Consider the following 230,686-nt stretch of genomic DNA (forward strand, 5'->3'; position numbering starts at 1 on the left):
CCCGGGGTGAGGCGTCCTTTGGGCAATTCCACTTCAGGACGTCGACCGCACTGCCCCACCCAGGAGGACCACCGTGGTGTTCAAGAGGATGTTGCGCGCGTTCGGAGTCGGCGGTCCGTCCGTGGACACGGTGCTGACCAACCCCAACGTGCGTCCCGGCGAGCTGCTCACCGGCGAGGTCCGCATCGCCGGCGGCGACCACCCCGCCGACATCGACGAGGTCAAGCTCGCGCTGGTCACCAGGGTCGAGGTGGAGAGCGGCGACAACGAGCACAACCGCAACGTCGAGTTCGCCCGAGCGGTCGTCGCCCGGAACGTCCAGGTCGGCCCCGGCCAGCGCCTCGCGCTGCCGTTCCAGTTCCCGGTGCCGCTGGAGACCCCGCTGACCGTCGTGCACGGCACCCCGCTGCACGGCATGACGATGGGCCTGCGCACGGAGCTGGAGGTGCGCGGCGCGGTCGACCCCGGCGACCTCGACCCGGTCGCCGTGCACCCGATCCGCTCCCAGGAGCACGTCCTCAACGCGTTCGGCGCGCTGGGCTTCCGGTTCACCCGCGCGGACTCCGAGCAGGGCCGCATCCACGGCGTGCCGCAGCAGCTGCCGTTCTACCAGGAGATCGAGTTCCTGCCCCCGCAGCAGTTCCTCGGCAAGATCAGCCAGATCGAGCTGACCTTCGTCGCCGACCCGCACCACCTGTACGTGGTGCTGGAGGCGGACCGGCGCGGCGGCCTGTTCCGGCAGGGCGGCGACACGTTCGGGCACTTCGCCATGTCGCACGATGAGGTGATCCGCACGGACTGGGCCGGGGTCCTGCACCAGTGGATGGACAAGGTCTCCGGAAGGCGATCTTCGCACGGTCACGGCCTGTAGGGAGACACGGCGGACACCGCGGCGGCCGCCACGCCGGTCGCCCCGGCGGTGGAATCGGTGCGGGTCGTGCCGTCGCAGGGGCTGCGGCCGGCGTGTTCGGTGCGATGATTGTCGGCGAGGCCCTCGGCGCGGTCGGGGACTTCTTCGAAGGCGACCTACCCGCAGGAGGCATCGTGGGCATCGGCGGCGTGATCAGCGCTCTTATCGTGGGTCTCATCATCGGGTTCCTGGGCAAACTCGTGGCACCGGGCAAGCAGGCCATCCCCATCTGGCTGACCATCGTGGTCGGCATCGTGGCGGCCTTCCTGGGCACGTTCGTGGCCCGCGCGCTCGGGGTCGACGACACGCCCGGCATCGACTGGATCGAGGTCATCGTGCAGGTGGCGCTCGCCGCGGTCGGCGTGAGCCTGGTGGCCGGGTTCTGGGGCAAGAGGCAAGTCCGCTAGTCCGCACCCTTCGGAGGGCCTTCCGGCGATTCGCTGGAAGGCCCTCCCGCCTTTCCCTATCCTGGCCGCGGTTCCCGCGCCGACAGGGGGAGAGCGTGGCCGATCCGGCAGGACTACTGGAAGATCCCGGCACCCGGGTCGTCGTGGTGGCCACCGCGCGGCACGTGGCCGGCTCACTGCTCCCGGACGTGCCGTCCGCCGAGACCACCGCCCGCGAACTGGCCCGCGTCTACACCGAGCGCTGCGGTGCCGCGGAGTCCGACGTGACCGTCCTGCTGGACCCGGCCGGGCCGCGGGAACTGGGCGAACGCCTGCTGGAGGCGGCGGAGGGGGCGACCGGCACGCTGCTGGTGCACTTCGTCGGGCACGGCGTGGTCGGCCCGGACAACGACCTGCACCTGGCCTGCTTCGCCACCGACGACCCGTCGCGCGGCCTGGTCCAGCACCGGGCCCTGCGCTACGCGGAACTGCGCGATGTGCTGGAGCGCTGCCCGGCCCGGTCCGTGCTGCTGGTCCTGGACTGCTGCTTCGCCGGCCGCGCGGGCGGGGTGGACCCGGTGCGCCGCTCGCTGGCCGAGTCGGTGCGCGACGGCGTCTACCAGCTGGCGTCGGCCGGGGCGGACGAGTCGGCGTGGGCACCGCCGGGCAGCCCGCTCACCGCGTTCTCCGGCGAGCTGGTCGGGCTGCTCGACGGCGGCGACCCGCTCGGGCCGCCGGTGCTCACCCTGGAGCACGTCTTCGAGGAGCTGTCCGGCCGGCTCACCGAGCGCGGCTACCCGCGTCCCCTGAGGTACGCGACGGGCGCCTCGCCGCAGTGGCGGCTCGCGCCCAACCCGGCGTGGCGCGCGCCCCGGTCGGCCGAGCGGACGACCGGCGACCGGCCGCCGTACCGGGGGTTGGCGTACTTCCGGCGGGAGGACGCCGGGTACTTCTTCGGCCGCGACGAGCTGACCCGCCACCTGGTGGAGCGGGTCGGCGAGGACGGGCCGCTGCTGGTGCTCGGACCGTCCGGGGTGGGCAAGTCCTCGGTGCTGCGGGCCGGCCTGGCGGCGTCGCTGGAACGGTTGCCGGGCTGGGCGTGCCGGGTGGTGACGCCGGGTTCGGACCCGTTCGGGCCGCTCGCGCGGTGGCTGTCGGACCGGGGCCAGGGCCCGGCGGCCGAGCTGCGCGGCGCGCTGCGGGCCGATCCCGACGCGCTGGCCGTGCGGCTGCGCACCGAGGCCCGCGCGGCCGGCGAGCGGGTGGTGCTGGTGGTGGACCAGTTCGAGGAGCTGTTCACCGCGGTCGCCGACGAGGAGGTGCGGCAGGACTACGTGCGGGCGCTGGTCCGCGCGGCGCGGTCCCGCACCCCGGTGGTGCTGGGCGTGCGCGCCGGGTACTTCGGCCACTGCGCGCGCTACCCGGAGCTGCTGCCCACCCTGGGCCGCCCGGTGGTCGTGCCGCCGATGACCGAGGCGCAGCTGCGGGACGTGATCGCCGAACCCGCCCGCAAGGCCGGGCTGGAGCTGGAACCCGGCCTGGTGGAACGGCTGCTGACCGACCTGGGCGACCGGCCGGGCACGCTGCCGCTGCTGTCCCACGCGCTGCTCAAGACGTGGGAGGAGCGCGACGGCGACCGGCTCGGCCTGGCCGGCTACCAGCAGACCGGCGGCATCCAGCGGGCCGTGGCGCGCACGGCGGACGCCGTCTACGACGCCCTGGAGCCCGACCAGCGGGACGTGGCCCGGCGGTTGCTGCTGAACCTGGTGCGCATCGGCGACACCGACGAGCTGCGCCGGCGCGTCCCGCACGCCGACCTGGTGGCCGACGATCGGGCCCAGCCGGTGCTGGAGGCGTTCGTGAAGGCCCGGCTGGTCAACGTCGACCAGGACGCGGTGGAGATCGCGCACGAGGCGTTGCTGCGCGCGTGGCCGCTGCTGCGCGGCTGGATCGCGGCGGACCGGGCCGGGCTGCTGGTGCGCCAGCAGTTGGCCGAGGCGGCGGCGAACTGGCAGCGGCACGACCGCGACCCGGAGTTCCTCTACCGGGGCGGGCGGCTGGCCGAGGTCGGCGCGTGGCAGCGGGAGCGGCCCGACGCGGTGGGCGCGGCCGAGGCGGAGTTCCTGGCCGCGAGCACGCGCCGGCGGCGCACCGAGTCGCGGCGGCGCAAGGCCGGGGTCGCCGTGCTGCTGGTGCTGCTGGTGCTCGCCGCGTCCGCCGCGGTGTACGCGACCGGCCAGCAGCGCGAAGCCGCCCGGCAACAGGAATCCGCCGAGTCGAGCCGCAACACGGCGCTGTCGCTGCTCGTCGCCCGCACGTCGGAGGACGTCCGGCACACCGACCCGACGCTGGCGATGCGGCTGGGCGTCGCGGCGTACCGGACCGCGCCCACGGCGGACGCCCGCAGCGCGTTGCTCAGCTCGGTGACCATCCCGGTGCCGGCGGTGGTGTCCGGGCACGCCGGCGCGGTCGACGGCGTCGCGTTCGACCCGGTGTCCGGTGTGCTGGTGACCGGGTCGGAGGACAACGAGGGCCTGCTGTGGGACGTCGAGACCGACCCGCGCCGGCCGCGCCGGCTCGGTGCCCTGGAAGGACATCGCGGCTACATCTACGACGTGGCGGTGAGCCCCCGGGGCGGGGTGGCGGCGACCGCCTCCAACGACCGGACCGGGAAGCTGTGGGACATCAGCGATCCGCGCGAGCCGAAGCCGATCGCCGACCTGGACGAGCACACCGACGCGGTGCGCGGTGTCACGTTCAGCCCGGACGGGCAGCTCGTGGCGACCGGCTCGGCCGACGGCACGGCCCGGCTGTGGGACGCGCGGACCGGGGCAGCCCGCGGCGAGCTGCGCGGTCACCGGGAGTCGGTGCGCGGACTGGTGTTCGCCGGTACGGTGCTGGCCACCACCTCCGCCGACGACACGGTGAAGCTGTGGCAGACCGCGGACCCGGACAACCCGGTGGAACTGTCCACTGTGGAAGGTCATGGCGATACTGTCCGGCAGGTCGCGTTCAGCTCCGGCGGACGGCTGATGGCCACCGCGTCCAACGACCGCACGGTGCGGCTGTGGGACGTGGAAGACCTCGGGGAGCCCCGGCTGCGCTCGAAGCTCGAAGGGCACGGCGACGTCGTGCGCGGGGTGGCGTTCAGCCAGGACGGCACGATCGTCGCCACCGCGTCGGCGGACAAGACCACCCGGCTGTGGGACGTCCGCGACCCGGAGCACCCGGCCGTGGTGACCACCCTGGCGGGGCACACCAACGCGGTGAACGCGGTCGCGTTCGGCCGGGACGGCCGCACGCTGGCGACCGCGTCGGCGGACCACACGGTGAAGCTGTGGGACGTGGGCGACCCGAGCCACCCGGCGTCGCTGCTGCCGGCGCTGAGCGGCCACCGGTCCACCGTGCGCGGGGTGGCGTTCAGCCCGGACCGGCGGATCCTGGCGACCGCCTCGGAGGACGGGGTGGCGCGGCTGTGGGACGTGTCCGCGCCGGGTCGCCCGGTGCTCAAGTCGGAACGGGCCGGGCACGACCGGACGGTGAACTCGGTCGCGTTCAGCTCCGACGGCGGGCTGCTGGTGACCGGGTCGGACGACCGGACGGCGCGGCTGTGGGACGTGGGCGACCCGGCGAACCCGGTCGCCCTGGGCGTGCTGGAGGGGCACCGGGACGGCGTCGAAGCGGCGGTGTTCAACCCGGACGGGACGGTCGTGGCGACCGTCTCCGGCGACGGGACGGCGCGGCTGTGGGACGTGCGCTACCCGCGTCAGGTCAACTACCTCGCGCCGCTGGAAGGCCACGACAGCTACGTGTTCGCGGTCGCGTTCAGCCCGGACGGGCAGACCTTGGCGACCGGGTCGGAAGACCGCACGGCGAAGCTGTGGAACGTGACCGACCCGCGCCGGCCGGTGCTGCGATCGGACGTCAAGGGCTTCAGCGGGCCGGTCAACGGGGTCGCGTTCAGCCCGGACGGCACGGTGCTGGCGGCGGCCTCGACCGACCAGACGGCCCGGCTGACCGATGTCGCCGACCTGTCCCGACCGGTCGAGCTGGCGAAGCTGGAGGGGCACATCGCCCCGGTGTACGCGGTGGCGTTCGGGCCGGGCGGCAAGACCCTGGCCACCGGGGCCGACGACCGCACCGCCAAGATCTGGGACGTCACCGACCCGCGCCGGCCGCGCGACACCGCGACCCTGATCGGGCACGGCGGGCCGGTGTACGCGGTGGCGTTCGGCGATGGCGTGCTGGCGACCGGGTCGTGGGACCGCACGGCGCAGTTGTGGCACACCGACGAACAGCGGGTGAAGACCCTGGTGTGCGCGGCGGTCGGGGCCGGGGACCAGGGGTGGTCACGGGTCCTGCCGGACGTGCCGGTGCAACCGTCGTGCCCCGAGTGATGGTTTTGGTTTTCTGGCTTGTTGGTGACTTGTGCGGAGGGGCGGGCGATGAGTTCTGCGGAGGGGCGGGCAGATGAGTTCGGGGAGGGGCGGGTCGATGGATCTTGAGCTGACTGCGGACGCGGCGGACGACCTGCGCGACCTGCACCGGGCGTTGACGGGGGAGGCGGAGTTGCGCGGTCGGGTGCGGCTGCGGTCGCGTCCGCCGGAACCGGGTGCGCTGGGGCCGGTGGTCGAGGCGGTGGAGGTCGCGCTCGCGCCCGGCGGCGCGTTGACCGTGGTGGCGGGGGCGGTCCTGGTGTGGCTGCGGCACCGGCGTGGCACCGTGAAGGTCAAGGTGACCCGCGGGAAGTCCACCGTGGAGGTGACCGCGCAGCGGGTCCGTGAGCTCGACCCGGCGGCGGTGCGCGACCTCACCACCGAGATCGTGGCCGCGTTGGACGGGAAGAGGCAGCTCGAGGGTGGCGATCGGCCGGCTTGAGCGGATCTGGCCAGCGTCGACCGAGCGGGATCGGGGGAGGGGAGCGGTGTCAGGTGCCGAGCATCCGGAGGACGAGGTCGGCGTAGAGCGCGCCGATGTCGGCCGGGGAGCGGCGGCCGCCGGGCTGGTACCAGCGGGCCACGTCGATGCAGAGCGAGAGGACCGCCAAGGTCGCGCCGCGCGCGTCGAGGACGTGGAAGACGCCCGCCGCGACGCCGTCCTCGATCATCCGCCGGACGGTGTCCTCGATGCGCCTGCGCAGGACGACCACCTCGGCGAAGTGCTCGGGGGTGAGCGCGTTCAGCTCGTACTGCACGACGCGGGCGGTGGTGTGGTGCTCGGCGTGCCACGACGCGAACGCCGACACCGCGGCGGCCATCCGCGCGGCCGGGTCCGGCTCGGGGGAGGTGAGGGAGGCGGCACTGCCTGCGGCCGGGGTGGTGGCTGGGGTGGCGGCCGAGGTGGCGGCCGAGGTGAGGACGTCGAGGGAAGCGGTGTGGCCGATCCGGGAGATCTGGAAGAGCAGGTCTTCCTTGGACCGGTAGTGGATGTAGACCGCGGCGGGGCTCATGCCGGCCTGCGCGGCGATGTCGCGGGTGGTGGTGGCGTGGTAGCCGCGCCCGGCGAACGCGGCGGCGGCCGCGACGAGCATCCGGCGGGCGGCCGGCGGGGTGATGTCGCTCCACGTCCGATCGAGCAGGTCGAACTCGTGGGCGGTCATTCGGGGCCTCCTTGACAAGGTCGGTCAGCCTATCGCAGGCTAAGCGCACGCTTAGCCCTAAGCAACCGCTTAGTACGGGAGGGTCCGGTGCGCCGCACGCTGTTCGAGGACGACCACGACGCGTTCCGCGAGACGGCGCGCGCGTTCGTCGACCGGACCATCCGACCGGGCTACGAGAGGTTCGTCGAGCAGCGTCACATCGACCGCGAGGTGTGGCTGGAGGCGGGCCGGCAGGGGCTGCTCGGCCTCGAAGTGCCCGAGGAGTACGGCGGCAGCGGCGCGGGCGACTACCGGTTCAACGCGGTGTTCGGCGAAGAGCTGTGCAAGGTCAGCGCGGGCGTCGCGAGCTGCCTGGGCATCCACGGCGACGTGGTCGCGCCCTACCTGGTCGACCTGTGCACCGAGGAGCAGAAGCGGCGGTGGCTGCCCCGGTTCTCCAGCGGGGAGCTGACCACCGGCATCGCCATGACCGAGCCGTCCGGCGGGTCCGACCTCGCGGCGCTGAGGTCCACGGCGGTGCGCGACGGGTCGGACTGGGTCCTCAACGGCTCCAAGACGTTCATCACCAACGGTTACTCGGCGGACCTGATCGTGGTCGCCGCGCGCACCAGCCCGGAGAAGAGGTCCAAGGGCATCACGCTGTTCGCGGTGGAGACCGGGATGCCGGGCTTCGAGCGCGGGCGCAAGCTGGAGAAGGTGGGCCAGCCCGAGTCGGACACCGCCGAGCTGTTCTTCCAGGACGTGCGGCTGCCGGCGGACAACGTGATCGGCGAGGTCGACCGCGGGTTCGTGCACATGATGGAGCGCCTGCCGCAGGAACGGCTGGGCGCCGCGATCTCCAACCTGGCGCACGCCCGGCAGATCCTGCTGGAGACCATCGAGTACGTGAAGGAGCGCAAGGCGTTCGGCCAGTCGATCGGGTCGTTCCAGCACAACAAGTTCACGCTCGCCGAGCTGGCCACGAAGGTCGACGTGACGCAGGCGTTCCTCGACCAGTGCACGCTGGCGCACACCGCGCGGGAGCTGACGGCGGTGGACGCGGCGAAGGCCAAGTACTGGAGCGCGGACGTGCAGAACGAGATCATCGACGCGTGCGTCCAGCTGCACGGCGGCTACGGCTACATGACCGAGTACCGCGTGGCCCGCGCGTGGATGGACGCCCGGGTGACCAGGATCTGGGCCGGCTCCAACGAGATCATGAAGGAACTGATCGGCCGGGACCTGGGTCTGTGATCGGGCTGGGCGTGGGTTTGTGATCGGCAGGGGTGGGCCGAGGTGCTCTGGAAGTCCTTTGTGGAGGGTGTAGTGGGTGTTCTTGACAGGTTCCGGTTGGACGGCCGAGTAGCGATCGTCACGGGCGCGTCGTCGGGGCTCGGCGTCGCGTTCGCCAAGGGGCTCGCGGAGGCCGGTGCCGACGTGGTGCTCGCGGCGCGCCGGGTCGAGCGGCTGGCGGAGACGGCGGCGCTGGTCGAGGCCACCGGTCGGCGGGCGTTGGTCGTGCGGGCGGATGTCTCCGTGCCCGAGGACTGTCACGAGGTGGCACGGGCGGCTGCGGAGTTCGGTGCGGTCGGGGTGCTGGTGAACAACGCCGGGGTGGCGTCGGCGGTGCCGGCGTCGCGGGAGACGCCGGAGCAGTTCCGGGCGGTGGTGGAGGTCAACCTCGGCGGTGCCTACTGGATGGCCCAGGCCGCGGCGGCGGTGATGACCGGCGGCGGGTCGATCGTCAACGTGTCCAGCGTGCTGGGGCTGGTGTCGGGAGGGTTGCCGCAGGCGGCCTACTCGGCGTCGAAGGCCGCGTTGCTGGGGCTGACGCGGGACCTGGCGCAGCAGTGGACCGGGCGCAAGGGCATTCGGGTGAACGCGTTGGCACCGGGGTACTTCGCCTCGGAGATGACCGACCAGTACCCGGAGGGCTACCTCGACGCGCACATCGCGCGGCTGCCGATGGGCCGGGTGGGTGATCCCGAGGAACTGGCCGCGGCAGTGGTGTTCCTCGCTTCGGACGCGGGCGGGTACGTGACCGGTGCGACGCTCGTGGTCGACGGTGGGGCGACGGTCGGCATGTAGTCCGGTGCGGGGCCGGTTTGTAACCTGACGGCTACCGGGTGCGACATATCCTGTGGGACAACCGCTCACCCGGGGGATGTCGTGGCCGAAGAGCCTGGCTTCAGGGTAGTCGAACCACCTCGTTCGGTATTTCGCCGCAAGCGCTTCCTGCTGCCGTTCGGGGTGGCGGTGGCGGTCGCGCTGGCCGGTGTGATCGCCCTGTTCGCCTCGGGCACGGTGGCGCTGCCCGTGCAGCAGGTCTTGGTGGTGCGCGGGATGATCGCGTCCAAGCGCGACTTCTTCCAGGACCCGGAGGTGAAGCGGCTGCTGATGGCGCACCGGATCCAGGTGCGGATGACACCGGTCGGGTCGCGCGAGCTGGTCGGCCGGCAGGACCTGGACGAGTTCGACTTCGTCTTCCCGTCGGGGCAGTCGTCGGTGGAGGTCGTGTACGAGCGGCGCAAGGGCAAGCCCGTCAACCCGTACCGTCCGTTCTTCACGCCGATCGTGCTGGCCACCTACGCGGAGTACGTGGCAGCGCTGGAGCAGGCCGGGGTGGTGCGTGAGCAGGCGGGGAGCGAAGGGCTCTACTACGACCTCTCGGTGCCCGCGCTGATCAAGGTGATGCAGGAGGGCAAGTTCTGGTCGGACTACGGGATGAGCAACAACAACCGGCTCATCGCGCAGATCCCGGACCCGTGCCGCACCTACTCGGGGTCGGCGTACCTGGGCATGCTGGCGTTCTCGCTCAACGGCAACCGGCCACCGACCGAGGAGGACACGGCGGTCCGGATCGCCCGTGGGATCAAGCCGCTGCTGGAGGTCGAGGGGCAGTACGGCGACGACCACGCCCCCAAGTTCCTGGCCCCGGACGGGCGGACGTTCGCGACGGTCGTGGTGGTCTACGAGCACCAGTTCCTGGCGCACCAGTTCGCCGTGCAGGACCGGACCGGGCAGCCGGACCGCACCCGCGTGCTGCTCTACCCCGAGGCGCAGCACGAGACCGCGCCGGAGCTGCTGGCGTTCACGCCTGCGGGCAGCCGGTTGGGCGAGCTGGTGTCGGAGAACCCCGCGCTGCGGCGGCGTGCGCTGGAACTGGGCTTCCGGGTGCTCGGGCCGAGCGGGGAGACCTCCCACTACGGCGCGCTGTCGGAGTACCTGCAACAGCGCGGGTTGCCCACGCCCACTAGCGGGGTCGGCGACACCGAGACGTGGATGCCCAACCGGCGGTTGCTGGAGAAGATGATTGTCGAGGTCGGTGGCTGCCCGTGAGGTGGCCGCTGCTCATGTTGGTGGTGGCGCTGGTCGGCGGGTGCACGTCCCAGCCGGAACCGGTGACGTTGATGGTGCTGGCAGGGGCGGAGCTCGCGGACCTCCGGCCGGTGCTGGCCGAGCTGCGCCGCGACACCGGGGTCGACCTGCGGCTGGACCACCGGGGGACCGTGCGGGCGAGCGCGGAGATCCGCGCCGGGGCCCGGCACGACCTGGCCTGGCTGTCGACCAGCCGGTACCTGAGGTTGGCGGGCGGGACGGTGCCGTTGGCCACGAGCGTGATGCTGTCGCCGGTGGTGGTCGGGGTGAAACCGGGGAAGGTGAAGGAGACCTCGCCGTCCTGGGCGTCTCTCGCTTCCGTTGCCGGGGTGGGGGAGTTGAAGTACTTGATGGCCGATCCGCGGGTCGCGGGGAGCGGGTTGGCCGCGTTGATCGGCGTGGCCACGGCCGCGGCCGGCACCGGGGCGGCGCTGAAGCCGGAAGATGTGCGGTGCGACAAGGTGCAGGGGTTCCTGGTGGGGCGCGCGGCGGTGACCGAAGCGGAGGACGTCGCCGAAGAGTATGTGCGGCAACAGGATCAGCTCGACGCGGTAGTGACGTATGAGTCGACGGTGTTGTCGCTCAACGCTTCCGGCCGGGTCCGTGAGCAGTTGGAGGTCGTGTACCCGCGCGACGGGATCGTGTTGGCGGACTACCCGGTCATGTTGTTGAAGCCGGAGAAGAGGGTTGCCTACGACCGCGTTGTGGGGTGGCTGCTGGGAGAACGCGGGCAACGGGCGTTGATGGGGACGTTCCGTCGGCCGGTGGACGCCGGGGTGGACAGGCCCGCCGCACTGCGGGCTGAGTTGGGGACCTCGTTGTACTTCCCGGGGTCCCAGGGAGTTGTGGACGCGTTGTTGGCGGCCTACGACCGGGCCGGAGAACCGGCGCGGGTGGTGTTCGTCCTGGACTACTCGACCTCGATGGCGGGGGAGCGGATCGACGGGCTGCGGGACGTGTTCGCCCGGTTGAGCGGGATCGGTGGTGGTGTCGGTAGTGGGGTCGCGGGGACGGGTGGGTTCGAGGGGTTTCGGGTGGGGGAGAGCATCACTGTGGTGAGGTTCGCCGGGTCGGTTCTGGCGGCGGACACGGTGGTGGTGCGGGGTGCGGCCGATCTTGTTTCCCTACAGGGGTTGTTGGCCGGAGAGTTGCAGGACGGCACTGCGGTGTGGTCGGCGCTGGACGTGGCGTACAGGGAGGCTGCGGGCGGGGTTGTCGTCGTCCTGACTGATGGCGAGAACAACGCGGGGATGACGGTGAACGAGTTGCTGGCGGCGTGGCCGAAGCCCGCTCGTACGTACGCCGTGCGGTTCGGGACGGCGGATCCGGTCGAGCTGGGGAGGGTGGCTGCGGCGTCCGGTGGCCGGGTGGTGGAAGCGGACGGCGTGGCGCTGGCGCAGGCGGTCAAGGACATTCGCGGTTGTTGAGGGGGTCCGGTGGAGGTCGACCGTTCGTTGTGGTGGTCGGTGTGGTGGCCGTGGGCTGTGGTGTGGCTGGTGACCGTGCTCGCCGTCGTAGTGGCGGGGGTCGTGGCGTTCGTGGCGTGGCGGGCGAGGTTCCGCTTCGCGCCGGTGCGCGAGGTGCCGGGGCTGACCCTGTACCTCAACGCGAAGTTCGTGATGGATCTCTACCAGGTCGGCGGCTTCGGCGACGCGCTGGTCAAGGAGGTCACCCACCGGGTCGGCGTGACCAAGGACGGGAAGGTGGCGTTCCCGGGGTTGCCGGACCTGGGAGCGGGCGTCGCCTACGACCGGCAGGTGGTGAAGACCTACCTGGAGCGCGCCGAACCGATCAGCGCGGTCGGCGTGCTGCTCGACGCGCTGGAGGCGGCGGGGAGCCTGGTGCACGTCGACCTCACCGAGCAGACGGTGGTGCGCAGCGCGGCGTTGGAACGTGCGGCGCAGGAGGGGCCGGTGTCGTTGCGCAAGGTGAAGGCGTACGTGTTGGTCAAGGGCGAGTTCTCGATCGAGGAGGAGCGGGACGGGGTCACGGTCCTGCTGGCGTCGGTGGGGGCGGACGGCGCGAAGGTGCGCGTGGAGTGCTTGGAAGGCGGCCTGGACGACGCCGTGCCGGAAGGGGTGTTCGACGCGGTGTGCCTGGGGCGGGTGCAGGCTTGGCGGGGAGACGCGGACGAGTTGCTCGTCCGTCCGATCGCGTTGTTCCAGTGACGGTCGTGGTGGGGCGCGGCGGCGTGGGGGTGGAGAGAGAGATTAAGCTCGGCGGATGGGCACTGTGCCGGAGCGGCTGATCGAAGCGGCCACGAGGTTGTTCGCCGACAAGGGCTTCGACCGGGTGGCGGTGCAGGAGATCGTCGACCTGGCGGGCGTCACCAAAGGCGCGATGTACCACTACTTCGGGTCCAAGGACGATCTGCTGCACGAGATCTACGGCAGCCTGCTGCGGATGCAGACCGAGCGGCTGGAGCTGATCGCCGCCGGGGACGGCGCGGTCGAGGAGCGGTTGCACTCGGCGGCGGTGGACGTCGTGGTGACGTCGGTGGAGAACTTCGACCAGGCGAAGGTGTACTTCCGGTCGGCCGACCAGCTCGCGGAGTCCCAGCGGATGGCCATGCGCGCCGAACGGCGCAGGTACCACGAGCGCTTCCGGTCGTTGGTGGAGGAGGGGCGCGATTCCGGGGTTTTCCGGAGTGATGTTCCTGCTGACCTGGTCGTGCACTACTTCTTCGGGTCTGTGCACCACCTGGGGGCCTGGTACCGGGAGGGTGGGGCGCTGTCCGCCAAGGACGTGGGGCGGCATTATGCGGACTTGTTGTTGGGGGCGTTGGTGGCGGGGGAGTGAAGTGGAAGTTCAAAGCGTCCTCGCCGGACGGGCGAGCCGCCAAGGATGACCAAGGGCGTGGGTCGTCGTGTCATCCCCGCATGGCCCGGTCGAAGACAACCACCCTTGGGTAGGTAGTGCAAGCGAAAAGCGTGCTTGCACTACCTACCCAAGCGCGGTTCGCTGGCGCGCGGGCCATACGGGGATGACACGACTTGTCGGGTGGGTGTGTGGCGGGTTTTGGTCAGGGGATGTAGAGGACTACCGTTTCGGCAACGCAGGCGGGTTTGGGGTGTCCTTCGATTTCTACCGTCACCTTGATTATGGCCTGTTTGCCTGGGGGGAAATCGGTTAGTTTGGTCAGTTCCGCGCCTGCTCGTACGCGGGACCCCACGGTTACCGGGGTGGGGAAGCGGACTTTGTTGAGGCCGTAGTTGACGCCCATGGAGAGGTTCTGGACCGTGTAGATGTCGCGGACCAGGCTGGGGATCAGGGAGAGGGTCAGGTAGCCGTGGGCCACGGGGGCTCCGAACGGGCCCGCTTTGGCTTTCTCCAGGTCCACGTGGATCCACTGGTGGTCGTCGGTGGCTTCGGCGAAGAGGTTGATCTCCCGCTGGGTGATCTCGTGCCACGAGCCGTGGCCCAGGTGTTCGCCCGTCGCCTCGCCCAGGGCGTCCAGGGTGGGGAAGGTGCGCATCGGGCTAGTCCTTCGGTCCGCCGGCGACGTAGATGACCTGGCCGGAGACGAAACCCGCGCCTTCGCCGGCCAGGAATGACGCCGTGTGGGCGATGTCCTCGGGCGTGCCCACCCGGCCCACCGGGATCATCATGGCCGCCGCTTTCTTGAAGTCCTCGAAGTCCGCGCCCACCCGGGCCGCGGTGGCGGCGGTCATGTCGGTGGCGATGAAGCCCGGGGCGATGGCGTTGACGGTGATGCCGAACTTGCCCAGTTCGATGGCCAGGGTCTTGGTGAAGCCCTGGATCCCCGCTTTCGCGGCCGCGTAGTTGGCCTGGCCCCGGTTTCCCAGGGCGCTGGTGCTGGACAGGTTGACGATCCGGCCCCACTTGGCTTCGGTCTGGAACTTCTGGACCGCGCGGCTCATCAGGAACGTGCCGCGCAGGTGCACGTTCATCACGGCGTCCCAGTCGTCGTTCGTCATCTTGAACAGCAGGTTGTCACGCAGGATGCCGGCGTTGTTCACCAGCACGGTGGGAGCGCCGAGTTCATCGGCCACCCGTTGCACGGCCCGGTCGACGGCGTCGCTGTCGCTCACGTCCACGCCCACGGCGAGGGCCTTGCCGCCCGCCGCGGTGATCGTGGCCACGGGTGCGGCGCAGCTCTCCTCGTCCAGGTCCAGCAGGGCCACGGCCAGGCCGTCCTGGGCGAGCCTCGTCGCCACGGCCGCGCCGATCCCTCGTGCGGCGCCGGTGACGATTGCCACGCGTGCGTCCACGGTGACCTCCAATGGGGGTGGTTGCTGAGCAAGCGCTTAGGGGTTGTCGGCGAAGTTACCGGGCTGGTCGGGTTGACGCCAGGGTCGGGGCAGAGCGACCATACCGACTGGTCGGAATGTGGGTCGGGAGGGGTGCGGGTGGAGTTCTTGGGCAAGGTCGCCCTGGTCACCGGGGGTGCCAACGGGATCGGGGCGGGGGTTGTCCGGCGGCTGGCGTCGTTGGGTGCGTCGGTGGTGGTCGCTGACGTGGACGTCGAGGGTGGGACGGCCGTCGCAGGGGAGGTGGGCGGCGTTTTTGTCGCTTGTGATGTTCGGCGTTCCGAGGCCAGCGACGCCGCGGTCGCTGCCTGTGTGTCGGCCTTCGGGCGGTTGGACTTCGTTGTCCTCAACGCGGGTGTTGCGACGGGTTTCGGGCTCGGGGACGACTTCGACGCCGAGCGCTATCGGAGCGTCATGGGGATCAACCTCGACGGCGTTGTCTACGGGGTCCACGCGGCGCTCCCCGAACTGCGCAAGCGGGGTGGGCAGATCGTGGTCACGGCGAGCATGGCCGGGCTGATGGCGATGCCGCTGGATCCCTTGTACGGGGCCAACAAGGCCGCTGTCGTGGCGTTGGTGCGGGCGCTGGGCCCGGTGCTGGCTCCGGACGGGGTGGCCGTCAACGCCGTGTGCCCCTCGTTCGCCGACACGGCGATCATCACCGGGTTCAAGTCGTTCCTGGAGGACTCGGGGATGCCGATCCTGAGCGTGGACGACGTCGTGGACGCCTACCTCGCCGTGTTGCGCGGCGGCGAAACCGGGCAATGCTGGTACGTGCAGGCGGGGCGGCCCAGCGAGCCGTTCCGGTTTCCCAATCCGCCCGGTCCGCGTGTCGAGGAAGGCTGAAACCGTTGCGTGCCATTCAGATCACCGAGTTCGGTGGGCCCGAGGTGTTGACCGAGGTCTCGTTGCCCGACCCCGTCGCGGGGGAGGGGGAGTTGCTGGTCGAGGTCAGTCGGGCCGGGCTGAACTACGCCGACACGCACCAGGCGGAGAACTCCTACCTGTCACGGATGCAGTTGCCGCTGGTGCCGGGCGGGGAGGTCGTCGGGCTCGTCGGTGGCGGGCGTCGGGTCGTCGCCTTGACCTCGTCCGGCGGGTACGCGGAGAAGGCCGCCGTGCCGGCCGCCACGGCGTTCGACGTGCCGGACGGGATCGACGACCTGACGGCGTTGAGCATGGTGGTGCAAGGGGCCACGGCCTGGTTGTTGTTGCGCAAGAGCGTCCACCTGGAGCCGGGTGAGAGCGTCGTGGTGCACGCCGGGGCCGGTGGGGTGGGGTCGATCGCCGTTCAGCTGGCCAAGAAGTGGGGTGCCGGGCGGGTCATCGCCACGGCGTCGTCCGCCGAGAAGCGCGCCTTGGCGACCGGGCTGGGGGCCGACGTGGTGGTCGACTCCACCGTCGGCGACATGACCGAAGCCTTGCGGGACGCCAACAACGGGCGTCGGGTCGACGTCGTGCTGGACATGACCGGGGGTGCGGTGACCGACCAGAGCGTGGCGGCGCTGGCACCGTTCGGCCGGCTCGCGTTCTATGGGATGGCCAGTCGGGAGCAGCCGTCCGCCGTCGCGTTGGCCGACCTGCTGTCGCACTCGACGGCGGTGGTCGGGATGTGGCTGCCGCACGCGTTCCGCTTGCCGGGACGGGTCGTCCACCGGGCCATGGGGGAGTTGTTCGACCTCGTGCTGGCCGGGGACCTGCGGGTCGTCGCCGGGGGCGAGTACGGGCTGTCCGAGGTGCGTCGGGCGCACGAGGACCTGCGGTCGCGGCGCACCACCGGGAAGTTGGTGCTGGACCCGTCGCGGTGAACCGGGGGGAGGGCCGCCCCTTCGAAGTGGGCGGCCCTCGGCCCGGTCAGTCCTCGTCGCTGAGCTCGGCGAGCGCGGCCTTGACCTTGGCCAGCTCGGCCTCCAGCTCCTCCATGCGGGTGCGGTGCTGGGACCGGGCGGCCTCGATGACCTCCTCGATGCCGCCGGCGATGTCCTCGTGCAGCTCCTTGGCCGCCTTGGACACGGCCGCGGCCGAGATGGCGAGGCCCTGCACGACCCGCTTGGTGCCGTGCACCAGGTCGGCCTGCCACTCGCCGTCCGCGGTGCCGGTGACGGTGAGCGTCAACTCGACCGTGCGGGTCTTCTTGGCCGTGCTCTTGGGGGCCCGGGGCTTCGCGGGCTTGGCCGCGGGCGCCTCCTCCTGCTTCGGGGGTGCCTCAGGAGCCTCTTCGGCCTGCTGCACGGGCTCGGCGGGCGCCACGGCGTCCACCTGGTCTTCCTGCTCCACGAGCGTGTCCGCCTGCACGTTCTCGTTTCCTCTCTGCGCTTCCGGCTCGACCCGGCCGTGATCATAGAACACGTGTTCGATGGTGGGTCGATCGCCCCGCACAGCGTAGGGCGTCGGATCGGCGCGCAGATCTCGGGTGATGCCCGCTTCAGCTCGGCGGCAGCCGCAGCACGCGCTGCCGCTCCACGTCGGCGACGCCGGGCACGTCCTTCAGGGTCCCGAGCGCCTCCGGGGCGATCGAGCCGGTGACCATGCCCAGCGCCTCCAGCACGTCGTCCACCTCGAGACCGGCCTCCCGCAGCGCCGCGACCACCGCGGTGAGCTGCGAGAGGCTGTCGTCGGCGACCGAGACCACGACCTTGTCCACGGGCGCCTCCGGCGATCGGTGTCAGGGAGCCTGCACCAATCCTGCACCCACATCCGTGGAAGGCAAGCCCAGCCGACGCCCCGACTGCATCAGCCGCGCCCACAGCTCCCAGCCGCGCGCGTTGTACTGCTGCGCCAGCAACGCCGCGATCCCCGCCACGTGCGGGGTCGCCATGCTGGTGCCCTGGATGCGCTTGTGCCGCGTCGCCTCGGTCTTTCCGTTCCAGCTCGAATAGACGTTCACGCCGGGGCCGACGCCGTCGACCTGGCCGACGGTGTCGACCGTGCCGCAGGAGAAGAACGCGAGGGCGCGCTGGTCGTCGATCGCGCCCACGGACATGATCGACGGGCAGTTCGCCGGGTGGCCGACGGGGGCGACGGCGTTGGGCCGCCGGCTCTCGTTGCCCGCCGCGGCGATGATGAGCGTGTTCTTCGCCAACGCGCGTTGCGCGGCCTGCTCGAAGATCTGCGAGTACGGCGTGCCCGGCCGGACCGCCGCGCCCAACGACATCGACACGACCGCGCAGCCGTTGGCCACGGCCCACGCGATGCCGTTGAGGATGCCGCCGTCGTCGCCGAACCCGGCGTTGGACAGCACCTTGCCCGCGTAGATCTCCGCTTCGTGCGCGACGCCGTAGCCGGGGCCGCCGGTGACGGGCTTGCGCGGGCCGGCGGCGCTGCCGATGCAGTGCGTGCCGTGGCCGTGCGCGTCGTCCACCGTCTCGCCCTTGATGAACGAGTTGGTGAGCACCGCGCGCCCGGCGAAGTCCGGGTGGTCGACGGTGAACCCGGTGTCCAGGACGGCGAGCCGGACGCCGGCGCCGGTCGCGGAGCTCAGCGTCGCGCCGACGGCTTGCAGGCCCCAGGTGTAGACGCTCTCGTCCACCAGGGTGGAGGCCGTCTCCTCGGCCGCGGCGGGCGCGGTCAGGGCTTGGACGATCCGCTCCGGCTCGACCACCGCGATCGGACCGGGTTCGTCGGCGGCGCGGGCCAGCCGCGTCACCTGCTCGGGCGCGGCGTTGACCACGGCGATGCCGAGCTCTTGGAAGATGATCCCGTCGGAGGCCGCGAGCTCCTCGGGCGAGACGGACTCGGTGGTGCTCGCGGCGGTGATGCCGGCGACCCGGCTCATCTCCCGGACGCCGGCGGCGACCGAGTTGTCCTCCAGCAGCACCAGGTAGCGGCCGGTTGTCGTGGGGCTTTCCTCAGGCATGACGACCCCCTTCGGGGTTGGGCGGCAGTCAAGTGCAACCCCGGCGGACGGTCGTGTTCAAGCGGCCGAACGAGGGTGGTTGCGTCATGTCTGAGGAACGCCGTGGCTGTGGAGATACAGATCAGGCCGTCGCGGGCTGAGCGTCACGCTTTCGGGTGAAAAGTCGGGCCAGTGGTTCCACGACTCTTGCGGCCACCGGACCCAGCACGGCCATCAGCAGCACGTAGGCCGTGGCCAGCGCCGCCAGCTCGCCGTCCACCGCGCCGGAGGCCACGGTGAGGCTCGCGATCACGATCGAGAACTCGCCGCGCGCGACCAGCGCCGCGCCCGCGCGGGCCCGGCCGAGCTTGCCGATGCCCTGCCGCTGGGCGGCCCACCACCCGGTGGCGACCTTGGTCAGCGTGGTCACCACCGCCAGCGCCACGGCCAGGCCGAGCACCGGCGGGATCGAGCGCGGGTCGGTGTTGAGGCCGAACACCACGAAGAACATCGCCGCGAACAGGTCCCGCAACGGCTCCAGCATCCGGGTGGCGTTCTCCGCCGTCGAGCCGGAGATCGCGATGCCCAGCAGGAACGCGCCCACCGCCGCCGACACCTGCAGCTGCGAGGCCAGGCCCGCGACCAGCAGCGCCGCGCCGAGCACCTTGAGCAGGAACACCTCGGGGTCGGGGCTGTCCACCAGGGCCGAGACGTACTTGCCGAACTTCAGCGCGATGACCAGCACGACGGTGATCGCCAGCAGCGAGATGCCGACCGCGGTCAGCCCGCCGACGAAGCTCACGCCCGCCAGCACGGCGGTCAGGATCGGCAGGTAGACCGCCATCGCCAGGTCCTCGAACACCAGCACCGACAGGACCACAGGGGTCTCCCGGTTGCCCAGCCGGCCGAGGTCGCCGAGCACCTTGGCGATGATCCCGGACGACGAGATGTAGGTGACGCCGGCCATCGCCAGCGCGCCCACCGGCCCCCAGCCCAGGATCAGCGCCGCGATCGCGCCCGGCGCCGCGTTGAGCACGATGTCCACGACACCGGCCATCCACGACCGCTTGAGCCCGGTCATCAGCTCGGCCGCCGAGTACTCCAGGCCGAGCAGGAGCAGCAGCAGGATGACGCCGATCTCGCTGGAGATGTGCGAGAAGTCCTCGATGCCGTGCAACGGGACCAGGCCGCCCTGCCCGAAGGCCAGGCCGCCGATCAGGTAGAGCGGGATCGGCGAGATGCCGATCCGCCAGGCCACCTTCCCCAGCAGTCCCAGGCCGAAGAAGACCGCGCCGAGTTGGACCAGTGCGATCGCCGTGTCGTGCAACGCTCAGCCGTCCAGGATGTCGGCTGTCTTGGCCAGCCCGTCGGCGGTGCCCACGACGACCACCAGGTCGCCGCCCGCGAAGGTGAAGTCCGGGCGGGGCGACGGGTGCACCGAGCCCGAGCGCACCACGGCCACGATCGAGGACCCGGTGCGGGTGCGCAGCTCGGTCTCGCCCAGCGTGCGGCCGTCGAACCTGGAGCCCGGCACGATCGGGAACTGCTTGGTGGAGATGCCCGCCACCTCGCGGTGCTGGTCCTCCAGGTGCGCCACGAGCTGCGGCGCGCCCAGCAGGCCGGCCAGCGTGTTCGCCTCGGCCGGGCTCAGCGGTATGGAGGCCGAGCAGTTGTCGGGGTCGTCCTTGCTCGACACGATCAGCTCGAACTTGCCGTCGCGGTAGGTGATCACCCCGATCCGGCGGCCGGCTCGGATCATGAAGTCCTGTCGGGTGCCGATTCCCGGCAAGGGCGTGACCTCGACGTTCATACCTTTCATCATAAGCGGTATGACTGTTCGGGTACGGGCCGTGCGCAGTGGATGGGTGGTCAGGGACCGGGTGCCGGGTCCTGACGTGGACGAGTTCGCCGAGCCCGAGCGGGTCGTGGAGGCCCTCGCGGCGACGCGCAACCGCACGTTGCTCGCGGTGCAGCACCCGCACCGCACCCCGGCCGCGCTGGCCGCCGGGCTGAGCCTGGTCGACGCGTTACCGGGGGCCCGCGCCGAGCTCGCCCACCTCTGCCGGACCGCGTACCGGCAGGTCGCGGACGTCGTCGCGCCCTACCGGGTGGACGGGCCGGACGGCACCGCCTACGGGCTGCTGTGCCTGGCCGACCCGGCCGCCGTCGGGCACACCGAGGAGGTCTACCCGGAGGTGGTCGCCGAGCGGGCCCGGGTGCTGGCCGGGCTGGGCTGCGTGACCAGCGCCGCCCTGCTCGTCCCGGTGCCCGGCGACGCCCTGCGGTGGCCCGCGCGCTCCGGTGCCGCCGGCGTGTCCGAGCCGTCCGAGCTGACCCGGCTGGTGGCCGAGGTCGACTCCCCGCCGGCGGTGTCGATGGTCGACCCCAGCGGGCGGCGGCACTGGCTGTGGCTGGTCGGGCCCGGCCACCACCAGGACGCCCTGCTGGCCGCCGCGGGCGCGCACCCGCTGATGGTCGCGGACGGCAACCACCGGGTCGCCGCCGCGGCCGCCGCCGGGCTGACCGGGCTGCCGGCGCTCGTCACCGCCGGCCCGGACCTGCGGGTCGGGCCCATCCACCGGGCCCTGGTCGACACCGGGCTGTCGCTGGACGACCTGGCGGCCGCGTGGCGCGGGATCGGGCTGGCCGTGGCCGAGACCGACGTGTCCGCCCGGCCCTCGCCCGGCGTCGTGGTCGCCGTGTCCGGCGCGCGGGCGTTGCGGGTGGAACTGCCCGAGCCCGGCATCGACCACGCGTTCGTGGAGACCCACCTGCTGGAGAAGGCGCTCGGCCTGGACCCGGAGAGCCCGCACGTGCGCCCGGTCACCAACGGCGTGCCGCTGGACGAGGAGGTGCTGCTGCTGATCGCGCCCGTGCCGGTCGCGGACGTGCTCGCGGTGCACGCGTCCGGCGGCCGGATGCCCCGCAAGAGCACCTACTTCACGCCCAAGCCGCGCAGCGGTCTCCTGCTGGCCGACCTCGACTGACTTGAGAATCGGGCGCAGGATGACCCTGATCGACGCGGACGAACGCGGCCAGGTGCCGGCAGCGAGGTCCGACAGTGCTCGTGCGCGACGGCCTGACCTCGGCGGACCCCGTCTTGGCAGTGCTCACCGCCACGCCTGGAACTCCCCGCCCGCGTGGCGCGGCCGGCCGGTCTGACGGACGTGCCGCGGTTGTCCGCGGTCCAGCTGGCGATGCCCCGACCTCGACCACTGCGGGCCGAGTCGGGTGTGACGGTTCACACCAGGCACAATAGGAGGTTGACGACAGGGCACGCGTTCGAGGAGGAAACCCCGGTGGGACACGGTGAGCTGCGTGGCGTGGTGGCCCTTGACGGGCCGTCCGGCACCGGCAAGTCCTCCGCAGCGCGCCGACTGGCGGCGACGCTCGGCGCGCGTTACCTGGACACGGGCGCGATGTACCGCGCGGTGACGCTGGCGGTGCTGCGCGCGGGCGTGGACCCGACCGACGCCGAACGCGTCGCCGAAGTCGCCCGGACGGCCCGGCTGGAGCAGGGCGACGACCCGGAGCGCTCGACCACCGCCGTGGACGGCGTGGACGTCGGCGCGGAGATCCGCGGCCCCGAGGTGACCCTCGCGGTGTCGCCGGTCTCCGCCGTGCCCGAGGTGCGCGAACTGCTCGTGGCGCGGCAGCGGGAGATCATCGCCGCCGCGCTGGAGCGGGCCGGCGGGATCGTCGTGGAGGGCCGCGACATCGGCACGGTGGTCGTGCCCGACGCCGGGCTGAAGGTGTACCTCACCGCCGACGCGCAGGCCCGCGCGCAGCGGCGGACCAGGCAGGACCACGCGTCCGGCCGCGCGTCCACAGTGGACGCGACGCTGGCCGACGTGCGGCGGCGCGACACCTACGACTCGACGCGCGCGGTGTCGCCGCTGCGGCCCGCCGAGGACGCCGTGGAGCTGGACACCACCGCGCTCGACCTGGCCGGCGTGCTGGCCGCGCTGGTCGACCTGGTCGAGCGGCGCGGGCTGCGGGTCGTGGCGGTGGGCGGGTGAACGAGGACCTGCCCGAGGGCACCTGGCCGTGGCTGATGGACGTCGGCCGGCTGATCGGCCGCTGGCCCGTCGCCCGGTCGTTCCGGGTGCGGCTGGACGGGAAGTCCCGGTTCCCGCGGACCGGGCCGGTGGTGCTGGTCGCCAACCACAGCTCGATGGTCGACGGCCCCGTCCTGTTCGGCGTCCTGCCCCGGCGCGTGGTGTTCTTGATCAAGCAGGAGATGTTCCGCGGGATCGCCGGGCGGGGCCTGCGCCGGATCGGCCAGCTCGCCGTCCGGCGCGGCGTGCCCGACCGCGCGCCGCTGCTCGCCGCCCAGAAGGTGCTGCGCGGCGGCGGTGTCGTCGGGGTGTTCCCGGAGGGCACCCGCGGCTCCGGTGACGTCGCGCAGGCCCAGCAGGGCGCGGCGTGGCTGGCCCGCTCGACCGGCGCCGTCGTGGTGCCCGTCGCGTGCCGCGGCACCCGGCGCCCCGAAGGATCCGGCCGGCGGTTCCGGCCCGTGGTGGACGTGCTGGTCGGAGAGCCGTTCGAGCTCAACGCCGACAAGGGTCGGCTGGGGCTGGAGAAGGCGACCGAGCAGGTCCGCGACCGCTTGGCCATGTTGGTGGCCGAGCTAGACAGCAAGCGAAGCGTGAGTGGAGAAGCAGGATGACGGACTTGGACGGCACCTGGGCGGACGAGTCCGAGTGGTCGACGTTCGACGGTGACGAACTCGACGGCGACGAGGAGGGCGGCGGCATCCCGCAGCCCGTCCTGGCCGTCGTGGGACGACCGAACGTCGGCAAGTCGACGCTGGTCAACCGCATCATCGGCCGGCGTGAAGCGGTCGTGCAGGACGTGCCGGGCGTGACCCGCGACCGGGTCGCCTACGACGCGCTGTGGAACGGCCGCAAGTTCACCGTGGTCGACACCGGCGGCTGGGAGCCCGACGCCACCGGCATGATGGCCTCCGTCGCGGCGCAGGCCGAACTGGCGATGAGCACCGCCGACGCGATCGTGTTCGTGGTCGACTCGACGGTCGGCGCGACCACCACCGACGAAGCCGCGGTGAAGGTGCTGCGCAAGTCCAAGCGCCCGGTGCTGCTGGTCGCGAACAAGGTCGACGACGAGCGGCTGATGGGCGAGGTGGCCATGCTGTGGTCGCTCGGCCTGGGCGAGCCGATCCCGGTCAGCGGCCTGCACGGCCGCGGGTCCGGCGACCTGCTGGACAAGATCCTGGGCGCGCTGCCCGAGACCCCGCGCGACACGTTCGGCCCGAACACCGGCGGCCCCCGCCGGGTCGCGCTGGTCGGCCGGCCCAACGTCGGCAAGTCCTCGCTGCTCAACCGCCTCACCGGCGAGGAGCGGTCGGTGGTCGACGCGGTCGCGGGCACCACCGTCGACCCGGTCGACTCGCTGGTCGAGCTGGACGACGAGCTGTGGCGCTTCGTGGACACCGCCGGCCTGCGCAAACGGGTGAACTTCGCGTCCGGCGCGGAGTACTACGCGTCGCTGCGCACCAAGGCGGCGATCGAGTCCGCCGAGGTCGCCATCGTGCTGCTGGACGCCTCCGAGGTGATCAGCGAGCAGGACCTGCGGGTGCTGACGATGGCCGTCGACTCGGGCCGCGCGATCGTGCTGGCGTTCAACAAGTGGGACCTGGTCGACGAGGACCGGCGCTACGCCATGGTGCGTGAGCTGGAACGGGGCCTGGTGCGCGTGCCGTGGGCGGAGCGGGTCAACATCTCCGCGCTCACCGGCCGCGCGGTCCGCAAGCTGGCGCCCGCCCTGCGCACGGCGTTGAACTCGTGGGACACCCGGGTGCCCACCGGACGGCTGAACGCGTGGCTGAGCGACCTGATCGCGGCCACCCCGCCGCCGGTGCGCTCCGGCAAGCAGCCCAAGGTGCTCTTCGCCACCCAGGCCGGCACCCGGCCGCCGACGTTCGTGCTGTTCACGACCGGTTTCCTGGAGGCCGGGTACCGGCGCTACATCGAGCGCAAGCTGCGCGAGGAGTTCGGTTTCGAGGGCAGCCCGGTGCGCATCTCGGTGCGGGTGCGGGAGAAGAAGCCCAAGAAGTGATCTGTTGCCCCAGCAGGCGGAATGCGGTTGCCTGACCACGTGCCGGTGCGATTGGTCCTCGCGGACGACGAGGCGCTGCTGCGGCGGGGGCTGCGGGTGTTGCTGGAGGCGGACGGGCGCGTCGAGGTGGTCGCCGAGGCGGCCGACGGCGCGGCCCTGCTCGACGCCGTGCGGCGGCACCGGCCGGACGTGGCGCTGGTCGACGTGCAGATGCCGGGCATGGACGGCCTGGCCGCGCTGCGCGCCCTGCTGGCGTGGACGAACCCGCCCGCGGTGGCCGTGCTGACGACGTTCGACCTGGACGACTACGTGGCCACGGCGCTGGAGGTCGGCGCCCAGGGCTTCCTGCTCAAGGACGCCGAGCCGGAGGCCCTGGTCCGGGCGGTGGTCGACCTGGCGGCGGGCGGTGCGGTCCTGGACCCGAGGATCACCGCCCGCCTGCTCCCCAGGTTCCGCACCGCCGGCAGGTTCCGGCAGAACCCCCAGCTCGACGTCCTGAGCGCCCGGGAGAAGCAGGTCCTGGCGCTGCTGGCGAGCGGGCAGTCGAACAACGCGATAGCCGTGAACCTGGGGTTGAGCGAGGCGACGGTGAAGAGCTACGTGTCGACGGTGCTGACGAAGCTCGGCGTCGAGAACCGCGTGCAGGCGGCCCTGGTGGCCCACCAGGTGGGCGGCGCGTGGTGATGGTCGTCGTGGAGCTGCTGGCCGTGGCGGTCCCCGCCGCGATGGTGCTCCTCGCGGACGGCGGCCCGTACCCGTGGTCGATCCCGACGGCGCTGGTGGCGTGCCTGCTGCTCCCACTGCGCCGGTGGCACCCGTCGATAGCGGTGGTGGCGTGCCTCCCGGCCCTGGTAGGAGGTCTGGGCTGGCCCCCCACGGTGGTGGCCCTCTACCGGGTGGGTCGCACCAGCCCGCCGCGCCGGATGATCCTCTGGACGGCGGTGACGACAGCCCTGCCGGCGACGCTGGTCGTGGTGGACCAGCAGCTGACCGTGGGCTCGATCCTCCTGACGTACTCCTTCAGCCTGTTCATGTCGGGAGCCCCCACCGCCCTGGGAGCGTTGATCGCGACGAGGGAGAAGCTGACCGAGAGCCTCGCCGAGGCGTCGCGGGCCAGGGAAGCGGAGCTGGAGGCCAGGGAACTCAGCGCACGGGCGTCGGAACGCGCGCGGATAGCCCGTGAGATACACGACGCGGTAGGCCACCACGCCACCTTGATAGCCGTCGAGTCGGCGGCCCTGGCGGCCACCACCACCGACCCGGAGACCCGCGAGACGGCGAGGCGTCTACGGGCGTTGGCAAAAGAGGCGTTGGCCGAGATGCGAGCAGCCCTGGGCCTGCTGACCCCGGAACCGAACCAGGGCCACCACGACATCCCCCACCTGATAGACCGAGCCGCCGCGGCGGGCCTGATCATCACCCTGGACGCGGACCTCCCGACCCCACCGCCCCCGTCGGTGAGCCGAGCGGCGTTCAGGGTGGTCCAGGAAGCCCTGACCAACGTGACAAAACACGCCCCGGGCACACCGGTCCACGTGCGACTGTCCCAACAAGACGGACACCTGAAGATCGCCGTGACCAACGGAATCCCCCACACCCGCCCCGCCCCACCCGACTCGGGAGGATCAGGACTGCACGGCCTGTCGGAACGGGTGGCGTTGGTGGGCGGCACCCTGACCACGTCCGAACGGGCAGACGGAAGCTGGACGCTGGAAGCCGACCTACCCACCGGTCCGTCGAAAGTTGACCGAGATGACTCGACTTTCGGCGGTAGTGCACGAAACCCGGCGAACGCATAGTGACGAGGCGTCGATCCGGGGGAACGGCAGTCGACCGAGGGGAACCGGAGGTCCGCCCCCAAGCGGACCTCCGCCCCAGGTCAGAACCCTTGAGATCGACACACGGGGGGCCGTGTCGGGGGCCCGTTGTCGGGTGCGCTAAGCTATCCGCGCACCCCACAACGGGATGCGGCCGGGACGTGGCGCAGTTTGGTAGCGCACTTGACTGGGGGTCAAGGGGTCGCAGGTTCAAATCCTGTCGTCCCGACGGCCAAGAGGGTCTTCGCAGGTCAGACACTGCGAAGGCCCTCTTTTTGTGATCTTGGGATGTTCGGACGGGTCAAGCACGCCGCTCAGCGACACCTTGACTCGGGGAGTTTCTGTCATGCCCCTGCTGGACCTGGACAAGATCACCACCGGCCTGTCGAAGACCTGGTCGGGCTACCTCCGCGACTGGGACCGGACCCTGCGCTCAGCAGGACATCCGGAGACCACCCGCTACAACTACCTCCTGGCGGCGGCCCAGCTCGCCCGCTACCTGTCCGAGCACTCGCCGGACCCGGAGTCCGACGAGGCGGCCGAGGACCCGTGCGAGGTCACCCGCGCCCACGTCGAACACTTCCAGGCGTGGATGATCGACACCCGCTCGGGTGCCACCGCCCTGAACAAGCACAAGGGCCTCCAACAATTCTTTCGCTGGCTCCGCGACGACGAGGAGGACATCGACCGCTCCCCGATGGACCGCGTCAAACAACCCAAGACGACCAGAAAACTGATCCCTGTCATTCGAGACGACGACACTCGAAAGGTCCTCGGCACCTGCAAGGGCAAGACTTTCGTCAACCTCCGCGACGAGGCCCTGATCCGCCTCTACTACAACACCGGCGCCCGCCTCTCCGAAGTAGGCAACCTCACCCTCGCCGACGTCGACCTGGACACCGAATCCGTTCGCTACCGCGGCAAGGGCGACAAGGACCGCCGCGTCCGTTTCGGCCCGAAAACCGCCCGCGCCCTGTCCCGCTATCTCCGCGCCCGCGCGAAACACAAAGCCGCCGACCTCCCCGATCTGTGGCTGGCCGAACGCGGTATCCGTCGCCTGGCCCCCAACGGCGTCAAGATCATGCTCAAACGCCGAGGCCTGGCCGCCGGCCTGACCGGCGTCCATGCCCACCGCTGGCGCCACAACTACGCCCACGAATGGAAACGCGCCGGCGGCGACACCGGCGACCTCATGCTCCTGCTCGGCTGGGCGTCAGAGGACATGCCCCGCCACTACGGAGCCAGCGCCGCCGCCGAACGAGCCCAGGAAACCCAACTCCGCATGGGCATCGGCGAACGCGTGTAGCCACACTGGCGGAACGCGACCACATCGTGACGCCGGCACTGATTGGCGCCCGGTGCCGGCGCACGACGGTGGGGGCCGGGAGTTCACCGTCCGGCAATGGCCGCGCGCAGGCGGACCGGGCCATTCCGGAGAGCCGTTGTCAGGGTGACGGCCCGTGTCCACGGGTGCCACCGCTCAGCCAGGCGGGCAGTCGGCGTGCATCCCGTGCCCACGTTGTAGCCGTCCACTACCTCGCCAACGGAAAGTGCTGTCGGAGTGGCTCGGGTTCTCCGGAGTTGTCGCCTCGGTCGTTCCCGGTCACCCGCGGAGCGTCCGGTCGTGGTGGGTGAGGAGCATCGACGGCACGTCGGGAGGTGCTGCACCTCCCAACGGCTCGCCACCGGGTGACCTGTGAGGTGGTGGTAACGGCGAGCCGTTCGTGGTGGACACCGGTTCGGTTGTGGGATCGTTGGGTACCGCAGGGTCCGGATACGTCCGTCACCTCCCGTTGGTGAACCTGCTGGTTTCGGAACCGGCGTGTGGTGCTTCGGAACCTCAAGCGTGACGTGACACGCCGGGAGGTTCCGAAGCCGGCGCCGGCGTGTCATCCCGGATACTGGTACTTCGCAAAGTCCTCGATTCGTCATGACGCTATTTCGCCTGGTCATCCAGGGCAGCGCTGGAAGCCCGCTTCCAGCGAGGATCGCAACTCCGGGTCAAGGCGTACCCGACACCCGGATGGTGAGCAGCGCTGGAAGCCCGCTTCCAGCGAGGATCGCAACCCTGGTCGGGACCCTGGACCGTCAGTGCGGGGCGCGCAGCGCTGGAAGCCCGCTTCCAGCGAGGATCGCAACGCCTTCGCGATCAGCGCCTCGGCTTCGACCATGTCCGCAGCGCTGGAAGCCCGCTTCCAGCGAGGATCGCAACTCCCCGTCCATGCGTGGGTGGACGCACGTCAGCCGCAGCGCTGGAAGCCCGCTTCCAGCGAGGATCGCAACACGGGTCGTTGACGTTGACCGCGGCGTCGTCGGACGCAGCGCTGGAAGCCCGCTTCCAGCGAGGATCGCAACCGGTAACCCTCAGTCGGGTGTGAGCATCGCGACTCGCGCAGCGCTGGAAGCCCGCTTCCAGCGAGGATCGCAACTGTTCATCCTGGTCGACAACGCGGCCAGCCGCACGCAGCAGCGCTGGAAGCCCGCTTCCAGCGAGGATCGCAACTCCGAGTCCGGCAACATAGCGATAAGCGACCGGGGGCAGCGCTGGAAGCCCGCTTCCAGCGAGGATCGCAACTTCAGGTAACCGTGCGGGAACGGGGGGACGGCGAACAGCAGCGCTGGAAGCCCGCTTCCAGCGAGGATCGCAACCTGGCGTACCGGCGTGAGATCGACTCCCGTCCCTCCTGCAGCGCTGGAAGCCCGCTTCCAGCGAGGATCGCAACGACGGCGGCTTCCGGCACGCCCGCAAGTGGGTGGGCAGCGCTGGAAGCCCGCTTCCAGCGAGGATCGCAACCGGAAACCCGGAACGGGTCGGGCAGGTGGAGCCGCAGCGCTGGAAGCCCGCTTCCAGCGAGGATCGCAACTGTGTGCGTTCACCGCCCCTGCTCTCCCTAGCGTGGGCAGCGCTGGAAGCCCGCTTCCAGCGAGGATCGCAACTTGGCCCCGAGTGCGCCCTGTACGTGGCCGTAGAGACGCAGCGCTGGAAGCCCGCTTCCAGCGAGGATCGCAACGCGATCGTCCACAACGGCCGGCGAACGGCGGCCCGCAGCGCTGGAAGCCCGCTTCCAGCGAGGATCGCAACGACTACCTTCGTTTTGATGCATCTCCGGGTCTGGGCAGCGCTGGAAGCCCGCTTCCAGCGAGGATCGCAACGAGTTCGCCGACCTGACCGAGGTGGAGTTCGGCGAGCAGCGCTGGAAGCCCGCTTCCAGCGAGGATCGCAACGCGTGCAGGGTGATGGTCCCGTCGTCGTGCACCACGGCAGCGCTGGAAGCCCGCTTCCAGCGAGGATCGCAACCAGGAGGCGCGGCTGGATCACCTGTCCGGGGTCGCGGCAGCGCTGGAAGTCTGCTTCCAGCGAGGATCGCAACGCGAACGCCTCGTCCGAGGCCTCGCGGAACGACTGCAGCGCTGGAAGTCTGCTTCCAGCGAGGATCGCAACCTGCTCGACCGGCCGCAGGCACTCGACCGGCTCGGCAGCGCTGGAAGTCTGCTTCCAGCGAGGATCGCAACGCTGGCACGGTGACCGACGAGCGCGCGTGGCTGGCGCAGCGCTGGAAGTCTGCTTCCAGCGAGGATCGCAACTACGGCAGGGCCGTGAACGACCACACCAAGGAGGGCAGCGCTGGAAGTCTGCTTCCAGCGAGGATCGCAACCGCTTTCCGGTTGCGTGCACGCCGCGTGAGCGGACGGCAGCGCTGGAAGTCCGCTTCCAGCGAGGATCGCAACGGCGCGTTGTCGACCTTCGGGTACGCACAGTGGGTGCAGCGCTGGAAGTCCGCTTCCAGCGAGGATCGCAACGACCGGGCCGTCGCAGACCCGGTGCGCGCAGTCGGCAGCGCTGGAAGTCCGCTTCCAGCGAGGATCGCAACATCGGCGAATCACCCACCCGCGGATCGGTCGGGTTGGCAGCGCTGGAAGTCCGCTCCCAGCGAGGATCGCAACGAGGTCGACTTCGAGGAGCTCACCCGCACCAACCGGCAGCGCTGGAAGTCCGCTTCCAGCGAGGATCGCAACCGCTACCGGCTGCCCGAGGCGGGGCGGCTGTGGGACGCAGCGCTGGAAGCCCGCTTCCAGCGAGGATCGCAACCGGTCCGCCGACGCGGCGGAGGTCGGCCGCCTCATGGCAGCGCTGGAAGCCCGCTTCCAGCGAGGATCGCAACTTCGGGATGTCCTGGATCGCGCGCACGTCGTCGTTCGGCAGCGCTGGAAGCCCGCTTCCAGCGAGGATCGCAACCCCGACGACCCGTTCATCCGCGAGATCGACGAGCGCAGCGCCGGAAGCCCGCTTCCAGCGAGGGGCGCAACCTGCACGTGTTGGACGGGGCCTGGAACGTCACCAGCGCAGCGCTGAAGGCCCGATGCCAGCGAAGATCGCAACCGATCTGGGTGCGTGGGCATCTGCAGCCTGCTGGGCCACAGTTCGGATCGAGGACCGCGCCGGTCGCGGCCTCACCCGCTGCCGGGTCGGCGCCGGCGGTGCCCTGACGGCGGACGACCGCTGCCTGACCCTGCCCACAGGCCGGTCGCGAGTCAGTCAGGGTGTTCCGCCCATCGCCGAGAGCGTAAGCAGTGGGGCGGGGCTGGGTCGTGTACACGGCACTGACCACGCGGTTCAGCGTGTGATCGGGGATCGTCAGGGCGATGGGGAACCGGTCGATGTCCATCGGTTCGACGATGGGATTACCCCGCCAGTAGGTATCGCTATGCAGCGTGTGGTCACCGCGACGGTAGTTGCAGTGGCGCCGAGCCGCGCAGCCCCTTTGCGCGTCCATGACGGAGCGCAGTCGTCGAGCGGCTGCTCGGGCCCGTCGGCATCAGACCCCATGAGCAGGTCGCTCGCCGTGCGCAACATGAGTACGGCATCGATGGCGGGTGTCGGGCCCGCGCCGTAGCAGACGGGCATGGTCACGTCGGTGGACGAATCAGGTTGTAGGAGCGACGTGACGCGGCATCCGGTCCGGCGGGGCTCGTGATCGTGGGTGACGTCGGTGTCGGTGTCAAACCGCGGCGGGGTGCCGTGTTCTGCTGCTTCCTCCCTTCGGTCGGGCAGAACCCGGTACCCCGCTGGTGCGGTTGGACACCGACACCGCCGCCACCCGGGTCGAGCGGGCCCCGCTCGAACACGGATCCCGCCGGTTTGGCGGGTGTTCGGGCGGGTTCAGCTCCGCCGGATTGCGACAGGCCGGGCCCTGACAGGGGGTTCGGGCTCGGTGCGTGAGTCGGTCCGGTGGTCGGGCCTATCGGAGGGATGTTGTCGTGACCGCTCAGTTGTGGAGCAACACGCGTTTCGAACTGTTGGACCCGCGCACGTTGGTGATGGATCGGAACTCTCGCACGATCGGTGATATCGAGACAGAGAAGCCGGATCTGTGCGCGAGTGTCCGCAGGCACGGTGTCCGGGTGCCGGTGATCGTCCGGCCGGTAGAGGAGGGCCGGTATCGGGTGCAGGACGGGCATTGCCGCACGATCATCGCGGCCTCGCTGCCCGGCGAGGACCACGTGGTCCCGGCGATCATCACGGAGTCCGAGGACGAGCAGCGGTGGGCGTGGTTGCGGGACCAGTGGTTGGCCAACGAGGTGCGCAGTGGCTACGGCAGCGTGGACGCGGCGCGGATCTTCGAGGAGCTCACGTTGTTCGGGCTTTCCGCGGAGCAGGTCGCGGACGAGTTGAGCGTGGACGTGGGGACGGTGGAGGCGGGTCTGCGGACCCGGTGCAGCGGCAAGGTCACCGACGCGCTGCGGATCCATCCGCAGCTCTCGCTGCTCCAGGCCGCCGAGCTGGTCGAGTTCGAGGGCGACGAGGACGCCTACCGCGACCTGACGGAAACGCTGGAGACCGATCCGGCCGGGTTGGACCACGCGTTGGCCGAGTGGCGGCTGACCTACCGGTCGCGGGCCGCCTGCGCGCAGTTGGCAGACGAGTTGCGTGGGGTCGGGGTGGAGGTGGTGGGCGACTACGCCCCGGCGGGCGCGTTGCGGTTGGACCGGTTGTACCGCAGTCGCAAGGACCGGGTCCGGTTGGACGGTGAGGACGCCGGGCACGGGTCGTGTCCCGGGCACGCGGCCTACATCACGACCAACAACGCCGAGGGTGTCGCGACCGCGGGCGGCCGGGCAGTTCATCGCGCGCGGCTTGGTGGAGGGCGACCGCGAGGTGCGGCGGGCGATGGAACGCCATCACGGCTTCGCCTGCCGCCTGCTCGACCTCACGGATCCGAAGCCGGGCAGCAGGAATCCGTTGGTGGCCAGGCTGTCCAGGGCCACGGCGGATCAGGCGACGATGGTCAGCCTCGCGGTCCTGCTGGCCGCGTTCGAGGCGTCCACGAGCGTGGAGACCTGGCGTAGTCCCACCGCGGAGCAGAAGCGGTACTTCGCCGCGCTGGCCAAGTGGGGCGTGCGTCTGCACTGGGTCGAACAGCTTGTCAACGACCCGGAGGCCGACGCGCACGTTGCCGTCGACGCCGACCTGACCGACCTCGACCCCGCCGGTGTCGAACCCGATGCGGAGCCCGACGCCCTGGCGCGCGACGACCAGGCCGCCTGACTTTCCGACCGACCGGACGCAGTGGGCGTGGCCGACTTCCCCCGGCCACGCCCACTCCTCTTTCCTGGGAAGGGCACCATCATGTTCGATTCCGCTTCCGTTCCACAAATGGCCATCCACTCCGTTCCCGGTCGCGACAGCGCCTGGGCGACGCTCGGCACCGAGGTGAGCCGCCACGGCGACGCCTTGCAGGCGATGCGCGCGGCCGGGTTGACCGGCTGGAACATCCGCAAGGCCGCGCAGAGCGGCATGGACGTCAGCCCGCTGGGCGCGACCGTCGTGGACAACCCGGACCAGGTGATGCTGGTGCGCACCGACCCGCGTACGGGCAGGACCCGGTACCTCAGTTCGGTGGGCAAGGGGTACGGGGTCACGCAGAACGAGGATCAGGCGGCCGTGCTGGACACTTTGGTCGCCGAGTCCGGTGCGCCTGGTCTGGCGCATGTCGGGTGGATGGACGACGGCCGGCGCACGTTCGCCACGATGAAGCTGCCCGAGACGATGCGGATCGGCGGCATCGACCGGGTCGAGTTGTATCTGGCGGTGTTCGATTCCCACGACGGCAGCGCCGCGTTCCGGGTGTGCGCGGTCCCGTTCCGTGTGGCGTGCGCCAACCAGCTGGGCTTGGCCGTCGCGAGCGCCGTCTCGTCGGTGGAGATCCGGCACACCAGCCGTTCACGGATCGACGTCGCCGAGATCCGCGCGAAGCTCGGCCTGATCCACCGCTACGCCGACGCGTTCGACGCCACCGCGAACCGGCTGCTCGCCACCGACCTGACCACCAGCCGGTTCCGGGAGATCGTGGAGACGGTGTGGCCGGTGGACGATCGGACCGCGCCGCCGCGCGCCCGCGCGAACGCCGACCGCCGCCGCAACACGTTGCTGCGGTTGTGGACCGACGCCCCGACCCAGGCCGGGATCCGGGGCACGAACTGGGCAGGTCTGCAAGCGGTCACCGAGTACCTGGACCATTTCGCGCCCGCCGCCTCACCGACGGTCCGGGCCCACCGCGCGCTGACCAGCGGCACCGTCGCCCGCCGCAAGCAGCACGCGTTCGACCTGCTCGCCGCCTGACCCGCTGTCCGCCCCGTGCCCTTCCCCCGTGGGCGCGGGGCGGACCTTCCCGACACCTCTGTGGGAGCTGCCTTATGCCTGTGTTCGTCGTGCCCAAGGCCCACATCGACCTGTTGGTCACCGCCGCCCTCCACTACTGCCTCATCGACAAGCCTGCGGACGCGGACGTGACCGGAGCGATGTTGTGGAGCGAGAACTACCGCAGCGTCAACCGCTACTACCGGGAGGCGAACAAGGCACCGCTCTACATCGCCACCCTCACCCGCTTCCGCTACCACCCGGTCGCCGTCCTCAAAGCCGTCGACGGCTACCAGCACCAGATCCTCGAACGACCGGACTCCCCACCCACCCGGGCATCCGCGTGGTGCCGCGCCCTGCGTGCCGCTGTCGAAACAGAGCTGTCCCCGGACGACCGGGCGATCGTCAGGGGAGTAACCGGGACGTTGGTTCCGGCCTATCAATGCTTCGCGGTGTACGCGCGAGCGCCATGGCGGGTCGAGTCGCTGGACGACGTCCCCCTCGCAGACCGGCCGATGCCGCGGTGACAGGCCACGCCGACAGGTCCCCAGCTCGCACAATGCTCGTCGACAACCAAGGAGAGCCGCCATGCTCGACGCGGTCGAAACCGATTTGCTGTCCGGACTTCTCGCCGAGTCGACAGCCGGCCTGGCGGGAGTGTCGTTCCAACCGGAATGGGTCGAGGACGAGCTGCCGGTGCCCGGCGAGCCGCATGGTCGGGAGTGAAACGTCGTGGACGGATTGTGGCGGGCAGTGTGTGCCACCGCCGGACGCGGGTGGCCGGTGTTTCCGACGGTCGCCGGGGCGAAACGGCCCGCAGTGGCGGACTGGGAGCGGTGGGCGAGCACCGACCCGGACCGCCTACGCGTGTGGTGGGCCCGCTCGGAGTGGTCGAATCCTGCGGTCGCGACCGGCCGGGCGGGTCTGGTGGTGCTCGACCTGGACGACCCAGCCCGTCACGGCAGGCCGGGTGAGGAGCACGGTGTGCGGGTGCTGGAACGGGTGACCGGCCGCCGGGCCCCGGCGACGTTCACGGTGCGGACGCCGAACAACGGCCTGCACCTGTACTTCACCGCTCCCGACAGTGTGGTGTTGCACAACAGCGCGTCGAGGCTGGGTCCGTCGATCGACACCCGTGCCCACGGTGGCTACGTCCTGGCGGCCGGGTCCGTGACCCCTGACGGGCGCTACGAGACCGAGGTCGACACCGAGGTCCGGTCGCTACCTCCGTTGCTGGTGGAGGCGCTGACACCCCCACCGCCGGTCGACGCCGTCGTGGTGGTGACCGACGCGAGCGCGGGCGCGTACCTGCGGGCGGCACTGGCCGGTGAAGTCCGCCGGATCCGTGACGCGGAGCCCGGTACCCGCCGGGCGTCGCTGCTGCGCGCCGCCGGCCGGATGGGACGGCTCCCCGGTCTGACCGACGCGGCGATCGTGACCGCCCTGCGGGAAGCATCCGAGCCCCACATGGCGGACGGGGCCTACAGCCTGGTGGAACGGGAACGCGCCATCGCCGACGGCATCGCGTGGGGGCGTCGGCGCCCCCGCCGGATCACCGTCACCCGCTGAACACCCGCCGGGAGCAAGGCAGGGGAGGGGGTGGGGGAGCGGCGACCGGGTGTCGTGCCCGCCGCCCGCCTGGTTCTACAGGGCGGGGACGGTCGCCGCAAACAAACAGCGTTTGCCCCGACCGTCCCCGCCCTGTGCCCGAACCCCAGGCGGCGGGCACGACACCAGGCCACCGCCGAGAAGCAGCCGAGAGGCGGGGCACACGACACCGCGACGACCCGACAACCCGGATCCCGCCGGTCCACACAGGACTTCCCGAGTGGATGTCGCGTGTCCGTGCCCCGTCCGGCGCCCAACCGGAGAGGTGATCCACCATGACCGACGACCAGACCGTTCCCGTCGAACACGACGAGCACGCTGCGGCACCCGAACAGATCCCGTTGACCGACCCCGGTGACATGATCGCCGCGCTGCCCCACCTGCTCGGGTTCTACCCGGCCGACTCGCTGATCCTGCTCGGGCTCGACGGCGACCGGATCAGGGTCACGTTGCGCGTCGACCTGGTCGAGGTCCGCCACGACCGGCGGCTCGCCGACCAACTGGCCGCGGACCTGTCCCGCCAGAACCCCACCGCGGTGGTGGGGGTGGTCGTCGGCGACGACCTCGACCTCGACGGCGTCGGGTCCCGTACCAGGCTGGCCGCGCACCTGGCCGTGGAGTTCGCCGTCCACGGCGTGCACACCCACTTCTACGGCGTGCCCCGGGTCGCCGCCGGCGAACGCTGGTTCGCCTACGACGACCCGAGCCGCACCGGACAGGTCCCGGACCCGTCCGGATCGTTGATGCACGCGTTGACGGTGTCGCGGGGTCTGGCCGTCCAGCCCAGCCGGGAAGCGCTCGCCGCGACCCTGGAACCCGACACCGACGAGGCACTGGCCCGCCGCGCGGGGCTGATCGGCGACCTCCTCAAGGCCGGCGTGGGTTCACCGCAGGACATGGAGGCGGCGTTCCAGAAGGTCCGCGCCCAGGTCGAGCGGGCCGTCGACCGGGTCGAGCCGCTGACCGACGCGGAGATCGTCGAACTCGGCGTCGCGCTCAGCGACCCGTGGGCCCGGGACTGGTGCCTGGCCCTGGCCATCGACCCCCTGGCGGGTGCGGCCGAACGACTGTGGACCGAACTCGTCCGGACGCTCCCGGCACCGGAGTGCGCGCACCCGGCGTCCCTGCTGGCGATCTTCGCCTACATCCGGGGCGACGGCCCCCTCGCGTCCCTCGCGCTCGACCACGCGCTCGACGCCGACCCCGACCACCGCCTGTCCGTGCTGGTCAACATCGCCCTGGAGAACGGGATGCCGCCGGAGACCATCCGCGGGCTGGCCGAACGGTGCGTCGAACTCCGCCACGCCACCCTGGCCGCGAAATCCGGCGACGACCCCGCGTCCACCCACGAGAACACGTCGAGCGAGGAGAACTGACATGGCCGGCGAGACGACCCTGACCATCATCGGCAACCTCACCGGCGACCCCGAGCCGAGGCTCACCCAAAGCGGCGCGACGGTCGCCAACTTCACCATCGCGTCCACCCCACGCACCTTCGACCGCCAGTCCGGGCAATGGCGCGACGGCGACACCCTTTTCCTGCGCTGCACCTGCTGGAACCACCTCGCCGACCACGTCACCCAATCCCTCGCACGCGGTACCCGCGTCATCGCCCAAGGCCGGTTGCGGCAGCGGTCCTACGAAAAGGACGGCGAGAAGCACACCGTGCTCGAATTCGAAGTCGACGAGATCGGCCCCGCCCTGCGCTACGCCACCGCGACCGTCACCAAACCCAGCACCACCGCAGCCGACATGTCGCAGCCCGTCGCCACCGGAACACCGTCCTGACGATCACAGCAGGACCGCGTTCGTCCGTCGTCCACCCTCCGGCGCACTGTCCGGCGTGGTCGCGGGCCGGTCGATAGGATCCGTTCCGGGAGACCCGCGGGTGGGGCTGATACGGATCCTGTCCGCGCCCGTCTCCGCGTGCCGACGCGGTCTTGACGGAATCGTCCGCTTCGGCGGACGGGTGGCCTTTCGGGGCTTCCGCTTCGCACGCCCGGGGCGACCGGCCACGGCCGGTCGCCCCGGCTCCCTTGCTCCCTTCTCCGTGTTGGCCCGGTCTTTACGTTCCACACATGTGGGTCGGGCTGCGTCCGCACCTCACGTCCGGGAGTTTCGGGAGGGGCGGCGCAGTGTATGGGCCGGTGTCGTCCTGTCAAATCGCTGTCCGGAACAATTTCGAAGCGCACGAAATCCACGGGGACCCCCCACCCCGTGGATTTCGCTGAAATTCTTCCGGCCACAGCGCGCGATCTGACAGGACGACACCGGCCCGCGGGCACGCAAGAGCGGGCAGGCCAGGGGCCTGCCCTCGATGTCGCGCCGCCCCTCCCGAAACCCCCTCCCAGCGCGGCACGGAAAGTAGCAATACCAATCACAAGAATGACCCTTCCGGGTGTCGATCCAACACGCCTATTAGTTGTGTGCCGTGTATTCCGGCGATACGATCGAATGGCAGGTAAACGCCGGGAACGTCAAGCCCGGCAAATTCGAATTCGTATCGGGAGAGTGGACCATCATGGCCGAAAAAACAGGTTTCACCGACTGTCTGGCAGGCATCACCGACGCCGTCCGCAGCGGCGACCTCACCGGCGCGAAGCGCTACGCCGGCCGCCTGCTGGGCGAGCTGGACCAGCACACGTTCGGCCTCGTCGCCGATTGCGTCAACACCATCGAGCGCTACCCCGACCGCGCCGAGGTCCACCTCCGAGCCCGCTGGAAGGCCGCCGGCACCGACACCGACCGGGCCGTCATCGCCACATTCGGCGCGGCCTACACCCACCGCACACCCCCGCCGGTCCCGACCCCGCGCCGGCCCGCCCGCGACACCGCCCCGCGCGACGAACGCACCGAGGTCCGCCCCGACACCCGCCGCACCCCCACCCGCCGCGCCGAACTACGCCGACAGGACCGGCACGACGCGCTGATGGCCGCCTACGAGCCGCGCGCCGGAGTGGACGACGAACCACCCGGCGACACCGCCGTCTACGCCAGCGGCCTGGACTACGACCGCGCCGCCGTACCGACACTGCGCGGCACCCCGTGCGTCCGGTGCTGGCTCGAACGCGCACCCCTCGACTACGACCCGACCGGTGACGACGGGCTGTGCGGCGACTGCCGGGACAAGGGCCGGCCCGGCATCCCGTCCCTTCCCGCAGGCCACAACCGTGCGGACGCCGTCCGGGCACGCTGCGCCTTCCTGGCCGCCACCTACCCCTGTGCTCGGGCACTGCTGGCCCGCTGGTGGAAGACCTACGCCACCCCAGCCGATCGCGCCGTCATCGCCGACTGGGTCCACCACAACCCCTTCCCGACCACACCCGCACCCGACCCGCACCAGCCCACCGACCACCCGACCGGGACAACCGGCCACCAGCCCACCGGCGACCCCGCCGAACAGACGGCCGCACACGCCGGGTGCACCCAATGCGGCGACCCGCTCGACACCACCGACACCGACCTGTGCCCCGAATGCCACGACGTCGAACAGATGGTCTCCGCAGACTGACACCCCGCACACCCGGCGGCACACCATCCGTGATGCGCCGCCGGGTGTTGTGGTCCACCGGGCCGACCCGGCCGGCGCATCGAGCGCCGCCCGACTCGGCGATGGCTGCCGCCCTCGCGCACCCGCCCCACCCACCCACCCTGGGGCCGGCCGCAGCCGGCCGACATCGAGCCGCGCCCGCTCGTCCCTCACAGGCACGGCACAGCGCCATTCCCGCCGCGCGGCACCACGGTTCCCACGTGCCATCGGCGGCCACGCCCCCACCACACCGCTCACGACGACTCCGACGAACCGTCCGAGCCTGCCGGGGGAGCCTGCTGCGCCAACGACTTCAGCGCCCGTACCCGGCCCGCGTCCACTCCCAGCAACGCCGCCACCTCCTCCACCGGTTCGCCCAACCTCAACAGTTCGGCCACCGCCGCCGCTGACGCGCACTCGTGCCGCCGACGGAACTCCTCGTGCTCATAGAACACCCCCGCCAACCGGTTCACCTGATTCTCATGCTCCCGCAACGCTTCCCTCCGCCGGACCCGAGCCTCCCGAGCCCGCCGCCGCGCCGCGATCCTCGCCGACGTTCCAGCCATACCCCACGCTAGAACCCCACCCCGGCACCCGTCGCCACTACGGCCACCGATTCACGGATTCCGGCCACACCAGACCCCCGCAGCACCCCGTACCCGCCCCTCTCCGAGCACTCCCGATCCAGCCTGTCTCCGAACCTTCCCCAACCAGCTCGATCAGCACCCCCGCACTCCTGTCACCTCGTCACCACTCGTGATCTTGTGGAATGTCGACACCTCACACACGAGACACCTCTGGCACTCGCAGTGCGCGGCCCGCCCGCCGACCCGTGAAACCGTCACCGAACCAACGACTTTCCCCACCCCGGCCGCCTAACGTCCGGCCATGATGGCGCTCAAGGTGCTGCACGCCGGCGACGGCTACACCTACCTCCTGCGCCAGGTCGCCACCGGCGACACCCCACGCCAGGGCCGTGACCCGCTCACCGCCTACTACCACGCGGAAGGCAACCCGCCGGGGGAGTGGATCGGCTCCGGCATCACCGCCCTCGGCGTCACCGGCCACGTCCGCGAAGACCAGATGCAGGCCCTCTACGGCGAACGTCTCCACCCCAAGGCCAACACCCTCATCGCCACCGCCGTCGGCCAAGGCGCCACCATCACCAACGCCCTGGCCGACGTCCGGCTGGGACGCCGGCTCGCCCAGTACGACAACAACATCCCCCTCATCGCCGAACTCCAGGCCGCCTACAAGCGGTTCGAACAAACCCACCACCGCCGACCCGGCATCCAAGAACGCCGCGACATCAAAGAACAGGTCGCCGCCGCCCTCCTGTCCCTGCGCGACCCGAACCGGGCCTGGACCGACACCGAGATCCGCACCTACATCACCGACGAACTCGGCCGCGCCCGCCAACCCGTCTCCGGATTCGACCTCGTCTTCAGCCAGCCCACCAAGACCGCCGACATCCTCTGGGCACTCGGCGACCACCACACCCGCACCGCGCTCGAACAAGCCCACCACGACGCCGTCCGCACCGCCATCGCCTACCTCGAACAGGAAGCCGCGTTCAGCCGCGCCGGCAAGGCCGGCATCGCCCAGATCGACACCGCGGGCCTCGTCGCCACCGCCTTCGTACACCGGGAATCCCGCGCCGGAGACCCCAACCTGCACACCCACGTCGCCGTCGCCAACGTCGCCCTGTGCCACGACGGCCGGTGGCGCACCCTGGACTCACGCCAACTCCACCACGCCGCCGTCTCCGCCTCCGAGGTCTACAACGCCGCCTGGGAACGCGGAGTCACCCACCGCCTCAACGTGAAGTGGACGACCACCCCACGAGGCCCCGGCAAACGCCCCGTCCGCGACATCGCCGGCATCCCGCAGGAGTGGGTCGCCGGGTTCTCCCAACGCCGCACCCAGGTCGAAACCATCTACGACCAACTCGTCGCCGCCTACGTCCGCACCCACGGCGGCACCCCGTCCCGCAGCATCCAACTCAAACTCGCCCAACAAGCCGCCACCACCGACCGCCCCGACAAAACCGGACTGCGCAGCCTCCGCGACCAACTCGCCGACTGGACCCACCGCGCCCAACACCTACGCCCGGACCTCGACATCCGAACCGTCGTCCGCGCCGCAGTCACCGCCACACCACAGACCCCTCCCGACCGCGTCGACCTGCCGGCGCTGTCGGCCGCCGTCATCCAGTCAGTCTCGGAACGCCGCGCCACCTGGACCGTCTACCACGTACGCGCAGAAGCCGAACGCGCCCTACGCGGCATCCGAACCGGCCCGGAACACGATCACGCAGCACTCCGCGAAGCCGTCGTCCGACGAGCCCTGAAACATGATTCCGTCAAGCTGGACATCACCCCCGACCCCGCCCCGGTGATGCTGCGACGTGCCACCGGCGAGTCCGTCCTGCGCCGCAGGGGATTCGCCCGCTACACCAGCAACACCATCCTCGACGCCGAACAGCGCCTGGTCGACGCCGCCCGCATCCACCACGGCCCCGTCGTCACCGACACGGTGGTGAACAAGGTCCTCCAACGTCTCGACCGCAAAGCCAAGGGCCGCAGCCGGATCACGCTCAACACAGGCCAACGCGACCTCGTCTGCAGCTTCGTCAGCTCCGGCCGCGCCCTTACCGTGGCCATCGGACCACCCGGAACCGGCAAGAGCACCGCCATGCGCGCGGTCGCCGAAGTCTGGAAAACCACCGGCGGACGCGTCATCGGACTCGCCCCCTCCGCAGCCGCCGCCAGCGTGCTGGGCGACATGCTCGGCATCCCCGCCGACACCATCCACAGCCTCGTCACCGCCCACCGCCACCACCACCCCGTCGACATCCGACAAGGCGACATGCTCCTGGTAGACGAGGCCGGCATGGCCGGAACCCTCATGCTCGACCACATCCGCGCCCTCGCCGCCCAGCGCGGCGCCGTGATCCGCCTGGTCGGCGACTACCGCCAACTCGCCGCCGTCGAAGCAGGCGGCGTCCTCCGCCTCATCCACACCGAAACCGGCGGCGTCGAACTCACCGAAGTCCACCGCTTCCGCGACCCCACCGAAGCCCAAGCGGTACTCCAAATCCGCGTCGGCGACCACCGCGCCACCACCTGGTACACCAACCACGACCGACTACACGGCGGCCCCCAAGCCGCCATCCTCGACCAGCTCTACACCGCCTGGCGAGCAGACCACGACAACGACCACGCCACCATCATGTCCTCCGACACCAACGACATCGTCGCCGAACTCTCCGCCCGCGCCCAAACAGAACTCCGCGCCATCGGCCACGTCGACCACACCGGAATCCCACTCCGCGACGGCAACCACGCCGGCCGCGGCGACACCATCGTCACCCGCCTCAACCGCCGAGACCTACGCCCCCGCCTCACCGACCACGTCAAAAACGGCGACCTCTGGACCGTCCTGCGCGTCAACCCCGACGGCAGCCTCAAAGCCCGCCACCTCAAACACAAAGGCACCATCACCCTCCCCACCCACTACGTCACCCACTTCGTCGAACTCGGCTACGCCGCCACCACCCACCGCACCCAAGGCATCACCGTCGACATCGCCCACGCCCACCTCTCACCCCACGCCACCCGACAACTCGCCACCGTCGCCCTCTCCCGCGGCACCGACGAAAACCACCTCTACCTCGACACCACCCCCGTACTCGCACCCGACGAACCCCCGGTCCTACCCGGCGACCTCTACTACCGCCACCGTGAAACCACACCCACCATCACGGCCTTCGCCGCCATCCTCGCCCACGACGGCACCGAGAAGACCGCCACCGAAACCCAACGGGACGCCCGAGAGCTCCCGTACCGACTCGACCACCAAGTCCCCGAATACGAGCACGCCCTCCTGCTCTACCACGGCACCGACCCCGAAACCCAAGCAGAACAGTGGGTCGAACAAGCCCTCCCCGACCAGGCTCACACAATCCTCTCCGAAGACGCCTGGCCCGCACTCCAAGCCGTACTCCACGAGATCCACGACAGCGGCCACAACCCCACCGAACTGCTGGCAGCCGTCGCGAGCAGCCGCGAACTCGACACCGCCGACAGCATCGCCAAGGTCCTCCACTACCGCCTCACCGAACACCTCGACCAACTCGAACCCGCACCTCTCACGTCCGGGCTCAACGCGGACCCTGACAAGCCGTTCCTCCCACCTTGGCTGCCTTCACTGCCCGTCCGGCCTGCACCGGACGAGCAGCACGCCGAACTGCTCACCTGGTTGGACGACAAACAGGCCACCATCGCGCAGCGGACAGAGGAACTCGCTCATGCCGCAGCCCACCTACAACCACCGTGGACGGAGCACCTCAGCCCGCCTCAAGATGTCGACCAACGCAGGCGATGGCTCGCCACAGTCGGTCAGATCGCCGCATTCCGCGAACGCTGGAACATCACCGACACCGACCCCGAACCCCTCGGCCCGCCCGCCGGAGGAGCCCACGAACGCGCCCGCCGTTGGCTCGAGAGCACAATCGACCAGTTTCGTGCCAGGCCAGCTGACCCGGTGCTTCCGAGCATGCCTGAAGGTGCATCTGCGAACCGGTTCCACGCCGAGTTCCGCCAGGCGGCGAATGCGTACCTGGACCACCAAGCCGTGCACTGGCTCCGCCGAGCCCTTCCCGCCGAAGCCGAACCGATCATCGCAGATCCCGCTTGGCCCGCCCTTGCTCAACGCCTGCACCACATCAACGACGTAGGAGCAGACCCCGTCCTCGCGCTGTCCGAGTCGCGCGATCGCCGGGAGATCCGCACCGCGAAGTCATTGGCCAAGGTCTTGCACTACCGGCTCGCCGTTTTGCTGCCCACGACGCCTGCTTCGGGGCCAGAGTCTCCTGTTTTCAAGCCTCAGTTGACCCCTGCCGCCCGAGCGATGCGAGACCGGCTCGCCGGCATCGGCCGCCGACTCGGCGCCGACGCGCCGGGAGGAGTTACGCCGACGCGTTCCACACCCCCCACGCATGAAGCCCATACCGAGACGGACCGCAGGAACGCTCTCACTCCGGGGCCGGACTTCTTCCGGGACGTTGCCAAGGCCAGCAGCGCCTACCTGCGCCACACGAAGACTCTCACAACGACAGAACAACCGATGACAGGGTTGGCTGCTCTGAAGGCCCGCGCAGCACGCTTGCGCAGCCGACTGCGTCGAACCGAAGTCGAGAAGGGCGACATCGACCACAGGATTCAACCGGGCGTCCACATCGAACGCCGGGAGGAGCAACCTCACATCAAGCCCTGATCGGCGGCTAGTCAGCTTGACCCACATCGGAAAGCTCCGGCCCGGCGCTTCGAAGGGAGTCGATGAGCGTGAGTGTGCACGTGGGCTCCTGTGTACTCACCTCTGTTCGACTCGGCGGCTGCTCGTAGTGTCATCGAAATCCGGAACCGGCTCTTACCGGTTTCCTGCGTGGAGTTGCATGCCTTGAGATGGTGCCGAGCTCAGCGGTTGCTTCGAAGAATCGTCCTGATCATGATCAGGACACTTAAGGCAATCGAACCGCCGACCCCGCCGACTACCCAGGCTCGGATGGCGTCCGGGACCAACACCAGCACTCCACCGAGTGCCGCGAGGGTGGAGAAGAGCGTGAAGCCGAGGCTGATCAAGAGCTTGTTCGCCCGTCGAGTGCGCTCGTCGCTTGCCAACACGTAGTGCACGAGGTGGACGAGGGCGGTGTTGTTCGGCTTGCGCATCGGCGTCAGCCTGCCCATGCTCATCACGATGTCCTGGTCCTTGAGACCAGTTGGAGCTGCTGGATCGTCGAGCGTCGAGGCCTGTGGAGTGACCGACGTATCGTTTGGAAAGTAGTCATCAGTCAGCCCCGAGGCCGTGGGCTCCGTGGAGACCTGCGGCTGTCTCAGCTCCCGTAGGCGGTCCATGACGATGTCGGTGTGCATCGGCGAGAGGTTGCAGGCCTGCAAGAAGGCTACGACCTGGTCGGGTTTGCTCGGCAGCGCCGCGCGCTTGACGTCCACCAGCGCGTAGGCCTGGCTGCGCGGTATCCCGGTCTTCACCGCGATCTGCCCGCAGCTGAGCCCGGCCTCACGCCGTATGCGATCAAGCATCGACCGGAACTCCGCAGCGGAATCCGCCCTCAGCACCGACCGTTGTACGGGCAGGTACTTGCTACTCGTCACTGGCCCCGTCCCGTCGGCTCACTCGTGGCGAGCGGGCCACCTGTGACGACGGCGTGGTCGGGAAGGTGCCGCCCAGTACCGCGAGCAACTCGGTGACGCGTCGTATGCCTCTGGGTGCCGAGATCGCCAAGGTGAAGATCCCCAGGGCTGCGGCGGCGGTGGCGACGGCGGAGGGTACCGAGTAGTGCTCGTATCGCGACAGGTACCAGGCGGCGGCGAACGCCAGGCACAGAGCAGGAGCATCGGCCCAGTTGAACCGACCGCACGATTGCGGATGATCTTGTGGGGGGCGCACGTGGTGCCCTTCTGTGGGTACAACGCTTCCTCCGCGAGTGGGAGGCACGCGCGTTGCTTTCGGTAGCGGTTGAGTCTTTGGCCTGGTGATGCCGCAGAGACGGCTGGAGACCATCGGGTTGCGGCACCCGATCGGGTTACGGGCTGGATTTGACCACAACGCACAAGTGGGTGGCCAGGGGTGTGGTCGCGACGGGTGTCCATCACGGCTCGCGGTGTCCACACGGACAAAAACCTCGGACGGCGACGTGCCGTCCGAGGCCGGAAGCTGATGGCGGAACTCGTCTCCAGCGAGAACCGCCAAACCCTGTGCTCAACCGCTACCAACAGAAGGCCAGGGAGCGCCGGTCGAACTCGCCGACCAGCGCCGCTCGCCATCGTAGGGTCAACTCGTATGACCTGCTTCACACATAGATGGTCGCGCTGGTCCACGCCTTTGAGCTGCTTCTTTCCTTGTCGCGTGGATTGGAGTGGTGTACATAGACATCTCTCGGCGTCGCGGTAGACACACACTTCTCGGCGGATGTCCGGCACGCAGACGGAGCCCGGCCACCGGTGCGCTGCCACGAGCGCAACGGGCCCAACGCCGTGAACTCAACCGGGCGCTGGTCGACTCGACGCGTGCGTCGTCAGGTCCGAACCGCTAGTGTCCTGAGTCGTTGATTCGTTGGTCTCCGAGGAGCTTGCGTGGGCGGAGAAGACGGCCGAGTCACCGACGCTGAATGTCGGAAGTTTGGATCCACCCCCGCTCACGCGGCAACGACCACGTCGGACCCGGCCTGCTCCAGACTCTGGATGGACCACTTCCGCTCGCGCGGGGAAGATGCATCGCACCGGTGAGCAGCCCGCCGCCGCCCAGGGGCCGCCCCCGCCCGCGTGGGAAAGACACCTTGAGGCCGCACGGGTTGAAGAACCCTGGCGGACCACCCCCACTTGAGCGGGGAAGATGTACGGAGGTGGGCCGGATATCCGCCGGCGCACCGGACCACCCCCGCTCGCGCGGAGAAGACCATGGTCTTGGCGGCGTGGCCGTCTTGGCTGGCGGACCACCCCCGCTCGCGCGGGGAAGACGGCAGCCCAAATCGAACCGCCCCCACCACGGCAGGACCACCCCCGCTCGCGCGGGGAAGACGTGGGAGTGGGACTGCCGCGACTACGAGTTCTGGGGACCACCCCCGCTCGCGCGGGGAAGACCCGACGCCATCCGAGCCGCTGAACCGCAGGCAGGGACCACCCCCGCTCGCGCGGGGAAGACTTGCGGGGAGACGTCGCACAGCTCGGCGAACTGGACCACCCCCGCTCGCGCGGGGAAGACATGCTGTGGTGCAGCCACAGCTCCCGGCCGACCGGACCACCCCCGCTCGCGCAGGGAAGACCGGTCGCGGGTGATCCCGCTGGTGCTGGTGGGGGGACCACCCCCGCTCGCGCGGGGAAGACTCGCTGGTATGCATACGAAGGGTATTGCGCTCGGGACCACCCCCGCTCGCGCGGGGAAGACCGCAAGCTTGTGCGCCACGGCCGGTGCGACCGCGGACCACCCCCGCTCGCGCGGGGAAGACTGCCGGTCGGGTCCGGGTGAGGGTGGTGCCGACGGACCACCCCCGCTCGCGCGGGGAAGACCGCAGCATGAACGGCGACGAGCGCGGCGACATGGGACCACCCCCGCTCGCGCGGGGAAGACGTCGCTGTGGTCGTCGGGGAGGGCGACACGGAGGGACCACCCCCGCTCGCGCGGGGAAGACACGCCTCTACGAGACCCGCAGTGAGGCCATCCGGGACCACCCCCGCTCGCGCGGGGAAGACTTCGAGGCCGCGACCGACAAGGACCTGGAGGACGGACCACCCCCGCTCGCGCGGGGAAGACGTCACGACCGTCATCGGCGCTACGACAGTGAACGGACCACCCCCGCTCGCGCGGGGAAGACTTCCGCGAGGCGACGCGTGAGTCCGGCGCGGCCGGACCACCCCCGCTCGCGCAGGGAAGACATCGTCACCAAACCGCTCGACCGGCCCGGAACGGGACCACCCCCGCTCGCGCGGGGAAGACCACTGGACCGACGCCGAAGCGCTGGGGATTGAGGGACCACCCCCGCTCGCGCGGGGAAGACCCACAAGGTCAGCGGGTCGCGGAGTGAGGCGGGGGACCACCCCCGCTCGCGCGGGGAAGACGGCAACGAGAGTACGAGGCATGTGCGGGGCTCTCCGGACCACCCCCGCTCGCGCGGGGAAGACCCACCCGGCGGGGCCTTTTCGCAGGTCGAGACCGGACCACCCCCGCTCGCGCGGGGAAGACGGCATGGCCGCGTCCGCGAACGACCAGACCGGTGGACCACCCCCGCTCGCGCGGGGAAGACGTTCGGCGTAACTTTGGTGATCTTCCTGGGGGTGGACCACCCCCGCTCGCGCGGGGAAGACGCGCGCTATGTCCCCGGCGAGTGGCACGTGGACGGACCACCCCCGCTCGCGTGGGGAAGACCCCGGCATGAGCCCGGACGAGTTCATCAAGACGGGACCACCCCCGCTCGCGCGGGGAAGACGCTGGCCGTCGGACAGGACTGCGGTGTGGGTGAGGACCACCCCCGCTCGCGCGGGGAAGACCTTCCGAGCCACAGCCCGGAACGGCAGCGGCAGGGACCACCCCCGCTCGCGCGGGGAAGACTCGATCCCGACGACGTGGGCCCCGCCGAGGACGGGACCACCCCCGCTCGCGCGGGGAAGACATCCCGGGCGCCGCGTAGGTACTCGTGCACGGCGGACCACCCCCGCTCGCGCGGGGAAGACACTTCTTGACCAGGGGATTTGTGGCGTTCTCCGCGTGTTTTGATTCGGTTCACGCCTGTCTCGGAATGGTTTGTCCCGTCCGGTGTGCGCGTCTGGCTGACCGCTTGCCGACGTTCGAGCCCTGCGGCCCGGCCAGCTCGCCGGGCCGTGATGACTTGGCTGTTCGCCTGGGTGGTTCGGGCGGATCAGGGGTGTCTGTGGTGGCGTTCCGACGCTCTGTTGCCAAGGGGTGCTTGAGCATGGTCGGAAGCGTTGTCTGGTGTGCGGTGTGCTGTGGTTCGGCAGGGTGGGTGCGGACGAGGCCAGGGTCAGCGTTTGCCGTAGCGGCGTCGGCGGGCGGCGTTGCTCCAGTTCTTGGTGGGCGCGGTGTCGGGGTCGTCGGGTGTGGCGTGGTGGGGCCGGAGCATGAGTTGGACGCCGTCGAAGTCGACGGGGTGCCAGTTGTGTTCGTGGACTGTGAAGTCGAGGCCTTGTTCGTTGTCGGCGTGGTGGACCATGATCGCGCGGCCGGTGCGGACCATGTCGATCACGCGGGCCCAGACGAGTTCGCGGACGCGGGTGTTGATGGTGCCGACGAAGACGCCGGGGGAGATCTCCAGCAGCCAGCGGGTGAGGTGTCCTCGGAGGCCGACGGGGCAGGCGGCGACGACGAGGACGGTCACAGGTCGTCCTCGTCGTGGTAGTTGGTGCCGCCGGCGACGGCCCGGCCGTTGTCGTCCCACAGCATGACGACGTTGTGCGCGTCGAGCGGTTCGTCGAACGACTCGGGCCCGTATTCCACGAGGTCGTCGTCTTCGGTGAGCAGGGTCTTGATGTCACGGACGCAGGTTTGGAGGAAGGTGCCGTCGCGCATCCGGTCGCGGACGGCCCGGCGGGTCTCGGTGCCGATGTCGGCGACCTCGCGTGCGGTGATGTCGAAGGCGACGGGGATGCTGATCTCGGCTTTGTAGAGGTCGGCGATGTCGTAGACGAACGACTTGACGTGTCCTGTGTGGACGAATCCGAGGCCGGGTGCGCACCCGAGTGCGACGATGACCGCGTGCACGACGCCGTAGAGGCTGGTGTTGGCGGCGGACAGGGCCTGGTTGATCGGGGTGCCGCCGTCGAAGTCGTCGGGGTCGTAGTCGCGGCGTTGCCAGTCGACGCCGGCGCGGCGGGCGTGGTCGCGGTAGAGGCGGCGGACGCGTGCGCCTTCGCGGCCTCGTAGTTTCTGCATGGTGAGGCCGGTGGTGTCCTCGCCGGGGAAGCGCAGGGCGTACATCTGTCGGGCGACGCGCAGTCGGGTGCGGTTGTCGGAGACGAGACGGGCCTGGATCTCCAGCAGTCGTGAGGTACGGGCGAGGGAGCGGCCGTGGGCGTAGTAGCGCACGCCGTGTTCGCCGACCCATACGGCGGTGGATCCGCTTTCGGCGAGCAGGACCATGGCCTGTTGGCTGACGGTGGTCCCGGGGCCGAGCAGGAGCGCGCCGAGCGTGGCGGCGGGGATGTGGACGGTGCCGCGTTTGTCGGTCGAGGTGATCGCGTTGTCCTCGCGGTGGACGACGCAGTGTTCCAGGTAGAGGAAGGAGATGCGGTCCTGGGCGCGGAGCAGTTGGGACAGGGGTACCGGTCGTGCGCCGGGGATGTCAGGCACGGCAGACCGGGGCCAGGGTGAGCAGTCCGCAGCCGTAGCCCTTGGCGGGCCCGATGCCGGTGGTCATCGCGGCGCGCAAGGCGTCGGGATCGGCGATCTCCAGGCGGCCTTCGAACACGGCCGTGGACAGGGTGACCGTGGCGCGTTGCCGGGAGAAGGTCAGGGTCTCGCGCCCGCGCACGGCGACATCGGGTTCCTTGTGTTCCCCGAGTGGGACGGTGAAGCCGTGGCGTTCGGCGCGGGCGAGCAGCCACGCGGTCTGCTGGGCCGCGGTGACGTGCCCGAAACGTTGGGAGCGCGTGGAGTTCGGGTCCTTGCGGCGGTTGCCGACGGGGTTGCCGGTGAGCCGGAAGGCCCACTCCTGGCCGGTGGTGATCCGGTCGAGCAGCGGCCGGTAGTCGCGGGTGTCCCAGGTGTGGGTGGTGGGCCAGCCGACCTGTTCCACGAGGTGGGTGAGGTCCGGGCGTGCGGGGCTGACCAGGTAGAGCAGGATTTGGTGTTGATGGCGGTCGATCCGCCATAGGACGCGTCCGGCCTCCGCCGCGTTGGCCGTGGAGGGGAAGGCGGCCATGACCGCCGCGTGGATCTTCTGCGGCGAGGCGAGCAGGTCGCGGGCGGCGCGGCGGGCGGGGTTGATCTCGAATCGGGTCAGGTGCATCAGGAGATTTCCTCGAACGCCGCCATCGGATCGTACGGGTCGGTGGTCGGAGTGGGGGCGACGATCGCGGGATTGGCGACCCTCACCCGGTCGCGGTGGACGGTGCGCCAGCCGTATTGACGCTCACGTGGGTCGAAGCTGATCGGTTCGTCGCGCACCAGCTCGGCGTCCTCCGCGTCCGCGGGGCAGTCCACGACGATGTCCAGGTCGATGGACGCGCCGGTGTGGCGGCGTTGCACGTACGGCGAGGCGAGCCAGGGTGCGGCTGTCAGGCGTTCGCGGACGGTTCCCCCGTCCAGGCCGTGCAGAAGCCGTCCTGCGGGCGGGCAGGAACGCCTGCCCAGGTACAGCGGGAAGGCCGGGGCGCGCAGCGCCTGGTCCAGGCCTTGCAACAGGTCGGCGTCGCCTTCGACCGCCACCGCGAACACCGCGTCGGCCAGGTAGAACCGGTAGGACAGCGGCATCGACGTCGAGCCGTCACGGGTGCGCGCGGTCTGGAAGTCCCGCTCCATCTGTCCGGTCTGGTCGACGCGGACGCCGACGCGCAGCTCCAGCAGGTCTTCCAGCGGATCGGTGCGTCGCCGTCCCTGCGCGGCTGCGAGCATCCCGATGACACCGCTGCGGCTGGGGGAGCGGTCGGTGGTGCGCCGGACGAAGCGGCTGCTGGTGCCCCAGGACTGGAGTGGGGCGGCCAACCGCAACAGCAGGGTGGTCACGTGTGCTCCGGCAGGCGCTCGGCGACCAGGGCGCCGACGGCGCGCACCGTCGGATCGAACGTGGCACGCTGCGCTAGCTCCGCCAGGGGAGCGGTCTTCTTCTCCCCGACACCGAATACCCACGCGGCCACGGGCCGTTCGTCGTAGGCCTCGTGCAGTTCGCGGGCGTGGTCGGCCAGGCGCGCGATCGCGGCCACGACCCGGCCGCCGTCGGCGTCGTCCTCGACCGCTTCCTCGAACGCCCCGACCAGGTTGATCGACTGGGTTTCGCGGACCACGACCAGTACGGCGTCGGGCAGGGTGCGGTTGGCGAAGGTGTTCTGCTTGCCGGTGGGCATACTCGACACGAACGCCCTCGTGAAGGCCTCCACCGCGCGCGTGGTCGCGGCGGGATCGCCGAGGTTGTCGTGCAGCCGGTCCACGTCGACGGTGGCGTAGCGGTAGAGGGTGGAGGAGTTGAACTCCACCGTGCCGATCATGCCCGCACCGGCGTCCTCTTCCTCGTCACGGTTCTTGTGGTCGTCGACGGCCGTGAAGTAGTCGTACTCGTTGTCCACGGCGTGCACGCTCAACGCGTGCGCCACCTGGCAGGCGGCGTCGACATTGAGATCACTGGCATCGGCCACCATCCGGCCGAACAGCGCCACGTCCACGGAGTGTTCACGGTCCGCTCGCGCCCGCGCGTCCTGCTTACTGATCTCGACCTTTCCGTCCCCGGCCGCAGCGGCGGCGTCGACGGCGAGTTCGGCCAGACCGGAGACCTGCCTGTTGCTCAGGAACAGCAGGTAGCCCGATTCACGCGGAGCGTCGCTCTTGCGCGCGGCGGTGATCTTGATCCCCGCAGCGGTGAGCACCGTCTCGGCCAGTTCCCGGGCACGGTCGGCGAGTCCGGCGTTCTGCCGGAGGATCTCCTCGGCCAGCAGTTCCACCACGCGCTTGGTCCGCACACCCAGCTCGTTCGTGTCGAGCAAACTGTCGAACGCATCGCGGGTGGCACGCTTCCACGCCTGGCTCGACACCCGTGCCCGGCGTCGCCCGCCGTAGATGGCGGTCTTGGGGCTGCCGGTGTCGTCCCTGTTGATGTTGCTGGGCGGCACGGTCTGCACGATGTGGAAGTCGATGATGGTACGAGGCACGGAGAAGCCTTTCACTGCTGTCGGATCAGTCGTTCTCGGAGACGGAGTCGGCGGAGGACGCCGGTATGCCGGAGGAAGCGCCGTTGTCGCGGGGTGCGCGGTAGAAGTCGCGTCCCCACCGCAGCCTGACGCGCGACGCGCCGCCACGTCGTTGCCACTGCACGAGATCGTCGGCCAGGGCGCCGTAGTCCAGCGGGATGCCGTTGGCACGCAGGAGTTGGACCACCCCACGCAGGTGGTGGACCAGCTCTTCCGGGCTTTCCGAGGTGCCCAGGGCCTGAAAGCGCCGCAGGACCGGCGGCACGTCCGCTTCGAACTCCTTCGGGTGCAACAGGCGCATCGAACGCCCCAGACCGAAACCCCGCTGGTGCATCCGAGTGCGCTGGGACTGCTGGTGCAGTGCGAACAGCGTCAACGCAACGTGCGCGGCCTTCTCCCCGGCGGTGGGCTCGTCACCGGCGTCGGGACCGGCGAACCTGTCGGAGACGGTGTACTGCAACACCTCATGCACGGTGCCCGCCGGTTTGCCTACACCCCGCCGCAGCCTCGCGAGCCCGGCCACCGCTGCCGACCGATTCGTCAGCACGCCTTCCTGCAACTGCTGCACTCTGGAATGCACCACGTCGCCGACCGGCCCGAGGTCGGCCCATCGTGGTTGTGCCGATCCTTTCGCGGGAGTGGTCGTCGTGGTCATCGGGTCACCTCCGTGGTGTCGGTCTGGGAGAAGGGCAGTGCGGCACGCAGGTCGGCGAGGAAAAACCGGTGGGCGTGCGAGGAAGTCATCAACCGCTTGCCGTCCACTACCCGCCCGGCCCAGGCCGTCAACGGAGCGCGGCCCACCATGTCCGAGCCCAGCCGGTGAATCGCCGTCCACGCCGTCCGGTGCCACACGGCGTGCACCTCCAACGGCGGGGTGTCCCGGGTCAACGTCCACAGCCACGAGCGGATTAACGGGTCCAGCGTGGCGTAGGCCAACTCGACCGCGCCGTCCCTCGGTCCGTCGCGGTCGCCGGGTCCGGCCTTGCGGTTGGGCCGGTAGCCTGCGGCCTCCCCGAGGTTGCGGGCCAGCTTGCCCAGCGCGCGGGCTGCCGCTTCCGCGTCCCGCACGCACTGCACGGCCGTGTCCACCAGGTTGCCGGCGTCGCGTCGGAGCAGCACGGCGTGCAACCTCACCGAGTCGGCCACGATCTCCACCGTGGTGGCGCTCTGGGGGCCGTAGCTCATCCCGATGGTGTGTAGCCGGATCGGGTAGTCCTCGCCGATGGTGTCGTCGACCTCGGCGATCCATTCGAGGACGCTCGGAGTGAGAAACGGTGCGGCTTCGGAACCCTGGGCCGCGGCCGCGCCGGGAAGCATCGGTTGAAGACCACGCCACACGGCCTTCTCCGGGTCATGCTCGCGGGGCATGTAGACCACGTGCTGACGCAGCTTCTTCTCCTGCGCGGTGCTGCGCCGCCACGCCGTGTGCGGTTCGACCGGATGCTTGTTTTGCGGCGTGATCCGCTCGCCGTTGCAGATCAGCACTCCGGTGACGCGCGTGCCATCGTGCGCGAGCCTGATCCGGCGGCTCTGCCACGTGTAGAGGTCGACCCGCCCAGTCGGTGTCCGTCCCCCGTCGACCTCTTCGGCCGGGCCGACTGGTTCCCGCTCCCACACGGGTCGGTCTGTCTCGTCCGAGCCCTGCCCGCCGCTGTGGGGGATGAGGTTCAGCAGCAGGGTGTCCCGCAGGGTGCGCCCCTCGGGCAGGACCCCGCCGAGGTAACCCGACCAACCCGTGCCGATCGGATACCCCTTGCCCTGCTTGACCCGTTCGTCGCCCACTGCGCCCGACTTGATCCCCGACGGGTCGAACGCGTGGCAGTGGACGATCCACCGTGCCGCTTCCGCGAAGGACAACGACGTCACCTCGCCCAACCTGTTGGTGAAGAACGGGTGTCCGTTGGGCACGTCGGCGATCAGCCGCGCCAACTCCGCGACCTCGTCCTTCGCCGTGTGCAGACCGGCGACCTGCATGAAGGGTGCCTTCACGTCCAGCAGGTCGAACCGATCGCGGTGGCGGTCCAGGTAGTCCGCGACGTGGTCGACCGGCAACTCCGCGGCCGACCACAGGCGCTCCCAGTGTCCAGGATCCCGCGGCCCGTCGATCGCGCGGTGAAGGACCGCCAGCAACAGCCGGGTCGACGCGAACACCTGGGTGGGCACCTCGCCGACCAGTCCTGCCAGGCGGTGTGCCTGCCGAACGGTCTCCAGCAAGGGCAGTTCGACCCTGTCACCGGTCAACGTCCTGGCCAACAGCCACGGCCGGTCGATCAGGTCGAATCCGGTGAAGTCAGCCCCGCTCATGCATCAATCCCTTGCGCGGGTCGTAGGTCAGGTGGAAATGGGCTTTGCCATGCTTGATCTCGGCCGTGCGGTCCCCGCCCAGCACGAGGACCAACTGCCCGCGCAGCAGCGGTGACAGGTGGAAGCTGGTGATCCGGTTCGCCTCCAACGCCGTGATGACGTCCAGATCGACACCGGGATTGCTCATCGCCACCGGAAGTCGCAGTGCGCACGCCGCGATCACTTTGGCCTGACGGTGTTCCATGGCCAGGTCGACAGGAATCGGCTCATCGCCAGCCGGTCCGATCCACGACGGGGTCGTCAGGCCACCACGCCCGTCGCTCTGGACCACGAGTACTTCCAACGATTCCGCGCCGTCCCGCACCTGCGCCGCACCCCGCGGGTCGTCCTCGGCCTCACCGACCCCGGCCCGGATCCACCCCACCAACGACTCGCCGTCCGATCCGACCTCGCCGAGCAGGAACGTCCGGGCCGCGTCGGACCTGTCCCGCTCAGCACGCTCGGCATCCGACCGGGCGTCCTCCATCGACCGCTGCCACGACGCCGGACCGATCGGCCCGGATCCGTAGGCGGCCTGCACCAGCGTGGAGATCTCGGCGGGCAACGTCACCGCAGCCCGGTCGACCAACAACGCCGCCGACCGCAACAACAAGTGCTCCCCGTAAACCCGCCGCGAACCCGCCACCGCACGCACCGGATCACCGGCCCAGTCCTCGACTCCCACCACCGCGCACCGCGCACGGGACACCGACGCCGGCCTCGTCCGCCCATGACGGTGCAGGCGCCCCAAACGTTGCAGCACCAGGTCCATCGGCGCCAGATCGGTGACCATCACGTCGAAATCCACATCCAGAGACTGCTCCACCACCTGCGATGCCACCACGACGTGCAAGCCGGGACGTTCACCGTCCGGGCCGAACCGCCGCAACAACCCCAGGTCGATCCGCGCGCGATCACAGGCCAGGAAACGGGAATGGGCGATCGTGACGCTGTCCTCCCCGAACTCCTCCTCCAACCGCGCCGCGGTCTCCTGGACCCGGGTCACGGTGTTGCGAACGACGACCGCGCACCCACCGTCCCGGAGTCCGTTCCGGAGGTAGCCGACCAGCGCGTCCAAGTCGTCGGGAAGCTTATCCACGTCCACGTCGATACCAGGCTCCGGCAACGGCATAGTCCTCGGCTCGACTCCACCGGAGCCGACGATCACCGGGTACCCCAACTCCACCGGCGCCACGACGGCAGAGCCCTCGTACGCCGCGACCAGCTGCGCTCGCCGCTGCACGGGCAACGTCGCAGACAACAACACGACCGGAACACGGTACGCGCCAAGCCACTGCAGCACCCTGCCCAGATACTGCGACATGTACACGTCGTAGGCGTGCACCTCGTCGATCACCACGACCTTGCCCGCCAACCCCAAGTGCCGCAGCATCAAGTGCCGACTCTTCAAGCCCGCGAACAACACCTGGTCGATCGTCCCGACCACGAAGGAGGCCAGCACGCCCTTCTTCCGTCCGCTCATCCACGAATGCGCGAACGGACCGTCGCCCACGTCCTGGCCGATCGACGCGAACCAGCCGCGCCGGACCAAACCGTCGAACTCCTCGTTCAGCGACGCCTTGCCATGCGCCAACGTCACGCTCACAGCGCCCGCCAGACCCGGCAGGACATCAAGCCACCGACGCACCCGGCCGAACATCGCATCGCTCGTCGCCTGCGTCGGCAACGCCACGAAACACCCGTCCGCGCCCGTCCGCGCCGCCAACTCCTCAGCGGCCAACAACGCCGCCTCCGTCTTCCCGACCCCCATCGGCGCCTCGACGATCAGCAACCCCGCCCGCCCCTGAGCCGCAGCCACTTCGACCGCCGCGACCTGCACCGGCCGAGCCCCGACCGCCTCCGGCCTGAACCGGGCACGGAAAGCCGCATCCACATCGGAACCCACCGGCCGCGCACGCCACCGCGCAGGCAACCCCAGACGCTGCCACGCCACGTCCAACCGCGCGGCAGTATCGAACTCCTCCGGAGGTTCGTGAGCCTCCAGCAACGGAAAAAACTCCGCGTTCGACGCGATCCAATCCGCGATGATCACGATCGAGGTCAACAACACCTGACTCGGCATACTCAACCGAACGTCCCGGTACCGAGCCAACTCAACCCCGGTGGACGCACGTTCCAGGAAGAACGTCCTGGCCTGCTCCCACACCCCGGTACCGACCAACTCCGACGCGCGACCGACCTCCTTCAACACCGACCGTTCAGGCGGAACCCCGTGATGACTGGCCACCACTCCCGCCAACTGCTCGGCCACCACGCTCCGTGCGTCGCCGAACGACACCCGCAGGAAGTCACGCACCGCGAAATAGCCCACCAGCGCGTGATTCACCCGACTCCGCTGAGGATGCGACAACAACATCGGGTCCGCGACCACCCCCGCGTCACGCATACGATCCGCGAACTCCGGCACCTGGACGGCGAACGCCGGGCTGGCCTTGCCCACGTCATGACACGCAGCCAGCCAGCGACATAGCACCCGCACACCGCCGACACCATCCGGAAGGTCCTGGGCGATCCGGTCAACGACCTGCGGTGACACCCACTCGTCCACCAAACGCGCAGCCACCAACGCCGAATCGTCCAAATGCTGTTGCAATGGCAACCAATGCGTCGGCTCCCCGTGCGCATCCGTGACCGACTTGGCCCACACCACACGCCAATCGATCACGACACGCACAACCCTCTCCACGACAACGGGACAGCAAACTAACCGGACCCACACGCCGCACCAGGCGACCTACACCGGAAAGCACCCATATGGAGCAACCGAGAACCGCACTACTGCGTAAACAAGCGGAGTCGGGACTCTCGATGCGAAACGCGGTCGATGCGGCCTCGGAATCTCCGAACCACGTAGGGGGTGTCGGGTACGTCCTAGGCCGACGGCTCGGACCGGTGTATGGGCCCGAGCCGCCCGACCGCCTAGGACACCGCCCTGTTCAAGCGACCCGAGATGTTGATCAACAGCATCAGGTACACCGACAGGCCGGTGGTCATGGTGGCCACCATCGCCAGCGGGATCCTGGTCGCGAGGAGCACGCTCAGCACTCCCCACGTCGTCACCCCGGCTGCGATCGCGGGCAACAGGCTCAAGATCGACGCGACGAACAGGATCAACATGGACCTGCCTGGGACGAGGCTGTCGGTGTGGGTCCCTCGGGTCGCGGGCGTCTGCCGTAGCATGTGGGACGCCTCCTTTCCGTATTTTTCCAAGCGGGGCAGAGCGGCCCTCGATGTGCCTGCGAAGTTCGTCGAGGGCCGCTCGTTTTTCAACAGTTCGGCGATCTGTTCGTGTCGCCAGCGCGAACGTCGTTGTTCACGCAGCCCCGCGTGGGCGGGGATGAATATCGGCTGATATCTGCTCGTTGCAGTGCGCGCCGACTTGGAACACCCCATCGTGCGTCAACGGGACCGCACCGCGCCTTATCCGCGACTTATGCATCTCCCATCTATACGAACCGGTCGGCCGGTCGGTGACTGTATCGAGCCGGACGGTTCAAGGCAAACCGGCCCTGCGGCTTAAGAACTAGGTATTGGCTCGTATCAGTGCGTGTCGACTCTTCGGCGAAAGTGTCTTTGCGATGAGATGTCTCCGTGGGGAAAGGCGTTGTGCCGCAACTTGGAGACATCCTATCTGTGGAGAGTTTCGGGACAGTCGAGTTCCGAGAGATACCGGGACGGTTAATAGGAGACGCTGCGCTCCGCGAGAGTCTCCTACACGAACCACTCAGGTATGCGCAAGGAAGACGAGGTGCGCCAGTCCGCAGCGGGCCCGACCCCCGCTCTGGTCGAGGGAGGCCAGGCTGTACATCAACAGGCCACACGATCGATCCGAACCCCGGTCACACGATGAAGACCAGAACGCGGGCCGGTCCAATCCGCGAACCGGGCCACCAAGGCTGTCCGGACGATGCCCGTCCCGCGCGCGCAAGGCCTCGCCTTGCCGGACTTCGTAGCGTGTACGGGTCCGAACCATCCCCGCCTGCGCGGAGAAGACCCGAGCCGTGCCGGGCCTCGCGCCGCGATCTGGGGAACATCCCCGCCTGCGAGGGGAAGACGGACAACGCGCCACCGCCTACGAGGCCGCCGCGCGGGACCATCCCCGCGTGCGCGGGGAAGACGTTGGCGCCTTGGTCCTCGTCGCCGGGGACGGGGGACCACCCCCGCGTTTGCGGGGAAGACCAGGCAGCCCTGCGACTGCACTGCGACGAGGGCGGACCACCCCCGCGTGCGCGGGGAAGACACGGGCAGCACCGCCGCGCCTGCCGGGCCCGAGGGGCCACCCCCGCGCGCGCGGGGAAGACTCCGCGTGGCCCTCGAATCCGGGGATCAGACCCGGACCACCCCCGCGTGCGCGGGGAAGACCGGTCGACCTGGCGACCGGCACCAGGCGCGCGCGGACCACCCCGCGTGCGCGGGGAAGACGCCGCAAGGTCAAGTTCTTCTCGTCGCCGCTGCGGACCACCCCGCGTGCGCGGGGAAGACCGGCCCAGTGCCCAGCACGAGCTTGTGAGCGGCCGGACCACCCCCACGTGCGCGGGGAAGACCAGGTAGGCCGGGTCCGCGAGTTCAGCGCGGTGGGACCACCCCCGCGTGCGCGGGGAAGACGGTGGCGACGAGGAGGCGGGGCGATGACCCGGAGGACCACCCCCGCGTGCGCGGGGAAGACCCGGTGAGCCCGGCCGCCCCGGTCAGTCGGGCCGGACCACCCCCGCGTGCGCGGGGAAGACTGCCATCTAGACCGCCAAATTCGCGTCGTAGTAGGACCACCCCCGCGTGCGCGGGGAAGACCTGTGGTCCAACCGCCCGTTCGAGCAGCACCTGGGACCACCCCCGCGTGCGCGGGGAAGACGCGGTGGCCGGTTTGTCCGGCGGCGAGGTTGGCGGACCACCCCCGCGTGCGCGGGGAAGACGCGGTGGCCGGTTTGTCCGGCGGCGAGGTTGGCGGACCACCCCCGCGTGCGCGGGGAAGACGCGGTGGCCGGTTTGTCCGGCGGCGAGGTTGGCGGACCACCCCCGCGTGCGCGGGGAAGACGCGGTGGCCGGTTTGTCCGGCGGCGAGGTTGGCGGACCACCCCCGCGTGCGCGGGGAAGACCCCGGCGGCCGAGGTGGCGGGGAGACGACGACGGGACCACCCCCGCGTGCGCGGGGAAGACGCGGGGTCTGATGCGCACGCCTCGGCCAGCTTCGGACCACCCCCGCGTGCGCGGGGAAGACGTCGTGGCGGGTGCCTGCACGGCAACCGGGCTGGGACCATCCCCGCGTGCGCGGGGAAGACCGTGCGACGCCTCGGCGCAGGCAGCGCCAGCCGGGACCACCCCCGCGTGCGCGGGGAAGACCGCCGTGGGCCGCCACACGGTGGCCCACTTCCAGGACCACCCCCGCGTGCGCGGGGAAGACGGATTGTTGATGCTTTATGGCGGGTGCCCAGACGGACCACCCCCGCGTGCGCGGGGAAGACAAACGTTGTGCCTCGGCCTTCGGAACACGCGCGGGACCACCCCCGCGTGCGCGGGGAAGACGGCGGCCGCCGGTGCTGCGTTCTGGTCGCGCTGGGACCACCCCCGCGTGCGCGGGGAAGACCGACTGGTTGACTGCGGATCACGGGCGGGCTCCGGACCACCCCCGCGTGCGCGGGGAAGACGGCGGCGTGAACCTCACGACGATCCAGACCGACGGACCACCCCCGCGTGCGCGGGGAAGACGATGGTGAAGGTGACCGCCCAGACCGGCCGGCCGGACCACCCCCGCGTGCGCGGGGAAGACCGCGACGCAGGCGGCGGCAGCGGCCGCGGCGGAGGACCACCCCCGCGTGCGCGGGGAAGACCACGTCGCCGACCAAGCCCTTGAGGTTGGCGGAGGACCACCCCCGCGTGCGCGGGGAAGACCACGTCGCCGACCAAGCCCTTGAGGTTGGCGGGCGGACCACCCCCGCGTGCGCGGGGAAGACGGCCTTGGCCAGCGTCTCTTCCTCGTCGGCGAGGGACCACCCCCGCGTGCGCGGGGAAGACCAGTTCGGGTGGGCGACCGTGTCGCGCCAGAACGGACCACCCCCGCGTGCGCGGGGAAGACTCGTGCCGCGCCTTGCGCGCCACCGCCTCGGTGGGACCACCCCCGCGTGCGCGGGGAAGACTTCAAGCACGCCCGCGACTACCCGCGCCCGCACAAGCGGACCACCCCCGCGTGCGCGGGGAAGACCACCTCGCGCTGACGGACCGGATCACGCCGCTGGGACCACCCCCGCGTGCGCGGGGAAGACCGAGATCACCGCCGGCGGGCAGTTCATCGTCAGCGGACCACCCCCGCGTGCGCGGGGAAGACCCCGACACGTGGCGTCGATGGTGGACCGTCGACGGACCACCCCCGCGTGCGCGGGGAAGACCCCGACCCGGCCGCCACCGCAGCCGCCGTCACGGGACCACCCCCGCGTGCGCGGGGAAGACGTGCGCGGGTAGTCGTAGCCGTAGCGCAGCAGGGGACCACCCCCGCGTGCGCGGGGAAGACTCGATCTGGCCGGCCCGGCTGGTGGTCTGCAACGGACCACTCCCGCGTGCGCGGGGAAGACAGCCGGTGCACGGCGAGGGGCACGTCGGGTGCCGGACCACCCCCGCGTGCGCGGGGAAGACGCTTCTTGACCTGGGAGGTTACAGGGCTACCGGCTAGTATTGATTCTGTACATTGTGGTCTCGTTTATGTCTGGTGTGGCTGTCAGTCGGTTGTCCGGGGGAGGTCACTGGTTGATCGACTCTGCGTGCCTGGGGGTATCCGGTAGGACGTGTGGGCGTGTCGTGATGTCCCGCGTGACGTGGTCGGTGAGTTGGGTGCTGCGGTCGTACAGGTGGCCGTCGGTGTCGAGGTAGTCGGTGGTTGTGGGTTCGTACCAGGGGGTGTGCTGATTCTTGTCGATGCAGCGGCGTAGAGGGGTGTTGGTGTCGGTGAGGCGGGTGAGGGTGGGCCAGAGCCAGCGGTCGCGGTAGTGGATAAGAGCCGAGGTGGGGCCGTTGGTGTCGTAGTAGGCGTCCTGCCAGGCGGCGTAGAGGGCGGTGAGGTCTTCGACTGCTCGTCCGTGGTGGTGCCAGCAGGGTGGGATGTGTTGGTGGTGTGGGAGTTCTTCGCGGGTGTTGATGTGGGTGACGAAGTCGTGGAGTTGGTGGCGGAGGGTGGTGGCGCGGTCGGTGTCGAGGTATTGCCAAGACCATTCGCCCGGCTCGGTGCGGGGTTGGCTTGGGTGGAGGGTTTCGAGTGCGTCGACGAGGTGTTCGACGGTGTCGGTGAGTTCGAGGTGCCGGGTGCGTAGTTCGGCGAGCGTTCTGGCCAGGTCTGCGGGGGTGGGGTTGGTCATGACGCGACGCGTCCCATGCGTTGCTCAGCCTGCTGTTTGAGCTTGTGCAGGTGCTGTGCGTCGGCGTGCTCGAACCAGGCGTCGAGGTGGACCACGGTGGCCGGTGTGTTGCGGTAGAGCAGGAGGGCTTGGCCGTCGGGCAGGGTGCGGAGCTGGTCGATGCGGAGGGCTTTTTCCCAGGTGTAGCTGGTGGAGCGGGTGCGTCGGAATTCGCCGGTGCTGGCGCTGGTGTTGAGGGTGTGGGTGTCGCCGACGAGACGGGAGAGGTCGTCGAGGGTGTCGGCTTCGGCTACGCCGCCGAGGATGAGGCGGGTGGTGACGGAGTTCCAGATTTCTCTTGTTTGGTCTTTGCCCCAGCGGCGTTGGAGTTGGCCGAGTCCTTGGCAGGCGAGGATCATGTGGATGCCGCGTCCGCCGGAGTCGGAGACGAGTTGGCCGAGGTTTTCGGGGGCGGCGACGTTGCCGATTTCGTCCCAGGGGCAGCGTAGGGGTGGGTCGAGGCGTCCGTCGGGGTAGTGGGTGGCGAGGCGTTTGGCTTGGTGGTGGATGTGCAGGGCGAGGGCGGAGGCGAGTGGTCCGGCGGAGCCGACGCCGCCTTCGCTGATGATGTAGAGGGTGTCGCGCGAGGTGAGGAACCGGGCGACGTCGAACTGCTCGCCTGCGCGGGGTGAGCAGGCGTCGAGCAGGCCGGGGGAGTTGAGCGGGTCGAGGACGAGGTTGAGGGTTTGGGCGATGCCGCCGAGCATTTCGCCTGCGGTGTTGGTGGTGAGGTCGCGCAGAGTGTGGGCCCAATGGGCGCTGGTGGGGGACCGGCGCAGGATGGTGGCGGGTTCGTCGTCGGTCCAGCGTGATGACCAGGCCAGCACGTCGCGCATGGTTTTGCCGGACAGGGCGGCGGCGTGGAGCCAGGCGCGCAGGACGCGGGCGGCGGAGTCGGTGAAGAAGCCGGCGTTGGTGGTGCCGTCCATGGGGCGGGCGGCGACGAGTTCGCGGGCTCGGCGGATGGCTTCGTCGGGGTCGTGGCAGCCGGTGACGGGGTTCCAGCGCATCGGTTCGGGCCAGCCGGTGACGTTTTCGGGGTCGAAGACGTGGACGTGGCCGAGTTGTTCGCGGATGCCGACGGTGGCGGCGAGGACGTCGCCTTTGGTGGAGGTGGTGACGACCGGGCCGGGGGCGTCCAGGACGCGGGGGATGATGCGTCGGTTGGTTTTGCCTTGTCTCGTGCCGACCATGACGAGTTCGGCGTCTTCGTGTTGGCCGTAGAGGTCGATGCGGTGGTGGACTGATCGGCCCATGTGGACGGCGATCTCCGACATCTGCTGGCGGGCCAGGTTGCCGGTGAGTGAGGGGCGTGCGCGGCGGGCTCGTGCGCGGGCGGCCGAGGCCCCGAGTGTCCGCCGGAGTTGACGGCCGGTGGCCAGGGTGTCCTCGCGGCGCAGCCGGCGCGCGGCGAAGGCTGTCGCGACGGTGGTGGCGGTTGATACGAGCAGTTCGACCAGGCCGGTGACGGTCCACCAGAGTGCGGGGTGGGAGTCGGGATGGCCGAACGCTGCTCCCGGATCGGCTGGATCGCGCAGCAGGATGACGGTGGCGCGTGCCCACCCGGCGGCGCGCCAAGTCCAGCCGTGGCCATCCAGCAGGGCGGTGAGCGCACCGCCCACCGCGAGGCCGGTCACCAGCCCGACCGCGAGCACCGCGAGGAACAGGGCGACCGCGAGGGCGAGGAGTTGGTCGTCGCCGTGCGGGTCGCGGCGGCCGGTCATGGGGTGCCGGTTTCGTGTGGGGTGTCGCGCATGGTCTGGTCGGTGTCGATGAGTTCCCATTCGTGTCCGCCGCGTAGGACGGTGTGGTCGACGAGGTAGGGGGAGTCGTTGATCTTCCAGAGGGCGGTGCCCTGTTCGAGGAGGGTGAGCAGGGTGGTCTGGGTGTCGTCGAGGTGGAGTTCGGTGGCGGTGGTGGCGAGTTGGTCGGAGCGTTGGCGGTAGAGGATGCGTGTGCCGCAGTCGGCGAGTAGGGCGCGGCCGTAGTACTGGGATTCTGGGGTGCCGCCGAGGAGGTCGGTGAGGCGGTGGCATAGGAGGAGGGTGGCGTTGCCGGTGGCGCGGGAGACTTTCTGGCCTGCGTTGGTGCGGGCCATGAGGGCGGGGAACCTGTTGAGGCGCCAGGCTTCGTCGTAGACGGTGTAGCGGTGGCCGGGGCGGTGGGCGAAGGCCAGTTCGATCACCGACTGGGTGGTGGCCATGACCAGGGCGACGGCGGTGTCGCTGGTCTTGACGCGGCTGATGTCGACGACGGTGGCGGTGTCGCGCCAGTCGAGTTGGTTGTCGGGACGGATGTCGTCCAGGAGTCCGGACAGGCTGCCGCGGGTCAGGGCACGGATCGCGAGGCCGATCTCGTGCGTGCGGTCGCGCAGCGTCGCCTGGTCGAGGTGGTGGAGTTCGGCCATCCGTTTGGTGGGGTCCAGCAGAAGGTCGACCAAAAGGCCGAGGTGGATGGGGCGGAGGCGGGTGAGGTCGCCATCGACGTCGCGCCACCCGGTGGCGGCAGTGAGGGCGGTTTCCAGGGCGGTGCGCTCGTCCATGGTCAGGGCGCGTTGGTCGGGGAGCAGGGTGCGGATCAGGGCGGCGAGGAGTTCCTCCCAGTGGGAGCGGACGATGGGCCACCACAGCTGGTCGGTCATGCCCTCGGGCTTGGGCGGGAGGGCCAGGGCGTTGAGGCGTTCGGTCATGCCCGGCCCCAGGCGCAGGACTCGGCCGCCGAGGGCGTCGACCACTGGGACCCATTCGCCGCGGATGTCGCCGGGTACGGCGAAGCGGCGGCCGAAGGCGACGCCACGGACGCACAACGACTTGGCGAGGGCGGATTTGCCGCTGCCGATGACGCCGGCGATGAAGATCCCGGCGTCGTGGAGCAGGCCGAGGGAGTAGAGCCGCCACGGGTCGAAGCAGAACGGGCTGCCGGAGAGCCGTTCCTGCCCGATGTAGGTGCCGACCGGCGGCAGGCCGACCCCGGCCAGCCACGGCAGGACGCCGCGCAACTGGGCGGTGGACTCGACGTGGGCGGGCAGCCGCATCCGGTGGACGACCCGACCCGCTCTCCGTCCGACGGGGCCCAGCCACGGGCGCGGCACCCACCCGGGCAGCGCATCCCCGACCTGTTCAGCCCGGTGGCCGGTCATCGCAAACCTCGGGCGAGGGGGAGTGCGGCGGCCCAGAAGCCTTGGTCCTGTTCCCAGTGCAGCACGTGGGGTTCCACCGTGGACTCGTTGAGGGCTGCTTCGGCCGCGCCCGCCTCGACTTCGAGTTCCTCGCGGGTGGTGGCGGTGATGGAGATGAAGCCGAGGAACCGGAAGTGGGCGAAGCCTTCGACGAGTTCGGCTTCGCGGCGGTGCAGGTCTTCGGCTTCGCGCCGGTCGGAGCGTTTGGTGCGGCGGTCGATGCGCCGGTTCATGGTCTCGCGGGCGTCGTCGGCCCCGGCCTCGACGTCGATGCGGGTCTGGGCTCTGCGGGCGGGGATCGGTTCCAGTACCAGGGAGAGGGTGCGGCGGGAGGTGAGGCGCAGCAGGAACGGTTCGAGGAAGCCGACCGGGACGCCGCTGTCGGCGCGCGGCCATTCCGCGATCCACCACGTCCGGTGCACGGCGGAGTCGGTCGCGTAGTGGGTACGGGCGGCGGTGGTGGCCATCGGGTGACACGCGCTCGGGTCGACACCGGAGGGCGTGCCGGAGTCGCCGCCGGCGTGGTCACCACGTCCGCCGCCGCGCCGGTCGAGCATCGCGGTGGCAGCAGGGTCGAACGCGGTGCGCACGAGGTAGGCCAAGCCGCGCGGGGGTAGCCAGCCGCGCACGGTGATCCCGGCCGACCGCAGGCCGCGTTCGACTCGGGTGATCTCGGCGAACAGCACCGAGGCCGCGCCATCCGCGCCGCCTCCTGCGGCTTTGATGCGTGCGCCGGCGCGTCGGGGGTCGAGTTTGAGGATCAGGAACGACTCGTGGCGTTGGCCGGCGCGGCCGTGCGTGCCGATCAGTTCCTCGTACGCGGCGGCGGCGAACGGGTTGGCGTGCTCGCCGCGCACGTTCCACTCCCGGCGGACCGGGTCGCCGGACTCGGGGATCACCCGCTGGAGGATCTGGATGCGGGAGAGTGGGCTGTCGGAGCGGCACAGCGAGTTGAGCACCGCGCCGAATCCGACGACGCGGTGGGCTTGTTCGGCGGTGTCGAGCAGGGCGAAGGTGTCCGCGCCGATCTCCAGCGCGGCGGCCATGCCGCCGTCGAGGGTGTCGGTGACGACGCCGAGGTCCCGGTCGCGGTCCTCGCCCACCTGGTAGGCGTGGAACCGCAGCCGCGACAGATCACCGGGCAGCTTCGGCCCGTCGGGCACCCTCTCGTGGGGTCGGAGGCGGAATGGGCCGCCTCGGTATTCGTGCTCGCCGGTCGACCGGGTGACCAGCCGCCCGAGCAGGATCGGAGCGAAGTCCACCAGTGGCCGTCCGAAAACCGGCACCAGTGCTGCCGCGACCAGCAGACCCGCCACGGCGAGTGGCACCGCTTTGAGCACGCCGGTGGTGTTCAGCCCGGTGACGGCGGTGAACAGCGCAACCACCAGACACACGAGTTGGGCGGAGGTCTTGCCCCACAGGACGCCGTCGCTGCGTCGCTTGGAGAAGCGAACACGGATCGCGGTCACCACCGACCCCCTCCTGTCGCCGGCCCGGACGGGCCGTTTCCGGGCTCCTGCGTGCCCGGTACGGGCGAACGGCTGGCTCCCGTGGACAGCGGGAGGTAGGGCAGGTGATCGGGGTAGGGGCTGTCGTCGGCACCGCCTGAAGTCACGCCGTCCATCGCCACTTGGCCCGCCACCGCGCCCACCGCCCCGGCGATCGCGGCGCTGGTCAGCACCGACCGCATCCCCGACGCGCTGCTCGTCGCGGACCGGTGAACCTGCTGAGCACCAACTGGTCGACCTGCGGACGGGTTCCGGGGCGGCGTGGAGATCGTCACGCCGCCGGCGGGCGACGACCGGGGCCCAGGGGTGTGCCCGGCCGGGAGTTGCCGGACACCGGCTCCGCCGGCGGGTAGGGCGGTGGAGGAGGTGGCCGACCTGAGTGCGGTGGTGGCGGTGGAGCCGCGGTTGGCGACCATGGACAGCGCGGCGGCCGTGGTCATCGCCAGCGACCCGCGCGAGGAACCGCCGCCGGGGCCGCCGTCGAGCGGGAACCACTTCACCACCACGAACGGCGCGACCGCCGCCACCCCGAGCGTGCCGACCCCGAGCAGCAGGTCCCCGAGCCCTCGGCCCTGGCCGATCCAGGTCTCGCCGAGCCGGAACACGATCACGGTCAACGGTTTGGCGATGATGCACGCCCACAGCACCGACAGGCCCTTGCGCGACCACTTCCGGGTGCCTTTCGGGCCCGCGCCGCCGGCGAGCTGCAACACCATCAACGCGACCGCGAGCACGATCGCGCCCTTGCGGAAGATCAATAGAAGGTAGGCGATTCCGGAGGCGAACGCGCCGAGCAGGCACACCACCATCACGAACAGCCAGCCGGTGGCGTTGGCCCCGCCGGAGGTGGCCAGGGTGTACATCAGCGAGAAGAACCGCGCGTACACGACCTCCGAGGTCCCCGCGGTCGCGCCGGCGAACCAGTCCGCGACCCGGTCGGACACGAATACCGCCAACGCGACCAGCGTCAACCCCACGCCCAGCCCGAATGCCCACCTCACCAGCCCGAGCGCGCCCTCGGCGAGTTCCCGGGTCCGCATCCGCACCGCCGCGATCACCGCGTTGACCAGGAACAGCAGCAGCACCAGGTAGGCGCTGACCGTGCCGATCGCGCCCAGCACCGACCGCAACCCCGGATCGTCGAAATCCACGGCGGTCGGATGCCGCAACGCGTCCAACGTGAGTTCCAGGCCGGTGAGCATCGCGCGGGCGGCGGCCTCGGCGAGGCACTTGTCGAACTCGGTGGCGCAGTCCATCGCACCCCACAACTTCGCCCCGGCCTGTGCCGCCGTCGCGCCGACGCACAACGTGCCCATCGTCAGCACGTTCGCCGGGATCGAACACAACGCGTCGACGCTGTCGCCGACCTTGCCCCAGTCCACCACCGACTCCATCGACCCGGTCGCGGTCCCGATCGGGACACCGTCCGCGACCACCCGCCCGGCCAGATTCAGATCCGCCGCCGTCACCCCGGAAGGGAAAGCGCGGCGGGCGAGGTAGGAGTTGAGCACCGCGCAGGTCCGGTCGATCACCCGCCGGTCGGTGCCCTGCGAACTCGCCGACGTGAGCGCGTCGCCGAGCTTGTCCCGGGGGATCGCGGCGCAGTCGATGGTTCCGTCGCCCGCGCGCGGCCACCACTGCATCGCCATACACCCGTTGTTCGTGCCCACGCAGGAGCCCACGGCGGTACGGACCTGGTCGATGCGGCGCTCGTTCTGCTCCTCGGTCCAGTGGTAGGCGGGCGAGAGCGGCGGGCGGGTCAGGCAGAAGCGCCACGTCGCCCGCTGCGGCGAAAGTTCCCTACGGTGGTTGACGATGAACGTGCACCGCAACTCGGCATCGTCGCGCAGGATCGCCTGATCCCCACCGCACACCGCGTCCGCCGGGACCTGCGCCGAAGGCCACGGGCAGCTCGGCGCGAGATACCACCACCGCCCATCCGCGACCCTCACCCGCGGATACTCCCGATCCGCGATCCGCACCATCTCGATCCCGGCCGTCGGTTGTGGCGTGCCGGTCTGAGCGGCGGCGGGCGCGGTGAAGACGAACAGGGACACCAGGACGAGCGTCGCGGCGGATCCCGACCGCGTCGCCGTGTCAGCAGCGGACATGGGGCACCGCCGAGTATCCCGAGCTGATCCGCAGGAACGCCGACGCCTTGTGCACCGCAGCGGCGGGCAGCGTGGCCGCCTCGGGCGGCGAGGACGGCACCCACCGCCCGTCACGCCATACCACCCAATAGGTCCACATCGCACTCACGACCTCACCCGCACCCACCGCAGTGTCCGCGGAGCGAAGCCAGTAGCCGTCGACCGACACCCGAGCCCGGTCACCGTCCCGGGCTTCGACCTTCACCGCCGCAGCGCCGAACAATGCGTGCCGGTACACGGGGTTCTCCTGCTCTGCCCACCCGGCGAACTCCTCCGCGACCTCCGGCCCTGTACCGAGACGGCGTGCCGCCTCCCGTACCGCCTGGCCGCCCTCGACCCGCCGGGACACCAGCGCCGCCAACTGGGCAGCGGCGGTCGCCGCCAGCGCCTCGTCACCCCGTTCACACTCCACGTCACGGGCAGCCCGCGCGTCCGAAACCGCGTCGCCGGCAGTTGTCCGTCCGAACAGGACACCACCGGCGAACACCGCTACCGCCACGCCGGACATCGCGAGAACCTTGACCGCAGGCTGGAATCCCCGTCGGTTGTAGTCCATCGGGACACCCCTTTCAGCCGGAGAACACCGAGTACATGAAATTGACCAGGATCGAGGCCAGCCCGACGACCGCGCCGAGGAACACCCCGCCCACCACGCCGCCGATCCCGACTCCGCGCGCGTGCTGGAACCCCAACCGCGGCCCGACCACGGCGATCCCGATCCCGATCACCACCGCCGCGAGCCCGCCGACCAGGACGTACATCGCGATCGAGTTGACCAACGACTCCATCGCCTCCAACCCCGGAGCGTTGCGGCCGTCCTCGATGTCGATCGGTGCCACCGGCCCGCCCTGCTGGACACGCCCCCACGCCGACCAAGATCCTTCGTTCATTGTCAACACCTCACAACTGTTGTGCGGAGAGAAGAAACACGGTCGCGGCGACTCGTTCGGCCGCCGCCCCGCTGCGCAGTACCGGCGCGGTCGAGTCGACGAGCGCCCGGTCGAACGGCATCCGCAGCACCGCCGCCACGGCACGCCCGGCGGCGGACTCGGCAGCGGCGGCGGCACGCGGCCACCGACCCGGCCGGTGCCGCACCACGACGACCACACTCCGGCCGGTCAGGTTCCGGCGCGTGTCACCGGCCAGCAGTTCGACCAGCCCTCCGCAGCGGCGCACCTCGCCGGCATCCGCCCGGCACACCACCACCAACACGTCGGCGACCACGGCACACACCCGTGCCACCGGGCCCGTGTCGGCCGGGCAGTCCACCACGACCATCCGGCTCACCGCCCGCAGCGCCTCGACCGCGTCCAGGACCTCCGCCGGACGAACCGGCTCCCACGGGCGTGTCGGAGGGACACCGCCCATCCGCGTCACCCAGCCACGCGACCCCGTAGCGGCCCCGAAGCACTCGGCGTGCCGTGCCTCGTGGACGACCGCGCCCAACGCCGGCACCGTACGAAGCCCGGCCCAGTCCAACGCCCCACCCGCCGAGCCCGGAATCCTGTCTGCGGCACCCGGCCAGACCGAGCCCGACGCGTCGACCACGATCACCGGTCCCGGCTGGTACGACGCCGCCGAGACGGCGAGCTGGGCGGCCACCGTCGACCGCCCCGAACCGGCCACACCCACCACCGCCACCACCCGGCCGGCCACCGACACTCGACGCAACACCTCCGCCGCCGCCCGCCCGTCGCGCGTCAACCGTTCGACAGTCGAGGCGGGACTGCGGGTGATCACGACGGGCGTGGGCTCCGCCGGTCGCAGGGCACGACGGACCGGGAGCGCCGCGGAGGTGGGGAACGGCACGGGCCGTCCGCCCCACGATTCGCCGCTCACCAGTGGTACCCGATCCGGTCGGGCAGCCATGACGGGAGAGGCTGAGCGGCAGGCTCCGGAGCCCCACCACCGGGCGGCGTGAGGTTACCGAGCCGCGCCGCTCTGGCCCGCAGATCCGTCGAGGACACCTCCGACCAGCCGGCCGCCCGCAGCCGCAACGGAAGGCCGTTGCCCGCCCGCGACGACAGCCGTGCACTGACGCTGTCCAACCCCGCCGCCAGTTCCCGGGACTCCCGGTCGGACAGATGGGACGCGGCATAGACCGGGCCCGTGTAAGAGACCGGAATACCCGCGTCGCGCGCGGCCACCGCAGCACGCAGCTCGTGCGCGTGATCCGCGACCCGGTCGCACAACGCCGTCGCATACTGTTTCTGCCGCACCGTCACCGCCGAGAACGCCTCGACCGACCCCGACAGATCCACCAGCCGGCCGTCCACCATGGACAAGGTCATCTCCTCCACCAGTCGATCGGCATGAACCGTCCCGCGCAGCACGAAATGCCACTCGACCCCCGCCGCGTACGCCACCGGATCCGCGGACGGGACGGCGTCCGGAGACGCCGCTTCCACCCACTGACCGTCGAACCCCACGAACCCCTCGTTCTCCAGACCGGTCACCGACCTCACCCCGCCTCTCCGATGCCTTCCGCTTCACGTGATCGCTCTTGCGTTTCTTCACCTGACCTCCGTGTCCGGCTGGTAAATCGATGCGGCGTCCTCCGGCCGTCGAACCAGCTACGGTTGCGGGTCGACGCTGTGCACGGCTTTGTCGAGAGGACCGGAGGTCGCATGTTCGGCGCTGAACGGCAGGAAGCCTTGGAGAATCGGATCGCCGAGCTGGAACGCGCGGTCCAGACTCTGACCGCGCACGCCGGCCCGGCACGACCGAAGCCCGCCGACACCGCCCGGCTGGAAGCCCTCACCGCACGGGCCGAAGCAGCCGCCGCGGTCCTGCACTCCAGGGACTCGCCGGTGCCGCTCGCCGACGGGTTCGAGGGCCGGATCGACACCCTCTACCGGGCCGAGGTCACCGGGTTCGTGGCGGTCTACTTCGTCACCGGCCGCACCGCCAAGGTCCAACTCCTCATAGGCACCACCAACCCACCGACGCGCGTCGTGGGCGTGGTGGACTCCCGCGGCTCCCACCAGTCCTACGCCGGCGGCATCGTGCGCGCGGGGGAGTACTGGGCGGCGGCCTCCGCCAGCAGGCGTCCGAACCTCGACTTCCGGGTCCACTTCACCCCACTGTTCTGACAGCGGCCTCCGCACGACACCACCACCTCTTCCTTGGCACTCCTGGCTTCACGGGATCGGGCGCGCCGCGACACCGCGGAAATCTCCGCCCAGCCGCACCGGCGACACCTTCACCACGTCACCCGACTGCGGTGCTTCGACCATCCGGTGTGCTCCGTCGAACTCGCCGAGGTACATGGCCACGTGGTGGGTCCCCCAGAACAAGAGGTCACCAGGCCGGGCCTGGGTGAACGGCACCACCAGTTCCGCGCCGGTCAACTGGGAGTCCGACGGCCGCGTGATTCGCACTCCGGCCTGCGCGTAGGCGTACAAGGTCAAGCCGCTGCAATCGAAACCGACCTTGTCGAAGTCCCCGTGCGCGTCCGCGACCCCGCCGTCTTGGACGCCCTTGGTCGGCCCGTTCTCGTCCCCGCCGCCCCACGAATACGGCGTTCCCAGCCACGCCAACGCCGCGCCGATCGCCTTCGCCACCTGCTCCGACGCGGCCACGATCGTCCCGGCGATCTTCGCCTCCGGTGGCAACACCACCGTGTTCCCCACGACCCGTACCGACACCGGTCCCGCCACCGCCTGCTCCGCACAGTCAGAACCGCCGCCGTACAACGCGGTGACCACCGCCTCGGCCCACCGCTGGTGCCGCGCGTACCACGAAGCACCTGCTCCGCTCGCTTGCACCACCTGTGCCAACTCGTGGTTCGGCCGCGGATCGGACACATAGCCGGGAACCCGCTTGAGCAACACCGAGAAGAACCCCGCCGCCGCCCGCCCTGGGTCGGTGCGGTCATAGCCTGCATACGCGTCGAACGGCCCCGGTGCGATCTGCTGGAACGCCCCGACCGCCTCACCGACCACGACGTCGGCGCGCAACGTGCTCTCCTGCATCGCTGTCTGCAACGCGATGGTCGCTCCACGCCGCTCGATGCTGTTTTCCCGTGCGGAGCGCAGAATCGCCTCCACCACCGAAGCCTGCTGAGGCGACATCGGCGGCGCACCGCCGCCTCCGGACTGGCCGACCGCGCAGGTGTTGACATCGTTCGTGGCACCCGCATCCCACTGCGTGGTGAGCAATCCACCGCCCACAACGATCGCCATGACCACGGCGGCCAGCACCAGGAGCACCTTCATCGCCCGGCCCCGTCCAACCGGACCTTGAACCGATGACGGAACTCCCCCGAAACCCACAACTCGCCCGGGTCTCCTGACGCGGCGATCCCGCCGACGGCGCCACCTGCGCCAGGCTCCTCCGCGCGAATCCGCGCCAGGCTCGCAACACCTGTGACATGACCGTTTGCCAGGTCGACCCGGACCAGCCAGTCCGACCCGACCACCACCGCCCAGACCTGGCCGCGCCCGTCCTCGCGCACACACGCCAACGCCCCGAGCCGCTGCCCCTCCGCCCAATGACCCGACACCGTGACCGCACGAACCTCGCCGAACGTCCCGGAATCCCGCAGCACCAGCCGGTTGGTCCTGTCACTGGTCACCACGAGCCCGTCGATCCCGCACAAACCCCACGCCGCACCGCCGATGGCGGCCCGTCGCCTCTCGACAAGAGAGGCCGGATCGCGCAACACCGCGACCTCGGGCGAGACGACCTCCCACAGCCCTTCGGCCGTCAGCGCCACACCGGCCGCACCACGCCGCCCGGCGGACTCCACCCGGCGCAACTCGCGCCCATCCCGGACATCCACTACCCGGACTACCGATCCGCCAGGTGACGTGACCGACTCGACCAACCCGACCGGCGACAGCGTCAAGCCGAGACTGGCGAGCCCATCCGTGGCCGTCTTCGCCACCACACGGACCGACGCGAACACCCGTGCCTCGACGGATGGCGTCGGGGTGGGGCTCGGCGGCGACGCCGCTTCCGTCACGCACGCCGCCGGCGCGGCCGACATGGCTATCCCACACAACACGCGAACTGTGAACCCACACTTGCCCATGGCAGACCTCCATGACAGCGCGAACGCGCTCCAGCCTCACGTCGAAAAGCTGCTCTAGATGCTTCGAAGTCCTGAATTCCTGGGTTCCCGCAGGCCGGTGGAAAGTTGCTCTTTCGGCAAATGGGAAGGTGGAATAAATGTGCGCTACCGAGTTACCTTTGGTGCATCCCGGAATTCCGGCGAATCAATCGGAAGGTGCGCGATGTCGTTCGACACCCACGAAATACCGCGGTTCGACCCGATCTCTCTGGCTCGGCACCGCCGCCGAGCCGACCTCACCCAAGTCGCGCTGGCCCGACAACTGTCGGTCCATGACAACAAGATCTACCGGTGGGAGAAGGGCCTCACTCCGATCACCGCCGCCGAGTTGCGTCAGGTTGCCCGCGAACTCCGGGTCGTCCCGCCGCAACTCCAGTTGCCGCTGACCGCACCGCCCACGCTGGTCGACCTGCGCAGCCTCGCCGCCCTGACGCCGGCCGAACTCGCCGCCAGGCTCTACATCAAGCCCAAGCGCCTGCTCCTGTGGGAACACGGCCGCCTCGGTGAACCCGGCGAGCACGGCCCCCTGCTCGCCGCGACCATTGGCGTCAGCGAGACGGCCATGGACCACCACGAACGCACCGGACTGCTGCCTGTCGCGCTGGCTGTGCGCCTGGCCCACGCCCTGCGCGTCACACCGGGACTGGCCGCAGCCGCGTTCCACTTTTCGCGCAGCACGGACCAGCAGTTGCCCACGGCCGCGTGACCCGCAGCTACGCCGCGTCCCCACTGGAACCCGACCCGGAGGACAGCACCGTTAGCCGGGTGCCCATCACGTACCGGCGCCTGACGTCACGCTCCAGCACACCGGCTTTCCACAGCGTCACCAACAGCCTGTGGACAGTCGTCATCGGCAACGACATCTGCCGACAGATCTCCGACATGCTCACCGCCTGCTCGCTCGCAGCGACGACATCGAGCACCCGCAGGACACGTCCAAGGTAGGCCCGCTCGTCGGGCACGTTGGGTGACGGCGACGGGACTTCGGGCTCCTCGAATGGATTACCTGTCACCCGTCCGGTGATTCGTGACTCTGTTACCCCGCACGATCGTGGGTGTGTAGACATATCCTCGACTCCTCGGAAGTTGCCGCCCAATGGGCGTCGACCGGTCTTCCGAGTGTCAGAACCGTTTGGGGGAGAGGCAAGGGGGAGGGTGCATTCGAATGGAAGGAATAAAGAATACGTCGGTTGCCGAGGAGGACTTCGCGGAGCAGCTTCGCCGGGCCAGGGGCCGTGAGTCGCAGTCGTCGGTGGCGAGGCGGATGAAGTACAGCGCCAGTCACTACTCCAACGTGGAGAACGGGCTGAAGCCGCCGACCGAGGACTTCGCCCGTGCCTGCGACACCGCCTTCGCGACGGGTGAAAAGTTCGTCACGCTGATCAGTCACACGCAACCCAAGGGCGGGCCCAAAGCCCGCGCACGCCCCGCCGAGTTGCCTCACTCACCGCGACTGGTCGGCCGTATGACGCTGCTCGACACCCTCGACCGAGTGCTGGACACGCCGAATGACGGTCATTCGCCTCTCGTCATCGCACTCGACGGGCAAGCGGGCGTTGGCAAGACGACCCTCGCCATCGCCTGGGCCCATCGTGCCAAGGCGGCGTACCTCGACGGCCAACTGTTCGTGGACCTGCGCGGCTATGCCGCAGACGGTGACCCGGCAGATCCCGACCAGGTGCTCGAACACATGCTCACAGTGCTTGGCGTCCCCGTGTCCGAGATCCCGGTCGGCGTCGACTGGAAGGCCGCCGCGTTGCGCACCGTCCTGGACGGCACGCGCACCCTGCTCGTGTTCGACAACGCCGCCGACATTGACCAGGTGCGCCCGCTCATCCCCGCCGAACCCGGCTGTCTGGTCGTCGTCACCAGCAGGCGCCGCCTCTCCGGACTGGCGGTACGCCATGGCGCGCACACCCTGACCGTCGACAGCTTCGACGAGTCCGATGCGTTGGCCCTCCTTCGCGACGTCGTCGGCGACGAACGGGTCGACCTCGACCCCGACGCCGCCCACCGGATCATCCGGTCCTGCGGTGGACTGCCCCTGGCTGTGCGGGTCGCGGCCGAGCGGGTGGCGGCCAGCCGCCATCTCACCCTGACCGGGCTCGCCGACGAACTGTCCAGCGAGAGCCAACGACTCGACGTCCTCACCCTGCACGACATCGACACCGCCGTGCGCGCGGTGTTCTCGTGGTCCTTCCGCGCCCTGGAACCGGCCGCCGCGCGGACGTTCCGCCTGCTGAGCCTGCACCCAGACCGGGAGTTCGGCGTCGGAGCCGCGTCGGCGCTCACCGGCTACCCGATGTCCGAGGCAACCCGGCTGCTCGACACCCTGAGCGGCGTGCACCTGCTGCACGAAGTCGGCCACCGCCGCTACCGCTTCCACGATCTGGTCCGCGACTACGCGGTCGAACGAGCCGCCGCCGTGGAGACCATTGACGGCGCCATCTGTGCGGTGCGCGCCCTCGCGTCCTGGTACCTGTGCACCATGGCCGCGGCAAACAGGGCGATGTCCCCGAATCGTCCTCAGGTGCCGATTCCCGACACGGTGGAACCGCCTGCGGAGCCGCTGGTCTTCACGACCGTTCACCACGCGGTCCAGTGGGTGGAGGCAGAACTGGCCAACCTGGCCGCGATATCGCGCCAGGTGGCCACCCTCGGTATCCATGACCTCGCCTTCGGATTTCCCTTCGTCATGGGGTACTACCTGTACTGGCGGCGCCCCTGGCACCTCTGGGTCGGGCCGATGGAGACAAGCCTCGCCGAAGCACGGCGCCTGGGTGACACCGCCGCCCAGGCTTCCATCCTGAACAACCTCGCCACCGCGTACCTCGACCTCCACCGCGTCCGTGACGCCCACGACAGCTTCGCCGAAGCGATGCGACTGCGGGTTCACGACGGCGACCGCCGAGGTCAGGTGTGGAGCGGGATCGGAATAGGCCGGTCCTTGCAGGCTCAGGGTGATCACGCCGGAGCCCACGAGCGCTACCTCACGGTGCAGGCGTTGTGCACCGAACTGGGAGACCGGTGGGGGTGGGGCATTGCCACCGCCTACGTCGGTGACGCCCGCCGCGCGCTGGGCGACTACGACGCCGCCCTCGAAGCGCTGGAGCAGAGCCAGGCCGTGATGCGCGGACTGGACGATCCCCAGTCGCAGAGCTGCGCGCTGGACAAGATTTCCGACGTCCATCGCGACCGGGACGACCAGCCCGCAAGGCTCGCCTACCTCCAACAAGCCCTGATCGCCAGCTCCGGTGCCGCCGACCGGTGGGGGCAGGCCGAACTTCGCCGCAAACTCGGCCAACTCCACCTTGAACACCGACGCCCGGAGCAGGCCCGCCAGGCCTGGACCGAGGCGCTACAACTGTTCGAGGCGCTGGGGGACACCAGGGCGGTCGGCCTGCGCGCCGACCTCGCCCGGTTGGACGCCGGCGACCTGCCGACACCGCGCCGCGCCGGCTGAACAGCCGCCCAGGCAATGGAAGGACCATCCATGCCCGACCCCCTCGCCCCGTTCCCGCCTGTACGGGGCGTGATCTCCACCGAGGAACACGATCTGCGGTGGGCGTCGACCGACTTCGGCAGAGCCGTCCACCACCGACCGCTGGCGGTTCTACGGCCCGACTCCGTCGACGACATCGCCGCAGTGCAGCGCTACGCCACCACCCACCAGCTCCCGCTCGTCCCACGCGCCGAAGGCCACTCCACGTCCGGCCAAGCCCAGGCATCCGGCGGGATCGTCGTGGACATGACCGGCCTGGACACCGTCCACCGCATCGGCTCCGACCACCTCGTGGTCGACGCGGGCGCCCGGTGGAGCGAGGTCTTGGCGGCCACGATCCCGCACGGCCTGACTCCGCCGGTCCTGACCGACTACCTGGAGCTGTCCGTAGGCGGAACCCTGTCGGTCGGCGGTATAGGCGGTACCAGCCACCGTCACGGTGCGCAGACCGACAATGTTCTGGCGCTGGACGTCCTCGCCCCGGACGGCACCCGCCACACTTGCTCGCCCACCACGAACCCCTTGCTGTTCGACGCGGTTCGAGCCGGCCGGGGCCGCCAAGGCGTCATTCTCACCGCGACCCTGCGCCTGATTCGCGCCCACACCCACGCCACCGTCCACCGACTGCGCTACGACAACCTGACCGACTTCCTCGCCGACCAACGCACCCTCATGAACGAACAACGGTTCGACTACCTCGAAGGCCAAGCCCAGCCAACCGAAACCGGCCCCTGGGCCCTGCTCATCGAAGCCGCCACCTTCCACTCCTCACCAGACCAACCCGACCGGGCACTCCACGGCCTGCGTCACCACGACGCCGACATCAACACCGTGCCCTACCTGAACTTCCTCGACCGCCTCGCCGAATCCGTCGCGCTCCTACGCAGGATCGGCCCCTGGCAGGACCCGCACCCCTGGCTCAACCTCCTGCTACCCGACAGCGACACCGAGAACATCGTCACCACAGCCCTGGCCACCACCACACCCGAACTGGTCGGGGACAGCGGTCTGGCCCTGCTCTACCCCCTGCCACGAGCCCGGTTCACCACCCCGAAACTCCGCCTGCCGCAGAGCACGACCAGCTTTCTGTTCTCCCTGTTGCGCGCCGCACCACCCGCCTCTCCCGCCACCCTCGCCCGGATGGTCGACCACAACCACCGCCTGACCACGGTCGCGACCGCCGCCGGAGGCGTCGCCTACCTGGGCGACCTCGACACCTGACCGGCGCGGCTATTCCGTATTCGTTCCCATTCGAATACGGCAACCCCCTGTCGATGGCGTGGCATGTGACCAATGCTCGGAATCGCCACATCGCACCAAGCGATACCGATCACCTCGGAGGCGATTCCGTGCGTATCTCCACGCCACTTCGTGCTGCCCTCGTCACCCTCGCGACTACCGCCGGCCTCGGCCTGGCACCGGACGCGTCAGCCCAGTCAGCGTGCGGCTTCCACCACGTCAACCCAACCCACAACAACGGCGCCGTCTCCCGCTACGACCACTGCGCCGGCTCGTTCATCCTCATCCGAGTCGACACCAGTTCCGGCTACCGCTTCGGCAAGTGCGTCAGCCCGTGGGGATCCGTGCCCTTTTACCCGCGCGAAGGCGTCACCAACGCCTACTACGTTCCCGTGGCCCCGAACACCATGGACGTTGACGGTCGCCGGGTGTGTCGACTGGAACAGCCTGCGGTGTAACCGATACTCGGCGAACTACGAGTGCCCGGCGACGACGTCGCCGGGCACTCGTCAGAGCGGAGCTGCCGAGGTGGCGCGGCACGCTCCGCTCAGCAGGACTGGTCTGCCCCTCGAACAGTGCGAGCTCAGCTTGTGGGTCGGAGGTGGGGGTGGTCGGGCGGGATGAGACCGTCGTGGTCGAGGTAGGCCGTCAACACCGTGATGACCGTCTCGCGCGGCACGACCTGCCAGGCCGGGACCTCTTGAGTGTTGGCCATGTAGTCGAACAAGATGTCCCCGGTGGCGTCGGGGTCACCAACGGTGGCCCGTGGCGGGTTGCCCAGTTCCTGGACGAAGCCTCGGTCCTCCCCGATGCCGACGTAAAGCATCGGCAGCCCGTAGGGGTCCTCGGCCACGGTGATCTCGGCAATCGACGGCACCGGGCCGCCGGTCAGTCGGGTCACCCTGTCGACCAGTTCGGCCAGCTCCGCGTGGGTGGTGATCTCCAGCGGCGTGCTGCCGGTCTCGTGGTCGAAGATCGCGCTCAACGTTGCCACGGTGGTCGTAGCCCTCCCCGGATCGTCTGCTCGTACCCGCCAGAACCGTAGACCGTCAGTGTGGATCCCTCGGGCAGGATCAACCCCACCAGGGTCTCGCACCCGAACCGGCCGGCGCAGGGCCGGTTATTGATCACTACCGCGGCGTGCCGGACGCCTGTGTCGCGCATGTGCATCGCCAGCTTCGTCTCGACATGGGACACAGCGATGGGCACACCTGGCTGCGGCAGCGGCAGTGTCTGGAGGAATTCGCCGGCATCGGTGGCTTCCGGCCCGTTCCCGCTCACGATGGACCGGACCACGCCGTCCGGGCCGACCCAGCGGCCGTGGGTCTTCTGCCCGATGCCACCGACCACCGTCGGCGGCAGGTCCCCACGCAGTTCCTCGACCTTCTCCGGAAGAAGCGACGAGGGCGGATCGGTGGCTGGTGCGGAAGGCGTCGCCTGCGCGGATGGCGTTCGACTGGACGCCGGAGGAGTCGTGGGCGGATGCTCGCCGAGCAGTCCGGCCAAGAACGACTCGGTGTGGCCGACGGCCCTGTCCAGAACCTTGAGCTGGTCCTTGACGCCTCTGACGACATCCGCCAACGTCGCCAAGAGCGCGTCCTTCTCGCCGGTCGAATCGCCCTCCAAGGCAACGGCCAGCAGGGCTTGGGCGTCCTCGACGAGGTTCAGCGTGGCGTTGAGGGCCTCTTCGCACTCGCGCGCCTTCGCCTGGGCGTTGACCACAGCCTCGGCCACGGCCCTCAGAGACGCCACCAACACCCCCGGTGCCTCAATCCGTCGTGCGATCACCATGCCGTATCGGCGACCGAGGCGGGCGGACCATTGGTGCGTCGAGCCGACCGACGCGCCTGCGGTACGCCCGGTACGCGCGTGTTGTGAGCGCGACGGTGCCCCCGTCCGCTGGCCAGGACGGGGGCACCGATCAGTTCCCGCTGGGTGCGGCCGCACGTGCTTTGCCGCTGAACCCAGCGGGATGTCAGATCAGGTCGTCGAACTCTCCGGCCTTGACGCCCAGGACGAAGGCGCGCAGCTCGCCCTGGGTGTAGTGGACCACTGGACTGGCATCACCCAACGTGGAGTTGCGGACCGCCACACCACCGTTCGGCAGCTCCGCGATCTCCACGCATTCACCGCCGTTGCCCTCCCCGGTGCTGAACGAGGACTTGCGCCACTTCAGAGGGGGCTTGTTCGTGCTCATCGCTCTGTTCTCCTAGCTGGACTGGGCTACCGCCCCGGTCCGGACTCGAAGCTGTCCGCCGCCTCCAGTATCAGTGCCAGGGACTCCTGCAAGTCCAGCGCGGCGACCTTGCGCCGATCCCACGCGACCCGGTAAGGCTCAGTTGCCGTCCGATCGCGGTAGAACGACTCGATGTTCAGCGCCTGCACCACGTCGCCGGCCGGGCCGTTCGCGAACCGCAACAGGTTGAAGCTGGAGCCCATCGCCGGGTAGGCACCCGCGGCGATGGGCTGCACCTGGATCTCGACGTTCGGGAGCGCGCACGCGTCGGCCAGGTGCAGAAGTTGTTCACGCATGACCGTGGGGCCGCCGATGGGCAGGCGCAGCGCGAACTCGTGCAGGATCGCCCGGATCATCGGCGGGTTGTTCCGGGTCACGATCCGTTGCCGGGCCTGACGAAGACCTACCAGCTCGTCGACGCGAGTACTGGACAAGAGGTCGCCGTTGCGCCGCCACAGTTCACGCATGTACGCCTCGGTCTGGAAGTAGGCCGGAACGAGGTCGGAGGACACCGCCATCACCTCGACCGCATCCCGTTCCAGCTCCAGGAACGCTCTGGCCTTGACCGGGACAAACATCGGGAACTCGCCGTGCTTGGTCTTGGCGCGGGCCTCTTTCGCCAGCTCCAGCAGCATCGCCAACTCCTCGTCGGCGATCCCGTAGGCCCTGGCAAGGGTCTCGATCTCGTTCCGCTTCCACTTGTAGGTGCCGGCCTCTTTGCGTGACAGCGTCGGCCCGGTGATGTCGATCAGCGCTGCGGCGTCGTCACGGTCGATGCCCGCTTCCTTGCGGAACCCGCGCATCGCGGCACCGAGCTGGCGGCGCTGGCTGATCGCGCTCTCGGTGTGGCCGTTCATCGCCACGGCGGTCCTCTCTGTTCGGTCCACGGCACGCGCCTCCAGCGCGTGCTTACCGCGCGTGTACTCCGCACGCTACTGGTTTCACCCGTTTGATTCGCGGCTAAAAAGGCACGTGCGTGTTCTACTGGTCGCAGCGCTGTAGCGCACACCACAGACTCTCATGCTCGCGGCGGCCCGGTTGGGGTGCTTGCTTGCAAGATCGCCACCCGGCGAGGAGGTGCGACATCGTCATGCTCAAATGCGTTCCCAACAGGCTTTTTGTGCGTGTTTCGGGCAACGGGTTGTCCGTGGCGGCCGGTGAGTGTCGGCGTTCGGGTGGGGATGGGTTCAGGCTCCGTAGCTGGGCAGGGTCCCGCTGGTGCATATGGCACGTGCCTTTTTTGGAAGCGGTTGCCGGGTACGGATGGGGCATGGCCAGGTGCGCTCGAAGACGGCACCAAGATCGACTGTTCACGCTCGCGTTCAACGCGGCTCGCGATGGTTCGCGCGGGGAGGCATTCGCGCCCGGGCTCTGCCCGGCCTCCCGTCGACGCGCCATTGCTCCCTGGATGGCCTGCATCGCCCCGCGCCGGCAGTGGTGCAGGCCATCCCCTTACGTGAGGAGGTGCGCCATGGCCGTCGTCATTGACCTGCCCTTCGGCGATCTCGCCGCCGAAGGGCCGGACGGTTCGGAACCTGACGCGACGCTGGTCGATCCAGCCTGGACCGCCGCGCGTGACCGCCTGGTCGCGTCACTGCGAGGTACTTCACTACCTGTCTACAGCGGGTCTGCGCGGGTCGCGCGATGCGCTGGGAGGCTGCCATGACCGGGCAGATGCTCCTGCTGAAGCTCGCTTGGGCCGGCGGGTCGGTGCCTGATCGGGCCGCGACGTGACGGCCTCTCCTGAGGAACCACCAGGCCGTGACGAGCGTGACCGGCGTGTCTCGGTGTGGAGCCATCCGGACATGGCGGCTGGCGTGTTTCGCCGACTGGTGCACCGCGTCGCCGAGGACGGGACGTGGATCCGGTTGAAAGGTTTGACGTTCTGGGTCGCGGACTGCGGTGCGATGGCCATTCCGACTACGCGCCCGTGCTCGGACTGGACGTGGTGCGCAGCGTGCTGGGCGGGACTCTCGCCGGCAATCGAGATCATGAAGGGACTAAAAGCGTTGGACGAGCCCATCGGCGACGAGCGCTCGGCGACGACGACCGGCGCAAGGTTCGCGTCGTGAAGGCGGGGCGCCCTGGGATCCGGGTGATGAGCGGCGAGTTGTACACCGCCGTGCAGACGTGGACGCGCGATCCGGACCACAGCGTCATCCTGATCGGAACGTGCCATGTCGGCGAGCTCGACTACTACGACACTGTCGAGTGCATTGTGGCTTCGCACCCAGAGGCGACCGTCCACTACGGATTTCAGGTGCGGGAGAGCCCACCACCGTCGATGACAGCGGTCGAGCGGTGGCGGTTGACCGCGTCCAGGGCAGGAGTCGGGGCGCTGGGCAGGCGATGGGCAGCCGAGATGGTCGGCCTGGCCAGCCGGAATGGCCTCTTTGTGGGTAAGGACTGGCGCAACGTCGACCTGGCCGAGTTGGACGTGCTGCGGTTGGCTCAACCGTCTTGGTGGACCGTGCCAGGTATGAGGGTTGAAGTCGGACTCGCTCCGGAGCCGACTGACCGCCGATTCTGCTTTCTGGCGAGGATGTTGCGATGCCTCTTGATGCAGGGCATGAGGTGGGAGCACCTGGCGGGGCGGGGTGCGATTTGGGGCTGGCGCGACGCGCACGCGACGACTCGCGTTCTGCGAGCGGTGCACAACGGTCCAGTAGTGCTGATCTGGGACGCAGGACGCCTGTCCCACGTGGGAGACCTGCTCTCGCGCAATGACTTTCGCCTGAACAGAACCCAGTGGGTGCAGGCAGTTCGCAGGGAACCGGACGCCGGGCTACTTGCCCGGCGGCGTGCGGACAACGAAGAGAACGACTTGAACGAGAACGAGGTTAGGTCATGACACAAGATGAAAAGATCGAGTCCAGCGTGCGCTTGTCCGTGCCGGCTGGCACACGGGTCGCGCTGCAAGGCTCGACCCAGGGACGCGTGTACCTGATGATCGGTGACGAGTACGAGGTGTCGCTGGACGCATCTCATGTCCGCGAGCTGCTGGCTCAGGGGTGCACGGCGCTGGGAGATTCGGCGACCGTTTTGGCCGCTGAGGAGGCAGTGAGTGACGCGTGGGAAGCCGGCGCGCAGGCTCGTACCGCTGCCAGGCAGGCGCGTGAGCATGGAAAGGCGGCGCGACGGGTAGGGGCGGCCGTTGAGGCGGACCAGGTAGAGGACGCGGCCCGCGTGGCAGAGGATGCCGCGAACTGCGCCAGGAATGCTGTGCGGGCGGCGTTCGAGCTGATCGACTCGGCTGACCTTGCCGCTGCGGACGTCCGCGCCGCAGGAGAAGCAGCTCGTGTCGCCGCAGCCAGCGGCGAAGGTGGGCCGGCCCTGCAACCGGCCTGAACCACGGTTTGAGGTCGAAGCCGAGCCGGACAACGACGGCTAGCTCTCGACAAGGCGCACGGTGGCCCTGGCCCGCCGGGGCCACCGTGCGCAGGAAGTCCACCGTCGCGACCAGCGCCGCCCAGGGCAGACATATCGCAGCGGGGTGGAGTTCGAAAGCTGTTTGTCACAACGCGTTTCGGGACCAAGGTGCGAGGTGCATGGTGAACGATCGCAACGAAGAACAGGAAGTGTCCCTGTTGCTGGCGGTTCAGTCGGGCCAGGTCTCCGCCTATGGCCGACTCTACGAGCGCCATGCAGCCGCAGCTCGGCTCCAGGCAGGACGATTCTCACTGTCCACTTTCGACATCGATGACTTGGTGTCCGATGCCTTCACGAGGGTCTTCGCCGCACTCCGGGTAGGCCGAGGGCCGACCTCGAACTTTCGCGCTTACTTGCTCACCACCTTGCGGCACGCCGCCTACACCAAGAGTCGCCAGGACCGCCGGATCAGGCTGGTCGAGGACATGGCGGACGTCTTCGACGGCCGGGATTCCGCAGACAGCGCCGAGACCGTCGTGTTGGCGGCAGTGGAAGCCGCGCAGTTGGCGAAGGTGTTCGTGAAGCTCTCCGATCGTTGGCGGATGGCGCTGTGGAGGACCGAGGTCGAGGGCCGTAAACCAGCGGACATCGCCCGGAAGATGGGGCTGAGCGCCAACGGGGCCGCCGCGCTCGTGAGTCGTGCGCGAGCAGGCTTGCGCCGTGCGTACCTCGGGGAACACCAGATCGAGTCGCTCGGGAATCGTAGGTCCGGCGTTGTGGCGCACCGCCAGGTCAGTTCAACGGTTGCGTAGAACCGCACGTCCGTGCTATTCCGGCAACTCTCGGTGGACATCGACACCGTCGACTCCGTGGAGTCGGGCCTCAGCCCTCCGGCCGATTAGGTCGCCCAACTCAATCACCTCGCGGCTCAGATCGCGTTCGATGTTGTGTAGCGGCACCGTGTACTCCGTGGTGCACAACGGATCTGCTTCGTCCATCAGACGTGCGCAGTACCGTCCGAGCAGGGTGTTGGCCCGTGTGATCCTGGCGATGAACTCCAGTTCGGCCCTGTTCACCGCTCTGAGCCGTGTTCGCCGCCCCACCGCGAAAACGACCCTGACCGGCTGTCGGTTCCGATGCCTTCGCTCTCCGGCACGAACGCCTCCTCACGTGACACCGCGGGTTCGGTTGCCGGGACATGCGATCAGGACCAGCTATGATTACGGAAGGATGCAACTCGACTACCAGGAGTTTTGACCCTGTGTTCTGGGACGAGGGCAGGGCGGAGTGAATCCCATGAGCGATGTTGACGAACCCCCTGGTGAAGGGCTGCCCGAGGCGGCCCGGCTGGCACGCACGATCAAGGCCCTCCGCGAAGAAGCCGGCCTGAGTCAGCCGAAGTTGGGCGCGGCCATCGGCTACACGCGTCAGTACGTGTCCCTGGCGGAACGCCTCGGACAGAACCTCCCGTCGTTCGAGTTGGTGAAGTCGATCGACAACGTGCTGCGCGCGGACGGCGCGCTGATCGCGTTGCGGCAGTTGGCCAAGCGGGAGCGACAGGCACTCCGAGCCGGTTCGACGGCCACATCCGAGCCAGCACCCGCGAGCCGTGCTCGGGTCTCGTCGTGCTCGCCGCACGGATCAGCTTTTGCCCACCTCCCGGACTTGGCGGACCACCTGAGCGAGCAGTGGCACCTGCTGGTGAAGACCGACAACCTGTTCGGCCCGAGGTTCGCCCTGGGGCCTGTGCACAGCCACCTTCGTCTGGTCACGGAAGCGATGAGTGCCGCGCGGGGTGCGGTCAGGCGGGACCTGGTCCGGCTGGCCGCTCGCTACGCCGAATCTGCGGCGTGGCTGCACGAAGACGCCGACGAGGACGAGTCGGCCCGGTACTGGACGGACCGCGCGATGGAATGGGCGCACGAGTCGGACGACCGGCTGATGCTGTCCTGGACCCTGTTCCGGTCCAGTCAACAGGCGGGAGCCGCGTCGGATGCCGCAAGGGCCCTCGGGCTCGCTCAGGCCGCGCGACGGGACGAAGAGGTCCTCACCGCGCCGATGAGGGCTGCGATCGCGCAACAGGAAGCGCATGGGCACGCGTTGGACGGCGACGAGGCTGCGGCCCAGCGGAAGTTGGACGAGGCGCACGAGTGGGCCGCGTCGGACAGCGTCGGGGAAGCACGGGACGGCCATGGCTCGTTCTGCACGCCCGCCTATCTGGAGTTGCAGCGCGCGGCGTGCTGGTTGGCCGCCGGAAGGCCGGACCGCGCCGTCCGGGTGTACGAGGAGACCTTGCCGACGTTGCCGTCCGCGTACCGGCGTGACCGGGGCTTGGCGCTGAGCCGGTTCGCCACCGCAGCGGCACGGGTCGACGAACCTGAGTACGCGGTGCACCTGGCAGAGCAGGCGTTGGACATCGCGCGCAGCGCGGGCTCGGCCCGCACGGAGAAAATCCTGCGCACCGTGGTGGACCTGCTCGCGCCGCGGCGTTCGATTCCGGCGGTGGCCGCGTTTTCCAACCGGTTGGATGGTGGGCTTTGATCGCTTCGGAGATCGAGTCCGCCGCGATGCGGCGTGCGATCGCCCTGTCCGCGTTCGGCTTGGGCCGCACGAGCCCGAACCCTCCGGTCGGATGTGTCGTCCTCGACCGGGAGGGCCGGGTGGTCGGCGAGGGCTACCACGAACGCAAGGGTGAGCCGCACGCCGAGGTCAACGCGCTCGCGGCGGCGGGGGATCGTGCCCGGGGCGGGATCGCGGTGGTCACGTTGGAGCCGTGCAACCACCACGGCCGGACCCCGCCGTGCCGCCAGGCGCTGCTCGACGCCGGTATCGCCCGGACCGTGATCGCCCTGATCGACCCGACTTCACGGGAAGAGGGTGGTGCGGCGCGGTTGCGGGCGGCCGGGGTCGACGTCGAGGTCGGGGTGCTCGCCGACGAGGCACGGGTGGTTCTTGGGCCGTGGCTGTACTCGTTGGGCACCCGTCGACCACAGGTGACCTGGGCGTACCGCGTCGGCCCGGACGGACGGATCCGGGCCCTGACCGATGCCCAGGTGGACGCCTTGTCCGGGGCGGTGGATGTGGTGCTCCGCGGTGACGGCCACGTGGTCGAAGGCGTCCCCGGTGGTCACGGCACCGACGCCTTCCACCTTCCCTCCCTTCGAGCTGGAGTTCCGCTCGACGACCTGTGCGACGCGCTCTACGACGGTGGGGCGCGGTCCGTGCTCCTCGCATCGGAGCGTGAATACGCGGAGAACTTCCTCCGCACAGGTCTGGTCAGGGAAGCAGTGGTCCTGGTGAGCTCGAACGGACCGTCGAGCACTCCCTCGGGGGAAGGGGCGTCCGTACTGCCGCCGGGATTCACCCTGCGCGACGTGTCCAGAATCGGTGACGACCTCCGGCTCGACGCCCGACCGCAGGAACAGGGTCAAATCACCGACTCGGGGGTTTGACTCCTGCCCAGGCCCCTCGGCGAGGTGTTCGGATCGAGCAGTGCGGGTCTCAACAGCACAGCGAGCCGGCACCGAGTGTCCACCGAGGACTATTGAGGGGCTTGGGTCGTGCCGAACGCGATCAGACTGCGCATCGCCACCTTCGCCAATGCGTCACTGCTGGCGGGCTACTCGTCGGACTACGCGCTGGCGAAGGCCATGAACCTGAACCGGTCGACCGTCGCACGAGTGCGCAACGGCGAACTCCAACCCGGCTCCGCCTTCATCGCCGGTGCGCTGGTGGCCCTGAAGCCGATGCAGTTCGAGGACCTTTTCGACGTCGTATACGAAGCCCTGTGACTGGTAGGGCCAGCACTACCCATGCCGCTCTCGGTAACCCTATGGACATCGTCGGAGCACTCTGAGAGAGCACCGCGCCGCCAGCGGAGGACCCTATCGGCCCTTTGCGTCCTCCCGATGGCCGGAAATGGAGAGGTCGAAGCCGCCAGGGGAATACTCCGACCACTCCATCGGCTTCGACTGGGTGAGTCGGGCGGAGCGGCCCGTCCGTTGCGGCCAAGCCGGTGTCGGTCGACTCGCGGGCAGCTTCAGGGTGCCGATGACCTCTGCGAGGAGGTGATGGGGCTTGTCAGATGTCGACGTCCTCGCCGTGGGGTGGCACTGGACGAGGCTTGGTCGCAGAGGCGAGGTCGACAGACACGTTGTTGTCCTTGAGATGGGCGGCGACTTGGTCGTGTACCGGTGTGGGTAGTGCGAGGGCGAGGAGGCGGCGGGCACGTGTAGCGGCGACGTACAGCACATGGAGGCTTTCGGACGTGGTCTCGTCGTGTATGCCGGAAATCCAAGCTTTGACCAGGGCGTCGGTGCGTTTGGTCCTCTTGTCCGGCGGCAGGATGACGAGGACGGCATCGGCTTCCTCGCCTTTGACCTGCTGGACTATCGAGACTCGGGTACTGGTGGTGGATCCGGCAGGTGCTCCTCCGGCTGCCTGGCGTGCGGTCATGGATTTCGTCGCCGTTGTTGCGCGCAAGCTGCCGGTTTTGTCGGCGCGTCGGGTAATGCCCGGTCCCGGCGGGTGGCTCTTGAGCAGCTTGTTGACAGCGAGGCACCACTCCCCGAAGGTCCCGTCGTCCACGTTGGGCAAGGTCGCAGAGAGCTTCGAGGCCACCCTGCGGAGTTCCGTGCGGTCGACGCCGAGCTGATCGCAGAGGCTGACGGTGCTCTTGCCGTCGGTGCGGGAGTACCAGTAGCCCAGCAGGCAGCGTTCGAGGGTGTCATGGGCGGTGTCGCGCTGACGAGCGGTGTGGTGCGGAGATGTGAGGATCGTGGCAGCCCATGCGATGCGAACTGCCGCGTTCTCGGGCAGGGCGGCTGTGGACGCGGCCTGCTTCGGAAGGCTTGTGGCCGCGTGGGCGAGGATGAGGCGTTTGCTGGCCGGGATGCCCATTGCGTCGGCCCGTTCGGTGAAGGCCGTGACACTGCGGTCGGAGGAGTCCTCGTCTGTGCGAATCAGGAGGATGCCGGCGGGCTCGTCGTGGTGTGGTCCGATGGGGTCGTCCGGGGGCCGCGTGAGGCTGGTGGGTCGAAGCGTCGCTGCCAGGTTGCAGATGGCACCGCTGCTGCGCCAGTTCCCCGTGAGGTCTATGCGAGAGCCGAGTTCCGCGCCGAAGCGTCGCACCTCGTCGGGTTGCGCACCCCTGAACTCGTAGATCGCTTGATCGGGATCGCAGACGAACACCATCGGTACGCCTGCTTGGCGGAGCGTGGTGAGGATCGCCAGGTCGAGTTGCGAGCAGTCCTGGGCCTCGTCGACGACCAGCTCATCAAACCGTGTGGACACCGTCGAGGGCACCTGGTCACCGCGGGTGGCGAACGCGTGCATCGCCATGATGCGGATCTCGTGGCCGGTGACGTACCCCTGGTCTGTGAGACTCTTGCGCGCCTTCACCGCAGCGCGTCCCGCCTCGCCGAGCAGACCGTCAGCCTGCAACGAGTTGTAGGCAGCGAAGTTGCGGGAACGTTGAAGCCCCACTTCGCACGACGTCGCGGACGCGTCCCGGCTGAACTGGAAGTCGCCGAGACGCAGGCCGTAACGGCAGCGTCCACAGCGGACCGGTCGATCTCGAGACCGTTGGTGAGGCTGCGCAGGTGCGGTAGATCGACGGTGCGGGCTGCGGCGATCCAGTCGGTGAGTTTCGCGTCGTTGCCCACGGCCGGTGTCAGCAGGGCGGCGAAGCCGCGCACCAGGCTGGCGAGTGCGGTCATCTCCGGGCAAGCCGCGGTGATCTTCTCCATCAGGGTCGTGTCCTTCGGGCGCAGGTTGTCTGGGTTGGTGAGCAGGAGTCGGCTGGTGTGACGGGTAGTGGCGACGGGGCGGTCGCCTTCGGCACGGCCTTAGTTAGGTAGCGGACCAGGAGGTTGGCGCTGCCGGTGTAGCCAATTCCCGGAAATCCGCGAGCAGTTGGGTGACGGGACCGCGGGATCGGCCGCGCGGCGGGCACGCAGATGGTCGCGATAGGGATCGACGAGGGTCGGGCGGTAGGTGGGGGGCGATGCTTAAGGTTTGGGGTTCGGGCATGCGGGCGTAGCGTTTGACGGTGTTCAGGGCCACTCCGAGTCGGCGTGAGCAGTCGAGTAAACCGACGCCTTGGCCGAGCAGATCGTGGATCTTGTTCCAGCGTTCGTGGGTGGTCTGCTCGTGAACGCAGCCGGGGCGGGGCGGATTGGCGGTGGCCCAACATCCGGTGTGCGCGCGGACTTCGAACACGACCTTGTCGCAGAGATTGCGCCAGAGATGCCACCGGTCACTGACCTGCACCGCGTCGGGCAGGGCGCGGCGAATCGCTTCGGCGTAGGCGGTAGAGCCGTCCCGGCACACGACCTCGGCACCGGGATGTTCGCGCAGCCACGACTCCAGGGTGGCCGCGTCGCGGCCGGGCAGGACCGCGACACGTCGACCGGTTTGGGCATCGATGACGATCGTGGCGTAGTGGTGGCGGCGGCGCAGGGCGAAGTCGTCCACGCCGATCACCCGGGGACCTTCAGTTCGGGCAGCGGCAGGCACAGTAGACGGCGCAACGCGGTGCTGCGGGACACGGGCACGGCGAGGAGGTTGGTTAGGCGTGCGGTCGCCCGGCCGCATAATTCCTGTGCCACATGGGATATCTGCCGGACAAGCCGCACCGTGCGACGTTGGTGGCGCTCCAGCGGTCCGGAAACCTGCTCCCGGAAGGTCTGGCGTCGACAGCCCAGGGCTGGGCAGACCAGCCGCCGTACGCGCAGCTGGACGGCGGTTTGGCGGCCGTCGACCGGCACATCCTTCACTGTCCGGCGGTGGTAGCTGTGCACCTTCGCCGTGGTGGTTCCGCAGACCGGACACGGCACGGCCACGTCCCGAGTGCGGGCCGTGATCACCACCATGCCTCCGCTGTCCGCCACGTCCTGGACGACCAGCGCTGACAGTCCGGAAAACACTTTTCCCACAAGGGAGTCGACATCCATCACAAGATCGTGATCATGGCTCGCTACTCGACGTCACCACCGACTACGGGCCAGAGCCCAGTGTTCGGTTCTGTCGCTGATTGCGTGATCAACGAGCTCGGGTGACCGCCGGCGGGTGCTGAGGAGCCTGTGGTCATGGTCGGAGTGTGATCGTGACTGGTTGGACTATCTGCTGCCGCACCTTGCCGGTGTGCTGGTGGAGCGGGTCGAGCGGACCTCCTCGGGCGTGCGGGTCTGGGCGTGTACGAAGGTGCGGACCGCGTCTTGCCCGTCCTGCGGTGCGCGGTCGGGTCGGGTGCACAGCCGCTACGACCGGAAGCTGGACGACTCTCCGGTGGCAGGTTGGCCGGTGGTGCTGCGATTACGGGTGCGCCGGTTCTTCTGCGGTGACTCGGGCTGCGAGGTGGGGACGTTCGCCGGGCAGGTCGACGGTCTGACTGTCGGGCACGCGCGGCGCACCCTGTCGTCGCGCACCGCGTTGGAGCGCATCGGATTGGCAGTGGCGGGCCGGACCGGAGCACGCCTGGCTGCGGGACTCGGACTGCCGACCAGTCGAAGTACGCTGCTGCGGTTGGTACACGCCCGCCCCGATCCGCCGATCGGGGCGGTGGAGGTGCTCGGGGCCGACGAATACGCCCTGCGGCGTGGTCGCCGCTACGCGACCGTGCTGATCGACGCGGTCACCCACCGCCGGGTCGACGTGCTGCCCGACCGCAGGGCGGCGTAGCGGAAGCTGTTACGCAACAAATGTACGACGCAGGTCTGCACCACCGTGCGCGGCCACACGGTGGTGACCGCGTCCGGCAGCCCGGCCAGTCCGTCGCAGACAACCATCAACACGTCCCCGACACCGCGGTTGCGCAGCTCGGGGAGCACATGGAGCCAGTACTTCGCGCCTTCACCGCCGTCCCCGGCCCAGAGGCCGAGGATGTCCCGGTGACCTTCGACGGTCACCGCCATGGCCATGTAGACGGGCCGGTTGTGCCGCTCGACCATGCCCTCGACGACCTTGTCGGTAATCGTGGAAATGGTCTGCCGGGACACCTCGGCCCCGTAGACCTCCGCCAGATGCGCCGAGATCTCCCGGTGGTCAACCCCCTGGCGGACAACGAGACCACCATCTCGTCCACGCCGGCCAGCCGTTTCTGCCGCTTGGCCACGATCCGCGGCTCGAACTCCGCGTTGCGGTCCCGTGGCACATCGATCTCTACCGGACCGACATCGGTCAACACGGTCTTCGACCGGACGCCGTTGCGCGAGTTGCCGGTCCCGCGACCGGTCGGGTCGTGGCGGTCGTAGCCGGCTCTACGACGCGGTCAACAACGGCCGCATCGAGGTCGACCGGTTGCGCAACGCGCTGGCCGGGATGCCGTTACCGCGGGCGGCCGACGGCCGCCTGGTGCTCGCGGTCGACCTCCCACCATGGTTGCGACCGGACGGCGCGACCTGCCCGGACCGGTCGTTCTGCCACGTCTACGGGCGCGGCAAAGGTGAGCACCGCATGATCCCGGGATGGCCGTACTCGTTCGTGGCCGCGCTGGAGACCGGCGGCACGTCGTGGACCGCACTGCTGGACGCGGCCCGGTTGCCGCCCGGCGCGGACGTCGCCGCCGTGACCGTCGCCCAAATGCGCGGGGTGGTCGAACGACTGATCGCCGCCGGTCAGTGGAAGCAGGGCGATCCGGAGATCCTGGTGGTTCGACGCCGGCTACGACGCGCCCCGCATCGCCCATCTGCTCGGTGACCTGCCGGTGCGGGTGCTGGGACGGATGCGGTCGGACCGGGTGCTGCGCCGCCCGACCCCACCCCGGATCCACAATCCGCTGGGCGGACGCTTCCCCAAGCACGGCAGCGAGTTCGCCTTCGGCGACCCGACCAGCTGGGGCGCCGAAGACGTGCTGACCCGCACCGACACCCGCCTCTACGGCACCGCCACCGCACAAGCCTGGAACCGCCTGCACCCACGACTGACCCACCGCAACGCCTGGATCGACCACAGTGGACCACTTCCGATCATCGAAGGCACAGTCACCCGCCTGACCGTCGAACACCTGCCCAGCGGCGGGGTGAACAAACCGGTCTGGCTGTGGTGCTCCGGCACCGACGCCGACGCCGCCCAGGTCGACCGCCACCCGCAGATGTTCCTGCGGCGCTTCGACGTCGAACACACCTTCCGAATGCTCAAGCAGACCCTCGGCTGGACCCGGCCCCGGCTGCGTTCGCCCGAGGCCGCCGACCGCTGGACCTGGCTGATCCTCGCCGCCCACACTCAGCTCCGCCTGGCCCGCCCGCTGGTCGCCGACCTGCACCACCCCTGGGAACGCCCTGTCGAACCCGCCAGGCTCACCCCGGCCCGCGTCCGACGCGGGTTTCGCAACATCCACATAACCGGCTGCGGCCAGGCGACGCCGTCGGGCCCAGGCGGCGGTGCCAGCCGGATGTGGTGCAAGGCTTGCGGGATGAGCGCCTATCGCACCCCCCGTCTCCGGCGGGCACTGCCGTCCCCGCCGCCCAGGGTCGTCCGGCTGGCGCGTCTGCTCAACCCGGTCGACCGGAAACCGCGATCAATCCGGGGCCGGGCCTGGAATTGGACGGCGTTCGCGGCGGTGCTGGCCGCGCTGGCAGCCGGGGCAGGCGTGGTGTTCACCGGCCTGGCGTTGCAGGCCACCCGGGCGCAGAACGCGGTCACGGAGCAGGGCCAGTTGACCGACCGGTTCACCAAGGCCGTCGACCAGCTCGACCGGACCGGCCCGGACCATCTCCAGGCGCGGCTGGGCGGGATCTACGCGCTGGAACGACTGGCCCGCGACTCGCCCCGCGACCAGCCCACCGTGATCGCAGCCCTGTCCGCGTTCGTCCGCGGCACCGCGCCACGCCGGCCCGCTCCCGTTCCCTCCACCGCGCACACACCCACGCCTGCCAGCGGGTTCGAGCCCTGCGCGCAGCAGCCCGCGGTGGATGTCCAGGCCGCATTGACCGTTCTCGGTCGCCGCGCGACCGACCAGGACCAGCGCACCCGGATCAACCTGGCCGAGACTTGTCTGGCGCGCGCAAACCTCGCTCGCGCGGACCTCACCGGCGCGAACCTCGCCAACGCTGACCTCACCCTCGCTGACCTTGCTGGCGCGAACCTCGCCAACACCGACCTCTCCGCCGCGAAGCTCGCCAACGCGGACCTCGTTGACAGATACCGCAACGGCGCGGACCTCGCCGGGGCATACCTCGTCGACGCGAACCTCGCCGGCGCGAACCTCATCAACGCGGACCTCGCCCGCGCGGACCTCACCCGCGCGGACCTCACCCGCGCGGACCTCGCCCGCGCGGACCTCACCCGCGTGGACCTCACCCACGCGGACCTCACCGCCGCAAACCTCTCCGGCACTCGTCGGTGATGGCGAGCGGACACGGGCGGGCTGTATCGCCCGTAAAGCCACACCCCTGTGGCGAGCGCCGCCACCTGTGGGCGTCGGCCCTGCGGCACATCCCGAGCTCCGCGATGGAGCGGCGGATTTGGCGGCTGGTAGAGAACGACCGCGTGGCGGCACCCGCGACGTCGGCGGGCCTCACCCCACATGATCCATCGCCTCAGTGAGCAGCTTGGGGTGGCGTTGGTGATCACGTTGGTGCGGGTGACCTTCAGGATGCCGCGCCGCGCGCTCGGCCGGTAGCGGCCCGTGCGCTCATGGGATCGGCGGGTGCAACCGTTCGATCAGGGCGGTCGTGATCGTTTCGGCGGCTATCCAACCGTCCTGACCGATCGCCTCGTGCGGAAGGTCGATGGTGAGGAGGGGTTGGTGTCCGGTCAGGTCGATGTGGTCAATCGCGGGGTAGGCGCGTAGTTGCGGGGTGCCGGGGCGGATCGGTACGACGGCGTGGGCATTGTTGATGGTGATGTGGAGTCCGAGGACTTGTTCGTCGCCTTCGGCGGCGGGCTGGACCTGTACGTGTCCTACCTCTGCGCGCACACCCTCTCGGACGAGGAGTGCGGCGACGGCTCGGGTGAGTGTGTCGCTGACGGCGATGAACCGTGCCCGGCGGGTGATCTCGGTGAGCCGCTCGCTGTGGGTGACCGTGGCGGGCTGGCCGTTCTCGTCGTAGGCAATCACCGGCGCGGGGGTCAGGTGCAGGAAAGTCTCGTGTGCTTCCCGGTCCAGCCGGCCGGATCGACGATCGGCGTCTTCGGATCCACGAGGTAGGCGCTGCGCGGCGGTGGCGGCGGCAACTTCGGCGTCGTCACCGATCTGGAGTTCACCACCGTCGACACCAGGAACCTCTCCTTCACCACGTTCCTGCTCACCTGGCCGGAACACGACCTGCCCGCCTTGGTCCGAGGATGGACCGCCTGGCACACCGAGCCGACCACACCACGTGAGATCCGCAGCGTGGTCGAACTGCTCAGCGACCGCGGCAGCCCCGCACCACCCGCCGTGACCGGCACGTTCATCGGCACCCCCGCCGAACTGCACCCGGTACTGGACCGGATGGTCGCCGCGATCGGCCTACCCGAGACCCAGCGGACCCTCGTGCCGACCGGCTACGTGCAGGCCGCTTCGGAAGCCGAACGGTGGGGCGGCGGCACCTGGGGGGCACGGGTCGCCTTCGCCGCCAAGTCCCACATCGTCCGTACCCCGATCATCCCTTCGGCGGCACAGGACCTCGCCGACGCCGTCGACAGGATGCCCGAGTGCCGTGGAGCCGGCGGGCTGCTCATCGAGGCTCTCGGCGGCGCGGTCTCCGACGTCGCACCGACCACGACGGCCTTCCCGCACCGCACGGCGATCGGCGTGGCGCAGTACCACTCCTACTGGGACCAGACCACCGAACCCGACCACGTCGACCAGCGCCTGACCTGGCTGCGCGAGGTGCACGCCACCATGCAACCCCACCTGGGCACCGGCGGCTACACCAACGGCATGGACCCTGAGCTGGCCGACTGGCTCATCGCCTACCACGGCGACAATCACCCCAGACTGCAACGCATCAAGGTTACCGCGGATCCGGACGACTTCTTCCGCTTCCCCCAGTCGATCCCACCCGCCCACAACGCCTGACGCCCACAGGCCCTCGACGCGGTCAGGTCAGGGGGCGAGAGCCGAACGAGCGGTGTGACTCGAGATTGAGGAGGATCGGCTGCGTCCGGCGGCCAGGCGGCCGCCGATGACGAAGGCGTTGAGGGCGGGCTTCCAGCGGATCAGCGGTCTGGACGGGTTGTCGGTAGGTGTGGCAGATGCCGGTCCAGGCGGCGAGTAATCGTTGGAGTTGGCGCAGGACGGCGTAGAGGGTCAGGCCTGCGCAGGGGCTTTTGGGGTGCGGCGCAGCTTCGTGCAGACGGCCTGGGCGACCGAGGCCAGCGTGACGTGGCGGTGCCAGCCGGTCCAGGAGCGGCCTTCGAAGTGGTCCAGGCCCAGGCCGTCCTTGAGTACGCGGTGGTCGTGCTCGATGCGCCACCGCATCTTGGCCAGTTTCACCAGGTCCCTCAGGCGGATGTCGGCGGGCAGGGTGGAGAGCCAGTAGTCGGTGGGCTCGGCCGCGCCGGTGGGCCATTCGGCGAGCAGCCAGCACTCGGGCAGGTTGCCGTCCGGGTCTTTGGGGATGTGCCGGTTGGCGGGTCGGATCCGCAGCGCCAAGAAGCGGGACCGCATCCGGCCGGTGGGGTTGCCCGCGCTCTTGTGGGAGCCGTGGCGCCAGACCACGAACCGGCCCGCCGACCGACCCACGTCCATGACCAGGGTCTTCAGATCGGTCGGTGGGTCGGGGTAGCGCGGCACCGGCCGACGGCCGACACCGTTGTAGGCGGGCGTCACCGGGGACGCCCCGGCCGGGTGCGCGGTGGCGATCGGATTCACCGCCAGGACGTAGGTCAGGCCGCGGTCGGTCAGCCCCTGCCGGAACCCGGAGGCGTCGCCGTAGCCGGCGTCCGCGACGACCGGCCGGCGGGGCAGTCCCCAGTCGTCGACGATCTCGTCGAGCATGTCCAGCGCCAGCCGCCACTTCTCCCGGTGCCGCTGGCCCTCGGGGATCGCGCACCGGGCCCGCCGGGCCCGGGGCGTGTCCGGTTCCTGGTCGTGTTGCCCGCCAATTCTATTGGTCCGCAATTTTCGTAGTGAGTAGGTCGCCCGTCACTCGATCGGGTGACATCTGGCTCGGTTTCCGTCCGAGGACGGGGGGAGCGTCGGTTTTTGTCGGGGGTGGGGAGTAGGACAGGGCCGTGTCGATCGACGAGAACGATCTGTACGCGCACAGCGAGAACAAGTCCGGTACGCCGCACGACTTGACCGAGCACCTGGTGAACGTCGCCCGCTTGGCGGGGGAGTTCGCGGGGGTGTTCGGCGCGGCGGCGTTGGGGTGGTGGTTGGGGGTACTGCACGACCTGGGCAAGGCAGCCGACGTTTGGCAGCAAGGGTTACGGGTCGCCGCGAGGACGCAGGCACGGGTGAACATCGATCACAAGGCGGCGGGGACGAGGTTCGCTGTCCGGTTGGGGTTGTGGCGGTGGGCGATGGCGGTGCACGGCCATCATGGCGGGTTGACCACACCTGTGGAGCTGCAGAGATTCCTGACCAGTCCCAAGAGTAACCATGCTGCCGAGAAACAGGCGCTGGACAGGATGGCGGCGCTGGTGCCGCAGCTGGGGGTGCCGTCACGGCCCGAGCTGCCCGAGTGGGCACGCAAGAACGAGTCGGCGGGGGAGTTGCTGCTGCGCATGGTGTTCTCGGCGCTGGTGGACGCGGACTTCCTCGACACCGCGCAGCACTTCCGGCCGCAGGACGCCGAGGTCGACACGGCCCTGTGTTCCCCTGGCGTCGAGGTGCTGCTGGGCCGTTTCGAGGCAGGCCGCAGGAAGGCGCTGGACCAACGCCCCGCAGCGGCTTTGGTGGACGGGCCGCGTGAACGGGTCTACCAGGATTCCGTGCGAACGGCCTCGCTGCCGCAAGGGTTCTTCCGGCTCGGGGTCCCCACCGGGTTCGGCAAGACGTACGCGATGGCAGGATTCGGCCTTCACCACGCGAAGAAGCACGGCCTGCGTCGGGTGATCGTGGCCGTGCCGTACTTGTCGGTGACCGACCAGGTCGCCGAGGAGTACCGCACCCTGTTGGACCCCGACAGGACCGGCCAGGTTGTCCTTGAGCACCACAGCGGCGTCGACCTGGATGCCGTGCGACAGCGGGCGGCGCATGGACATCGGGGGCGCTCCGCGCGATGGCAGCGCCTGGCTGCGGAGAACTGGGACGCCGAGTTCATCGTGACCACGACCGTGCAACTGCTGGAATCCCTGCATGACCGGCATCCCGGCCGGATGCGCAAGCTCCACCGCTTGGCCGGATCGGTGATCGTGATCGACGAGGTTCAGGCGTTGCCGGTCCACCTGCTTGAGCCGGTGCTGCTGATGCTGCGCCAGTTGGTCGAGCACTTCGACGTGACGGTACTGCTGGTGTCGGCGACGCAACCGGAGTTCTGGGATCTTCCCGTGCTCGAAGGCAGGGAGCCGGTCGATCTCGTGGACAACGTGGAGGAGCTGTACACGGGACTGCGCCGGGTGCGGTACCGCTGGTGGACCGAGGCACGACCGAGTCTGACGGAGGTCGCCCGGGAAGTGGCGGAGAACCGACGGGCACTGGTCGTGGTGAACACCACCGACCACGCTCGCACGGTGTTCCGGCAGTGGGAAGCGATGTCCGAGACCGGATCCCTCGCCTCGGAGGTGCAGCTTCGGCATCTGTCGACCCGCATGTGCTCACGCCACCGATTGGATGTCATCAAGGACATCCGGAAGTTCCTGGCGGAGGACGTGGACGTCCTGGTCGCGTCGACCCAGCTCATCGAAGCCGGGGTGGACCTGGACTTCCCGTTGCTGTACCGGGCGATGGCGCCCGCCGAGGCCCTGTTGCAGGCGGCGGGCCGCTGCAATCGGGACGGTCGCCTCGGCCACGAGGGCGGCTTGGTGGTCGTGTTCGACCCCCGGGAGCCCGGCCGGCCGCCGACGTACGAGTTGCCGCTGCACGAGACCCGTATCCACTTCGGGCCCGGCCGCGCACAACCGGACGACCTTGCCGCGCTCCGGAGATACTTCCCGGCGCTCTACGAGTCGCTGGGCCCGGAGGCGTTGGGCCATGCGGTGGTCACGGCCCGCGAGGAGTGGGACTTCGTGCGGACGGCCGAGCTGTTCCGCATGATCGCCGACGACACCGTGCCCGTCCTCGTCGACTACACCCCCGCCAAAGATCCCGTGCAGCGCACCCGCGCGGACCGCGTCGTCACCGCACTCAAAGCCGGGAATCCGGTCAGCGCCACCGAGATGCGCCGCCTCCAGCCGTTCCTGGCGACGGTGCCGCGCACCGCACTGTCGGACAACCGCCTCGTACCTCTCGCCGGCAACCTCCACCGGTGGACCGGCCCGTACCACCCCCACTTCGGCATCGACCTGACCTCGGAGAAGTCGTGACCAGACCACGCAGGAACGAGACCACCGACGCGCCGGTGACCCTCGTCGTCACCGGCGACTACGCCTGCTTCACCAGACCCGAATCGAAAGCCGAACGGATCAGCTACCCGGTGATGACCCCCAGCGCGGCCGTCGGCGTGCTGGAGTCGGTGTTCTGGAAGCCGGAGTTCGACTACGTCGTTCGCCGCATCGAAGTGCTGCGCAAGATCCAGTGGTTCCGCATCCGCCGCAACGAGACCGCCAACCCTCCCGCCCTGTCCACGATCCTCAAGCAGGGCAAGCAGTTCCACTACGACGCTTCCGCTGACCGGGACCAACGGTTCACCCTGGCGCTGCGCGACGTCGCCTACCGCATCCACGCCGACATCCGTCTGCGTCCTCGCGCGAACGAAGGATTCCGCAAGTACCTCTCCCAGTTCGAGCGGCGTGTCGAACGCGGAGCGAGCTTCAGCCACCCCTACCTGGGCTGCCGCGAGTTCTCCGCCACCGACTTCCGTTCCCCAGACCCCGGCGACACACCCATCGTCCACAACGAAGACCTCGGGGTGATGCTGCTGAGCATCGACCGCTCCACCGGCACTCCCCGCTCGCTGTGGTTCACCGCCCGCCTGGACAACGGGACCCTCGCGGTGCCGAAGGACGGAATCCACGACCCCTCCCGCGACGCACTGGTCGCAGCAGACCCCGCCACAGCGATCTCCCCGGCCGGGTGATCGCGTGTACCTGCGACGCCTCCGCGCCTTCGCCCAGAACAACGACGAGATGCCACCGCCCTACTACACCTGGAGCGCGGTGCGGTGGATGCTAGACCTCGACGTCCACGGCAACCCGCTCGGCAACCTCGTCGACCTGGCAGTCCCCGACGAGCCCGCCCGCCGCAACGGCAGACGCGAACTCGTGCCGAAACTCCAACGCTCCGGCACGGGCCCACAACCCCTGCTCGCGTGCGACGACCTCAAGAACGCGCTCGGCTGGACCAATCCGACGCCGACCGGCACGGAGCCGCCGCACAAGGAGACCCTGCGCGCCCAGACCTGCCACGATGCCTTCACCGACCTCGTGACGACCTGGTCCGACACCTGCCCGCACGACAGGGGTGCCCACGCGCTGGCGGCCTTCCTCACCGCCGACGGTCCACAACAACTGTCCCGGCCCGCGAAGTACACGAACAGTGACCTCGTGATGTTCCGCGTCGACCGCACGCCCGTGCACCGGTCGCCGGCAGCACTCGACCACTGGACCACCGTCGCCCAAGACCGCAAGAGCAGCGGCGAGATCGGGCTGTGCAGTGTGTGCGGCGAACCCGGACGACTGGTCGACACATTCCCGCGACAGGTCACCGCAGGCCTGATCCCCAGCATCGGACACGATCCCGACAGCCGCAGCAAGAACCGGCCCCAGCCGTCCGCCGTCACGCTGGCCAGCATGAACAAGCCCGCGCTCGGCTACGAACTCAGCACCCAACTGACCCACGCGCCGATCTGCGCCACCTGCGCCGAATGCAGCGTCGCCGCGCTCGGCCACCTCCTCCGACACCGCGACCACACCCGCCGCGTCGGCGACACCGCCCTCACCTGGTGGCTGATCGAAGCCCAGCCCGGCACCGAAGCGCCCATCCGCCACGTCTTCGACCCGGACGCCCAGGCGATCGAGGGGCTGCTCGCGGCACTGCCACCGGAGGACAGCACACCCGTCGCCGACCCCCGACAACTGGTCAAACGCATCGGCGGCGTACTGGACAGCCCCCGCCACGGCCACCCACACGAGGAGACCGGCACCGGCATGTTCTGCGCCGTCGCAGCGTCGGCCAACAAGACCAGGCTGATCCTCCGCGACTGGATCGACATCCCACTGCCCGCAGCCGAGCGCGCCGTCGCACGGTGGTTCCGCGACCACGCCGTCATCAACCCGTGGACCGGACAACTGGAGCACGTCTCCCTGTATCGACTCCTGCTCGCGCTCGGCCGCTGGGACACCCGCACAAACTCCTACCTCCCCCTGGGTGACCCCGGCGCCCGCCGGCCGATCTCCGCGCAACGCGACCTGCTCACCGCAGCACTCCGCACCACACCGCTACCCGTCACCATCGCGACCCACCTCGTACAACGACTACGCGCCGACCGACGACTGGACACCCCACGCCTGGCCCTGCTGCGACTGGTCACCACCCGAACCTTCAACCCACGAAAGCAGATCCCGTTGGCACTCGACGACACCAACAACGACACCGCCTACCTTGCGGGCCGTCTCTTCGCCGTCCTGGAATCCCTTCAGTACGCCGCTAGCACCCTGGACGGCAAGAAGAAACTCAACACCACCCTGACCGACCGCTACCTCACCGCAGCCTCCACCAGCCCCGCCCGCGTCATTCCGGACCTGCTGCGCGGATCCCAGGCGCACCTGAAAAAACTGGTCACCCGCGACCGGGACGCCACCGCGACCGCACTGGTCAAGCAACGCGACCACATCGTCGGACGCCTCAAGCCGGTCCCGGTCACCCTCGACATCGCCCAACAGTGCTCATGGTTCAACGGCTACGCGGACCAACGCAACCACCACTTCGCCAGCGCCGCCGCACACAAACAGGCCACACAGGACACCGCCGACGACACCGGACTCATCCCCGTCCCCGCCGAATGACCACCCCAGGAGCAACCATGACCGAACCACACCTCGACCCGACCCGCCGCCACGACGCCGTCCTGCTCTTCGACGTCCTCGACGGCAACCCAAACGGCGACCCCGACGCAGGCAACCAACCCCGCGTCGACGTCGAAACCGGCCAAGGCCTCGTCACCGATGTCAGCCTCAAACGCAAGATCCGCGACCAGATCCCCCTCCTGCGCCCGGACGAGGCCCGCTACAAGATATTCGTCGAAGCCGACACCGCCCTCAACACCAACATCCTCCGTGGCTTCACCGCCACCGACACCCCCGTCACCAAGAAGACCACCCCCGACCAACGCCGCACCGTTCAAGACTGGCTGTGCAACGAGTTCTTCGACATCCGCATGTTCGGCGGCGTCGTCAGCACCGGCACCGGCAACGCCGGCCGAATCCGAGGCCCACTCCAACTCACCTTCGCCCGCAGCATCGACCGCGTCCTCGTCCAAGGCCACGGCATCACCCGCATCACCCAGACCACGGAGAAAGACATCACCGAAGGCGGCGAATCCACAGAGATGGGAACCAAATGGACAGTCCATTACGGACTTTACCGGGTCCACCTCCACTACAGCGCACCCCGAGGCATCGACACCCACGTCACCCCCGAAGACCTCGACGTACTCTGGAAGACCCTCACCAACCTCTTCGAACACGACCGGGCCAGCGGTCGCGGCGAGATGGACGTCAAAGGTCTCCACGTTTTCACCCACGACGACGCCTACGGCAAAGCCCGCGCCAGCCAACTCTTCAGCGACATCACCGTCAGCTCCCTCACGACGACGCCGCGAAACATCGGCGACTACAAGATCAAGCTTGCCGACACCGAACACTCTGGCGTCACCCGGACGTCAATAGTCGAGTAACCGATCGATAGTCCCGCCATCCATGGGGACTCGACAACTTCGCGTACCGAGAGCAACGCCGCGCCTCGGAGCTGCCTGGAACGCCGCGACTTGACTGTTCACCTGCTCCATGGCAACTCAAGAGTGCCTGCGGCGCGCATCCCCGACTCCTGCACCACACCGGTGCAGGAGTCGGGTTTCACAGCAGCAGTCCTGATCCGACGCTGCCTTCGACGGCGACATCTCCGCCGCTCTGCTCCCGCTGGTCCAGGCACGGCTCCTCGCCCGCCACCTGCGCGGAACCGCCGACACCTACATCCCCTGGACCGTGGCCTGATGGAACTTCTCGTCACCTACGACGTCGACTCCACCACACCCGAAGGCGAACGACGACTGCGACAAGTGGCCAAGATCTCCGAAGGGGTCGGACACCGCGTCCAGAAGTCCGTCTTCGAGGACACCTGCACTCCGGCCCACCGACCCCACCTCAAAGCACGCCTTCAATCCACCATCGACACCGAACTCGATTCCGTGCGCATCTACCACCTCGACCGAGGCACCTTTCAGACCGCCAGACACCTCGGCGCGGTGGTCGACATCCCTCACACCGGCGACTGGATCGTCTGATCCCGAGCCAAGCTCTACAGCTGCCGATCTGCTTGGGAACCACAAGCATGACGCGACACGCCGAGAGGTTCCCAAGCAGACACCGGCGTGTCGTTCCACGCTCGGGGACATACGCTGGTCGGACACGATCTGCAACCACGTGTTAGCTGGTCGGCCAGGGCAGCGCTGGGACTTGTATCCCAGCGAGTATCGCAACTTGTTGTCCGGCACGATCTCGTCGCCCTGGTGCCCGCAGCGCTGGGACCTGCGTCCCAGCGAGGATTGCAACTGCGACTGCAACGGTCGGTGCGCCAAGACGCTCCTGCAGCGCTGGAGCCTCCTGGCGAGGATCGCAACGCCCGCGCTGCTCTATGAAGGTGTGACCAATGAAGTGCCGCGAACCTCCCTGAACTTGGCGACAAATGGGTCGGACACGCGGCACCTGATGTTCGATCGGTGGCTAGGCTGTGCTGCCTGGGTGCCGCCGTGGTGCTGCTTCCGGCTGGTGGGCTTCCGGGTTTTCGGCCCGTCGACCTTCGTGATCTGCGGCTTGCGGCCGACACTCGACCACGCCCCGTCTACGGAAGTGGTGGTGTCGATGACCTCGGGAACGTGGTCCGCCCGACTTGGTCGAGGGACAGCCGTCAGTGTGGACGCGGTCGTTGCGGTTGGCGGGTTGTGTCGTGTGGGGTGAGTTGGAGCGGTTGACCCGGGGGTTGCCGCGGTCGTGGGCCGGGTTCATGAGGGACTGGGACCGGTCGTTGCGGTCGGCGAATCGGCCGGAGACGACGCGGTACAACTACCTGCTGGCAGTGTCGCAGTTGGCCCGGTTCCTCGCTGACGAGGCCGTGACGGACCTGGAGTGTGTCGCGGCGGCGGAGGACCCGGTGGAGGTGCGGCGGGGGCATGTGGAGTTGTTCCAGGTGTGGATGATCGAGTCGCGGTCGGCGGCGACGGCGTTGAACAAGCACAAGGGGTTGCAGCAGTTCTTCAAGTGGTTGTGGTTGGACGAGGAGGAGATCGAGCGGTCGCCGATGGAGCGGGTGCGGCAGCCGAAGGTGACCAGGCGGCTGATACCGGTCATCCGTGACGAGGACACCGGGCGGGTACTGGCCACATGCAAGGGCAAGGAGTTCGTGCACCTGCGCGACGAGGCGATCATCCGGCTGTACTACAACACCGGAGCGCGTCTGTCCGAAGTGGGCGATCTCCGACTAGAGGACGTCGACCTGGACCGGGACACGGTGGTGTACCGGGGCAAGGGCGGCAAGGAACGGCGGGTCCGGTTCGGGCCTCGGACGGGCCGGGCGTTGAGTCGCTACCTTCGGGCCCGCGACCGTCACGTCGCCGCCGGGTTGCCGGACCTGTGGCTGGCGGAGCGGGGTCGTCGGGCGTTGGCGCCCAACGGGATCAAGCTCATGCTCAAGCGACGCGGTCGCGCGGCCGGTGTGGCGGGGGTGCACGCGCATCGGTGGCGGCACAACTTCGCGCACGAGTGGAAGCGGGCCGGGGGAGACACCGGTGACCTGATGTTGTTGCTGGGGTGGGAGTCGGAGGACATGCCGCGCCACTACGGCGCGAGCGCCGCGGCCGAACGAGCCCAGGAGTCCCAGACACGGATGGGGATCGGTGAGAATGTCTGACCAGCGCGGAACCGGTGACGCGGACCGGCGGTTGAGGGCCCGTGCGGCGGCGCACGAGTCGTGGGCCAGGACCATCGACCGCCGTGTCCGCACGGCCAACGCGACCCAGGCGATGCTGGAGCGGTTCGAACGCGAGGTGGACCCCGAGGGCCAGTTGCCGCCGGACCTGCGTCGGGAACTGGCGGTCCACGCCCGCACCGCCCACATGCTGAGGCTGGCCCGTCGCTCGGCTGCGGTCCGACGTCGGGCTCCCCGCCGCTACGATACCGAGCCCCGGTAGCCCCAGGGCGCGTAGCCGCCTCACGCGCGCTGTGGGCCGCGGCTACAACAGGATGTCATTCGGCAGTTCGGGATCACGGGCCGCGACGCTCAACGCCGAGACCGCCTGGACAACCGCCACCACCAGCTTCCCGGTGCTCAATCCGGCCAACGAGAGACCCTCTACCTCCTCGGGTGGACCTAGCGTCCGTAGGAGGGTTGCCCCCGGTTCAGGGCAGCCTTCCAACGCTGCCTGGACCAGCGACGGGCTCGATACGACGCTCAGACGCGGGGCAGCCCACCACCCGGTGGCCTCGGAACGGAGAGCGGGCTCGTCACGCGGGTCGCAGCTGCGCAGCGCGGGAAGATCCGCGGCGTAGCGGCCCGCCGCCGTGGGGTCCAACGCGGTCACGGCGGCCAGCACCCGCCTCCGAAGCACCTGCTCGACCGTGTCGTCATCGGACACACTCACGATCACGCACGCCAACTCCGCCGGGAAGTCCACCAGGTACCGGGCGGCCTTCGCGGCGTCCTCGTCCCCCGCGGCACGAGCGGCCGCGTCGAGCAGGTCCAGGAAGACGCGGGTGGTGCTGCAGCGTGCCGCCGACGGCTTGACGACCGCCGGCAACAGGTCTTCGAGCACGCGGTGGAAATCGTCGTAGGCGTCGTCATCCTCCGAGTCGACGGCGCGCAGCACCGTCAGCACCTGCTCGGCCGCCGCCTTCACCGAACCGGACGACGAGCGCACAACCTGCTCCACCCGGGCGCTGCCCAGCGACAGCAGGATCTGCATGCCGAGGTGGTGCAACGGCTCGTACGCTGAGGAGCCGCTCATCAACTCGGCAGTTGCCTTGGTGTCGAGCAGGTCCGGGTGCAGCAAAGCCAGCCGCGCCAGCACGTGCGCCTGCGTCGCGGCGTACAGCTCGTCCTCGGCATGCTCGGCGGCCTCCTCGAACGCCTCGACGTCCAGCTCGGCGAACCCGTCGACCGCGTCGTCGATGTCGTCGCTGTCCAACTCCGCCAACCACACCCACGGCGTCTCCGCGGCGGGCAGCGTGTCCTTCCCCAACGTCGCCAACACCCGCACCCCGGCCCACAACAGCGACCGCAACTGACGGCGGGACCACGCCTCGTCCGCCTCGGGCGTGAGCTCGCCATCGCTGCGATTCCACAACAGGCCGTGCTCGGACATGAAGTCCTCGACGAGCGAAAAGCCACGCATCCGATCATCCTCGAAGCCCGTCCCGGTCTCGGCCGCGTCGGCGCGCACCACCTCCAGCAGCGCTTCGGCCAACCCGGCATCCCCGCCACCGCGGGCGACGAGCGGGTGCTGGGTCGTCTCCGCCCGGCACGCCGCGACCAGGAGACCGCCCAACGCACCGGCCAACTCCCGACCCCACGGATGCTCCGCGGAACCCGCGACGACCTCGACCGCGTCGACAGTGCGGTGATGCCCGCCCACCGGGGCCACGATGCTCGCGGCGGCGCCCACCAGCAGGTACTGGGCGGCCAACTGTTGGAGTTCGTCGGGCAGGTGTTCGAAGACGGGGAATCGGGCGGTCTCCTCGTCCAGGCGCGGCAGCCCCACGCCCGGCTCCAGGGGCGCCGTGACCCGGTCGCTGTGCACCGACGTCAGCCGCCAACCGAACAACACCGGCGAACCCGCCAGCATCCGAGCCAGGTCAAGCCCCAGACCGAGCGACCTGTCCAGCTCCTCGGTGTCGACGACCACGCCGACCCTGGCACCGCGGGGGTGGGTCAGCACCCGCACGTCGAGCAGGCCGAGCGCTTCGTCCTCGTCCTGCGGGTGCGCGTCCGCCTCCGGGACCTCGTCAACGCCACCAGACTCGATCAAATCGAGGATGGCCTGCGGACGCTGCGCGCGAACCATCTCGTCGGACGGTGTCGAGTCCGGGTCATCGAGTTCGATCCACACTGCGAACGGCACCGGACCACCCTAGGCGGACTCCCGCCGGAGCGGAGCCCATAGCGCAACAGTGCCCACCGACGGGTGAGAGGCTCCGCCTCTGCGGCACAGCCTGGCCGTGCATCACGCGAACTGCGTCGGTGACCATGCTCTGGCCGACGCAGGTCATGGCGTCACCCACGATGGCGGTGGTGAACCCGACCGACCTGATCTATGGAAGTAGCGCCGCTCGGCGACATCATGCTTTCCGGGATCCACACACCGGCTCCCTGCGTCGTACCGAGCGCAGCGAAATCCGGGCTGGCTCCCCACCTCGTCGCGATAACGTGGAACGGTGCCCTCGATGATATCCCGGAGATGCAACATCGAGCCCAACAAACGCCTCCCCGTCGAACAGTCAGTCCTGCGGCGGGCCTCGTGAAATCCTGTACCCGAGCGGAGACACCCGGACCGCCCGAAGCAAGGCCCGTCGTACCTCGATGCTGGGGCTGATCTGGGCGTGAGAGTGTGGCCGGGACTTGGGCAATCCCCACCGTGGAACATGCGAGTTACGGAACTGGAGCGATGCGCTTCGGAACCTCAAGCGTGACCAGACACGCCGGTACGTTCCGAGGCCAACGTCGGCGTGTTATCCCGGATATTGGGACCTTAAGCGAGGTCACTTCGCGACAGGGCAGTTTTCCCTGGTCATCCAGGGCAGCGCTGGGAGCCCGCTTCCAGCGAGGATCGCAACGCTGCCGTCGCGGACGTGGTCGATCGCGGTGACGCTCGCAGCGCTGGGAGCCCGCTTCCAGCGAGGATCGCAACGACGACTCGCCGGCCTTCGGGCACGCCCGCCGGCTGGCAGCGCTGGGAGCCCGCTTCCAGCGAGGATCGCAACGCCGAACGCGATGGTGCCCCGGTGGCGACGTGCTGCAGCGCTGGGAGCCCGCTTCCAGCGAGGATCGCAACGGGCTCTTGGCCGGGTACCCGGGGCACTTGGTGAGCGCAGCGCTGGGAGCCCGCTTCCAGCGAGGATCGCAACCCGGTCGGCCTCGACGAGCGCTTGGTCGACGATCTGGCAGCGCTGGGAGCCCGCTTCCAGCGAGGATCGCAACTATGTGCCGTTCGAGGACGGGGCGGACATGGTTTCCGCAGCGCTGGGAGCCCGCTTCCAGCGAGGGTCGCAACTTGTAGTTTTGGGCCTCGTCGACCACCACGAAGTCGAGCAGCGCTGGAAGCCCCGCTTCCGGTGAGGACGCACAACATGATCAGGTTGTCTGAGAATGCCGCTGTCAACAGGCAGCGTCGCTAGTACGGAGAGGTACCGTTGGATCGAGTGGATGTCCAGATCGGAAAGACTCGAGTCGTGGACACCTTTACTCGGCCTAGTACACTAGGCCACGACCTGGAAGAACAGGCCCGAGCACGTCGCTCAGTCGTTCTGCGACTGGGGGTCAAGGGGTCGCAGGTTCAAATCCTGTCGTCCCGACGGCTGTGACCAGCGGGTTCACCATGATGGTGAACCCGCTGGTTTCGTTTGGGGCTTATGTGATCGCGGTGTGGTCTCCTTCGACCCTGCGTGCGGCGTCGGCTGTGTCGAGGGCGTTGGCGATGACATCGGCGGCGTCGTGTGCGACGTGGCGCAGTAGGTGTCCGTAGACGTCGGTTGTGGTCGCGAGGTTCGAGTGGCGCATCGCTCGGGAGATCACGGCGAGCGGGACGTTCGAGTTGAGCATGGTGGTCGCGGCGAAGTGCCTCAGGTCGTGGACTCGGGTTTTCGGCAGGCCCGCGGTCGCGGCGAGTTGGTGGAAGTGGTGGAGCACGTACTCGGGTCGTAGTGGCTTGCCGTCGCGTCGGCTGAAGACGAACTCGCGTCCAGGTTGTCGGATGAGTTGGTTGCGCAGGGCGGCGACGACGCGGTCGGACAGGCCGATCCAGGCTCGGCTGCTCTTGGTCTTGGGGGCGGTCAGGACCGGCTTGGTGTTGTTGACGTTGGTGAGTGTGTAGCGGATGAAGGCGACGTGGTCGGTGAGGCTGATGTCGTCCCAGTGCAGGGCGAGTGCCTCGCCTTTGCGTAGGCCGGTGCCGATGACGACTTCGAACAGGTCCGCGAGCGGGTCGTCCTGGTTGTGGCAGTAGCGCAGGAATCGCGCCGCCTCGATAGGCGACCAGCATGCGGGTTCGTACTTGGGCGGACGGGGGACGACGGCGTAACGGGCGGGGTTGTGGGGGAGTCGTCGTTGCCGGACGGCGTCGGTGAGCGCGCTCGACAGTGTGGCTACGCATCGCCTCAGGGTGGTCTTGCCTCGTCCTCGGTCGAGTTGGTCGCCGATGAACATCATGACGTGGTGGTGGTTGAGCGCGTCGAGACGGACCGTGCCCAGCCCGGGGATCAGGTCCTTGGTGACGTAGTCGCGATAGAGGGCCGCGGTCGTCGGCTTGAGCGCCAACGACTTGTCGCGCAGCCAGTCGGTCAGGTAGGCGGCGACGGTCTGCTTGTCGTCGGTGACGATGCCGGTGCGTTCGTACTCCAGTACCGTGCCCAGCGCAGTCTGCGCCTCCGTCTTGGAGACAAACCCGCCGCGCCGCTTGGTCTTGCGCCGTCCGTCCAGGGATGGCATGTCGACGGCGAAGGTCCACCGTCCGTGCCGGCTGTTGGCCAGCTTGGGGCACTGTGCGCCGAGCTGCCTGCCGGAGGTGTCCCGGCAGCCGCATCGCCGGTACACGCGCCCGCGTTGAGGATTGCTGCTCATCACGACCTTCTTTCGTGTTCCTCGTCCAGAGGTTGGACGCGGAACACGAGCGTGCGCCGAGCGCGACCACACCGCGACCACTGGGCGCATCGTCGCAGGTGGAGCGGTCAGCAGTTGACGCCATCACAGCGGGCTTCGTGAAGTTGATGCTTCGGTGCAGCGCGCTAAGCGGCATGACCGGATGTTCGTGATGACGCGAACAAGATGGTCCTGTGGTGCTTGCCGGTCTGCGATTGGTCCATGATCGTCGCGATTTGGCGGTGTTGTCGATCCATGTTTGTAGTGCGTCGGCTTGGTCGTGCTGATCAAGGTCGCGGAGAACCGAGACGAGATTGCGCCCCGTCCGCAGGGTGGGGTGGTCCTCGCCCAGCACGCGGCGGTAGCGCGCCAGGGTGTCCTCGTCGAGATCGCGCGCGGCCCGGTGGTCGCCTGTGGCGTGTAGTCGGAGGGCGAGGTCGTTGGCGGTGCCGAGGGTGGTGGTTGGGTTCTTCACCAGCCCGCCCGATCCCTGCACGAGCAGGGCCGAGCTGTTGAGCAGGGTGGTGGCCTCGCGGTATCGGGCCAGCGCCTGGCACAGGATGGCGAAGGCGTCGGCGTCCCAGACGGTCAGGACCTTGCGGGCGACCAGTCCGGGGGCGAGCCGGTCCCAGATCGCGCGGGCCGAGTCGGACAGCCAGTCCGGCGGTTCGACCTCGGCATCGGGTGGGACCGGCTCGCGGGTGTTGATCCGGTCGGGGCGGTCACCGTGCAGCACGCGCAGCGACGTGGGCTTGGGTGCGGGTCCACGCTTGCCCACTGACCACCCCCGTCTCGTGGCAGTGGGCGAGCTGATCGGAGGGCTGGAACCCGTACAGGCGGGGGATGCGCTCGCCCTGGCAGCCGCGAACGTTATTCGTATTAAGGTGTGCCGGTGTCCATGACGATCACGGTGCCGTATGACGAGCGCCTGTTCAAGCGCACGACCCAGTTCCTGCTCCGTCCGCAGCTCAACCGGCTCTACGTGCTGGGCGCGGTGCTCGTCGCGCTGGGCGTCGCCATGCTGACCGTGACGACGATCGACAAGGTGGTGGGGGTCGTCTGTGTGATCCTCGGCCCCCTGCTGGTGTTCCGCATCGGGCGGGTCACGGCGGCCCAGGCGCTGGAGGCGCAGTGGTCCGCCACTCGGGCCGCGTTCAACCTGGTGATTGACGACCAGTGGATGAGCATCTCGTACCCGCTGGCCCAGATGCGGTACCACTGGGAGACGTTGGCGCGGGTCGTGGAGAAGCCCGACGTCTGGTACCTGATGTTCACCAAGTCGCAGGCCGTCCCGCTGCCCAAGAACCTCATGACCCCGGAGCAGCAGGCCGAGTTCGCCGCCCTCGCCGCCGCGCGGACGTCGGTGGTCCCGCTACGGCGTGCGCCGGCCCAGCGCGCGTGAAATAGCCCGGCCACCGGCCCGCACGGCGGGCAGCACGGTGTCGGTGCGGGTCTCGATCGGCACCACCACGGAGACGGCGGCCACCACGTCGCCGTTCGGGCCGCGCACCGGGGCGGCCACCCGCACCCGCAGCACGGCCTTCTCCACCGCATCCACGAACGACCCACCCACAGGGTATTTCCGCAGCTCGGAGGTATGACTGAGAAACACCCGCCGAGCCGACCCACCCACCACGAACCCCCCACATTCACGACACCGATACCCCCACATCGTCCCGACAATCCACTACGTTGCACCACGCAACACGCGGTCATCGGCATAACCGTGTGTTGTCGGGTTCAGGTGGCTGAGGCCATGTATGCGGCGAGGATGTAGTTGGGGTGGCGGTCGAGGTTCTTGCGGGCGCGGTCGTAGCGCATGGTGGTTCTGGGGTCGGCGTGGCGTGCGGCGATCTGGACGTCGCGGAGGTCGACTCCGGCGTCGAGCATGGTGGTGACGTAGGTGTGCCGCAGCAGGTGCGGGTGCAATTTCGGCAGCCGCACGATGGCGGTCTTGGCGAGGTGTTGAAGGCGGCGGGTGGCACAGTGGCGATCCATCCGTCGTGCTCGCCGGTTGAGCAGGATCGGCCCGGCCGCACGGTTGTCGACGGCGCGTTCGATCGCCCTGCCGACCGCGGGCGGTAACGGGACGAGGGTTTCCCTGCCGCCCTTGCCGTGGACGAGCAGGACGCGGTGTCCGTGTTCCTCGCAGAGGTCCTGCACGTCGCCGGGCCCGGCCTCGGACACCCGCAGCCCGAGCAGCCCCAGCATGGCGACCAGGGCGAAGTCGAACCGGTTGGCCGACTCCCGCGCGGCGGCGAGCAGTGCCTCGAACTGCAGGTGCGACAGTCCGAGCACGGGTGACTCGTTGGGGACGTGGGGTCGGCGGACGTAGTCGGCGGGTGAGTGGTGGAGCACGGCGTCGATGACGCAGGTGCGGTAGAACCCGGAGACCACGGCCATGCGGCGGGACACGGTGGAGGGTTTGAATCGGCGGACTTCCTGCATCCAGCGCACGTACAGCTCCACCTGCGCCCGCCCCAACCCCAGCGGGGCTAGGTCGCGCTCGGTGCACCAGCTCAGGAACAGGCGCAGGTCGGATTCGGTGTGGGAGCGGGAGGTCCCGGTGTAGCGGCCCAGGTAGGCGGAGGCGGCAAGGCGCAGCACGACATCGTCAAGGTTCGAAAGGTCCATGACCCACCACGGTCGCGCCACGACGACACCACGAGCACCAGGCCGATCGCGGCATGAGCGTGCGTTTGTGCCGTCGTGGAATCTCTGGCGGGTCGAGTAGCGGATGGCTTCGGAGAGCAAGGAAGTGCACTGACTTGGCCGGCCGTCAGGTCGGCTTGCCTGCCCTGGCTCGCGCGGTCCGCCGCGATGGAGGACATCAAGGTTCTTCTGCCCGCGTCCTTGGGCGGGTCGTTGACGAGATGGCGCGGGGTGACGGCTGCGTTATTTCAGCCGCGTCGGCTTTTCGAGTGGAGTGTCGAGATCAACCTCTTCATGCCGCTGTCGGTCACGCCTGTCCGGAAGTCGAGCCATTGTCGTGAACGGAGGGCATCCGGGAGGGTCTCGGTGTTGGCACCGGGAAGGATGACGGGGATGATCGAGAAGCCCGGCCGGCTGGTCACGGTGTCGTATTCCAGTAGTTGGCCGGTGGCGGCGCCGGTCGTCTTGCCCACGCAGTACAACAGGGTGTCGGCCTGGTCGAGGCTGGTGTTGAGGGCTTCCTCCCACCGGGCGCCGAGGGGAATGTGTTCGTCGAAGTAGACGCGCACTCCGGCTTCGGTGAGTCGTTCCACGATCTCGATGACGATGGGGCGGTCTTCGTCGGGGAAGGAGACGAAGGCGTCGTAGCGGATGCGAATTTCGGAGGTGTCGAGCCTGGAGAGGCGTTGGCGGGTGACCAGGAAGCTGACGCTTGCCTGCCGGAGAACGGGGTCGGTGAGCCAGTCCCTGCCCTGTGCTCCGGTGAGCAGTTGTCGGAGTTCGCGGTCGGAGACGAGTTTGGTGGCGACCAGCGAGTCGGTCCCGGAGCCCAGGGCCTTGTCCGCGTAGCTTTCCGGAGTCCAGTTCGCGACGTCGTCCGCCAACTGGTCGGAGGTGGTCAAGGCTTCGAAGACGTCCGGCCAGCGGTGCTCCAGGCAGCGGGACACGGCGAAGTAGCGGATCGGGATCCCGCCTTCGCCGGATTCCGGGAGGGCGGAGCTGATGGCGTGGTCGATCAGGATGTTGTTGATGAACCGGATCACCGCGCGCGGGTTGCCGCCGAGGGCGTCGGCCACGGAAGGCAGTACCGGTTGGAGTTCGGCGACCAGGTCCGCCGGCTGGTCGGCCAGCAGCGTGCGGCAGAACTCGGCCATCCGGTTGGTGGACGGCGGGATGTGGAAGGGCAGCTGGACGATCTTGTCCAGGTAGAGCTCGCCCTTGAAGTCCGCGATGCCGTACTCGGACGAGTAGCGGTGCTGGAGGTATCCCTCGACGACCTTGCGGGCCACTCCCAGGACGAAGATGAACCCTGGCTGGGCCAACACCAGCTTGATGCTCTCCAGCAGCCGGATGGCCTGGTCCGGGAAGCAGCGGTCCAGGTCGTCGATCAGGATGATCACCCGCAGGTCTTCGCGCAGCTTCACGTTCTCCAGGCTGTTGAAGGCCCCGAAGTAGAGACTCCGGTCCAGCAGCGGATCCGGGGTGAGCTTCGCGTTGCGGTCGATCATGTCCTTGGCGACGAACGACGCCTCGAACTCGGCGAAGCCGGGCACCTGGACCTTCGACTTGGCCGAGAACCCGTACGCGATCGCCCGCAACGACCGGACCAGCCGCCGTCCGGCTTCCCCGAACCGCCCGCTCAGTCCGGCGTGTTCCTCCAGAGCCCGCACGATCGTGCCGACGAGCGGCACGATCGGGTGCTCCTCCTGCTCGTAGCGCCAGGCGTTGAACCATACGGTCACCACGTTCTCGTCGGCGGAGAGGTTCCGCTCGACCATGCGTATCAGGCTGGTCTTGCCGGTGCCCCACTCGCCGAACACGCCGATGGTGAACGGGCCCCGCGTGTCGGTCGCCGCCGAGGCCAGGACCCTGGCGTAGACGTCGAAACCCAACCCGTCGACATCACGTTGGTCGGTCTCACCGATCGCCTGGTCGGCGATAAGCCTGATCTTCACGGGACTCCGCTCCACACCGGTCTGCGCAGCAAGGCACTCGCCACCTGTATCGCCCACTCGATGCACAGCGCTACCCGTAGTTCGTCGACACCGTCCGGCACCGGCAGCCCGTATCGACGAGATCACGGCCGAGGACCGTCGGGCACGGGGTACCGACCGGGTGCGTACCACTGCCCGCGTACGCAGTCGCCGCCACTGTGACCGGGTCGGTGATGGCGGCACGAACGCCCGGTGTGGGCATGGCTAGCGCCGCGCCCGGCGGTACCCCGGTCCGGCTCCTCGCAGTTGCGCGTGGTCGCGCGGGAATGACGTGGTGGGAACCTGTGCATCGTTTCGGCTCTCGGGTGACAGGGGCGGCAGTGCCGCCCCTGTCACCCACCTGCTCGGTGTCGAACAGTCCTTCGCCGTGGAGACGGGCGCAGGGGCGTTCCTGGGCGGCCGGGAGGTCTCGTTGTGGTCGCCGTCGTTCGGACCGCCGTCGGACGGCGAACTTGCCGACGACCTGAACCGGCTGCTCGACCGCCTCGAACCGGGCTCAGCAGGGCTGTGGAGCCTGATCGAGCGGGCTGCTACGCCGACTGGCTCCGCCTGGCAGGGACTTACCCGACCGAGCACACGCCATCTTCCTCGACCGCACGCTGACCTGACTGCCAGAACTGCAGGGAACCTTCTCATCGACGTCATGGGTGATCACCTCGACTCCTGACCGCACCTCCACCGGACGGTGATCGCCAACCAGCTCGTCATCGTCCGTCCGACCTCCGTGCCCCTGGAAGACCGCGCATCGCAACGACCACGTGACCCGAACGGCACCGCACGACAACCGCATTGCGGCATGAGCGGATGTTCGCCTGATCTCGAAGTGGTCGTGTCCGAAATTGTGCGTTGTGGCATCGGTTGTGTGCGGTTGTGGTGGGCGGATCGGTCGTGGTGTCGGCCGTCCGAGTGCGAGTAGGTATGGGTGAGCGCTGACCGTGGTGAGGCCCGGAACGCGGTCGAGCAGGGCGCGATGGCCTCGGGTGGGTCCATTGTGTTTATATTCGGGAACTGGAAGAACACTCTGCGAAACATCATGTCGAACACAGTTCTGGCGGTTTCGAAGGCTACCTCGTAAAGTGGTGCCGGATGATCTAACGTTGGAGCCTGCCGGCCGTCGGGGTGGACGAGGACGACGGAACCCCAATCATTGAGCTGCTCCCACAGTGGAAAGAGGTCATCGATTCCGAGGTGTGTGCCGCTGTAATTCGCTGTGACAGCGAATCCGCTGGCGCCGAGGGCGACTCGTCCGCGGACGGCCTCGTCGAGGGCGGCGGCCGGATTGTTGGTCGGCAGTGCGGCGAGCAGGCCGAACCGGGTCGGATGTCGCGCCACGATCGTTGCGCCGTAGTCGTTAGAAGCCTGTAACGCTGCTCGGCTGGCTGGTATGTTGCTCAGGAATTGCATGGCAGTACCTGATAGGTTCATGTACTCCAGTGTTCGGTCCAGGGACCATTCGAACGGTTCGGGAAGATAGATTCCCTGGCTGAGCATCTTTTGCCAGGCGCGCCTTGATTGGTCCTCGGTTGCTGGAGTGGTGAAGTGCGCGTGAATGTCGATGTACCCATCGTGTGGCATCTCCGTCATCAAGTCTCCGAGGCTGCGTTCGGATGGCAGTTGTCGGCGCCGAACTTTGCCGTGAACTAGCGGGGACCATTCTCGAAAAGCTTCAACCCTTCTTCGATCTCGCTGAGCGGGCTCTCGGCGAGGTACGGGGCCAGGATGGTGCGTGCCTGCTCGGGGGTGATCAGCGCGGATGCTTCCACCTCGTCGACGCGCCAGCTGTCAGAGTCTCGTAGATGAATTCCCCGTACAGCCGTCCGTCTCGGTATGGCCCAATGCCGCTAAGTTAGTGTCCTTACGGTAGAATTCAGCCATGGCGCGTGCTGGGCAGAAGAAAGCGTCGGTTGCGGTCGGCGAAGATGTCCGGCTTGTCGACCGGGTTTCGCTCGGTGTTCTGGCCGAGGTGGTTTCGCGGGACTTGATCGAGGAGGTCCTGGACGAGACCGGGAAACGCGAGCAGCGGACGCGTCTGCTTCCGGCGCATGTGATGGTGCGGTTCTGTCAAGCGATGTGCCTGTTCTTCGACGACGACTACGAGGAGGTCATGCGGAAACTCGTCGGCTCGTTGAAGTCGTTGAAGTCGATGGGGTCGTGGCGCGGTGAATGGCATGTTCCGTCGACCTCGGCGGTGGCGCAGGCACGGCAGCGTCTCGGGTCCGAGCCGTTGCGCGTGTTGTTCGAGCGGGTCGCGGTGCCGGTCGCCGGGCCGGGTGCCCATGGGGCATGGCTGAGGTCGCGGCGGGTCATGGCCGTGGACGGTGTCATGCTCGATCTCCAGGACACGCCGGAGAATGTCGCGGAGTTCGGCAAGAGCGGAAACGACCACAAAGCAAGTGGGTTCCCCCAGGCGTTGGTGGTGGCGTTGGCCGAATGCGGGTCGCATGCGATCGTCGATGCCGTGATCAGTGGCTACCGCGGTGACGAGAAAGCCTTGTCCCGATCGTTGCTCGGCTCGGTCGAGGCCGGGATGCTGGTCACCGCCGATCGGAACTTCTACAGCTACTCGCTCTGGGAGGATTTCCTCGACACTGGCGCCGACCTGCTCTGGAGGATCGGCTCCGGGGTCGAGCTGCCCGTGCTGAAATGGCTTTCCGACGGCTCCTTCGACTCGATCCTGCTGAACCCTCAGGTCCGCGCCGGACGACGCCGACAGGTGATCGCCGACGCCGCCGCCGGGAAGACCGTCAGCCCCGAGCAGGGATTCCGGGTCCGGGTTGTGGAATACGAAGTACCCGACCGGGAGGGCAACGGTACCGGCGAAGTGATCTGCTTGGCCACCACTATTCCGGAACCATCGGAAGCCACTGCCGCCGAACTGGCCTGGTGCTATCACCAGCGGTGGGAGATCGAGTCCGTTTTCAACGAGATCAAGACGCATCAACGCGGTAACGCCCGGATACTGCGGTCGAAATCGCCGGACATGGTCCGTCAGGAGATCTGGGCATTCCTGCTCACTCATTACGCCATCCGCAGTCTGATGAGCCGGGCTGCCGACGAGGCCGATGTCGACCCCGACGAACTGTCCTTCATCCGCACTCTCCGCGTCGTCCGCCGCCAGGTCACCGCTCAGGCGGATTTTTCCCCCTGACCACCGCTGGCGAGCACTTGTCGACACCTTCGAGGAAATCCTCTGGAGACCCACACGAAGACGTCGCAACCGTACCTGCGCTCGCGTTGTCAAACGCGGACGCCACAACTCCTACCGCGTCAAACGACCTGAACACCGCAGCATCAGGCATGACGGAACACCGACCATCAAGCTCCGCTCACCCGCCCTAACTTAACGGCATTGCGGTATGGCCACGTTGCGGCGAACTTGTGGCACACCTGGTAGGTGCCTTGCGGGTCGGTGTCCTCGCTGGCAAGAGCGGGATCATCCCCTCGCAGTATCTGCGCGACGATCGTGTCCCGCGGCAGCCCGCGGGCCAGGAGGTCGAAGACGTGCCCGGGCCGCAGCGGCTCTCAAGGTCCGGGGCCGGACGGGTCTGCTGGTCCTGAAGCTGCCCCGCGTGTTCGAGATCCGCGGCGACGGGCTGGCCTCCGACACCGGCCACCGGGGCAGGTTCGAGGTGACCGACAGCTCGGGCAACCGCCGGGCCGACGACCTGGAGCCCTTCGGCAGCGTCCAGGTCGGCTTGGGCGACCCGGCCGTCGGGCGGCCGGAGACGTTGCTGCGCCTGGAGATCACCGGCCAGATGTAGTCGAGGCCCGCCGCCTTCCGCGCGGCCGGCCCACCAGTTGTGCCACATCCCGCCCGTGCCCGGATCGGACGCGGGCGGTTCCACCGTGTCCGGTCCGGACAACGGGGATTGCATCGGAGCGGCGCGCGTCGGGCGTACGCCGCGAACCCAGGGGGAATCGCGTGCACCTCCGTCTGAGCAGACGGGTTCGTTTCACCAGCCTGGCCCTGTCCCTGGCCACCGTGGCCGCCACCCTCGTCGTCCCGTCCGCCTCCGCGCAGGAGATGCCCGTCCCGATGGACGGCGTCGGCGGGGCGCGTGCCCAAGCCCAGATGATGTGGCGGATGGGCGGGCCCGCGTTGAAGGAGGCCGCCGAGCGCGCCCTCCTCGGCGACAGCGCCGCCCTCCGGCAGTTCCTGGCCGGTGGTTGGCAGGGCGCCGCCGACTCCGACGACCGCCGCCGCGTGACCGGCATGCTCACCACGGGCGGCTATTCGGTCAAGGAGGCGGCCCAGCGGGCACTCGACCAGGGCGGCACCGCCCCGGTGCGGGCCTTCCTGGAGACCGGCTGGCAGCAGCCGACCCACCAGGACCTGCGCATCCGGGTCAACCAGATGCTCGCGGCGGGCGGGCCGGAGATCAAGGCAGCCGCCCAGGCCGCCCTCGACAACGGTTCCGACGACGCCCTCAAGGCGTTCGTGGAGACCGGCTGGAAGATCCCGCACACCCAGGACCAGCGGCTCCGGGTCAACCAACTCATGGCCGCCGGAGGGCCGAAGGTCCGCGCAAAAGCCCAGGCGGCGTTGGACAAGGGGACGCTGGAGGCGTTCGCGGAGTTCATCGACCTGGACTGGCCGGTGGCGCAGGCCCGCGACCAGGAGACCGCGACGATCGCCGAGCTGGCGAACGTGGCCGTGGTCGCGGGCGACCTCGCCGCCCAGGAGGCGGTGGCGGCCAAGCAGGCGGGTGACCGCGCTGTGGCTGAGGCCGTCATGGCCAAGGAAGCCGCGTAACGGGCTGCGGAAGCCACCCGCAACGCCCAGGGCAACGCCGCCGAAGCGGCTCGCGCGGCCGACGTGGCGGCGGACGCGGCGTCCCGGGCGGCGTCCGCCGCGCAGGACGCGGTCGGCGCGGCCAACGCGGCCAGCCAGGCGGCGTGGATTGCCGCCGGTGCCGCGTCCCGCGCGGCCACAGCGGCGTCGATGCCGAACGAGGCCGCCGCCAACGCGTACTCGGCCGCCGCAGCCGCCGCGACGGACGCCGGCGCGGCGGACCGCGCCCGCGACGCCGCCCGCGTCGCGCGTGACGTCTCGCTGGCCGCCGAGACCTCGGCCGACGCCGCCGACAAGGCGGGCGTGGCGTCGGACGAGGCCGGTGCCGCCGCCGATGCGGCGTCCCGGGCGAGCGGCAACGCCGCCGGCGCGGCCCAGGCCGCCCGCGACGCCGCGAACTACGCGGGCCAGGCCGGGGCAGACGCCGCCACGGCGCGGAACGCCGCCGCCAAGGCGCAGGCCATGGCCGACCGCGCGGCCCGCGCGGCGACGGCGGCCCGGAACTTCGCCGGCATCGCGGCCAACGCCGCACGTCAGGCCCGGGACGCCGCCCTCCGGGCCGCGCAGAACGCCCGGGACGCCGCGACCGCCGCCATCCAGGCAGCCGAGCACGCGGGCAACGCCGCCAACGCCGCCGCCGAGGCCACCAAGCATGCCAACGCTGCGAGCGCGGCGGCGCAGAACGCCGTCGACGCCGTCAACCAGGCCCACGCGGTGTACGACGCGGCCCGCACGGCGGACTCCGAGCGCCTGGCCGTGCAGGCCCAGCAGGCCACCGCCGCGGCCCAGTCCGCCAAGGCGGCGATGACCAAGGCTCCCGCCTCACCCGCGTGGGACGCCGACCAGGAGTCGTCGCGCGACGCGGAAACCACCCGGTTGCTCGGTGAGGCCGTGACGAACCCGCAGCTGACCGTGCTCAACGGTCGTAAGATCGCGCTCCGGCTGGCCAACTCCTCCGGTTCCTGGACCAGGACTGCGGCCGAGGCCGCGCTGGCCGGCTCCGACGACGAGGTCCGCGCGTACGTCGCCGCGGGCATCGCCCGCGCGGCCGGTCAGGACGACCGGGTGACCCTGAAGTCCGTCGCCGACAACGGCTCCCAGGCCCTCAAGGACGCGGCGGCGACCGCGTTGAACGGCACCGACACCGACGTCCGGGACTTCCTGCGCGACCGGAGCCACCCCGGCCGCGACACGGAGGACCGGGTCAAGGTCAACCAGATCGCGGCCTCTCGCGACAGCGGCGCGGAGACCAAGGCGATGGCCCAGGCCGCGCTCGCCGGACCGCCCGCGATCATCAAGGAGTTCCTCGACGTCGGCCGGTACACCGCGATCCGTCACGACGCCGACATGTCCACGCACCTCTCCGAGGTCACCGGCTACTTGTCGAAGGCGTCGAGCGCGGCGGCGACGGCGCTGAAGAACAGCTACGACGCCCAGGCGGCGGCGGCGCTGGCCCGGGGCGCGGCGGCGGAGGCGCAGGGCTATGCCCAGCAGGCGCAGAACTCGGCCGGCGAGGCGGCCCGCCACGCGCAGGAGGCGGCGAACTCGGCTGCGGCGGCCGAGGCGTCCGCCCAGCGGGCGGCCGACTCGGCGCGCACCGCCACGGCGGCGGCGCAGGCTGCGCAGGGCTCGGCCCGGGAAGCGACCCGGTCGGCGATCTACGCGCAGGCGTCGGCGAATCAGGCGGCGGGGTTCGCGCAGGAGGCGGCCACGTCGGCGCGGGCGGCCTACCAGTCGGCGATCGCGGCGGGCCAGAGCGCCGAGGCCGCGCTGCTGGCGTCCAACCAGGCGTACGAGAACCTGATCCGCCGGATCCCCGACGACATGGCCGGTGCCGCGTTCCAGCAGGCGGAGTACTGCAACGGTAAGTACGCGGGTTTCCCGGTGCTGATCGAGGACTGCGTCCGACAGATCGTCGTGACGCCCGACGGGATGCTGGAGAAGGCGTTCGTCAACGGCTCCATCTGCGACAACCTCTACAGCCACATGCGGGGCAGCCCTGCCTACCAGAACTGCACGAAGGACGTGCTCAGCCCGGACTTCGCCAGGAACCAGCAGTACCTGCTGGCCGCGCCGTACATCGCCATGCTGGACGCCGCCGGGAGCATGGTGCTGTCGACCGCGATCGTCCTCGCCTCGATCGGCGCGGTGGCGTTGTGCACGGCGTCGATCGTCTGCGACGCCTTCATGCTCTCGGTCGCTCCGGACGGCATGGCGTTCTACGGGGCCTGGATGGTCCGCTGGGCCGCCGCCGGTCTCACCGGTGTCACCACGGCCCGGACCCTGGCGACCATGCAGGGCTTGAACGTCGACGTGGCCGTCCGGGACGCCGCCCTGGCGAAACAGCTGGCGGACACCGCGAAGCTGTCGACCCGGGAGCGGCAGGAGAAACTCGGTTGGGACTACGCCAACGGCGGCCTGTTCAAGCAGCACGAGATGGACATTGCGTAGAAGATCGAGAAGCAGTTCGGCGTCACCCTCATGCGCTGGCCGGCCGAGAAGGGCCCGGACTGGATCGACACGAACGGCCGGCTCTGGGACGCGATGCGGATGAAGTCGAGCTTCTTCGACAGCGAGTGGGCGTGGGGCAACATCCAGAACAGCATCACGAAGCATCTGAACAAGGCGCACCTGATCCCGATCGACGTGTCCGATCTGACTTCGGCGCAGCTTGCGACGCTCACCCAGTACGTCGCACCCAACAGGTGGAAGGTGGTCCTGATCCGCTAGCAGTCGACCAGGGGTGACCTCCGGCCGGGTGGGATAGGGTCCCGCCCGGCCGGGCGGCCCGGAAACCACGTCGGGCGGGGTGTCGGTCGACCGCCCCGCCCGCTTCCGTCCACCCGGCCGGGTCCGCGCGACCCTCCGCGATCGGGAAAGTAGACAGGCATGTCCGGATACGTTTTCCTCCAGCGCCCCGGCGAGATGTCGGCCGACCACCACGTGGACGACGCGAAGACGTGGGATGCCTCCAACGGGGTGATCGAGTGGCTGATGCGGTTCCTCGCCAACCACGTGGACAGCGCCACGGCGGCGGCGAAGCTGCGCGAGGCAGCCGACCACGAACTGCAGTGGCTGGCGCTCGATGGCTACACCGAGGACGAGATCCGCGCGATCGTCCGGGTGATCCGCGATGTCCTGCCCGTCGCCGTGCCCGAGATGTGGCCGGACAACCCGTCGATGGCCGAGCACGCCATGGACCTGGTGGCCAGGACCACGGCCTGGGCCCGTGCCGAGGCCCTCGAACCGCCTCCCCCGTCACCGGAAGCCGCGGCGGCGGTGTGCCCACGCGACCCGGCATGGCGGTTCCTGCCCCCGGTCGACACGGAGTTCCCGGGCGGCAGGCGGATGACGAGCACCGGCAGGGTCGTCTTCCCCGGCCGTTCTCCGTCTAGTGTGGACTCCGTGCGCTGGGACGGGTCCGGCGCACTCGCCGAGTGGGCCATGCGACTGGTCGCGGCCCAGGTCGGCGGGAGGTCCGGGGAGCTGTTCGGGTCGGGCATCCCCTTCTACTCCCTGGCCGACGTCGGAGAGGACGATCTCGCGAAGGTCCTCGCCGTGATCATCGACGTCGTTCCGGTCGCCGCCGCCGAGCGCTGGCCCGGGCAGGCCGAGATCGCCGCGAACGTCGCAGACCTCGCCGCCAAGGCGACCGACTGCGCCCGCCTGCGCGGTTTGCGCTGAGGACCGCCGCACAGTCACGCCCGCCGCGTCGCCGCAGGGTCCGCCGTTACGCGAGTGGGCGTGAGCATGGCCACTTAGGAACCATCGTCGAATGTGCCTATGGTTTCGGTGGCCTGCTGGAATGGTGAGCGGACCACGGTTCACCGGGATGGTTTCAAGGCGCTTCACACAGGCAACGGCGATATGTGCGGCACCCGCGTCGGCGGTCTCGGGCGGATGCTGGTGCCAGCCGACGCTTCGGTGAGGAAGGACCTTCCAGGACGAAGGTGTTTCAGCTCGCCGGGCGGCCCGCAAGGGGTGGTCACGGCGGCCACATTCTTCCCTGACAACCCTGTCGGCGGGACGCCGAAACAGATTATCGAGACGATGCTCGAAACGTGCGCACTGGAGAAACGAACCACGATGAAGAGAACTATGTTGGCGGCCGCCGCGCTCGTGCTGGCGGGTGTGCATCTGGCCATTCCGGCTTCGGCCTGTGGGGTGCCAAAAGTCGGCCACATGGCCTGACCTGCGGTTAGGCTGCTATGGGTGCGTACTCGTTGATCAGACCGCCGAGGACTGGTCGGCGGCGTACCGAGGTGCAGCGCGGCTCTGCGGTCTGCTGGTCTGACCGTGGTGACACGAGTTGCAGTGCTTAATGGGGTCGGGCAGTGGTTGTAGTGGGCCGCGTACCGGTCGAGCATTGTGCCTCGCGCTCGCCGACCCGCTTTGCTCGGGAAGACATCCCGCCGCCTCAAGACCGGCATCAATGTCTCGGCAGCGTCCACCTCAACGGGGTGGGTGCGGTGACGCCCGGTTGGTCGTGTCGACGAGCCACTGCGCCAAGCTGTGGGCATTGCGATCGGCCGCCGGCTGCGTGAGGGCCCCGGCCGCGTCTTCGCATCTCTTGATCACAGAGAGTCAAACAAGAACACGTGGGATGACTCGCCAGGGCACGAGCGGACATCCCATGATCACTACGACCAGGTTTGAGTTCGGCTCATATTTGCACTTAGCTATCCTTAACTAAGTATGGTTTGCGCAGGTAGCAGGATCTTCCGATCGAAAGATTGATCAGCTGTTGCAAGTTGGACTGGTTCGCCGAATGCGTCGACACGGTCCGACAGGAGGTGACCCGCTGTATCGGGTATAGTGAGTTAATCCGCCGTCTAGATACAGCAGACACAGCGTCCGACGTCGGTCGAACAGTTGGAGTCCAGTTGAGTGCATACCTCAGATCCGAGATTGTCGAGGCTCTGAAGAAACGCAACGCCCTGTTTGTCGTCGGAGCAGGGGTTGCCATCTCGGCCACCGGCGGTGAGCAGGCAGCATCGTGGAACGGCCTCCTGGAATCAGGGATTGCACGCTGCGTCGACTTGGACAAGTCGCTGGAAGGGGCGTGGGAAACTCAGCGACGCGCAGACCTGAACTCGACTGACGCGTCGGACAAGCTAGATGTCGCTCAGCAGATCACCCAAGAACTAAAAGCGCACCCAGGCGCGCAGTACGGCAAATGGTTGAGAGATACCGTAGGTGGCCTCAAGTCGGCGTCACCGGGGATCGTCCAGGTGCTGTCCGACTTTGGAGTGCCACTTTTCACCACCAACTATGACAGCCTGCTGGAAGAAGTCTCGGGCCGAGACGTGGCGACCTGGAATGATCTCACTCATATACAGGAAGAGGTCCAGGATCCAGGTCGATACATAATTCACCTACACGGCCACTGGAAGAAGCAGGACTCGATCGTATTCGGCTACAAAAGCTATGCCGACGCAATCGGGGATTCGTCCTCGCAGGCAGTTCTGCGCTCGTTGATGGCCGTCAAATCGATCGTGTTTGTCGGGTTCGGCGCCGGCCTCGCGGACCCCAACTTCTCCTCGCTTGGCATCTGGCTTTCCTCTGTATTAAAGGACTCGGGAATCGCGCCAGTGGTGCTCGTGAGGGAAGCTGAGCACCAGAACGCCGCGAAACGCTATCGGCAACAGGGCTACAGTGTCATCAGCTATGGCAAAGAGTACGGAGACCTTGAGCTGTACTTGGCCGATCTTCTCAACGATTCAAATGCGTCGAAAGCTACGGTTGGTGGTCGGATCAAATTCGACTGGGACACGGTGACGCCGATGCTGATGCGGTTGCACCGAAGGATCGAGAGAGAGTATCGTCCTGACTTCATCGTCTCGATGTCCGGGCCGGGCAACGTGGCGCCAGCTTACTGTCTGGCGCACTCGAGCGACGACCCTCCACTGTTGACAGCAGTCACCTTCCCTAAACGTCCGCACAGGAGCGCGAACTGCATTGCTTTCAAGGGTGTGGCCGAGAAGTCCGATTGGTTTCATCACGAGTCTACCCGCTGGGACGTCTTCCTGCCAAACCTGATAAAGCACTTTCCGAAAGGTTCGAAAGGGCTAATATTCGACGACAGGGCGATTGGCGGCCGCGTCCAAAAAGAGGTTGCTGACATTATGCGCGGTCTAGGCTACGAGGTCAGGCGGGCAGCCCTTATCGTTCATCCTGGCTGTAAGGACGAAGTCGACTACTACGAGCAAGTAATTTCGGCTGATTTTGGGTTCCCATGGGGAGGAAAGTATGGACGAAATGACCCGCCTGCTTGAGCAAGCTTCCCGAGGCGTCGAAGCAATGCAGCGATTGCAGGTGCTCTATGATCGGGAGATGTGGGACATAGACGACCCGGCCTTTACGAAACTCCGACACATCCACGTTCACCTATCCGTCACGGTCGGCAAGCTGGCCAAGCTGATCGAGCCGAAAGACCATTTGAGTCATCACGGCGAGGAAATTGACGTCAAGCAGTTGGAATCCGAATTTTCGCCCATTCTTGCCGATCTGTTGATGCATGCAAGTCAACTTGCCAATCTGGCTGAATCCGACCTCGGTCAGATGCTGGCACGTCGCTACAAGAACAACGCTACCAGGTTTGCGCCGGACTCTTCTTTCGCTAAGATCCAGTTGGCCGATTAAGCTGAGCTGGGTGGCCGAACCGGCTGTGAGGTGTCAAAAGGCGGCCACAGGACCTGACCTGCGGTTAGGCGGCTGCGTGCTCGTACTCGTTGATCAGGCCGCCGAGGACTGGTCGGCGGCGTATCGAGGTGCAGCCTGGCTCCGCGATCGGGGGGTCTGGTCGTGGTGGGGCGAGCTGTCGGGCTTGGTGTGGTCTGCGGTGGTTGTAGTGGTTCGTGTAGCGCTGTAGCACCGTCCGCAGGTGGTGTTCGTTGAGGATGGGCAGTCGGTCGGTGGCTTCGCATCTGACGGTGCCGACGAATCGTTCGGCGTGGGCGTTGGCTCGCGGACCCCGTGGTGGGATCTTCACAACCTGGATGCCTGCGCCGGAGAAAACCGCGTCGAACGAGGCGGTGAACTGGCCGGCCCGGTCTCGGATAAGGAACCGGAGGTCGTCTGCTCGGTCGCCGAGGTCCATGAGCAGGTTGCGGGCTTGTTGGGTCGTCCATGCCCCGTCGGGGTTGGTGGTGGTGGTGCCGAGGATGCGGATGTAGCGGGTGGCGACCTCCATCACGAAGAACACGTCGACCCGCTTGAGTGTCGCGGCGCAGTCGACGTGGAAGAAGTCGCAGGCCAACATGCTCGCGGCCTGCGCGTGCAGGAACCGTCGCCAGGAGGTGTCGGTGTCGCGCCGGGGAGCGGGTGGTATCCGCAGGCGCTCGAGCACGCGCCGTACGGTCGAGTCGGCCACCCGGTGGCCGAGCTTGAGCAGTTCGCCCTGGATCCGGCGGTAGCCCCAGCCGGTGTTCTCCCGCGTCATGCGCTCGATCAGCGCCACGATGGTGTTGTCGACCGGCGGGCGGCCGGTGCGATTGGGATAGGTCCACTTCTTCGCGACCAGGCGCCGGTGCCTGCGCAGGATGGTTCCCGGTGTCACCAACCGGTGCTCGCGCAGCGACCGGGGGAGTCGGCGAACCAGCGCGGCGAGCACAGCACGGTCGGCCCAGTCCAACTGCGGGCGGGGGTTGCTCCGGCGCAGCACGGCGACCCTCGTGCCGCAGCACCAGCAACTCCACGTCCTTGACCGCGGAGGACCGGCCGAGCAGAACCAGCCAGTCACCGAGTCGGGCGAAGATCAGGTACAGCAGTCGTACCGCCACACCTCACGATCATGCCCTGGAGGTCCAGCGTGCCCGATCGTCGTAGCTCAGCATCCCAGTGCAGAGTTCTGACACCCCACAGGGCGGTGGGGAACTGTCGCCAGGTCGGGCCACCACGGCGTGGTGCCGGGTCGATGCCCGCGTCGTGCAGGATCCGCCAGACCGTCGAGCAGGCGATGCGGTGGCCGAGTCGGGCCAACTCGCCCTGGATCCGCCGATGCCCCCATCGCGGGTTCTCCCTGGCGAGCCGCAGCACGAGCGTCTTTACCGCCGCTCGGGTTGGTGGGCGTCCGGTGCGTCGGCGCGCGGAGTGGCCCCACTTGCGGGCTATGAGTTTGCGGTGCCAGGCGAGCAGGGTGCCCGGCGTGACCGGGAAGACCTCCCGCCACCGGCGGCGATCCACCAGCCCGGACAGGGCGGCGAACCAGAGCCGGTCCGCGGGCTCGTAGCGGATTGGACTGGCGAGTTGCCGACGGAGTACGGCGTTCTCGTGGCGCAGGACGAGCAGTTCGGCGTTCTTCGCCGCTTGACTGCGCAGCAACACCGCCGGAACGGACAGCAGCTTCCGGGTCACCTTGTATAGCAGGGACACGATCACCCGGCCATGCTCCCGCAGACGACGGTGCCCTTGCTCTACCAGCGGCGATGACTTTTCGAGCGGCACACGTTTGGGACGGGATCTGGCTGCGTGGTGTCGTGCGATGAGGTCGCGGTGCCACCGCAGCCCCGTCTCCGGACGGACGAGCAGTCGGAGCCGATGAAGCGTGGCGACGGGAAGTCGGTGCAGCAATGCTGCGAGGAACGCTCGGTCGCTGGGGGAGAACCGCGGACGGCCCTTGCCCAGTTCGCGTTCCAGGATCGTGATGTGGTGCCGCAGCGCCAGGATCTCCACGTCCCTGTCCCGATCGCTCAAGGGCAGCTGGCGCAGCAACGCGAACGCGTGGGTCATGGCCAAGTAGGCCAGTCGGAGCAGCACAGCCGGTCATCATGCCGCGTCAGCCGACGACATTGCGGATTGCAGCCGTCCCGTGAGCGCTTGACGTCTCTTGTGCTTATACGGGCCTCGTCCCGCTCATGCTTCTCACCTGCACGGATGAGGTTGTCGGCAGGCACAAGGCTCAAATCCTGTCGTCCCGACAAGTCTGAAGAAGCTCGCTCGACCTGGATGAAAGCCCAGGTCAGCGGGCTTTCTCGTGCACTGGTGCGGCTGGCTTGCTCCTTCCCACGTCCGAACCTGTCAGCGGTTCAGCGAGGTCGCCTGATTAGTGTTGCCAGACAACGCCGTAGGACAGATTGGGGGTCAGCCCTTGGAACTGGACGTTCACCTCACCCGCGCCGTCGGCGCCGATCGGCTCCCGTGGTGCGGCGTCGTCCTCCACCTCGCTCATGCGCAACCCGTCGATCTTCCAGATGGAGGACGCCGGCTGTTTCTCGTCAAACCTTATGTGCAGGTCGAACGACCTGCACGGGAAACTAGGCGTGCAGGTGTAGAAGGGCCCCATCTCCCTGACGCCCGAGAACCGGTAGCGGACGAAGAACTCGTGCTCCCGGAGCTCGGTCAGAGGTTCGGCCAGCTCCAGGTCGAAGACGACCCTCGTCGACGAGTAGTTCAGCCGGGTGCGCAGCGTTCCTCCGCTGAGGACGACGATCTCCGGATCATTGACCGCGGAGCTGGCTTTCCAGTCGCTGGGTACCGGCACGGAGACTTCGAGGCGCAGCGCGTGCAGTTCCTTCTCGGTCGTGATGACGCGGCGCATCTCGTAGATCTCGGGTGCCTCGCGCTCGAGCACGACCCACGTGCGCAACTCCGTGGTCTGCCACGGTGTCACGGGGAGCCGCACGTCCGGCGTGGCACCGGTGGCGTCCGCGATCGCCAGCTCCGCCAGCACGCGCAGGCCGTTGTCGATGTGCCTGGTTGCCGTGCGCCCGTCGCGCTGGAGGTGGCTGGCGACCAGATCGACTCGCTCGCCGTAGAACTGGGTGCGTTTGTCCTCGGGCAGCGCGAGCGCCGTCGACACCGCGAACGAGAGGTCGTCGGGCAGTCGTGCGGCCAGTTCTGCGAGGCTTTTCGTCAAACGCGTCCGGATCTGGGCGGAGTCGGCTGTCACCAGCAGACCGAACACCGCGCGCAACTCGGGCCCTGTCCGCGTCGCTAGGTCAGGCGTGTCCAAGCCTCGGCCCTTGCGCAACGATTTGAGCTCGTTCACGAGCTTGTCGATGTCGATCTGCCTCTCCTGCCTCGTGCGAGTTCAGGCGGGAGAGTATAGCTGGAGCCCGTTCTCCAGCTAGTGTTCATGCGCAAACGGCGAAAGCGCGGGCGTACTCGCTTCCGGCGAGGTGCTCGTAGACGTAGGTGGTCGTGACCCGGTTCCAATGGTGTCCTAGCAGGACCGCGAGCCCCAGCGGCCCGATCAGGAACAGGTGCAGCGGTGTCGTGGACGAGTGCTGCCGTGCGATGTCCCTGACCGCGACGGCGAGACCGTTGGCCGCACGCGGAGTGGGCACGGACAACGGTCCGGCGCCACGGGTTGGAGACACCGTGAGCGCGGCCCGGATCTCCAAGCCCGAATCGATGATCCACTGGAGAGCCTGCCCAGCGGCGTCCGTGGCGACGTTGACGATGATCGCGGTGCCGGTACCTGCGTCCACGACCGACTCGTCCACCGTCACGTCGTACCGCTCTGGTTCGTCGCTGCTCGTCCACAGCTGGTCGCCCTGGCGGATTCCGACCTCGTAGCCCATCACACGTCGCAGCTCCGAGCCGATCAGGAAACCCGTGGCCTGCCGCAGATGTCCGCTCACCAGCACTCGTTTCCTGCCGCCGAGCAGACCGGGTACCGAACGGATGTCCGTAGCCAGATCGTCCCAGGTGTTCGGCGGCTCCGGCGCGACCCGGTTCCAGTCCGTGTCGCCGCTCATGCGGCCCACCCAGTCGAGGGCGACCGCGGCCTGGTGCGCGACCCCGTCGTGCTTGATGGTCGAGATCGAGATCGTCGTCCACGGCGATCCGCGCTCCAGACCGAGGGCTGTGATCGCGGCCTTGACGTCGTCGAGGCCGAGCCGCCGCCTACCGGCAACGACTTGCTGCGAGATCCAGCCGGCGCCGAGGTTCACCGCGACCGCGTCGGAACGCAGACCGTTGGCCGTCATGAGCAGGCTGACGTCCCTACGGAGGCGGTCCAGGTCGTAGGTGACGTCCAGGTGGAAGTGCTCGAGGAAGTCCATCAGTTCCGGTTCGCTCACACCCGCCTTGGTCGCCCAGTCGGCCCGCGCTTTCCCCCTGTCGGACTTCGGGCCGCCCTGGGCCGCGCGGGGCAGCAGCCGTCCGTCACGGCCGTCCCGATCCCGTAGCAACGTGTCGCTGGGATCGATGGTGCGGTTGGTCACCAGGCGCATTTCGGCCGGCGAGCCGTTCGCGGTCAGATCGCGGTGGGCTTGAACGATCTTCTGGAGGATCCCGTTGGTGTGGAGGTAGTCGAGACCCACCGCGGTGCGGTTGTCGACCGCGTATTTGACCTGTTGATAGGAGTTCGGTGGCCGTGTCCGGTGGACCACGACGTCGTCGCCGTTGCCCACGCCCCGTTCCTCCACCCCGATCGCGACAGCAGGGTTGGTGCTGTTGTCGGTGATCGACTCGTGCAGCATCTCCATGCACATGCGCCAGGCGTGCAGCCACTGGTAGTCGTCACCGGCGATCCTGGCACCGCTGGCACTGGGCACGTCGTTGGCGGGCAAGGCACCTCCAGAGGTGCGTCGAGGTAGTGGTTCGAACGGGGGCAGGCCGCCCGCGAACTCGACGTCGCACGACCGGGCACGCCCGGAGACGACCCGCCGGGCGTTGAGTGTGTGACCGCCGCCCGTGGAACGCACCACGACGAGGGTCGGGTTCTGTTCCTCGTGGTGCGGTGACGAGATGCGCCTGAGACTATCGAGATCCTTCTTGCTCGGTCCGACGTCTTCGGGATGGCTGTGCCAGTCTCCGAGGTACCCCAGGCGGTGGTCGGCAGCGCGAGCGCTGAGCACGGCTGGGCGAGTAGCCCCGCCGGGGATCTCGTAGTGGTGACGGCCGCGGATCTCACTCGGGATCTCGACCACGGCGGTGACCCACGGCTGGCCGCCGACGTGCACGCCGAGCAGAATTCCTCCTGTCTCACAAGGATGTTCGCGCTTTGCTGCCGCGACCATGGCGTCCCGGACCGCTTCCGACACAAGGAGGCGCGGACGCTGGGTCATGTCGTGCTCGTCTCGTGGAGAGGCCCGTCGTACGTGCCGATGCGGTCGAACGGAGGGAGCAGAGGCTCGTGCACGACGATGCGTTCGTCCGGCAGGTGAAGTCGTCCGGTAAGGAGGTCCGCAACCGAGCGAGCGATCTCCGCCGCGGTGTGCAGGACGGCGACCGGGGACGCGTTGTGCACGGGCGCGGTGCACCCCAATTCGAGGAAGCCCGCCTGGGGTGCGGCCGGGTCTTCCGGCGGCAGGTCCGGGTATGCCGGATCCGCCCTGCGCGCGGCGATGAGCGTGTCACCCTCCGCCTGCCGCTGGACGCGCGCGAGGCGGCCTCCGTGGAACAGCGCTCCGGTGACCAGGGCGGTGTTCGTCCGCTGGCAGACCTCGGCGAGCGCCGCGGTGAGGGAGAAAAGCCCCGTGCAGTCGACGACGAGGTCAGCACCCGCGATCTGGCCGGCCAGATCGCTCGGCGCATGCGAGAGGTCGTCGTGCAGATCTGTGTCCGTCCACGGGGCGTGTGAGCTGATCACCTCCGCGACGATGGTGGTCTTGCGGTACCCGACGCAGTACTCCGCGCCGACGTGCCGGACGACGTTGGCGGAGGTGAGGTGGTCGCCGTCGTGCAGGACGATCTTGCCCACTCCGGCGCACGCGAGGATGAGGGCGACGTGCCCGCCGACGGAACCCGCACCAGCGATCAACACCTTCTTGCAGGTCAACAGGTCGGCATCCGGGCCCGCGCGACGCTTGAGCGAAGCGATGTCGTTGGAGGTGGCTGCCAAGGCGGAGGCATGCAACGAACCCCCTTCGTCGTCGTAGGCCACCACGATCGCATCGTGGGTGCCGTGACGGGGCCAGGCGAGCACCACGAAGTCGTGCCCGCCACTGGGCGCCGCCATGCCCGCTGGAGTGGTTCGTTCCGCCAGTCCGCGGTCGAAGTCTTCTCGTTGCCGGCGGCGCAGACGTGCGCGAAGCTCGTCGAGGTCTCGTGGCGGAGCCTCGATCCTGTCGCGCAGGTAGAAGGCGCCGCGGAGACGGGGCGTGTCGTTGCCCGCCTTCGCCGGCTTGGAGCGGGTGATGAGCAGAGCGCCCGAGCCCCGTCTCACCGCGGTGAGACGGGTGAGGTGGCCGTCGTTCATGCCGCGAACGAGGTCGTCGAGCGGTAGTTCGGCGCGGAAGCTCGTGCGCTCACTGTTGAACAGGAAGTGGGCGTCGAGCGCTCGGTCCTGGTCGCCGAACCCACCCAGCGCACGTGCGGCCCAGTCGTCGAGCCTCGTCCACAGCACTTCGAGGTCACGTGCGGCGACCTGTGCCGGATCATCATCGGCCCACAAGCAGATCGTGCCGCGGGCAGCGTGGTCCGCTCGCAGTCCTTCCACGACGACGTGGGCGTACCGCAAGGGCCAGCCGTCGAGGAGCACGATCCTCATGCGGGTGGCCGTCGTGAGGGGCCGGAGGCTCGCGCGAAGCGGGCCACCCCACTCCTCCCTGGGGCCGTGGAGCGGCGAGAAGCCCGCGTTGACCAATCCGGCGCGGAAGCGGTCGAGCGCGCCGTCGTCGTACGTGTCCAACGTGGTGGTCAGTCTCGGTTGCCGGCGTCGCTTGCGAAGCCGCGGGGTTGGTCGCTTCCGACGGCCGTGACGGCGGAGATCGCGCTCAGCGGGAAGCCGTTGGCGTCGCAGCCGTCTGGGAGGATGAGAACCTCGCCGCGTTCATTGGAGCCCAGGACACTCCGCCAGATCTTGGCCGCCCGGCAAGGATCCGCGTCCAGAGCCTCGCGGCCCTGTTGGGCGAGCTCGCTGAAGTAGCTCGCCGCCGCGGTCCACAGGCCGAAGCCGACCTCTGGCTTCATCGGGGTGCCGAACACAGGGTCGGGCAACCCGGTCTGTTCGTACTCGGTGAACTGTCCGGCGACCTGTTCGAGAGTGGAGGTGAGCAACTCCGCCCAGGTGCTGCCGGTCACCAGCTGGGCCTGCCACACGTGGAAGGCCGCAACCTCGACGAACAGGCCTCCTGGGCGCTGGGTGCGGAGATGGGTGTGCCGCACCTGGCGCAGCAGCCGGACCACCGGCCGGTAAGCGTTGCGGGAGCCCACCTGAGGACTCCACGAGGCCACGGAGAGAGCGTCGGTGTTCTTGTCGAACTGGATCGGGTCCGTCTTGATCCAGCGCTGGTTCTCCTCCTTGTTCCACTGCTTGCGGTCGCGGTTGGGGATGCCCCAGTGGCCCTGCCAGGGAACGGCGGGCACCGCGTCGACGGAGAACGACGTGTCGAAGAACGACGTGGCGCCGTACGGCGCCGGCTCTTCAGGATCCGGAAAGTCGATCTTCAAAGATCGGGCTTGGCGGGTCACCCGTCCCTCGGAATCGTCGTCCTTCGAGCCGTACTCGGCGATGAGAACGCGTTCCACCGCCGCGTAGATCTTCGCCGGGTCGTGCCGGGCCGAGAGGTTGGTGAAGCGCAGGAAGACGTCGACGTCCTTCCCGGGGTAGCGGGCTGTTTGCCTGCCGTAGGACCCGATCAGGTACGGGCTGATGCCCCACCTCCGCAACTCCTCGTCCGCGTTAAGCAGATCGCGGATCTCGGTGTGCGCGGCGATCGCGAGCTCGAGCTTCTTGTCGTTGACGGTCACGTTCGTGACGGCCTGGGTGAACTCCGCGTCGAGTGTGGTTGTCACCCGATACCTCCTGACGGTGCGCGGCAGATGCCGATGGAACTGAAGACTTGAGGAAGATGACCTGCGCCATCGCGGCAGGTGTCGAGGCTTCACCTCAAGAGTAGATGTGCCTCCTGGCCATCAACGGGCTGCGGACACCGCGCACGCGGAGTTGTCACAAAACTGTCCACTTCGAATTTCTCGTGTCACCTTCCGGTGGTCCAGCTGATGACGGGGCCGCCGCTCCGCCCCGCCGACACGGTCGCCATCTGCACGTAACCAGGGGTGTCCGTCTCCCTCTCCCACTCGTAGAGCACCACTCGCAAGGTGTTGCACGCCCTGCCCAGGAGTACGGCGACGGGAAACGGGGCGCGGAGGAACAGGTGCACGGTGCCACCGGCCGCGATCTCTCCGATCCGCCAGCGCAGCTCGCGCACCAGTGCCGGGCCTGCTTCGGCGGAAATCACCTCGCGCTCGGCGATGGCGATCTCCACCGCGCGTGAGAAGGAACGGCTCTCTGCGTAGCGCCGGAACTCCTTGTTGGGAGGGGCGGGAACGAGGTCCAGGTACACCGCTGCCGGACCGTCCACCGCGTCACCGACAACGACCTCCTCCACCAGCTCGACTGCGGGCGTGGTTCCGGCACCCCAGACCTGACCCTCCAGGTCCACGATGGAGACGTCGATGCCGGAGGTGGTCGGGACCGCGGCGCCCAGAGCGAACGCGATGCTCAGGTGCGCGCCGCCGGTGACCTGCACACGATCGGCTCCCGCCGCCTGCACGAGCCGAGGTAGATCACCCAGGAACGGGGCGATGTCCTCCCAGACCTCGGGCGGGGGGACACTGGTACCCGGCAGCGGCGAGCGGGTTCGCACCGCCAGCGGCGCATTCAAGGTGCCGAGAGCGGGAAGGCGTGTCTGGATGTCCAGCCGCAGCTGACCGTCCGGCGCGGCGTGGCGCACCCGCCTGACGGCCATCTCGCCGGCCAGCTTGGCCATTTCAGAGTGATCGGTCACCGGGAACTGGTCGAACCCCTGGAGCGTCCACCCCGGCTGGGGAAGCAGGCGGTCGGGCGCGCCGTAGTCCAGCACGTCGGCGGCATCGGTGATCACGTTGCCGATGGCGAAGGTGAAGGCTGGGTTCGCTTCCATCGCGAGTAGGGCGGGCAACTCCCGGTCCCGGACGATTTCCGAGTGGACGATGTCCGGGGTGATCAGGAGCACCGCTCCGGACAGTCCCGAGTTCAGCGCTTCGTCCAGCCGCCGGTGGAACTGACCAGGGGCCAGGTGGGTCTGGTCGTGCCAGACGGGAATGCCGTAGGACCGGAGGACCCAGACCAGCTTTGCCGCCAGGGCGTCACCGTCGGAGTGCCGGTAGCTCAGGAAGATCGGGTCCAGGTCGTTCACTTCAGGCACTTCAACCTCGCTGGTGTTCATGTGGCCGTGCGTCGCGATGAGAACGCGCTGGAGCCCTCGGCGCTTTGTGGGCGGCACGGCTGGGCGCTTCGGCCAGCTGATCACGCGTAGGTTACCTGGACTCGGGATCGCCGTTCCGCACGAATGCCCCCGTTGCGTGGTGTGGATCGTCATCGCGGGTGCCGGGTCGGCCGTTGCGCTGGCTGTGCGGCGTCGAGGACTCGGACAGCGGCATGGTCATTCCGCGCAAGCTGTGTGCGCCTGCCGATCTGATCGATCGGTGCTGGCCCGATGATGCGAGATCGCTCGGCGCGGTGCTCGGGCTCACCAAGTCCAGAGCACACCGTGCAGGTACAAAGAGGGGCCAGGGTGCTCGCGCGGCTCGCGTCCGTCGACCAACACACCGTGCAGAGGTGGGTCGACGGCGGCTTCGTCAGGCTCGTGGAGTCGGCGGCCGGGTCCATGGACGAGGGCTCGGCGGGTGTCCACTATCGGAGCAGTCGCGGTGGCACACCACCGCACTGAGCGTGCCCATCACGTTCGACCTTGCGGTTCCCGAGGTGTTCGAGACGCGCCGCGTCCGTGCGGCCCAGGACGACGTGCGGGAGATCAAGCTTGGCACGACATCCACCCCGCCGATGGGCTGAAACGGCGAGGGCATGGACGCCCTGGCGTTGACCTGACCCACGGCGGCGAGTTGCATAACGGCGAGATGAAGACGCGCAACCGCGTCGGCTCCACATCGCGCCCGCCGTCGCCCCTCAGTCGTAGCGTGGAACACGAGCACGCGATACGGGTAAAGCTACCGCCGAGCCCGGACCACGCCGCACTACGTCTGCACTCCCCGGTTTCGTTCCGACCGGTTCGCGCTGCGGCTGCGGTTCGCGGACGGAGAGGTCGCGGACCGGGGTGTGGCGGCTGGACGGCGGGCCGCTCCTGGAGCTTGACGATCCGGTTTCGTCCGCCGAGGTGCTAACACCTGACCGGTGTGGTGAGGTGCACGCGACGATCAAAACCTCGATCCGAGGTTGACGCAAGGGATCAGCTGGAGCAGGCCGCTATTCACACCGCAGACCCGGAGACGTAGCGACGCGCCGAGGACTCCCACACCACCGCCGGGTTGAGGCTGGCGAGCTCGTCCGCCGCTGTCCACAAGCGACCCGCCTCGGCGTCGTCACCCTTCCGCGCGGCGACGTTGCCGAGGCCGGTCAGGGCTCTCGCGAGCTCGTAGCCGTTCTCGGTCAGCTCCGCGGCTTCCGCGGACAGGCGCCCGGCGGCGGCGAGGTGGTTCGCCTGGTAGGCGACCCATGCCAGGCAACTCAGTGCGCGTGCCATGTCGATCGGACTGGTGGAAAACTTGTAGGCCTCCGTTGCCGACGTCCTCGCGCGGTCGTGGTGGCCGAGTGCGGTGAGGGCGAACGCGGTTCCCCTCAGCGCTATGACGACGTTGCGTTCGCGGCCTGACCGCCGATAGCTCTCCAACGAGGTTGTCAAGTCGCTCAACGCTTCCGATGGTGATCCTTGGTAGAGGCGTGCCCATGCGAGACTCGAGAGCGCGTCTATCGCGCCAGCCTCGTCGCCAGCCTCGGCGAACGCCTCACGTGCGCGTTGGTGGTACTCGACGGAGGCCTCGATCAGCCCCGACTCGAGGTGCGCCATGCCCAGACTGTTCAACACCATGCCCGTGGCGGCCGGATCGCCCGCCGCCGTGACAAGCGCACGTTCGTGAGTCGAGATCCATGCGTCGAAGAGCTTCTCCCGGAAGAAGAAACCTCGTGCGGCCAGGGCGAGGCGCCAGCACCGGTCGTCCTCCACGAGTTCGGTCGTCCTCACGAGCGTCGGCCAGGTAGAGCGCAGCCATGCGAGCGCGCTCGTGTCGTCGGCGAACACAGGCTCTGAGTGCGGTGAGACGGTGTGCTGGATGCGGAACCTCTGCGGCTCGACCAGCGCGTCGGCGTCGGTGGTGATGGCGAGGTAGTGGTCGATGAGCCTGTTGATCACGCTTGCGGTGTTCTCCTCGTCTGGGTGGGCGTACTGGACTACGTAGGCGTGTACCAGGTCGTGCAGCTGCACGCGCCCGTCTGCGGCTCTGGTGACCAGGTGGTGCTCGTGGAGCTGGTCGAGCAGCTGGTCGGTCGTGGCCGGAGTGAGGCCCGTGAGCGCTTGCGCGGCCTGCACCGTCATCGTCGATCCGGGGTGCAGCGAAAGCGCGCCGAGGTGATGTCGCTGATCCGGTGGCAGCGCGTCGACCGTGACTGAGAGCGCCGCGGTGACGCTGCGGTCACCTTCGTCGAGCGCGGGAAACTTCGTTGCGGCGTCGGTGAGCCGGCGAAGGAGATGCCTTGCGTCCCAGCCACCGTGGACGATCCGCGCGGACGCGATCCTTATCGCGAGCGGCAAGTGTCCGCACTGGCGCACGATGGTCGCGGCATCTGTGTCGCTTACCTCCGCTCTGCCGTCGAGCACGGCGTGGAAGAGCGACTGGCCGCTCTGGCTGGTCAGCATCCCCAGCGGCACGTGCCACGCGTCGTCCAGGCTCGGCAGGCGGGAGCGACTGGTCAGGATCACCCTGCTTCGGCCCGTCGCGGGTAGCAGCGGGCGGACCTGCCGGGCGTCGCGCACGTTGTCGAGCACGAGCAGGACCTGGCGGGAGCGCAGGATGTCCCGCAAGACGTTTACGCGCCCGTCCTGATCTCCGGGGACCAGGTCGCGGGGCACCTCCAGGGCACCGAGGAGGTGGTGGGCGGCTTCGGTGGTGGTCAGGGTGCTCTCGTTTTGGCCCCGGAGGTCGAAGAACAGGCAGCCGTCGCGGAAGTCGCCGGCCGCCTGCCACGCGGCCGCTACCGCCAAGGCGGTCTTGCCGACGCCGGCCAGACCACTGATCACACAGGTTCGGACGTCTTGGTGCGTCCCCAGCGCGACGGCCACCGACGCCAGTTCGGGTGTGCGGCCGACGAAGTGCCTCGTGGGTTCGGGGAGGCCGACCAGACCGCGAGGGCGGCGCTGGTCCGGCACGTCGTCGACCATGGCGAGCAGCACTCCATTCGCGTTCAGCGCTTGGTCGTAGGCCGCGGCCAGCTGCCGGGTCACCCTTGCCTTGCCGTTCTCCACCTTGCTCAGGTGGCCTTTGGAGGAGTAGATCGCCGAGGCCATGCGCGCCAGCGACCAGCTGGCGGCTTCGCGGCAGAGTCTGAGCTCACGTCCCAAGTCCGTCATGGCACCATGCTCTCGCGGGCACCAGGGGCGTGGAAGCGCGATCTGCGGAGGTGCGGGCCCGCCGCAGACCGCGCCGCGTGCATTCAGCCGAACAACGAGCTAAGCACCGTGCAGATGATGTGCGTGTGCATGGTTGCGCCCTTTCTTCTGTGAACGGGTTCATGCCTCGTGTGGTTCGGGTTGTCGTCGACACAACAATCCTGCGAGATCTCCGGCGGTCGGTGGAACGGGTTTCCTGTTGGCTAGTCGGTTGGCAACCAGGAAACGGGCCTGCGGGGATTTCGCCATCGACCGCGAACTAGAATGGCTGGATGTCGCAGTACGATCTTGCTGTGTCGTTTGCCGGGGCACAGCGGGCCTCGGCCAAGAAGTTCGCCTGGGAGTGTGAGTCGCTGGGGCTCGCCGTCTTCTTCGACGAGAACGTCACCGAGGACATGTGGGGCCGGGACTTCGTTACGGAGTTCCGGCGGGTCTACGGCGGTGAGCTGGCCCGGTATGTCGTGCCGTTCCTGTCCAAGGAGTACTTCGACAGCGACTACCCGATGGACGAGCTGTCCGCGGCCGTCACGTACGGCCTGCAGCGCAGGCATGATCCTTACCTGCTGCCGATCGTCGTGGGCGATGTGAAGATCCCTGAGGAGTTCGTGCGGTCCTCGATCGGGTACCTCCAGTTGGAGAAGTACTCGGTCGAGCAGCTCGCGCGGATCGCGTTCAAGCGCATGAAGGGCGTCGATTCACCTGGGCTCACTCCGGGGCACTGGAGTGGGCCCGCTCCCGCGCCGGCAGGAGCACTTCGGCTGCCGAAGGTGGCGCCGATCGACTTCAGCCCGTTCGGCACTCTCGAATCGGGGCTGGCCAGACTCGGCGAACGATTCCGCCAGGACGCGTCCTCGCTCGTGCGGTTCGGGTACGAATGTCATGCACGGACTGGCGACAGCTCCGTCGATGTTCGCGTCGAGTCACAGGGCCGCCAGGTGTACGGGGCGAAAATTCGGTTGCAGGACTGGCTCGGGACTGACCGGTTGACAGTGTCCCACGGGTGGTCCAGCTCGCTGGGCAACGGGATCAACGCATGGGCGGCTGCGGAGTGGGACGCGGCGGCTGGCGAGGGCCGGTTCCGGTTCAGCAGCTTCGGCAGTGGATACCCGGACCGGCTGCTGTCGGCGGACGAGCTCTTCGACGTGCTCTGGCAGCACATCATCGCGTACATCGAGCAGACGCACGGCCGCGGCGCCTGAGCCCGCGACCGTGACGGCCTGTGAGGTGGAGGTTCAGTCGACGGGCGGCGGGAAGTCGAACGGCTCGTCCACCTCGTCGCGCGCGTCCGCCTTCTCCGCTGCGGCGACCAGAGTGGCGACCAGCGCGGGGTCACCGACGTGAGCGAGCAGGTCGTCCGCGTCCGCGCCGAGGATCGCCCCGGCGGTGTCGAAGCCGTCGCGCGCGAGGTCGAGGGAGGCTTCACGGTCGAGGCGCGGAGCCAGGTGCCGCAGGACGGGCACCAGGCCGGCGGGGACGCCCAGTTCGAGTTGGGCGGGCAGGATTTCCGTGAGGTCTCCTAGGTCGGTTCCTCGGTGCACGACCATAGCGATGTCGATGACGGCCTCGATGACGTCGCTCGTGCGCCGTGCGGCTTGTTCCACCGGGCCGGTGCTGGTCACCTCGATGTACTGGTGCTCCAGCAGTTCCCGTTCGATCATCGGAAGTGACACACCGCGGCTCCAGCGCACGCAGGCGAGACTGCGCCGCGCGCGCGCCGCTCCCGGGCTCAGCGGCTCGTAGTCGCCCAAGAGCCGTTCCAGCATCGGTTCCGCGATGTTCTGATGCCGGAGTTTCTGTTGCAGGGCAAGCCATTCCTTGCGCCACTGCCCCTTGGGCAGTGAGAACCGTACGTCCAGCAGCTCTTCGGTGAGATGTGCGGCGGCGACCAGGGTCATTCTGGTGAGCTCTGTGGGGGAAACGGCGCGGAGTGCCTGGGAGAGGGCGATGACCGAGTCGACGCTGAGGCCGCTGCGGAGCGCGACCTTACCCAGCGCGGTGAGCACGAAGCCGTCGGCCTCCGATCTGATCAACCCTTCCTCGACGAGGCCGGTCAGCGCGTTCGTGACCTGGCTCGGGGAGAAGGAGCGGGCCGAGAGCCCGGCGTCGTTCAGATGCGCCGCGAACGTCCACTTCAGGAAAGCCTCGACGTGCGTCGCCGACATGATCCTCAGCTCCGCAGCAGGTCCGGCGAAGGAGAAGAGGATCAATGAGCGCAGGTCGTGCCCGGTCAGCACGGACCGCACGGGCTCCGGGGCCGCGGTGACGTAGTCGCTCCACTTCCGTTTCGCGTCAACGGGTCCGCGTGCGATCACGAAGGCCCGGCCCCTAGGCGCAATGCCGGTGCGTCCCGCGCGCCCGGCCATGTTGCGGTACTCCGCCACGGAGTACGGCCGCTCCGGCTCGCCGGGGTGGAGGAGGCGGTCGATCACGACGGCGTCCGCGGCGAGATTCAGCCCCTGCGACAGCGTGGTGGTGGCGACGATGACACGGATCTCGCTGTTGGTGAATCGGAACGTGCGCTCGACCGCGATCCTGGCGTCTTCTCCCAGATCCGAGATGTGGAAGGCGACTCCACCTTTCAGGCACCGCAGTAGTTCCTCGACGAGACGCCCGTGTCCTCGGCTGCTGAGGGCGGCGGTCGTGGCGGAAGCGGGAGGGCGGCCGAGTTCGCCCGCGAGTTCGCGCGCGAACCTGATCGCCTCACGGCGCGTGGCCATGAACACGATCACCTGCTCTCCCGCGTCAACGAGAGCGCGAACCACCCGCGACGGCAGGTCGTCCTCGTCACCGGCGGAGATGAGCTGAACGCGTTGTTCCTGCCCGCTCTCGTCGAGATGGCGGTACTCACCTTCGGCTGTGATGACGCCCTCCAGGAGCGGAACGTCGCGGTGCGTGGCGGCCACGAGTTCCGCGCCGAGCCACTGCGCGAGCTCCTCGGGCTCACCGAGCACCGCGGACAGACCGACGAACTGCGGGACGGTGCCGCTGAGGCGCCGGAGCCTGATCCACGCCAGCAGGAGCTCCAGTCCGGGACCGCGGTCCGGCAACGTCAGCGTCTGGATTTCGTCGACTACGAGCACGTTCGTCTTCGAGAGCAGTCCGGGCAGACCCGACACCATGCCGATGTACTTCTCGTAGGTCAGGATCGCGATGTCGAAGTTCCCCTGCACGAACCTCTTGGTCTGGTCGCGCAGTTCACCGGTGACCCGGATGACCTGAATGCCGGCGGCCGCGTATGTTTCTCGGAAGCGGTCGTACTGCTCGTTCACCAGGGCACGGGTGGAGAGCAGGAAGACCGCGCGACCGCCGTCCGCGACCGCACGGACGGCGGCGAGTTCGCCGATCAAGCTCTTGCCCGCGGAGGTCGGGGCGCTGACCAGAACGTCTTCGCCACGCAGAACGCCGCCTTCGTTGATCGCACGGAGTTGGAGGTCGTTCAGGCGCGGGTGGCGTTTCTGCCACGCTGTGATCACCGGTCCCGGCACGCCAAGGTCAGCCAGCGACGAGATCGCTCGCGTGGCGCGCCGAGGTGCGACTTCATCAACGAGGGCCGCGAAGTGCGGCCCGGGCACGAGGATCGGCAGCGAAACGTGTGTCATCCTGCCAGTGACCACCGGTGTCTGCTGCGTCTTGCCGGGTTTGGGCGGGTGCAGGTGGAGCTTGCTCGCGACGTGGTCCGCCAGTTTGAGCAGAGAGACGCGGGCGCCGTCGCGGACCGCGGGGTGGCCGCGCAGTCCCTCGAGCAGGTAGTGGGTGAGCAGGCCGTGCCGGAACTCGCCGCTCTCCCGTGCCTCTTGGTCAGCTTCTGCGGCGGCGATGACGAGGATCCCGTCTCCAGCGACCGACTCGAACGCCGAACCCGGTCCCCGCACGGAATCCCCGTGCTCGGGCGCACGCAGGACCTTGGCTCCCGCCCGGCCGGAGAAACAGCAGTCGAGTACCAGGACGACGACCTGTGCCCTGATCCTGCACACCAGGTCGAACAGGCGGTCGAGGCTTAGCGCTGTCTCCGCGAGGTGATCGGGCCTCGCGTCCCTCGTGGCCAGGTAGCCGTCAGGGGTGCCGTGCCCTGAGTAGGTGATCACGACGACGTCCTCGTCCGTGCTCGCTGCCTGGACGTGTCCGATTTCTGTCGTCAATTTGTCCTTGGTTGCCGCTGAGTCGAGCATTAGGATGGCGTTCTCGCTGAAGGTGTCCGTGAAAAGCGCGTGCAATGCGATCGCGTCTTTTTTGGCGTACCTCAGCCGTCCGAACGCCGACGACTCGTAGTTGTCGACCCCGATGAAGAGGCCATGAAACTTCCGTCCGTCTTTCACAGGACGGCACGATAGCTCAGCCGGTGTGGTCGAGGAATCGCGTCGTACCGCTTCCAAGCTTGAGGGAATGTGCTGAATGGTTGCGTGGACCGCGCCGGCCGGAGTGGCCGGTGATGATCGGTTGTGGCGAGTTCGTCCTTTCGACGTGCGACAGGGTGGACAGACCTGTCCTCAGCGCCGTGCGGTGGGGATGAGACCCGCGCTGCGTGTGGAATCCGAGGTACTGCCGGTCCGGCAGGCGGGGGCGACCACGGCGCTGGGGAAGGTGCTCGACTACGTCGAGCACGACGGCTACTCCGTGGGGGAAGCGCTACAGCACTGGCAACGGCACGCCGACAGGTCGCCGCCGCCGATGCTGGTCGGATGGGTCGCCAAGGCGGTACGTCACTACTTGAGTGCGTCGGCGGGGATTGCGTGGGGTCAGGCACTGCCGGACGAATCGGAGCTCACTCCCGTGTCGCGGAACTGGGGCCGCCGCCGCCAGTTCGACGTCGGCGACGGTGGGGAAGTGACGCACGAGGAGGTTGTGTCCGGTCGTCGCTTCGAGGGAAGCGGTGTCCGAGAGTTGCGCCTGCTGCGCACGAGATCTGTGCGGGACCGGGCACGCGATGAGGCGGAGATCGCTCTGGTGGCGGGCGTGGTCGCGAGCGCCGGCGTCGTGCTGAGCGGGATGTGGGAGAAGCGGCCTCTGGCGCTGCGGTCCGCCCCTGGGCCTCATCGGGTTCGGGTCGTGGAGATCGGATGCTCCGACGGCAGTTACAACGTCCTCTTCGAGGGCACGACCCAGCAAGCCCACGAGAAGTACCGACGGGACGCGGAGCCCGCTGTGGTCGACGCCGCTTCGGGAATCGGTTACCTGCCCGGTCCCGACTGTGGCGGCTGCGACCTGATCGGGCTGTGCCCAGCGGTGCCGGTCCGGCCCGGTCTGCTCGGAGTGGACGGCAGCAGTCTGCCCCGGCGTTCCTGGTCGTTGTCATCCGGGCGGTCCTTCGACGAGTGTCCCGCCCGTCTGGTGGCGGAGCGATTGTTCCTGCCGCGTGAACGTACGGCGGAGGACAGCGACTACACACGGCGCGGACAGGCCGTTCACGCATGGCTCGAAGACCTGCATCGCCGGGAGCCGGCGCGCACTTGCGCGACGGACGAAATTCCGCCCACACCGGACGAGTGGTCGGCCGGTCGATGGTCCGTGGCCGGCGAGCAGGCGAGGCTCGGCGTGCAGATGATCGCGGACCACACGCTCACCTGCGCGCTGCGCGGTCCGGCCGGGCACGTCGAGGCGCATCCGGAACTGCCGGTCGTGGTGTTCGACTCGAAGGCGAACGTCGTGGTCGTGGCGAAGATGGACCTGCTCTACCGGTCAGGCGATGTCTGGAGTGTCCGCGAGACGAAGACCGTCTCGGCGCTGGACGAGAGCGACCTGTTGACCCAGTTCCCCCAGTTGGCCCTCGCTGTCGTCCTGTCCGCTGAGGACGGAATTCAAGCGGGGGAGCGAGTGCGCGTCGAGCTGGAGCGGCTGAGCGCGTCCGGTCCGGTCACCGGAGAGTTGGACGTCGACGATCCCGAGGTCGTCGCGGCGGCGAGGACGGTGGTTCGAGCCCGTGCCGAAGCCTGGCACGCCTCGCCCTCGCTCACCGCGAAGCCCGGCAAGGTCTGCACGACGTGTCCCTTCAACCAGTGGTGCCCGGAGAGCAAAGCATGAGCGAGAACACGCTGGGACTGCACTACACCGACGCACCCGGACATCGAGTCGTCGCTGCGGCGTTGCGTGCCGCCTACGCCTGGTCGGTTCGCGACGTGCAGCGCAATTCCGCCATGCTGGAGATCGCCAGGATGACCGGTGTCGTGATGGAGGCGCACGGGCCAGGCAAGGGACCGGTAACACCTGCGGAGCTGGTCGACCGCCTTCGCCTACCGCTTCGAGGTCTGCTCGCGGGAGTGCGGGAGCAACGGGCGGAACTCGACGACGTTGTTCTCCTGGATGACGAAGGCCGGCTCACCGAGAACGCCTACGACCTCGTGTGCGAACACGTGGTCCCCTTGAAGGACGCCGCCGGAGCGCAGTCGTGGCTGCCGACGTGGACAACGATGCACTCGGATCAGATCCGGCAGCGGGTGTTCACCGCCATGATCACCTCCACCAAGCAGGACGAGTACGTCGCTTCGCGGAGGTTCCTGATCGAGCACCCGGCGGGTGGTGAGCAGGAGCTGGTCGAACTGCGTGACCGCGTCGGCGGAGTCCGGCTGGCGAAAGGTGGTTACCGGGCTATCCCGGAGGACCAGGTTTACCGGGGCCTGGACGCCCAGGGATGGTGGTGGCCGTGCTTGGAGTGCAAGTGGCCGATGGCGGTGACCTCGACCGGCAAGGTGAGGTGTCGCTACCGGCCTCACAGCGCCGTTTTCGACCTGGTTCCCGGCACCCGGCCGACGTTGCGTCGGCGGGACAGCGCGCGGCGCGTTTCCCCACCCGCCGGAAAGGCTGTGGAGGGTGCGAAGTGCGTGGACGCGGGTGTCTGGCGTTTCGTGGTCGTGCCGGGTGCGAGCGAGCTGAGGATCGCGGCGGCCGCCGAGCGCGCCGGGGCGAAGGTGTTGCTCTGGCCGTTCCGCGATCGCTTCGACCTGCTGGTAGAGGCGGGCGACGAGAAGTTCTCTGTCGATGTCAAGGAATGCCTGTCCCTCAGCTCCTTGATCGAACGCCTGCGGACAAGACCGCCGAGTGCTCGCGTCCTACTGCCGAAGTCGTGTGAGTGGCAGTTGGAGACGTTAAGGGACGCGCTGCCCGGACTCGCCGTCACCACCGAGACGAAGTTCCTGGGACAGGTCCGCACCGCTGTGAGGAAGGCTCGATGACGACCAAAGGCAAAGTGCTGCCCCGCATCATCACCGCGGCGATCGGGCTGGCCGCCAGGCACTTTCCGGAGGATCCCGACGGCGGCTACGCGATCGTCACGCGGGACCACGTGCTGTACGTGCTGGACGGGCATATCACCGACTGGGACCGGTGGCGGCGGCGGTTGTCCGACATGGACGCGATGAGGTTCGCCAGACTGTTGCGCAAGCGGACCAATCAACTCGCAAACGCCGACATGGCCGAGCGGGTGCTCGACGAACTGCTGAAGGGTGGTGAGATTCCCGGCTGTGAGCCGGCCGATGACTACGACGACATGAAGAACCCGCGCATCATCGTCAGCCCTGGCATGCCGCTGACGGACTTCATCGACCAGGCGCTGACCGAGCTCGACGAGCTGTACGTCGCCAACCGGAAGCCGCTTCAACCCGCGACCGCGGGGACCTATACGACGACGACGCGCATCATCGGTGCCGACGGCACAGATCAGACCTATGTGAACTTCCGCTACCGCATCGAGGCTCATCACGAGGAACCGAGCCGGCCGCTGACCCGGATCGTCGACGCGCCCGCTCGCTCTGAGGTTGTCGTGCCATTCGACGAACTCGAGGTAATCGCCACTCGTCTGGACAAGCTGCTGGACGATGTCGCCTCCGATGGTTACCGGGCTACCTCTGTTCGGCGGTTCGAACAGCAGGTGCGTGACCGCGCAGGTGGCGAGATCAAGGAGCTCGACCTGAGTGCCGGCGAGCTGAACGAGCTGCTCGCCTACACCGGCTTCGGCAAGTCCGTCGTGCTGATCGAGACCTTCGCTTGCTGGGCGGTGGAGAACAAGGTCTCCGTGGCATTCGTCTTGCCCACCAACGCGGATGTCGTCAAGGCCACGTACCAGATCGGGAGGGCCATCAAGGCGCTCGGGAACGAGACGGCCTCGGTCGTTCCCCTGGTCTCTCCGCGATCGCTGATCAAGGTGGCGGAGACGGCGGCAGCACGCGCGTCAGACGGTGGTCCGTCGGCCGACTGGATCTGGGAGCGCTTCGGCTACGGTTGCGCGCTCGCGGCGGTCGCTTCCAGCGACAAGTCCGTCGACGGCTGGGTGCCTGGTCGCGAGCCCTGTGCGGCGTTGCGTCAGCCGGTCCCGCATCGCAAGGACAAGACTTTCTCTTGCCCTTGGCGGACGACCTGCGGCCGTTACCGCGCGGCGCGGGAGGCCTGCACCGCCGACGTGATCGTGACTTCGCACGTGAACCTCCAACTGGGCGTGCTGCAGACGCCGGTGGACGACGGACTCAGGCGCAACGACCGGGTCACCGTCGAGGAGTTGTTGCTGCGGCGGTGCCAGGTCATGGTCGTCGACGAGGTCGACGCGTTCCAGCGGTCGATGATCGAACAGGCCGGCCGCGGCCTCGTGCTCGACCACGGCGGCCGGACCAATACGCCACTGCGCAGACTGGACCAAGACTTCGGCGCGGCGTTCGGCATGCTCAGCGACGAGGTGGACGCGAGCGTCCGTGACGCTTACTTCACGTTGCGGTACCTCGCGGAGACCTACGTCAGCCATCTGCGGTATGAACGGCTGGGCGCCTCCCGCAAGAACAAGAATCGCACGCGGCGGCCCGGCCCCGGCAGGGACTGGATCGTGCCCCAGCGGTGGGACAACGAACTGGCCAACCAGCTGTTCGGGCAGCCACTGGACACCGAACCCACCGACGGGCAGATGCGGTTGTACCGTTCGATATTCCCCGACCAGGCGGAGCCTGAGCCGGGTGATCCCCCCAAGTACCAGGAAATGCGCGATGTGTTGCGGAAGGTTGTGACGAGCGGCCTTGCCGGACAGGCCATCGTCGCGGCGAGAGTACGGCTGGCCGAGTTCTTCGACCTTGTGGAGGACGAGGGTCAGGCGCTCGTGGCGAACTGCGTGCTGCGCAGGACGATTCTCGAGCGCATCCGGTGGTCTCTGCACAGTCTGATGGCCAGCAACGCCCAACTGGTCGACATCGGTGTGGAGTCGGCTCAGGACATCGCCGACGCTCTCGGCACCTACGGCAGGTGGCGGGTCATGCCGACGGGGCCGCTGGGCCGCTTGGTGTTCGCGTTCACCGAGTACTACGACGACAGCGGCAACGATCCGGCGCAGCTCTCCACCGCGGCGTTCGGCGGTGACCCGCACCTCTACGCGATCAGCCTCGGTGACATCACGGCGTTGGCGCAGGCCGGAACCAGGCGGATCGTCCTGGGCATGTCCGCTACCTCGTACTTCCCCCACGCTCCGCACAGTCACCTGCACGTCATGCCCAAGTGGTGGGTCGCCAACGTCGGCAAGAAGGACGACGGTGATACCGACGAGAAGAAGGTGACCATCGTGGCGGAGAAGGTCGTCGACAAGGCCGGCAACGTGATCAAGGTGTCCGGACTGGACGGCAAGGACCGGGCGGACGCACTGGTGCGGCTGGCGAAACTGTTGTGGCCAAGGCTGGACGAGGAATTGACAGGGCTCGCCGTGACGGATTGGGACCGTGCCAGGGTGCTGCTGGCTACGACCTCCTACGATGGGGCGAAGCAGGTCGCGCAGGGACTCTCCGAGGCTGGCGTCCCCGCGTCGCGCATCTGTCTCGCGACGCGGCCACGCGGAGAGGGGGGCGCCGGTTCCGCCATCCTGACAGGACAGTGGTGGGAGCTGCCCGCCGATCGACTGGAGAGCTTTCCCAGTATCGAGGGCGCCGACGTCCTGATCGCACCTCTTGCCCGCGTTCAGCGTGGAGTGAACATCATCGGCACTGGCGACCGATCCGCCCTCGGGTCCGTGTGGTTGCTCGTCCGGCCCATTCCGCTCATCGACGAGCCCGCCGAGCTGCTCGCGCACATCCAGGCCAGGGCACTCACCTGCCACCGGGGCCCGACCGGTGATCCGCTCGGCCTCTTGGAGGAACGGCGCAAGAAGGCGGGCACCTACTTCGAGCAGATCGTGAACAGGCCGCCCTATTTCCGCTGCCAACCTAAGGAAGTCAAGCTCGGCGTGACGGCGGAGATTATCGTCGGTGCCATCCAGCTCATCGGGCGGGCACGACGAGGTGGCACATCCGCTGTGCTGCACCTCGTGGACGGCGCCTTCACCGACGGTTCGGCGGGCACGAGCTTCGCGTCGTTGATCACCGCTCTGCGCGACGAGTGGAGAGCGAGCGGCGAGCTCGGCGAGATGGAACGGTACTACGGCAGAACCCTGCGAGCCTTCCTGGAGTTCGCGGACCGACCGGACACTGGAGACCAGCCTTGCTGATCAGTCTTGCTTTCCGTGTGCCCGCGAAGTACCTGGACGAGATCTTCGGTGCGGTGACCGCTTATCCGCTGACTGAGGAGTTTTCCGAAGCCTGGTCGGCAATGCCGCGTACCGAACGCGGGTGGGGGCCCCCGTACGCGAGCCTCGCCCGCGGACTCACCTCTGCCACTGGCAGGCCGGTGACGTTGTTCGACGAGTACGACCTCGACGAAACCGAGCGTGCGAGCGGAAACCGCATGCTTCTGCTCACCGACGACGGTGCGATGGACTACCGGATGCGAATCGCGACGAACGCGTGGGAGCGTTACGTCCGGGGCGGCGCTGATGTGTCGACCCTCGCACCCCTACTGCCGGAACCCGAACGCGCGCGCCCCTTCTCGGAGTTCATCAGGCTTCGTGATGGCGAGGTTCCCGAGGCACCTAACTGGGTCTTTCGCACCGGGATGTGGCGCATCATGCGAACCCTCGGAGAGCACCCTCTAGTGATCGACGGACGCGAGCCCCTCCAGCTGCGAATGGACACCAGCGGTGCGTTGGTGGCGTGGAAGGATGATGACCTTATCGCCAATCGCAAGGGGACCGCTTTCAGCATGCTTCGGGTGACCGGCCGTCTGGTCACCAGGGCAGGCGTCGAGGACCCCGTGCTCTGCTTCGACGCGCACCTGTCCCGGATCTCGCCGAAGGGTCACTGGTCGAACAATGTGTGGATCGAGCCGGTCGACGCGGGGTTGCCGATCCTCCACCTGCCCATGCAGTACCGGAAGGACAAGGAGTTGGGCGATCGCAGGGTGACATTGCACCCGGCGACGGCGACGATCTATGAGGCCTGCAAGCTTGACCCGCTGGACATCCCAGAGGAATTGCCCGACCGGCCTGGTGTGCTCCGGCCGCAGCGCTGGCGCAGCCGCTTCCACTCACTGGGCAGCGGCCCCGGCCCGCGCCTACTGATGAGACTGCAGGAGCACATCTCTGCGGAGTTGCCGCAGCTGAAGCCGCTCGAGTATCCGATCGACAGGTCGATCAAGCTCGCGCCGAGGGTCAAGAAGTACCAGAAGGGAGGGCTGCCGGTCGCGGCCGTTGGGGCGAGCGGGTACAAGCGCGTCACGATCGCATGCGTCTACCGGACCACAGGCGCACGGCAACGAATGCTCGCTGAGCTGAAGGAGCTGACCGGCATCCTTGTCAGGCCCCAGCACGGCGGACCCCCGTTTACGGTGAACGAGAGGATGGACGTCGTCGCGTGTCACTGCCCTGACCTGCTGGACCACAGCACGCTGAACCGCGCGGCACTGCTCGACGGTCTGCCCCGCAGCGACGGGGAGGACCACCTCGTCGTCGCGTGGTTGGAGACCGAGTACCACCAGGCGGTCGAGCTCGACCGCGACGCGAAGCCGCACTTGCGCAGGCTGCTTGGTCATCGCGGGATTCCCAGCCAATTCCTGGCCACCGAACCGCTGGTCCTGCCCGAGGACGCTGCGCCGCGTTCGGCATCGGAACGCAAGCATGCCGCGCGGGCGGCTTTGCGCGACCTGCTCCGGACAGCAGGAGTGCTCGACGGAAGGCTGCCCAGGGCCATCGCGGACCCCGAGTTGCCCAGCTCGGTGGACCGCTCGGTTCTGCTGGTCGGTGTGCACGTGCGAGCACAGCATGCGGAACGCGGCAGCGGCCCACTGGTGGTGACGATGAGCGCGTTCCACGTCGTTCCCGGCGACCTGGAGGCGTGGCGCGTGCTGATGTACAGCGACAAGAAAGGTTCGTGGTGTCGTACAGGAGAAGCGATCGCGGATTTCCATTCCGGGTCGATCGGCACCTCGTGGCTCGGCCGGTCGAAGGAGAAGGTGGAGAGGACTCGCGCGGAGATTGAACGGAGGTTGTGCAACCTCGTCACCGGTGAGCTCGGCGATGTGCCGGTCGTGCTGTTCGTGGACGGGCCTGCTGCCCGGAAGATCTGGCCGGGCCTGCCGAACACGAGGTTCGGCAAGGGGCCGTTGCCAGGAGACGTGCTGCGCGAGAACGGGAAGGACGTCGCCGTCGTGCGGGTGAGCACCGGTGTGTCGGAGATCGGCAGGCCGGTGACGAGGCAGAAGGACACCAACATGCCGGCCGACAAGAAGAAGCCAGCGGCGCCTGATCGGAAGGTGTACCGCCTTGAGGGCAGCACCGTGCCGTCCTGGCTATTCGCAGGAAGGTCGACTCTGCTTTCCTCGAAGGGGGGAGACGCGGGGGCGAGGTACACCAGGTGGACGTTGCCGGACGACGCGAAGTCGGAGCTGCGCAAGCCCTGGCATTCCTACACGGCCAAGGAGATCGTTGTGGTGCTCGGAGGTTCGTGGACACCCACCAGCCTCGCCGCGTTGACCGCCCGGCTCTGCGATCAGTCGATCGCCTGGGACGGCCGGACGTTGCTGCCCGGCCCGCTGCACCTCGCGAGCAGGGCCGACCGCGACCATCCCGACCACCGGGTGTCCGGTGAGGACGAGTCTTAATGATCCGTGTCAAGCGGCTGTGGGGGTTGCTGCTGCGTTGGCAACGGTGGGTGTGAAGAGTCGGTTGTCGCGCAGCAGCGCCCACAGCACGTCGACCAGGCGGCGGGCCAGGGCGATCAGGGCTTGGATGTGGTGTTTACCTTCGGTTCGTTTGCGCTGGTAAAACGTTCGGGAAGGGCCTTCGCGCATGGTGGAGCACAGGGCGGCCATGTAGAACACCCGACGCAGGCCCCGGTGATAACGCCGGGGTTTGCGCAGATTGCCGGTGACCCGACCGGAGTCGCGGGGCATCGGCGCCAGGCCCGCGAAGGCCGCGAGTTTGTCGGGGCCGCGGAACGCGGACAGGTCGCCGCCGGTGCCGACCAGGAACTCCGCGCCCAGCACCGGCCCCGGGCCGGGCAGGCTCTCGATGATCGCGGCCTGAGGGTGCGTGCGGAAGGTGTCGCCGATCTGTTTGGTGAGGTCTTTGGCCTCGCGGTCCAGGTCGAGCAGCTGCCGGGCCAGGCGTGCGATCAGCGGCGCGGTGACGGCTTCGGCGGGCAGGGCGACGGTCTGCCCGGCCGCGGCGGCCAGGGCCTTGACTGTCACGGTGTGCGCGGCGCCGGGACGCACGCCGAGGTTATGCAGGTGGCGGGACAGGCCGGGTTCACCCGCGTCGCGGACCGCCGCCGGTGTCTGGAAACCGGTCAGCAGGGTCAGCGCGGCGCGGGTGGTGCAGTCCAGCGCCTTCTCCAGAGAGGGGAAGATCGAGGACAGCAGCTCGCGCAGCCGGTTGACGTCACGAACCCGGTTGTTCATCAGGTCGGCCCGTCGCGCGGTGAGCACCGCCAGGTCGGTCACGACCTGGTCGGGCACGGACAGTTCCGGCAGGTCGCCGCGCATCCTGCAGGTTTGGGCGATGACCCGGGCGTCCTTGGCGTCGGTCTTGCCCTCGCCGCCGAAGGCGCCCGCCATGCGGTTGACCGTCTGTCCGGACACGTAGGCCACCGGCTGTCCGGTGGTCAACAGCAGCACGACCGGCAGCCCGGCCGCGCCCGAGGTCAGGTCCACCGCCCACCGCACCTCGACAGCGGCTTTGCCGGCCCGCGCGATGAGCTGTTCGATCGCGGCCTGGCCGTTGTCGACCCGTTGGGAGAACACGACTTTCCCGGTCTCGTCCACCGCGCAGGCGTGATGGGCGGTCTTGCCCACGTCGATGCCGACCCAGAGCCGTTCGCGAACCGCCACGCGGCCCCGTCCTCCCGTTTCCGCAGCTGGAGACCCGTGGACGACCCCGCCGGCACCTCCATAAACAGCGACTGCGCGCACAGGTCTTAATCAGAGGCCGAGGCGTCCAGATCGGCGGGGCGGCCACTCGTCACGAGCCATCCAACGGCAGAGGACTGATTGCCACACCCCACCAACCCGGGTATCCGGAACATCGTGCCCCGAACGATCAAAATCTTATGGAGTACTGAGTCCGGGACCTCCCCCGAAGTTCAGGAATCCGCGAGCGCACGACCGGTGGTCGTCACCGTGAGCACGACCGGCGACCTGCCGTCGTCCTCGATCCCGTGGTGGATCGCGGCCAGCAGGTCGCTGAGCGCGTCCTCGGTCAGCTCGTCGATCTCGTAGCGGTTCATCGCCTGGGGCTGCAAGAAGACCGGGAGATTGTCGACCGACTCGCCGGGCAGCACGACCGGCAGGAGCTTTCGCTCCCAAAGCTCGCGGTCTCCCTGCAGGCGGTCGCGAATGACGCCCAACTCGCAGTGCATACCGGGATTCTCGTTCCGGTCGGCCTTGCCCTCACCGACCGCCATGCACTTGGGCGACGCGACGACGATCACGAAGTCCGCGTTGTCGATGTTGTCGATGGCCCAGAGGAACCAATCCTTGCGTCCTGGCCCTGCAAACTGGTCGAGCCGGACGTCGGACCCGCACCCCATCAGGAGGTTCGCGAAGTCCCGGACCTGCTGCTTGTGAGCGTCGTTGTCGTGCGCGTAGGAGATGAACACCCGCGGGCCGGAGGGAAGTAGCGTCACGGTTGTGGCGTTCGCGGGTTGGGTTGTCACCGCGGGGCGGAGGTTCGGCGCAGTAGGGAGATCGATCCGCAGGTCCGCCGGTGTGAGTGCGGGCAGGACGTTCCAGTCGAGTGTCGGCCGCTGGTCGAAGCGCGCGACCACGGTGAGGTCCAGGTGCGTAGAGCCCTGCTCGACCAGCGTCACGAGCCACACCACCCGCGACCCCGGCCGCACTCCCGCGTCCGGCTCTGCCCTGTGCTGCCAGCGGACACCGTTGCTTCCGACGCCGAACGTGTGGATCGTCTCGCCCGCCGCAGGAAGGTGCGCGGCGGAGGTCGTCCCGTTCGTGGCCGGTACCAGGTTGAGGTGGTCGTTCACCACGTACGACAGGGAAGTCTGGGTGGGCTGGGTGTGGTGGGGGACCGCGTCCACCACCGAACCCGCTCGCAGCTCCACACCGAACTCGAACCAGTTCAGCTCCGGTGTGCTCGGCGTGGTCTCCAGCTCGTAGTTGAGCTTGACAAGGTATGCCTTGGCGTCGTCGAACTGTCCTGGCGCAACTCTGATCGGGTGAACTTGCCAGCCGTGTACCTGAACCGATCCGGTCCTGATCGGACTAGACGCGACACCGAACCTCTTGCTGTCCTGGTCCAGGACCGCGAGCTCGATCGTGACACCTGGCGTTGAATCCACTTGTGAACCTCGTCTGTTCGATGTGCTGAACCTGCGGAGGCCGTCCAACCTATCTCCACTCTGATCGACGTCGTGGCCGGACACGGCTTGTCGTGGATCTGTCGCGTTCTTGTCCTGTTTTTCGCACGATCTTCGTGGCGGCCATGCCGTGAGCCTTTTTCATCCTGGTGCGGGTGCCTTGGCGGGCAAGGGATGTGGGCCACAAACCGAGGTTCGTCGGTGTGTCGGTGTGACAACGGATGAAGCCCTCGGTAAGAGGGCTGTCGACCAAGATCAGTCCTGTTACACCGAGGGCTTCGCATGCTGTTCTACCGTGCCGCGCTGCCGTTGTCACATCAGACCCTGACCTTCGTATCCAGCCTGGTCCGCGCCCACCGTCGGCAGACGGGCTCGGTGTGGCGCAAACTCAATCCAGCGCAGCAAGCCCTGCTGGTACTGGTATACCTGCGCAAGGGCGAGACCTTCGCCGAGGTCGGCGCCGGGTTCGGCGTCTCCACCACGACCTGCTGGCGGTACGTCAACGAAACCGTCGAACTGCTCGCCCGGCGGGCGCCGAAACTGCGGACGGCGAAGCGACAGGGCTTGGCCTACGTGGTCGTCGACGGCACCCTGATCCCGATCGACCGGATCGCCGCCGACCGACCCTTTTACTCGGGCAAACACAAGATGCACGGGGTGAACCTGCAAGTGATCGCCTCGCCGGACGGCACGATCCTGTGGGTATCAGGCCAGTTGCCCGGCAGCACGCACGACGCCGCCGCCGCCCGGATCTGGAACCTCCTCGCCGCACTACGCGACACCGGACTGATCGCCTTGGCCGACAAGGGCTACCACGGATACGACGAGACCAGCGCACACGTGCTCACCCCGTACAAGGGCCGCAACAAACCCAAGTCTCAGAAAGAAGCCAACCGCGCCCACGCACGGCTGCGCGGACCCGGTGAACGCGCCAACGCCCAACTCAAGACCTGGCGCATCCTCCGCAAGCTCCGCTGCTGTCCCCACCGCGCCGGCCGACTGGCCAAAGCCATCCACGTACTACAGAACTACGAGGTCACTGCCGGATGAAAAAGGCTCCGTGTAGGCTGTTGGCGCCGAAGTTGAGGGCATTCGGCAAGTACGCTGGGCGGTGCTTGCTGAGGATCGCAACTTCAAACAGAGCGCCGGACCGTCCCGCTTGCTGTTGGCGCTGCGCGGTAGATCGGCGCTACGGAGGTTCGCAATCCGGCGGGGCCTGTTAGCTGGGTGAAGGCAATCTCCACTTAGCGCGAGAGCTGTAGGTTCCCACGAGCGGCACGACGAAGGAGTGAAACTTGAGTTGCGATGCGACTGCGGTAGAAGCACTTGATTTGTGTACACGCGTTCGACGCAGGTCCGTCGTGGGAGGAAGATGGGAGGAAATTGGGAGAAGTCAAGGTGTGGCAACAGGATAGAGCTCCGTCCAAGTGCATCCAACTACACTCCCGCGATCTGCCACGTAGACGTTTCCGCAGGTCAGGTCATGATCCAATCCACCCTGGGGGTCAAGGGGTCGCAGGTTCAAATCCTGTCGTCCCGACGGCCAAGAGGGTCTTCGCAGGTCAGACACTGCGAGGGCCCTCTTTTTGTGATCTTGGTTCGTTCTTCGAGGTCGAGCACGCCGCTCAGTGACACCTTGACTCTTCGTTTCGTATCGTCTCTGGTCATTACTCTGCTCGGCTTACCTGGCCGAACGCGGTGTGGTTCGGCGTGAGGAACGGCGTATCGATCCCTTGACTGGTCGCTGCCGGGAGTAAAGCGGTCGGTCGGCTGAGTTGAGCCCCGGTCAAGCCGCGACCGACGAGTGCCCGGCACGAGGTCCTGCTCATACTGATCTTGACGGTTGGTAGGCGCACCCTCACGCGGCGTCCACCGGAGGTCCTCCCCGTTGGCCGGAGACCTCCAGGAGGAGAGACGCTAAGCCGACCAATCGGTACGAGCTGGAGGTCGACATGACGAGAACAGCCACCGAGCAGATCATTAAGAGCCTCACCCTTCGACAGGCCAGCGGCAAGTCGTGCGTGTGCTGCGGCAGGGACCACCTGCCGCTCGGCCGCTCGGGGCGGGTGCACGTGGGGCATGTCGGAGTCGGGTCAGAAGGTCTACGCGTGCCGCACCTGCCCCGGTGCCGACCGCCCGAGCACGCTTCGCCAGCCGTGGTGTCGAGCGGATCAGCGTCCATCCATCGCCGTCATGCGGCACGACAACGGTATGCAGGTTGCGCACGCGAAGATCGTCCGAGACGGGTACGGACCGGCGGCACCCCCACTCGCCCGAGCGTTGATCTACTTCAACCCCAACAGCGCACAAGCATGGGACGTGACCGCAGCTCAAATCCGGCGGCTGGGCGACTGGCTCCTGAACCTCGCCGGCGAGGTCGCCCACAGCAACCGCGAAATGGCTCCGCAAGAGACAGCACGAGACCACACCCCACGCAGTGTGCGGTCGGGCAACGTCCGGTCACTGGAGGACGCGCGCGAAAAGGACCACAGGCGGCTCTCTTCGCGTGTCATCGAGCCGCAGCCGGTCGACGACGCCGAAGCGGCATTGGTCGAGCGAGCGACAGCAGCTTTCCTGGACCTCGAAAAGCGGTTCGGCACAAGGGCTTTCTACATCGCCGATCATCTGCGGAGCAGGCATGGCACCGAGTACACGGCCCGGGTCAACGCGGCCGTACCGGAAGTGGTCGAGAGCATGACGAGGATGCTGAAGGAGATCGGCATGGCTCCGGGCCGACCACCAACCGCCGAACCGTTTCCCGCCCCGCACTCCTGACTGGCAGCCCTCTGTCTCTGACAGCGGTGGCACCCGGCTCTTATGAACTGGCTACCGAATGGGCGATGCATGTGCGGCTGGCGCTGGCGGCGGAAGCGCCGGGTCTTGGAGCGAGGCGGTCGACGGTGTGGGGCTCGGGAGGCGTTGATGTCGCGCTTGAGGTCGGTGTCGAGCAGTTCGTCGAAGGTTGAGCTCGAGGCTGTAGCCGGGCACCAGGTGCAGTTTGACCTGGTCGGCGTTGGCATCGAGCCAGGCCGCTAGCTCGGTGGACCGGGCGGCACCGACCGCATCCAGGTAGCAACTGCCTCGGGTTATCGGGGGAACCTCAGGTGAGGGCCTCGTCGAGGTGTCCGGCGGCTTTTTCGTGCAGGCCGAGACGGGAACAGGCAAAGTCCGCCGTCGGACCGCCGTACCCGCTCAGTCGAGCATGGAGTCGTCGGCAGAGGGAACGGCCACCGCTCGTTCCAGGGACGGCAGTTCGTCGCCGGGGAACGGGGGCGGCGCGCCCACGGAGTCCGGTTCGTAGAGATACCAGCTCTCCGAGCTGAACGACGAGACCATAATCCGCGACACGCCGTCGACGACTTCCTCGGGGTGCAGGCCCGTCTCGCGGGTGTCGATCAATCGAGCCAGCATCGACAGCAGATGCTCGGGCTGGACGAACCGCGCTTGAGTGGGTTGGTCGGACGCCGTGATGGCACCCGGCACCATCCGAGTGCTCAAGATGACCATCCCCTTCCTCTTGCCCACCCACTCGACGCCAGCCTGGGTCAACGGACCGCTCGGCACGTAGATGCGCGCGATCCTCTGCCCCGCCTGCCACAACACCGAGACGAACTGCTTCTCCCGCTCGATCAACCCGACGTCGACCCGCAGGCTATTCGCGAGGTCGCACAGGACGCCGAGGTAGTCCTTGGCGTCCTGTGCAGCGTCTAGGCGGTCGCTGATGTCCTCGAACACTTCGCCCTCGCCGCCCGGGATGAAGGTAGCCGCCCAGCGCTGCGCGATGCGGTTGCGGAACGTCTGGTCCTCCTGTTCGCGCAGGCTGATGGTCTGCGCCGCGCTCTGGAGGTCGGATCGGCGGATACCGGGGTGTTCGACGAACTCGGGGCGTTCGAGCACCTCCACGATCGAGTCGGCGGGCGGCTTGGCGTCCCACAGGAAGGCGAGCCGCTCCCGGTGCAGGGCCGGTATCCTCATCTTGGCGATCGGCGCCAGCCAGGCCGGGAGGCCGGTTTCGACCTCTTGGCCGAGCCTCATCGCCCTGCCTGAGTAGTCCAAGCCGTCCATCGCCACGCAGATCTCCGCTGCGCTGCTGATCACGCCGGCGATCTGCTCGCACAGTTGCTCGACATCCGAATAATGGATCTTGATGGTTATGGGCGCCTCGCCGGGCTGGCTCTCCTCCGACTTGACGACGGTGGAGAAGCGGGCCTTAATCTCGCCGAACGGCAGGCCGCGGGACCACTCGTACGAGACCAGGGCGCGAAGGAGTGCCGTCACGTCAGAGTCGGACGCGGTCTCCCCGTCCGAGAGGAGCAGTTCCCGCAACTCCGTCGAGACGACAGAGGAACCGCGTTCGACCAGCGCTTCGCGCACGGGGTAGTTATTCGCGCCACAGCGCCGTGCCGCGTCGCGGCGGAGCAGTTCCGACTCGGCGCAGTAGGCATTGCCGAGGCGGATCACGGCTTCTTTGAGCGAAGGGTAGTGCTTCGTCGCGACCGGCGGCAGTGAGACCCAGTCTGTTGTCGTCTGGATGGACTGACTGCGACAGGTGTTCCAGAGCAGATCGATGTCGCCGGCGTTGGCGGACACCAAGCGGGCGAGCCGCTCCAGGGTGTTGGCCGCGTCGAGGTCCAGGCTAGACCTGGCCAAGGCGACTCCGATTCCGGAAAGGGTGAGCTTCCCGTTATGCCGCTTGACCACCAGCTTGCGGGTGACGAGCTCGTCCAGCACCTCTTGCGCCGAAGGCAGTGCTGGGGCGTCTTTCTCGTGGGCGAGCAGCACGCAGGACAGGATTTCCTCGACCCGACGCAACCACGCCGATTCCTCGCGGGCGAACCCGTCCTGGCAGAGGATGTGCAGCACTAGGCTGCTCAACTCAGGGGTGGTGCGGTAACAGGAAGCGATCTTGCTGGTGCGGGTGTCGGTGGCCACGAACTCGTTGTAGATACCTTCGACGGTGGACAGGGTCTGTAGGTCGGGGGCTGACAGCCCTTCGATGTTCTCCAGGTCGAACGCGCTGGCGATCAGGTAGAACTCACCGCGGGAGCGTTGGGTCTTGCCCCGGCGCCCAGCGCGGCCCGCCTTATTGTCGAGGTCGGACGGCGTGAGGAGGTGCCTGCGCCTGGGTGTTCCCGTGTACCCGGAGATGCTCGTGGCGATCACCGTGTCGGCGGGCAGGTTCACCCCGACCGCGAGCGTGTCCGTGGCGATGAGCACGCGGAGCAGACCGTCTTCGCGGCGGAACTCGTCCTCCAGCAGCCTGCGCAGCGGGGCGGGGAACGATGCGCTGTGCGCGGCGACGCCCTCCCTCAATCCCCTGACCACGACGTCAGCCTGGGGTAGGTCGGAGTAGCGCAGGGCGTTGTAGCGCTCCTCGGAGTTCTCGGCGGTCTGCTCCGTGGCGAACCTGCCGTGGCTCCACGGGGAACCCTTGGTGGGCGCGCCGGTGCGGTTCTTGAGCAGAGCGTGCACGGCCGACGCGAGTTCGAGGGCCGATGTCCTCGAAGGTACGAAGCAGATGATTCTGCGGTTCTCGTCCTTCTCGAGGACGTGGTCGATCAGCGTGGCGGCCAGTTCACCGGTGGCCAGGTGGGGGATCTTGCCTGAGAGCGTTTCCCTGTTTTGCTGCAGGCGGCCGTTCAGGTCGTGCTTCCGGTAGTCCGACGGCGGCGGCGGCGCCTGACCGGGGATGTTGAACAGGTGGGCATCGGGCTGGACCTTCCAGCCGATCGCGTCCATCACGTAGGTGTCGAGGGGGATCGGGCGTTGATTGGACATCGCGATCATGTCCTCGTTCACGCCCAACCACCGCCTTAGCGACTCGGTCGCGTCCGCGGGTAGGGTCGCGGAGAGCCCGAGAATCGCCGGTCGCAGGGCTTCCGGCATGAGCCGAATGGAGGTGAGGATGGCTTCTAGCTTCGCCGCGCGCTGGCTGTTCTCGACGAGCATCTGCAACTCGTCGACTACGGCAATGCGGGTGTTGGCCAGTGGTGTCCGACCGCTCACCAGGTATACACCCAGCTTCTCGTAGATCGCCAAGGCGACTTCGTATCGTCCCCGTGACACCGGGCGGTCGTTCTCCGGGTAGTCCCGGCTCGAACCGTACACCCGCATCTTCTTGTGAGAGTTGGTGGTCCAGGCGTCGATCCAGCGATCCCACTCGCTCCTCTCCTGCGCGACCAGCGCTTTGGTCGGCAGCAGTTCTATGCCTGATTTCCCCAAGGCGACCGCCATATTGACCGCTATTCTCGCGATCGTGGTCTTGCCGGTTCCGGTCACGGCGCTCAGGAGGCCGGACTTGCCGTCGACTACGGCCGACCGGCACAGCTTCAAGGCGGAGAGTTGGAAAGGTGAGAGCTGGAGAGCTGCGCCTAGCTCCCGTTCCACGTCCCCGATGATGAGAGCCATTTCGCTCGGCAGTAGCTGTGCATAGGTGAGTTTCTGCTCGGCCGGCGGCTCGGCGACGACGGAAAGCAACTCGTCCGCAGGTCTTGTGTTGCTCCGAGTCAGGTCGGCGAGGAAGTTGGGCAAATTGGAGTGGTCAGCGCCGTAGAAGATGGGGGTGATCCTGCCAGACAGGTTGCGGTAGAAGTCGACCGATGTTCGCTCGGAATCGAGGAGGAGTAGGTAGTGTCGATAGGGAGAGGTGCCTTGTTCGTTCCGTAGCCAGTTGACCAATCGGCGGAAATTGGGATCCTCGAACCCTTGGCCGAAGCCGATAAACAACAGGGAGTACGAGCTGGCGAGGTCGGTGAGCATCCGATGGACGCCGTTGTCCTCTTCGAGTCGACCGTAGTCCTCTCCGCTGAGAATGATCGACCGTGGATCCTTATAGAGACCGTGGGCGTGGAAGACGTACGGCTTCGGATTGCGCCGGTACTCGTTGGACGCATTGTCGTCGGTCCAATTAAGCGACTGGCGCCCCAGGTGTCGCTCGACCAGGATGTCGTAGTTCGTGGTTACTATGCGCTCGACGTTCGGCAGAGTCGAGAGCAACGTCGTGTCCTTGATCTCTAGGTCGCCGACCGTCCGGTTCAGCCAGTCGCTGAACTCACCCGGCACCCTGTTGAAACGGCTCCTGACCCACTGGGCGACCGCCACCAACGCGTCGGCGTCAGTGGCGGTCGACAGCGCGGTGTGGAAGATTTTCGCCGGTCCCGGATCCGAGTCTATGTCGGCTAAGAATTCTAGCCCGTCGAGCAGTAGTCCCTGCCAGGTCGCGACCAACGCCCCTTTGGTGGCCGCCGAACTCACACCTGCGCCCAGGATGAGTGCGATTTTGTTCGTCTCGCTGTCACGTTTCAACTGTTTGATGAATGTCTTGTTACTCATGCGAGGACTCCCTGGGCGCGCTCAAGGTGGAAACGGTCTCATGGCGGCCAGTGGTGATTCTTGGCCATCCTGTCGAGGCGCGTACGGTTCTTACATCGCAGATGGCGCGCGAAGTGTTACGGTAGTTGCCGGATCGTCTCGCAGGCCTGGTCGCGCTACCTGGAAGGCGCGTTTCGTAGAGTCGTCCGAAGGGAACGGTGAGTAATGTCGGCAGCCCATGGATACGATGAGACGGAAGCCGTCCTGTTACTCGAGTACGAACGATCTTCCGAGTTCTGCAATCACGTGGAAGGAGTCCGCAATATCCTCACAAGTTTCTTTTTGACCGTGGTGGGCGGTGTCGTCATCGTGGTAGACAAGTTCGCGTCCGGTGGCCTCGGGTCGGGGCTCTTGGGCTCGCCCGCCGTCCGCGTGGTGGCGCTTTTGGGATTCGTCGCCATGGTCGGGCTACTGTTCGTCATGGTGATCGCGTGACTTCGCCGGGTGCAACTCGAGAGGTACTCGATCATGAACGCAATCCTGGACCGCCTGACCACCGTGTCTGACCGTGCGGTCGTACCCTTTCGCGATTCGACGGTCGCTGGCCGGGCAATCGCCACGGCCATGGCCCGGAGGACCACGGGCTCGTACTTCTGGACGCTTATCATTCTGCTGCCAGCGGCTGCGCTGCTCGGTGTCGCGGCGAGCATGGTCGGCGCGGGCCTGTCGGCGCCGAGCCTTGTTCGAGTGCTGGTCGGTGTCGTCACCGGAGCGGTCTATGTGGTGCTGGCCGACTTTTTGTACTTCCGCCTGAGCAGGTGAGCGCCGTCGTAGCCAGTGCCGCTCGAGCAGAGTTGGCTCGGCGTCCTCGCCACAATTAAGAGCCGGTCTCACGTGGCTGCTTTGACGAGCTGTTCGAAGCAGATGAGAGTGGCGGCCAGGGTGGCGAAGGCACAGTAGTCCACTGCAGGGTTGCCCGATGCCGCCCAGCCGGAGAGCCACCGTGCTCGAACCGGTCCTCCCCGACTGCCGCGATCGGGACACCGCAGTGCACTCCCTTGCCGTCGCCGGCAATCGTCCCTTCCGTCGACCGGCCGAGGTTTTAGCAGCGGTGGCCGACGGTGATCGCGCCGACCCGGACCAGGTGGAGGACGAAACCCGCCGCATTGGCCGCCGCGACGACGTGGTGGGAGTCGTCCTTGGTGCCGTCGGCCCAGTCGCAGATCGACTTGATCAGGATGCTCTCGACCCCGGCCCACCGCGTCACGGCGTAGAAGGCGGCGCCTTCCATGTCGGCGCCGATGGCGTCCGGGTAGCGCTCCCGCAGGTCCGTCACCACGAGCTCGGAGTTGACGAGCTTATTCCACGACAGTATCTCGCCGAACCGGACTCGAAGACCGGACTGGCGCTGCCACTGGCGTTGCGCGGCGATCGCGGCGGTGTGCAGGACGGGGGAGGGCGCCACGCGCTCGCTGCGGTCCTGGCGCACGACCCGGCCGTCAACGTCGGTCAGCTTGGCGTGGTCGAGGTCGCGGATGACTGCGGACACCAGCACGTCGCCCAGTTCCTGTTCGACGGGCTTGAGGCCGTAGCAGATGCCGGTGATGATCGCGCAGTGCGGCTTGAGGTCGCGGATGACGTCGGCGGCGACCTGGGACACCGTCGACGCGCCGACCCCGCCCGCTGTCGGCACCTGGATGAGGAACACCTCGGTGTCGGCGATCTCGCCGAGCCGGACGGTCGGTACCCGGCCGCGGCGGAAGTCCGGCGTGGACTCGTTGTCGGTGTAGCGGTCGAACGAGTCGATGACCGCGTCCCGTTCTTCGGGGGTGACGGTGACGACGAGGAGGCGTGTGCTCATCGGGGTCCTTCCGTTGGTGCGGCGGATGTGGTCGAGGTAGCGTCGGTGTCGCCGGTATGCGACGAACGAGACCAGCAGGAGCAGCGGTAGCAGGGGGCTGAGCAGCCAGCCGATGACGGCGGCGAAGCCGCTCACCGCCTCGGTGCCGGGCGGTTGGCGCCAGACGAGTTGGTAGGCGGTCCAGATCAACGCGTCCCAGTACTCGGTCGGGGCGTTCGCGCACGGCCGGTCGAGGCAGGCCGCCCGTTCCTGCCCGGAGACGAGCAGCGCGAGGCCGAGCACGACGATCACGTTGGCCCACAGGTAGAGCCGGACGAACGCGAGCGGCGGGTTGGGCACGCGTGGGGCGTCGTCCGGGTGCTGATCGAACCGCGCGACCGAGAAGTCCGCGCCGTCGCCCCATGTCGTGCCGGGGTGTCGGGCGGTGATCAGGTCCTGGGCCCGCGTGGTGGTGACGCCGTCGTGCAGGCACACCAGCGACTCGGTCACCCGCACGTTGTCCGCGGCTGTGCCTTGTTGCCTACCGGTGGCGGTCAACTCGGTGGTCAGCAGGTGCCGCAGGCGTTCCCGGACCCGGTCGAACAGCTCGTCGACGCGCTGGTCGTTTCCCTGGTGGAACAACGTCATCGTCCAGTGCGTCCCGGACAGCAGGCTCAACCGGGTGGCGTCCGGGCCGGGTGCGCGGCGCGGCAGTAGCGCGAGCACCAAAGGGGCGGTGAGCAGCACGGCGACGTGCACCATCGTGAACAGGACCGGGACGAGCGCCACCAAGCCGGTACCCGGGATCAGGGCCAGGGCGGTCGCGGTGAGGAGCGCCAGGGTCGGGGGAGTGCCGAGCACGACGGCGCCCCAGTTCCGGTCCACCCGGTCGACCACCGCGTGGGCGAGGCCCCGCCAGCGGGGTGCCGGGGTGCGGCTGAGCGGAGGTTCCAGAAGTGCGAACCCGTCGTGGCCCTGCCGGATCAGCCGGCCGTCGCGGGACGCGGCGTACAACCCGACGGCCAGCGGCGCGCGGTCGCGGACGAGGCCGCGCGAGGTCCGGGGGCGCACCGCGGCCCGCGCCCGGCGGCCGTGCTCGGCGGCGAGGACGGTGCGCGCGGCGCGGGCGCTCTCGCGCCAGGTGAGCCCTCGATCGGGGGTCGAAGTGGGCACGGGCACCTCCATTGATCGGTCCACTTTTTGTGGAAGCGACAATATGGAGGACCTCGCTTTGTGTCAATGGTACATTTATGGTGTATCGTCGGCCGATGATCCGCGCGCAACGTCCGTCGCACCAGGTCTGGAAGCTCACCGCGGACCTGGTGATCTTCACTATCCGGACGCCGGACCTGCTGCCCGGTGGCTCGCCCACGACCGCGCGCGAGCTGTGCATCCTGCTGGTCACCCGCGGCAACGACCCGTACCGCGGCGCCTGGGCGCTGCCGGGGGGCTTCGTCCGGCAGGGGGAGTCCCTGGGGGACGCTGCGGTCCGTGAGTTGCACGAGGAGACCGGCATCCGGGGGGGCGCGCTGCCGCTGGAGCAGGTGAAGACGTACTCCGAGCCTGGGCGCGACCCGCGCGGCCCGATCGCCACCTGCGCGTTCCTTGCGATCGCGCCCGACCTGGCCGACGCCGAGGCGGGCACGGACGCGGCGAGCGCGGCCTGGGTCCCGGTGCGCCGCGTGCTGGACGGGCTGGACTTGGCGTTCGACCACGCCGAGATCGTCCGCGACGCGCTGGCGCTCGCCCGCGCGAAGCTCCGGTTCACCACGATCGCCACGTCGTTCTGCGGGCCGCGGTTTACGATCAAGCAGCTGCGCGAGGTCTACGAGACGGTGTGGGGCGTCAAGCTGGACGGCCCCAACTTCCACCGCAAGGTCGCCGACGATACCGGTTTCATCGTGCCGACCGGGGAAAACGAGAAGACCAGCGGTCGCCCCGCGGCCCTGTACCGCGCGGGCGACGCGGTCATGCTGGACCGGCCGATCCTACCGTCGACCCCCCTCTGACCGTCCTCTTCGGACGGCACGAAACCCTTGCGCCGCCTGGGTGACACCCGTGCGCACCCCTTGATGTAGTTCTGACAAAAAGCTACCTTTCCGATGTGACCACGACTCTGCCGGCCCGGTTGCGCACCGGGCTCACCGTTGATATCGCCTTGTTCACCGTCCATGACCGCCGCCTGCACGTCCTCGCCATCCGGCGCGGCAAACCCCCGTACCGCGGCGCGGTCGCGCTGCCCGGCGGGTTCGTAGAAAAGGGGGAGGCGGTGATCGGCGCCGCGCTGCGCGAGCTGGGTGAGGAGGCCGGGCTCGCGGTGCCCGCCGCCGACCTGGAGCGGGTCGGCGTGTACGGGGCGCGCGGGCGGGACCCGCGCGGGTGGATGATCAGCGTCGCGTTCGCCGGATACGTGCCCGAAGCGGTTGCGGCCCGTGCTGGCAGCGACGCCCGCGCCGTCGAGTGGGTCCCGGTCGACGTGCTGCGGTCGCCCGGGACCGAGGTGGCCTTCGACCACCGTGCGATCGTCCGCGACGCCGTCACGACCTTCCGCGACCGGCTCCAGTACACCGCGGTGGCGTTGGACTTCCTCCCGTCAGAGTTCACTTTGGACGAACTGCGCGGCGTCTACGAGGCGGTGTGGGGCAGGCCGTTGGGCGCGCGCGGATTCGCCGACGCAGTCCTGGGCGCGGGGGGTTTCGTGGAGCGGCACGGTGCGGTGTACCGGCGGGGGGCGAGCGCCGTGCTGGTGCCGCCGATCGCCCGACGGCGCTGATCCTGGTGTCTGTTTGACATAAACTGCGCGGACTGGCTAGGGTCCTGTTAACCCAAAGTGGGTTTTCCCATAGTGCGTACGCGCACAACCGAGACCATCGTTCCGGTCCCGTCCGAGTTCGAGCTCACGTTTGCGAGTGCACATGAATGCGATGTTCGCGCGGTTCCTGTCGTCCCTGTTACCCGGACTGCTGGTGCTCACCGGGTGCGCCTCGTCGGAGGCCGACGCCCCGACGGGCGCGGTCGCTGCGGAGGAGTGCGAGCGGCTGGCTGCGGTGACCCCGGACCAGGCCGCAGGCACCACCGTCCTGGTGCCGGACAACACGGCCTCCCATCGGGCGACCGGGTTCTCGGCCGTGGTCACCGCCGCCCTCGTCGAGGCCCAGGGGCGTGGTGACCGGCTGCTGGTCATGCCGGTCGACGGCGCCGGCGCACCACCCCGGGTGGCGCGCACAATTGCCCTCGAACCGGCGCCGGGGGACGACTCGCCCGCCGCCGCGCAGGCCCGCAAGGGCGTGGTGACGTGCGTCGCGACCTGGGCGCGCGACGACCTCGCCCGGCCCACCGCCGGGGGCAGTGCCGTCCTCGACATCATCAACGCCGCCGCGCTAGAGCGGCCCGCCAAGGTGATCGTGCTATCCGATGGGATCGCCAACGTCGGCCAGTTCGACCTCGACGTGCTGGGCTTCGGCGCTCCCGGCGACCGCGTGGCCCAACGGCTGGCAGACGCCGATGCCTTCGCGCCGCAGCTGTCGGGGATCTCACTGCTGTGGAACGGCTTGGGCGCCACGGTGCCGCCGCTGCCGCAGCCCGTGCGGGCCGATTTGGAGCGCATCTGGACGGCGGTGCTGACCAAGGCGGGCGCCACGGCGACCTTCGACAGTACGTCCGGCGCCGCCCTGGACCCGCTGCCCGACCTGCCCGCCGACCCGGTGACCGTGCCCGAGGTCGAGTCCGTCGCGTTGCCGTGCGACGGCACGGAGATCATTATCCCCGGCGTGCTGCTGTTCGCGGGCGAGAGCACGGTCCTGGAACCCGGCGCGGACGAGGTTCTGGGCGAGATAGCCCGACAATTGCGGGCGCGGGCGGGCGCGCGGGCCCGCGTCGACGGCCACGCCGCCGCCTACGGTGACGACTCTGGCCGCGTCGTGAAGTCGCGCCTGCGGGCTGAGGCGGTGAAGACGAAGCTGGTGGAGTTCGGCGTGGCGGGCTCCCGGCTGACCACGGAGGGCTGGGGCTCGACCGCGCCACTGGTCGACGAGTTCCCCGGCCGCACGCACGACGAGGCGGCGGCTGCGCGCAACCGCCGCGTCACGGTCGTCATCACGGAAGCGGGGTGCGACCGATGAACCGGGTCCTGTCCACGGTCTTGTTCTTGCTGGGGTTGCCGGCCGGTCTGCTGGCGCGGCACGAGGAGGGGAGGATCCGGCAAGGTCTGCGCCGCTGGCACAAGCGGCGTACCGGTGCGGACGTCAGGTCCACCGCCGCGGAGCCGGAATCGGAACCTGGGACGGGGTCGGGCGGCGGATCGGCCAGCGGCGTGCTTCAAGGTGAGATGCCGGCTGTGCTGGGCGTGATCCAGACTCACGCCGCGCACGACCGGGACGCCGCGAAGAAGTTGCGACGCTTGCAGGACGCGGTGACCGACCGCGCCCACGCGGCCGTCCGCGTCTGGGAACGCCTTGAGGACGTCGAGGCGGAACCCCGGTGGGAATTGCGCCGTGAGGCGCTGGCCGCGCGGAAGACAGCCGTGCGGCCGGAGGACGGAGAGCGCGCGGAGAGAGATGCATCGGGCGAGTACTTCGATGCGAACCAGCCCGGTATCGACCCCCGGAAGCTGCTCTACGCCGAGTTGCTGTTCGTGGTGGTGGAGGTGTTCTTCTGGTACGGGCTGTTCAGCTACGGGTACGGCAGCAAGTACGGGCCGCTCAGCCCGGAGCGCGTCGGTGCCGTGCTGCTGGGGCTGGTGATCCCGGTGGTAGGTGTCGTGGTGGCGCGGGTGGTCGGCTTCACCGGCCACCGGTGGCTGATGAACTACGAGGGCATCTCGCGGCGGCGACACCTCGGCGCGGTGCTCGGCGTGGTTGTGCTGGTGCTGGTGTGCCTGGCGATCTTCCAGCTCGTGCTGTTCCGGTTCGGCGCGGCGGGTGTGTTGGGCCCGAAGGTGCCGGCGTGGGCGATGGCGTTGCTGTTCGTGCTGTTCTTGGTGGCGGACACGGCGATGCGGCTGCTGCTGGTCTCGGAGGTCCGCGCCCAGTATGACCGGCAGGCCGGCGACTTCGACCGGCTGCGGCGGGCGGTCATCAAGGCCAACACCGAGCACACCACGGCGTGGACGGCGTTGCGCTCCCTGGTGCAGCAGCACCGCGACGAGGCCACGCGGGTGGAGGTGGTGGGCGCGCACCTCGTGTTCGAGGGGCGTGCCCGGTGGGACGACCCGGAGCGAACGGTCCGGCCGCGCCAGACGCGAAGACCGCACCAGGACAACCGGAACGGGGGCAGGCGCAGCGCGATGGCGCTGCCCGCCGACGAGCCGCTGCACCTGCTGGGCGAGGACCTGCCGCTGGGAACCATGCCGGTGCTCGCCGACGCGATCGACGTCCTGCGCCACTGGCCGCCGCTGGACCAGGACCAGTTGAGCGCCCGACTGAGGGACATGTGGCTGCGTGTGCAGGGCCGAGAGAGGCCGCAGGCCGGGGCACCCAGGCACAACGGGCATCCCGGGCCCACCAGTCGGCACCGGCCGGGCGACCCGACGGTCGAGTTCACCGTCGTCGATCCCGAGAACGACGATCCGCGCTGCGGGAGGTCCTGATGCGCGGGGTGCTCAGGCTGTCCGCCGACCTCGCCGCGTCTGCGACCTTCGCGCGATGGGGCCGCCGGAAGGTGCTGCCCGTACTGCTGGTCCTGCTGGCGCTGCTGTCGGGGTGGTACCAGTGGCGGCGGGAGAACCCGCCGTTGCCGTCGACGATCGAGGGCTACGCGCTGGTCGGCCCGCGCGGGCCCGCATGCCTGCGGATCGTGATCGGCCTGGACGTGTCGGGCTCGATGGACCAGTACGCCCATCCCCGTGACGAGGCGCTGAAGAGCCTGCTGCGGTGGGCGAAGGAGGGCTATTCGCTACGGGACGCGGACCGGGTCGCGGTCGTGGACTTCGCGCTGGGTGCGAGCGTCCGGTTGCCACCCCAGCCGGTGAAGTCGGACGTGCCCGCCCTCGCCGCCCCGGCGGTCGACACCGGGGACACCCGGGTGGAGCAGTTGCTCGACCGGGTGGCGGGTTTCCCCGACGACGGATGCGAGACGGCGCTGCTGCTGCTGTCGGACGGTATCGTCACCGACCTGCCGCCCACCCACGTCGAGGGGAACGCCATGCTCGCCGCGCATGGGATCCGCTCGGTTCACCTCCTCGTGCCCGGTGTGGATGTGAGCGTCCCGGACGAGTGGACGCGGGCGTTCCCGATCGCGCCGCCGATCACGTTCGACGGCGCCGACTCCGGCGCCACGTCGCTGGTGATCGGGTCGGTGGTGGCTGCCCTGACCGGCCAGCGATTCGTGCCGCTGAACACCCCGACCCCGTGACCGCCGACGGAAGTGGAGCGAACCGGTGCGTGACCTGGACTGGCTGATCGCGACCGCGCCGCGGGAGGTGACCGTGCTCAGCGGCGCGGGCACCTCTGTCGAGGGCCCGTCGTCCCTGCCAACCGGCTACGAGCTGACCGAGCGGGTCTTTACCGCGTACTTCCCGTCCGGCACCTTGGCGACGGTCCTGACCGCCCACGAGGAGTTGGGGTGGCTCGCGACCCCGCCGTGTCCGGACAGCCCGCCGGGCACCGACCTGAGACTGCCCAGGCTGGAGACAGTGCTCGGGGTGGTCGCCCGGGTCCACGGCGAGCAGGCGGTGGACGACAGCGTCGCCGACGTGGCTCACGCGGCGCCCAACCGCCTGCACCGCTTCCTGGCCCACCACCTGGCCCGGGGCGGTGGTCACCTGACGGCGAACTTCGACGAGTGCGTGGAGAAGGCGGGCGCTGCGCTCGGCCACCCGCCGAACCCGGACGGCGTGCTGCACTTCCACGGCGCCACCGGCCCGCGCGGCGGCGTCCTCGGTGTCACGCTGGCGCGCATCGAGAAGGGCTTCCCGCCCGACCTCGCCACCCGGTTTCTGGACGCGTTGCGCGCCCGCCCGGCGGTGCTGGTGCTGGGCTACAGCGGAAGCGACTTCTTCGACGTGGACGTGGTGGTGGTGAGCCTCCCCGCCGGCGCCTTGGCGGGGACGCGCGTGCTGTGGCTGCTGTACAGCGGACACCCGCCGCACTTCGTCACCTCCGATGAGGCGCTGCCACCGCTGGTGCGGGCACTGCGCCGGGCGGGCGCGCGCGTCGACGTGCTGTGCGGCCCGACCGAGGTGGTGCTGGACGTGCTGGGCCGGGGCTGGGGTTTCCCGCTGCTGGGCCACGCGGTGCCCCGTGATCCCAGTCCACCGACGTTCACCGTGGACGACTCACTGCGCGAGGTCGCCGCCCTGGAACTGTTTCTGGAGATCGGCCTGTTCAAGGAGGTCCGCGCACTGCTCTCCCCGCCACCGCCGAACGCACCCCGCACCCTGCTCCGCGCCGCGACCAGCGCCCTGCTGTGGGAACAGGGCCGCTGGAACGACCTGCGCGGGTTCTGGCGGCGGGTCCGCCCGGTCACCGATGCGGAACGCGTGCGCAGGGTGGAACGCATCGGCGCCACCTGGTGGGTCCAGGGCAGGCTGCTGCCCGCCTACCTGTGGCTGACCCACCACCGCCGCCGGGTCGCCGCCGCACTCGGCGACGAGCATGCCCTACTCCTGGCCGAAACCGAGGGCCGCGTACTCGAACACATGCTCCGCACCCCCGACCTGGCGTGGTTCGCCCGCACGCGGGCCAGGAACCTCCTAACGGTACTGGAAGAACCCGGCCAAACCGCTGGCGTCCACCCCTTCCGCACCCGCTCGGACCTCCGCAACAGCCTCGCCCACGCCGTCACCGGCTCCGCGCGCGACGGCCACGCGACCGTGTCGACCGAGTGGTTCTCCCAGGCCAGCAGCCTCCTGGCCTGGGTCACCTACCGCCACCGGGAGTTGCGCGACTCCTACGACCCGGGTTCACCGGACACCGTGCTGAGCACCCGCTACCGCGCCCTCCGCGCCCAGTACGAGACGATCGGCTCCCGCTCCGGCGCCCTGCGCACCATCCTGCTCCCCGGCGCGGAACGCGTCTTCACCACCTGCGAGGTCCTGCGCGATCTGTGGAAACTGCAACACGGCCCCTGGCACCGCATCCGGATCCTGGCGCGCCACGTGCACGCCAGGCGGTCTCGGTGAGTCAGGCTTCGAGTTGGCGAGGGCGGCGCGGATGGTGGGCAGTTCCCCGTCCTCGCCGTCGTGCTCGATGATATGGGGAGGATCGCGGTGAGCTTCCCCGATAACCCGAGGCAGTCGTTACCTGGATGCGGTCGGTGCCGCCGGGATGGTAGCTGGCCGGGTCTGAGCGGCGTGCCAAGCGGCTTCGTACTCATCCGAACCGAGCCAGCCGAGATTCTTCGGGATGCGCCCGGGGTTGTAGAACCCGTCGATATAGCGGAACAGCTCGGTCTCGGCTTCGTCGCGGGTGCGCCAGGACCGGCGGTAGACCAGCTCGATCTTCAACGAGGAGAAGGAAGTCTCCATCAGGGCGTTGATGCCCCTATGTCGATGATCTCCTTGCGGGTGGAGCCGCCGGCGGTACGGCGTGCCGCGTACTCCCGTGTGCGACGGTCGTGGATGAGCCTGTTGACCGCGATTGTCCACAGTGCACTATTGGTCGCGCGATCACCGCTGCGGTTGAGCCTGTGGCGCTGGGTCTTCCCGCTGGAGTGTTCGACAGGGCTTACGCCGCACAACGCCGCGAAGGCGGCCTCGCCGCCCAGATGTTCGGGATTGTCGCCCGCGGTGACGAGAAGTTGGGCGGCGCAGATCGGCCCGATGCCGGGCTGGGCGAGCAGTCGGGGAACGGTCTGGCGGGTTATTGAGCCGAAAGTGATCGGTTGCCTACATGGCGGCGTAGCGGACGTGCGGTGCCTGGAAGTAGCCGCGGACGATGTGCGGTTGGCGTTGGCGGCGTCGTAGGAAGCGTCGGGTCTCGTGGGCGAGCCGGTCGACGTTGTGGGCGCGGGGAGGCGTTGACGTTGCGTTTGAGGTCGGCGTTGAGCAGCTCGTCCGGGTTGAGTTCGGGGCTGTAGCCGGGCATGAGGTGCAGTTCGACCCGGTCGGTGTTGTCCTTCAGCCAGGCGCGGACGGCCTTGCTTCTGTGTACGGGGTGTCGGTCGGCGATGACGTGGATTTTCCTGCCGGCCTGGCGGGCGGTGCGGTCGAGGAACGTGGTGAACACCGGCGCTGTGAACCGCTCGGTGAACACGGTGAACCACAGCGCGCCGCGTGGACCGACGGCGGACATGACGTTGACACGCAGCCGTTTCCCGGTCACCCGCACGATCGGCGTGCGACCCTTCGGCGCCCACGAGCGGCCTGGCGGTGAGGCGTCGGAGCGCAGCCCGCACTGGTCGACCCACGCGATCGCCGCGCCCTCGGCCCTCGCACGTGCCTCGATCGCCGGATAGTCCTCATCCAGCCATGCCCGTACCGCGGCGGACTGCTGCTCGTAGGCCCGCCGGGCCGGGCGCCGCGGGGTGAAGCCGTGCCGGCGCAGCCACAACCCCACGCCCTGACCGGTCATGTTCACACCCACGACCAGTCGGATCAGCTCGACCACCGCCGGGCGGGTCCACAGCGGGCCGCCGATCAGCAACTCCTCCGGCGTGTAGTCGGCCATCGCCGCGAACAGGGTGCCCCGGTCCTCCGAGGTGATCAGTTCCGCGGGGCCGGGCCGTCCTTCGCGGGTCACCAGGCCGTCGCGACCCGCCCGCCGGTAGGCACGCCACCAGGTGCCCACCGAGCGCTCCGAGACCCCGAACACCTCCGCGGCCTGCCGATAGCCCTCGACCCGACCGGACTCCAACGCGGCAACGACCCGCAACCGCAGCACCTCACGCTCCGCGGGCGACAACCGGCGCGCACCCTCCACCTCGATCACGAGTGATCAACTTACAGGAAGGTGATCACTTTCGACTCAATATCAGTCGGCCACCGTCGCCGAACTTGCGGAAGAGCGGCGAAAGTTCTACGCCTCAATCACACGCGCCCGTGACGAGTTGCAGATCTTTTACTCCGGCTTTGTTCTCACCCGATGGGGGCGGCGAGTCGACGCCGGACCGAGTCGCTACCTCGAAGAGATCGAACTCGTATGAGCACGTATCGATCGGCTCGTCGACATCCTGCCGAGGTGGGCCGGGCAAGGGGAACGACGCTATGCGCTGGTCAAGCCTCCGGCTAGGCTTGGCGTCAGCGGTAGCGGCGTCGTGACGACCATCCTGTACGGCATCTCCATGCTGCCCCTCTGCAAGCGCCGCCCCTGGGCCGTGGGACCGCCTTCATTTCGCTGCTCTAACAATTGTAAACAAGTTTCACGTCATTGCACTGAACCTGCAGATCCGTGACGCCGCAGTATTGCGGAGTTGATGTGCCGGGCCCGGGGTGCTGTACGGCGGGTTCACTCTTTGGGGTATATATGCCTGTCTGGAGTCTGCTTACTTGCACTGCGCTGTTCGGGTGATCCTCGGCCGGATGCAGCCTCCCATGCAGCGGATCGAGGTGTTCGCGCACCTTTCACCGTCGGGTGTGGGACTACGGAGAGGGATGAGGGTGTCGGTGACGAGCGAACGATCCGAGTGGTCCTAGTGCACGAGGGCATGTTGGTGAACGGGGACGTAGGAGATCTCCCAGCGGGTGATGGCGAACTAGAGGAGGTCCCCCAGCCGCTCGACTACGAGCAGTTCATCCGGCAAAGGCGGTCCGAACTACTTCGGTACGTCAGGCGGGTCGCGGACAGCCCGGAGGAGGGCGAGGACGCGTTGCAGGACGCCCTGGTTGACGCATACCGGGAGTGGCAGGCGGTGTCCGTCATGGAGCGACCGCTGGGGTGGGTGCTTAGGGTTACCTCCCACAAGCTCTACCTCCTGCGCCGAGGACGGCGTCGTCCGCTGCACACATCGCCAGCCAGCGTCCGGGAAACCGTCGCTGACCCTTCCGAAGCGTTGGTCAAGAGCTCCGAGCTCTGGGACGCGGTACGGCAACTATCCCCGAGACTGCGTCAAGTCGTCACCATCCGGCACACCTTCGACCTGAGCGTGGGAGAGATCGCCGTCTGTCTTGATCTCAAGGAGTCGGCCGTGCGAGGTCACCTGGCGCGTGCCTATGCCCAGTTGCGAGACCTGCTGCCACCTGTGCAACAGGACGACGTGCCATGAATCCCGAGGAGCTGTTTCGTCACGAACGTCAAGCCGATACGTCCCCGGCGGACGATCTCGCCGTGCGGCGGTGGATGAACCAGGTGGAGGCGGAGCAGCGCCGCCGCTCGACAACTCGCGGCGCGGACGACGAGGCACATGCCGAGGTGAAGCGGTTCGCACATGCCGAGCGTGCATTGGCCGAAGGACGTCGTGCGGAGGGCCGCGGAGACCTCGTCGAAGCCGCCGCGCAGTTGACGTTGGCGGCGGAAGAAGGCGTCGGCGATGCGGTCCTCCGTTTGGCCGGTGTGCTGACCCGCTCGGAGCGTTACGCCGATGCGCTGGAGTGGTGTGCGCTCGCGGAAGCCGAGGGGTTCGAAGAGGCCGCCGACCTCGCGGCGCGGTGCCGGGCCGCCCTCGGCCTGCCCGCGCCCACCAGAACGGACAGGTCCGGCCCGACGGAGCCAGCACCACCCCCGCCGCAGACGGAGCCGAAGCGCGGCGCCGGACGCGGCCTCCGCCCCACGGCCAGCGCGGACCTGGGCCTGACCCGCAGGCTGAAGGCCTTGGCCTGCACCGTTCCGCTGCACGAGTTGGACTACCACAAGGCCAAGCTCGACTGGGTCGACGCGTCGATCTACCAGATGGCGGAGATCGCCATGCACACCATCGACCACATCACCATCGCGATGGATTTCGACACCGGAGCTGTCCACGACGCCGTCCGGGAGCGGGTAGTGCCCTTTGTGGCGGCCCAGGCCCCTGGCCGGAGCCCTGACGAACACCGACGTGTGGCGCGCTGGGTCCTGGAGAAGCTGATCAACGTCGGCACCGTCGACCGGGTATTCCGGCACGCCTACGGCGAGATCGACGTGAACGGCGAGTATCAGCGGCGCACGTTCGACTTCAAGCTGGTGCGCGAGGTACCGGGAGCCCGCGGCGAGATCTACCTTCGGACCACCGACGAGGCGATCAACGTGCTCGTCGGCGCGCTCGACACCGACGTCGCGTCCGCGCAGGTGGCCGCTGAGGTGAAGCTGGACAACTTGATCAACCGCGGTCAGCTGGCCGACGCGCGGGTCGCCGCGGAGCAGGCGCGCTACCGCACCGTCCAGTACGGCGAGATGTTGCGGCACAAGCTCGACGCCACGCGCCGGGATGTGCGCGTCGTGGACTGGGAGCACGAGCTGCCCGACATGCTCGACAAAGCGCTCGCCCACATCGAGGAGCGGTTCAAGGTCGAGCACGCCATCCTGCGCAACATCACCGACGCGCGCGACGGGTCCGACGACCCCGACCACAAGCGCCGGGCCGCCGAACTGGTCGACATCGTGGCGGATTGCATCCGTAGGCACACCCAGTTGCAGAGTCGTCTGCAGTCCGCGCGTGCCGTGTTCCGTGAGGAACAGGACCGCCAACATTTCTCCGGCCCGCCGCAGCGGGCGGCACTGGACCTGCACGGCCAACTGCTGAAACCCATGTTGGACCTGCCCATCACCGACGCGGTGGGCCCGTTGGAGCAATTCTTCCGCGCCGCCTCCGGCATCGAGAGCCCGGACATCCCATCGCTGCCCTCACTGGTGTCCATGCTGCTGCGGCCGGTGGCCGACCGCGACCGCACGGCTGGCCCCGTGGTCAACCCCGCGATCGACGAGGCTCCGGACGACAGGCGGTTCACCGATGAACACCGGCGCATGGCCGATACCCTGCTCGAACTGACCGGCCGCGTCCGCCCGCTCAGCGCGGTGCTGCGGGAGGCCGCTGATTTCGATGACGATCTGCCCGTGCTCGTTGCCTTGCGCGCTACCAACGCCTACAGCCCGGCTATTGGCGCGGCGGTCAAGCACGGCCGGGACAAGGTGTTGCTTGCGGTCGCCGCTGGTTATTCCGTCGAACCGTCGTTCGCCGACGTGGCGGGCGACGATCTCTTGCTCACCACTGCCGAAGTGGTCGACTTGCCCTCCGACGCGCCTGTCGAAGACGTCGTCGCCGCCCACGAGGAGTCCGCGTGAACCGGCTCGACACGACCGACACCGAACAAGCGGCCCGGCTGGTTGCCTTGGGCCTGCGGCGCAAGCACGTGCCCGACCGTGACGTTACCTACCGCGAACTGGTGCGCCGCTACCAGTACGACGAGGTGTTCGCCGCCTCTGTCGACGCGATCGCGGTGGGCTTGGGGCTTCTCGTGCTCGACGTGACCTCGCGCAGCGGCATCGTGTTGGCGGCCGAACCCGGCTCGGTGTTCGAGATCAGGATGGAGGACTACGCGAGGCAGGCGAAGTTGCGTGAGCGGCGCGACACCGAGAAGGTCCTGCACGGGATCGCGCATCTCGCAGTTGCGGCGCTGTGCTTCCCCCGTTCGGACGACCTGGCCAACGACCAATATGTGGGCCGCGTCGCGGTCGACGCGGTCGACGCGGTCGTGCGGGAGACCTGCCGCGTGCTGGACGAGCGCGCGACCAAGGACTCCGGCAACGCCGACCCCTCCATCGACGAACCGGAACTCGAACGCGCCTGGCGCGCCTACCTCAGACGCCCGGAGGTCGCGGCTACCAAGGACAGCAGGCACAACAGCGACACCACCCGGGGCATGGTGAGCCGAGCGCTCAAATGGCTCGCCGACCGCGGGCTCCTGCAAGCCGTGGGTGAAGAAGCTGACGAGGTGTTCCGCACCACCAGCCGCTACCAGGTCCACGTCCGCCAACTTGCTTCGCAGGCGGCGTTCCGTGAACTGCTGAACTTGGGCGTCGTGCCACCGCTCACCACGGGGGGACTGGTCACCGCCGCCACCCCTGAGACGATCTGAACCGAGGACGCACCCGATGTACGAACTCTCCAAGGTCAGGCTGTACTCCGTCGGCCCGCCCGGTGCTCGGTACGAGGATGTCGTCATCGACCTGTCCGGCGCAGGCACCCCAGTGCGTGACCAGCAGTTGATGCTCGGTCAACCGGAAGTCCGCCGGCCCTCGCCTGCCTCCATCCTGTTCCTGGAGAACGGCGGCGGCAAATCTGTGTTGATCAAGCTGATTTTCTCGGTCATGTTGCCAGGCAAACGCCAGGTAGTCGGCACCTCGAACACGAAGGTGTTGGAGAAGTTCGTGGATCGCAAAGACGTTGCGCATGTCGTGCTGGAGTGGATGCACACCAGGACCGGGCGCATGCTGCTCACCGGCAAGGTGTCGGACTGGCGTCGACGCGGCCCGCAGTCCGGCGAGGACAACCTCGTGGACCTCTGGTACAGCCTGCGCCCTAACAGCGTCGTCGACATCACGACGCTGCCCTTCGCCGAGGACGGCCACAATCTCGTCGCGACTGAATTCCGCTCCAGGCTCGACGACTTCGCAGAGGAGGATCCAGCCCTCGAACTGGAATGGGCGGACAAGCACTGGAAGTGGGGACAGCGGCTCGCCGACCTGGGGCTGGACGCTGAGCTGTTCCGCTACCAGCGGGACATGAATGCTGGTGAGGGTGAGGCGGCCGACGCGTTCACGTTCACTACGGACGAGGCGTTCGTCGACTTCCTGCTCAAGGCCGTCCTCCCACACGGTGACGCGGAAGACCTCGCCGACTCCATCGCGGGGCACGCGGAGAAGATTGCCAAGCGCAACGACCTGGAGTTGGAGCGCGCGTTCGTGGCGGAAGTGCTCGAACTACTCGATCCGTTGGCCGAGCAGCGATCGGCCACGGTGCGTGCCGATGCCGTCGCCGCCGAGGCGTCCACCGAACTCGACGCGTTCGTTACCCGGTTGATCGCCCGAGTCGTTCACGAGAACGGACTGCTGGACCAACGAAAGCAGCACATCGGAGAACTGACCATTGCGGTCTCGAACGCTGCGGGTGCACTGCGTCGCGCGCAGGACATCCACGCCGCCTTGGCGCACCGTACCGAGACACTGCGACTGGACGCTGCTCGATCAGCGGAGCATGCCGCGGCCGGTGTGAAGGAGCACGCCGAACGCGTCATCAACGGTTGGGCGGCGACCCGCAAGCTCATGGACCACGAGACAACCGCCGAGCACGCTGCCGCACTGCGCGAGGTGGTCGGGCAGCGTGAAGACGCCGCACGGATGGCACTGGAGGCGCGTGACACGAAGTCCCGGGCACTGGCACGTGCTCTCCTGGTCACGGCAGACGCCGCTATCGCGGAAGCTGAGCACGAGGACGCCCAACTCGAGAAGCTGAAGGAGGTGGTCGAGGGCACGACTGAGTCGTGGCGCACCGCGGTCGCCGCCGCCGCCCAAGCCACCGCGCTCGCAGCACAACTCAACGAGCGCGTGGCCGGTGTCGACGCCGAAGTCGAAGCGGCCGTGGAAGCGGGTTTGATCACATCGGTCACCTCGCTCTATGAGGACGCGGTGTCGCTCGCGGACCGCGTCCGGACCGACTCGGCCGAGATCGAGGAGAACGCGGGACGGCTGAACGCACTCGAAGCCCAGGTCGGAGTGGCCCAAACCGAGTTGCTGCAGGCGCAGGGGAAGCAGGTCGCTGCGCGGAGCCGGCACGAGAACGCAGTGACCGTATTGAACCGGGCCGAGGTGGCTGCGGAGGCACTCGGTCGCGAGCCGCGCCTGATCGAACTGCTCGACACCGACGACGTCATGCTGGAGTACGACGTCGAGACGCTGCTCGACCAGCTTGCGAAGGCTCAGGCCGACTTCGACCAGCAGCGGACTGAACTGAGGGTCGCGGACGCGGCCGACGAACCCGCCCGCCTGATCTGGGAGGAGACCCCCGAAGCGCTCCTGCCACCGCCCCACGAGGTCGCACACATCCGTCGCCTGCTGGAGTCGGAAGGAATCGCCTGCGGAACCGGGTGGGACTACGTTGCCGACCACTCTGACGAGTCGACCCGCGCGGAACTCGTTCGACACCTGCCCCATCTTGCGGGAGGTGTGCTGGTCAACAAGCCCGAACACCTCGACCGTGCCCGCGAGGTGATCGCTGAACACGGCTACCACCCCAGCGGGATCGTCACCGTCGCGACATCACACTCGTTCGACATGGTGGTGGACGCGGCCTTCGATCTCTCCCTCCGCTCGACCGCCGGGTTCGTAGCCCCGCCCAATCCAGCGCTGTTCGACCCCGCGGCGGCCAAGGCAGAGCAGACGCGGATCGCCAACGAACATGCGGCGCGGAAGGCCAGACTGGCCGAACTGGACGCCACCTACAGCGCGGACCGGGCACTGGCGGCCAGGCTGTCGGCATGGCGTGCGGAATACCCGAGCGGCACCTTGGCAGGACTTGCCGAGGCCGTCACTTCGGCCGAAGCCGCACTGCGAGACGCCGATCAGGCCGTCGAGCACCGCGAGCGCGTCCTCGTCGGTGCTGTCGAGGCGCGTGACGCGCATAAAAAACTACTCGCAGAACTGCGTCAGGCACTCGACCTGCTCAAGGAACGCTCCCGCAGCCTCACAGAGTTGGCTGGTAAGAGCCGCGAGTCGGACATCTGGAAGAGGAACGCTGCCCAAGCCCGTGGCCAAGTGGAAGCTGAGACCACACGAGCAGAAGAATTCTTCAAGCACATCGGCAGGTTGCGTGGTGACGTCGCAGTCCGCCAACGTCGAGCCGACGACCAACGCGCGTTGGCGGCCAGGACCCGTGACGAGATCGACAACATCCAAGGCGACACCGCGGTCAATCCCGACGCCCCGGTTCCGGATCAACCAGTCGCGGTGCTGCGGGACGTGTTGCGTGAGGCGCAGCGCGTCTATGACAAGGCCGAAGTCGGTGACGACCAGCTCAAGGAGTTGCAGGCGGCCGAGGTTAAGGCGACTACGGCGCGCCGGGAGTGGGAGGACGAGCCCTCGGTCATCCGCGACATCGCCCGGCAGTTGCTCGAATCCACGGATGGTGCCGACGCCGCGTCCCGGGCCTCCGCGGTTGCGCAGGCCAGCAGCCGACTCCAATCCGCTGACCGGGACTACCGGAACGCGTCGAACAAGGCTGCGGCGTGCGGCGCGCGTCTGGAGCAACTCCCGGCACCCACCGTGGTGCTCGACCGCTCGCTCCAGCCACGTGACGCAGAGCACGGAGAAGTACTGGTCACCGAGGCCACCGAGACGGTCGAGAACACCGGCGAATCGCATGAGCGCCGCATCGCCGACCTGGAAGCGGCGCGGACGGCGTTGGGCAAGGCCGAGGTGGTAGCCGACGCGTTCAGGACGATTGCCGATGCCCACCGCGCCGCATCGGACGACCAATCGGACATCGATACTGCTGGTGTCGAACCGTTCAGGGGTGACGTCGACGCAGCCCGAAGCCGCTACGGAGAACTGCGTCGTGCCACCGCAGTGGCCCAGAAAGTCGCACAGGACGCGCACCGAGCATTGCGCACGCATGCCGAACGGCTCGACCAACGCGCCAGGGACAGCAGGTTCGAGTCACTTTCGATCCCGGCACGCACGCAGATCCCAGGGGTGGGGCTTTCCGCTATGGCGGACCACGCGGCCGAGTGGGCCCAACAGCTGCGACCGCGCCTGCGGTCGTTGACCGACGACTTGGAACAGGTCGACCGGCACCGGTCGGTCATCATCGAGCGGCTGACTGCGATCGTGGATGGTGCGCTACGCAGACTGCGCACGGCCCAGCGGCTCTCCAAACTTCCCAGAGGGCTGGGCGACTGGACCGGGTTGGAGTTTCTACGCATCGGCTGCACACCTGTCGAAGGCGACTTGCTCGCCCACCAACTAGGCCTGGTCCTCGACGACGCGGTGGAACGGCACAAGACCAACGGGAAGCGCGACGGTCTCGGGGTCGTGCTGCGTGCGGTCAGGGCCGCAGTGCCCAAGGGTTTCAAGGTGACGATGCTCAAGCCGGACGCCGTGCTGCGTGCCGAGCGCGTCCGGATCTCCGAGGTCCGCGACGTGTTCTCAGGAGGCCAGCACCTCACCGCTGCGATCATCCTCTACTGCACCATGGCGGCCCTCCGCGCGAACAACCAGGGCAGGACCCGCCACCACCACTCCGGGGTCCTGTTCCTGGACAACCCCATCGGTCGGGCATCCGCTGGCTACCTGCTGGACCTACAACGTGGAGTGGCTGCCGCGCTCGGTGTCCAGCTCGTCTACACCACCGGGCTATTCGAGGAAGAGGCGCTGGGCGGTTTCCCGCTGATCGTGCGGCTGCGCAACGACGCGGACCTACGTGCCGGGCGCAAGTACCTGTCGGTGCACGAGCGGATCGCACTGCACCTGGATTCGCTCGCGGTACCGAACGGGACCGGTGTTCTCACCACCACCAGAGTCGTCCTTCCGGAGCGGCGTCGTGGCGAAGCGGATTGACCGGCTCGGGGACGCTCTCTACAGGGAGCTCCTGAAGTGCGCCGCAGTGCGAAACTGGCCTGGCACTACCCACAAGGAAGTACCCATCGTCGAGGTGCGCCGCTGCTTCGGCGAGGTCTACCAGCGTAGGGAGGGCGACGACGGGGTCACCGCGATGATCCGCGCGAGCCTGTCCGTCCTAGTCGAGCGCCAACTGGTCGCCCCGGTGAAGGCCACCGACCTCGAGCGGATCGATTTGCCGACGAAGGTCAAACTCGTGCCCACGGCCGCGAAGACGCCGAAGATCGTTCCACCGATGCCACGATGGCACCGATTGCTGTATGACCTGGAGGACTTCTGGCCGACAGTCACGGACAAGCAGCGCGTGCGGTACGTGGCTATCAACCGGTGGTTGTTGAGCAATCCCGACACGGCGACGATCGTGCCGCTGCGGGAGCGCGCTCTCGAAATATTCAGCTTGTTCGGCGCCGAGGAGGACTTCGAGTCGCCTGAAAAAGCACTCGACGGGATGCGCACCGGACCGCTGTTCGGCGACCAGGAACGACTCCTGCACCTCCTGCGGGCCGTGGCGACCCCGCCACCGCTGCTGAGCAGGCAACTGCTTGAGGAAGTTACCCCAAGCCATCTGACGCGCGTCGGCGAAGGAGATCTGCTGCTGGTCGTGGAGAACAGTGCGACGTGGTGGTCGATCGTGAAGGCATTGCCAGCGCTGCACAACCTGGGGCACATCGCGTGGGGTCTCGGTGCGAGCTTCATTTCGTCAATTCGATCCATCGCCGACAACCACGAGATCCGCCGCATTCGCTACTTCGGAGATCTCGACCTCTCCGGTCTGCGCATCCCGGACTCCGCCCGGCGCACCGCGTCCGTCGAGGGCCTGCCGTCCGTTCGCCCTGCGGTGAACCTCTACGCCGAGCTGTTCGCGCTGGGCCGGAGCTGGCGGGCGAACGACAAGGCGGTGGATAGGGCTCGTGCGCGCGAACTGGTCGGCTGGCTACCCGCAGAGCACCATGATGCCGCTGTGCGGTTGCTTACTGAGGGGCGCCGCATCGCTCAGGAGTGGGTTGGGTACCGACACCTCGGCCAAACCTCGAAATGGCACGCCGACCTCATGTGATCGACGCGATCGTGCGACTCCGATCGACGACGGCGCAACTGTCGTCCTCTGTTCCCGTCCGGCGTAAGGGCTCGCGGATGTGGTCGTCGTTCATCGGCCGGGAGTGTCGTACCCGTGTGGTACACCGTTGAGCGGCGCGTAGTCGAAGTGCTGGCGTCGAGCTTCAGGGGAGGAGTGCTGTGGAAGAGGATGTCTACAGGGACCTAGCGAAAGGGCTGCTGACTCCGGAACAGGTGTATCCGCGTGGGGAGGCGATGTCGAGGAGGTCCGTGGTGCCTGCTCGACGGGGTGTCTATGCCTGGTACTTCGACGAGGTGCCGCCGGGTGTGCCGACCGAAGGATGCCGTGTCGGCGAGTTCGGGACGCTGCTGTACGTGGGGATCGCGCCGAAGGCACCTCCTGCGAATGGTGCGCGGCCGAGCAAGCAGCACCTTCGTCAACGCGTCGGCTACCACTTCGGGGGGAACGCCTACGGTTCCACGCTGCGGTTGACCCTGGGGTGTCACCTGGCGGAGCAGTTGGGAATCGAACTTCGCCGTGTGGGCAGCGGCACGCGACTGACCTTTACGAAGACGGGCGAGGACCGGCTCAGCAAGTGGATGGGTGCTCATGCCCGCGTGGCGTTCACCCTCGATGACGAGCCGTGGAAGCTGGAGCACGAGCTCATCCAGCGCGAGGTCCTTCCGTTGAACATCGCCGATAACGCCCACAGCCCTTATTACCTTTCGCTCCGCACGCTTCGAAACGAGCACAAGAGGCGGGCGCGCGAACTACCCGTCGCTTCCTGACCGGGCACCCGGCTCCGCCTGCCCGTCCGAGACAGGGCGGCGCCAAGGTGCGCGAGAGTCGTCCGTGCCCCGAGTCGAGCGGAGCGTGGCCAGTACCTGCCGTTGGTAGCCGATACCGCGGGTGCCCAGGTAGTGATCGTGGACGCGGATGGAGTGGCCGCGTTGTTCGATCATCTCGTGGGCGGCCAGCAGCCTGGCGAGGTAGGGGCGTGGGAGGAAAGTGTGGATGTCGGTGTCGCCAGCCTCAGCCAACGGCATCAGCTGGTCGGCTACGACTGTCGTCGGGACCGCATCCCGGTCCGTCATCCTCCGGTCGTAGGGCTCGACATGCGTGTCCAGGTCGAGTAGGCCATGCCGCGCTGACAGGATCCTCACCGCTGCACTGCGGCCTGCGGTGCCGGACAGTTCGGCCTCCTCCTCGACCACGGTGAGGCAGTACTGGAACATCGACCCTGTGTAGAGGGTTCGAGCGGGGCTCGGCCGGGAGAGCTTCGCTGCTCCGCACGGGATCACGAAGAGAGTTCTGCTCACATTCGTGCTCACCACCTGTCCGAACACGCGAGGTCATAGGGTCGGTTCATGCCGTACAGGCTAGCTTCGTCGCCTCAGGTCAGTAGGACCGCACTATTGCGCATTGCGCGCCTGGTATTTACATCACCTCGCTCGTCCGGTAAGCCGTAGAAGCGGGTGATCAGTGACTGGTCGATTCCGAAGTCATAAGAGAGGTGTTCATGGCGCGGCGGGCTATCGTTCTGTTGAGTGGCGGCCTCGACTCCTGCACGGTCTTGGCGATAGCCAAGGACCAGGGTTTCGAGTCGTACGCGTTGAGCTTCGACTACGGGCAGAGGCATCGAACGGAGTTGCGGTCGGCCGGGCTGGTCGCAGCGGCGCTCGGCGCGACCGAGCATCGCACTGCGACTATCGACCTGCGGGTTTTCGGTGGGTCGGCGCTGACTTCGGACGTGGAGGTGCCCAAGCATCGGATCGTCGACGACATCGACTCCAATATCATACCGGTTACTTATGTCCCCGCCCGTAATACCATCTTCCTTGCGTTCGCAACTGCCTACGCCGAGGTGGTCGGCGCGTTTGACATCTTCACCGGTGTCACTGCGGTCGACTACAGCGGTTACCCGGATTGTCGTCCAGAATTCATGGAGGCTTTCGAGGCGACAGCCAATCTGGGAACACGCGCGGGCGTCGAACAGGGGGAGCGGTTGCGGCTGCATTCTCCGCTGATCGAGATGTCGAAAGCGGACATCATCCGTGAGGGAACTCGTCTCGGTGTGGACTACTCGCTCACGTCGAGCTGCTACGACCCGGACGACCGTGGCCGCGCCTGCGGCCATTGTGACACGTGCTTGCTGCGGTTGAAGGGCTTCGCCGAGTGCGGCATCAAGGACCCCGTTGCTTACCGGGGTGCAGTGGCGTGACTTACCTGGTCAAGGAGATCTTCTACACGCTGCAGGGTGAAGGCGCGCACAGCGGCCGACCGGCCGTGTTCTGCCGGTTCTCCCGCTGTAATCTCTGGACCGGACACGAGAAGGACCGGGCGCGGGCGGTGTGCAGGTTTTGCGACACCGACTTCGTCGGCATCGACGGGCCAGGCGGCGGCAGGTTCGCCACGCCGGCGGAACTTGCCGACGCGGTCGAGGCGGCCTGGCCCACGCTAGGCAAGGCCAGGCGCTTTGTCGTGTGTACCGGCGGTGAGCCCCTGCTTCAACTCGACGAGGTAGCGGTGCAGACGCTGCACGAGCGCGGGTTCGAGGTCGCCGTCGAGACCAACGGCACCCGCGTCCCGCCACCGGGGATCGACTGGCTCTGCGTCAGCCCGAAGGTCGGGGCGGAACTGGTGGTGGAGTCCGGTGACGAGCTGAAGTTCGTCTACCCGCAGGAAGGAGTCAATCCTGCCCGGTTCGAGCACCTGGACTTCCGCTCCTTCCGGCTCCAGCCCCTCGACGACCACAACCTCGACGACAACACCAAGGCCGCTATTAGCTACTGCCTCGCCAATCCTCGCTGGTCGCTGTCCTTGCAAACCCACAAGTACCTGGGGACCCGCTGATGGAGCTGTTCAAGGAGTTCACGTTCGAAGCAGCCCACCGCATGCCCGAGGTACCGGAAGGGCACAAGTGCGGACGGCTGCACGGCCACTCGTACCGGGTCACCGTCCGCTTGGAGGGTGCAGTCGAACCCAAGGCGGGCTGGGTGGTCGACTTCGGTGAGGTGAAGGCGGCGTTCAAGCCCTTGGAGGAACGACTCGACCACCACTACCTCAACGAGGTCGACGGCTTGTCGAACCCGACGAGCGAGAACCTGGCCGTGTGGATCTGGGATCGCCTGTCAGCCGCCCTCCCCACCCTGTCCGCGGTCACGGTACGCGAGACGTGCACATCCGGGTGCACCTACCGCGGAACATGAGCAGGTACGTCGAGCGGGTCAACTCCGTTGTCCACCTGTCCTAGTGAGATGGTGCGGGGCGGGTGTCTATCTGGCGGAGTCGCCCTGCTCATCCACTGACCTCGTCGTCTGGTCCGGCAATCGCGCATGCCTCGCGGTGGTAGCTGATGTGCGCGTCGTCGATCGCGTGTCGGGGGTGCCTGCGCAGTGTGCCGACCGGCTCGCCGCGCCAGATGTTCCGGACCCTGTCGTCAGCGCCGACGTAGATCGTGAAGGTGTCGAACAGGACATGGCACTTGGGACAGAGGCACAACAGGTTCGCCAGCACATCCGGACCGCAGTGGGGATAGCCCCGACCCCGGATGTGTGCAGCCTCGCTGTAGGGCCCCCGGGCAGTGAGCACCTGATCGCCGCACAACTGGCACCGGTGCTCATGCAATGCCTTCACTTCTTTCGCCAGAGCCGAGTCGCGGGTGACCTCCGACCTCGTGATCGACCGGCGATCCGCCGGACCGGGGGAGGAGGTCGTCCTCGTGCCTGTCCCGTGAGCGGTCGTCTGCTCGTCGAGTCCGACGCGTTCGAGCAGTGCTGTGCGGTCCGGGATGGCGGCCAAGTATTGGGTGAGGATGAGGTTGACGACTTTCGTGCGCAGTGCGGTGTCGTCGTCCAGGAGACCATGGACGTCCTCGGTGAATCCCGCGCTCGGTCCCACCGCGTCGAACACCGAGGCGCTGGGCTTGAACCTCGGAGTCGGCTCGATGCCCTCAACCTGCCAAAAGCCGGTACCTCGCAGGTGCCAGAACGGGACCTCCGGAGTCGCCGACGCTCCTTCCTCTTTGAACTCGTCGAGCAGAGCCTCGACCTCGGAGGAGAAGTCGCTCCAAGCGTGCAGCCGAGGCTCGTCCCCGGCAAGACGCCCGATCGCCCACAGCAGCGTCAAGGGCAAGTGCCTGCCGGGCTGCCTTTCGTTGTGGTGGAGCCGCATGTGTCGCAGGCTGCGGATCAAGTCGGCACGCAGGTCGGGGCGGCGTTCGGTTCGGACACCGATGCTCGGTGTTGACAGCCGCCTGCGTTTTACCCAGCCCAAAGGCAGCGGCTCAAACCTGCTGCGGAGTCTGGGCGGCACGAGCACGGCCTGGTCGGGAACGTCACTAGTGGTCACCTCCGCGATGGCTGCGGCGCGTGGAGGATCGAACACGCGGATGTTCCCCAAGGCGACGATGTGACTGAGAGCCCTGTCACCGAATGCCCTGCCGGGCCAGATCGTCCCTGCCACGCCTTCGTGTTCGAACCTGTGGAGGATCACCACCTCGGCGACGACGAGCCCATCGGTGTGGAACAGGATCCAGTCGCCGATCCGGTGATCCGGGACGTCGTTGCCGGTGACACCCCACAGGCGGGCATGAGCGTTGCCGTAGATCCCTGCCGAGGACATGGACAGTACCGCGACAGTGAGCCTGCACAGGCCGATCTCCCACAACGCGGTGTGAATCTTCGCTACGTTGTCGGTCCGGATTCGAGTCGCCAGGGGTGGAGATGACCGAAAACTTCAACTTCCATGGTCCGACGACGTTCATCAACAAGCCGCAGAACACCGTCGTCCAGGACTTCCAGAACACCCACAACACAGTGCACGGCGAGCAGCTGGCAGAGCTGCTGCGTCTCGTGTTGAGCAGCAAGGACCTCACCGACGAGGAACGTGAGGAAACCGCGCGCCTGGTCGAGGAGGCCGCCACGGCGGCGGACACGGACGAGCCCGCGGCGGTGGAGCGGAGGTTGACCAGGATTGGCCGCATCGTGTCGAGGGCTGCCGACATCGCGACGCCGGCCTCGGTGATCGTAGACAGCGTCTCGTCGATGTTCACCTGAGTCCCGACGTGAGAATCCAGCTGCCGATGGACGACGACGACTCGTCACCGACTTCCGCGGTCCATCACCTCCATCAACCGACACAGGTGCTGATACCCGATGAGTGACCCCATGCAGCTCGACGCCATCGTCTGGGTAGACGACCACGCGCTGCTCCGAGGCACGCTCGGGCACAACGCCGCATACGCGCTGACTCACCGCATCACCCCCGACGACTCTGCCCGGTGGGACAAGACGGACGCGCGCATCGCCTCCGGCTTGCTGGCGCTGGAAGTCGATTCGGGCACCACAGTCGCCGAGCTTGCGCGGCTCGCTCTGGACACGTCGGGCGAGGACGGAACGAAGGTGGTGGAGGTCTGGGTCGAGGACGCCGTCACCCATGAGCGCCTGCCGGACGAGGCGGCGCTCGCGGAGGTACTGGAGTCCGGCGACTTGGTGCTGGTCAAAGCCGAGGTGCCGCCGGAGGCCTGCTACCAGTTGGGCTCCTTGGGCAGACCTGAGGAGCTGTTCGACGTCCTGCACGTGGCCGCCGCGCTGGAGGTGGCGGCGTGGCCCAGGCTGTGGGGCGCGCTGCTCTACACCGAGGAGGACGCGGAGGTGGCGACGTACGTCCGCACGCACTTCGACGAACTCAACGCCATGTCCGGCAAGCTTCTGCGCATCTTCGTGGTCGAACGCCCCCCAGACTGGAAGCGCGCCAAGAAGTACTGGCGCGCCCACCTTGAGCCGGCCCTGCTTCGCACGATGTCCGTGATGCGGTGGCTGAACTCTTCGCCGTACGACAAGAGCGGTCTCTACGAGGTAGCGCGCGAACTCGGAGTCGAGCCCGACCACTTCCCGTGCCTCGCCCTGTTCGGTGGCAGCGACGACGACACGATCATCTTCCCGATCAAGTCGGCCGACCCGGCGTCATTCCGCGAGCTGTTCACTTTGATCCACCGGGCGGTAGGCGAGATACCGGCCGACTACCAAGCGAAACAGGCCTACGACCGCTCCGACAGCCGCGACCCCAGCCAGCCGGTGCTACGCGGCGCGGCGGCGCTGGAAGCACTGGCGGCATCGGCGTCGTGGGCGGACCAGGCTGCGCTGGCGCAAGTGGGTGCGGCGAAGAAAGCCCTGCGGGAAACCGAGTTCCACGGGCGGAATGTGGTCATCGCGCACGGGACCTTGGAGAACATCACCATCCACGGCCCGACGACCTTCATCAACAAGCCGATCAACACGGTGATCAAAGACTTCCAGAATACCCACACCTCCACCTACGGCGCCCGACTCGCCGAGGTTTTGCGCCTGACCCTCAACAGCGAGGACCTGCCGCCCGCGGATCGGGTGGAACTGGCCAAGCGGGTCACGAAGGCCGTAGATGTACTGGAGTCGCCGAACGTACGCTCCCGGTTTGCCGTTCGATACGCACTAGCCGACATCCGCGACCTGGCCTACCGCAGCAAGGACGTCGCGCAGCCGGTGTCGGACATCCTCAAGAGCATCGAGGAAGGTTTCACATAGACAGGCGCAAATGCCGCCCGGGAAGCCGTCATAGCGGTAGGGCGGTGCAAGATCCGTTCGAAAGCATGTGCGCGTGATCGGGCGCTGTGGGGCACGAGAACGCTGTGGGTTGCCACAGGAGAAGTCGCGTCGGATCAGGTCCGGTGGGACGGTCGCGACGGGGTCGGGGACGGTGGTGGTGCGCCACCGCTTCGGCGCGCGACCCGACCGTCCGGTCTGCCGCAGTAGTCGGGCGACGCGTTTGCGGGAGTGCCGCCGGCCTTGGGCTCGGAGTTCGGCGTGCAATGACGACTGGCAGCTCGAGTTGGATAGCCATTCGCTGGGATGCGCAGCCAACGGGCCCGCACCCTGCTTGCACGCGGGGCACGTCCGTCGTAGTTCGGAGGGGGCATGCACCGGGATAACCGACCTGATCGGGCTCAACGGATTCCATGATCAGAATTGCGGTTTGATAGACCCCTTTACTCGGCAAGTTACACTAGGACACGACCTGGAAGAACAGGCCCGAGCACGGCGCTCAGTCATTTTACGACTGGGGGTCAAGGGGCAATGCCGTTAAGTTAGGGCGGGTGAGCGGAGCTTGATGGTCGGTGTTCCGTCATGCCTGATGCTGCGGTGTTCAGGTCGTTTGACGCGGTAGGAGTTGTGGCGTCCGCGTTTGACAACGCGAGCGCAGGTACGGTTGCGACGTCTTCGTGTGGGTCTCCAGAGGATTTCCTCGAAGGTGTCGACAAGTGCTCGCCAGCGGTGGTCAGGGGGAAAAATCCGCCTGAGCGGTGACCTGGCGGCGGACGACGCGGAGAGTGCGGATGAAGGACAGTTCGTCGGGGTCGACATCGGCCTCGTCGGCAGCCCGGCTCATCAGACTGCGGATGGCGTAATGAGTGAGCAGGAATGCCCAGATCTCCTGACGGACCATGTCCGGCGATTTCGACCGCAGTATCCGGGCGTTACCGCGTTGATGCGTCTTGATCTCGTTGAAAACGGACTCGATCTCCCACCGCTGGTGATAGCACCAGGCCAGTTCGGCGGCAGTGGCTTCCGATGGTTCCGGAATAGTGGTGGCCAAGCAGATCACTTCGCCGGTACCGTTGCCCTCCCGGTCGGGTACTTCGTATTCCACAACCCGGACCCGGAATCCCTGCTCGGGGCTGACGGTCTTCCCGGCGGCGGCGTCGGCGATCACCTGTCGGCGTCGTCCGGCGCGGACCTGAGGGTTCAGCAGGATCGAGTCGAAGGAGCCGTCGGAAAGCCATTTCAGCACGGGCAGCTCGACCCCGGAGCCGATCCTCCAGAGCAGGTCGGCGCCAGTGTCGAGGAAATCCTCCCAGAGCGAGTAGCTGTAGAAGTTCCGATCGGCGGTGACCAGCATCCCGGCCTCGACCGAGCCGAGCAACGATCGGGACAAGGCTTTCTCGTCACCGCGGTAGCCACTGATCACGGCATCGACGATCGCATGCGACCCGCATTCGGCCAACGCCACCACCAACGCCTGGGGGAACCCACTTGCTTTGTGGTCGTTTCCGCTCTTGCCGAACTCCGCGACATTCTCCGGCGTGTCCTGGAGATCGAGCATGACACCGTCCACGGCCATGACCCGCCGCGACCTCAGCCATGCCCCATGGGCACCCGGCCCGGCGACCGGCACCGCGACCCGCTCGAACAACACGCGCAACGGCTCGGACCCGAGACGCTGCCGTGCCTGCGCCACCGCCGAGGTCGACGGAACATGCCATTCACCGCGCCACGACCCCATCGACTTCAACGAGCCGACGAGTTTCCGCATGACCTCCTCGTAGTCGTCGTCGAAGAACAGGCACATCGCTTGACAGAACCGCACCATCACATGCGCCGGAAGCAGACGCGTCCGCTGCTCGCGTTTCCCGGTCTCGTCCAGGACCTCCTCGATCAAGTCCCGCGAAACCACCTCGGCCAGAACACCGAGCGAAACCCGGTCGACAAGCCGGACATCTTCGCCGACCGCAACCGACGCTTTCTTCTGCCCAGCACGCGCCATGGCTGAATTCTACCGTAAGGACACTAACTTAGCGGCATTGGGTCAAGGGGTCGCAGGTTCAAATCCTGTCGTCCCGACTGCCAAGAGGGTCTTCGCAGGTCAGATACTGCGAAGGCCCCCTTTTTGTGATCTTGGGATGTTCGGACGGGTCAAGCACGCCGCTCAGCGACACCTTGACTCGGGGAGTTTCCGCGATGCCCCTGCTGGACCTGGACAAGATCACCACCGGCCTGTCGACGACCTGGTCGGGCTACCTCCGCGACTGGGACCGGACCCTGCGTTCGGCCGGTCACTCGGAGACCACGCGCTACAACTACCTGTTGGCGGCGTGCGGCGGCGCACGAGTCGTGGGCCAGGACGACGGACCGCCGGGCGCGCACGGGCCACGCGACCCAGGCGGCGTTGGAGCGGTTCGAGCGTCAGGTGGACCCCGAGGGAGAGTTGCCGCCGGATCTGCGTCGGGAACTGGCAGTCCACGCCCGCACCGCGCACATGCTGGGGCTGGCCCGCCGCTCGGCGGCGGTCCGACGCCTGGCTCCCCGCCGCTACGACACCGAACCCCGGTAGTTCGAGGAACCGCGTACCGGCCGGTCCACGCGCTGTGCGGGCGTGTGGCTACAACAGAATGTCGTTGGGCAGTTGGGATCATGGGCCGCGACGCTCAATGCGGAGGTGGTCTGGACGCCGCCACCACCAGGTTCCCGGTACTCAACGCGCTCCACGAGAGACCGCCGATCGCCTCGGGTGGACTCGGCGTCCGCAGGAGGGTCGCCCCGGGCTCCGGGCAGGCGTCCAGCGCCACCTCGACCAGGGGCGGGTCCGACAGGGAGCGGAGGCGCGGGACGGCCCACCACCCGGTGGCCTCAAAGCGGAGGGCGGGCTCGTCGCTGCGCACGGCGGGAAGGTCTGCGGCGTAGCGCGGCCTGCCGCAGTGGGGCGAGCGTCAGAGCTGCCAGCACTCGCATCCGAAGCACGTGCTCGACCGCCCAGGCCGCCGGCACGCCACCTCGACCGCGCAAGTCGAACCATCTATTGTCCCCGCGTCCCCGGCCGGAGTCAGGTAATCACCTTTCCGAGTTTTCGGGGAACCTCACCCCGCTCCCGGATCCTGGCCAGTGGTGTCATACGGACGCTTGGACCAGCGATCAGTTCCACTCCTGCACTCTGCTGGACCCCACCGCCGGTATCCACGGCACCGAACCCGTCCAGGCTGTCCGTACAGCGGCCCTCACCACACCCCCTGCTCGGTGCGATCTTGGCAGGGCTCGTCACCTGGTCGGAAAACCGAAACTTCCACACGTGGGAGGTGACCTCCTTCGTCGCGACCATCCGCACCGTGCCCGAGTGGATCCCCGTTGACGCCCTGACAGCCACGATCCCCCGTCAGTACCCCGACCCCTTACCGGCGGTCGACAAAGACCTCGTCACCGAGCCCGACGAAGCCCGCCGCCTGGCCCCACAAGCGCTCCGCGCCGCAGACACACCACCAGCCACCATCTGACAGCAGACGCGGGCCGCAGGCACCCACCCGGCGGGTAGTTGATGCGACAGGTTGAGCGTAGACAGGCGGGCGCGGCCGGGCGGCGGTAGTGGGTCCGACCGGCCATGACCCGCCGTCCTGCCGGTGCGCGTTTCCCCTCCGGCGCGGCGGCCACATCGCGCAGCCGTCTTCATCGAAATTCGATGAAGTATTCAAATCTTGTCGGGTCCAAACCTTCCACATACGTGTTCATCAATCGGTCGAGGCTGGCTCCGACGACCGGGAACGAATCCGCATGAAGGTTCGGATAATCTCCAACGAGAGACTTGATCGTAGGCAAATCGACCGCCGCAGGCAGGTTCACCTCCGTGGCGAAAGCGTCGTCCGACTTGTTGTACGCAACTAGAACCCAACTCAACGTGCACACTCCCGTCCCGGAATAGGGTCCTTGAGTCGACCCTCTGTATCACTGTGCATTTCGCCCGTGTCGGAGTCGAAAGCTCCGAAGCGCGTTCCTCTTTTGTTGTGCATTTCAATTTCACCGTGTCGCGAGTCCCGTTACGAATTAACGACTTGCGACATCAGGAGATCGTGGCCAACCCCTGATTTCTGCGGAAGCGGCCGATGCTGTCGATGGCGGGCGCCGGGTTGACGGTGAGCGTCCTGCGGGCGATTGCGACAGCTTCGAGCGGGTGGAGGGCGGTTCCGGCGGTCCGCCGGAGGCGGAGGCCGACGCCGGCAGTGTCGAAGTAGTCCAACATCGTCCTCGCCAGCAGTACGAACCCGGCTAATTGCCGGGCAAGCATACGGTCCGGCGGCCGTCTCGTCCTATTCGTGCGCGTCGGTCCAAGTCCGTAGCGCCCCGGTGGCGGTCGAGCCACAACGCCGGCTGGCGGCCGATACCGTCCAGTTTTGATCGCTGCCGGTAGATCCATCCGGTGCTTGCCGGCAGGATCGCGGAGGAGCTCGTGACGGATCGCGTCGGTGCCGGTGTCGACCTCGTGTCGGCAGATCGTCGGAACGATCGCGCCCAGCCCGACGTTGCCGTCCGCGTCGCGGTGGTCGAGCAGTTGGGCGGCGTTACGGACCAGGTTTCGGGTGAGGCCGCCGGCCGACACGTGGCAGAACCCGACGCGACGTTCTCTCACACCGACCCGCAGCAAGGCGAACTCCCGTAGGCGAGTTCAGTCGGTGGGAGCATCTGCTTCGAGGAGTTCGGTGAATACCTCGCTGGGTTTTCTCCAGTCGTGGATCTTACGGGGTCGGTCGTTGATCTCGGCGGCGATGGCGGCGAGGTAGCGTGGGTCGGAGGGGATGTCGACGCCCTTGGGCAGGAACTCGCGGACGATGCGGTTGAGGTTCTCGTTGCTGCCGCGTTCCCACGGTGAGTGCGGGTGGGCGAAGAAGACTGGCAGCCCGGTGGCGGTCACCTGTTTGTGCAGGGCCATCTCGGAGCCGCAGTCCCAGGTCAGGGAGCGTTTGATGGAGGTCGGGAGGTCTCCGACGGCGGCGATGATCGCGTCGGTGACGGTGAGCGAGTCGCGTCCGCGCAGCGGGACCAGGAGCAGGAAGCGGCTGGTGCGCTCGACCAGCGTGGCCACCGCGCTGCGGCCGCCCTTGCCGATGACCAGGTCGCCTTCCCAGTGACCGGGCACGGCCCGGTCGTCGGCCTCGGCGGGACGTTTCGTCCAGGTAACGGGGCTCGCGGATGCGTGGCGCCGGTGCCGGACGCGGCCCGCGGCGTGCCGTGCGGCCGGTCCGCAGCGCGATCAACTCCCGGTTCAGGGTGGCGACCGGTTGGGCGTAGACCCACTGGTAGACGGCCTCGTGGCTCACCCGCACAGCGTCCTCGCCGTCCTCGCCCCGTGCCAACCGGCCCGCGATCGACGCCGGTGACCAACCCGCCCGCAACAGCCCCGCCACCCGCATCCGCAGCACCGGATCGCGGTCCACCGCCAGAGACTTCGGCCTCGACCGGGCGGTTTCCGCGGCCCGGTCGGCCATCACCGCCCGGTACCCGTCGCGACCGCCGTGTCGGGCCACGTCCCGCGACACGACCGAGGCGTCACGACCGATCCGAACCGCGATCTCCTTATATTCCAACGACTCGGCCAGTCCACGGGAGATCTCCTCCCGATCGGCCAACGTCAACATCCGACGCACGGCGGGCGATCCTTCCCCACCGAACCCAAGATCACATGCTACGACCGTCTGAACCTGCCGTAACCTCTCGGCCACCCCGTGTCACACCAACAGTATGTCCGCAACACCTGCCGATCGTTATCGGATATCCACAATAACTTGCTCATTTCACGGCAACGCGGGCTGACGCTGGATCCGCGTCAACGACCGCAGGGCCAGGGCGGAGGCGGTTGAGTTCGACCGAGCCATCCGTCACGGTTACCAGCACGCCACCACGCAGGAACAATGGCTGCGCGGGCAATACCTCCTGCACCGCTCGTGCCTCCCGCTGGAACAGGTCAACTTCGACACACCCGCGAGAACCAAGCGGAATCCGCAGTTGATCACAGCAGAGTCGACGCGTGGATGACGGCGACCCTGACGGCTGCTCGCTGTGGTCATACCGCTCCGGCGAGCCCACGACCGACACACCGGCGACCACAGGCTCCTTAAGGCGTGCGGCATGAGCGCCACCACGACGTCGGCCACGACGATGCGTGTGCGACCACCGGGCACGTCACCCGGGATGAAGTGGTACTCGGTGCGGACGGTGGCGGCGATGGTCGGATACCTTTCCAAGGCGGTGAACGCCACGACGCCTGCCACGGCAACCTGCGGAGAGTCCAGCACCGCAGACAACGCCGGTGCAGCCACGACGCCTGAGGTCATCGACGCACTGGTGTACGCCCGGCTGCACCGGCACGGCCGACTCGGTGCCGTCGCGGGATCGAACGCCGCCAGGTTGGTGGTCGGCAGTGTGCTGTTCGTGCCGCTGGCTTTCGGCGGCGTCGCCGCGTGCCCGGACACTCGTGTGCAAGACGGTCGCCACCGTCGTCGCCCGCGCCGTCCTGTGGGGGTGCTCGCGCCACCTGGCGAGTGGCGCGGCCATGTGCTGAGCCCGTTGGCGTCGAGCCAGTGCATCAGGGTTATCGCGGCGCGAATGTCGTTGCGGTCGGAGGCCGCGGCACCGCTCGTATAACGGCCCGTCCAGCGCGGCGGCGGGCATGGCGCAGTACCTGCCGCTCGGTGAAGGGACGCAGGATCCGCACGCGCGGCGGGTAGTACGGCGAGTTGCTCCCGCAGCTACAGGCGTAGCTGGGCGAAGGGTTCGTTGCGGTCGGGCAGCCCGCCGTTAGCGGTGAGCATCTGTCGGATCGCGGAGGTGACATGGTCGCGCGGCAGCCGGTCGAGCAGGTCGTAGTGATCACCTCTTCCTCAGCGGCGAGTCCGGCCAATGTGCTGGCCGCAGGATTGGTACGCACCCATTCCAGCACCGTCCGCGCCCCTGCTGCACACCGCGCCCGTACGGCACTACGTGCCTCAACGGGCGCTGCAGCGACGACGCAAGGGCGGAACCGAACCACCGTTCTGACTCGTCCTGATCGGGCTCTGTGCCGGACAAATGACCCTGTCCCGCGAGGTGCCGGTTGGCCGGGTGATGGGTTCTCCCGGGTCCGTTCGGCCAGCAGCGGTTAGTGGCGAAGCATGGTCGGGCGACCCGTTGGACGTCCATGGGCTGCTCGTTCCGGGTGATCGCTGAGACAGGCCGGTGTTCGTCACGAATCCGCAGTTCTGCGCTGTGGGAGCGGGCCGTGCCGCTTGTGATGTGCGTGGTGGTCGATCGGTTCGACCAGGATCGGACCGCGAATGAGCTGGGGGATGCGGTGTCCGATGGTGACCCGGAGGAAGGTGGTGTGATGGCCTCGGTCGCTCAGCACGCGATCGTCGGTGGTGCCGGAACGGTGGTGCAGGCCGGCCGTGATGCGACGGTCACTTTCCACCATCCGACACGTCGGGTGGTGCCGTGCCAGCTGCTCGCCGCACCCAGGTTGTTCGCAGGGCGGATGGCGGAGCTGGCGGGGTTGGACGAGGCTCTGACCTCAGCGGCCCTGGTCACCGCCCCGAATGGGCAGGCCCAGGATTGCGTGGGCTTGTCCACCGACCTGTCCGTCGGAGGTGCGACGCTGATGGTCTCGGCGATCGGGGGAGCCGGGGGGATCGGCAAGACGTGGCTCGCGCTGGCCTGGGCGCACCGCAACCTGAACCGATTTCCCGACGGGCAGCTGTTCGTGGACCTGCATGGGTTCAGCCCCACCGGAGAGCCGGTGGAACCCGAGGCGGCGGTGCGCGGGTTCCTCGACGCCCTGGGCGTCGAACCCGACCGCATCCCGACCGACCCGGGCGCCCAGGTGGCGCTGTACCGGAGCCTGGTCGCGGGCCGGCGGATGCTGATCGTGCTGGACAACGCCGCCAGCACCGACCAGGTCGTTCCGCTGCTGCCCGGCAGCCCGACATGCACCGTGCTGGTCACCAGCCGCCACCGGCTGGCTTCCCTGATCGACCGACACGGTGCCCGCCACCTCCCCCTGGACGTCCTGGCCCGGCACGAGGCTCGCGCCCTGCTGGCCGCACGCTTCGGCGACGACCGCGTTGCCGCCGAACCTGACGCCGTCGACGAGCTGGTAGAGCTGTGCGGCGGCCACCCGCTGGCCTTGGCGATCAGCGCCCGCAACGCGGCCACCCGACCCGGTATCCGGCTGGCCGAGATCGCTGCGGAGCTGCGCGAACTGGGTCTGGAGGCGCTTGACCACGACACCGATCCCGCCGCGAGTCTGCCCACCGTGCTCTCCTGGTCCCTGCGCCGGCTCACCGACGAACAGCGCACCGTGTTCGGGCTGCTGGGAATCGCCCCCGGTCCCGACACCACGCCGCCCGCCGTGGCCGCCCTTGTAGGCCTGCCTCCCGCCCGCGCGCGCAGAGCGCTGTCGGCACTGGAGGAGGGGTCCCTACTTGAACGACGGCCGGGCGGCCGGTACGCGATGCACGACCTGGTCCGCGCCTACGCCACCACCGTTCCCGACCTGCCCGACGACGTGCGGAGGATGGCCCTGGTACGAGTGGTGGACTTTCACCTGCACACCGCCTTTGCCGCCGACCGCCTCCTGCATCCCCACCGTCCGCTCCTGCAACCCGGCCCGCCCGCCCTCGGTGTCCATCCTCTCCCATTAACCGACGCCGCGGCTGCTGCGGCCTGGCTGGAAGCTGAGCACGCCACGCTCCTGGCGACCCAACGTGCCGCCGCCGCTCTCAACCTCAACCACACCGTCTGGCATCTCGCCTCGGTATGGGACGTTTTCCACGCCCGGCGGGGATACCTGCATGACGCACTCATCGCGTGGCGGACTGCGGTGCAGGCCGCTGCACATGTGCCGGATCCCGCCGTTCGCAGCCGCGCCTACCGACACCTCGGCCGTGCCTGTTCCCGGCTGGGTCTGCATGAAGAGGGCATCGGGCACCTGAACTGGGCACTCGCCCTGGCTGCACAGCACCACGACTCCACACAACAGGCGCACACCCATCGGGCCCTCGCATCCGCCTGGGGACGACAGGGAGACGACCGGCGGGCGTTGGACCACGCCCGACATGCCCTCGGCCTCCACAGCGTCCTCGACAACCCCGTGCGAGAAGCCGAAGCGCTCAACCTCGTCGGTTGGTACGCCGCACGCTCAGGGGACTTGGACACCGCCCGCAAGCACTCCTTGGCTGCCCTCATTCTGTTCCGACGCCACCACGAGCCCGACGGTGAGGCGGCCACCCTGGGCAGCCTCGGATTCATCGCCCACGGCATCGGCGATCACCGACAGGCCGTCGATCACTATCGTCAAGCACTCAGCCTGTACCACGCCCACGGCAACGCCTACGAGATCGCTGACATTCTCGATCGCGCGGGCCACCCCCACGTCGCGCTCGGCCGGCACGACCGGGCCCGCGCGGTGTGGCGGGAGGCGATGAAGCTGTACCGGGAACAGGACCGCGACACCGACGTCCAACGCGTTCAACAACAACTCGACAACCTCGACGAATCCATCGACACCGGTTCGAGCAGTGCTTGATCGTCGCCATCATCGTCTCCTTAATGTGCTGGCCACTGCGAGGCCGTTCCGACGGCGAATAGGTGATCAGTCCAAACTGAGCTGGTGTGGTGCCCGGGACTCCCACCGGCGGGGATCGGGGTCGGGCGCTGGCCGGCGGTGTCGCTCGATCGGGTGGGGTCGGCCGGGGCCCGGGTGATCGGTGTGCAGGGTGGGCTAGGTTGGCGTGCGCGGTGATCGGGACGCCGCCGAGGCTCCTCCGCCCGGTTGGAGTGAGTGCCTCCGAAGCACCCGGCAGTGGTGTGAACCGCCGAGTCCGCGTCGATCGCGGGGTCGTGTGGTCCGCGTGGAACCTCATCTGCAGCAGCGCCGGCCGGGCGGCGTGCGCGGAGGACTGTCGTGTCGACAGAGGTTGTGAGCGCGTCGTCGGTTCACGACGACCACCGTCGCTGGTGCACCGGCGACTCCGAGAACCAGGAACGCCGGGAGGGCACGTGGCGTGCCGGCGACCTGCTGGTGGCCTCCGCGTCGGAGGTGGCCCAGCAGGTGCTGGAGGCCGAGTTGTTCTCCGCCGTGGTGCGGGCGATGGACGGGATACGCCGGCGGGCCCGGCCGCTGAGGCCCACCTCGCTGGTGCGGCGGACCCGCGCCGACGACGGGCTGCTGGCGTTGGAGGTCGCCGACGACGGTGTCGACGAGGTGCTGAGCGAGGTGCTGCCCCGGCTAGTCGGCGACCGGCTGGTCGGCATCCCCGGGGTGCGGCCCCTGCCGGGACGCCACCATCTCGAACTGAGACTGTCGGGGACCCCGGCGGTCGTGCGGCTGTTGGGGCTCGACCGGCCTCGGTGGCACGAGGCGGCCGGTCCGCTGGCGGCCGGGTGCGTGGCGGTGTGGCGCGACGTGCGCGACCGGTGGCACGAGCGCGAGCACGCCGCCGCCCGCGCCCCACGGGACCTGACGGCGGCGGCCGGGAGTGCGCTGCTGCGCCGGTTCCCACTGTGGAAGGGCGCGGCGTGGTTGAGCACCGTCGCCCGGCCCGGCGGGTGCCTGGAGGTGTACTGGCGGGACGGCCCGCGCGGCGAGGCGGTCGCGGCGATCCTGTCCGACTCCTGCTGCCGTGTCCCCGACACCGCCGTGACCGCCTACGTGATGCCCACCGACGGCGTGCGGGGCGTGCGGCTGTCACCGGGCCGGTCCGTCGCGCACGGCGGCGAGTCCGGCTGGGCGTGGACGGAATGGACGGCGATGACCGCCCCGGGTCCCTTGGTGCCGGAGCACGCGGCCCTGGCCGCCACCGAGACCCCGTCGGCGATCCTCCCGCAGATGTGGGAACAGCCGTCGATGCGCGAGGCGCTGGCCCGCCGCGAGATCGGCGACGTCTACCGGCTGCTCGCCGGACACGGTGTGCCGCTGGACCACATCGGCCGCGCCACCGGCCAGAACATCGAGGAAGTCTCGGCGACCCTGGCCGGCCACCCCGTGCGCGACTACGACCGGTTGTGCCGCATCGCCGACGGGCTCGGCATCCCCAAGGGCTACATGGGACTGGCGCACCACGAACGGGCGGCCCCGGTTTACCGCGACTGCGACTGCGACGAACACGGCAAACGCCGCCGTTTCCTCGAACACGCCGCCATGCTGCTCATCGGCTCCGCCGAATCCGGCACGACCGTCCAATCCCGCAACGGTTTCCACGACGCGTCCTGTCACTACGCGCTGTCCGCCTGAACCGCGCGGCACCCACCGCCGTCGCCGGGTCACAGCTTGCCGGGGCAGTAGTGCCAACGACGGCCGTCGCCGCGCCGCCCGAAGGACGTCCGCTCGGCGAGCTGTTGGAACGTGCCGAGCTTCAGCAGAACGGGAGCCTCGTACATCCGTGCCTCCAGTGCAGGTCCTGATGTGGGGCGATCCGTCCGCCGATCGTGCTCGGTCAGGCGGAATTTGAATCGATTCGAAAGAATTGCCGTCGACCGGTCCCAGGGAAGTGCCTTGCAGGTCCCTGTCACTCTTGACTCACCCGTGTTGGGCAGGACACCCGCAGGACTGCGGATGCGGCGTGCGAAACCAGGGGCGAACCGGCTGAATTGAACGCCGCTGCTGAGCCGGCCGGTTCCGACCCACCTCATCCAATCCGGCTCCCTGCACGGCCTGCATGGAGTCGTCCTCGGCCGGTTCGCCGGATGCGAGGACTACACCGACCGAGACTGGACCGTGATCGACTTGCTACGGGACCGGCTGGGAACGTTGGACATCTCGGTACTCGGCGGCATCGACGTCGGCCACGGCGACAACCCGCTGCCCGTGCCACCATCGGGCCCGTAGTCCACTGACCTCCGACCCGCGACAGCGAAGCAGCAGACCATGCCGACGGCAGGACCTTGACAGCATCGCGGAGTCGGCTGGCGGCGTGCGTTGCGAGGTGGTTGGCCGTCTCAGGCGGTGCCAGGTTCCAGTGGAATGCCCTGGTGCTCGGAGCGCTAGGCTCCGACACCCACTTGCGAAGCCCTGGAGGTGTTCGAGGGGGTGGTGGCGCGGCATGGTCGATGATGGTGGTGCCGACCTCGCCCCGCTCCCGCGGGTGGGCCGAGTTCGTGGAGGAGTCGGCCGGGCCCGGTAAGCGTCGGTGTCAGGGGTGGTGTGGTCGAGTACAGCGCGTGCGTGCGGCGGCGCGAGCCGGTGGCGGGGCCAGCCGCACGGTGACCATGGGGCAACGCTGAAGGAACACATCGTGCGGGGGCGAGCAGATAGCTGTGTGTCACCCCGGCCTGGGTGCAGGCCGGGGTGACACGGCGGGGGGCGGGCTACGCGGCGGGTGCGCCCCGCTTTCCGCTACTTCCCGTGCTTCAGCAGTTCCTCATCCGGTCGACCGGTGTCCAACTTCCGTTGGGGTCCCCGCTGCGCGCCGGCGGCGTCCGGTAAATGACTTTGCCAGCATCGTTCATCATCTGCGCCACAGTGCCCTTCGTCTGGTTGTTGTCCCACGATCCCGGGCCCACCCATGATTCGGGGATGTCGTACACCCCGCACGCGTACATGTCGATGTGCGAGCCGGTGAACGACTTCCCCCGATACGCGCAGAAATGGCGGTAGTCGGCATAGCCGCCGTCGCAGTTCACGTCGAGGGCTCCGGGACCGATCTGGCGCGGCTGCGTCTCGCCTGGCAGCGCGATCCTGATGGTGGCCCCGTCGAGTTCGACCCGGTTCAACGCGACCTGTTTGCCGCCGAGTTCCCTCAAGTACCCGTCGGCCTCGGCCTGCAGTGTTCCGATCTGGTCGGCCGTCAACCCGGCTGCGGTCCCCTGAGCGGCGAATTTCCGGTCGACGTTGGTCGTGGCGGTGGCCGCTGCAACCCCGGCTACGCACAACACCACGGACAACAACACTGCGCCTAAGAATCCCGTACGACGCATGCGACACTCCTTCCGATTTGTGATTTTTCGGCCCCGTCATGCCGGCCGGCTGGGGTGTGTTACCACCTCAGCCGGCCAGCACGGCTCGTCGGGGTTCCGGGAACCCCCCGTTATTCCCTGCCCGGAGGCCCGACGTGGTCCGGTGATTCGTTTTCCGATACCGGAGCCTGCGACACCGTGGCAGATGGGAACTGAAGGACTCCTGTAGAGGCCTGAAGCGGATTTCAGGGACAGGAGGCGGCGACTGCGCCATGGTGGAGGCATGCGGGTACTGGTGGTGGAGGACGATCGGCGCATGGCCGGACTGCTCGTCCGCGGATTTGTCGCCGAGAATTTTGCGGTCGATGTGGAATACAACGGCTCCGACGGCCTGTGGCGGGCGACGGAGCACGCCTATGACGTGATCGTGCTGGACGTGATGCTCCCGGGCCTGAACGGATATCGCGTGTGTGCACGACTGCGGGCCGCCGGGGTGTGGACACCGATCCTCATGCTCACGGCCAAGGACGGCGAACTGGACGAGACCGAGGGCCTGGACACCGGCGCCGACGACTACCTGACCAAGCCGTTCTCCTACCCGGTGCTGGTCGCCCGACTGCGAGCGCTCGTACGCCGCGGCGGCACCGCCCGCCCTGCCGTGCTGCGGGCGGGGGACCTGGAGCTGGACCCGGCCGCACGCACCTGCCGCCGCGGCCACGAGGCCATCGCGCTGACCGCCAAGGAGTTCGCGGTGCTGGAGCACCTGCTCCGCCGCCGGGACCAGGTGGTGACCAAATCCGAGATCATCGCCGGGGTGTGGGACGAGGCCCGCGAACCGGACCCGAACCTGGTCGAGGTCTACATCAGCACCCTGCGCCGCAAGATCGACGCACCGTTCCACCGACACACCATCACCACAGTCCGCGGCGTCGGCTACCGCATAGACAACCACCAGGGAGGGTCCGCGTGAGCCGACAGGCGCCGTCGTCGCGTGGGCTGCGTCGGCGCGTGACCATGATCGCCACCGCCGTGACCGCCATCCCGGTCCTCGCGGTGGCCGCGCTCGCCGCCGTCTTCCTCAAGACCCAGGCAATGCGGTTCGATAACGCGCCGGTGATCAATATCGGCATCTGCGTGGAAGTGTGGGCGACGGAGGAGGATCCGAAGAAAATGCCCACAGGTGTCTGCGCTCTCCACGACGGTGTCGTGGAGATGGACTGGAGAGAAGTCGGCAGCCTGACTTCCAACAGGATCACCTACAAGGACAGAGTCACTGCCATCCGTGCCTCCTACCACTCGACCGCGTTGATTCCGCAGCTGTCGCTCTGGCCCTTCAACGAGCCCGAAAGAATGACCTACCGGGCGGTCACGGACACAGGTATGGCTTCTGACCCGCTTCCCCTCTCCGGGATACCCGGAGCCGGCATTCCGAAGGGGAAATACCTACCCGCGTTCTCCGAGGTAGAGCAGGATGCGGCGAAGCGCCGTGCCCTGCTCGCGCAACCGCAACGGACCCTCAACCTCCGGGTGTTCTCCCTGGCGAGTGGAGCGTTGTTGCTGATCGGTCTGTTCGGATGCGTGGTGCGTATCGCGGTCGGCCGGGTGTTGCGGCCGGTGGAGGCCATCCGGCGCGAGATGGCCGACATCACCGAGCACGACCTGTCCCGCCGCGTCCCCGTACCTCGTGCCCGCAACGAGATCGCGGGGTTGGCCACCACGGTCAACGCGACACTGGACCGACTGGAGGTCGCCGTGGAGGACAACCGGCGCTTCGTCGCCGACGCCTCCCACGAACTGCGCAGCCCGATCGCCGCGCTGCGCGCCGAGTTGGAGATCGCCACCGCCCACCCCGGCCTGACCGACTGGCCCGCCGTGGTCGACGCGGCCCTGGCCGACACCGACCGCCTGCAACAACTGGCCACCGACCTGCTCCTGCTCGCCCGCCTCGACCACACCCCCACCGCAGGCCACGAGGCGACTGTCGACCTCACCGCCCTCGTCCACGACCACACCGCGCGCCGTCGCACCCGGCACACCTTGATCACCGACCTGCCCGACCACCCGATCCCCGTACGTGGCAACCGCGCCCTGCTCGACCGCCTGCTGGGCAACCTGCTCGACAACGCCGAACGCCACGCCACCACGACCATCCACATCAGCCTGACCACCACCGACCACCACGTGGTCCTCGAAGTCCGAGACGACGGCCCCGGCATTCCACCCGAAGACCGCGAACGCGTCTTCGACCGCTTTACCCGCCTCGACCACTCCCGCACCCGAGACACCGGCGGCACCGGACTCGGGCTACCCATCGCCCGACGGATCGCCACCGCCCATCACAGCACCCTCCACGCCACCGACGGTCCCGCCGCCGGCGGTGCACGACTCGTCGCCGTTCTCCCGCTCCAGCCACACGGCACCCTGCGGAACACCGATTCCGACGCGGATCGTGCGCCAGCGCCACCGTCCGCGGAACGGGGTACTGGTCGAGGCCCGAACGGTCGCCGGTGATGAAGACACGAGGACAGTCACTTCGGGTGATGATGACGCTGGCCGTCACCACAGTGGTCGCCGTGCCCCTATTCGCCGCCGCCGCCGTCGCCGTGATGTTCCTGCGCGCGCAGGCGGAAAGCTACGACTCGGCACCGGTCCGCCGGAACGCGTTGTGCGTCGGGGGAGTCATCGCGGACTCGGTGCTCCACGACGTGCACCTGCCCGGCAGTCAGACAGGCGATGCGCCACGTGCTTCCTACGGTCACCGATGCGAACTCGGTGCCCACGCCCTGGCGACACGCCCCACGAGATCGGGCGACGTGGTCGTACGGGAACTCCCGGACGCCGACAAGGTCTTGATCAGTGTCGCGAGCTACGACTCGACAGCCTATGTTCCGGTTCTGTCGATCTGGCCCTTCACCGACCCGGACGACACCGACTACAGGATCGTGCGGGATTCCGGCGAGACACTAACCTCCTACTTTCCCTTGCAGCCGGAAGACGCCGAGGCGATCGCGGAAGCGCAACGCACCCTCAGCCAGCGGGTGCTGATGCTGGCCGGTGGGTTCATCGGACTGTGCGCGCTGGTCGGCGGAGCCGTGTGGACGGCGACCGGACGTCTGCTGCGCCCTGTAGAGGCAATCCGACGAGAACTGGCCGAAATCACCGATAGCGACCTCGCCCGCCGGGTGCCGACGCCACGAGGACGCACAGAACTCACGAGACTGGCGGAAGCCGTGAACGCGACGCTCGACAGACTGCAGGTCGCGGCGGAGGACAACCGACGGTTCGTCGCTGACGCCTCCCACGAACTGCGCAGCCCGATCGCCGCGCTGCGCGCCGAGTTGGAGATCGCCACCGCCCACCCCCGTCAAGCCGACTGGCCCGCGGTCGTCGACGCCGCCCTGGTCGATACCGAACGCCTGCAACACCTCGCCGGCGACCTGCTCCTGCTCGCCCGCCTCGACCACACCACCACCATCGCCACCGCGGGCGCCGCCGGCGAGATCATCGACCTGATCACCCTGGTCCGCGACCACACCGCCCGCCGTCGGAGCCGCCACGTCGTCACCGTCGACCTGCCCGAACGCCCGGCGCGGGTGCACGGCCGCCGCGCTTTGCTGGAGCGCCTGCTGGGCAACCTGCTCGACAACGCCGAACGCCACGCCACCACAACCATCACCGTCCACGTGGCCGTCGCCGACGACCACGTGGCCCTGGAGGTACTCGACGACGGCCCTGGCATCCCATCGAAAGACCGCGAACGCGTCTTCGACCGCTTCACCCGCTTGGACGACGCCCGCACCCGCGACACAGGCGGCACCGGACTCGGCCTGCCCATCGCCCGACGGATCGCCACCGCCCACATGGCGACCCTCCACGCCACCGATCACCCCAACGGTGGAGCGCACCTGATCGCCACGTTCCCCGCAGCAGCGTAGAAGCCTGGCTAGTGGTTAACCGGTTCGACCTGACCGGGAATCACGGGCGCATTCTCGAAGCCTTTCGGCTACCTGTCGGCCGATGTGCGAGCTGTACTCTCTTCTGCGCGTAGAGCGCCGGAAGCGCGTGTGAGATCGATGTGGCACAGGTCGACCACCGACTCGACTGCGTCGGCTGGCACCGGGGCAGGCCACCTGCTCGATGAGCAACGGCAAGCGGTCACGTGCAAGGGAATCGCGTTACTCGCTGCGGGGCTTGCTGTCGATACTCTGGTTGCGAGTGGCGCGTATGGCCCATGTTGGTGGACCAGGGCAGAACCGTTTCCGACTTGCCCGGCCGATGCTTCGGGCCGGGCGAGTCGGGGGCTTGGTCAGAGTTCGGCTCGGGGTGGGAAGTCGTTGACGGCGTCGGCGAGGTATTGGGCGAGTTGGTTGTGGTAGGTGTCGTTGGGTGTGCCGTTGGTGAGGTATTGGGGTGCCAGTTGGTTGGGGTTTGTGGTGTCTCGGACGGCGGCGTCGTAGTCGACGACGTGGTCGGCGTCGTAGTCGGTCGAGTTGGCGAGTAGCGCTTGGTTGAGGTTGCGTCGGTGGGTTTCCCTCGGGTCGTTGGCGGCGAGGCCCAGTGGCGGGATGGTGGTGAGGATGACGTGCACCCGTGAGCCGTCGGTCCGGTTGTGGCGTTTGAGGCCGTTGGCGCGTTCGGTGCTGATCAGTCGGGTGAGGTTCGCGCTCACCTCGGGGGCTGACGCGCCGTTGAGGATGTCGGTGGCGCCCGCTGCCACGAGGATGGTGCGGACGTTGGGTGCGCTGAAGGCGGATCGGTAGGTGTCGATCGCGGAGTTGCCGGCTGAGGATGCGCCCAGGTCGGGCAGGCTGTTGTTCTGTTGCGTCTGCCGGATGTCCGCGGTGCTCAAGGTGCGTTGGTGGGCGCGGACGTCGGCGATGGAGCCGTTGAAGTAGTCGGTGTGGTTGTTGGCGTAGCGGGCGCGGCCGATGGTGAAGGGGCCGTTGGTGGGGAACGTGGTGACGTTGGTAGCGGTTCCTTCGAGGTTGCCGTTGACGTAGAGGCGTGCGGTGCGGGTGGTGGCGTCGTAGGTGGCGGCGAGGTGGGTCCAGGTGTTCGGGACCGGTTCGTTGGTGGAATAGGCGCGCCAGTAGTCGTGTTGGAGTGTGTCCTGTCCGTGGATGCTCAGCGCCCAGCGGCGTTGTTGCGTGTTGTACTGGAGGAAGAACGTGCTTCCGGTGACACCGTCCTGGCTGACGATGGTCTGGTAGGTGTCGAGGGAGGCGATTTTGGCCCAAGCGGTGACGCTGAAGCTCGTGGAGGTGTCGAGGACCTTCCCCGCGGTCTGCAGGTAGGCGTTGGTGCCGTTGAGGGCGACGGAGCCGTTGTGGTCGGTGCTCCAGGTGGTGCCGCCGTGGGTGGTGGCCGTGTTGGTGCCGACGGCGTCTCGGGCGGTGGTGCCGGTGCCGTCGTCGAGGCGCCAGCGGGCGGTGTCGGGGATGCCTGCGCGGCTGGCGTTGACCAGGCCGCCGGGCAGGGTGGCGCCGACGCCGGCGAGCTTGCCGGGCAGGTGGTCGACCCAGGTGTTGCGTTGGGTGGTGCCGGGTGGCGCGGTGGCGGTGAGGTGGTCGCCGAGGACGACGATCGTGCCCTGGCTGGTGTCCGGTGTGGACACGTCGACGCCGGTGACGAAGTAGCTGCCGTTCAGGGTTGTGGTGAACGGTGTGCCGTTGGTGTTGGTCACGGTGTTGCCGGCGGCGAGGTAGGTGGGCGCGGTGGCGTTGGCGTGTACGGGGGCGAGGGTGGTGGCGTTGGGCAGGTGGAGGCTGACGACGAGGTTGCCGTTGCCACCGCTCGGGGACGTGACCGGGTCGCTGTACGCCTCGCCTCCGGCGGGGATCGTGACCGATGATCCGCCTGAGAAGGTGAGTGTGGTGGGTGTGGTCGTGGCGGAGTCGGTTCCGGTCTGGGCCGCGAGGGTGGCGGCGCCAATCGTGACGGGGGCGGGGTTGAGCGCGTTGGACAGCTTCACCCGCGCTTGGCCACCGGTGACGGTCGGGTGCAGGACCGTGCGCAGGGTCTTGTTGCCGAAGCCGTGCCCGCCGGGAGGGACGACCGCGGCGTCGACCGGTGCCACCCACGTTCCGATCCACCCGGTGTCGACGGGGCGGGGTGCCATGGCGAGGACGTGGAGTTCGGTGTCGCAGTCGCGGTCGAGCAGGGTGCTGCCGTAGATGGGCAGGGTGATCGACTTGATGGTGCGGGTGGGATCCGCCGGCAGGAAGATCGGCGTGATCACCGGTTGGTACTGCGGCTCTTTGACCAGCTGGTAGTTGCGGTAGGACAGGGTGATGCCCGTGGGGTTGTCCGGGATGGGCTTGACCCAGTCGCCGAGCTCGGGGAACAGCGGGTTGGTGGCGGTGCCGTCGGTGTAGGTGATGGTGCCGTGCCGTTCCGGCGTGGTGCCGCAGGTGCTCAGCGCCAGCAGCCCGACGGCCGCTGCCTTGACCTGTTGCGCGGCGGGGAACGGGATGGTCTGGCCAACGGCGACGACGTGGTCGTTGCCGGTGGTGGTATTGGCTGTGGGCATGGTGAATGCCGCGCCGCCGATCATGACGGTGTTGCCAGGCGCGAGTCCGGCGGCGGCCAGGGTTTGCGCGGACAGGGAGCTGCCCGCTGCGCCGAAGTTGCCGTTGACGCCGTCGTCGGCGATGCCGTCGTTGTTCATGGCGTCGGTGAAGCTGGAGGCTGTGACGTTGTTGATCGGTTGGATGGTCAGGTAGTCCAGACCGATCAGGTACTTGGGTGCGGCGGACGCCGGGTTGGCGTCGATCACCTTGAAGGTGATGGTGTGGTTGCCCGGGGTCAGGTGGGTGCCGCCGAGCCCGACGTAGGTATTGATCATGTTGGGGTCGTAGCCGTCGACGGGGGTGGTGTCGGTCTTGCCGATCACGGTGTCGTCGATGCTGACGGTGAACTTGCCGCGGTTGTTGTTCTTGACCATGCCGAGTCCGACGGCGTAATCGGCTTCGATCGGCGTGGTGACGGTGAAGCTGATCGACTGGCCGGTGTTGTCGGCCTCGAACCGCTTCATGGCGCTGCTGTTCCACACCGGGTTGCCCCAGTGGCTCAGGGGCTTGTCCTGGGCCGTCACGGCGAGGGCCTCGAAGTCGAGCTTCACGGTCGGGGAGAGGTCGATGTAGTCGAGCCCCACCTTGAACGTCGTTGCCGTTGAGCCAGCCTTCTTGGTGATCTTCACGGCCAGTTCGTGCGGGCCGGCCGCGAGGCGGACGCCGGCGAGTTGCAGGTCGACGCGGGTCGGCTGGGTGCCAGCCGAGGTGAACATGTTGCCGACTTGCCGGCCGTCGAGCTCGAACTCGGCGTTGTCCGGCAGGGCCGCGCTGTCGATCAGGCCCGCGTCGAGGTTGTAGTCACCGGTGGTCGGCACGGTGAACGGGAACCGGATGCGGTCGGTGCTGCCGCTGGTCGACGCGGTGGCGGTGACGTACTTGCCGCCGGAGGCGACCGGGTCGGTAGTCACGGTGCCGGGGACGGTGCCGGTCGGAGTGATGTTCTCCGCCTCGATCCGCTGCACGGGAACCGGCGTGACGTAGGAGGGTGCGACGTAGAAGGTGTAGGCCTGCGACCGGGGCGAGAGTTTGTGGGCGTCGTCGAAGCTGCGCACGTGCACGGTGTGGTAGCCGGGGCTCATGCCGGCGGGCAGGGTGATGGTGGCCTTGCCGCCGTTGTTGGCGGCCCAGCCCCCTGTGGTGCCGAACGTGCGGTTGTAGTCGCAGTCGTTGGCCGCGGGCACCACCTCGGTCCCGGCACCGGTGAAGGTGTACGTGAAGCCGACGATGTTCGCGGCACCATTGGCGTCGAAGGTGAAGGTGCCGGGCAGGTTCTGCGGGCGGCCCCAGTAGCCGGCGGGGTAGTCGGCGCTGCTGATCGTCGGGGCGGCGGTGATCGGGTCGGGCCGGGCGGTGAAGTAGGACCAGTTCGAGTAGAAGCCGGCCCACAGGTCCTTGTTCGGGTCACTGGGGAACTTGTTTTGCACCGACACCCTGTAGGCGTAGTCGCCGTTGGGCAGCGCGTTGTTGGTGATCCACGCGCCCTGACTGCCGGAGGAGATCACGGTCGGCGGGGAGGAGCCCGTGTTGGCCTTCAACGTGAGGCCGTCGGAGGTCCACACCTCGTAGTACAGGCCCAACGGGAGCGGGTCGGGGTTGTTGTCCGTGGCGGTCGCGTACAGCGTCGGCTTCGCGGACGCGGTGACGACCTTGCCGCCGCAGTTCACCCCGTCGCCGACCCACAGGCCGGTCGCCGGGTTGGGTGGGAACGCGTACAGCACGTCAAGATAGGGGTTGTTGGCGAACTTCTTCCACTGGTTGCGGTTGCCCTCGTCGGGCGAGCGGAGGCCGACGTGCAGGTAGTCCCAGTTGTGCTCGATGATGCCGGACACAGGAGACCAGGCGTTGAACTCCAACTTGCCCGCGCCGCCGCAGTCCTCGCCGGCGCGGGACCACTGGGTGTCGATCGGGCCACCGTTCGGGCCGGGCCAGCGGGTGTTCCAGTCGAACGCGTCGGTCTGGTACAGCGAGACGGGGTAGTCGGTGTTGCACGAGGTGCCGTGCTTCTGCATCGCGTAGACTGCGGCGCTGAACACCTTGGGTTCACGACCGTTGCGCTCGCGCAGCTCGTTGGTGGTGAAGCGGAAGAACGAGCGGGCGACCCAGCTGCCATCGCAGTTGGTCCAGTTGCCGCACAGGCCGACTTGGGCGTCCATGTTCGCGTTCCAGTAGTGCCAGCCACTGCTGGTGACCTCGGCCCACCCGTCGTGGTAGCGGGACATCAGCGGGTCGATGTAGACCGGGTACTGGACATCCTCACCACGCAGCGCCTCGTCGTCGGGACTGATGGTGAGTTCCGCGGTCGTCGACGCCCCGTTGTCGACAGTGGTGGCGACGATGTCCAATGTGGACACCTTGCCGCCGCCGGGGTCGGTGGCGGTTGGCGCCGGGCCGCGTTTCTCGTCCCGGGTCGAGTCCCACATGATCGGCGTGGAGCCCTGGAAGACCACCTTGCCGCTGTCGTCCGTCGCGCTGAGGACGTCGTCGGCACTGATCAGGTTGAGACCGTCGGTCGCGGCGTGCAGCGTGAACGACGACAGCGCGGGATTCGCGGCGGCCTGTTCGTTCTTGACGACCAGCACCTCCGAGTACCCGGTGCTGTTCGCCGTGAGCTGCAGGTCCACTCCCGGCAGTACTTCCGGATAGATCGCGCTGGATCCGTCGACCGTCGGGGCGGGCAGCGGTGTCGGCCAGCTGAGCGAGAACTCCTTGCCGTCTTCCCGCATCGTCACCAGCGGCGTGGTGCCGCCGCCGGAGAAGGCCACGTCGATCGGAATGGCGGCCGGCGTGAGCGTACCGTCGGCCGCGGTGGAGAGGTTCGTGTCGACGTCGTGCCAGGCGCCGTCCTTGTTGGCGCGCACCGGCTTCGCGTGGGACCGCAGGGTGAGCGTGCCGTCCGGGTTGGCCAGGACCGTGCTGGTCTCGGTGAGCTTGTCCTCCACCGGCACCGATACACCGGTGCGCTGCGCCTCGCCGAGCGCGCTCTTCTCCTGCGTGGTGCGGACGTCCGCCGGTGAAGGCTGGTCGGCCGACGCTGTCGGTTCCGGCTCGGCGATCGCGGCGGGCGCCATCCCGACGAGGGTCTGAGCGGCGAGAGCGCACGCGGTCAGTGCCGCGACCACGAAAGATCTTTTACGCATGGCGAAGCCAGAAAGTATTGGACGCACGAATCCCCCGGGTAGTTCCACAACTCGGCCTGATCAGGTTGGAGCAGACGTTAGCCACGCTCGCTAGCTGCGGAAAGGCGAACTAAGTGTGACAAGCAACACACCAGAGGCGGTAACGTCGGCGACTCATGACCGGCACCTGAAAAATCTTCAGGAGTTGCTCCGGATGAGACTTCCGGAGTGGTCGCCGATGGCTTACTGTTCCGCTCGCCGTGGCCGATCATGGTTCTGTTTCAGGGGGGCTTGAGACATGCTCGAGGGCAGTTCCGTGCGCACGTCCACTATGGACAGATCTCGCCCGAGGCGACGCAGACGCGTGGGGGCCGTGCTCCTGTCGTTCGCGGTCGCGACCTCGCTCGCGGTGGGGCTCACCTCCGACCTCGTCCGCACGGTCGCACAGCCGGTCGCGGAGCAGGTGAAACCGATTCCGCACTCCGAGGTGGCCCCGCCACGCGAGGAACCCGCCGCCGAACCGGCCGCCTTCGAAGCGACCGATGCGACCTGGCCCAGCGCGGGCAGGGCAACGGTGTTCGCAGGCGCGTCCCCGCGACGCGTGGGCGACCTCCCCGTGACGATCGCGCTCGGGGCGGGCGAGAAGCCGGTCGAAGTGGAGATCGTCGACCAGGCCGCCGCGCAACGGGCCGGTGTCACCGGCGTCGTGCTCTCAGTAACGGCTCCGAAAGACGCGGACGGCACGATGTCCGTGGGTCTGGACTACTCCGGCTTCCGCAACGCCATCGGTGGTGAGTTCGGCTCCCGGCTCCGCTTGGAGCGACTTCCCGAGTGTGCGCTGACGACCCCCGAAGTGCCGCAGTGCCAGGTCCGCACGCCGGTGCCGTCGCAGAACGACCCCGACGCGCGGACAGTGACCGCGCGCCTGGCCGCAGCGCCCGTGGTGCTGGCCGCCACCGCCGAAGGCGGAGGGCCGAACGGCACCTACGAGGCTTCCGCGCTGTCCCCGTCGGGCACTTGGTCGGTTTCCGGTAGCTCGGGCACTTTCGGCTGGTCGTACCCCATCGAACTGCCGACCACGTCCTATGGCACGGCGGTGGCCCCAGGCGTGGCCTTGTCCTACAGCTCGTCCACCGTGGACGGGCGGACGATGGCGACAAACAACCAGTCGTCGTGGATCGGCCAGGGCTGGGATTACTCGCCGGGGTCGATCGAGCGCACCTATCGGACCTGCGCCTCGGACACGACACTGCCGCAAGCGCAGCAGACCGGGGACCTCTGCTGGGCGGGGCAAGTCGTCACGATGAATCTTGGCGGCCAGGCAGCGGACCTCGTCTATGAGGAAGCCACCAACACCTGGAAGTTCGCCGCCGACGACGGCGCGCGGATCGAACTGCTCACGGGCGCGTCCAATGGTGTGAACAGCGGCGAGTACTGGAAGGTCACCAACACCGCCGGGGTGAGCTACTACTTCGGCCGCAACCGGGGGCCCGGCTACACCAACCAGGAGCAGACGAACTCAGCGTGGACCGTTCCCGTGTACGGGCCGCGGTCGGGCGACAAGTGCTACAACGCCAACGGGTTTGCCTCCTCTTGGTGTATGCAGGCATGGCGCTGGAACCTCGACTTCGTCGAAGACGCCCTTGGCAACGTCACCTCGTACTACTACACGCCGGAGACCAATCACTACGGTGCCAACATGCAGACCACAGGTGTCGCCTACACCCGTGGCGGTCTGCTCAAGCGCACCGACTACGGCCTGCGCAACGTGAATGGTTCGATCTACGGCGGGGTGGTGCCGAACCAGGTCGTGTTCGACCTAGCTGAACGCTGCCAGCCCAGCGCCCAGTTCGGCTGCGACCCGGCGCAGTTCACTGCGGCCAACGCCAAGTACTGGCCTGACGTCCCGCAGGACCAGGAGTGCAAGGCGGGTTCACCGTGCAACGTGCACTCGCCGTCGTACTGGTCGGCCAAGCGCCTGACCACCATCACCACCCAGTACAACCAGGGATCAGGTCCGGTCAAGGTCGACGAGTACCGTCTGGCCCATCGTTTCCCCGACGCGCTCGACACGGTCAAGGAGCTGCTTCTCTCCTCGATCACCCGCAAGGGTTTCAAGGACGGCACGTCGATTGAACTGCCGCCGGTCACGTTCTCCTACCAGTCGTTGGACAATCGCGTCGTCGGGTACCGCAGCGATTCCGCCATGGCGCACAAACGCCTGACCGAGATCCAGACCGATACAGGCGCTGCCATCCGGGTAACCTACAGCGCACCCGACTGCACGAGCACCAGCGTCCCGACCGACCTGGCGAACAACACACGTCGCTGCTACCCGGTGTTCTGGACCCTGCCGTTCAACCAGGACCCGACGCTCGACTACTTCCACAAGTACCTGGTGGAGCGAGTGGAGGTGCAGGACCTCGGTCGACACCAACTGCCCGAGGACCGGAGGACGACTTCGCCGACCCAGGTAACCTCGTACACCTACCTCGGCACGCCTGCCTGGCACCACGATGACTTCGAGATCGTCCGTCCCGAACACCGCACCTACGGCCAGTTCCGCGGATACGCCAAGGTCGAGAAGCGGACCGGCAACACCGCCCACCAATACAACAACGTCCCCGACAAGCAGACGCTGATCCGGACGACGTACTTCCGGGGCATGGACGGCGACACCATGCCGAACAACGGGAACCGGCCGGCGGCCGTAGCGAACTCGCTCGGCGAATCAGTGACCGACCACGAGAAGCTCGCCGGCACCGCCTTCGAAGAGGAGCTGTTCGACGGACACGGCGGCCCACGCATCTCCACCACCGTCACCGAACCGACGATCGTGGCAACCACGGCAACCAGAGCCCGTACGGGACTCCCCCCGCTGACCGCGACCATCGTGGCCGAGACCCGCAAGCGGACGATCACCCACATCGTGGGCGGCGGCACTCGGACCGTGACTGTCGCCAGCCGTTACGACGGCGTCGGCCGTCTGACCAACCGCACGGAGTCCGGCACCGGCGTGCCGGACCTGTGCACCCGTACGACCTACGCTGACAACACCACCACCTGGGTGCGTGACCGAGTCGCGGAAAGGGTGGTGTCCCAGCAGGCGTGCCCGGCCGACGGTATCGCCCAGTCGTCGCTCCTCGGTTCCACGCGCTCTTACTTCGACCAACAGACCAGCCTCGGGCAGGTGGTTGTCGGCAACGCAACCCGTACCGACGGCGCGACTGCCAACACCAACGACCAACTCACCTTCGCCACCCTCCGGACAGTCTCCTACGACGTGGCCGGACGTATCCTCACCACGACGGACGCGCTCCAGCGGACCACCAGTTCCGCCTACACGCAGAGTTCCAGCGGCGTGCTCACCAAAACGGTGACCACCAACGCCAAGAACCAGACCAGCACCGTCGAGGTCGACCCCGCACGCGGCAAGCCCACCGGCACCATCGATGTCGGAGGGCGACGCACCGACGTTGCCTACGACGCGCTGGGTCGGGTTGTCGAGGTCTGGAAGCCGGGGCAGTTCCGGCGTGACAGCGGTGGGTCGCCCGCGATCACCTACGAGTACCTGTTCCGCACGAACGGGCCGCTCGCCGTGACGACCAAAACCCTCGTCGACTACCGCGACGGCACCAACTACGTCACCAAGATCGACCTGTTCGACGCCTTCGGCCAAGTGCGCAGAACCCAGTCCGACGCCCTCGACGGCAGCGTGAACCGAGTAGTCAAGGACACGTACTACGACTCCCACGGCTGGGTGCAACGCACCCACAACCGCTTCGTCCTGGCCGGCGCGCCGAACACATCCCTGTCCGAGGTCAACGACTCGGAGGTCGACGACCGCACCGTCACCGAGTACGACGGGGCCGGACGTGCCGTCCTGGCCACTGCGTACGACGGACTGACGTCGACCTGGAAGACCAGGACCGTCCACGGCGGCGACCGGACCACGGTGTTCCCGCCCGACGGCGCGGTCACCAGGACCACCATCACCGACGCCCGCGGTCGCGACGTCGAAACACGTGACTACACCGCGCAGCCGACCATCAACGGCAACACCGTCACCGGTGGCACGTTCCAGTCCGTCACCCGCGAGTACGGCCCGCTCGGGCTGCTGAAGAAGGTCCAGGACCAGGTCGGCAACCACTGGACGTTCACCTATGACTTCCTGGGCCGCAAGACCGGCCAGGTCGATCCGGACGCCGGCACGTCGAGCACCACCTACGACCTGGCCGGCCAGGTACTGACCACGACCAACGCCCGCAATCAGGTTCTGGCCTTCATCTACGACGAGTTGGGTCGCAGGATCGGTGAGTTCGCCGACTCGACGTCGGGAACGAGGCTCGCTTCGTGGACCTATGACAACGCGATCAACGGTGTCGGCATGCCGGGGTTCACCACCCGTCACACCCCGCAGGGCCTCTACCGGACCGGACCGAGCGAGTACAACGGCCAGGGCCTCGTCGCCAAGACGATCACCCAGGTCCCGGAGACTGGCCTGAACACCGTCTACACCACGCTGTACGGTTACACCTCGACCGGGCAACCCGTGTCGATCCAGCCGCCGTCAGCCGGTGGCCTGCCGGGCGAGACCATCCGCACCAAGTACAACAAGTACGGCCTGCCCGTCCTGACCGACGGAAGCAACGTCTACGTCTCCGGGTCCTCGTACACCGCCTTCGGCGAAACCAACCAGCTCTCACTTGGCGTGAACAGCAGCTCGGCGAAGCTGACCTACGGCTACGACCCGCAGACCCGGCGGCTCACCAGCACCAACTTCAGCGCACAGACCGCGAGTCCTCAACTCGACGACACCCGTTACAGCTACGACCCTGCGGGCAACGTCACCAAGTCCGTCAACACCCAGGGCGTCACCGGCCAGGCACCGGTCCGCACGCAGTGCTACAAGTACGACGCCCTGCGCCGCCTGTCCGACGCCTGGACCGCGACCGACGACTGCGCCGGCGCGCCGTCCACCACCGCTGGCCACACCAACATCGGCGGCGTCACCCCGTACTGGACGTCGTGGACATTCGAGCCCGGCGGACTGCGTTCCACCCAGACCCAACACGCGCTGCCCGGTGCTACCGGCGGCGACACCACCAGCACCTACGCCTACCCGACCAGCGGAGCTGCTCAACCGCACGCTCTGACCAGCACGACCACAACCAGCCCGTCCGGCTCGACGTCGGCAACGTACGGCTACGACCAGTCCGGCAACAACACCCGCCGCACTTTGTCCTCCGGCGAGCACACGCTCGCCTGGGATCGCGAGAACCACCTCGACACGGTCACGTCGCCGGGCGGAACGACGAAGTACATCTACGACGCCGACGGCAACCAGTTGGTGCGCCGAGACCCGGGCAAAACCACCGTCTACCTGCCCGGCCAGGAGTTCACCCGTGACTCCAGCGGCGTCGTCACCGCCACCCGCTACTACACCCACGGGGACAAGACGGTCGCTCTGCGCGCCAGTGGCACCAATCCCACCTACCTTGTCCCCGACCTGCACGGCACCAACTCACTCGCAATCCAGTCCGTGGGCTTCGCCGTCAGCCGCCGCACCTTCGACCCCTACGGCAACCAGCTCACCCCTGTCGCAGGACTGCCTTGGCCCGACCGCCACGGCTTCCTCGACAAACCCGTCAGCGAAGCCACCGGCCTGACAGACATCGGCGCCCGCAAATACGACCCCGCCACCGGCCGGTTCATCAGCGTCGACCCGATCCTCGACCTCGAGAACCCGCAACAGTGGACCGGCTACGTCTACGCCGAGAACAACCCCACCACCTACAGCGACCCCACAGGCTTGATCCGCCAGTGCGGAGTCGACGGCGCGGGCTGTGGATCACGCAATTACGACAAGTGCTGCGGACCGCCGTCCACGAAGCCGGTACTCGGAGGCGACGCACCCGCGGGGCGGTCTTCATCCGTAGGCGTTATTCAGGGTTATAAGGTCCCTGGGAAGCCCGGAGTCGATTTCAACCCCGAATTCTTGAGCTCGGGGCTGGATGCGAACACCCCTGGCGGAAAAACCCCGATCGTCAATGAATACGACGCGCGGTGGCGAACCGTATTTGCGCTTCGTGCGAAGTGCTCCGAGGCTATCGCTACAGGAAGTTCCGACTGTGACCTGAAGACCTACCACAGCCTCCAGGAGGACGAGGTAATCTTCGGGGAAGCTGCGCTCGCAAGCGCTCAGGGTGCATCCGATTCGGATGCGCTGATCTGGGCCATGGCGGCGGCCACGGGTGCCGGTATGGGGATGGGCAGCCTTCGGCCGGACGGAAATCAAGGTGCTTCCGCTGTGCATTCCAGCGGATTTTTCGGACGTCAATATCGAAACTTCTTCACTCACGATGGCGGCATGGTCCAGGTGACCGGCATTGTGGAAGTAAAAGTCGACTCTTCGGGAGCTCGGACGCTTCTCATTCGAGACATGGCCGTCTACAATGAGGTCGGGGCCAGGCCTCCTGGTCAGCTTGCAATGGTGGAGGCGACCAAGCATGTTCTGGCCGATGCGGCTGCGAAGCACGGGGTGCAGTACGTCACTTTTTCAGGCTTCCGCGTGAAGACTAACCGCACTCAGACTGTTACGTACGACATTCATGGCAATAGAGTTGGTGGGCGCAGATGAGGGTTGAAGATTTCTTTGGTGTCGACGTCGATCTGGACGAGGTGCTTCGATGGAAAGAGCAGGGTGCTGACATTGAGACGATCCTTCTGGGGCTGCGAAATATGGGGTGTAGCATGGTTGCTTGCATGTCTGTTTTCGATGCATCCGGGCTGATGCCTCTGTCCAAGGCCAAGATTGTCGTCCATAATTCCCGGACCTGGCGTGATCAGTATCCTGAGAACACCGCATTTCAGGAAGATTTGGGCGATATCCTCGATCGGATGGACGATGATGACCGTGATGTGAAGTAGCTGTTGGTTCGGTTCCATCGTCAATTTTCCCACAGTATTCACACTCGTCGAGTCGGTGCTCATTCGCAGGTGAGGGCAACTGAAATATTTGAGAAGTCCGGCAACTCTTGGCAGAGGAGTTGAGTGTTCAGTGGAATTGGCATGCTGGCCGGTGTGGAGGCGCTACGCGGGGTATACACCGCGCTGGTGGGTGTCGCAGCGTGGTATCTAGGGAGCCTGGTGGTTGCTTCGACGACAGGTTGCCATCGAGAGGCGCAACTTCTCGTCGAAGGGCCGGTCGAATCGTAGGTTCCCTCGCGGACTCCTTTACTCGGCCGCGTACACTAGGACACGACCTGGAAGAACAGGCCCGAGCACGGCGCTCAGTCATTTCACGACTGGGGGTGAAGGGGTCGCAGGTTCAAATCCTGTCGTCCCGACGGCCAAGAGGGTCTTCGCAGGTCAGCCAATGCGAAGGCCCTCTTTTTGTGATCTTGGGATGTTCGGACGGGTCAAGCACGCCGCTCAGCGACACCTTGACTCGTCAATTGGTGCTGGTTTCATCGGCTTTGCTGACCTGACCTGTTCAGATGCTGCTCCCTGTCAGGTCCTGGTCATGTTGTGGACTCCTTGACGGTGGTCTCTGAAGAGTCAAGTGCTCCTGCGCTACGAGTCCTGAGACGTGCGCGAAGCCTTTCACGAGTCCTCGTTTCGTCGGTTGATGGCCTGGCGGAGCGGCACCGGGGGCAGCAGTAAGGCCTACGTGGTGCCCTCTGGGGGTTGGTGCTCGTCGTTCGGTGGTGTCGACGACGGCCTAATTCTGCTCGTCATCAAGGCCGGTCGCTGCTCAACTGTGCTCCTGCGCCCTCGATCACGTCGCGGTCTGAGCCCGATCGCACAAACCGTTCCGGTTCGGCTGACCAGTGCTGGCAACTACGTCGAGCGGCGGGAAAGGAATCTGGCGCGATCAGGCTAGGACTGCACGCTCACTTGGGCGGTCTTTGGTTTAGTTGGCACGTGGTGGCGTGTCTACCGCAGCCGACGTGTCCGGTCAGGGCCGGGATGGTGGGGCGAGGGGAACGATTCCTGGCTTGCCCGGCGGCTGCTTCGGGCCGGGCGAGTCGGGGGCTTGGTCAGAGTTCGGCTCGGGGTGGGAAGTCGTTGACGGCGTCGGCGAGGTATTGGGCGAGTTGGTTGTGGTAGGTGTCGTTGGGTGTGCCGTTGGTGAGGTATTGGGGTGCCAGTTGGTTGGGGTTTGTGGTGTCTCGGACGGCGGCGTCGTAGTCGACGACGTGGTCGGCGTCGTAGTCGGTCGAGTTGGCGAGTAGCGCTTGGTTGAGGTTGCGTCGGTGGGTTTCCCTCGGGTCGTTGGCGGCGAGGCCCAGTGGCGGGATGGTGGTGAGGATGACGTGCACCCGTGAGCCGTCGGTCCGGTTGTGGCGTTTGAGGCCGTTGGCGCGTTCGGTGCTGATCAGTCGGGTGAGGTTCGCGCTCACCTCGGCACGGTCGCCCTGCGCGCCAGCGGCACCAACCTCACCTACCTTGTCTCCGACCTGCACCGCACCAACTCGCTCGCCGTCCAGTCGGTCGGCTTCGCGGTCAGCCGCCGCACCTTCGACCCGTACGGCAACGAGCTCACCCCAGCCCAAGGACTGCCCTGGCCCCGACCGCCACGGCTTCCTCGACAAACCCGTCAGCGAGACCACCGGCCTGACCGACATCGGCGCCCGCAAGTACGACGCCGTCACCGGTCGGTTCATCAGCGTCGACCCGATCCTCGACCTCGACAACCCGCAACAGTGGACCGGCTACGTCTACGCCGAGAACAACCCCACCACCTTCAGCGACCCCACCGGCCTGGCCACCTGGATGTGCCCCGACGGCCAATGCGGCGGCAAGAAGCCCGGCAACGGCCTGGGCTACGACCGCAGCGGCCCCCACCCATCGTCGCCCGCCCCGGCAGCAAAGGCGATCGCCCCGACCGCGCGCGGCGGATGCAACTTCGACACGTACGCCGGCAGGAACTCCTGCGCTGGCTCGGCCACCACCGCTTCCACGAACACCTACGCCCAGTGCCCGGGCTGCGGGCCGGGAATGACCCGCGAGAAGTTCCAGCTTCTCCTCGACGTCATCGGTCTCATTCCGGTGCTCGGGGAGGCGGCCGACGTCGCGAACTGCGGCGTCCACGCCCGCTACGGCGAACTCCTCGACGCGGGCATGTCCTGCTCCTCCGCCATCCCCCTCCTCGGCATCGCAGCCGGACTGGCCAAAATCGCGAAGAATGGGAAGAAGCTCGAAGAGACTTCGGACGCTGGCAAGGCAGCGGTCAAGTGCGCGAACAGTTTCACCGGTGACACGCGGGTCCTCATGGCCGACGGCAGCACCAAGCGCATCGACCAGATCAAGGTCGGCGACAATATCGCGAACAGCGAGCCCGAGAGTCAAGAAACAGAGCAGCACGGTGTGGTTGCCGTTCACGTCACCGACGCCGACAAGGACTACGTCGACCTTGTAATCGCCACTCCGCGTGGCGACCGGACGATCCGCACCACTGCCGATCACCCCTTCTGCAACGCCACCGCGCGTGAATGGGTGGACGCCGCCGAGCTTGGAGTGGGCCAACAGCTCAACACACCTGGCAACGGGCGTGCGACTATCCGGAGCGCATGCCGCTACAATGTCAACCTACGCACCTACAACCTAACGATCGACGCTGTCCACACGTACTACGTCGTAGCCGGTACCACGTCGATCCTGGTGCACAACGATGGAGATCTCGACCTCAATGGGAAGAGTCACCTAGTCTGGCAGAACGGGCCATATCGGATTGACATCGAAGGCGCGCCCAGTGGGGTGCAGATGCACTTTCAGGTGCAAATCAACGGTGTAAAGTCGAGCAAGGCCCCCAAGTACCACTTCAATCCTCAGACGGGCGAGTTCGATGGAATGCCGAAGAGTTTGAAGAAAGAACTGGCCAAGAAGTATCCAGATTTTGAAAAGGCTGTTGCCAAGGGTGTGGAGGTCTTCAAAAGGGCTGGAGGTTGCGGGTAACACTTCGAGCACGGGAATCGGAAAGAAATCGTCGGATTGATGGGATTGCGCGCGTGGTGAGTTTCAGTAAAGAGGCTATGATGCTGGCAGGTCCAGATTTCCTGCACAGTATCTCCGCTCAAGATGTGTACCCGCCCGCACGCTCCTTTCTCGAGGGCGGATGGGTGGTGGAGGGCGGCGCCGTTCTCCTTGTCCGCCTAAAGGGGTCGTATTTTGGTGACCGCTCCAAGTTTGGGAGCGTGACCAGCTACGAGCGTGCGGTCAACGGTCGGGCAATTCCGGACCTGGATATTGGAGTCGAAGGTGAAGAGCGCGTTCGAACTCTTTTGAGGCGAGGCGCCGCCTTCGCGTGGGAGGCATTGTTTGAAGCGAATCGCTCGCTGGCAGAAGTTCCGGTCGCTGCGTTGATTTCGACTTCTTCCGCCCTGATGGACCCGAGTATCGTTGCCGGAAACGTGACCTTTGTTTCAGGGAAGTCGCACGCCGATTTTGAGGAGAGTTTCGATACGGGTCAAGATGGGGTTGTAATCCTGCTGACGACGAAAGATTGCCGTGTTCCGCTCCCCGGCGAGGCTACCACTGAGTAGTTGCACGAGGTGGCCTCCAAGGTGGTCGGCAGGTGCAGTAAGACTCTTCGTGCTCGCGTAGGGTATGGAGCAGTTATCTGCGGTTCCACATATGGGCACCGACGCAGGACCTGCTGCCTGCGGCGTCATCAAGTCGAACGTCGTGTCGGTGTCGAGCGACCCGTCGCTGTCTTACGGGACCGGCTCTGCCACGAATGCGCCGATGCTGCCGCGTGGCTCACCGACTACCTGGCGGAGCGCGGCGGTGGGGCCCGGTGCTGGAGGTGTTGGACGAAGGACACCAGGCAGGCTTCTCCAAGGACACCCTGAAGCGGACCAAGACTAGAGGCAGGGTGCGCTCTGAGAAGGCCGACTTCGGTGGCAGCTGGGTGTGGCGGATCAGCCCGATAAGGCACCAAGAGAGTGAAGAGAGCAGTACTGGCGACACCGCTCCCATCGCCACCCTTCTCGCGCTCTTCGCAGCAGGACGACCATCCGCCGCCGTCGCATGAGGTTCCCCCGGTAGCCCGGTGGCTTTCCAGGCATGGTCCGATAGGGCCTGAAGGGAGTCGTCCGTGGCACCACCGAAGAAGTACCCCGACGAGTTGAGGGCCCGTGCGGTCCGGTTGTACCGGGAGTCCGACCCGAAGCCGGTGATCCGGCGCCTGGCCGGGCAGCTGGGCGTGCACCCGGAGGCGTTGCGGAACTGGATCCGGCAGGACGAGGCCGACCGCGGCGAGCGGGGCGACCGGCCCTCCGCGACCGAGCCGGAGGAGCTGCGTCGGCTGCGCCAGGAGAACGCGGAACTGAAGCGGGCCAACGAGATCCTGAAGACCGCGTCCGCGTTTTTCGCGGCGGAACCCGACCCGACCCGGCGACGGTCGTGAAGCTCGTCGAGCAGCTTCGCGGCCGCTTCGGGGTCGAGTTCGTCCTCCGGGTCCTGGGTGTCTCCTCCTCCACCTACCGCGGTTGGGTGGCCCGCCAGGCCGACCCGTCGGATCGCGAACGCGAGGACCGGGCGATCACCGCCGAGATCACCGACATCCACACCGCCTCCGGTGGAACCTACGGCAGCCCGCGGGTGCACCAGGTGCTGCGGCGTCGGGGTGTCCGCGTGTCGCGCAAGCGTGTCGAGCGGCTGATGCGCCAGGCCGGCCTGCAGGGCGCTTTCCTGCGCAAACAGGGGGGCGGATGCCGTCGACCAGGCGGGATCCGCGGGCCGCACCGGCGCCCGATCGGGTGAACCGGGACTTCACCGCGCCCGCGCCGGACCGGTTGTGGGTGGCCGACGCGACCCGGATCCGCACCGGCGAGGGCGTCTTCTGGCTCGCGGCCGTCCGTGACGCGTTCTCCAACCGGATCGTGGGCTGGAAGACCAGCGACCGCTATGACACCGGCCTGGTCCTGGGCGCCCTGGAGTACGCGATCTGGTCGCGTGACGTGCGCGACGGGCAGCTGATCCACCACAGCGACCGCGGCTCGACCTATACGGCCTTCCGGTTGGCGGAACGGTTGGCGGACGGAATCCTGCCGTCGATGGGGTCGGTCGGCGACTCGTACGACAATGCCTTGATGGAGAACTTCTTCTCCACGCTGAAGATCGAACTGGTCTACCGGCGGTCCTGGCGCACCCGCGACGAAGCCGAGAACGACCTGTTCGCCTACATCGACGGACCCTGTTGCCCAATTTTCATGCGGCATGAGGGAGGTCGAGCCCCGCCACGTAGGAGATTCGAGTCGGCGCGAGTGGTGTTCCGTTCCACCAGGCGTCCAGCCGGATCAGGTTGACGGCGGCAGCGGTGAAGATGTGCGCAAGATGCGTTTTGGCCAGGCTTGTGTAGCGTGAGCGGCGTACTCCGGTGACGGCGACGGCTTGGTGGATGGTGCCCTCGACACCGGCACGGGTGGCGTAGCGTTGCTTCCATTCCTCGGTGGCCTGCTTTGCCCGGACACGTTCGAGCAGAACGTTCTGCTCCTGAGGACGGATGGTCAGTTGCCTGCCGTAGCGGTGTGAGCTGGTGCACTGGTCGCGCACAGGGCAGGGCGCGCAGGTGCCGGTGGCGAACCGGATCCGGATCGCCGGACGCTTGCCGCTGTCGAAGCCTTCGGTCCAGTACTTACTGGTTGCTCCGGTCGGGCACGTGGCCTGTTTGCCCGACCAGTCGATCTCGAAGGCTTCCGTGCTGAAGTCCTTGTGTCCGTTGGCCTGTCGCGTGGTGTTCGATCGCACCGGACCGACAACGGCCACGCCGTGCTCGGCCTGGGATTCCAGCAGCAGCTCGGCGGAGGTGTAGCCGGCGTCGACGAGGTGTTCGGCGGGCAGTAGGTCCTTGTCGCGGAGGCGGTTGTGGATCTGATCGAGGACCACGGCGTCGTTCACGGTGGCGTCGGTGGTCAGGACGTCGGTGATCAGGTGGGGCCGTCCGGTCTCGGCAGTGTCGTCGCAGGTTTCACTGAGGTGGACCTTGTAACCGTCCCACCCCATCCCTCGCTTCATCCCGTATCTGGAATCGGTGTCGTACGGGGAGGTGATCCGGTCCCGACTGGGTGGGAGATCGTCCTTTCCCCGCAAGGATGCCGTCTGCTCGTCGCCGTCGCCGACTCGGTGGTACTGCTGAAGCCATACGGCCCGCAGGATCTCCACCGCGGGAATCTCGCGCAGCCATGTCGGTGCGGCGGGCGAGAAGACCGCTTCCAACAGCCGGTAACCGTCGTCGCCGATCTGTCGAGCCTGGGCGGCCCGTTCGTCCTCGGCCCGAGGCAGCCGGTAGGCGTCGGTCCGTACTCCGTACCGCTGCCGCCACACCGGCTCCATCCACCCACCGAGCCACTCCGGTGACGCCGCGGCCAACGCCTCCAGCGCCGCCCGCAGCGTCTCCCCGACGAACTCCAAGCGGTTGAGCGACCGGACCGCGGCCAGCACATGGGTCGAATCGGTCCGCTGTCTGCCCCTGCCCACCACCAAGCCCAGTTCCGTCAGGCGACCCAACAGCATGTCGAGGACCGTCTCCTCCAGGTCGTGGGCGAGCAGGCGGTCACGAAAACCGGTGAGCACTGTGAAGTCGAAGCCCGTATGCGACAACTCCAAGCCCAGCAAGTACTTCCAGTCGATCCGCGACCTGACCGCGTGCGCGGCCTGGCGATCGGTCAGGTTCTCCGCGAACTGCAACACGCTGACCAACGCCAACTGTCCAGGCGAGATTCCCGGCCTGCCCCGTACACCGAACGCCGACCTGAAGACCTCGTCGTCGAACAACGGCCCCAACCGGTCACGGACGTTCATCGCCAAGCATCCCTTGGGAAACGCCGCCCGAGCCACTTGGGCAGTCAACTCAGGGACTTCCGACCACGCCCGTGGTTGCAGCGACACTAACAGCTCCACTCGCATGCGGGACAAGACCAACATGTTGATCATGCACCACGACGATCACACCGGGATGAGGGCCATGGGAATTGGGCAACAGGGTCATCGACGGGTTCTACAACACCGAACGCATCCAAAAGGACCTCGCCTGGCTCAGCCCCGACGAGTACGAAGCCGCTTGGCACGCCGCTCAGACCCAGCCAGATACCATCCCGGCGGCACCGACCGCATCCAGGTAACAACCGCCTCGGGTTATCGGGGGAACCTCACTCCATGCGCGTTCCGAGGTCGGCGGCGAGGTTCCTGGCCTGCTGGGTCGTCCACTCCCGGGTCGGGTGGGAGGTGACGTCGGTGACGTGCAGGCGGCGGGTGCCGTGTTCGAGGAACACCAACGCGTAGAGCCGCTTGCCGAGCATGGTGTCGAGGTGGAGGAAGTCCGCCGCGATGACGCCCCGGGCCTGGGTGGTGAGGAACTCCCGCCAGGTCGGACCGGTGCGGCGTGGTGCCGGGTCGATGCCCGCTTGGTGCGGGATCCGCCAGACCGTCGAGTGGGCGATGCGGTGGCCGAGTCGGGCCAGTTCACCCTGGATCCGCCGATGACCCCACCGCGGGTTCTCCCCGGCGAGCCGCAGCACGAGCGTCTTGACCGCTGGCCGGGTCGATGGGCGTCCGGTACGTCGACGCGCGGAGTGGTCCCACTTGCGGGCCATGAGTCTGCGGTGCCAGGCGAGCAGGGTGCCCGGCGTGACCGGAAAGACCCCCGCCACCGGGGCGATCCACCAGCGCGGACAGGGCGGCGAACCAGAACCGGTCCGCGGGCTCGAAGCGGACAGGACCCGTCAGCTGCCGGCGAAGAACCGCGTTCTCGTGCCGCAGCACCAGCAGCTCGGCATCCTTTAGCCGTCTCGCAGCGCAGCAGCACCGACGGAACTGACAGCAACCTCCGGGTCAACCTGTACAGCAGAGACACGATCACCCGACCATGCTCCCAACACCGTGACAGCCTCGCTCTACCAGCAACGGTGACTTTTCGAGCGGCACAGGCAGCAGATCCTGACCCTGCTCGACGACGCGGCCCGTAGCACCCCGCGCCCGGAGGGCACCTCGGACAAGCAGCACCACCTCGCAGTGCTGGCGGCGCAACGCGACACGCTCCTCGACGCCCGTGACGACGGTGCGTTCGACGCCGACGCGTTGTCCGCCGCACTGCACAACATCGACGCGGAGCAGATCACCCTCGAACTGCGCCGCAGCCCAACCGGGTGATCACCCGCGCCGAGGCGACCGGGCTCGGTCCTGTGCACCGCTCGAAGGAATGGTGTCCGACGCTGCGGAATCGCGTTCGGGCTCCTGGTTTCAGCGTGCCGACACCAGCGCCGTCCAGGCGTTGGCGGCCGCGTGCTCGGCCGGCAGCACGGTCTCGGCGAGCAGCCAGTGACGCACCAGGCCGATGAACGAGCCGGCTGCGCAGTGGGCCCGCAGCCGGACGGCCTCCTCGTCCCGCATGGCCTTCCCGTCGACGGAGAGCTGGTGGACCACCTGTTCGGCGACCAGGCGGTGCAGGTGGTCGATGAACCGGGCGGAGCCGCACGGGCCCAGCATCCGCCGGTACAGCACCCGGGCGGACTCGATGTGGCGGAACACCTCGACCAGTTCCGCCGGCATCGTCGCCGGCAGCACGACCAGCGGGCAGCGGGCGATCAGGCCGCCGAGACGGCTCAGCTCGCCGTCCATCGCGTCCAGCAGCAAATCGTCGCGGTCCCGGTAATGCTGGTAGACCGTCGCCCGGTTGATGGTCGCCCGCTCCGCGACGTGGGCGATGGTGATCGTGTCCAGTTCGCGCTCGGCGGCCAGTTCCAGCGCCGCGGCCTGCAACAGCACCCGGGTCCGCAGTACCCGGGGGTCGACGCGCTTGGGCCCGGCGTCTGTCGTCGGCTTCGCCATTTCCCCAGCTTACCCCGCCTATGCGACAGATGTCGCAGACCCGGCGGGCGACTTCGGATCGGCCAGCAGGCCGTACTCGATGGCCCGCACCACGGCCAGCGTCCGGTTCGGGCTGTTCAGCTTCGCCAGGACGTTGCCCATCAGCCGCTTCACCCCGTGCTCGGAGATCTGGAGCTGTCGCGCCACCTGCTTGTTGCTCAGCCCCTCGGCCACCCGCCGCAGCACCTCCAGTTCCCGCGGCGTCAGCCCGCTGCCCATCGGACCCCACTGCTGGGTCCCCGCCGTCGACTGCCTGCCCAGCACCCGCCGGGCCAGCACCGGAGACAGGTAGAACTTGCCCGCCATCACGTCGGCGACGGCATCGGCGAGGACGTTCGGCGTCAGCCCCGACCAGTCGACCAGCGCGTGCACGCAGGAGTGCACCTCCCCGAGCGCGCCGACCCCCTCGGTCCCGTCGACCAGCAGCAGGAGGGGCGTGTCGAACGCGGCCGGCCCGCCCGGCGAGGGTAAGTCGGTCGCGCACATCACCATCAAGTCGGGGATGGCGGCTGCGGCACGCACTGCCTCCTCGGCGGTGCCGTGGCAGACGACGGCGTCGACACCGGCGACCTGCGCCAGCATGGCCGCCACGCCGTACCTCTTCACCTCGTTGTCCATGATCAGTGCGAGTTGCATGACGTTCCCTCCGATCGACACGTGGAACCCCCTGTGAGAAGTCACGCGAAGTGGTCGTGGATCGAATGCCCCACTACAGCCCCGAGTGTCGAGCCGTGGCCGCCCGTGCACCCTGGGCGCGCGCGGTGGTGCGGCGCACACCGGGGCGCGACCCTCCGGCGAGCACGTCGGTCGACCCTCAGTGGAGCGTTGCCGCTCGACGACCATCCCCCGTTCGGCCTGCTCCACCGGACGGAGATCCGCGGCGACCCGGGTCCGGGGCAGCAGGCTGTCGCCATGCAACACGTCCCCGCTGTACTCGGGCTGTACTGGAGCTGTACGTCGGAGGTCCGCCGCACGTTCGCCCACCCGGCGCGCGATCGGGACTACCCGGACGGAGTACCCGATCGTGCGGGTGCCCGCTCGCGAAAGTGCCGGTGGTACGGATAGGGAGCGGGGCGGGTGGCGACGCGATGCTGCTGGTCGAGTTCGTCCGCGCGACCACGGAGGTATGGCGATGAGCCCCGCTGAGCTGAACCCGCACGACCCGGGGAGGTCGGACGTAGAGGCCGAGGTGTGCGTCGTCGGCGGCGGGCCGACCGCGCTGTACGCGGCGCTGCGGTGCGCGCGTGCCGGGCGGTCGGTGGTACTGCTCTCGGCCAAGGCCGAGTTCGAGCCCGCTGGGACGGGCATCTCGCCGCTGGTGGCCCCGCCGACCCTGGCGTTGCTGGCCGCCGAGGGCGTCGAGGCCGAGCTGGAGGAGGGCGGGCAGCGGGTCCTGGGCGTCGAGGACCACGGCAGCACCGGGGTGCTGTCCGCTTGGCGCTACGCCGACCACGACGGCATCGACCGCCCGCACGGGCTGACCGTGCCGACCGGCACGCTGACCCAGGCGCTGCTCGCCCGGCTGCGGGCGGAGCCGACGGCGGACGTCCGCGCGGGTGAGACCGTGACGGCGGTCGAGCAGGACGACCACGGCGTGACGGCCACCGGCACGGGCGCCCGGATCCGGGCCCGGTACCTGATCGCCGCCGATGGTCGGCGGTCGGCGGTGCGGGACCTGGTGGGGATCCCGGTGACCGAGTCGACGTTCGACCGGCCCGCGTGGCTGAGCGTGGTGCCCGCCGTGCCGGACCGCGAGCCCGTGCTCGTCGTGCGGCACCAGGCACCGCGCGCGTTGTTCGCCATCCCCACACCCCGGCGCACGGTCGCCGTCGTGTGGTCGCCGGACCGGGACGGGGAGGAGCCGCTGGACCGGGGTGGGTCCGCCGTGTTGGCCGAGCAGGTCAAGGCGGTCGACCCGGAGCTGTCGGACTGGCTGTCCGAGGTCGCCGACCGCACGTCGCCGCCGGTGCGGCTCGGGTTCTCGCTGTGGCGCGCCG

Annotated in this window: 175 protein-coding genes, 1 tRNA gene, 9 pseudogenes and 4 CRISPR repeat arrays (1 of these 189 cut by a window edge); of the genes and pseudogenes, 109 read left to right on the forward strand and 76 right to left on the reverse strand. The window is 68.3% G+C overall.

Going from position 1 to position 230,686, the window contains the following annotated elements; all coding sequences use genetic code 11:
- Nucleotides 1–73 precede the first annotated feature (73 nt).
- The 4 genes from BN6_RS09460 to BN6_RS09475 all read left to right on the forward strand — a co-directional run bounded on the left by BN6_RS09460 (nucleotide 74) and on the right by BN6_RS09475 (nucleotide 6,174).
- Nucleotides 74–871, forward strand: coding sequence for a sporulation protein (locus BN6_RS09460; RefSeq protein ID WP_015099357.1), 798 nt, complete (start codon nucleotides 74–76; stop codon nucleotides 869–871).
- 173 nt (nucleotides 872–1,044) lie between these two features.
- A complete protein-coding gene (locus BN6_RS09465; protein ID WP_041316394.1) occupies nucleotides 1,045–1,317 on the forward strand; it encodes a GlsB/YeaQ/YmgE family stress response membrane protein in 273 nt (90 codons plus the stop codon).
- 95 nt (nucleotides 1,318–1,412) lie between these two features.
- Nucleotides 1,413–5,693, forward strand: a complete 4,281-nt coding sequence (locus tag BN6_RS09470; protein WP_015099359.1) for a caspase, EACC1-associated type — start codon at nucleotides 1,413–1,415, stop codon at nucleotides 5,691–5,693.
- A gap of 97 nt (nucleotides 5,694–5,790) precedes the next feature.
- Nucleotides 5,791–6,174 (forward strand): effector-associated constant component EACC1, encoded by a 384-nt coding sequence (locus BN6_RS09475; RefSeq protein WP_015099360.1) that lies wholly within the window; start codon nucleotides 5,791–5,793, stop codon nucleotides 6,172–6,174.
- A gap of 49 nt (nucleotides 6,175–6,223) precedes the next feature.
- On the opposite strand, the gene BN6_RS09480 is transcribed toward BN6_RS09475, so the two are convergent.
- Nucleotides 6,224–6,895, reverse strand: a complete 672-nt coding sequence (locus tag BN6_RS09480; protein ID WP_015099361.1) for a TetR/AcrR family transcriptional regulator — start codon at nucleotides 6,893–6,895, stop codon at nucleotides 6,224–6,226.
- An 87-nt stretch (nucleotides 6,896–6,982) separates the two neighbouring features.
- Between BN6_RS09480 and BN6_RS09485 the strand changes: the two genes are divergently transcribed.
- The 6 genes from BN6_RS09485 to BN6_RS09510 all read left to right on the forward strand — a co-directional run bounded on the left by BN6_RS09485 (nucleotide 6,983) and on the right by BN6_RS09510 (nucleotide 13,051).
- Complete coding sequence (locus BN6_RS09485; protein ID WP_015099362.1) at nucleotides 6,983–8,128, forward strand: acyl-CoA dehydrogenase family protein; 1,146 nt, start codon at nucleotides 6,983–6,985, stop codon at nucleotides 8,126–8,128.
- Between the two features lie 72 nt (nucleotides 8,129–8,200).
- Nucleotides 8,201–8,962, forward strand: a complete 762-nt coding sequence (locus BN6_RS09490) for an SDR family NAD(P)-dependent oxidoreductase (protein WP_015099363.1) — start codon at nucleotides 8,201–8,203, stop codon at nucleotides 8,960–8,962.
- A gap of 81 nt (nucleotides 8,963–9,043) precedes the next feature.
- On the forward strand, nucleotides 9,044–10,213 hold the full coding sequence (locus tag BN6_RS09495; protein ID WP_015099364.1) for a hypothetical protein: 1,170 nt from the start codon (nucleotides 9,044–9,046) through the stop codon (nucleotides 10,211–10,213).
- 14 nt (nucleotides 10,214–10,227) lie between these two features.
- Nucleotides 10,228–11,679, forward strand: coding sequence for a vWA domain-containing protein (locus BN6_RS49505; RefSeq protein WP_015099365.1), 1,452 nt, complete (start codon nucleotides 10,228–10,230; stop codon nucleotides 11,677–11,679).
- A 9-nt stretch (nucleotides 11,680–11,688) separates the two neighbouring features.
- On the forward strand, nucleotides 11,689–12,420 hold the full coding sequence (locus BN6_RS09505) for a hypothetical protein (protein WP_015099366.1): 732 nt from the start codon (nucleotides 11,689–11,691) through the stop codon (nucleotides 12,418–12,420).
- 55 nt (nucleotides 12,421–12,475) lie between these two features.
- The gene (locus BN6_RS09510; protein ID WP_015099367.1) at nucleotides 12,476–13,051 is read left to right on the forward strand and encodes a TetR/AcrR family transcriptional regulator; all 576 of its coding nucleotides are present in this window, start codon (nucleotides 12,476–12,478) and stop codon (nucleotides 13,049–13,051) included.
- A gap of 223 nt (nucleotides 13,052–13,274) precedes the next feature.
- Here BN6_RS09510 and BN6_RS09515 read toward each other — a convergent pair whose 3' ends face one another.
- Both BN6_RS09515 and fabG read right to left on the reverse strand, forming a co-directional pair.
- Nucleotides 13,275–13,727, reverse strand: coding sequence for a MaoC family dehydratase (locus BN6_RS09515; protein ID WP_015099368.1), 453 nt, complete (start codon nucleotides 13,725–13,727; stop codon nucleotides 13,275–13,277).
- A gap of 4 nt (nucleotides 13,728–13,731) precedes the next feature.
- On the reverse strand, nucleotides 13,732–14,484 hold the full coding sequence (gene fabG, locus BN6_RS09520; RefSeq protein WP_015099369.1) for a 3-oxoacyl-ACP reductase FabG: 753 nt from the start codon (nucleotides 14,482–14,484) through the stop codon (nucleotides 13,732–13,734).
- A gap of 21 nt (nucleotides 14,485–14,505) precedes the next feature.
- On the opposite strand from fabG, the gene BN6_RS09525 reads away from it, so the two are divergent.
- Together BN6_RS09525 and BN6_RS09530 are read left to right on the forward strand one after the other, a co-directional pair.
- Nucleotides 14,506–15,369, forward strand: coding sequence for an SDR family NAD(P)-dependent oxidoreductase (locus BN6_RS09525; RefSeq protein WP_231905163.1), 864 nt, complete (start codon nucleotides 14,506–14,508; stop codon nucleotides 15,367–15,369).
- A 5-nt stretch (nucleotides 15,370–15,374) separates the two neighbouring features.
- Entirely contained in the window at nucleotides 15,375–16,331 is a 957-nt protein-coding gene (locus tag BN6_RS09530; protein WP_041312395.1) for a quinone oxidoreductase family protein, read from the forward strand.
- Between the two features lie 46 nt (nucleotides 16,332–16,377).
- Here BN6_RS09530 and BN6_RS09535 read toward each other — a convergent pair whose 3' ends face one another.
- The 5 genes from BN6_RS09535 to BN6_RS09555 form a co-directional block, all read right to left on the reverse strand.
- Nucleotides 16,378–16,872 (reverse strand): DUF6319 family protein, encoded by a 495-nt coding sequence (locus BN6_RS09535; protein WP_148302789.1) that lies wholly within the window; start codon nucleotides 16,870–16,872, stop codon nucleotides 16,378–16,380.
- 76 nt (nucleotides 16,873–16,948) lie between these two features.
- The gene (locus tag BN6_RS09540; protein WP_015099373.1) at nucleotides 16,949–17,167 is read right to left on the reverse strand and encodes a hypothetical protein; all 219 of its coding nucleotides are present in this window, start codon (nucleotides 17,165–17,167) and stop codon (nucleotides 16,949–16,951) included.
- A 21-nt stretch (nucleotides 17,168–17,188) separates the two neighbouring features.
- Nucleotides 17,189–18,379 carry a S8 family serine peptidase gene (locus tag BN6_RS09545; protein ID WP_015099374.1) on the reverse strand — a complete coding sequence of 397 codons (1,191 nt, stop codon included), beginning with the start codon at nucleotides 18,377–18,379 and terminating at the stop codon, nucleotides 17,189–17,191.
- Between the two features lie 121 nt (nucleotides 18,380–18,500).
- Nucleotides 18,501–19,685 (reverse strand): cation:proton antiporter, encoded by a 1,185-nt coding sequence (locus BN6_RS09550; RefSeq protein WP_015099375.1) that lies wholly within the window; start codon nucleotides 19,683–19,685, stop codon nucleotides 18,501–18,503.
- 3 nt (nucleotides 19,686–19,688) lie between these two features.
- A complete protein-coding gene (locus BN6_RS09555; RefSeq protein ID WP_041312403.1) occupies nucleotides 19,689–20,168 on the reverse strand; it encodes a cation:proton antiporter regulatory subunit in 480 nt (159 codons plus the stop codon).
- Nucleotides 20,169–20,187: 19 nt separating this feature from the next.
- On the opposite strand from BN6_RS09555, the gene BN6_RS09560 reads away from it, so the two are divergent.
- The 17 genes from BN6_RS09560 to BN6_RS09635 all read left to right on the forward strand — a co-directional run bounded on the left by BN6_RS09560 (nucleotide 20,188) and on the right by BN6_RS09635 (nucleotide 39,011).
- Nucleotides 20,188–21,345: a DUF1015 family protein gene (locus BN6_RS09560; protein ID WP_015099377.1), complete on the forward strand. Its 1,158-nt coding sequence runs from the start codon at nucleotides 20,188–20,190 to the stop codon at nucleotides 21,343–21,345.
- Nucleotides 21,346–21,657: 312 nt separating this feature from the next.
- On the forward strand, nucleotides 21,658–22,377 hold the full coding sequence (cmk, locus tag BN6_RS09565) for a (d)CMP kinase (protein WP_015099378.1): 720 nt from the start codon (nucleotides 21,658–21,660) through the stop codon (nucleotides 22,375–22,377).
- Nucleotides 22,374–23,027 (forward strand): lysophospholipid acyltransferase family protein, encoded by a 654-nt coding sequence (locus BN6_RS09570; protein ID WP_015099379.1) that lies wholly within the window; start codon nucleotides 22,374–22,376, stop codon nucleotides 23,025–23,027. The genes cmk and BN6_RS09570 overlap by 4 nt, the downstream gene beginning before the upstream one ends.
- Nucleotides 23,024–24,436 carry a ribosome biogenesis GTPase Der gene (der, locus tag BN6_RS09575; RefSeq protein ID WP_015099380.1) on the forward strand — a complete coding sequence of 471 codons (1,413 nt, stop codon included), beginning with the start codon at nucleotides 23,024–23,026 and terminating at the stop codon, nucleotides 24,434–24,436. Before BN6_RS09570 ends, der begins: the two co-directional genes overlap by 4 nt.
- A 21-nt stretch (nucleotides 24,437–24,457) precedes the next feature.
- Nucleotides 24,458–25,120 carry a response regulator gene (locus BN6_RS09580; protein ID WP_015099381.1) on the forward strand — a complete coding sequence of 221 codons (663 nt, stop codon included), beginning with the start codon at nucleotides 24,458–24,460 and terminating at the stop codon, nucleotides 25,118–25,120.
- Nucleotides 25,120–26,235, forward strand: coding sequence for a sensor histidine kinase (locus tag BN6_RS09585; RefSeq protein WP_041316401.1), 1,116 nt, complete (start codon nucleotides 25,120–25,122; stop codon nucleotides 26,233–26,235). Before BN6_RS09580 ends, BN6_RS09585 begins: the two co-directional genes overlap by 1 nt.
- A 173-nt stretch (nucleotides 26,236–26,408) precedes the next feature.
- A tRNA-Pro gene (locus BN6_RS09590) sits at nucleotides 26,409–26,482 on the forward strand.
- A 117-nt stretch (nucleotides 26,483–26,599) separates the two neighbouring features.
- Nucleotides 26,600–27,559, forward strand: a complete 960-nt coding sequence (locus BN6_RS09595; RefSeq protein WP_015099383.1) for a tyrosine-type recombinase/integrase — start codon at nucleotides 26,600–26,602, stop codon at nucleotides 27,557–27,559.
- Between the two features lie 652 nt (nucleotides 27,560–28,211).
- Nucleotides 28,212–30,634: a CRISPR direct-repeat array (repeat unit 37 nt; unit sequence GCAGCGCTGGAAGCCCGCTTCCAGCGAGGATCGCAAC).
- A 938-nt stretch (nucleotides 30,635–31,572) separates the two neighbouring features.
- On the forward strand, nucleotides 31,573–32,601 hold the full coding sequence (locus BN6_RS09600) for a ParB N-terminal domain-containing protein (protein ID WP_269454349.1): 1,029 nt from the start codon (nucleotides 31,573–31,575) through the stop codon (nucleotides 32,599–32,601).
- Nucleotides 32,537–32,800, forward strand: a complete 264-nt coding sequence (locus BN6_RS09605) for a hypothetical protein (RefSeq protein WP_041312406.1) — start codon at nucleotides 32,537–32,539, stop codon at nucleotides 32,798–32,800. The genes BN6_RS09600 and BN6_RS09605 overlap by 65 nt, the downstream gene beginning before the upstream one ends.
- A 108-nt stretch (nucleotides 32,801–32,908) precedes the next feature.
- Complete coding sequence (locus BN6_RS09610) at nucleotides 32,909–33,874, forward strand: DUF932 domain-containing protein (RefSeq protein WP_041312409.1); 966 nt, start codon at nucleotides 32,909–32,911, stop codon at nucleotides 33,872–33,874.
- 74 nt (nucleotides 33,875–33,948) lie between these two features.
- Complete coding sequence (locus tag BN6_RS09615; protein WP_015099389.1) at nucleotides 33,949–34,419, forward strand: hypothetical protein; 471 nt, start codon at nucleotides 33,949–33,951, stop codon at nucleotides 34,417–34,419.
- A gap of 61 nt (nucleotides 34,420–34,480) precedes the next feature.
- Nucleotides 34,481–34,618 carry a hypothetical protein gene (locus tag BN6_RS46550; RefSeq protein ID WP_015099390.1) on the forward strand — a complete coding sequence of 46 codons (138 nt, stop codon included), beginning with the start codon at nucleotides 34,481–34,483 and terminating at the stop codon, nucleotides 34,616–34,618.
- 27 nt (nucleotides 34,619–34,645) lie between these two features.
- Entirely contained in the window at nucleotides 34,646–35,461 is an 816-nt protein-coding gene (locus tag BN6_RS09620; RefSeq protein ID WP_269454350.1) for a bifunctional DNA primase/polymerase, read from the forward strand.
- A gap of 314 nt (nucleotides 35,462–35,775) precedes the next feature.
- Nucleotides 35,776–36,876: a DUF4192 domain-containing protein gene (locus BN6_RS09625; RefSeq protein WP_015099392.1), complete on the forward strand. Its 1,101-nt coding sequence runs from the start codon at nucleotides 35,776–35,778 to the stop codon at nucleotides 36,874–36,876.
- 1 nt (nucleotide 36,877) lies between these two features.
- Nucleotides 36,878–37,288: a single-stranded DNA-binding protein gene (locus tag BN6_RS09630; RefSeq protein WP_015099393.1), complete on the forward strand. Its 411-nt coding sequence runs from the start codon at nucleotides 36,878–36,880 to the stop codon at nucleotides 37,286–37,288.
- Between the two features lie 733 nt (nucleotides 37,289–38,021).
- Nucleotides 38,022–39,011, forward strand: a complete 990-nt coding sequence (locus BN6_RS09635) for a hypothetical protein (protein WP_015099394.1) — start codon at nucleotides 38,022–38,024, stop codon at nucleotides 39,009–39,011.
- Between the two features lie 272 nt (nucleotides 39,012–39,283).
- On the opposite strand, the gene BN6_RS09640 is transcribed toward BN6_RS09635, so the two are convergent.
- The gene (locus BN6_RS09640; protein ID WP_041312415.1) at nucleotides 39,284–39,502 is read right to left on the reverse strand and encodes a hypothetical protein; all 219 of its coding nucleotides are present in this window, start codon (nucleotides 39,500–39,502) and stop codon (nucleotides 39,284–39,286) included.
- Between the two features lie 415 nt (nucleotides 39,503–39,917).
- On the opposite strand from BN6_RS09640, the gene mobF reads away from it, so the two are divergent.
- Nucleotides 39,918–44,306 (forward strand): MobF family relaxase, encoded by a 4,389-nt coding sequence (mobF, locus tag BN6_RS09645; RefSeq protein ID WP_015099396.1) that lies wholly within the window; start codon nucleotides 39,918–39,920, stop codon nucleotides 44,304–44,306.
- Nucleotides 44,307–44,506: 200 nt separating this feature from the next.
- On the opposite strand, the gene BN6_RS09650 is transcribed toward mobF, so the two are convergent.
- From BN6_RS09650 to BN6_RS09745, 19 genes are all read right to left on the reverse strand, one after another.
- Nucleotides 44,507–45,202, reverse strand: a complete 696-nt coding sequence (locus tag BN6_RS09650) for a hypothetical protein (protein WP_148302790.1) — start codon at nucleotides 45,200–45,202, stop codon at nucleotides 44,507–44,509.
- 1,091 nt (nucleotides 45,203–46,293) lie between these two features.
- Nucleotides 46,294–48,277: a CRISPR direct-repeat array (repeat unit 28 nt; unit sequence GGACCACCCCCGCTCGCGCGGGGAAGAC).
- Between the two features lie 308 nt (nucleotides 48,278–48,585).
- On the reverse strand, nucleotides 48,586–48,939 hold the full coding sequence (gene cas2e / locus BN6_RS09655) for a type I-E CRISPR-associated endoribonuclease Cas2e (RefSeq protein WP_015099399.1): 354 nt from the start codon (nucleotides 48,937–48,939) through the stop codon (nucleotides 48,586–48,588).
- Entirely contained in the window at nucleotides 48,936–49,910 is a 975-nt protein-coding gene (gene cas1e, locus BN6_RS09660; RefSeq protein ID WP_015099400.1) for a type I-E CRISPR-associated endonuclease Cas1e, read from the reverse strand. The genes cas2e and cas1e overlap by 4 nt, the downstream gene beginning before the upstream one ends.
- Entirely contained in the window at nucleotides 49,903–50,568 is a 666-nt protein-coding gene (gene cas6e / locus BN6_RS09665; protein ID WP_015099401.1) for a type I-E CRISPR-associated protein Cas6/Cse3/CasE, read from the reverse strand. The genes cas1e and cas6e overlap by 8 nt, the downstream gene beginning before the upstream one ends.
- Complete coding sequence (cas5e, locus tag BN6_RS09670; protein WP_015099402.1) at nucleotides 50,568–51,284, reverse strand: type I-E CRISPR-associated protein Cas5/CasD; 717 nt, start codon at nucleotides 51,282–51,284, stop codon at nucleotides 50,568–50,570. The genes cas6e and cas5e overlap by 1 nt, the downstream gene beginning before the upstream one ends.
- Complete coding sequence (gene cas7e / locus BN6_RS09675) at nucleotides 51,281–52,420, reverse strand: type I-E CRISPR-associated protein Cas7/Cse4/CasC (RefSeq protein WP_015099403.1); 1,140 nt, start codon at nucleotides 52,418–52,420, stop codon at nucleotides 51,281–51,283. The genes cas5e and cas7e overlap by 4 nt, the downstream gene beginning before the upstream one ends.
- Before the next feature lie 25 nt (nucleotides 52,421–52,445).
- A complete protein-coding gene (casB, locus tag BN6_RS09680; RefSeq protein ID WP_015099404.1) occupies nucleotides 52,446–53,114 on the reverse strand; it encodes a type I-E CRISPR-associated protein Cse2/CasB in 669 nt (222 codons plus the stop codon).
- The gene (gene casA, locus BN6_RS09685) at nucleotides 53,111–54,763 is read right to left on the reverse strand and encodes a type I-E CRISPR-associated protein Cse1/CasA (protein ID WP_015099405.1); all 1,653 of its coding nucleotides are present in this window, start codon (nucleotides 54,761–54,763) and stop codon (nucleotides 53,111–53,113) included. The genes casB and casA overlap by 4 nt, the downstream gene beginning before the upstream one ends.
- Nucleotides 54,750–57,497, reverse strand: coding sequence for a CRISPR-associated helicase/endonuclease Cas3 (locus BN6_RS09690; protein ID WP_015099406.1), 2,748 nt, complete (start codon nucleotides 57,495–57,497; stop codon nucleotides 54,750–54,752). Before BN6_RS09690 ends, casA begins: the two co-directional genes overlap by 14 nt.
- 245 nt (nucleotides 57,498–57,742) lie before the next feature.
- Nucleotides 57,743–57,940, reverse strand: a complete 198-nt coding sequence (locus BN6_RS09695; protein WP_148302791.1) for a hypothetical protein — start codon at nucleotides 57,938–57,940, stop codon at nucleotides 57,743–57,745.
- A gap of 849 nt (nucleotides 57,941–58,789) precedes the next feature.
- Nucleotides 58,790–61,447: a CRISPR direct-repeat array (repeat unit 28 nt; unit sequence GGACCACCCCCGCGTGCGCGGGGAAGAC).
- Between the two features lie 104 nt (nucleotides 61,448–61,551).
- A complete protein-coding gene (locus BN6_RS09700; RefSeq protein WP_015099409.1) occupies nucleotides 61,552–62,163 on the reverse strand; it encodes a DUF4913 domain-containing protein in 612 nt (203 codons plus the stop codon).
- Nucleotides 62,160–63,926 carry a type IV secretory system conjugative DNA transfer family protein gene (locus tag BN6_RS45435; RefSeq protein WP_015099410.1) on the reverse strand — a complete coding sequence of 589 codons (1,767 nt, stop codon included), beginning with the start codon at nucleotides 63,924–63,926 and terminating at the stop codon, nucleotides 62,160–62,162. Before BN6_RS45435 ends, BN6_RS09700 begins: the two co-directional genes overlap by 4 nt.
- Complete coding sequence (locus tag BN6_RS45440; RefSeq protein ID WP_148302792.1) at nucleotides 63,923–65,200, reverse strand: ATP-binding protein; 1,278 nt, start codon at nucleotides 65,198–65,200, stop codon at nucleotides 63,923–63,925. The genes BN6_RS45435 and BN6_RS45440 overlap by 4 nt, the downstream gene beginning before the upstream one ends.
- Nucleotides 65,201–65,337: 137 nt before the next feature.
- Entirely contained in the window at nucleotides 65,338–66,852 is a 1,515-nt protein-coding gene (locus tag BN6_RS49510; RefSeq protein WP_015099412.1) for an SCO6880 family protein, read from the reverse strand.
- Entirely contained in the window at nucleotides 66,846–68,945 is a 2,100-nt protein-coding gene (locus BN6_RS09725) for a hypothetical protein (RefSeq protein ID WP_148302793.1), read from the reverse strand. Before BN6_RS09725 ends, BN6_RS49510 begins: the two co-directional genes overlap by 7 nt.
- Nucleotides 68,946–68,985: 40 nt before the next feature.
- A complete protein-coding gene (locus BN6_RS09730; RefSeq protein ID WP_015099414.1) occupies nucleotides 68,986–69,594 on the reverse strand; it encodes a hypothetical protein in 609 nt (202 codons plus the stop codon).
- Between the two features lie 13 nt (nucleotides 69,595–69,607).
- Entirely contained in the window at nucleotides 69,608–69,928 is a 321-nt protein-coding gene (locus BN6_RS09735; protein WP_015099415.1) for a hypothetical protein, read from the reverse strand.
- Nucleotides 69,929–69,938: 10 nt separating this feature from the next.
- Nucleotides 69,939–70,742, reverse strand: a complete 804-nt coding sequence (locus BN6_RS09740; protein ID WP_148302794.1) for a hypothetical protein — start codon at nucleotides 70,740–70,742, stop codon at nucleotides 69,939–69,941.
- A gap of 131 nt (nucleotides 70,743–70,873) precedes the next feature.
- Entirely contained in the window at nucleotides 70,874–71,494 is a 621-nt protein-coding gene (locus tag BN6_RS09745) for a hypothetical protein (RefSeq protein WP_015099417.1), read from the reverse strand.
- A 171-nt stretch (nucleotides 71,495–71,665) separates the two neighbouring features.
- On the opposite strand from BN6_RS09745, the gene BN6_RS09750 reads away from it, so the two are divergent.
- Nucleotides 71,666–72,130, forward strand: a complete 465-nt coding sequence (locus BN6_RS09750) for a hypothetical protein (RefSeq protein ID WP_015099418.1) — start codon at nucleotides 71,666–71,668, stop codon at nucleotides 72,128–72,130.
- Between the two features lie 48 nt (nucleotides 72,131–72,178).
- On the opposite strand, the gene BN6_RS49515 is transcribed toward BN6_RS09750, so the two are convergent.
- Together BN6_RS49515 and BN6_RS09760 are read right to left on the reverse strand one after the other, a co-directional pair.
- Entirely contained in the window at nucleotides 72,179–73,255 is a 1,077-nt protein-coding gene (locus BN6_RS49515; protein WP_015099419.1) for a C40 family peptidase, read from the reverse strand.
- The gene (locus BN6_RS09760) at nucleotides 73,252–73,947 is read right to left on the reverse strand and encodes a glutaminyl-peptide cyclotransferase (protein ID WP_231905381.1); all 696 of its coding nucleotides are present in this window, start codon (nucleotides 73,945–73,947) and stop codon (nucleotides 73,252–73,254) included. Before BN6_RS09760 ends, BN6_RS49515 begins: the two co-directional genes overlap by 4 nt.
- On the opposite strand from BN6_RS09760, the gene BN6_RS48475 reads away from it, so the two are divergent.
- Nucleotides 73,850–74,131 carry a hypothetical protein gene (locus BN6_RS48475; protein ID WP_231905495.1) on the forward strand — a complete coding sequence of 94 codons (282 nt, stop codon included), beginning with the start codon at nucleotides 73,850–73,852 and terminating at the stop codon, nucleotides 74,129–74,131. The two genes, BN6_RS09760 and BN6_RS48475, sit on opposite strands and share 98 nt — an antisense overlap.
- A gap of 144 nt (nucleotides 74,132–74,275) precedes the next feature.
- Nucleotides 74,276–74,818 carry a helix-turn-helix domain-containing protein gene (locus BN6_RS09770; protein ID WP_015099421.1) on the forward strand — a complete coding sequence of 181 codons (543 nt, stop codon included), beginning with the start codon at nucleotides 74,276–74,278 and terminating at the stop codon, nucleotides 74,816–74,818.
- A 7-nt stretch (nucleotides 74,819–74,825) separates the two neighbouring features.
- On the opposite strand, the gene BN6_RS09775 is transcribed toward BN6_RS09770, so the two are convergent.
- Entirely contained in the window at nucleotides 74,826–75,074 is a 249-nt protein-coding gene (locus BN6_RS09775) for a helix-turn-helix domain-containing protein (RefSeq protein WP_041312443.1), read from the reverse strand.
- 203 nt (nucleotides 75,075–75,277) lie between these two features.
- Here BN6_RS09775 and BN6_RS09780 point away from each other — a divergent pair, with 203 nt between their 5' ends.
- Genes BN6_RS09780 through BN6_RS45445 form a run of 3 tightly spaced genes read left to right on the forward strand, consistent with a single transcriptional unit; the run spans nucleotide 75,278 to nucleotide 79,311 of the window.
- Nucleotides 75,278–77,575: a helix-turn-helix domain-containing protein gene (locus BN6_RS09780; RefSeq protein WP_015099423.1), complete on the forward strand. Its 2,298-nt coding sequence runs from the start codon at nucleotides 75,278–75,280 to the stop codon at nucleotides 77,573–77,575.
- A 30-nt stretch (nucleotides 77,576–77,605) separates the two neighbouring features.
- A complete protein-coding gene (locus tag BN6_RS09785) occupies nucleotides 77,606–78,835 on the forward strand; it encodes an FAD-binding protein (RefSeq protein ID WP_015099424.1) in 1,230 nt (409 codons plus the stop codon).
- A gap of 53 nt (nucleotides 78,836–78,888) precedes the next feature.
- Nucleotides 78,889–79,311 (forward strand): DUF6355 family natural product biosynthesis protein, encoded by a 423-nt coding sequence (locus BN6_RS45445; RefSeq protein ID WP_148302795.1) that lies wholly within the window; start codon nucleotides 78,889–78,891, stop codon nucleotides 79,309–79,311.
- A gap of 125 nt (nucleotides 79,312–79,436) precedes the next feature.
- Here the strand turns inward: BN6_RS45445 and BN6_RS09790 are convergent, their stop codons facing one another.
- The 4 genes from BN6_RS09790 to BN6_RS09805 all read right to left on the reverse strand — a co-directional run bounded on the left by BN6_RS09790 (nucleotide 79,437) and on the right by BN6_RS09805 (nucleotide 81,976).
- Nucleotides 79,437–79,847, reverse strand: a complete 411-nt coding sequence (locus BN6_RS09790; protein ID WP_015099426.1) for an Imm1 family immunity protein — start codon at nucleotides 79,845–79,847, stop codon at nucleotides 79,437–79,439.
- A complete protein-coding gene (locus BN6_RS41700; RefSeq protein WP_158509357.1) occupies nucleotides 79,835–80,587 on the reverse strand; it encodes a DddA-like double-stranded DNA deaminase toxin in 753 nt (250 codons plus the stop codon). Before BN6_RS41700 ends, BN6_RS09790 begins: the two co-directional genes overlap by 13 nt.
- Before the next feature lie 241 nt (nucleotides 80,588–80,828).
- Nucleotides 80,829–81,050, reverse strand: coding sequence for a DUF397 domain-containing protein (locus BN6_RS09800; protein WP_015099428.1), 222 nt, complete (start codon nucleotides 81,048–81,050; stop codon nucleotides 80,829–80,831).
- Between the two features lie 26 nt (nucleotides 81,051–81,076).
- Complete coding sequence (locus BN6_RS09805; RefSeq protein WP_015099429.1) at nucleotides 81,077–81,976, reverse strand: helix-turn-helix domain-containing protein; 900 nt, start codon at nucleotides 81,974–81,976, stop codon at nucleotides 81,077–81,079.
- A gap of 971 nt (nucleotides 81,977–82,947) precedes the next feature.
- On the opposite strand from BN6_RS09805, the gene BN6_RS09815 reads away from it, so the two are divergent.
- From BN6_RS09815 to BN6_RS09845, 6 genes are all read left to right on the forward strand, one after another.
- Nucleotides 82,948–83,940, forward strand: coding sequence for a hypothetical protein (locus BN6_RS09815; protein WP_015099431.1), 993 nt, complete (start codon nucleotides 82,948–82,950; stop codon nucleotides 83,938–83,940).
- Nucleotides 83,937–84,437 carry a hypothetical protein gene (locus BN6_RS09820; protein ID WP_015099432.1) on the forward strand — a complete coding sequence of 167 codons (501 nt, stop codon included), beginning with the start codon at nucleotides 83,937–83,939 and terminating at the stop codon, nucleotides 84,435–84,437. The genes BN6_RS09815 and BN6_RS09820 overlap by 4 nt, the downstream gene beginning before the upstream one ends.
- Nucleotides 84,438–84,637: 200 nt before the next feature.
- Nucleotides 84,638–85,270, forward strand: coding sequence for an RNA polymerase sigma factor (locus BN6_RS09825; RefSeq protein ID WP_015099433.1), 633 nt, complete (start codon nucleotides 84,638–84,640; stop codon nucleotides 85,268–85,270).
- A 484-nt stretch (nucleotides 85,271–85,754) separates the two neighbouring features.
- Complete coding sequence (locus BN6_RS09835) at nucleotides 85,755–86,999, forward strand: helix-turn-helix transcriptional regulator (RefSeq protein ID WP_015099435.1); 1,245 nt, start codon at nucleotides 85,755–85,757, stop codon at nucleotides 86,997–86,999.
- On the forward strand, nucleotides 86,996–87,910 hold the full coding sequence (gene ribD / locus BN6_RS41705; RefSeq protein ID WP_015099436.1) for a bifunctional diaminohydroxyphosphoribosylaminopyrimidine deaminase/5-amino-6-(5-phosphoribosylamino)uracil reductase RibD: 915 nt from the start codon (nucleotides 86,996–86,998) through the stop codon (nucleotides 87,908–87,910). Before BN6_RS09835 ends, ribD begins: the two co-directional genes overlap by 4 nt.
- Before the next feature lie 108 nt (nucleotides 87,911–88,018).
- Entirely contained in the window at nucleotides 88,019–88,249 is a 231-nt protein-coding gene (locus BN6_RS09845) for a hypothetical protein (RefSeq protein ID WP_015099437.1), read from the forward strand.
- A 289-nt stretch (nucleotides 88,250–88,538) separates the two neighbouring features.
- Here BN6_RS09845 and BN6_RS09850 read toward each other — a convergent pair whose 3' ends face one another.
- Nucleotides 88,539–89,858: a UvrD-helicase domain-containing protein gene (locus tag BN6_RS09850; protein WP_015099438.1), complete on the reverse strand. Its 1,320-nt coding sequence runs from the start codon at nucleotides 89,856–89,858 to the stop codon at nucleotides 88,539–88,541.
- A gap of 140 nt (nucleotides 89,859–89,998) precedes the next feature.
- A pseudogene (locus tag BN6_RS48480) lies at nucleotides 89,999–91,411 on the reverse strand (ISL3 family transposase); the annotation flags it as partial.
- A 250-nt stretch (nucleotides 91,412–91,661) separates the two neighbouring features.
- On the opposite strand from BN6_RS48480, the gene BN6_RS09860 reads away from it, so the two are divergent.
- On the forward strand, nucleotides 91,662–92,138 hold the full coding sequence (locus BN6_RS09860) for a transposase family protein (protein WP_269454351.1): 477 nt from the start codon (nucleotides 91,662–91,664) through the stop codon (nucleotides 92,136–92,138).
- Here the strand turns inward: BN6_RS09860 and BN6_RS48485 are convergent.
- A pseudogene (locus BN6_RS48485) lies at nucleotides 92,129–92,712 on the reverse strand (transposase); the annotation flags it as partial. The gene BN6_RS09860 and the pseudogene BN6_RS48485 sit on opposite strands and share 10 nt — an antisense overlap.
- Between BN6_RS48485 and BN6_RS49940 the strand changes: the two are divergent.
- Together BN6_RS49940 and BN6_RS49945 are read left to right on the forward strand one after the other, a co-directional pair.
- A pseudogene (locus tag BN6_RS49940) lies at nucleotides 92,604–93,618 on the forward strand (transposase); the annotation flags it as partial. The pseudogenes BN6_RS48485 and BN6_RS49940 overlap by 109 nt on opposite strands.
- A gap of 252 nt (nucleotides 93,619–93,870) precedes the next feature.
- Entirely contained in the window at nucleotides 93,871–94,803 is a 933-nt protein-coding gene (locus BN6_RS49945; RefSeq protein WP_197540312.1) for a pentapeptide repeat-containing protein, read from the forward strand.
- Between the two features lie 288 nt (nucleotides 94,804–95,091).
- Here the strand turns inward: BN6_RS49945 and BN6_RS09880 are convergent, their stop codons facing one another.
- A complete protein-coding gene (locus BN6_RS09880; RefSeq protein WP_148302797.1) occupies nucleotides 95,092–95,721 on the reverse strand; it encodes a hypothetical protein in 630 nt (209 codons plus the stop codon).
- Between the two features lie 12 nt (nucleotides 95,722–95,733).
- Here BN6_RS09880 and BN6_RS09885 point away from each other — a divergent pair, with 12 nt between their 5' ends.
- Complete coding sequence (locus tag BN6_RS09885; protein ID WP_148302798.1) at nucleotides 95,734–96,462, forward strand: BBE domain-containing protein; 729 nt, start codon at nucleotides 95,734–95,736, stop codon at nucleotides 96,460–96,462.
- Between the two features lie 231 nt (nucleotides 96,463–96,693).
- Here the strand turns inward: BN6_RS09885 and BN6_RS09890 are convergent.
- A pseudogene (locus tag BN6_RS09890) lies at nucleotides 96,694–97,455 on the reverse strand (IS701 family transposase); the annotation flags it as partial.
- A 164-nt stretch (nucleotides 97,456–97,619) separates the two neighbouring features.
- Here BN6_RS09890 and BN6_RS09895 point away from each other — a divergent pair.
- From BN6_RS09895 to BN6_RS09925, 7 genes are all read left to right on the forward strand, one after another.
- Nucleotides 97,620–99,854, forward strand: a complete 2,235-nt coding sequence (locus tag BN6_RS09895; protein ID WP_015099449.1) for a CRISPR-associated helicase/endonuclease Cas3 — start codon at nucleotides 97,620–97,622, stop codon at nucleotides 99,852–99,854.
- Nucleotides 99,851–100,567 carry a type I-C CRISPR-associated protein Cas5c gene (gene cas5c / locus BN6_RS09900; RefSeq protein WP_015099450.1) on the forward strand — a complete coding sequence of 239 codons (717 nt, stop codon included), beginning with the start codon at nucleotides 99,851–99,853 and terminating at the stop codon, nucleotides 100,565–100,567. The genes BN6_RS09895 and cas5c overlap by 4 nt, the downstream gene beginning before the upstream one ends.
- A gap of 4 nt (nucleotides 100,568–100,571) precedes the next feature.
- Complete coding sequence (gene cas8c, locus BN6_RS09905) at nucleotides 100,572–102,494, forward strand: type I-C CRISPR-associated protein Cas8c/Csd1 (RefSeq protein WP_015099451.1); 1,923 nt, start codon at nucleotides 100,572–100,574, stop codon at nucleotides 102,492–102,494.
- A gap of 17 nt (nucleotides 102,495–102,511) precedes the next feature.
- Nucleotides 102,512–103,384, forward strand: coding sequence for a type I-C CRISPR-associated protein Cas7/Csd2 (cas7c, locus tag BN6_RS09910; RefSeq protein WP_015099452.1), 873 nt, complete (start codon nucleotides 102,512–102,514; stop codon nucleotides 103,382–103,384).
- 315 nt (nucleotides 103,385–103,699) lie between these two features.
- Nucleotides 103,700–103,990, forward strand: coding sequence for a CRISPR-associated endonuclease Cas2 (cas2, locus tag BN6_RS09915; RefSeq protein ID WP_015099453.1), 291 nt, complete (start codon nucleotides 103,700–103,702; stop codon nucleotides 103,988–103,990).
- Nucleotides 103,991–104,709: 719 nt separating this feature from the next.
- The gene (locus BN6_RS09920; protein ID WP_051075959.1) at nucleotides 104,710–105,612 is read left to right on the forward strand and encodes a tyrosine-type recombinase/integrase; all 903 of its coding nucleotides are present in this window, start codon (nucleotides 104,710–104,712) and stop codon (nucleotides 105,610–105,612) included.
- Complete coding sequence (locus tag BN6_RS09925) at nucleotides 105,605–105,892, forward strand: hypothetical protein (protein WP_015099456.1); 288 nt, start codon at nucleotides 105,605–105,607, stop codon at nucleotides 105,890–105,892. Before BN6_RS09920 ends, BN6_RS09925 begins: the two co-directional genes overlap by 8 nt.
- Before the next feature lie 42 nt (nucleotides 105,893–105,934).
- On the opposite strand, the gene BN6_RS09930 is transcribed toward BN6_RS09925, so the two are convergent.
- A complete protein-coding gene (locus tag BN6_RS09930) occupies nucleotides 105,935–107,818 on the reverse strand; it encodes a hypothetical protein (protein WP_015099457.1) in 1,884 nt (627 codons plus the stop codon).
- 675 nt (nucleotides 107,819–108,493) lie between these two features.
- Nucleotides 108,494–108,968: direct repeats of the CRISPR family, unit length 38 nt; unit sequence GCAGCGCTGGGAGCCCGCTTCCAGCGAGGATCGCAACG.
- Between the two features lie 355 nt (nucleotides 108,969–109,323).
- Nucleotides 109,324–110,532: a site-specific integrase gene (locus tag BN6_RS09935; protein WP_231905383.1), complete on the reverse strand. Its 1,209-nt coding sequence runs from the start codon at nucleotides 110,530–110,532 to the stop codon at nucleotides 109,324–109,326.
- Between the two features lie 292 nt (nucleotides 110,533–110,824).
- Between BN6_RS09935 and BN6_RS46555 the strand changes: the two genes are divergently transcribed.
- The gene (locus BN6_RS46555) at nucleotides 110,825–110,974 is read left to right on the forward strand and encodes a hypothetical protein (RefSeq protein WP_158509359.1); all 150 of its coding nucleotides are present in this window, start codon (nucleotides 110,825–110,827) and stop codon (nucleotides 110,972–110,974) included.
- Here BN6_RS46555 and BN6_RS43410 read toward each other — a convergent pair.
- Nucleotides 110,942–111,328: pseudogene (locus tag BN6_RS43410) on the reverse strand (P27 family phage terminase small subunit); the annotation flags it as partial. The gene BN6_RS46555 and the pseudogene BN6_RS43410 overlap by 33 nt on opposite strands.
- 120 nt (nucleotides 111,329–111,448) lie before the next feature.
- Here BN6_RS43410 and BN6_RS09945 point away from each other — a divergent pair.
- Nucleotides 111,449–111,952: a YcxB family protein gene (locus BN6_RS09945; protein WP_015099459.1), complete on the forward strand. Its 504-nt coding sequence runs from the start codon at nucleotides 111,449–111,451 to the stop codon at nucleotides 111,950–111,952.
- Here the strand turns inward: BN6_RS09945 and BN6_RS09950 are convergent.
- The 4 genes from BN6_RS09950 to BN6_RS43415 form a co-directional block, all read right to left on the reverse strand.
- Complete coding sequence (locus BN6_RS09950; protein WP_231905169.1) at nucleotides 111,923–112,108, reverse strand: IclR family transcriptional regulator domain-containing protein; 186 nt, start codon at nucleotides 112,106–112,108, stop codon at nucleotides 111,923–111,925. The two genes, BN6_RS09945 and BN6_RS09950, sit on opposite strands and share 30 nt — an antisense overlap.
- Before the next feature lie 182 nt (nucleotides 112,109–112,290).
- Nucleotides 112,291–113,184 (reverse strand): tyrosine-type recombinase/integrase, encoded by an 894-nt coding sequence (locus tag BN6_RS09955; RefSeq protein ID WP_015099461.1) that lies wholly within the window; start codon nucleotides 113,182–113,184, stop codon nucleotides 112,291–112,293.
- 266 nt (nucleotides 113,185–113,450) lie between these two features.
- Complete coding sequence (locus BN6_RS09960; RefSeq protein ID WP_148302800.1) at nucleotides 113,451–115,157, reverse strand: P-loop NTPase fold protein; 1,707 nt, start codon at nucleotides 115,155–115,157, stop codon at nucleotides 113,451–113,453.
- 690 nt (nucleotides 115,158–115,847) lie between these two features.
- The gene (locus BN6_RS43415) at nucleotides 115,848–116,780 is read right to left on the reverse strand and encodes an amidohydrolase family protein (protein WP_331712641.1); all 933 of its coding nucleotides are present in this window, start codon (nucleotides 116,778–116,780) and stop codon (nucleotides 115,848–115,850) included.
- Nucleotides 116,781–117,069: 289 nt separating this feature from the next.
- Between BN6_RS43415 and BN6_RS09970 the strand changes: the two genes are divergently transcribed.
- The 9 genes from BN6_RS09970 to BN6_RS10000 all read left to right on the forward strand — a co-directional run bounded on the left by BN6_RS09970 (nucleotide 117,070) and on the right by BN6_RS10000 (nucleotide 126,630).
- The gene (locus BN6_RS09970) at nucleotides 117,070–118,344 is read left to right on the forward strand and encodes an IS4 family transposase (protein ID WP_015099465.1); all 1,275 of its coding nucleotides are present in this window, start codon (nucleotides 117,070–117,072) and stop codon (nucleotides 118,342–118,344) included.
- A gap of 421 nt (nucleotides 118,345–118,765) precedes the next feature.
- Nucleotides 118,766–118,957 carry a hypothetical protein gene (locus BN6_RS09975; RefSeq protein ID WP_051075490.1) on the forward strand — a complete coding sequence of 64 codons (192 nt, stop codon included), beginning with the start codon at nucleotides 118,766–118,768 and terminating at the stop codon, nucleotides 118,955–118,957.
- 161 nt (nucleotides 118,958–119,118) lie between these two features.
- Nucleotides 119,119–119,949, forward strand: a complete 831-nt coding sequence (locus BN6_RS41720; RefSeq protein WP_015099467.1) for an ALF repeat-containing protein — start codon at nucleotides 119,119–119,121, stop codon at nucleotides 119,947–119,949.
- A 63-nt stretch (nucleotides 119,950–120,012) separates the two neighbouring features.
- On the forward strand, nucleotides 120,013–122,439 hold the full coding sequence (locus BN6_RS09980; RefSeq protein WP_015099468.1) for an ALF repeat-containing protein: 2,427 nt from the start codon (nucleotides 120,013–120,015) through the stop codon (nucleotides 122,437–122,439).
- 30 nt (nucleotides 122,440–122,469) lie between these two features.
- A complete protein-coding gene (locus BN6_RS09985) occupies nucleotides 122,470–122,718 on the forward strand; it encodes a hypothetical protein (protein WP_015099469.1) in 249 nt (82 codons plus the stop codon).
- Between the two features lie 159 nt (nucleotides 122,719–122,877).
- Entirely contained in the window at nucleotides 122,878–123,672 is a 795-nt protein-coding gene (locus BN6_RS09990; RefSeq protein WP_015099470.1) for a hypothetical protein, read from the forward strand.
- 99 nt (nucleotides 123,673–123,771) lie between these two features.
- Nucleotides 123,772–124,179: a hypothetical protein gene (locus BN6_RS45455; protein ID WP_015099471.1), complete on the forward strand. Its 408-nt coding sequence runs from the start codon at nucleotides 123,772–123,774 to the stop codon at nucleotides 124,177–124,179.
- Nucleotides 124,180–124,871: 692 nt separating this feature from the next.
- Nucleotides 124,872–126,263, forward strand: coding sequence for an SIR2 family NAD-dependent protein deacylase (locus BN6_RS43420; RefSeq protein WP_158509360.1), 1,392 nt, complete (start codon nucleotides 124,872–124,874; stop codon nucleotides 126,261–126,263).
- The gene (locus BN6_RS10000; protein ID WP_015099474.1) at nucleotides 126,238–126,630 is read left to right on the forward strand and encodes a hypothetical protein; all 393 of its coding nucleotides are present in this window, start codon (nucleotides 126,238–126,240) and stop codon (nucleotides 126,628–126,630) included. Before BN6_RS43420 ends, BN6_RS10000 begins: the two co-directional genes overlap by 26 nt.
- A gap of 64 nt (nucleotides 126,631–126,694) precedes the next feature.
- Here BN6_RS10000 and BN6_RS48495 read toward each other — a convergent pair whose 3' ends face one another.
- The 8 genes from BN6_RS48495 to BN6_RS10040 form a co-directional block, all read right to left on the reverse strand.
- On the reverse strand, nucleotides 126,695–127,651 hold the full coding sequence (locus BN6_RS48495) for an integrase core domain-containing protein (protein WP_015099475.1): 957 nt from the start codon (nucleotides 127,649–127,651) through the stop codon (nucleotides 126,695–126,697).
- 74 nt (nucleotides 127,652–127,725) lie between these two features.
- Nucleotides 127,726–128,745, reverse strand: coding sequence for an integrase catalytic subunit (locus BN6_RS48500; RefSeq protein WP_015099476.1), 1,020 nt, complete (start codon nucleotides 128,743–128,745; stop codon nucleotides 127,726–127,728).
- 286 nt (nucleotides 128,746–129,031) lie between these two features.
- Nucleotides 129,032–129,892 carry a hypothetical protein gene (locus tag BN6_RS10015; protein WP_148302801.1) on the reverse strand — a complete coding sequence of 287 codons (861 nt, stop codon included), beginning with the start codon at nucleotides 129,890–129,892 and terminating at the stop codon, nucleotides 129,032–129,034.
- A gap of 169 nt (nucleotides 129,893–130,061) precedes the next feature.
- Entirely contained in the window at nucleotides 130,062–132,002 is a 1,941-nt protein-coding gene (locus tag BN6_RS10020) for an SAVED domain-containing protein (RefSeq protein WP_084672607.1), read from the reverse strand.
- Complete coding sequence (locus BN6_RS10025; protein WP_015099480.1) at nucleotides 131,999–133,567, reverse strand: ThiF family adenylyltransferase; 1,569 nt, start codon at nucleotides 133,565–133,567, stop codon at nucleotides 131,999–132,001. Before BN6_RS10025 ends, BN6_RS10020 begins: the two co-directional genes overlap by 4 nt.
- A gap of 8 nt (nucleotides 133,568–133,575) precedes the next feature.
- A complete protein-coding gene (locus BN6_RS10030; protein WP_015099481.1) occupies nucleotides 133,576–134,673 on the reverse strand; it encodes a nucleotidyltransferase domain-containing protein in 1,098 nt (365 codons plus the stop codon).
- A 185-nt stretch (nucleotides 134,674–134,858) separates the two neighbouring features.
- Nucleotides 134,859–136,088, reverse strand: coding sequence for an SAVED domain-containing protein (locus BN6_RS10035; RefSeq protein ID WP_158509361.1), 1,230 nt, complete (start codon nucleotides 136,086–136,088; stop codon nucleotides 134,859–134,861).
- Nucleotides 136,089–137,129: 1,041 nt separating this feature from the next.
- Nucleotides 137,130–139,283 carry a helix-turn-helix domain-containing protein gene (locus BN6_RS10040; protein WP_015099485.1) on the reverse strand — a complete coding sequence of 718 codons (2,154 nt, stop codon included), beginning with the start codon at nucleotides 139,281–139,283 and terminating at the stop codon, nucleotides 137,130–137,132.
- Between the two features lie 311 nt (nucleotides 139,284–139,594).
- On the opposite strand from BN6_RS10040, the gene BN6_RS10045 reads away from it, so the two are divergent.
- Nucleotides 139,595–140,521, forward strand: a complete 927-nt coding sequence (locus BN6_RS10045) for a toll/interleukin-1 receptor domain-containing protein (protein ID WP_015099486.1) — start codon at nucleotides 139,595–139,597, stop codon at nucleotides 140,519–140,521.
- A 33-nt stretch (nucleotides 140,522–140,554) separates the two neighbouring features.
- On the opposite strand, the gene BN6_RS10050 is transcribed toward BN6_RS10045, so the two are convergent.
- Nucleotides 140,555–143,638 carry a DEAD/DEAH box helicase gene (locus BN6_RS10050; protein WP_015099487.1) on the reverse strand — a complete coding sequence of 1,028 codons (3,084 nt, stop codon included), beginning with the start codon at nucleotides 143,636–143,638 and terminating at the stop codon, nucleotides 140,555–140,557.
- 265 nt (nucleotides 143,639–143,903) lie between these two features.
- Between BN6_RS10050 and BN6_RS10055 the strand changes: the two genes are divergently transcribed.
- From BN6_RS10055 to BN6_RS10070, 4 genes are read left to right on the forward strand one after another with little or no spacing between them, the layout of a single operon-like run.
- Nucleotides 143,904–145,340 (forward strand): PD-(D/E)XK nuclease family protein, encoded by a 1,437-nt coding sequence (locus tag BN6_RS10055; protein ID WP_197540251.1) that lies wholly within the window; start codon nucleotides 143,904–143,906, stop codon nucleotides 145,338–145,340.
- On the forward strand, nucleotides 145,337–146,488 hold the full coding sequence (locus BN6_RS10060; RefSeq protein ID WP_015099489.1) for a restriction endonuclease-related protein: 1,152 nt from the start codon (nucleotides 145,337–145,339) through the stop codon (nucleotides 146,486–146,488). The genes BN6_RS10055 and BN6_RS10060 overlap by 4 nt, the downstream gene beginning before the upstream one ends.
- Nucleotides 146,485–149,763: a hypothetical protein gene (locus BN6_RS10065; protein ID WP_015099490.1), complete on the forward strand. Its 3,279-nt coding sequence runs from the start codon at nucleotides 146,485–146,487 to the stop codon at nucleotides 149,761–149,763. The genes BN6_RS10060 and BN6_RS10065 overlap by 4 nt, the downstream gene beginning before the upstream one ends.
- Nucleotides 149,757–152,249 carry an RNaseH domain-containing protein gene (locus tag BN6_RS10070; protein WP_015099491.1) on the forward strand — a complete coding sequence of 831 codons (2,493 nt, stop codon included), beginning with the start codon at nucleotides 149,757–149,759 and terminating at the stop codon, nucleotides 152,247–152,249. Before BN6_RS10065 ends, BN6_RS10070 begins: the two co-directional genes overlap by 7 nt.
- Before the next feature lie 9 nt (nucleotides 152,250–152,258).
- Here BN6_RS10070 and BN6_RS10075 read toward each other — a convergent pair whose 3' ends face one another.
- Nucleotides 152,259–153,476: an IS110 family RNA-guided transposase gene (locus tag BN6_RS10075; RefSeq protein WP_015099492.1), complete on the reverse strand. Its 1,218-nt coding sequence runs from the start codon at nucleotides 153,474–153,476 to the stop codon at nucleotides 152,259–152,261.
- Nucleotides 153,477–153,727: 251 nt separating this feature from the next.
- Nucleotides 153,728–154,453 carry an SEFIR domain-containing protein gene (locus tag BN6_RS48505; RefSeq protein WP_231905175.1) on the reverse strand — a complete coding sequence of 242 codons (726 nt, stop codon included), beginning with the start codon at nucleotides 154,451–154,453 and terminating at the stop codon, nucleotides 153,728–153,730.
- 789 nt (nucleotides 154,454–155,242) lie between these two features.
- On the opposite strand from BN6_RS48505, the gene BN6_RS10085 reads away from it, so the two are divergent.
- On the forward strand, nucleotides 155,243–156,010 hold the full coding sequence (locus BN6_RS10085) for an IS5/IS1182 family transposase (RefSeq protein ID WP_015099494.1): 768 nt from the start codon (nucleotides 155,243–155,245) through the stop codon (nucleotides 156,008–156,010).
- 1,230 nt (nucleotides 156,011–157,240) lie between these two features.
- A complete protein-coding gene (locus BN6_RS10090) occupies nucleotides 157,241–157,735 on the forward strand; it encodes a hypothetical protein (RefSeq protein WP_148302802.1) in 495 nt (164 codons plus the stop codon).
- A gap of 417 nt (nucleotides 157,736–158,152) precedes the next feature.
- On the opposite strand, the gene BN6_RS10095 is transcribed toward BN6_RS10090, so the two are convergent.
- A complete protein-coding gene (locus BN6_RS10095; RefSeq protein WP_015099496.1) occupies nucleotides 158,153–162,292 on the reverse strand; it encodes an SIR2 family protein in 4,140 nt (1,379 codons plus the stop codon).
- A gap of 321 nt (nucleotides 162,293–162,613) precedes the next feature.
- On the opposite strand from BN6_RS10095, the gene BN6_RS46560 reads away from it, so the two are divergent.
- Both BN6_RS46560 and BN6_RS10105 read left to right on the forward strand, forming a co-directional pair.
- Complete coding sequence (locus tag BN6_RS46560; RefSeq protein ID WP_158509364.1) at nucleotides 162,614–162,766, forward strand: hypothetical protein; 153 nt, start codon at nucleotides 162,614–162,616, stop codon at nucleotides 162,764–162,766.
- 33 nt (nucleotides 162,767–162,799) lie between these two features.
- Nucleotides 162,800–163,093 carry a hypothetical protein gene (locus tag BN6_RS10105; protein WP_015099498.1) on the forward strand — a complete coding sequence of 98 codons (294 nt, stop codon included), beginning with the start codon at nucleotides 162,800–162,802 and terminating at the stop codon, nucleotides 163,091–163,093.
- 280 nt (nucleotides 163,094–163,373) lie between these two features.
- Here BN6_RS10105 and BN6_RS10110 read toward each other — a convergent pair whose 3' ends face one another.
- Complete coding sequence (locus BN6_RS10110; protein WP_158509365.1) at nucleotides 163,374–165,284, reverse strand: 5'-methylthioadenosine/S-adenosylhomocysteine nucleosidase family protein; 1,911 nt, start codon at nucleotides 165,282–165,284, stop codon at nucleotides 163,374–163,376.
- Between the two features lie 95 nt (nucleotides 165,285–165,379).
- On the opposite strand from BN6_RS10110, the gene BN6_RS10115 reads away from it, so the two are divergent.
- From BN6_RS10115 to BN6_RS10140, 6 genes are all read left to right on the forward strand, one after another.
- Nucleotides 165,380–166,120 (forward strand): NUDIX hydrolase, encoded by a 741-nt coding sequence (locus BN6_RS10115; protein WP_015099500.1) that lies wholly within the window; start codon nucleotides 165,380–165,382, stop codon nucleotides 166,118–166,120.
- 95 nt (nucleotides 166,121–166,215) lie between these two features.
- Nucleotides 166,216–166,884: an NUDIX domain-containing protein gene (locus tag BN6_RS10120; protein WP_015099501.1), complete on the forward strand. Its 669-nt coding sequence runs from the start codon at nucleotides 166,216–166,218 to the stop codon at nucleotides 166,882–166,884.
- A 142-nt stretch (nucleotides 166,885–167,026) separates the two neighbouring features.
- On the forward strand, nucleotides 167,027–168,232 hold the full coding sequence (locus BN6_RS41730; RefSeq protein WP_015099502.1) for an OmpA family protein: 1,206 nt from the start codon (nucleotides 167,027–167,029) through the stop codon (nucleotides 168,230–168,232).
- 206 nt (nucleotides 168,233–168,438) lie between these two features.
- Nucleotides 168,439–169,698 (forward strand): hypothetical protein, encoded by a 1,260-nt coding sequence (locus BN6_RS10130; RefSeq protein ID WP_148302803.1) that lies wholly within the window; start codon nucleotides 168,439–168,441, stop codon nucleotides 169,696–169,698.
- The gene (locus BN6_RS10135; RefSeq protein WP_015099504.1) at nucleotides 169,698–170,462 is read left to right on the forward strand and encodes a vWA domain-containing protein; all 765 of its coding nucleotides are present in this window, start codon (nucleotides 169,698–169,700) and stop codon (nucleotides 170,460–170,462) included. The genes BN6_RS10130 and BN6_RS10135 overlap by 1 nt, the downstream gene beginning before the upstream one ends.
- A 25-nt stretch (nucleotides 170,463–170,487) precedes the next feature.
- Nucleotides 170,488–172,230 carry an SIR2 family protein gene (locus BN6_RS10140; protein WP_015099505.1) on the forward strand — a complete coding sequence of 581 codons (1,743 nt, stop codon included), beginning with the start codon at nucleotides 170,488–170,490 and terminating at the stop codon, nucleotides 172,228–172,230.
- Nucleotides 172,231–172,347: 117 nt separating this feature from the next.
- Here BN6_RS10140 and BN6_RS10145 read toward each other — a convergent pair whose 3' ends face one another.
- The 3 genes and pseudogenes from BN6_RS10145 to BN6_RS10150 all read right to left on the reverse strand — a co-directional run bounded on the left by BN6_RS10145 (nucleotide 172,348) and on the right by BN6_RS10150 (nucleotide 173,977).
- Nucleotides 172,348–172,575 carry an IS3 family transposase gene (locus tag BN6_RS10145; protein ID WP_015099506.1) on the reverse strand — a complete coding sequence of 76 codons (228 nt, stop codon included), beginning with the start codon at nucleotides 172,573–172,575 and terminating at the stop codon, nucleotides 172,348–172,350.
- Between the two features lie 23 nt (nucleotides 172,576–172,598).
- Nucleotides 172,599–172,919: pseudogene (locus BN6_RS48510) on the reverse strand (transposase); the annotation flags it as partial.
- Complete coding sequence (locus BN6_RS10150; protein WP_197540253.1) at nucleotides 172,910–173,977, reverse strand: IS630 family transposase; 1,068 nt, start codon at nucleotides 173,975–173,977, stop codon at nucleotides 172,910–172,912. The gene BN6_RS10150 and the pseudogene BN6_RS48510, both read right to left, overlap by 10 nt.
- A gap of 64 nt (nucleotides 173,978–174,041) precedes the next feature.
- On the opposite strand from BN6_RS10150, the pseudogene BN6_RS50130 reads away from it, so the two are divergent.
- The 7 genes and pseudogenes from BN6_RS50130 to BN6_RS10180 all read left to right on the forward strand — a co-directional run.
- Nucleotides 174,042–174,191: pseudogene (locus tag BN6_RS50130) on the forward strand (hypothetical protein); the annotation flags it as partial.
- Nucleotides 174,192–174,698: 507 nt separating this feature from the next.
- On the forward strand, nucleotides 174,699–175,250 hold the full coding sequence (locus BN6_RS10155) for an RNA polymerase sigma factor (RefSeq protein WP_015099509.1): 552 nt from the start codon (nucleotides 174,699–174,701) through the stop codon (nucleotides 175,248–175,250).
- A gap of 518 nt (nucleotides 175,251–175,768) precedes the next feature.
- Complete coding sequence (locus BN6_RS10160) at nucleotides 175,769–177,241, forward strand: hypothetical protein (protein WP_041316434.1); 1,473 nt, start codon at nucleotides 175,769–175,771, stop codon at nucleotides 177,239–177,241.
- Nucleotides 177,238–178,035, forward strand: a complete 798-nt coding sequence (locus tag BN6_RS10165) for a hypothetical protein (protein WP_015099511.1) — start codon at nucleotides 177,238–177,240, stop codon at nucleotides 178,033–178,035. The genes BN6_RS10160 and BN6_RS10165 overlap by 4 nt, the downstream gene beginning before the upstream one ends.
- 16 nt (nucleotides 178,036–178,051) lie before the next feature.
- Nucleotides 178,052–182,509 carry a coiled-coil domain-containing protein gene (locus tag BN6_RS10170; RefSeq protein ID WP_015099512.1) on the forward strand — a complete coding sequence of 1,486 codons (4,458 nt, stop codon included), beginning with the start codon at nucleotides 178,052–178,054 and terminating at the stop codon, nucleotides 182,507–182,509.
- Entirely contained in the window at nucleotides 182,493–183,626 is a 1,134-nt protein-coding gene (locus BN6_RS10175; RefSeq protein ID WP_015099513.1) for a Wadjet anti-phage system protein JetD domain-containing protein, read from the forward strand. The genes BN6_RS10170 and BN6_RS10175 overlap by 17 nt, the downstream gene beginning before the upstream one ends.
- 179 nt (nucleotides 183,627–183,805) lie before the next feature.
- On the forward strand, nucleotides 183,806–184,414 hold the full coding sequence (locus tag BN6_RS10180; protein WP_231905177.1) for a GIY-YIG nuclease family protein: 609 nt from the start codon (nucleotides 183,806–183,808) through the stop codon (nucleotides 184,412–184,414).
- Here BN6_RS10180 and BN6_RS10185 read toward each other — a convergent pair.
- Nucleotides 184,397–184,972: a DUF6884 domain-containing protein gene (locus BN6_RS10185; RefSeq protein WP_331712635.1), complete on the reverse strand. Its 576-nt coding sequence runs from the start codon at nucleotides 184,970–184,972 to the stop codon at nucleotides 184,397–184,399. The genes BN6_RS10180 and BN6_RS10185 overlap by 18 nt on opposite strands.
- Before the next feature lie 173 nt (nucleotides 184,973–185,145).
- Between BN6_RS10185 and queC the strand changes: the two genes are divergently transcribed.
- From queC to queD, 3 genes are read left to right on the forward strand one after another with little or no spacing between them, the layout of a single operon-like run.
- The gene (queC, locus tag BN6_RS10190; RefSeq protein ID WP_015099516.1) at nucleotides 185,146–185,847 is read left to right on the forward strand and encodes a 7-cyano-7-deazaguanine synthase QueC; all 702 of its coding nucleotides are present in this window, start codon (nucleotides 185,146–185,148) and stop codon (nucleotides 185,845–185,847) included.
- The gene (queE, locus tag BN6_RS10195) at nucleotides 185,844–186,479 is read left to right on the forward strand and encodes a 7-carboxy-7-deazaguanine synthase (RefSeq protein WP_015099517.1); all 636 of its coding nucleotides are present in this window, start codon (nucleotides 185,844–185,846) and stop codon (nucleotides 186,477–186,479) included. Before queC ends, queE begins: the two co-directional genes overlap by 4 nt.
- The gene (gene queD, locus BN6_RS10200; RefSeq protein ID WP_015099518.1) at nucleotides 186,479–186,835 is read left to right on the forward strand and encodes a 6-carboxytetrahydropterin synthase QueD; all 357 of its coding nucleotides are present in this window, start codon (nucleotides 186,479–186,481) and stop codon (nucleotides 186,833–186,835) included. Before queE ends, queD begins: the two co-directional genes overlap by 1 nt.
- A gap of 88 nt (nucleotides 186,836–186,923) precedes the next feature.
- On the opposite strand, the gene BN6_RS43435 is transcribed toward queD, so the two are convergent.
- A complete protein-coding gene (locus tag BN6_RS43435; protein WP_084672613.1) occupies nucleotides 186,924–188,294 on the reverse strand; it encodes an HNH endonuclease in 1,371 nt (456 codons plus the stop codon).
- A 56-nt stretch (nucleotides 188,295–188,350) separates the two neighbouring features.
- Between BN6_RS43435 and BN6_RS10210 the strand changes: the two genes are divergently transcribed.
- Both BN6_RS10210 and BN6_RS10215 read left to right on the forward strand, forming a co-directional pair.
- Nucleotides 188,351–188,683, forward strand: a complete 333-nt coding sequence (locus BN6_RS10210) for a hypothetical protein (RefSeq protein ID WP_015099520.1) — start codon at nucleotides 188,351–188,353, stop codon at nucleotides 188,681–188,683.
- A gap of 111 nt (nucleotides 188,684–188,794) precedes the next feature.
- Complete coding sequence (locus BN6_RS10215) at nucleotides 188,795–190,189, forward strand: hypothetical protein (RefSeq protein ID WP_041312502.1); 1,395 nt, start codon at nucleotides 188,795–188,797, stop codon at nucleotides 190,187–190,189.
- A gap of 751 nt (nucleotides 190,190–190,940) precedes the next feature.
- Here BN6_RS10215 and BN6_RS10220 read toward each other — a convergent pair.
- Complete coding sequence (locus tag BN6_RS10220; protein WP_015098774.1) at nucleotides 190,941–192,206, reverse strand: IS4 family transposase; 1,266 nt, start codon at nucleotides 192,204–192,206, stop codon at nucleotides 190,941–190,943.
- A 423-nt stretch (nucleotides 192,207–192,629) separates the two neighbouring features.
- On the opposite strand from BN6_RS10220, the gene BN6_RS48515 reads away from it, so the two are divergent.
- Complete coding sequence (locus BN6_RS48515) at nucleotides 192,630–192,773, forward strand: hypothetical protein (RefSeq protein WP_231905179.1); 144 nt, start codon at nucleotides 192,630–192,632, stop codon at nucleotides 192,771–192,773.
- Between the two features lie 688 nt (nucleotides 192,774–193,461).
- On the forward strand, nucleotides 193,462–193,707 hold the full coding sequence (locus tag BN6_RS10225; RefSeq protein WP_148302805.1) for a hypothetical protein: 246 nt from the start codon (nucleotides 193,462–193,464) through the stop codon (nucleotides 193,705–193,707).
- 393 nt (nucleotides 193,708–194,100) lie between these two features.
- On the opposite strand, the pseudogene BN6_RS50135 reads toward BN6_RS10225, so the two are convergent.
- The 3 genes and pseudogenes from BN6_RS50135 to BN6_RS50375 all read right to left on the reverse strand — a co-directional run.
- A pseudogene (locus tag BN6_RS50135) lies at nucleotides 194,101–194,229 on the reverse strand (hypothetical protein); the annotation flags it as partial.
- Nucleotides 194,230–194,267: 38 nt separating this feature from the next.
- On the reverse strand, nucleotides 194,268–194,849 hold the full coding sequence (locus BN6_RS45480; RefSeq protein ID WP_015099524.1) for a hypothetical protein: 582 nt from the start codon (nucleotides 194,847–194,849) through the stop codon (nucleotides 194,268–194,270).
- A 21-nt stretch (nucleotides 194,850–194,870) separates the two neighbouring features.
- A pseudogene (locus BN6_RS50375) lies at nucleotides 194,871–195,840 on the reverse strand (IS30 family transposase).
- Nucleotides 195,841–196,330: 490 nt separating this feature from the next.
- On the opposite strand from BN6_RS50375, the gene BN6_RS10245 reads away from it, so the two are divergent.
- The 4 genes from BN6_RS10245 (at nucleotide 196,331) to BN6_RS43460 (ending at nucleotide 202,061) form a co-directional block, all read left to right on the forward strand.
- Nucleotides 196,331–196,846 (forward strand): hypothetical protein, encoded by a 516-nt coding sequence (locus BN6_RS10245; protein WP_015099527.1) that lies wholly within the window; start codon nucleotides 196,331–196,333, stop codon nucleotides 196,844–196,846.
- 718 nt (nucleotides 196,847–197,564) lie between these two features.
- Nucleotides 197,565–199,760, forward strand: a complete 2,196-nt coding sequence (locus tag BN6_RS10250; RefSeq protein ID WP_015099528.1) for an ATP-binding protein — start codon at nucleotides 197,565–197,567, stop codon at nucleotides 199,758–199,760.
- 378 nt (nucleotides 199,761–200,138) lie between these two features.
- A complete protein-coding gene (locus BN6_RS10255) occupies nucleotides 200,139–201,467 on the forward strand; it encodes a hypothetical protein (protein WP_015099529.1) in 1,329 nt (442 codons plus the stop codon).
- A gap of 396 nt (nucleotides 201,468–201,863) precedes the next feature.
- Entirely contained in the window at nucleotides 201,864–202,061 is a 198-nt protein-coding gene (locus BN6_RS43460) for a hypothetical protein (RefSeq protein WP_269454353.1), read from the forward strand.
- A gap of 521 nt (nucleotides 202,062–202,582) precedes the next feature.
- Here the strand turns inward: BN6_RS43460 and BN6_RS10260 are convergent.
- Nucleotides 202,583–203,122 (reverse strand): hypothetical protein, encoded by a 540-nt coding sequence (locus BN6_RS10260; protein WP_051075493.1) that lies wholly within the window; start codon nucleotides 203,120–203,122, stop codon nucleotides 202,583–202,585.
- Between the two features lie 289 nt (nucleotides 203,123–203,411).
- Between BN6_RS10260 and BN6_RS10265 the strand changes: the two genes are divergently transcribed.
- From BN6_RS10265 to BN6_RS41735, 3 genes are read left to right on the forward strand one after another with little or no spacing between them, the layout of a single operon-like run.
- Nucleotides 203,412–204,098 carry a response regulator transcription factor gene (locus BN6_RS10265; protein WP_015099533.1) on the forward strand — a complete coding sequence of 229 codons (687 nt, stop codon included), beginning with the start codon at nucleotides 203,412–203,414 and terminating at the stop codon, nucleotides 204,096–204,098.
- Complete coding sequence (locus BN6_RS43465; protein WP_231905183.1) at nucleotides 204,095–205,639, forward strand: sensor histidine kinase; 1,545 nt, start codon at nucleotides 204,095–204,097, stop codon at nucleotides 205,637–205,639. Before BN6_RS10265 ends, BN6_RS43465 begins: the two co-directional genes overlap by 4 nt.
- A 29-nt stretch (nucleotides 205,640–205,668) precedes the next feature.
- The gene (locus BN6_RS41735; RefSeq protein WP_015099535.1) at nucleotides 205,669–207,063 is read left to right on the forward strand and encodes a sensor histidine kinase; all 1,395 of its coding nucleotides are present in this window, start codon (nucleotides 205,669–205,671) and stop codon (nucleotides 207,061–207,063) included.
- Nucleotides 207,064–207,434: 371 nt separating this feature from the next.
- Here the strand turns inward: BN6_RS41735 and BN6_RS49520 are convergent, their stop codons facing one another.
- A complete protein-coding gene (locus BN6_RS49520) occupies nucleotides 207,435–212,819 on the reverse strand; it encodes a LamG-like jellyroll fold domain-containing protein (protein WP_148302810.1) in 5,385 nt (1,794 codons plus the stop codon).
- A 370-nt stretch (nucleotides 212,820–213,189) separates the two neighbouring features.
- Between BN6_RS49520 and BN6_RS10285 the strand changes: the two genes are divergently transcribed.
- Nucleotides 213,190–219,456 carry an RHS repeat domain-containing protein gene (locus BN6_RS10285; protein WP_158509366.1) on the forward strand — a complete coding sequence of 2,089 codons (6,267 nt, stop codon included), beginning with the start codon at nucleotides 213,190–213,192 and terminating at the stop codon, nucleotides 219,454–219,456.
- Nucleotides 219,453–219,746 carry a hypothetical protein gene (locus BN6_RS10290; RefSeq protein WP_041312514.1) on the forward strand — a complete coding sequence of 98 codons (294 nt, stop codon included), beginning with the start codon at nucleotides 219,453–219,455 and terminating at the stop codon, nucleotides 219,744–219,746. Before BN6_RS10285 ends, BN6_RS10290 begins: the two co-directional genes overlap by 4 nt.
- A 1,112-nt stretch (nucleotides 219,747–220,858) precedes the next feature.
- Here BN6_RS10290 and BN6_RS45490 read toward each other — a convergent pair.
- Nucleotides 220,859–221,221: an SGNH/GDSL hydrolase family protein gene (locus BN6_RS45490; protein ID WP_041312516.1), complete on the reverse strand. Its 363-nt coding sequence runs from the start codon at nucleotides 221,219–221,221 to the stop codon at nucleotides 220,859–220,861.
- Between the two features lie 46 nt (nucleotides 221,222–221,267).
- Between BN6_RS45490 and BN6_RS43470 the strand changes: the two genes are divergently transcribed.
- The 5 genes from BN6_RS43470 to BN6_RS10310 all read left to right on the forward strand — a co-directional run bounded on the left by BN6_RS43470 (nucleotide 221,268) and on the right by BN6_RS10310 (nucleotide 225,130).
- Nucleotides 221,268–222,776, forward strand: a complete 1,509-nt coding sequence (locus BN6_RS43470) for a polymorphic toxin-type HINT domain-containing protein (RefSeq protein ID WP_158509367.1) — start codon at nucleotides 221,268–221,270, stop codon at nucleotides 222,774–222,776.
- Nucleotides 222,777–223,015: 239 nt separating this feature from the next.
- Nucleotides 223,016–223,363 carry a hypothetical protein gene (locus BN6_RS45495; protein ID WP_148302812.1) on the forward strand — a complete coding sequence of 116 codons (348 nt, stop codon included), beginning with the start codon at nucleotides 223,016–223,018 and terminating at the stop codon, nucleotides 223,361–223,363.
- 554 nt (nucleotides 223,364–223,917) lie between these two features.
- The gene (locus BN6_RS10305; protein ID WP_015099543.1) at nucleotides 223,918–224,229 is read left to right on the forward strand and encodes a transposase; all 312 of its coding nucleotides are present in this window, start codon (nucleotides 223,918–223,920) and stop codon (nucleotides 224,227–224,229) included.
- Nucleotides 224,226–224,585: an IS3 family transposase gene (locus BN6_RS43475; RefSeq protein ID WP_015099544.1), complete on the forward strand. Its 360-nt coding sequence runs from the start codon at nucleotides 224,226–224,228 to the stop codon at nucleotides 224,583–224,585. The genes BN6_RS10305 and BN6_RS43475 overlap by 4 nt, the downstream gene beginning before the upstream one ends.
- Entirely contained in the window at nucleotides 224,582–225,130 is a 549-nt protein-coding gene (locus BN6_RS10310; RefSeq protein ID WP_231905185.1) for a DDE-type integrase/transposase/recombinase, read from the forward strand. The genes BN6_RS43475 and BN6_RS10310 overlap by 4 nt, the downstream gene beginning before the upstream one ends.
- On the opposite strand, the gene BN6_RS10315 is transcribed toward BN6_RS10310, so the two are convergent.
- Nucleotides 225,033–226,712 carry an IS1182 family transposase gene (locus tag BN6_RS10315; protein WP_041316446.1) on the reverse strand — a complete coding sequence of 560 codons (1,680 nt, stop codon included), beginning with the start codon at nucleotides 226,710–226,712 and terminating at the stop codon, nucleotides 225,033–225,035. The two genes, BN6_RS10310 and BN6_RS10315, sit on opposite strands and share 98 nt — an antisense overlap.
- Before the next feature lie 260 nt (nucleotides 226,713–226,972).
- Nucleotides 226,973–227,473 carry an IS3 family transposase gene (locus tag BN6_RS10320; protein ID WP_015099548.1) on the reverse strand — a complete coding sequence of 167 codons (501 nt, stop codon included), beginning with the start codon at nucleotides 227,471–227,473 and terminating at the stop codon, nucleotides 226,973–226,975.
- Nucleotides 227,474–227,834: 361 nt separating this feature from the next.
- Here BN6_RS10320 and BN6_RS46565 point away from each other — a divergent pair, with 361 nt between their 5' ends.
- Nucleotides 227,835–227,972, forward strand: coding sequence for a hypothetical protein (locus BN6_RS46565; RefSeq protein ID WP_015099549.1), 138 nt, complete (start codon nucleotides 227,835–227,837; stop codon nucleotides 227,970–227,972).
- A gap of 90 nt (nucleotides 227,973–228,062) precedes the next feature.
- Here BN6_RS46565 and BN6_RS10325 read toward each other — a convergent pair whose 3' ends face one another.
- Both BN6_RS10325 and BN6_RS41740 read right to left on the reverse strand, forming a co-directional pair.
- Nucleotides 228,063–228,650: a TetR-like C-terminal domain-containing protein gene (locus tag BN6_RS10325; RefSeq protein ID WP_015099550.1), complete on the reverse strand. Its 588-nt coding sequence runs from the start codon at nucleotides 228,648–228,650 to the stop codon at nucleotides 228,063–228,065.
- Between the two features lie 18 nt (nucleotides 228,651–228,668).
- Entirely contained in the window at nucleotides 228,669–229,325 is a 657-nt protein-coding gene (locus BN6_RS41740) for a response regulator transcription factor (RefSeq protein ID WP_051075498.1), read from the reverse strand.
- 496 nt (nucleotides 229,326–229,821) lie between these two features.
- Here BN6_RS41740 and BN6_RS10335 point away from each other — a divergent pair, with 496 nt between their 5' ends.
- A protein-coding gene (locus tag BN6_RS10335; RefSeq protein WP_015099552.1) for an FAD-dependent oxidoreductase crosses the window boundary here: on the forward strand, nucleotides 229,822–230,686 show its 5' portion. 335 nt of this gene lie beyond the right edge of the window; only the first 865 of its 1,200 coding nucleotides appear in the window; its start codon is at nucleotides 229,822–229,824; its stop codon lies off the right edge, out of view.

It is taken from the genome of Saccharothrix espanaensis DSM 44229 (assembly GCF_000328705.1).
GTDB lineage: Bacteria > Actinomycetota > Actinomycetes > Mycobacteriales > Pseudonocardiaceae > Actinosynnema > Actinosynnema espanaense.

Excerpts from the sequence above, each read along its gene's own strand:
- BN6_RS09475 (WP_015099360.1), top strand. The coding sequence starts at position 5,791 with ATGGATCTTGAGCTGACTGCGGACGCGGCGGACGACCTGCGCGACCTG.
- BN6_RS09480 (WP_015099361.1), bottom strand. The coding sequence starts at position 6,895 with ATGACCGCCCACGAGTTCGACCTGCTCGATCGGACGTGGAGCGACATC.
- BN6_RS49505 (WP_015099365.1), top strand. The coding sequence starts at position 10,228 with ATGTTGGTGGTGGCGCTGGTCGGCGGGTGCACGTCCCAGCCGGAACCG.
- BN6_RS09510 (WP_015099367.1), top strand. The coding sequence starts at position 12,476 with ATGGGCACTGTGCCGGAGCGGCTGATCGAAGCGGCCACGAGGTTGTTC.
- BN6_RS09515 (WP_015099368.1), bottom strand. The coding sequence starts at position 13,727 with ATGCGCACCTTCCCCACCCTGGACGCCCTGGGCGAGGCGACGGGCGAA.
- BN6_RS09545 (WP_015099374.1), bottom strand. The coding sequence starts at position 18,379 with ATGCCTGAGGAAAGCCCCACGACAACCGGCCGCTACCTGGTGCTGCTG.
- BN6_RS09555 (WP_041312403.1), bottom strand. The coding sequence starts at position 20,168 with ATGAACGTCGAGGTCACGCCCTTGCCGGGAATCGGCACCCGACAGGAC.
- BN6_RS09560 (WP_015099377.1), top strand. The coding sequence starts at position 20,188 with ATGACTGTTCGGGTACGGGCCGTGCGCAGTGGATGGGTGGTCAGGGAC.
- der (WP_015099380.1), top strand. The coding sequence starts at position 23,024 with ATGACGGACTTGGACGGCACCTGGGCGGACGAGTCCGAGTGGTCGACG.
- BN6_RS09580 (WP_015099381.1), top strand. The coding sequence starts at position 24,458 with ATGCGGTTGCCTGACCACGTGCCGGTGCGATTGGTCCTCGCGGACGAC.
- BN6_RS09585 (WP_041316401.1), top strand. The coding sequence starts at position 25,120 with ATGGTCGTCGTGGAGCTGCTGGCCGTGGCGGTCCCCGCCGCGATGGTG.
- BN6_RS09595 (WP_015099383.1), top strand. The coding sequence starts at position 26,600 with ATGCCCCTGCTGGACCTGGACAAGATCACCACCGGCCTGTCGAAGACC.
- BN6_RS09600 (WP_269454349.1), top strand. The coding sequence starts at position 31,573 with ATGGATCGGAACTCTCGCACGATCGGTGATATCGAGACAGAGAAGCCG.
- BN6_RS09605 (WP_041312406.1), top strand. The coding sequence starts at position 32,537 with ATGGTCAGCCTCGCGGTCCTGCTGGCCGCGTTCGAGGCGTCCACGAGC.
- BN6_RS09610 (WP_041312409.1), top strand. The coding sequence starts at position 32,909 with ATGGCCATCCACTCCGTTCCCGGTCGCGACAGCGCCTGGGCGACGCTC.
- BN6_RS09615 (WP_015099389.1), top strand. The coding sequence starts at position 33,949 with ATGCCTGTGTTCGTCGTGCCCAAGGCCCACATCGACCTGTTGGTCACC.
- BN6_RS46550 (WP_015099390.1), top strand. The coding sequence starts at position 34,481 with ATGCTCGACGCGGTCGAAACCGATTTGCTGTCCGGACTTCTCGCCGAG.
- BN6_RS09625 (WP_015099392.1), top strand. The coding sequence starts at position 35,776 with ATGACCGACGACCAGACCGTTCCCGTCGAACACGACGAGCACGCTGCG.
- BN6_RS09630 (WP_015099393.1), top strand. The coding sequence starts at position 36,878 with ATGGCCGGCGAGACGACCCTGACCATCATCGGCAACCTCACCGGCGAC.
- BN6_RS09635 (WP_015099394.1), top strand. The coding sequence starts at position 38,022 with ATGGCCGAAAAAACAGGTTTCACCGACTGTCTGGCAGGCATCACCGAC.
- mobF (WP_015099396.1), top strand. The coding sequence starts at position 39,918 with ATGATGGCGCTCAAGGTGCTGCACGCCGGCGACGGCTACACCTACCTC.
- cas6e (WP_015099401.1), bottom strand. The coding sequence starts at position 50,568 with ATGCACCTGACCCGATTCGAGATCAACCCCGCCCGCCGCGCCGCCCGC.
- casB (WP_015099404.1), bottom strand. The coding sequence starts at position 53,114 with ATGACCACGACGACCACTCCCGCGAAAGGATCGGCACAACCACGATGG.
- casA (WP_015099405.1), bottom strand. The coding sequence starts at position 54,763 with ATGAGCGGGGCTGACTTCACCGGATTCGACCTGATCGACCGGCCGTGG.
- BN6_RS09695 (WP_148302791.1), bottom strand. The coding sequence starts at position 57,940 with ATGTTGATCCTGTTCGTCGCGTCGATCTTGAGCCTGTTGCCCGCGATC.
- BN6_RS09700 (WP_015099409.1), bottom strand. The coding sequence starts at position 62,163 with ATGACCAACCCCACCCCCGCAGACCTGGCCAGAACGCTCGCCGAACTA.
- BN6_RS45435 (WP_015099410.1), bottom strand. The coding sequence starts at position 63,926 with ATGACCGGCCGCCGCGACCCGCACGGCGACGACCAACTCCTCGCCCTC.
- BN6_RS09730 (WP_015099414.1), bottom strand. The coding sequence starts at position 69,594 with ATGGACTACAACCGACGGGGATTCCAGCCTGCGGTCAAGGTTCTCGCG.
- BN6_RS09735 (WP_015099415.1), bottom strand. The coding sequence starts at position 69,928 with ATGAACGAAGGATCTTGGTCGGCGTGGGGGCGTGTCCAGCAGGGCGGG.
- BN6_RS09750 (WP_015099418.1), top strand. The coding sequence starts at position 71,666 with ATGTTCGGCGCTGAACGGCAGGAAGCCTTGGAGAATCGGATCGCCGAG.
- BN6_RS49515 (WP_015099419.1), bottom strand. The coding sequence starts at position 73,255 with ATGAAGGTGCTCCTGGTGCTGGCCGCCGTGGTCATGGCGATCGTTGTG.
- BN6_RS09770 (WP_015099421.1), top strand. The coding sequence starts at position 74,276 with ATGTCGTTCGACACCCACGAAATACCGCGGTTCGACCCGATCTCTCTG.
- BN6_RS09780 (WP_015099423.1), top strand. The coding sequence starts at position 75,278 with ATGGAAGGAATAAAGAATACGTCGGTTGCCGAGGAGGACTTCGCGGAG.
- BN6_RS09785 (WP_015099424.1), top strand. The coding sequence starts at position 77,606 with ATGCCCGACCCCCTCGCCCCGTTCCCGCCTGTACGGGGCGTGATCTCC.
- BN6_RS45445 (WP_148302795.1), top strand. The coding sequence starts at position 78,889 with ATGGCGTGGCATGTGACCAATGCTCGGAATCGCCACATCGCACCAAGC.
- BN6_RS09800 (WP_015099428.1), bottom strand. The coding sequence starts at position 81,050 with ATGAGCACGAACAAGCCCCCTCTGAAGTGGCGCAAGTCCTCGTTCAGC.
- BN6_RS09820 (WP_015099432.1), top strand. The coding sequence starts at position 83,937 with ATGACACAAGATGAAAAGATCGAGTCCAGCGTGCGCTTGTCCGTGCCG.
- BN6_RS09825 (WP_015099433.1), top strand. The coding sequence starts at position 84,638 with ATGGTGAACGATCGCAACGAAGAACAGGAAGTGTCCCTGTTGCTGGCG.
- BN6_RS09835 (WP_015099435.1), top strand. The coding sequence starts at position 85,755 with ATGAGCGATGTTGACGAACCCCCTGGTGAAGGGCTGCCCGAGGCGGCC.
- BN6_RS49945 (WP_197540312.1), top strand. The coding sequence starts at position 93,871 with ATGAGCGCCTATCGCACCCCCCGTCTCCGGCGGGCACTGCCGTCCCCG.
- cas7c (WP_015099452.1), top strand. The coding sequence starts at position 102,512 with ATGACCGAACCACACCTCGACCCGACCCGCCGCCACGACGCCGTCCTG.
- cas2 (WP_015099453.1), top strand. The coding sequence starts at position 103,700 with ATGGAACTTCTCGTCACCTACGACGTCGACTCCACCACACCCGAAGGC.
- BN6_RS09920 (WP_051075959.1), top strand. The coding sequence starts at position 104,710 with ATGAGGGACTGGGACCGGTCGTTGCGGTCGGCGAATCGGCCGGAGACG.
- BN6_RS09925 (WP_015099456.1), top strand. The coding sequence starts at position 105,605 with ATGTCTGACCAGCGCGGAACCGGTGACGCGGACCGGCGGTTGAGGGCC.
- BN6_RS09935 (WP_231905383.1), bottom strand. The coding sequence starts at position 110,532 with ATGAGCAGCAATCCTCAACGCGGGCGCGTGTACCGGCGATGCGGCTGC.
- BN6_RS09945 (WP_015099459.1), top strand. The coding sequence starts at position 111,449 with ATGACGATCACGGTGCCGTATGACGAGCGCCTGTTCAAGCGCACGACC.
- BN6_RS09955 (WP_015099461.1), bottom strand. The coding sequence starts at position 113,184 with ATGGACCTTTCGAACCTTGACGATGTCGTGCTGCGCCTTGCCGCCTCC.
- BN6_RS43415 (WP_331712641.1), bottom strand. The coding sequence starts at position 116,780 with ATGACGGAGATGCCACACGATGGGTACATCGACATTCACGCGCACTTC.
- BN6_RS09970 (WP_015099465.1), top strand. The coding sequence starts at position 117,070 with ATGGCGCGTGCTGGGCAGAAGAAAGCGTCGGTTGCGGTCGGCGAAGAT.
- BN6_RS09985 (WP_015099469.1), top strand. The coding sequence starts at position 122,470 with ATGCGCTGGCCGGCCGAGAAGGGCCCGGACTGGATCGACACGAACGGC.
- BN6_RS09990 (WP_015099470.1), top strand. The coding sequence starts at position 122,878 with ATGTCCGGATACGTTTTCCTCCAGCGCCCCGGCGAGATGTCGGCCGAC.
- BN6_RS45455 (WP_015099471.1), top strand. The coding sequence starts at position 123,772 with ATGGTTTCGGTGGCCTGCTGGAATGGTGAGCGGACCACGGTTCACCGG.
- BN6_RS10000 (WP_015099474.1), top strand. The coding sequence starts at position 126,238 with ATGGACGAAATGACCCGCCTGCTTGAGCAAGCTTCCCGAGGCGTCGAA.
- BN6_RS10020 (WP_084672607.1), bottom strand. The coding sequence starts at position 132,002 with ATGACCCAGCGTCCGCGCCTCCTTGTGTCGGAAGCGGTCCGGGACGCC.
- BN6_RS10035 (WP_158509361.1), bottom strand. The coding sequence starts at position 136,088 with ATGAACACCAGCGAGGTTGAAGTGCCTGAAGTGAACGACCTGGACCCG.
- BN6_RS10040 (WP_015099485.1), bottom strand. The coding sequence starts at position 139,283 with ATGACGGACTTGGGACGTGAGCTCAGACTCTGCCGCGAAGCCGCCAGC.
- BN6_RS10045 (WP_015099486.1), top strand. The coding sequence starts at position 139,595 with ATGTCGCAGTACGATCTTGCTGTGTCGTTTGCCGGGGCACAGCGGGCC.
- BN6_RS10060 (WP_015099489.1), top strand. The coding sequence starts at position 145,337 with ATGAGCGAGAACACGCTGGGACTGCACTACACCGACGCACCCGGACAT.
- BN6_RS10065 (WP_015099490.1), top strand. The coding sequence starts at position 146,485 with ATGACGACCAAAGGCAAAGTGCTGCCCCGCATCATCACCGCGGCGATC.
- BN6_RS10085 (WP_015099494.1), top strand. The coding sequence starts at position 155,243 with ATGCTGTTCTACCGTGCCGCGCTGCCGTTGTCACATCAGACCCTGACC.
- BN6_RS10095 (WP_015099496.1), bottom strand. The coding sequence starts at position 162,292 with ATGAGTAACAAGACATTCATCAAACAGTTGAAACGTGACAGCGAGACG.
- BN6_RS10105 (WP_015099498.1), top strand. The coding sequence starts at position 162,800 with ATGAACGCAATCCTGGACCGCCTGACCACCGTGTCTGACCGTGCGGTC.
- BN6_RS10115 (WP_015099500.1), top strand. The coding sequence starts at position 165,380 with ATGATCCGCGCGCAACGTCCGTCGCACCAGGTCTGGAAGCTCACCGCG.
- BN6_RS41730 (WP_015099502.1), top strand. The coding sequence starts at position 167,027 with ATGAATGCGATGTTCGCGCGGTTCCTGTCGTCCCTGTTACCCGGACTG.
- BN6_RS10130 (WP_148302803.1), top strand. The coding sequence starts at position 168,439 with ATGCCGGCTGTGCTGGGCGTGATCCAGACTCACGCCGCGCACGACCGG.
- BN6_RS10135 (WP_015099504.1), top strand. The coding sequence starts at position 169,698 with ATGCGCGGGGTGCTCAGGCTGTCCGCCGACCTCGCCGCGTCTGCGACC.
- BN6_RS10145 (WP_015099506.1), bottom strand. The coding sequence starts at position 172,575 with ATGGAGACTTCCTTCTCCTCGTTGAAGATCGAGCTGGTCTACCGCCGG.
- BN6_RS10170 (WP_015099512.1), top strand. The coding sequence starts at position 178,052 with ATGTACGAACTCTCCAAGGTCAGGCTGTACTCCGTCGGCCCGCCCGGT.
- queC (WP_015099516.1), top strand. The coding sequence starts at position 185,146 with ATGGCGCGGCGGGCTATCGTTCTGTTGAGTGGCGGCCTCGACTCCTGC.
- queD (WP_015099518.1), top strand. The coding sequence starts at position 186,479 with ATGGAGCTGTTCAAGGAGTTCACGTTCGAAGCAGCCCACCGCATGCCC.
- BN6_RS10210 (WP_015099520.1), top strand. The coding sequence starts at position 188,351 with ATGACCGAAAACTTCAACTTCCATGGTCCGACGACGTTCATCAACAAG.
- BN6_RS10215 (WP_041312502.1), top strand. The coding sequence starts at position 188,795 with ATGCAGCTCGACGCCATCGTCTGGGTAGACGACCACGCGCTGCTCCGA.
- BN6_RS10220 (WP_015098774.1), bottom strand. The coding sequence starts at position 192,206 with ATGGCGCGTGCTGGGCAGAAGAAAGCGTCGGTTGCGGTCGGCGAAGAT.
- BN6_RS10245 (WP_015099527.1), top strand. The coding sequence starts at position 196,331 with ATGAGCGCCACCACGACGTCGGCCACGACGATGCGTGTGCGACCACCG.
- BN6_RS10250 (WP_015099528.1), top strand. The coding sequence starts at position 197,565 with ATGGCCTCGGTCGCTCAGCACGCGATCGTCGGTGGTGCCGGAACGGTG.
- BN6_RS10265 (WP_015099533.1), top strand. The coding sequence starts at position 203,412 with ATGCGGGTACTGGTGGTGGAGGACGATCGGCGCATGGCCGGACTGCTC.
- BN6_RS41735 (WP_015099535.1), top strand. The coding sequence starts at position 205,669 with ATGATGACGCTGGCCGTCACCACAGTGGTCGCCGTGCCCCTATTCGCC.
- BN6_RS10290 (WP_041312514.1), top strand. The coding sequence starts at position 219,453 with ATGAGGGTTGAAGATTTCTTTGGTGTCGACGTCGATCTGGACGAGGTG.
- BN6_RS10325 (WP_015099550.1), bottom strand. The coding sequence starts at position 228,650 with ATGGCGAAGCCGACGACAGACGCCGGGCCCAAGCGCGTCGACCCCCGG.
- BN6_RS41740 (WP_051075498.1), bottom strand. The coding sequence starts at position 229,325 with ATGCAACTCGCACTGATCATGGACAACGAGGTGAAGAGGTACGGCGTG.